This is a genomic window from Thalassobacillus pellis, assembly GCF_016908295.1.
In the GTDB taxonomy this organism is placed as follows: Bacteria; Bacillota; Bacilli; order Bacillales; family Halobacillaceae; genus Thalassobacillus; species Thalassobacillus pellis.
The window spans coordinates 230687-461372 of sequence record NZ_JAFBDO010000001.1; the positions used below are offsets into that span (position 1 = coordinate 230687).

Genomic DNA, 230686 nt, shown 5'->3' on the forward strand with positions numbered 1-230686 from the left:
GATATAACGACGAAATTGAAGATTATGGCTACGATGTAGAAAAAGCTAAACAACTGCTGGCTGAAGCAGGATATGCAGATGGTATGGAATTGACCCTTTATACAATGTCGAATCCTCGTCCATACCTTCCTCAGCCGAAATTTGCTGCACAAGCTATTCAGGAAATGCTGAAAGATGTCAACATCAACGTAGAAATCGTTGAAAATGAGTGGGATGCTCATTTAAGTGCAACTGAAAATGGTGAACATGACATGGCCTTCCTTGGCTGGACAGGAGATAACGGCGATCCGGACAACTTCTTATATGTACTCTTGGATAAGGATAATGCTAAAAAAGGATCAGCCGGAAATATCGCTTTCTACAAAAACGACGAATTGCATGACATCCTGAAAAAAGCACAAACCGAGCTTGATCAGGAAAAACGTGTTGAATTGTACAAAGAAGCACAGGTAATCATCCATGAGGATGCTCCTTGGTTCCCAATTGCACATACAACGCCACCACTTGCTGTATCTAAAGATGTGAAGAATTACATTCCTCATCCAACAGGAAGTGAACCGTTCAACCATTTAGAATTGAAATGATTAAGGTAAAAGGAAGGGACTAAGACTCCCTTCCCTCTTCCCCAAAGAAAATGCAATGGAAAAATCTGGCTCATGACTGGTGATTGAATATCATAATATCTCCGTGGGAACATGCTTGTTCCTTGTAAATGAGCCAGTATTTTTCTAAATATGGAGGAATAACAGTATGCTCAATTACATTATTAGACGTCTCGTTTCTCTCATTCCTGTTCTTATTGGCGTCTCCATTCTGGCCTTCTCTCTCATGCACCTTGTTCCAGGGGATCCGGCAAGAAGCATACTGGGAGAAAAAGCAACAGAAGCGCAGTTAGAGGCATTGAGGGAAGAATTGAATTTGAATGACCCTTATATCGTCCAGTACGGACGTTTCATGGGACAGATTGCCCAAGGCGATCTCGGAAATTCCATTACATCCAAAGAGGCTGTGATTGTTGAAATCGGCTCCAGGTTACCAGCAACTCTTGAACTCACGCTATTTGCAATGGGAATTGCAGTTTTGGTTGGAGTATTGGCCGGGGTCATTGCGGCTGTCAAACAGTATTCCTGGTTCGACAACATCAGTATGTCCGGTGCTTTATTCGGTGTCTCGATGCCTATCTTTTGGCTTGGATTAATGATGATATGGTTATTCGCTGTTGAACTGAATTGGTTGCCGCCATCCGGAAGGCTATCCAATGATATTGAGTTGCAGACCATCACCAACCTATACTTGTTAGACAGTATACTGACTTTAAATGGAGAAGCTTTCGTAAATGCATTCAGGCACTTATTGATGCCAGGGATAGCTCTTGCCACCATCCCGATGGCTATCATTGCACGGATGACGCGCTCCAGTATGCTGGAGGTAATGAAACAAGACTACATACGCACTGCCAATGCGAAAGGGTTAGCCAGCAGACTGGTTGTCTTCCAGCATGCCCTGAAAAATGCTGCCCTTCCCGTTCTCACTGTCATTGGATTGCAATTTGGATTTCTGCTCGGTGGAGCCGTACTGACAGAAACGATTTTCTCTTGGCCAGGAGTCGGTCGTTATGTGATGGATGCGATACTAAGCAGGGACTACCCTGTTGTCCAGAGTACCATTTTGATTGTGGCTGTCATTTTTGTTTTGGTGAATCTGATCACTGATCTCCTCTATACATTGTTCGATCCTAGAATAAAACTGGATTAGGAAAGGATGTGGAAACCTTGGCTGCAGAAGCAAAAGCGGATCAATTAGATCCCGCATTAAAACAAAAGAAAAATTCTAGTCTCTGGTTGGATTCCTTATCCAGGGTTGTAAAAAGTAAGACATCTCTAATGGGTTTGATCATCATTTCCTTATTGATTATTGTCGCTATCTTTGCTCCGCAAATAGCAACCCATTCTCCTACAGAACAGAACATCATTGAACGTTACCAGGCTCCATCAGGCGAGCATTGGCTTGGAACGGACGAGCTGGGAAGAGATATTTTCTCAAGACTTGTTTTCGGTGCCAGAATTACTATTAAAATCGGCGTCATTTGTGTAGGAATTTCCATGGTGACAGGAGTATTGCTCGGTTGTGTTGCCGGATATTTCGGCCGCTGGGTGGACCAGGTCATCATGCGGATCATCGACATTATGATGGCTTTTCCAAGCATCCTTCTCGCAATCGCTCTGGTTGCCGTACTTGGAAAAAGTTTGACCAATGCCATGATTGCCGTCGGGATCGTAGGGGTGCCGCATTTCGCAAGGATTGTCCGCTCCACGGTCCTATCAGTTAAAGAGACGGAATACATTGAGGCCTCCCGTGTTATCGGGGCTAAAAATGGACGGATTTTATTTTCACATGTACTGCCAAACTGCCTTGCTCCCATTATTGTACAAGCGACTTTAACAGTCGGAACAGCTATTTTGGATGCTGCAGGACTCAGCTTCCTGGGCTTAGGTGCCCAGCCGCCGACTCCGGAATGGGGAGCTATGCTAAGTGACGGCCGGTCTGCTTTGCAGACAGCGCCTTGGGTAGTCATGTTCCCGGGACTTGCCATATTCCTGGTAGTACTGGGATTCAATTTGTTCGGTGACGGACTGCGGGATGCATTAGACCCTCGTCTAAAGCAATAATTCAGAAATGGCTGCTCAAAAGCCTTCCTTAATGAGTAAACTCGAATAAACTAAACTGAAACAGGCGGACGGTAACCGCCTGTTTCAGTTTTTTTGTTGGGTTATCCCAATAAATTTATTTCACAATTTTTGGGACATCCCTTTTTGTTATAGTAGATCAGCCTATTAAGGCTTCTGCAAAAACCACCTTTTATTTTTCAGAATATTTAAGTAGAATAATAGTATATGGTTTATAAGTCATAGGTCCGATAACAGTTTTAAGCGTTGGGGGTATTTATGTGAGAAAATATACGATCATCATCCTTTGTTTTGTCATCAGTTTTGGTCTTATGGGGTTCCATGCTTATGAAACCTCCAGTCAATCGCTGTATATGTACCCTAACCTCCCGGCACCAATCGGAAAGGAACCTATGCTGATAACTTCAGCAGGCCAGTCAGTTGAAGGGGGTATCATTAAAAAGCTGGCAAACCAGCTGCATTTAGAAAATGACTATCGACCGCGTGCCTTAGCCAGTGACCTTTATGAATACAAAACATTAGTCATAGTTGTCGGCTATAGTTATAACGGATTGTTACATAAAGGCAGACAATTCAAGCAGGAACAGAAACGGATTAAGGAACTGATGGTTGAAGCTGAGAAGAGTAACCTTCCAGTCGTTGTATTCGATTTGGATATGCAGATCCGTGATTACAAAGAAACATGGGCAATGGTTGATCAGATACTGCCTTACACCGATTATTTTATTGGACGTCGTTATGATGAAACTCCTAAAGAACTAATGGAAAAGATCGAGAGGCATCGCCTGGCTTCCACATTTGTAAATGAAATACAAGACATGAAAATCCCTTTCAATTCAGTATTCAGGTAACTAGAGTAAATATAGTCCGGGAGACCTGGAAAATAGCCTCTTTAAGGAAGTGAAACAGCATGAATCAAAAGAACAATCCTTTTTGGGGTACTATCGGCTTCGTGTTGATTTTTTATGGAATGTTATTTCCAGCCTTGACGACAGATTGGTCACTATATATTTTCGAGGAAATCAACCGCAGTCTAAATGAAGAGGACAGTGGCAAACTGCTGGTGACCGCCTTTTCCTATATAACCAGAAATACCATCACTTTTTCCATGGTGTTTTTCGGTGCTCTCTTTCTTGCAGGCTATATCACTGGAAGCATCGCTACCCTTCGCTTTCAGGCTGTTTATATCGCAATAGCTCTTTCCGCTTTATTCGGAATTAACTTTCTTTACAAAGAATACTATTCTTTCCTCCCCTATCTGCTTACAATCGGGGCAATATTGTTTTTCAGTTCGTACCTGCCCAAACAACGTTATTTTGTATGGACCTTTTTGATATTACTGACCTTGACTACCATATCTTTTCAATGGCTGAATCTTATCCCGTCCTTAAGTGATTACGGCTTTGGTCAGAATGATATCTCTGTCAGTTTAAAGGCAGTCGATGACTTTTTGACGGATCATAACCTGTTTAACACAATTACCTTACTTTTCTTCCTGATCTTTTTCGTAATCGCTGTCATATTTACAACGTTGATACATCTTTTCAGCAAACAAATCGCAACGCTCAAGCTGTATCAGGCACAAGGAAAAGAACTTCAGAGAATCAGGAACGACCTGATAGAATCGAAAGTTTATCAGGAAATGCATACCCTTGTCCATGATTTAAAGACGCCCCTGGTTTCTGTAGAGGGCCTTCTATCATTGATGGAAATGAAGGTTCCGGATACCGATGAAAAAACAAAAAGCTATTATAATAGAATCAGCCGTTCCATTACGAGGATGAAAGACATGATTTCAGATATCCTCTACGAAGATGTACGCAAAGAATTACCAGCTCAACAATTGATGGATTACGTACTAAGCCACCTGTCTACCGATGACTTGCCGATACAGTTTGAAATGAATATTGCGAAAGATGTCCCTCTGCTCCACGTGAATAAAATCAGATTTGCTCGAGCGATTTCCAATATCCTTGAAAATTCAATGATTTACTTAACGGACCGTGGCGGCAAAATATCAATTGAGATATACCAAGAGAATGGACAAACCTATATTCAAATTGAAGATAACGGTCCTGGAATTGAACAAGCAAACCTCGTCAACATTTGGCAAGAAGGATTCAGCACGAAAAACTCCTCAGGGATTGGTCTACCGTTTGTGAAACGAGTGGTGGAAAACCATCTAGGAAACATAGAAGTTGTCAGTAAACCCGGTTCTCATACAAGGACGACTATAACCCTGCCTAATCCATCCAGAAAGGAAACCGTATCATGATATTGATCATCGATGACAACGAAGATATTCGTTTTACTTTAAAGGAAATATGTGAGTTCTCCGAATGGCCGTCCATGGAGGCACCGAACGGCAAGAAAGGAGTCGAAATGTTAAAAGCTCTTGAACCTGACCTTGTTTTGGTGGATTACCACATGCCAGGCTGGGACGGCTTGAAAACTGTAAAAGAAATTCGAAAACACGATAAGAATATCCCGATCATTGTATTAACAGTAGAAGAGCGCCAATCGGTTGCAAATAACTTCCTTGAGGCAGGAGCAACGGACTTTGCCATGAAGCCGATTAAAGCACCTGATCTCATTTCACGAATCAAACTGAATTTGAAGTATGCTAAACTGTCCCATAATGATCAGGAAATGTTCGTAGAAAAAGGGATTAATAAAGACACGATGAAATCGATCAAGCAATTCTTATATGAACAGGAAAATCCCGTGACCATCAATGACATCCAGGCTCAACTGCCTATTGCTTACCAAACTGTCCACCGCTATTTACACCATATGGTTGAAAAAGGAGATGTCGAAGTAGTAAGTGATTATGGCAGCAGGGGCCGGCCTAAAAATAAATATCAATTGATTTAAAACCAGCCGCCTTGCTACGTTTATTATGTAAGTTTTAGGGAATCATGGTAGAAGGAATTTTTGACTGATACCGTCGAAAGCTTTTGTTTGACCTTTATTGACCTTCGATGTATCATAAACGTATCACAATCTTTCACTAATTTAAAATCAGTGATGAGGAGGAATTTCATTGAATCTAGTACCTACAGTCATAGAACAAACAAATCGCGGAGAACGTGCTTATGACATTTATTCACGTTTGCTGAAAGACCGTATTATCATGTTAGGAAGCGCCATCGATGACAATGTTTCCAATTCCATCGTAGCTCAGCTTTTATTCCTGGCAGCAGATGATCCGGAAAAAGATATCTCCCTATACATCAACTCACCTGGCGGCTCCATTACAGCCGGCATGGCGATCTATGATACGATGCAGTTCATCAAGCCTAATGTTTCTACAATCTGTATCGGTATGGCAGCTTCCATGGGGGCGTTCCTCCTGGCAGCTGGGGAAAAAGGAAAACGTTACGCGCTTCCGAACAGTGAAGTAATGATTCATCAGCCATTAGGCGGAACGCAAGGACAAGCAGCTGATATTGAAATTCATGCCCGCCGGATCCTTGAAATGCGTGACAAAATCAACAAAATCCTTTCTGATCGTACTGGCCAGCCAATGGAAGTTATCGAGCGCGATACAGATCGTGACAACTTCATGCCGGCTGATAAAGCAAAAGAATACGGATTGATCGACAAAGTGATGGAAAACAAACCATCTTCCTGATAACAGACAAAAAAACCGACCATTTTTAAAGGGCTCAGAAGAACTGCTAACTTTTTGAGTTTTGGACTAAGAAGTAGCCGGATGGAACGATTTTCGTTCCATCCGGCTACTTTTGTTATAAGTAAGAGTGGCTTTCCTCTTATTCTTCCATGAGTTTCAATATTCTTTTTATATTGACGTTTAAGATAGCCATTGCCCCTTGCCCTCGCATGCCTCGAAGACCCTAGAATAAAAAAAGAGTGATTCTCTTTTATAAAATAAAGAAATTCACTCTTTTTTGTTTGACCTCTGTTCATTCCACGATGAGCGTTCGGTGGTGACGCCTGCGGGAACAGCGCGAGCCGAAGATCCACTTGGTCAAGTGATTTTCTTGACCAAGTTAGCTGAGGCCGTGCCCGCGGCAAGCATCCACCGCTAAGCAATTCGTGAGAATCATCAATAAACTTTAAAAGTTATTCTAGATTAGAAAGGACTTTTTCAGTAGCCTCCATTTTCGGCGGGTTTTTTTATATCTAATATCATCATCCTACTTCCCATGATAGAATAAGAATTAGTTTGTCTGAGTAAAGATGGAAAGGGTTTTAACATGATTACAAAAAAGCAACAACATATACTCTCTCCTGCCTTTGACCCATGGGAAGCATACATGGATGTGGAAGAGCATGGAGAAATGACGCTGTCTAACATAGAATTCACAACTACTACATTATGTAACATGAGGTGCGCTCATTGTGCTGTAGGAGATTCCCTGCAGGCTAAAGATCCAGAGGGTCTTCCCTTGGAACTTTTATTAAGCCGCCTGGATGAAATACCTCATCTACGGACATTAAGTATCACTGGCGGAGAACCGATGATGTCTAAAAAATCGGTCAACAATTACGTTGTTCCTCTGCTTAAATACGCCCATGATCGTGGTGTGAAAACCCAAATCAACTCTAATCTCACACTCCCCAATTCAAGATATGATGTCATCCTCCCTTATTTGGATGTGCTGCATATTTCTCATAACTGGGGAACAATTGATGAATTTGCAGAAACCGGATTTGCAAAAATGGAACGTAAGCCGGCTGTAGCTAATAGAATCAAATACTTTGAGCGGATGGTCGAAAATTCCAAGCAGCTATCTCGTGAGGGGGTTCTGGTATCAGCGGAAACGATGCTCAACAGACGTACGTTTCCTTACTTGGAATCCATTCATGAACACATAGTGGAAATGGAATGTGCCAGACATGAAGTACACCCAATGTACCCAGTCAAATTTGCTAAAAATATGGAAACTTTAAATCTTAGAGAGATGCGAGAGGCCATTACAAAATTGCTGGATATACAAAATAAAAATGTTTGGATGCTTTTTGGCACCCTGCCTTTTTATCCGTGCAGCAATGATATAGAAGAGCTGGAGTTATTGAAACGCCTTCAGAGAGAAAAAAATGTTACGGTAAGAAACGACCCGGATGGACGTTCCCGTTTGAACGTCAACATTTTCGACGGAGAAGTGATCGTAACTGATTTTGGGGATGAGCCCCCACTTGGGAATATCGCTGACATGTCTCTGCCTGCTATTTATGAAAAATGGCTGGGAAGTCATACGGCAAAAGCACTTAATTGCCATTGTCCGGCTGTCAAATGCCTTGGTCCCAACGCACTTGTCAAAGATGTCTATTACAAGGATATTAATTTCCAGGAACGAAAAAATAATATCATTTATTAAGAAAAGGCTGCCTTTAGGGGGCAGCCTTAATGCTTCTTCATTGTTCAATTATTCACAAAAAGACCAACAAAAAACTATTCTTTTTTAATAAAATTGACAAGCTGGTCCATCGCTATTTCTTCATCAGTTCCATCGGCGATTAATGTTATCTGTTCATCTGTCCCGACAGCTAAGCTCATCAGCCCCATAATACTTTTGGCATTCACACGCTTTTCATCTTTTTCAATAAACACATCTGATTTGAAACGATTAGCCAGTTGTACGAATTGTGCTGCTGGTCTAGCTTGCAATCCTGTCTCTAATTCAATCGTAATCGACCGTTCAACCACCTGCATTCTCCTCTCTCTTTATCGCTTTCTTCATGGAAAGCGTTACCATTCTGATTATAGAAAAAACGCTCTCAATGAAAGCGTTTTTTTGATTGCATTCATTATAGCATGAAAAACTGCCGGATAACACGAATAATATGTCAATTTCATGTATGATTACCGCTTTTTTCTGGAAAATCAACCTCTCCACGACGGACTTTATCAGCAAATTCATCGATTTTCCTCAGTCGATGGTTAATACCTGATTTACTGATTTTCCCGGTCGATACCAGTTCACCAAGCTCTTTTAAGGAAACCTCCTGATGCAAAAGCCGAAGCATCGCTATTTCCTGGAGCTTATCAGGTAATGCTTCCAGTCCAACTGTTTTCTCAATAAACTTAATGTTTTCAACCTGGCGGAATGCTGCCCCGATCGTTTTATTTAAATTGGCAGTCTCGCAATTCACAAGGCGATTGACAGAATTCCTCATATCCCGGACGATTCGGACATCCTCAAACTTGAATAATGCCTGATGGGCACCGATATTGCTTAAGAATTCCGTAATCTTTTCCGCTTCCTTGATATAAGTTATATAACCTTTTTTCCGTTCAAGCGTCCGGGCTCTAAGATTGAACTCATTCATCAATTCACACAAGGCTTCGTTATGTTCCTGGTAGGCTGTATATATCTCTAAATGGTACGAGGATGTCTCCGGGTTGTTGACAGAGCCACCTGCAAGAAATGCACCGCGTAAATAGGCACGCTTGCAGCAGGTATCCTGTTTATATCGTTCGGATATTTTACGGTTGAATGTAAAGGGACCTCCGTTTAAGATATCCAATTCTTCGAGAAGGCCTTTCACTTCATCCTTCAAGCGGACTATATAGACATTATTCTTTTTCAGACGCATTTTTTTTCGGACGAGCAGCTCCACCCGGTGTGGGTAGACCTTCTTAATTAATGTATATAATCGACGGGCAATTGCAGCGTTTTCCGTCTGGACATCCAGTACGTAATTCTTATCGGAGTTCAGGGAAACCGAACCGTTCATCCGGATCAATGCTGCAAGTTCCGAGTACACACAACAGTCCTCTACATGAGCATTGGTCAACTCTTTTTTTATCTCCGAAGCAAAAGACATACGCTCACCTCCTCTGTTAAAACAACCTATCTTTATATCATCTTATAAAGCAGGCTGGCAATCTTTGCTGTATCATGACGCAGCATTGGCTGAGAATGATCAATGATGTCTTCTTCAATCACTTCTACTTCCATTTCACGAATACGTTCATTATCATAAACAACTGGCTCTGCCTGTTCCTGGGCATAGACTTTACGCATATCTTGTTCAATCGGTTTGTTATGGACGATTATCGAATGGACACAGCCCTGGCCGATATGGTTGTGGATCGCCTGGACATGATCGCCTGCAGTGTACCCATCTGTCTCTCCATGCTGGGTCATAACATTGCAAACATAAGTGACTTTTCCATCGGTATTGCGCAAAGCGTCTGATATTTCAGGAATAATGATATTCGGCAATGTACTTGTATACAGACTGCCAGGCGCAATGACGACAATATCTGCCTGTTTGATCGCTTCCACTGCTTCCGGTAGCGGCTGGACAGGATCCGGCTCTAAAAAGACGCGTTTGATCCTTTTTTCCTGTTTAGGAATGTTGGATTCCCCAGAAACAAGTGTCCCGTCTTCCATTTCAGCATGCAGGTACATATTCTGATTGGCTATAGGATAAATTTTCCCCTTTACATTCAGAACCCGGGAAATCTCCTTGATACCGGTGAAAAAATCCCCTTTCATCGATGTCAAGGCTGCTAACAGTAGGTTACCCATGGAATGTCCGGACAATCCATTTCCATTTTTAAACCGATGCTGAAACAACTCAAGCAGCATCGGTTCGGCATCCGAAAGTGCAGCTATGACGTTACGGATGTCTCCGGGAGCAGGAATAGCCATTTCTGTCCGGAGACGACCCGAGCTTCCTCCATCATCCGCTACCGTTACAATGGCCGACAAGTCTATCGGGTAATTCTTTAAACCGCGGAGCAAAACAGGCATCCCTGTGCCTCCTCCAAGTACGACGACTTGCGGACGTTTATTCGTAGACATTACTTACCCTTCCTTTTGTCGATATCCCGATGACTGACGTGTGTGACAAAGTCAGTAGAGAAATGCTTTTGCAAATGTTCAGCGATCGCTACCGAGCGATGCTGGCCTCCTGTGCATCCGATACCGACGATCAATTGGCTTTTACCTTCCCGTTTATATTGCGGCAGCATGAACTGCAGCAAGTCAATCAGCTTCTCCATGAATTTCTGGCTGTCTGACCATTTGAACACATACGAAGATACCTCTGTATTTAAACCAGTAAGCGGCTGCATGTGCTCGACGTAATGGGGGTTCGGTAAAAACCTGACATCGAATATCAGATCAGCATCAATGGGAACACCGTATTTAAAACCGAACGAAACCATTTGGACAGAGAAGATTTCCCTTTTCTTTTGGGTATTCGCATAGGTCTCGATAATCTGTTCCCTAAGCTCCCTTGGCTTCAGATCACTTGTGTCAATAATGGTCTGTGCTCTGCCTCGAAGTTCATCAAGCATCCGTCGTTCCTGCTTTATCCCTTCCATCGGCAAGCCTTCTTTAGCGAGTGGGTGAGAACGACGCGTCTCTTTGTAGCGAGAAACCAGGGATTGGTCCTGAGCATCTAAAAATAATATGTGTTCCTGCAGCCAAGGCTCATCAACAAGCTTATCAAGCACTTCAAGTAAGGAATCGAAAAATTCCCTTCCCCGTAAATCCATTACGAGAGCTACATTCTCAATATTATTGGAAGAATCTTTCATTAGCTCAAGAAACTTTGGAAGCAGTGCAGGAGGTAAGTTATCGACACAGAAGAAACCAAGATCTTCAAAACTCTGGACTGCAACCGTTTTTCCGGCTCCAGACATTCCTGTGATGATGACTAATTGTGTTTCCTGCTCTTTTTTCATATCTTGTTTCTCTCCTTATTAATTACAGGCCTTTTTAGCCCCTTATTTCAAGACTGCTCATTCTGCACCAGCAGGATCAAGATCGATGTCAAGCAACTTGTAATCAGGGGTATAGACAAATGTTCCGTATATTTGCTGATCATTATCAAGTATATGTTCGAATATCGAACGATCTCCTTCGGCCATCGGCTTTTTTAAAACTTCATCCACAGCCACCCACTCGAGTTCACCCTCTTCACTTTCACCCAAAAGGTTGCCATGAAAATCTTCACAATAAAAAGTGAACATCATCCATTCCTGGACTGTTTCGTTTCCATCCCTGACAATAAAAGTGAAGGACCCCTTCAATTCAGGCTGCTCTATCGACAACCCTGTTTCTTCTCTGAATTCCCTGACTACTGATTCCTTGATGGACTCACCTGGTTCCATTTTACCTCCTGGAGCCACATACCATCCACGTCTGGGTTTTTTTAACATCAGTATCTTATCGTCAACTTTCAAAATACAATTCGTCACCCGTTGCATTCCGTCACCTCATTCTCTTCCGAGGACATCTCGCTCTATTATACTATGAATCGCATTACGGTAACAATGTAGCAAATTCCAAAAAAAATACACAGGCGCACATGCACCTGTGTGTGAAATAGATTTATCTATTAAAAGGGGGTCAATTAATTATAATAATTGTACCCCAAAATTGTTTCAGGCGTGTTACAGGAGGGTTAAGATGCAATTACTATTCGAGCTATCCCTGCTTTTTATATTCTAATTTTTTACTGTATTCAATTCCTCCATAAGGTTCTCGATATAGTGCTGGGCAGATTGTGCTGCAATACTTCCATCTCCGGTAGCAGTGACAATCTGGCGAAGCATTTTTTCACGGATATCGCCTGCTGCAAAAATTCCTGGAACTTTTGTTTCCATCTTCTCATCAGTGATGATATAACCCTGGTCATTGGTGATGCCCAGACTTGCAAATGGCCCACTTAATGGAATCATACCGATATAGATGAAAACTCCATCCGTATTGAAGTCGTACTCTTCCCCTGTCTTTTTGTTTTCCAACGTGACACTGCCAACTTTTCCATCCTTGTCATTAATTGATTTTAAAACAGTATCCCAGATGAACTCGACTTTTTCATTATCGAAAGCGCGCTGCTGTAAAATCGGCTGCGCCCGCAGTTCATCGCGTCGGTGAATGATAGTGACTTTACTGGCAAAGCGAGTCAGGTATACACCTTCTTCGACAGCGGAATCGCCGCCTCCAATAACGACCAGCTCTTTATCACGGAAAAATGCACCATCACAAACAGCACAGTAGGAAACACCGCGGCCGCCAAGCTCTTTTTCGCCAGGTACGCCGATTTCTTTGTATTTAGCACCAGTACCAATGATGACAGCACGTGCTTTATATTCTTTATTACCGGCTACGACAGTTTTGTATTCTTTACCGTCAATGATTTCCTTGATATCGCCATAAGCATATTCTGCTCCGAATTTCTTCGCATGTTCAAACATTTTATTAGATAGATCCGGGCCAAGAATACTTTCATAGCCTGGATAGTTTTCCACATCTTCTGTATTTGCCATCTGACCGCCCGGAATGCCTCGCTCGATCATAAGTGTATCGAGGTTAGCACGAGAAGTATAGACAGCGGCTGTCATGCCCGCCGGGCCAGCTCCTGCAATGATGACATCATAAATTCGCTCTTCCATATTTTCCACCCCTCATTGAACAATGACTCTAGCCGTTGTTATCTGCTTTATCATAATCATCCTATTAAACAGACTGCTCTTGCGTCTATTAATATGCTCATGCAAAAAAAAAGGAACGTCATATCCCCAGAAAATCAGGAAACGTTCCATGGTCCACCTTCCTCGCTCATTTCCGGATACTTCCGGCAGCCCTGTTCCCATAAGTGAAGGGCCTTGGATGGATTACCGGTATGATACGTAGCAATACTGTGCCATTTATAAAAGGCTTTTGCTTGTTTGACACCTCTCGATCGTATCGAGCGGAACCTTTCGCATGCCTCATGATAATAACCGGTCCTCGTCATTGCCTGGGCAATGAACAGCTTCTGCTGATCATGGATGGGATAGATATTGCGGATAATTTCAATGTGTGCTTCGCTTTTTTCGATTTCTTTCCGTTCCTTGTAGAATATCGCCAGGTTGACATGGCTGTATAAATTATTCTGCTCGTTTTCCAGCCATTGCAGTTCAAGCTCGATCGCTTCCTGTTCGTCTCCCTGTTTAAAAAGGGCAAAGCTGTATTCATGCCTGGCAGCAGTGTAATGAGGGAATAATTGCATCATTTCCTCAAGCAGCACAATAGCCTTATCCCACTCTTTATGCTCCAGGTGATATAGTGCCGTCTCTTGATACACTAACAGTTCATCTTCATCGTCCAGCATCCATTCATCATCATCTTCTTCATCCTCGATGGAAGTAAACAATTCAAGCAGCTGCTCTGCTGCCTCCTGGAAATCCCCCTGCTCGGTTTTTTCCAAATAGGCTTCTGCATATTTCCTGGCATCCGTAAATAAACCGAGATGGGCATAATTATTTGCAATCAGATAATAACAGTCCACATATTCTTTTCCGAAGACGGATAATACCTCCGTCAATAATTGGTTCGCTTTATGATAGGAGCCTACTTCTGTATAGACCACAGATAGCTGACAGGAATAGAGTGGCTCATCCGGAGTCATATCAATCGCTTTCTTCAGCCATTTTTCCGCTGATTGGAAATTTCGTTTCTGAAAAGCCTGAACACCATGGGTGAAATAAAACTCACCAGTCGGTAAGAATGGAATCACCTTATTATTCGCTTGTGTTGCTTTTGCCTTTTCAGATGTGGGCATACATATCCTCCTATCACGTTTCAGTACGTATGAAAGTATATCATACATAAAAAGCTTGCAATAGAGGTATTTTGACAAAATCCGTAAAATTAATACAGGTTACTTGTCGTGTCTTGTCACAAGAACATCCAAAACTTTGTCGAAAGGCACATCTCGATCCGTTAATAAAAGGAACAAGTGGAATAACAAGTCTGCTGACTCCATAGATAGTTCTTCCGGATCGTTATTCTTGGCAGCAATAATCACTTCTCCAGCTTCTTCTCCAATTTTTTTAGCGATGCGGTCTACACCCTCCTGGAATAGCGCTGCCGTATAGGAATCTTCCGGACTTTCAGCTTTTCTCTTGGCCAGCACTTCTTGGAGGAGATCGAGAATCGCATATCTATTTTCTGGTATCTGTGCTTGACTATCCGTCAATTTTTCCGAAAAACAGGTATAGTCGCCTTTATGACAGGCCGGTCCACTTGGGATGACCTGCACGAGAAGAGCATCCTGATCACAGTCATAATGGATGCTTGTAACTTTTTGTGTGTTCCCCGACGATTCTCCTTTATGCCACAATTCCTCGCGGGAACGACTGTAAAAAACCGTTTCTCCTAGATCAAGTGTTTTCTGCAAAGAGGTCTTATTCATATAAGCAAGGGTCAGGACAGTTTTGCTTCTTGCATCCTGCACTATCGCTGGGACGAGTCCGTCCTTATCGTAATTGACTTCTTCCAAGTTCATCGTACCACCACTCCTTCTTTCGCAAGGTAATCTTTCACATTCTGGATCGATGTCTCTTTATAATGAAAAATAGAGGCAGCTAGAGCTGCGTCCGCATCCGCCTGTTTAAATACCTCATGGAAATGTTCGGCATCTCCGGCTCCGCCTGAAGCGATTACCGGCACATTAACAACCCCCTGGACAGCCTGAAGCAGCTTAATGTCAAAGCCCGTTTTCTCTCCGTCTTTGTCCATGGAAGTAAGCAGGATTTCTCCGGCCCCTAGTCTCACCGCTTCCCTTGCCCACTCTTCGATAAGCCAATCTGTCGCCGTTCGTCCTCCATGGGTGTAAACTCGCCATGTATCAACTGAGGCATCATATTTGGCATCGATCGCGACGACAATACATTGGGTACCAAAAAAATCAGCACTTTCCCTGATCAGCTCCGGGCGCTTTACTGCTGCAGAATTCAGCGAAACTTTATCCGCTCCTGCTCGGAGAATCGCCTTGATATCCTCGAGTGAACCAATTCCCCCGCCAACTGTAAATGGAATAGCCAATTCGGCAGCAACCTGGCGGACCACCTCGATCATCGTTTTCCTGCCTTCATGGCTGGCAGAGATGTCCAGGAATACCAGCTCATCTGCTCCTTGCTCATCATAGACTTTGGCAAGCTCGACAGGATCACCGGCATCACGAATATCAATGAACTGGATGCCTTTAACAACTCGTCCTTCTTTGACATCAAGACAAGGAATAATCCTTTTGGTTAGCATTACTCTTCCTCCTTCAAAGCATCTGCCAGACTGAACTTTCCAGTATAAAGCGCTTTGCCGACAATCGATCCGATGACATGCCTATCCTGATACTGTTTCAATGTCTGCAGATCCTCGATGCCTTTAATACCTCCGGAAGCTATTACATCTGTATCTGTTTCTTCTGCTAGTCGGACAATCTCATTCGTATTAGGTCCGGAAAGCATTCCATCTTTGGCAATATCCGTGTAAATGAATGTCTCTGCCCCTGCATCTGCCAATTCTTTACCCAGATCAACAGCGGCGACTTCTGAACGCTTGAGCCATCCTTCTGTTGCCACATAGCCATCTTTTGCATCGATACCGATGACAATTTGTTCCCCGAAGTCTGCCAGCAGCTGTTTTGTCAGCGGCAGATCACGTATTGCCAGGGAACCGATGATCACTCTGTCCACACCTTTATCCAAATAAAAACGGACATCCTGTTCTGAACGGATGCCTCCTCCGATTTGCACCTGACATTCTAATTCTTCGGCAACTTTTATGACATGCTCCGCATTCTTCCTGGATCCTTCTTTCGCACCGTCTAAATCGACCATATGAATCCATGTAGCACCTGTTTCAGCAAATTGCTTCGCAACTTCAAATGGGTTTTCTCCATAAACGGTTTCTTTATTGAAATCTCCCTGCTCAAGGCGGACACACTTCCCATTCCGCATGTCAATGGCAGGAAATATCGTAAAACTCATCACACTCGCCCTCCCTGTGGCTGTACTATGCGCTTACAAAAGTTCTCCAGCAGTTTCATACCGGCATGGCTGCTTTTTTCTGGATGGAACTGGCTTGCAAATAAAGAATCCTTCCCGACAATACCAGGAACTTCAACGTGGTAATCTGCTGTTGAGAGTAAAATGGATGTGTCTTTCGTAAATACATAATAAGAATGGACGAAATATACATATTCCTCACCAATGCCGGTGAGCAATGGATGACCTGGCTGCCGGATATTAAGCCGATTCCACCCCATATGAGGCACTTTATATTTATGTCCTTCCTCGTCAATGCCAGGAAACTTTACGATTCTCCCCGGTAACAGACCTAGTCCTTTAGTCTCTCCGTTCTCTTCGCTTTCTTCAAATAAAAGCTGCATGCCAAGACAGATGCCATATATCGGGACACCGGCTTTTGCCTTTTCCTTAATAAATGGAATGAATCCATGTGCTTCCAATGCTTTGATGGCGTCCGGAAATGCACCAACTCCAGGCAAAATGTAACCATCACAATGTTCTATTTCTTCCGGATGTTCGCCAAATTGATAGGGAACTTGCAGGCGCTCCAGTGCCTTGGAGACACTGAACAGGTTCCCCATCCCATAATCGATGATTCCAATCATAATTAAAGACTTCCCTTCGTGCTTGGTACTCCAGTAATCCTTGGGTCTACCTGCGTCGCTTCATCCAGGGACCTTGCCAGCGCTTTAAACATCGCTTCGACGATATGATGAGTATTATGACCGTGATGAAGAACGATATGTAGATTAATTCGCGCTTCTAACGCAAACTTCCAGAAGAACTCATATACATTCTCCGTATCAAATGTCCCTAACTTTGAAGCAGGAAGCTCGGCTTTCCACTCGAGGTGCGGGCGATCGCTCAAATCGACTGCGACTGTCACTAATGTTTCATCCATCGGAAGCGTCATGGAACCATATCGCTTAATGCCTGTTTTATCTCCTACTGCTTGGCGGAAAGCTTGACCCAGACAAATACCGATATCTTCGGTGAGATGATGGTCATCAACCTCTATATCCCCATGCCCTCTCACTGTAAGATCAAACAGTCCGTGCTTGGAGAACAACTCCAGCATATGGGACATAAACGGAACCTGTACATCCAGTTCTGGCAATCCGGAACCATCAAGGTTGATCTGTAAATCAATATCCGTTTCCCTTGTTTTTCGCTCAATGGCTGCAGTCCTGTTGTTACTTGTCATTGTTCGTCCTCCTTCCGCTTCTCGACTGCCCGTGCGTGAGCTTCCAACCCTTCCATTCTGGCAAAACGGGCAATTTTTTTATGATTTTCCTCCCACGCCTGTCGGCTGTAAGAAATGATACTTGACTTTTTAACAAAATCATCGACATTCAACGGACTGGAAAAGCGGGCAGTTCCATTAGTCGGTAACACATGATTCGGTCCGGCAAAATAATCGCCGATTGGCTCGCTGCTATACCTGCCAAGAAATATCGCTCCTGCATGTTTGATAGATGGCAGGACGTCAAACGGCATTTCCGTTATTATTTCGAGATGTTCCGGCGCTATTTCATTGACCGTATCTACTGCCTCACTCAGTGATTCACATAAAATGATGGCACCATAATTTTCGATGCTTTTCAGGGCGACTTCCTGCCTTGGAAGAGACTGCAACTGTTTTTCGAGTTCCATTTGCACCCCTTCTGCTAATACCTCACTTGTGGTCACAAGCAAGCTGGATGAACGGGCATCATGCTCAGCCTGCGACAATAAGTCAGAGGCAACTTCAGCAGGACGCGCTGTTTCATCTGCAAGAATGACAATCTCACTTGGCCCGGCGATCATATCGATGGCAACGTCCCCGAACACTTCCCGCTTAGCCAGCGCTACAAAAATGTTACCTGGCCCAACAATTTTATCGACAGGTGGTATGGATGTTGTTCCATATGCAAGGCCTGCCACAGCCTGAGCACCACCAGCTTTATAGATCTCATCCACTCCTACTATATCAGCGGCAACCAGCACGCCTGCCGGAATATTCCCGTTCTCGTCAGGTGGTGTTGTCATAGCGATTCTGTTGACACCGGCAGCCTTTGCGGGAATGACATTCATAAATACAGAGGACGGATAAGCAGCAGTTCCCCCGGGTACATAGACACCAACAGCATCAATTGGAGTGATTTTCTGACCTAATATCGTTCCACTTTCCTCCGCATTAAACCAGGATTGCCTGACCTGTTTTTCGTGGAAATTTCTAATATTCTCAGCTGCTTCTCGCAAAACGGCAATCATTTCATCATCCATATCCTGATAGGCGTTAGTAATTTCTTCCTCGGTTATCTTCAGGTTTTCCAGTATGGCGCCGTCAAACTTTTTCGTATAATGAAAAATTGCTTCATCCTGACGTTCCCGTACATCGGCTATGATCGCTTGCACTGCCTTCCGCTGCTCTTCCGTTCCGGCATCGACACTGCGCTTAAAAGTCTGCATATCTGCTTTACGGAGCAGCTTCATTTGACTTCCTCCCCTATGACTATACTTAATTGCCTGACCATTTCATCTATTTCATCGCTTTTTAATCGAAAACTGACTGGGTTGACGATAAGTCTCGAGGTGATCTCCGTTATTTTTTCATACTCGACCAGCCCGTTTTCACGCAATGTACGTCCAGTTGAGACAATATCAACAATTCTATCCGCAAGGCCAATCAATGGTGCAAGTTCTATTGAGCCGTTCAACGGTATGATTTCTATTTGTTCCCCTTGCTCGCGAAAATAATCTGCAGCTACTTTCGGATATTTGGTAGCAATTTTCGGAGCTATTCTGCTAAGTGGCTGATCTGGAAGTCCCGCAACCGCGATATAACATGGACTGATGCCTAAGTCGAGCACTTCATATACATCCCTATCCTGTTCGAGCAGCACATCCTTACCGGCAATTCCTATGTCTGCAGTCCCATATTCGACGTAAGTGACCACGTCCATCGGTTTTGCCATCATGATCCGCAAGTTCTGTTCGGGAAAATCAAGAATTAATTTTCTTGAATCCTCCTGATCTGTAAGAAGATCATACCCCGCCTGCTGCATCAGTCCTGCCGCTTCCTCAAAGATACGCCCTTTCGGCATGGCAATTGTCAAGGGTTTAGGCATCAAGACCACCTCCTGATTGCGTCAAATCAATAGTATCTGCTAATTCTGCTTTGAATTTTTCCAAGTCTGGAATTTGATCCGTATGCTGAAGCAGTACGCTTTTCCCTTCCTTTCTAAGGGCGGCTGCCTGTTTTATACCTTGAGAAAAGCTGTCATTATCGAAGATCACACCGATTCGCTGCTCTTCAGGAGCTTTTGCACCAAGCGCTTCCACAAGGCGCTCTAAGTGAATCGCAAATCCTGTGGCAGAGGCATTCAATTGAAAGGATGGCAGCAGCTTATCATAACGGCCGCCATTACAAAGCAGGGAACCGAGGTCAGGTGCATATCCTTCGAACAGAATTCCGGTATAATAATTCATATGACTGATTAAATTCAAATCAAAGCTGACATACTGTTCCACCTGATACTCCTTTAGTATACGATACAACTGTTTCAGTTCATTGATCGCCTGGAGACACTCCTGATTCCGTGCCAGGGACTTGCTTTTATCAAAAATTTCATCCTCTCCACGGAGCTTCATCAGATCCATTAGTGACTCTTTCTCCTGTCTTTGAATAGGCAGAGCCTCAACCGCCTTCTGGTAGCCTACATAGTTCTTTCGATAAAGGTAACCCATCAGTTCTTCGATCGTCGCCTCATCATTCTGTAGAAATTCGCTGAAAAATGCTTGTACATAACCAATATGCCCGATTGTAATTTGGAAATCTTTCAATCCAGCATGCTGCAATGAAAAAATCAAAAGGGCGATCACTTCGGCATCCCCATAAGAGGAATGATCACCAATCAATTCCGTCCCCACCTGTTCAAACTGAGCAGGCTTCCCGCCTTCCGTCTGCTGCGCACGAAAAACCGGGCCATCATAAGCCAGACGAAGCGGATACTCTGCGTTTCTCAATTGGGAAGCTGCCACACGGGCAATCGGTGCTGTCATATCCGGTCTTAAAACCAGGGAATGACCCTGCTGGTCAAGAAGCTTGAATAATTGCTGATTTAGTGTTGCACTCGCTTCGCCAACAGTTTCGTAATATTCAAGTAACGGAGTATCAATGAACGCATAACCGAACTCTGTAATAGTTTCTGTAAGCAGCTCTATTGTCTGCTTTTTCTGGTTATAAAAAAAGGGAAGCGTATCCCGCATCCCAAGTGGCTTTTCAAACATCAACCGTTTTGCCAATGGTGTGCATCCTTTCTCCCGTAAAATTTTCGAAATCCTTTATCGTGCTAACATGATAGCGTATTAAAGAAACATCGTCAAACACCTTTTACTGGACATCTACCCTGAAAGTCCATAATTTCAACATTATGAAGCGGTTATTATTAAAGTTAACTATACCTGTTTTTTTTACACCCTGCTACACCTGGTCGTCTGTCATCTGTTCGATTTTTAAAATACAGCCATCAAAAAAGTAGTTGACTTCCTCACTAAATGTTATATATTTATAACATATAGTTATATTATTTTAACATTCTAACGGGAGGTTTCCACGGTGAAAAATAAACATCTTTTATGGATGGTCAGCATAACTGCCAGCTTAGTGCTCTTAGGATTAGTTTTTAGGCTCATCGGTTTAGGGAAGGCAAGGGATTTGACGGAAGTGTATTATTTAGGTGTCCTGATCGTTATATTCCTGCTGGTTATTGTGCCTGTTTTTATTAAATTGCTCCGCGATAACAGAGAGGGGATTCCCTTCAACGATGAACGCTCGAACAGAATCAAAATGTTTGCTGCGGGAAATGCTTACTTTCACTCCTTCCCTTTATGGTTAGGACTGCTTGCCTTCCATAAGCACTTCGATCAAGATGACCTGCTGATGACAGGTCTGGCTGGAATGGTTATCCTTTTTGGGATCAATTGGCTTTACATGAATAGAAAGAAAGGATTTACAGAATGAAAACCCGCATCAAAGAATTGCGGGCACGTTATTCCTTAACACAGGCAGAGCTGGCCAGGAGAGTTGGCGTCAGAAGAGAAACCATCGTGTTTTTAGAAAAAGGAGAATATAATCCATCCCTGAAATTAGCCGTCAAAATATGCCGGGAGCTTAATACCCCAGTAGAAGAGCTGTTTCTCTTCGAGGACAACGAATTAGATAAATAATCACAAAAGTTCGGCCGTATGACCAAAATATGATCGCCTAGCTGTGCTCGCTCCTGAAGGATTATCCACCCATCCATTTTTATAAAACCTTAGCCAAAGACAAAACGGACTGTATGGAATTTCATGTCCATACAGTCCGTTTGTTTCTACAACTTTAGTTTTCAGTATCCTTCGATTTCCGTGGCGATTTTTTTGTTTTCCCCAAAGTGCCTGATCATTGTTTTACCTGTTCTATCGGTTTTACCGCTTCCTGTAAGCGCTGATTCAATTCTTCTGTATATTCTTTTCTCTTTGCATCTGTCCAACCAAGCTTTTCGCTCATAAAGGAAATGACAAGCTCCTTGTGCTTATGAACCCATTCGATATCGAAAAACATTGCCCCGGTTCTTCGGATGAAAAAGTCCACAGGTTTATATGCTGCCTCCCACTCCATTGCATAACGGAGCATAGCAATGACAAGTGGGTCTTTTCCCGATTTTTTTGTTTCTCCTTTTTCTTCATCAAAGAACTTGAATACCTGATCAACGTTTGATCCGTACATATCAGCCCAGTGTCTGGCAGCTTCCTCTGTTAGTCCCAGGCGAATTCCTTCCTTGGTTTTTTCCTCTAAAAATTTTTCAAAGCCTTTTGATCCACCGACATCGCCACCTGATATTGGCATATGCTTCGTTTCTGAATCGGTATAATGAATTCCCTCTTCTTTGGCGAACATATCACGCACAAGATCAATGGCAGTCTGCGACATTTTACGGTATCCTGTCAGTTTACCGCCTGCAATAGAAATCAACCCAGAATCCGATACGAAAATTTCATCTTTTCGGGATATTTCAGATGGGTCTTTTCCTTCTTCATGAATGAGAGGACGAAGTCCAGCCCAGCTTGATTCTACATCCTCCTGCGTAATTTCAAGTGTTGGGAACATATAATGGATAGCTTCAAGCAAGTACTTCCGATCATCTTCTGTCATTGTTGGATGGGAGGTGACTTCCTTGTAATCCGTATCTGTGGTGCCGACGTATGTTTTACCGTCCCGGGGAATCGCAAATATCATACGGCCATCTGGCGTGTCAAAATAAATTGCCTGGTTGAGCGGAAAACGTTGTGCATCAAATACTAAATGCACACCTTTCGTCAAGTGCAGGGTTTTACCTTTTTTTGAGCCATCCATTTCCCGCAGCTCATCCACCCACGGGCCACCGGCATTAATTATTTTCTTTGCGTGAATAGTATACTGTTGATTTGAAATCTGGTCCTCAACGACAGCTCCGGAAAGATTGCCATCCTCCCGGTAAATAAAATCCACCACTTTTACATAATTAAGTGCAGATGCCCCGTGTTCAACGGCCCTTTTCATAACCTCGAGTGTAAGTCTGGCATCATCCGTTTTATATTCTACATAAAATCCTGCCCCTTTTAAGTTTTCGCGCTTAATTAGTGGCTCCCGTTCGATAGCTTCCTCAGGTGTAAGCATCGTCCGTCTTTCTTTTTTCTTCACACCGGCAAGGTAATCATATACCCGAAGGCCGAGACTGGTTGTGAATGGACCAAAGTTTCCTCCTTCATGGAAGGGCAGCATCATCCACTCAGGCGTGGTTACATGCGGTCCATTTTCATAAACAATCTCCCGTTCTTTTCCGACCTCTGCTACCATTTTTACTTCAAACTGTTTCAAATAACGAAGACCGCCATGTACCAATTTTGTAGAACGGCTGGAAGTGCCTGCTGCAAAATCCTGCATTTCTACTACTGCTGTTCGCATTCCCCTGGATGCTGCATCTAAAGCGAGACCTGCACCTGTTATGCCGCCTCCGATAATTAATACATCAACCTGTTCACTGCTCAGATTTCCAAGTACCTCTTGCCGTTTATAACTGGAAAACTTGCTCACTTCAAACCTCTCCTTTTGCTAAAACTAGGATGCGATTGGCATTTACTATTATTTTTATACCCTTGAAATCTCCTATTCATGTAAGAGGAAATGCATTTAGATAAACTTGGCTTGTCGCCAACTCCTTATGGCGAAAGCCTTCGTTATACTTCTACTTTATTCCTTTAACAAAGTTAAACTTTCTTAAAGTACAAAAAAAGCCAATATAAAAAGAGACCACAACTATCTTTATAGCTGTTACCTATAAAGAAGTGTGGTCTCTCCGTTTCTCCAACCGAATCCTATTAACTTCTTCATTAATTATAACAAGGCTTTTTCCTTTGGGCAATGATTAAGGTTTAAAAACCCGGGCAGCTTCTACAGCCTTCTGCCATCCCCGGTAAAGGCTGTCGCTTTCAGATTCCACCATATCAACGTCAAACACTTTTTCCACTTCCCACTGGGCAGCTATCTCCTCTTTACTTTCCCAAAAGCCGACAGCAAGTCCTGCGAGATAAGCGGCACCCAAGGCAGTCGTTTCATTTACCTTCGGCCTCTCAACAGGAACTTGAAGAATATCACTTTGAAATTGCATCAGAAAATCATTCTTCACTGCGCCGCCATCCACACGAAGCTGTTTCAAGTCAATACCGGAGTCGTCTGCCATTGCATCAGCCACGTCCTTTGTCTGATAGGCGAGCGACTCCAGTGTAGCACGGACAAAATGCTCCCTGGAGGTGCCACGAGTAATGCCAAACACCGATCCCCGCGCCTCACTGTCCCAATAAGGCGTTCCAAGACCGACAAAAGCAGGAACGACATAAACTCCGTCAGTGGAATCAACTTTACGGGCAAAATCCTCACTTTGAGGGGAGCTTTCAATCATTTTCAACCCGTCTCGCAGCCATTGAATTGCTGAACCTGCTACGAATATACTGCCTTCAAGGGCATACTCCACTTTACCGTCCACTCCCCATGCAAGGGTCGTCAACAAGCCATTTTCTGAAACAACCGGTTTTTCCCCGGTATTCATCAGCATAAAACACCCTGTACCATAAGTGTTTTTTCCCATGCCTTTATCAAAACAAGCCTGTCCAAATAACGCCGCCTGCTGATCTCCTGCTATTCCAGCTATCGGAATATTTTCACCGAAGAAATGATAGTCTACTGTTTTCGCGTACACTTCCGATGACTGTTTCACTTCCGGAAGCATGCTTTCTGGCACTCCTAAAATATCAAGAAGCTCCTGATCCCATTCCAGTTCGTAGATATTATACATCAACGTCCGTGAAGCATTGGAATAATCGGTAATGTGAGCTTTCCCTCCTGACAACTTGTACACAAGCCATGAGTCGATCGTTCCAAATAACAGCTCGCCATTTTCTGCTTTCTGCCTGGCTCCTTCTACGTTATCAAGTATCCATTTAACCTTTGTTCCCGAAAAATAAGGATCGAGCAGCAGCCCTGTTTTATCCCGGAATGTCTCGTTATGCCCTTGCTCACGCAGTCTATTACATATATCCTGTGTCTGGCGGGATTGCCATACAATAGCTTTATAAATAGGTCGGCCAGTATTTTTATCCCAAACGACCGTTGTTTCGCGCTGGTTGGTAATTCCGATTCCTGCTACCTGTTCGGGCTCGATTTGCGCTCTGGTCAATGTATCGGAAATACAGGCAAGTGTTGATGTCCAGATTTCCCCTGCATCATGCTCCACCCAGCCAGGTTTTTGGAAGTATTGCTGGAATTCCTTTTGTGCTGTCTGTACAATTTCTCCGGCATGGTTGAATAAAATCGCCCGGGAGCTAGTGGTTCCCTGATCCAATGATAAAATGTATTTTTCCATTCCCCATGTCCTCCTCTGATATTTGTTCTACTATGTAGCCCATTCGAAGCGGAAAGTCTATATTCCTGCCTTACCCGGCAATAAGAGAAACTTGGCTTGTCGTCAAGACCTTATGGCGAAAGCCTTAGTTTCACTTTTACTTTGACTCTTTAACAAAGTTAGACTTTTTTAAAGGGTAAAAAAATCCACACCAACTGCGTTTCAGCGCTTGCTGACTATGCAGATGTGTGGATCTCCGTTTCTCCAGCCACTATCTTAACTTGTATATAGTTTAAACTACTAAAAAATGAAAACGGTGTCAATCAAATTGCCATAAATCAGAGCGGGAGGTGGATACAGCTGATGCTCCAGCTTCTAACGCCTGGTCAATTTCATTCTTGTTACGGATCAGCCCGCCAGCAATGATGGGAATATGTAATTCTGCTTTAATACGGGCGATCTGATCTGGAAGGACACCCGGCAGCACTTCCACGTACTCAGGTTTTGTCCGTTTAATGAGTTTCATATTGTAATCGATGGCATGGCTGTCAATCAGGAACATGCGCTGGATAGCGGTCATATTGTATTTTTTAGCCTGTCGGATTACGCTCATTCTTGTAGAAATGACACCGTCCGGCTTGATTTCCCGTCCTAGAAATTCCATACCATACTCATCCGTTTTCAACCCCTGGATCATATCGGTATGGAGAAAAATTTTCTTATTATATTTCCGACAATATTTCACCATACTTTTAAGCAGAGCAATACGGGAATCTAGAATAACAATGTAGCGGGTATCACTTTCAAGCAGGGATTGGAAGTCTTTCATATTCTTCACCGCAGGAAGTACCGTCTGATCAATCATAGCCGCCCCCCTCCTGGTCTTGAAAAAAGAGATCGTTTGCTTTTCGCTTTTCCATTTCCTCTTTCGTATAGATGATCCGCATCGGGTTACCACCTGCAAAGCATCCAGCAGGAACGTCTTTATGTACCAATGTACCTGCAGAAACGATTGCTCCATCTCCAATCGTTGTACCTGGAAGGATGGTTGTATTTGCCCCGATCATCACTTCATCTCCGATACAGACATCGCCAAGTCGGTATTCTTTGATTAAATATTCATGAGCAAGGATGGTGGTGTTATACCCTATGACGCTATTTTTACCGACGGAGATTTTTTCCGGAAACATAATATCCACCATTACCATTAAGGCGAAAGCAGTCTGTTCTCCGATATCCATCTTTAAAAATTTCCGATATAACTGATTTTTCACCTGTAAAAATGGCGTATATCTTGCCAGCTGTATAACGGCAAAATTTTTCACCACTTTTAAAAAAGGAACCGTCTTATAGATATGCCAAAGCGAGTTGGCATTTTCGACACGATGCCGTTCCGTCCTGCGCATGAATCATCCTCCTAGGATATCCAATAAATCTTGCATCTCCAACAGCATATAATCAGGATTAAGCTCGTCTAAAATCTCCCTGCCTTTGATGGTCCATGCCACTCCAGCTGTTTTCGTTCCGGCATTTTTTCCTGCAAGGATATCATGGGTATTATCCCCAACCATTAATGTTTCAGCTGCCTCTGCATTCAATGCAGCCATGGCCTGTTCAATTGGTTCTGGATGGGGCTTGGCGTTAACGACATCATCAAGTGTAACGACGACCTCAAACATGCCGTTCAGCCCAGTCAGTTCCAGTCCCATATTAACAGTCTGTCTCATTTTCGTTGTAACAATGCCAAGTCGGTACCCTTTCTCACGCAGTGCCTGAATCGTTTCGACAACGCCCGGATAGGCTTCAACAAAATCATCGTGATGACTGATGTTATGTTCCCGATAAACATTTACCAACTCCTCCACTTTTTCCGGATCGATTTTTTCCATGCTATCCCTAAGCGGGGGTCCGATAAAAGTCAGAATTTCATTTCTTGAGTAGGGGCGTCTGCCATATTCTTTAGTTGTATGCATAAAGGATTCAATAATCAGCTCATTCGTATCAATCAAAGTACCATCTAAATCAAAAAGAATTGTATTTACGTTCATGGAGTGTGTCCTCTCTTTCCTGTTGTAGCCTGTTCCAAATGAAACCAACTGCTGCTGTCAATAAAATAGCTGTTACCAAACGAAAAGCAAGCAGTGGCAGAACTGGGATTCCAAGCGGGATGAAAATCAATGTATCTTCTATGACAGCATGGCAGGAAACAAGGAATATCATTGCCAGGTACATATCTTTTTTTGATACTCCGTCTTCTTTAACTGCCTGGATCATTAATCCTGCACCGTAGGCCAGACCAATAGTAAGACCTGCTGCGAGTGTCATGGAAGTATTACGTTCCATACCTAAAAATTTTGTAAAAGGGGCAACCCAGCTTGAAAAAATGTTGAGCCAGCCTTTTTCACGCAAATATTGCATGAAGATCATCAGTGGAATGACAATCAATGCCAACTGGACTATACCCATAAGTGCTGTCTGCAGCCCTTGGACAATGATTTCCCCCCACCCTTGAGGCATGCTATTTGTCTGAGGAGTAAGGCCATAGTCTGCCTGGTCACCTCCACCGTTCCACACGATGTTGATAGTCAGTCCTGAGATAAATGCAAGTCCCAGTCGTATCCCGATAACAAACCACCAGCCGACCCCGACCCGGGATGCGACTGTGGTTTCAATAAGAAGATTGTGCGAAAACGATAGCATCACTGCCAGGATGAATACCTCTTTAACGGTAAAATCAAAGGAAATAATGGCTGCAATTCCTGCATAGAGATTCAAAAAGTTGCCGAGAACAAGGGGAACTGCCGCCTGACCGGGAAGCCCAAGAAATTTCATTACTGGAGCAATCAGGTCGATGACCCAAGGGAGAATCGGTGTATATCGCAGGATAGTGACAATCAATGTAACAGGAAAAATCACTTTTCCTAATGTCCATGTTACATTCAAGCCTTGTATCCATCCACGCTGTAATATTCCTGTCACGGTAGCTCCCCCTCTATTTTGCTTTTTTGCCGTTATAGTGCTTATCTGCAAGATTTGTCTTTCTACGATAGATGATTGCCGTTACTGCAAAGATAATTAATACGACAGAAATTGCCTGGGCTGTTCGGATTTCTCCAAACAGGTAGAGACTGTCTGTACGCATCCCTTCTATGAAGAATCGGCCGAAAGAATACCAGATAACATAGCTTAAGAACACTTCTCCTCGTAATGGATTATAACGCCTTAACACCACTAACAATACTACACCAAGGAAATTCCATACCGATTCGTATAGAAACGTTGGGTGATAAAGTGTTCCATCAATGCACATCTGATTATTAATAAATGCTGGTAAGTATTGCATGAAACTATTATAAAAACTTTCTGAAACTGGGCCGCCATGTGCTTCCTGGTTCATAAAATTTCCCCAACGGCCAATAGCCTGTCCTAATAGAATACTCGGGGCGGCGATATCCAGCAGCATCCATACAGAGATCTGCTTTACTCTTGCATAAATGATGGCGGTGATAACAGACCCGATTAAAGCTCCATGAATAGCTATGCCGCCTTCCCAAATAGCAAAAACGTCCCACCATCTTCCTCCTGTATACCGCTCCCATTCGAATAGGACATAATAAATACGCGCCGATATGATAGCGACAGGAATGGCAATGACAACACCATCAATCATCAGATCCTTTTTCAGTCCGAGACGCTCTGTTTCCCTGATAGCAAGCCAAAGGCCAAGATAAGCACCAAATGCGATGATTACCCCATACCAATACACGGTCAGTGGACCGAGTTCTAAAAATACACGACTTAACGGTTCAGCACTACACCTCACAACTATCCCATCCTATTCTTCCAAATGTTTATCTTTATCGATTACGTTAGTCAGCCTTTGGGAAAACTCCTCGGCAGCATTAACCCCCATTCGCTTCAGACGGAAATTCATCGCTGCTACTTCAATAATGACAGCCAGGTTCCGCCCAGGGCGCACTGGTATCGTCGCTTTCGGAATATCAACGTCCATAATACGCATGGTATCCTCATCAAGTCCAAGTCGGTCATACTGCTTTTTCTGGTCCCAAAGCTCCAAATTAATGACCATGGAAATACGTTTATAATTACGTATCGCCCCTGCCCCGAACAAAGTCATGACATTGATAATGCCAAGTCCCCGTATCTCAAGCAGATGTTCAATCAATGGGGGACTATTTCCAATTAAGGTATCAAAGTCCTCCTGGCGAATCTCGACGCTATCGTCTGCTACAAGCCGATGTCCTCGCTTCACCAGCTCCAGAGCTGTCTCACTCTTACCGACACCGCTTTGCCCGGTAATCATTACCCCAATCCCATAAATATCTACTAATACCCCATGGATTGCAGTGAATGGAGCAAATTTTGTTTCCAAAAAGTTTGTTAATCGGCTGATCACCCGTGTCGTTTTGTAAGGGGAACGCATTAAGGGTACCCCGGCTTCCTTGGCGGCATGATACAGTTCTTCCGGAATATCCATACCTCGTGTAATGACGATCCCTGGTGTAATATCCGTGCACAATTTTTCTGCCCGATCACGTCGTTTTTCCGTGGTTAATTCATTGAAGTACGAAAGCTCAGTTTTCCCCAGCAACTGGAGACGGTCCTTTGAATAGAACTTAAAGTAACCAGTGATTTCTACGCCAGGTCGGGAAATATCACTCATATGTATCTCACGGTGGACACCGTCTTCACCAGTAACAATTTCAAGATCAAAGCGATCCAACAGATCCTGAGTACGAACTTTAGCCATGTCGCAGCCTCCTTTATATCATCTCAATCACTGTATCCTATTGTAGCATTTTTTCCATTCCTCTTGTCCATAAAACGTCCACTCCTGTAAGAAACAGTCAAATAGAAAACGAAAAGCTTGCAATGGCCACTGAAAAAGTCCTTTTTGATCTAAAAAAGCTTATAAAGTCTATTGATTTTCACGAATCGCTTAGCGGTGTATCCTTGCCGGGGTCACGGCCTCAAGCCTTCCTGGTCAAGAAGATCACTTGACCAAGTGGATCTTCGGCTCGCGGTGTTCCTGCAGTCGTCACCACTGAACGCTCATTGTGTAAAAACAAAGGTAAAAATAAAAAGAGTGATTTGCTTTGTTTTATCAAAGCAAATCACTCATTTTTGTACAATGGAAACAATACATAAAATTGCGGGGTCTTTACCGTCAATTTAAAAAATATTGAAACTCATGGAGGAAGAAAGCCTCTTATTTATAACAATAATAGCCGGATGGAAAGATTAATCGTTCCATCCGGTTATTTTTTTAATCCCTAACTCAAAAAGTTGGCAGTTCTTCAGCAGCTTCGAAATATCCAAGTGGTTTCTCTACAAGCTGGAATAACTTTTTCAGTCATTTTTAATAAAACTGTTCAAAAGCAAGTTAAGCAGAGATATAACGATCGCTGCAAGTATTGCTGTGAAAAAGCCCGCTATTTCAAAAATACTTCCAAGAATTGCGTCCGTCAGCAGGAGCGTGATGGCATTGATAACGAACAGGAATAATCCAAGGGAAAGAATCGTAATCGGCAATGTCAGAACTACTAAAATCGGTCGGACGATTGCATTCAGAATGGACAAGATAAATGCAGCTGACAATGCACCAAAGATGCCACCAATTACTACGCCATCGAACAGGAAGGAAACAATCAGGATTGCGATTGTATTGACAATGATATGAAGCAGCCAGCTTTTCATTATTCCACTCCCCTTTCATTCGGCATAATGAAAATAGCGGCAATGTAGACGAGAATCAGCGGCGCAACGGGTATGGTCAAAACGACATACACCAGGCGCACCAATGTCGAATCCACATTGAAATAATTCGAGACCCCACCTAGGACACCAGCCAGCATACGGTCAGTCTTTGATCTGGCCAATTTCTTTTCCATGGCTAACCCTCCTTCTGTTATTGGACGGTAACGGAACCAGTTTTGGTTTCTGCCTCTAAATGGTATACGTTCTCATGCGTTTCATTGATTGTGAAAGAAAGCTCTTTTTTCACCATTTCTTTTTTCTCTTTATAGATTTTGGCATTATCCATGTTGCAGTTCAGGCTTCCCATGCTCGTTTTCAGCTTTCCATCCACCTTGACATTATGCGGCAGGTGAACCTTCACACTGCCGGTTGTAGTCTGAAAAAAGCCGGTGTGTGCTTTTCCACCGTAGTATTCACAAGTAACGCTTCCGGTAATCGCGGAAGCATCAACTTTGCCAAAGTCTCCACTCAGCTTGACGGAACCGTTTACGGTATCAGCCTCTATATTTTCCAAAGCACTTTTCCTTACTTGGACAGAACCGTTTGATGTTTCTGTATCCGCATTTTGACCGGTCATGCTATCGAGCAAAATAGAGCCATTGGTGGTTTTTAGATCCGAATCACGAACAGACAGGTTTTCAGCAGTTATCGATCCGTTGAATAGCTTTACAAATAACCTTTGATATTGCTGTTCGGGCACATAAAGGGTAATATCCACTTTCATTTTTTTAGAGGTTAGGGCGAAGTGAAGCGACTCGTCAGCAACTTTAAAGTCAACATCATTTAAGAATTGCTGTCTTGCTTTATTTGAATCCTCCGTCTGGTAGACCTTGGCCTCACATTCCAAACGCACCGATGGTTCTTTCCATGATTTCACTTCTAACGATCCGTTCGGGACAGAAACTGCTATATTATCAAACGGATCCCCTTCATTTTGAAAAATATGGGAGACAACTGTATACTCTCCAAAGTTAAGGTCCAAATCAGCGGTTTTCAGCTTGGTGAATGCCTGTTCCATATAGCCGAAAAGCTTTCGCTTCTTTTTCGGAGCTTGTTTTTGTTCTGATTGTTTATCCCGGCCTTCCCATTTTACTTCTGTCGAGACGGAGTGCTCCAATTGCTTGAGACGCTCAGCTCCCTCCTCTGCTGTGATGGTACCTTCTTCAATCATCTTTAATACCTGCAATTTTTCCTGTTCCATAACTTGTCGCCCCTTTCTGCCTGCATAGGCACCTTTCCCTTAATTATACCTCGAAAATCATCTGATGTTCGGTACTTACTGATTAAAAAAATCACCCCATCATGTCAGCATACTTTGGCCGACATGACAGGGTGATTTTGGTCATTCTTCAAGTTTCCAGCGATAAAAACGTTCATACCGTAAATGTTCGAGTTCCTCATTTTCATTGAAGTCTGGCTTGTTTTTGATCAAACTCATCATTCCGGACGCTTGGGATAAATGGGTTTCAATAGCTGCCATTTTTTTATCCCAGTAAGGCTTTACATCATGAATGATATCCGGCTTTCCTAATGTCTTTTCAAAATTGGTAGCAATTGCCTGAGCCCACAATTCAGGCCTGACATCCTCTTCCATGTCAGCTACTGCTTGAATTGCAGCTGCTCCGAGTGCATCGTGATCCGGATGGACCGCATAGCCCGGGTAGTGGGTAATCACCAACGTTGGACGTATTTCTTGCAATATCTCTTTCAGGTGGGCGGCTACCTGCTCTCGCTGCTCGAATTCCAGGGTTTTATCCCGATAACCGAGCAGTCGGTAATCAATATCAAGTGCTTTACAAGCCTTCTTCAATTCTTCTTTTCGAAAAGTGGACAGGGTTTCACGATTGGCAAATGTGGGACTCCCCATATTACGACCCATTTCTCCGAGTGTTCCGCACAAGTAGGTGACCGGGATGTCTTGCTCGCGGTATTTGGAAATCGTCCCTGAAGCTCCGAATGATTCATCATCAGGATGGGGGTAGATGACTACGACATGTTCATGTGACATATTAATCCTCCTTTGACTCATGGGTGAAAGGAGTTTCACTTATTTCCAGGGCTACCATAAGCCTGCCTTCCCGGTCGTGACCCGCCATTAGGAGACGGTTTTGATCATCCACTTCATAATCGGTGACACCTTCCGCATAGACCCAACCAAGGTCAAGTTTCAAGCCGATTCGGTAGGAACCGCCTGTCCCAACTATTTTTCCATGCTCATATTTTACATGGGCATTTCTTATAAAAGCCCCTACATTATAAGCATTTTCATCAAAATGACTTGCATATGCGCCATTTGTGGTCTCTAAATGTACATATACATCTTTTCCTGCAAATTGGTTGATGGCTTGTTGCACCTTTTCTCGATCTATTGCTTCCATTGTGCAAGACTCCTCCCGTTAAACAATCTCCTGTTTACGATACAGAATACCAGCCTGCTCCGTCAAAAGATGCACTCATCTGGCAACTTTTTCTTTTTCGTTCATACGCTCTTTCATCCTGGCACGATCACGCTCCAGTACAGGCTTTAAATAATGGCCGGTATGGGAATCTTCTTGCTCGGCAACTTCTTCCGGAGTGCCTGTTGCAATAATCTGGCCACCCTTTTCTCCTCCCTCTGGACCAAGGTCGAGAATATGGTCAGCTGCTTTGATGACATCAAGGTTATGCTCAATGATCAAGACAGAATCTCCATTATCAACCAAGCGCTGAAGCACCTCCAGGAGACGAGCGATATCGTCAACGTGAAGGCCGGTGGTTGGTTCATCCAGGATATAGAATGACTTTCCTGTAGAACGGCGGTGCAATTCACTGGCAAGCTTGACTCGCTGCGCTTCCCCGCCAGACAATGTCGTCGCTGGCTGCCCGAGTTTAATATAGCCAAGGCCGACATCATAGATCGTCTGCAGCTTCCGCCTGATCTTTGGGATATTACTGAAGAAATCGAGGGCTTCTTCAATAGTCATTCCAAGTACTTCAGCAATATTTTTTCCTTTATACTTCACTTCTAGCGTTTCCCGGTTGTAACGTTTCCCATGACATACTTCACAAGGCACATAGACATCCGGCAGAAAATGCATTTCAATTTTGATAATCCCATCCCCGCGGCAGGCTTCACAACGGCCGCCTTTGACATTAAAGCTGAAACGGCCTTTTTTATAGCCTCTGATTTTCGCTTCATTTGTCTGAGCAAATACGTCCCGGACATCATCGAATACACCCGTATACGTAGCCGGGTTAGATCTCGGCGTTCTGCCGATCGGAGACTGGTCTATATCGATTACTTTTTCCAGCTGATCGATGCCTTTGATTTCCTTATGCTTCCCTGGTTTCTGTTTACCCCGATGAAGTCTCATCGATAAGGATTTATAAAGGATTTCATTAATGAGGGTGCTTTTACCTGACCCCGATACGCCTGTTACAGCAGTAAACAGACCGAGTGGAATCTGTGCATTTACTTTTTTCAAATTGTTCTCTTCTGCACCCTTGATTTCAAGGAAACGTCCGTCCGGCTGCCTACGTTTATGAGGCAGCGGAATGAATTTCTTTCCAGACAGATATTGACCGGTCAATGACTTTCGGTCCTTCATCACTTGTTTAGGTGTACCCTGGGCGACAATCTCTCCACCGTGAGCACCAGCACCAGGGCCGATGTCAATAAGGTGATCCGCAGCAAGCATCGTATCTTCATCATGTTCTACTACAATCAACGTATTATCAAGATCACGCATCCGTTGAAGTGTGGAAATCAAGCGATCATTATCACGCTGATGCAATCCAATCGAAGGCTCATCAAGAACATAAAGTACCCCAGTCAAAGCAGAACCTATCTGGGTAGCAAGCCTGATACGCTGCGCTTCACCGCCGGATAGCGTTCCAGCCGCCCTGGAAAGGTTCAGATAATCCAAACCGACATTGATCAAGAATGTCAGCCGCTCACATATTTCTTTCAGAATCATTCTGGCAATCTGTTCTTCTTTTTCGGAAAGCTCCAGGCTTTCGAAAAATTCTTTTGCTTCCGTAACGGCAAAAGCCGTGGTTTCGCCGATATGTCTGCCATTAATGAGGACAGCCAGCGCTTCTTCCTTCAAGCGATTCCCTTTACACTTTGGACAAGGCTTTTGGGCCATATATTTTTCCATTTGCTCGCGAATAAAATCCGAGCTTGTTTCCCGGTAACGGCGGGAAATATTGGTAAGTACCCCTTCAAAGTAAATATGATTTTCCCTAATCCTGCCGAAATCGTTCTCGTAGCGGAAGTAGATTTTTTCATTTCCGCTCCCATGAAGAATTTTATCCATCTGCTTCTTAGGAATATCCTTTACAGGGATATCCATATCAATCCCGTAATGAGTACAAACACTTTCCAACAGCTTAGGATAGTACTGCGAGCTATTTGGTTCCCACGCCGCAATCGCGTTTTCATGTAAAGATAATGTCCAGTCAGGAATCACGAGGTCAAGGTCAACTTCCAGCTGTGTTCCGAGCCCGTCACACCGCTGACAGGCACCGTACGGGCTGTTAAAGGAAAACATCCTTGGTTCAAGCTCGCCAATGGAGAAGCCGCAAATTGGACAGGCGTGATTTTCGCTGAACAACAGTTCTTCGTCACCAATAACATCGACGATCACTTGGCCTTCACCAAGCCGCAGTGCTGTCTCCAGAGAATCAGACAACCGTGATTCCACGCCTTTCTTGACAACAATCCTGTCCACAACTACTTCAATCGAATGCTTTTTATTTTTTTCAAGGTTTATTTCCTCGGAAATCTCACGCATTTCACCGTCAACACGAAGACGGACATACCCTTCCTGCTGAAGCTTTTCAAAAACTTTAACATGTTCGCCTTTTCGTCCGGAAACAACCGGTGCCAAAATTTGCATTTTCGTCCGTTCTTCATATTCCAGAATTCGGTCGACCATCTGCTGAACTGTCTGTGAGCTTATTTCAATTCCGTGCTTTGGACAGGTCGGGCGGCCGACTCTGGCAAACAACAAACGCAAATAGTCGTAGATTTCCGTCACCGTCCCGACCGTCGATCTTGGATTACGGCTTGTCGTCTTCTGATCGATGGAAATCGCCGGTGACAGCCCTTCGATTGCATCGACATCCGGCTTGTCCATCTGACCGAGGAATTGACGTGCATAAGCAGATAATGATTCCACATACCTGCGTTGTCCTTCCGCATAGACGGTATCAAAGGCCAGGGATGATTTCCCTGACCCTGACAACCCGGTCAATACAACAAGCTTGTTTTTAGGTATTTCCACATCTATATTTTTAAGATTATGGGCTCTTGCCCCTTTAATACTGATTGTTTTGCTGGCCATTGCGCCATCATCCTTCCGCTTTAAGTTCCAGAAGTACGTCACGAAGCTCTGCAGCACGCTCAAAATCAAGTTCCCGTGCAGCTTTCTTCATTTCTTTTTCCATATTCTCAATTGTCTGCTCGCGCTCTTTTTTGCTCATTTCAGAAGGTTTCGGTGCTGCTTCGTAACTTTCTTCCTCTTCAGCAGCCATTGTCGCACGAATGACATCCCGTACTTCCTTCTTAATTGTCTTCGGCGTAATGTCATACTTTTCGTTATGGGCAATTTGCTTTTCTCGGCGACGCTGAGTTTCTTCAATGGCAGCACCCATGGAATCGGTAATTTTATCGGCATACATGATGACTTGCCCATTCTCATTACGTGCTGCTCGTCCACTTGTCTGTATGAGAGAACGGTGAGAACGCAAGAAACCTTCTTTGTCCGCATCAAGAATCGCCACAAGAGAAACTTCCGGTATATCGAGCCCCTCACGAAGAAGGTTGATTCCTACAAGAACATCATACTTACCGACACGGAGATCGCGGATGATTTCAATCCGCTCCAGTGTTTTTATTTCCGAATGGAGATAAGCGACTTTGATTCCGATCTCTTTCAGATAATCGGTCAAATCCTCGGACATTTTTTTCGTCAAGGTAGTAACCAATACCCGCTCATTCTTCTCTTTACGCATGTTGATCTCACCAATCAGATCATCAATCTGGCCTTTAATCGGCCTTACATCGATGACCGGATCAAGCAATCCGGTAGGACGAATGATCTGCTCGACCATTTTCGGAGTATGTTCCAGCTCATACGGCCCCGGTGTTGCAGATACATACAAGCGCTGATGAGATTTTTCTTCAAACTCTTCAAACATCAGCGGACGGTTATCCAGAGCAGATGGAAGCCGGAATCCGTGATCTACCAAAACCTGCTTACGTGCCCGGTCCCCGTTATACATACCGCGAACCTGCGGCAGTGTGACATGAGACTCATCGATCATCATCAGGTAATCTTCCGGAAAATAATCGAGAAGGGTATAAGGAGTTGCCCCAGCATCCCGAAGCGTCAAATGTCTGGAATAGTTTTCAATTCCAGAACAGAAACCCATCTCCCGCATCATTTCCAGGTCATAATTCGTCCGCTGCTCCAAACGCTGGGCTTCCAGTAATTTACCATCATCGCGGAACTTCTTAAGCTGTTCTTCCAGTTCTCTTTCAATATTCTTGATTGCAATCTTCATTTTTTCTTCCCGGGTTACGAAGTGGGATGCCGGGAAAATGGCAACATGCTCACGGTCGCCGATGATTTCACCAGTTAGCACATCAATTTCTCTAATCCTGTCGATTTCATCTCCAAAAAACTCGACCCGCATTGCGTGCTCTTCCCGGGAAGCCGGAATGATTTCCACAGAATCTCCTCGAACTCGGAACGTACCACGCTGGAAATCAATATCATTACGCGCATACTGAATATCAACAAGTTCTCTAAGCAGGTCGTCCCGTTCTTTTTCCATCCCTACCCGGATAGAAAGCACCTGGCTTTTATATTCTTCCGGATTACCCAAGCCATAGATGCACGATACACTCGCAACAATAATGACATCGTTCCGCTCAAATAAAGCGGATGTGGCCGAGTGGCGCAGCTTATCAATCTCATCATTGATACTCGCATCCTTCTCAATAAACGTATCCGAAGAAGGGACATACGCCTCCGGCTGATAGTAGTCATAATAGCTGACAAAATATTCAACAGCATTATTCGGAAAAAACTCCTTAAACTCACTATATAGCTGACCAGCCAACGTCTTATTATGTGCAATGATAAGCGTAGGCTTATTGACCTGCTGAATCACATTGGACATGGTGAACGTCTTACCAGTACCAGTTGCACCCAGCAATGTCTGGTGCTTTTTTCCACGGTTGACTCCATCCACCAATTCCTTGATTGCCTGGGGCTGGTCCCCCTCTGGCTGATACTGCGAAACAAGCTCGAATTTATTCTCCACCATGCAACCTCCGTTCCTAGAATGTACAAGACTAGTTTACCACAATAATAACTGATTTTAACATGAATACGAACAAATATTCGAGATATGCTCCTGGAATTGTTTTCCGGTAAAACACCCGCTGCTGAGACTGTATTTGAGCTTTGAGTACGTTTTATTCCTGCCTCCGGTGATTTCCTGTGCCCGTCCGCCGATTCTTCGCCTCTTTCGCTGATTTACCGCGCTGGTCCGCTGATTCTTCGCCTGCCTCCGCTGATTCTACCACCTCTTCCGCGTATTTCCCGCCCTGACCGCCCCGCTTCTCGCTTTTTCGTTATAAAACAAAAAAGTGACACCCGCTTTTGGGTGTCACTTCCGAATAGGCTGCTAGCCACTGTAATTCTGGTCATATTGATTAACTTCGAACAGGTCAATTAATTCGATATCCGGGTTTTTATCCTTGAACCAGCGCAGGGAAAAGTCGTTTTTAAAGAGGACGACTGGGCTGCCTTCGCGATCTTTCACTAACATGTTTCGTTCATCGAATAAAGATTCATCTACCTGGTCTTCTCTCAGCCAGCGCGGAAGCCGTTCTCCCAGTGGCTGCAATTCTACTTCGACGTTATATTCGTTTTTCATGCGGTACTCAAATACATCGTATTGCAGCTGGCCTACAGCTCCGAGGATGTAATCTTCGAATCGGTAACGCTTGAAAAGTTGGATGGCGCCCTCCTGGACAAGCTGTTCAATTCCTTTTTTGAATTGTTTGGATTTCATGACGTTTTTGGCGGTCACTTTTTTGAATTCCTCGGGCGGGAATTGCGGTAATTCGTCGTATTCAAAGGTTGTTTTTCCAGTTAAAATTGTATCGCCGATACGGTAGACATTCGGGTCATAAATTCCGATAATATCGCCGGCGTAGGCTTCATCTATCGTTCCTCTTGAGGAAGCGACAAATTGCTGGGATTGAGCAAGCTTAAATGATTTCCCGGTCCTGCCGAGCGTCACGTTCATACCACGTTCAAATTTTCCTGAACAGACCCGGACAAATGCTACACGATCGCGGTGCTGCGGATTCATATTCGCCTGTATTTTGAAGATGAATCCGGAAAATTCCGGGTGATCCGGTGAGACGATTCCCTCTGTGGAACGGCGCGGTGCTGGAGCTGGCGCCATATCGATGAAGGTATCAAAAAATCCTTCGACACCGAATGGTGCAAGCGCACTTCCAAAAAATACAGGTGTCTGCTCGCCGCGCATCACTTTCTCCATGTCGAATTGGTCTCCAGCTTCGTCAAGCAGCAAAAGTTCATCAAGGGTTTCCTGGTACGTCGGATGCTCCACCAGTTCCTTGTGAGCAGGGTTTTCCAGTTCGGAATAGGGAATATTGATTTCTTCTTCATTACCGGTGTACGCGATGAACTGCTCGTGGTGACGATCAAATACGCCTTTGAAACGTTTGCCCATCCCTGCTGGCCATGTCATCGGATAAGTTTCGATATCGAGCACTTCTTCGATCTCTTCCATCAAATCAAATGGTTCTCTACCTTCACGGTCCAATTTATTGATGAACGTAAAGATTGGTATGCCCCGCATTTTACATACTTTAAACAGCTTTAGAGTCTGAGCCTCAATACCTTTCGTTGCATCAATGATCATGACGACACTGTCCACAGCAGTCAAGGTCCGGTACGTATCTTCACTGAAATCTTCATGCCCGGGAGTATCCAGAATGTTAACCTGGTAATCTCGGTATGGGAAGTTCATTACACTTGATGTAACGGAAATTCCCCGTTGTTTTTCGATTTCCATCCAGTCGGAGGTCGCAAATTTGCCTGACTTCTTCCCTTTTACAGTACCTGCTGAACGGATGAGATTACCGAACACAAGCAATTTTTCAGTCAGTGTTGTTTTCCCGGCATCCGGGTGGGAAATAATTGCAAAAGTCCGGCGTTTATTCATTTCATGATTAATGGTCATGTTTATATCCTCCTGTATATCTTTCTGAACATATTTTTTTAGTGTTGGGCAGGATATAAAATCACATTGGTCCATTCAACTCCATTTTATATAAATTCATCATTAGTAAAACTTGGCAAGTTCATATGGCGAAAGCCTTCGTTTTACTTATAGGTTAATCCTTTAACAAAGTTAAACTTTCTTAAAGTGAAAAAATAGACCACTCCCATCCAGACATCCAGCCTGAGGAGTGATCTTCCTTATAAAACAACTCCACTTCTTGAAAAATAGCACAGTTCCGTTGTAAAATCAATCGCTTGTACAGGAAGCCAGCTTATTTATCATCAGGCCCATCTACCCTTAAAATGGCAACGGCACCTTTTTCCGCGTGATTGAATTGGTGGGTTACAATTGGATAGTCTCCTGCTTCCTTAACTGTAAATTCAACGATAGCTCCACCACTGGCTGGAAGGAGGACTGTCTGCAGCCCTTGCATATGATTGAAAGGATTTCCATCAATATATACGTCATCAAAAATAGTACCTACTACATGGAAAGAACTCATTTCGTTCGGACCCACATTGTTGACATACATACGGATTCTGTCACCGACATTTGCTATTAACGGCTCTTTCTTTAAAGTAAAAGTGTCTCCATTGGTGTTGCGCCCATTGTCATCCAAGGATTTAGTAGAAAAAGCTACATGACTTGGTTCTCCGCTGGCAAAATCCTCTAAGTCGTTATATTTGTACCATTCATTCTGTAGTATGACGAACTCTCGATCAATGCCCCCATCATTTGGATAACCATTTTCCGGCTTAACGATAATGGTGCCATGCATGCCGTTTGCGATATGCGATAAGACCGGTTTTGTACCACAGTGGTACATAAACACACCTGGTTTAGAAGCGGTATATCGGAAGGTTCCTTGTTCATCGGGCATGATATCAGCGAAATTTTTAGAAGGTGCCGTATGGACAGCATGAAAATCCATGCTGTGTGGAATGGAAGGGTCAGTGTTTTTCAATGTAAAATTGATCAAATCCCCTTCCTTTACGATGACCACCGGTCCAGGGGCCTGCCCGTTGAATGTCCAGGCTTTATAAAAGTGGTTCTCAGCAATCTCTATGTCTGTGATTTGGGCGGTCATTTCCACGTTCACTTCCTTCTCCCCTACCCTCTCCACAACCAAAGGTACCGGCTCCTGGTTGACTCCTTTATGTGGAGTGATCGCTTCTGTCTTGTCTGAAGAAACTGCTTCTACCTGCCCTTTTTCGCCAGCTTTCGTATCTCCCTGTTCCACACCACAACCTGTCATCAAACCGACCAGCAATATCATTCCTGTAACGACGGCCAACTTGATCATGTTTTCCACCTCGTTTAAGTTGTTGTATTTTCCTGAAAAGAGGAGGAGGCAGTGTGACCATGGCTATCTTAAGCAGGTAAATCAATTTCCTCATCTTCTCCCTTCTATTGTATTCCGCACGCGCAAGAACCATTGTGACAAACTTCACAATTAAAGCTGGCATTTGTGTCTACTTAGTGAAAACAGTTATTACTCCATAGAAAAATAGGATTTGATGAAGAAGAAAAGAAAATATTACTTCATAAAATCTGAAAATGATCCGTATTATTACTATACCTTGGGCCGAAGTATTTTTTTCGGGGAAGAAAGCAACTATTCTATCATGGAGGTGAAAGCTCAATGAAAAAAATCATTCTGTTTGCAGATCCGGGAATAGACGATTCCTTTGCCATAATGTATGCTTTGTTAAATCCTGAGATTGACCTGCTCGCTATTGTATCCAGCTATGGAAACGTTACGAAACAACAAGCCACCGATAACATCGCCTATCTGTTGGAATTAGCGGGAAGGTCAGATATCCCGATAATTGGCGGAGCCAACAGCCCATTATCCGGCGAAATACCAACTTACTACCCGGAAATACACGGCCCGGAAGGATTAGGTCCTATCAAACCTCCGGAAGGCTTCTCAGGAGAGCTGACTAATTTTTCGGAGCTGTACAACATCATCAAAGAAAATGATGATATCACAATCGTGGATGTTGGAAGAAATACATCCTTAGCGAACCTCTACCTGCTTGGGGAAAACATCGCAGAGGAAATCTCCGCCTTTTATATCATGGGTGGGGCGTTTTTAGTCCCCGGAAATGTAACTGCCTCAGCTGAAGCTAATTTTTATGGAGATCCAGTAGCATCCAATTTGCTTGTGAGTAAGCTGGATAACCTTTATATTGTTCCATTGAACGTTTCAAACAAGGCGATCATTACCATGGAGCATATCAATACAATATTGCAGATGAGCAATAATCCGCTGATAAATATCATAGATGACATTATGCAATTTTATATGGCAGCATATGAAAAATTGATCCCGGGATTAAATGGAGCTCCCCTGCATGATGTACTTACCCTTTCTCTTATGATAAACCCTGCGATGGGACGGGTGGTCAGAAAAGATGTAGATGTACTGCTGACCGATGAGGGAAGAGGAACTTCCATAGCTGATTTTAGAGAAAGGGCTGAACCTGCTGATAAGAATATTTTCATCTATCTAACTTTCGATTATTACTGGTTCGTCAATGATTTTATCAGAGTGATGAGCTCCCCACTTAACCAATGAAATAAACCGGAAACTATATGTCACAAAAGCGAGAAATGGCTTCTTATCGTTGCAAAGTTTTGCATAATGGAATGACTGCCATCCACTTTTACCTCTTTTAACGAAAGTCGGTTTGCTTGTTCAGAAATTTGTTCAGCAAACTTCATATCCCTTTTCATCCAATTGGAGAAGGCTTTCTCAGGGTCATCGTATTTTTGGAGGATTCTGTCAATCCATTCCCTTTTAGAAAAGTGATTCACCTGGAATTCCGGAGCTGGCACAAACCAAATAGCCTGTTTAGGATCCATAAGTAACGGTGCGACTTTGTCAGGGAGTAGCGCAGCTCCTTCTACTAAAATCTTTGATTTCTTTGGCAATGATAGTAAATCCTCGACTATTAAAGAAAATTGTTCCTCGTAAACAGTCATTACTTCCTCTACTTGTTCTTCTACAGGAATGGAACAAAATTGGACAGACCAGACTTCATCCCATGATAAATCCCTAATTTTGAACATGGAAGGATGGTTTTCCGGATCGCTTCTTGACATATGATCGTCATAGCAGTCATCGCATTTGTAGTAGGTAAAGTCGTACTGCTCAACCAGTTTCCTTGCAAGAGTTGTTTTTCCGGCACATGGGGAACCACCTATCCAATAAACATGGGAAAGTTCATGTTTTAAATCTGCCATCAAATTCTCCTCTCGATACATATTCAAAATACCTAAGATTGTCTTTAGATATAAACCATACCACAGTCCGCTTTTCCAGCTTAACTGATTAAGCCCATAGACAAAATCATTTTATAACCCAATGGAGCTGTTAAAGCTTGTAGTTGATCCTCACGAATCGCTTGCCGGCGGATGCTTGCCGCGGGCACGGCCTCAGCTAACTTGGTCAAAAAGATCACTTGACCAAGTAGATCTTCGGCTCGTGCTGTACCCGCAGGCGTCACCACCTCTCGCTCATCGCGGAATCAACAATGAAATAACCGTAAGCTGTTCTAAACGTAATATGTGGTCAGTCTAAAAGAGTTACTTCCATGGAATTACTAGAAAAATCAACATTCATCCGTCCTTCCGTGAACGCATTAGTTTTTCGAAATAAACATCAAAAGGTTCTTAGTTTCCAACAAACCACTTTTGAATTAATCTCCACTTTTCTTCTGCCTTATTTTATTTGACGAGTTTGTTAATACTGGTCATATCCCTCTCCATAAGTCCCCATGCATTTTCACCCTATTGACGGAGAGAAAAGATTCTGTTTCCCTGCTATAATGGATACTAAAATCATGAAATCAGTTAGGAAGCTAAATTATGCAAACTCATTTGATTGAACCGAGTGATATAAAAAAAATAACAGGAAACACATTCTTTGAACGTGGAAAACGTTATTATAACGGCGGAAGGGTCCATGGCCTCACCTTTAATCCGACAATAAATTCGTGGCGGGCCGTCGTCACGGGAACGGAGGATTATGAAGTAAGGGTCTTCTTTTTTGAGAATGAAGACCTGGAAGCCAAGTGCGAATGTCCTGCGTATGACAGCTATTACAGCTGCAAGCATATTGCTGCTGTATTATGGGCTATTCGAAAACGGGCACTGCAGGAACATGGCTTGGCTGAACCACCAACTTCCGGGACTTATGAATCTCAATATCTGCCGATCGATCGGGACAATTTTTCCAAAAGATTGACAGAAGTCTTTGTAAACCGCCAGGATACGGAGTTATATGAGGATGAACGAGAGACGCTGCAAGTCCAGTATCATCTTCACTTGATTCATAAACTGGGTAAAAGTGTGCTTGCAGTTGAAATCAGACTTGGACTTAATTATCTGTATGTCATTAAAAATATTGAAGACCTGATTCACCACTACTTGAAGAAAAAAGCGTACCCGATTACGAGCAGGTTCAGCTACCGTCCGGAGGATCACCGTTTCTCTGAAGAAGATGCCCGAATTTTGCAGCTGCTAAATCACATGCAGGTACAAGAACAATTCTACCAGGACCCTTTTTGGAGCCAACGAACCAAAGACAGCAAAATGGTGACAATTCCTCCTGCCTATATGAAAAAACTGCTAGCCGAACTCAAACAACGAGACAGCGTTTTATATGAAGGGAAACAGGAATTCGCGGATTGGTCACTCCATGACCATCTTCCTGACTTGGACATCCACCTGACTAAGGATGAATCAAATTACCAGCTCCACCTGGCTGATCTAAAAAAGTTCCAGTTTTTGTCCGCTTATGAAGTTTTATATCGAGACGGACAATTTTATCAAGTAAGTAAACTGGAAAGAGACACATACCAGGCGGTCATGAGTGTGCTGCCTTACCGTTCAAATGGAAGTCATATTATTACACCCGCATACATGGAGCGCGTCATTTCCGATGTGATTCCTGCACTTTCCTCGATTGCGGATGTCCATTATTCTGAAGCTGTTGAACAATCACTAATTAGAGAGCCGCTTCGGGCAGAGGTTTATCTTGATTTTGCCAATGGGGCTTTGGCAGCTGATCTCCGATTTTATTACGGAGACATTCTGATCCGCCCCCTCCTTGGTTCCAAACAGCAGGAGGACGTCATTATCCAACGGGAAACGGAAGAGGAAAATGCCATCATGCACATCATTGAATCCGGTGAGTTCAAGTTTGATGGAGAGCGGGTCTACCTGGACGATGAAGCGGAGATATTCTTTTTCCTGATGGAACGTCTGCCTGACCTGAAACAGCATGCGGATGTCTACCTGTCTGGGGCAGTGCAGAATATCCTGAAATTTTCCGATACGGAATTGTCCCCTGTAGTTGAAATGGCAGAACAGGGAAACTGGCTCGATATCGCATTTAATATGGAAGGGATCACTTCAGAAGACGTTTCTAACGTCATGAAAGCCATCGTCGAAAAGAAGCGTTATTATAAATTGTCTGAAGGTTCTCTTCTATCCCTGACTTCCTCAGCATTTGACCGGTTCAGGGATTTGGCAGAGGAATTTGAGCTGAATGCTGAGGATATTCATTCCAACAGCATCCAGCTGCCACAGGCACGGAGCATTCAGGTTGATGAGGTACTGCACACCAGTGATAAAGAACGGAACGATTTATTTGACGCGTTGATCAGCCGTCTCCGTAACCCGTCTGTCTTCGATATTCAGCTTCCAGAGGGTCTGAATGCCGAACTTCGTGATTATCAGCTGACAGGCTACCGGTGGATGAAAACTTTATCCTATTACCGGTTCGGCGGCATACTGGCGGACGACATGGGTCTCGGTAAGACATTACAAAGTATTGCTTATCTGCTTTCTGAAAAACAAGCCGGCAATATGGATGAGCCTGCCCTGATAGTTACTCCTGCTTCCCTGGTATTCAACTGGAAAAAAGAAATCGAACGCTTTGCACCTTCTCTATCGGTCAAAACAATTTCGGGTGATCCGGAAACAAGAGGCCAGCTGCTGGAAGAAAAAGTTGAGACACACGATATTTGGATAACTTCCTATCCTTTGCTTCGCCAGGATATTGCATCCTACAAGGAAAAGAAATTCCACGTAATGATTCTGGATGAAGCTCAGGCCATCAAAAACGAAGCGACGAAAACAGCACAGGCAACGCGAGCAATAATGGCGTCCCACAGGTTCGCTCTAAGTGGGACGCCAATCGAAAACTCCTTGAACGAGCTTTGGTCGATTTTCCGGACAATCATGCCTGGGTTTTACACTAATAAAAAGAAATTCCTGGAAATGAAGCCGGAGAAAATCGCCCGGATTACTCGCCCGTTCATCTTACGCCGTTTGAAAAAGGATGTACTGGCAGAACTGCCGGATAAGATTGAAACAACACAATATTCCGAACTGACAACAGATCAAAAACAAATTTATCTTGCTTATCTCGAAAAAATCCAGTCAGATATCAAAGAAACCATTGCAGAAAAAGGCTTCCAGCGCGGGAAACTTGAGATTCTTGCTGGTTTGACCAGACTGCGGCAGATCTGCTGTCACCCGGGACTTTTTGTGGAAGATTATAAAGGGCGGTCAGGTAAACTGGAACAGTTAAAGGAATTGGTGATGGAACTGAAGGAAGGCGGTCACCGGATACTGATCTTTTCCCAATTTGCCAGCATGCTGAAAATGATGCACGAAGAATTAGAAGGGCTTGGAATAAACAGCTTTTATTTGGATGGCAGCACGAAGTCAGAAGATAGATTGAATCAAGTAGAACAATTTAATAATGGAGACAGAGATGCCTTTTTCATTTCCTTGAAAGCAGGAGGCACCGGGCTTAACCTGACAGGTGCTGATACAGTCATCCTGTATGACCTATGGTGGAATCCTGCAATTGAGGAGCAGGCTGCTGGACGGGCACACCGAATCGGTCAGAAAAAAGTCGTCCAGGTGATCCGCCTGCTTGCTGAAGGTACCATCGAAGAGCGTATTCATCAGCTACAGCAGAAGAAAAGGGATCTTGTTGACCAGATCATCCAGCCTGGAGAAACAATGCTGACAAGCCTGAAAGAAGAAGAAATCAAACAACTGTTGGATATGTAATAAAAACTTCCCCGGGACATCCAGATTTTGGATGTCCCGGGGAAGGCTTTTTTTAGGCTTTCTTCAGTTTGAACCAGTAACCTCCGAGGATACTTCCGCCTATCACCATAGTTGTCGTTGATACAGCCATATGAAGGGATGACATTACCACCACATTCTTAGTGACCACAATAGCCACCCCTACAACAGCATTTAAAATGATGGAAATAAGGTACAGCCACGCAAGCTGAAGGTGATATTGGAGTTTTGAAGAATATATCAGGAACCATATTGCCCCTACAGCGACCACCACTGTTGCAACCCAGTGCAGAGAATAAATGACGTTCGCCAGCTGAGGGGATTCTATCAAATATTCTTGGGCGGGGAGCCTCAACACAACACTTGAAGCAGCACTATGTTTGAAAAATGCTCCGAGAATAATCTGAAAAATATATCCAATAAACCCTATTGTAAATGCCCGGTAACTCATAGTTACCGACTTGCGTTGGTTCGGTTCAAGAGGTGTTTCCCTTCTGTGCAGGCTGTAACTCAGGAGAACCATCGTCAATAGCAGTAACTGGCTGAAAGTCACATCGAATGTCGTAAAACCAGGTGGGGTTCCAAGTAGTACATTCAGTCCTCCAATCATTGATTGAAACAACAGCAGGCCAAAGCTGAGATAAGTAAGCCAGCGTACGGCTTTTGAATCACGATATTTTATAAGGGCGCCGATGGCATTCACAAGAATCACAAGCCCGAGCATCGTTGTAAACATACGGTGGGAATATTCGATTATCACATGATAATCGGTAAAATCTGGAATTACCGACCCATTACATAAAGGCCAATGCGTTCCACAGGCGTCTCCAGAGTCTGTCGCCACAACTAAATTCCCTAATATAAGTGCAATGAACGTAAATATAACGGTAAAAATCGAGAATTTTCGCATCATCTTACCCTCTCTGTATATCGGTCAATCCAACGGGTGGATGTTTTCTCCTAGTACTTGTCTTATAGAAATCATATCATGATATTCTATCATAGCAGAACAAATAACCCCTAAATCAACGATGAACTTTTTGTGAATGTAGTTCCTGTTTTCTGACTTTTTACTATACAGATTGTTTCACCATCTTCCCAAAGGGAACCAACAAAAGGAAAGGAGAATGATGCATGACCTATCAAGCCTATGTATTCGATGCATATGGAACCTTGTTCGACGTTCATTCCGTAATGGAAAAACTCCAGAAGAAATTTCCTGAAAAAAGTGGAAAGATCAGTGAAGAATGGCGAGTGAGACAAGTCCGTTATTTTATGATCCGCCAATTAATCAACGGCTATCAGCCATTTGACAAAATTACACGCTGGTCCCTTCAGGATGCCCTGAACATAAACCACGCGGATTACACTGAAGATGACGTAAGCGAATTGATGGAAGCCTATGAAAATTTAAAGCCGTTCAGGGAAGTGAATAGCATGATTCATAGCCTGGAGGGGAACTCCCTGAACATCTTTTCCAATGGAACAAAAGGGATGCTTGAACCATTGCTCAATAATAATTCTCTTGAAAAAGCTTTTACCATGTTCAGCGCCGATGAACCGAAAATCTACAAGCCAGCACCAGAAGCGTATGCTTATGCCCATAATAAGCTTGAAATCAGAGACAAAGAATCAATTTTGTTTCTTTCCAGCAATCCCTGGGACATTGCCGGTGCAAAAAATTACGGATTCACCACAGCATGGGTAAACCGTGGTGAAAATAAATGGCCGGAGCTTGGCCTGAGGCCTGATTATGAATGCAAAAATTTGAATGAAATCGTTGACCTATAGTATATTTCACCCGGCTCGACAGAGGAGAGCCGGGATTTTTACTATTAGGTAGACCGGCGTGCTGCTTGCTGAATCGGATCCCATACACTGTTGTATGGAGGAGCATAGGAAAGGTCGAGGTCGAGCAATTCTTTTATCGTCATTTCATGATAAAGAGCTGTCGCAAGAACATCAATCCGTTTATCGACACCTTCCTTACCGATTATCTGCGCACCTAATACTTTTTGGTTCTCCCTATGAAAAACAATCTTCAGCTCCAGCTTTTCTGCATCAGGATAGTATCCAGCACTGTCGGTGGATGTAATCCGTATTGTTTCAATTGGAAAGTTCAATTTACCAGCCTCACGTTCTGATAAACCTGTGCGCCCTAGGGTCAATGAACAAAATTTAATAATGGATGACCCGACCACCCCTTTGAATGATGTCGGCTTATCAACCATATTCAGCCCTGCAATCCTTCCCTGTTTATTTGCGTGAGTGCCAAGCGGAATATAATCCTGTTTTTCCTTGATGCGGTGATATTGAGTTGCACAGTCACCAGCTGCGTATACATCTTTAATATTTGTCTCCATATACGCATTTACTAAAATTGCGTCTTTAATGGTGAGGTAGATTCCTGTGCCATGGAGAAAGGAAGTGTTAGGTGCCACCCCCGCGGCTACCAGGACAAGGTCAGTATCGTATTCCCCTTTATTGGTAATCACCTGTTTTACCTGTTTATCTCCCTGGAACCCTTCCACGGACTCTTCCAGAGTCAGGACGATATTATTGTTCTGTGCCTCATCATGGATGAGCTCAGCCATATCCGAATCAAAAATTTTCGCAATCTGAGAGCCTCTATCAATGATACGGACACTCTTTCCCAATTTTACAAAGCTTTCAGCCATTTCAAGTCCAATATAACCACCGCCGATAATGGTTACATTTTCGATATCCTTTTGGCAATGTTTCATGATGGCACGGGCATCTGGTATAGTTTTCAGGTGGTAGACCCCCGGCAAATCAGCGCCTTCCCACGGTGGACAGACTGGGCTTGCGCCGGTAGCTATCAGAAGTCTGTCATAGCTTTCTTCAAATTCCTCACCAGTATCCAGATTGGTGACGAAAACCTTTTTCAACTGACAATCAACAGCCGTTACTTCATGCCGTATACGAGCATCTATCCCATATTTTTCCCTGAATGTTTCTGGAGTCCGGGCAATCAGGTCATCCGTAGAATTGATTTCCCCGCTGATTACATAAGGAAGTCCACACTGCCCGTAGGAATAAATGCTTCCCTTTTCGAAAGTTACAATCTCTGCATTATCACTGTTTCTGACAATCTGCATTGCTGCACTCATGCCGGCAGCATCTCCACCTATAATCACATACTTCATTTACATCACCTCTAGTAAAAGCACTATAGTAAACCATCCTATGGCTTAATTTTTTTCATTTCCTCTTGAAATATAGCTGGTAACCCTCGAGCAGTCGCTTTACAGAAAACTTCTTCTCCAGTGAATGGGTGTTCAAATCTAATTATTGCTGCATGAAGAGCATGTCTTGGAAGAATTGTTTTGCTCCCATACAGTTCATCCCCTACAACGGGATGATTCAGATAGCTCATATGGACTCTGATTTGATGGGTTCTCCCCGTTTGCAATTGTAATTTTACTAAACTGACATCTTCTGAAGCGACATATCGAAGCACTTCATATTCGGTTGTCGCTTGTTGACCGCGGGGAGACACTCTCCGTCGTTTGGAGTGGTGACGATCTTTCCCGATAGGCTGATCGATTATACCGGAAGGCTTTTCCAGCTTCCCATGGACCTGTGCAAGGTAAGTCCTTTTTATAGAACGAGCTTCCAATTCTCGATCGAGTAAGTGGACAGCAAGCGGGTGTTTAGCAAAAATTACTGCGCCTGAAGTTTCCCTGTCCAAGCGGTGGATATGCCTTACCTTAGCCTTAAGTCCTCTTTGTTGGTAATGATACGCGATGCCGTTAGCAAGCGTACCCTCCTGGCCAGGCTCATTCGGATGTGTATCTACTCCGGCAGGTTTATTGACGACAATGAGATGAGAGTCTTCATAGAGGACTTCGATATCCATTGGTGAGAGGCTGACACCATAGTCCTCTTCCTGAAATAGCCGGATCAGTAACCGGTCATTCTCCTGTAATTCCAATGACCATCGCACCTGTTCTCCATTCACTTCCACATCCTTATTCATTCGAAGTTCATGCAGGAGTTTTTTTGGGATTTTCCAGACTGTTTTCAAAACCTTTTCTACCGTTTGACCACTCCATTCCTCTGGAACTCTCCACTCAAACCATTCTTCTTCATTCGTTACAGCCATCCGGTCACCTTCTTTCATGGTTATATTCTCCCTCATTCATCAGAAATAGTTTAACCTATCCTTACTGCGGTTACCTAAACTATATAAAACATGAGGAGGTATGTTTTGATGAGTCACGAAAAATACGCTAGTGTAATCGAAACTTTACATGAATGTATGGAAGCGTGCAACCACTGTTATACATCATGCCTGCAGGAAGACAATGTAAAAATGATGGCTGAATGCATTCGTCTAGATCGAGAATGTGCTGATATTTGTGCTTTCTTTGAACAATCCCTTTCGAGAGATACCCCATTTGTACAGGAGCTTGCCCGATTATGTGCAAAGGCATGCCGCGATTGTGGAGAAGAATGCGCCAAACATGACCACGATCACTGCCAGAAATGTGCGGAAGCATGCCGAAAATGCGCAGACGAATGTGAAAAGCTGATATCTTAACAGACAGGGGAAAGAAGTTACTATTCACCCGGGTTAAGTTACATTTTGTTATGAAGCTTTAACAGATAAAGGAATCACACAACCATCCATTCTTATTTTTACCAGCAAAAAAAGCTGCTCCCAACATTTGAGGCAATTGAAAAAGTGATTTTCTTTAAGTCAAAGAAAATCACTTTTTAGAATGGTCTATAACATTTGGAACAGCTTTTATTTATTGAGAAGTAAACAGATCAGCCAGCCAATGGAAGTAAGTATCCGTCTGAACAGACTGTGAATAAGTTGTGCTTAATGACTTAGGAAGAGTTCTCCCTTGAGCAAGGGGGATAAGTTTTATTTTATCCAGAGTTTCAGGATAAGCTTTTAGCAAAAGTGCCCCACTCCGGGTCACTTCTTTCGTGATTGTCGCATGCTTTGGTTTTGTAAAATGATAATCTTTTGGAAGTGTATATTGTCTGCCAGCAGATTGGAAAGTAGAACCTTTTGCTATCAAGCTCGTTTCAAAATTTTCAAATCCGTAATTGAATAATTTAACAGCATCGGAATAGGAGCGTTCGGCAGTTTGGGAATTCAAAACCACTGCAATCAAGGATGTCCCTTTTCTTTCTGCAGAAGTGACCAGCGTATATCCAGATTGTCCTACCCATCCACTTTTGATGCCTGTTACTCCCTCGTATCGCCAAAACATTTTGTTGTGGTTGATCAGGGTCGTTTCCCATCCCTTTCCTTTCCATTCCAGGGTTTTCGTGCTGGCAATCTCTTTAAAGATCTGATTTTTCATCGCATATTTAGCAATTTTCGCCATATCGTATGCGGTAGTATAATGATTGATGTTAAACAGTCCATGAGGATTTACAAAGTGGGATTTTGTCACCCCTACCTTGTTTACAACAAAATCATTCATCATTGCTGAGAAACTCTCCACGTCGCCTGCAATATGTTCTGCAATAGCGACCGCGGCATCATTACCGGAATTAATGATCATACCCTGTATCAATTTTTTCAAGGGTACTTGCTCACCTTCCAAAAGGTAAACCGTTGTTCCAGATACATTTCTTGCGTTACTGCTTACTGTTACCATTTCATTCAAGTTCCCTTTTTCAATAGCAATAATACCTGTGATGATTTTTGTGATACTTGCAGGATACATAATTTTTCTGCTGTCTTTTTCGTATAAAACCTTCCCGGTTTTAGCGTCAATAAGGATTGCGGTTTCACTATCAAGGGAAAGAGAATCTTCTTCCGCATTTATCTGTTGTGGAAAAAAAGATACCGTTATAGCTGCAATGATTAGTAGAATATATTTTTTCATATTGGTAATTCCCCTTACGGTGATGTTTATTTACCAATATGATTATATATGAATAATCTGATGAAAATAAAAGGTTTATAATGGAAATAAAGCTCTGAACCCGCATAGATCAAGGAATTATAAAATTAATTCTATACTCATTGGTAAGGAAGTCAGTTTTCCCCAAAAGCACAGATCACTTTTTCCGGAAACTTCAGGACCGTGCCGTGCCCACAGGAACATATAAATATTTGCTACGCTCTAATTCTCCTAGTGATGCCTTTTACATTACTTATTAAGCTCCGATCCTTAATATTGGAAATTTCCATAATAAGGGGGCAATTCCCCCATACCCCCTTTTGCTGTTAAACTGCCTCTGCCAACCTTATAGGATCTGGTCCAAGAACCCTTTTTTGAACCCTTACTCCAATGCTCGGTAAAACTTACCAAATAAACCTCATCATTTATTTCTTCTGCACTAGTTTCTCTTATTACTTGATAACCCTCAATGATGCTTGTTCGCTTACCGATTTCCTCAGGAAAAGATTCTATGTCAAAACCTTTATTGTTTGTTACGAAATCAACTGCATCTTCCTTTGTAAAAGGAGGCATCGTCGGAGAACTTATTTACAAAAAACCCCAGATAGCTATTAAGAAAGCGATCGGGATTACCAAAAACAACTTCATCCTTTTGTTTTTCCAAATATTCTTGTACATCCACCTATCAATAATTCCATAATGAATCGCAGCAGCCATCCCGCAATACGCTAGTAATATATCCTGAAAGAAAACGCCATTTACTAAACCGAAAGCTCCAAGTATTAAAATATACAACCAGTGCTGATTCCTGAACCATTTTCTTTGCAGGAACTCTATTCCAGCAGCAACCAGGTTTCCATAGATTAAAATAATTGCACCTACATAAACAAAATAGATGAAAAACCAACTAACGAATCGATTCCCTTGATTATAGATAGTATTTGTGTCTTGTATTATGTAAAGTAATGATAAAAGTAATGAAAAAACCGTAGTAGTAACGAATGTTGCTATAAATTTTCTTAACATAATATTTTTTATCTTTGTTTCCATATCCTCTTCCCCAATCAAATTTCCCTGCTTACAAGTTTCTTTCACCTGTCTCATAATGGCTGTTCTTTTATCTTAATAGCTAAACTCTCATTTATGGAAAGTATGATTATCTAGTATTCAAATGAGCACGATTGTGTACTGATAATAAAATTAAAGTTTCAACTTCAAGCCTTCGTGTGTGGCTTTAAACCCCAAGCGTTCATAGAATCGCAAAGCATCCGGCCGCCCTTTATCAGTTGTCAGTTGAATTAAATGGCAGCCACGATCTTTTGCACGTTTAATTGCCCACTGGATAAGATGGGTTCCTACACCACTATTACGAGCAGAAGGTGCTGTTCTTACTCCTTCAATTGTTGCTCTCCATCCACCCTGGTGTGTTATGTATGGGATAAATGTTAGTTGCTGAACACCAATTATATTATTATTTCTATATGCTACTATTAATTCGTTATTTGGATCAGCTGTAATAGCATGAAATGCTTGTAAGTAACTCTTTGGAAGGGGCTGTTCATACCTCTCTCTTTTACTTCCTAATACATCGTCGGCCAGCATTTCCACTATTTTATCCAAATCTTCCTCTGTAGCTATTCTAAACTTAACTATTGTTTCATCCATAAACTCCCTCCTTTTAAAATATCAGAGTAAAACTTTTAATTACTCCAACTTTATATTACCGCTCCACATCTTTCATGATATTTTTTAAAATTTATCGAACATTTAACAAAAGGGATTGCCTCTTTTCTGAGTATTCAGTTGCTCCAATCGAGCAGGGTCCAAATTTCACCGGCCACTTCATTTGGGCAATCTGTGTGAATTGTGGTATGTCCAGCTTTCCGAAGTAGACGATTCTCCCCACGGGGAACGGTGTTTGCCAGTTTGGTATAGATGATTTTTTTAGCCTGGTTAAAAGGATCAAGTGTTTCCCGGAGAAAGGACTCACTCGTAATGGGGGTCATGAAGGGATCGATTCCCAGCCCGGTTAACACGGTTAACGGAATATCCGGCAGGTCTCCTCCTTCACGGATTTCCTCATAGAGTTCGCTGTTTAAGTTTTTTCTTTCCAACATCGTTTTTGTTAATGTATGGAGATGATATTCAATCAATGGTTTCCGAATAGAAGCTGGCCAGGTGGCAAACATCTTCTCGAATAGTCTATGAAAAGATTTTTTGTAAGTAAAAAGGGCTCGAAGAATAACAGCACTCTGATGAAACAGGTATCGTTTATTGAACTTGGGGGTATTGGTGAGAAAATCTTCATGAGGCGGTTCCAACAGAAGCATCCCGGCTACTTCATCCGGAAATCGCTGGGCATACCGTTGTGCGTATAACCCGCCCAATGAGTGACCGACGAACAAATAGGGAGCAGTTACACCAGCGGCATTCAAAAGAGTGCGCAATTCATCCGTGACCTCCTGAGCACTTCGCGGCAGCTTGACCTGTTCGCTCCAGCCTGTACCCGCTCGATCATAAATTACGGATGTGGTACGCTGACTAATTTTATTATGGAGATTCAAATAATCCAGTCCGACCATGCCGGCTGCCGGTAAAAATACAACTGCCGGACTCCCCGATCCAGCACAGTCAAGCAATAAGTCCCTTCCTTCTACGTTATAGTGACTTCCCACCGGTGCCCCATTGTTCCATAGTGTACCGCTTTTATGCTTTTGTGCAGCTTTTTTCATCAAAATAGCAAACCTCCATTCTTCTCATGCTCTAGTGACAAATCATCTCCGAAACCTGATTCGATCCTTATCTGAGGGAACTCCTTTATAGATGGTTTCCCATTCCCCGTCTCGAAATATTTCGTAACTCTCAAAAGCACATGGGAGCCCTTTTGCGGAAAATAAATTACTGCTGTCCATCAGCTGGAAGTGCAAGTGCGGTGCTGTTGAATTACCAGAGTGACCAACTTCTCCTAATACTGCTCCTCTTTTCACACGTTGACCAGCTGCAACGGTAATGGATCCTCTTTTCAAATGCGCCAACCCGGCATAGATATCGTTATGGCATTTCATAACGATATAATTGCCAGCAACCGCCTGGATGCCATCTTTGAAAGGACGATAGGAATATGCATTTTTGAGCCTAATAAAAAAATCAGGAACCACATGAGCTCTTGATCTTTCCTGATAACCGTCTTCCGCAACTATAATTTCCCCATCACATGGGGCGTGTACTTCTTTCCCCCATCCATAAGTCTTATCCAGTGGGACACCCAGGAAGAGGTATCGCAACGTACTTGTGTAATAAAATGGATTCCCTTTTCGCTTATGGTCCACCTGTACAAAATCAAAAGCATACCTCTCTCCTAATAGATTCGTACCATGACTGGGGACTTTTTTTCCTGGTGTGTTTGGTGTCATCCATTCCCCTCTTAAAGGGAGCTCGACAATAACTGGTTCCTCAAAATCTTTCATAAGACCACTCCTGGGCTTGGTATCTAGTTCCTAAACTTTACTGCATAACCACAAAAGGAATTAATATAAATTCGTCCGCCACGTATTCTATTTATAAAAGATTTTCCTGAGTTCCTTAAGGTGCCCATCCAGTTCAGCAATAATATGGTCATAATCCAAGTCCTTACGCTCTGTATTTCTGATATCCTCCAGTATTTGATTTGTAAAACCAATATTCGCCCAGTAAATAAGCTGCCTGCACCTTTTTACGTCCAGACCTTCTTTAAAGCTATCTGCATCAGCTATCTCAAACATTGACTCATAGCATAAAGATTGTTTCCTGCCAGCTCTTTTTTCCAACTCTTTCTGGATTTCTTCTGACATAGGAGTGGCAGTCATATTAATGAATTCAAAAATCCAAGGATGCTTTTGCATCAGCTCTATTTGGAGAAGATAGGATTGCCGTAATCTTTCAATCGTATCTTTTTCATCAAAGTTCATGACTTCAAGGTACTCTTTATTGACCATTTCTGAACAGTAATCATAAAGGTAGAGAAAGAGATCCTTTTTGTTATTTACATAGTGGAACATTAACCCCTTAGAGATTCCAGCCTCTTTGGCCATTATGTTTGTTGAGGCTTCATCAAAACCATTCTTTGCAAACTCCTTTAATGCTGCATTTAAAATAGCATCTCTCCGGCAGGAATCCAGATTATCCATTTTTGAAAGCATGTTAATCCCCTTTACTAACGTACATTTACCTAATAGGTAAACATAATTATACTCGTATTTACCTGTCAGGTCAATGACTATATTCCTGAAGCTGCAACGAAAGAACAACCCTTTTGAATGAACACTAATGCTTCTTATCTGCAATCTGTTTTCGCAGATTCTGTAAGTGCAAAAAAGGAGCTTGTTATATATAAGCCCCTCTTTCTGCAATATCATCCTCCACTCACAATGGAGCAAAAGATAACCGTTATACAGGAAATATTCTCCTTTAATTTGTTGCTTTTTCCCCTTTGATTCTAGATTTCGGAAACAGTATGCCTAGTTCATAATGTTCATCTTCATACATGGACCGCTGTATAAAGCGAAGCTCTCCCTGCTCATCGCGGATTTCCATTTTGCATAAGGCACGATTTTTTTGCAGTGCATGATAAAATTCCTCTTCGTTTGTGACTCTCATTTGGTTAATGCGTTCAATATGTTCCCCGACCAGAAGCCCGATTTTATCCGCCGGACTTCCAGGGATAATGCCTATAACGGGAAGGCCGCTATCATTTGCTACAAAAATTGTTCGTTTTTTGGCTTTTGAACGATAAAGCAATTTAAGAAATTCCCTGCCTGCAACAGCCAGGACTATAGATGCAGCCGTTAGCCATTCCTGCCAATAAGACCCTATCGCTAACCCACCTGCAGCAAGCGCCAATACTAATAATCTGCTCCCAATCCATTTAGCAGCGTACTCTGGAGGCTGTCCTTTAGCATTCCAGTCAAAACCAGTAAGAAAGGGTACGAGCATAAGGCCATAGCTTCCCCCTCCAAGGTCAAATAATGGCCACCACGGAGCAAAGGCAGTAATTGCCCCTCCAGGAATCAGAACAAAACAGGGAACCATCCCTATTCTCTTCAAACGATGCTGTCCGACCCTCTTTCCGCGTGAACTGGTGACCATCTCAGGAAATGCTTTATTTTGTTTCATCCGTATTAGCCAAAGTGCCTCAACCACCAGTAATACTGACATCACCAGGGTAATTCCTGTCAATGATACTGACTCGGCCATTTCTTTCCAGTCCAGTGGCAGGAAAGTGAACTCCACTGTCCCCATAATTATTATCAGAAGGCAGCTGGTTCCAAATGTGTAAGCAGCAGATAACCAGTTAAGCTTCGTCATGAGATATAGCAAAATGGTAGTTACAGTAAGCACCATTACCAAAGGATAAGGGAAAACAAATCCCAAACCGACAGAAATAATGGACAGGACTATACCTGCAATCAATCCGATTCTCCACGTGCCCTGCCATTCTGAAAAAATGTCGAATGCCCTTGTTCCAAACATTTTTCTTTCTTTTCTGATCCTGCTGGTAGAGATAAAAATGATATATATAAAGAACCAATAAAATAACGGCTGCAAAAGCAGTCGGGCAAAACCATACAGTATTTCAAGCCAGCCACCCAATGAAAACTCCTCCTCTTTATAGAAACGAAAAAATCCGCAGTCTAGGACTACGGATATATTTCGCTTATAACTTGTCGAATTCCTGCTATTATTGGCTGAACAAAACTTCCAGAGCTTTTTCCATTTGCTTGTCATTTTCGTCATTTCGTACTTCTTCGATGATTTGTGCCTCAAGTTTACCGCCTGTTTTCTGATCGACTTCTCCGGTCACCTTCAGGTTATGGTCTTTTTGGAAAGCTTTTACTGCTGAAACGGTGGCTTCCCCGAAGTAACCATCAGTTCTCCCGACATCATAACCGAGTCCTTTCAGCATGATCTGGATATTTTTAATTTTTTCGTCATTATCATCATACTTGAGTACTTCCTCGACCTCCACTGGGTTCGTATAGAAATACGCAGGCTGCTTCACCTTCACTGTCGGTTCGATTCCCTTATCATGAATCCAGTTACCATCAGGGGTCAGCCATTTGTAGATGGTCAGTTTGATGGTACTTCCATCGCCCATCGGTATGGCCTGCTGGACTGTTCCTTTCCCAAATGTCTTTTCACCAACAAGTTCATAACCACCGGCTTCCTTCATGGCTGCTGCCAGTATTTCAGATGCCGAAGCACTTCCTTCATTCATCAATACGGTGATTGGATAATCTTTTTTCTCTTCCAGCTCCGAGTAATAACGGGACTTCTCTCCGTTCCTGTCCTCTACCTGAACAAGCGGCTTATCTTTTGGAATAAAGTTTTTCAATATTTCCTGCACGTCGGTAAACAGTCCCCCTGGATTACCGCGGACATCGATTATCAACCCATCCATTCCTTTCTCTTCCAGATCTTTTAATGCCTTGTTGAATTCCTTGGCAGTGTTTTCAGAAAAAGAAGTAATTTCGATAACTCCAGCTTTTTTACCATCTTGTTTTTTCATGCTGGCATGTACGGTTTCAAGTGGGATTTCATCACGTACGATGTCGATGGTCAACGGGTCTGAAACGCCTGGCCTCTTGACCTGCAAGGTTACTTCGGACCCTTTTTCGCCGCGAATCTTCAGAACCGTTTCATAAAGATCCAATCCTTCCACACTTTTCCCATCTACTTTTAAAATCTGGTCATTTGGTTTTAATCCTGCTTTTTCTGCAGGGGAGCCCTTGATCGGGGACACAATCGTTACTTTCCCCTCAACCATACTGACTTCTGCACCGATCCCTTCAAAGGAAGATTCGATGGTATGGTTGAATTGCTCCATTGTTTCCTTGTCCATATAAACACTATAAGGGTCTTCCAGTGTATCAAGCATACCTTGGATAGCTCCCTCAACTAATTTCTTTTTATCGATTTCTTCCACATAATTTTCTTGTATGGTAGAAAACGCCTGTTCCACTTTCTGTAAATCTTCGCTTCCACTTTTTCCACTGTTATTCTGCGCGAACTTCTCTATCAGACTTTTTTGCTCCGCTTCACTTAAATCAGCGAAACCTTCTACTTTTTCCTGGCTTGCTTGATCCGTACTGGCAGATTCTGATTGTGCTATTTTTATCCCGATGTATGATCCTGCTGCTCCAAGTAATAACGCCACAACCATTAATATCGCGACATAACGTGGTTTTAAATTCATCGCATTCACCCTTCTATAAGTAAGATCCTCTGGTGTACGTTAAAGTTGCATAAAAAGGCATCACACCGAAATGTGCGATGCCTTTAATATATGTTATGCCATAAATACCCTCTGCATGTCCACTATAAATTGAAAAATTTTCAATTGATTTTACAGTTCGATACTTTATGACAAGATTCTGCTTCCTTCTCCGTCTTACATTGTGTAGCCATATTCTCCCCGTTCCTCATCACGTGCTACCATGCCATCTTCAATGGCTATGACCCGCTTCCGCATACTGTTGACGATATCCTGGCTGTGGGTCGCCATAACGACTGTCGTTCCGGTTGCATTGATTTCCTCGAGAATATTCATGATCTCCCAGGAAGTATCCGGGTCCAGGTTACCTGTCGGTTCATCTGCAATCAAAAGTTTCGGGTGATTCACAAGCGCCCTGGCAATGGAAACACGCTGTTGTTCGCCGCCTGATAATTCATCAGGAATAAAGCGGGCTTTGTTTTTTAAGCGTACCTGATCAAGGACATCCATGACACGCTTACGGATATTTTTTGGGCTTTCTTCTATCACTTCTAACGCAAATGCAATATTTTCATAAACTGTCAGTTTCGGGAGCAGTTTGAAATCCTGATAAACGACCCCGATCTTTCTTCGCAATTTAGGTACTTTTCGTTCTTTCAGCTTGGAGATATCGGTATCATCGATGATGACTTTCCCTTTTGTCGGCTTCTCTTCTCGGAACATCAGCCTGGTGAAGGTTGATTTACCTGCACCACTTGGGCCGACAATATAGACAAATTCACCTCGTCCAATATGTATATCTACGCCATTCAGAGCTGTTACTCCATTGGAATATGTTTTATAAACAGATTTCATTTCGATCATATATATCACCTTTATTTTACAATGTTGTATTTCATTAGTTGTTCGTCCAAATTAACACAAAACGTCTATTTCATTATAACATCTATTTTCATGTTTTTTCGGCAAAAAATTATTACAGTTTCTTTTCATTTTCATCCGTTTTTTTACATACGAAAAGCCTGACCTCTGGCCAGACTTTCCTCGGTAAGTATTCATCTTTTCGCTAAATGCTTACTTTTTCGTAGCCAGCCAGCTGGCAATTAGTTCAGCGTCTTCTCCGGTCGCTTGTCCCGCAGGCATTGAGCCTTTACCATTTTTAATGATGTTCAGGATTTCTTCTTTAGAATACTTCGCTCCAACTTCTTGGAGGGAAGGTCCAGCTCCACCTGAAAGGTCAGCACCGTGACAGCTTGCGCAGTTTTGTTGGAATGCTTTTTCTGCTGCTGCTACGTCCACTTCACCACTGGTCCCGCCAGAATCTCCTCCGGTGTCACCGCCGCCATTGCCTCCGGATCCGCCTTCCTCTCCACCGCCGCCACAGGCGCTGAGTACAAGTGCAGACCCAAATAAAATGGCCATTAAGGTTTTCTTCATTCCGTTACTCCCCCAATCGAAGTAATTTGTTGTGATAGCACAAACCCCTATCATGGATATTATAACCAAGTTACGAAGTTTTAAAACCCTCACCGAGGACTTCTGTCGCATTCATAGCAACGACGAACGCCCCTGGATCGATCATTTTGACGCTTTTTGTCAATTTGGTGAATTCATTCTGCTGAACAACACACATAATGATTTTACGACTCTGATCCGTGTAACCGCCAGAAGCTTCCATGACGGTCACTCCCCGGTCTATTTCGTTTAAAATCGCTTTCCTTATATCTTCTACATAATCGGAAATAATCATTACATTTTTCGACGTGTTCAAGCCGACCTGCACAAAATCAATTGTTCTGCTGGTGGCAAACAGGCCGATCAGTGCGTAGAGACCTTCTTCCACGGAGAACACAAACGCGGAGGTAATGACGATCATCCCGTCTAACAATGCCAGTGAAACACCTAATGGCAGGTGAGTATACTTATGAAGCACCTGTGCTGCTAAATCGATACCACCCGTGGAAGCACGTCCACGAAACACAATGCCAAGGCCTAACCCTACTCCCATTCCGCCAAATATTGCTCCAAGGAGTGGATTTGGAGTCGCTGGATCGAGACCACTTGTTAAGTAAACAAAAAATGGCAGCAGAATTGTACCCACAAAGGACTTTAGACCAAAATTTTTCCCAAGTATGATGACACCAATCAGGAATAACGGAACGTTCAGCAGCCCTTGTACCAGCCCTGGTTCCCAGCCAAAAACACCTTTCGTAATCGTGCTGATACCAGCGACACCACCCGATGCGATATTATTCGGGAGCAGAAACACATTAAATGCCAATGCTACAAAAAAGGAACCGAGTATTACCAGTCCATATTCAATAAGATTTCTTGTCGCTGTCGACATTGGCTGCCTTCGGTATTTTTTAGCCATCATCATTGATATTCACTCCATCTATGTCTGAATCATTGGTTGTTTTTTAAAAAACGAGCTCACGAAATTGGAGTATAACACTCGGCATGGAAGGTGTAAACGCCAGCAAAATGACGTATTAACACGTTAAAGGAATGATTGTAAAATACCATTGGACAGGCTTTACCCATCCAATGGTTTACTTACAATCTTAACGATTCTTCATCAATGATCCAATTCAGGATTTCAATGACATCCTCACGCATATCTTCCCTTGCTAATGCCATCTCAATAGTCGTTTTAATGAAGCCCAGCTGATCACCGACATCGTAGCGTTTCCCTTCAAATTCATAGGCAAACACCGGCTTAAAGGTGTTCAAGCGTCCGATCGCATCAGTCAACTGTATTTCTCCTCCGGCGCCTTTCTCCTGATCCTCCAGAAGTTCAAGTATCTGCGGTGTCAAAATATAACGTCCCATGATGGCAAGATTAGACGGCGCTTCCCCAAGTGGTGGCTTTTCGATGAAACTTTTAACTTTGATGCTTCTGCCATCCTGTGATTCAGGATCAATGATACCATAGCGGTTAGTTTCGTTATCTGGCACTTGTTTAACACCGATGATAGACGATTTCTTCTGTTCATACTGATCGATCATCTGCTTGAGACAAGGGGTATCCCCCATTACGATATCGTCTCCTAGCAAAACGGCAAATGGTTCATCATTAATGAACTTTCGCGCACACCAGACTGCATGACCGAGACCTTTTGGTTCCTTCTGTCTAATATAGTGGATATCGACCTTGGAAGGCTCCTTGACTTTTTCAAGCAGGTCCATTTTCCCTCTTTTATATAGACTTTCTTCCAGTTCAAATGCATGATCGAAGTGATCTTCTATCGCACGTTTGCCTTTGCCCGTTACGATGATGATATCCTCAATACCAGACTCCACTGCTTCTTCAACGATATACTGTATCGTCGGTTTATCTACGATCGGCAGCATCTCCTTAGGCATCGCTTTCGTAGCAGGAAGAAAACGGGTGCCAAGCCCTGCTGCCGGGATAATTGCTTTTTTTACTTTCATCTTACACCGCCTCCCTATGTAACTTTTTATGTTAGCTTAAATATAGCAAAACAATCGGTCACTCACCAGTTTTCATGCAGCTTTCTTATCATTGGCAGACAAGCTTCCGGCCACAAATGCCGCTAAGGAGAGCACGATTGGAAGAACTACGGTATGCATTCCGAAAGCATTCGGATAATAATTGTGGAAAATAATATAAGAAAGAATACCGACAAGCATGGAAGAAAATGCTCCATATTTATTGCCTTTTGTCCAATACAGCCCCATTACCACCGGCCATATGAAGGCCGCTTCCAGACCGCCAAATGCAAATAAATTCAGCCAGATTAACAAATCGGGCGGGTTCAAAGCTGAGAGAAATACGAATATCCCTAATACTGCAGTCGTCGTAAAACTGAGTATCCTTACTTTACTGATAGTGGCTTCCGGATCGATATAATTTAAATAAATGTCCTTTACGACAGCTGAGCTTACAATCAACAGCAAAGAATCGACCGTCGACATGATGGCTGCCATTGGTGCAGCTAAAACGACACCCGCCAGCCAGGCAGGAAGGACTTCGAGAGCGATAAGCGGCATCACTTTATCCCCTACATCGATCCCAGGGAGAATAGGCCGGGCAAACACACCGATCAAATGCATGTTCAGCATAATGAAACCGACTACCACCGTACCGATCAACAGCGCTCTGTGCATGGCACGGGAATTTTTATAGGACATTGCACGGACAGTAATATGAGGCAGACCAACAACTCCTACCCCTACCAAAATCCAGAATGATGACACATAAGTAGCGGTCAAATCGCCATCCGCCCCATAGGGAGTTATGAGATTCGGATTTTCCGCCTGAAGATCAGCGATAATGTTCCCGATTCCTCCCCCGGCAATAATTGTACCAATTAGTAAAATCAACGTACCGAACAGCATAACAATCCCCTGGACAGTATCCGTCAAAGCAACGGCGCGAAAGCCGCCAATGATGACGTAGATCAGTACAGATATTGCAAAAATGAATAAAGCGGAAGTATAGCTTAATCCAGTTAATGATTGAATCATTCTGGCACCGCCAACCCATTGGGCGGCCATAGCTGAAAACAGGAAGATGATAATGCTGAATGCCGCGATTAACACCACCCATTTACTTTGATACCGTTCTTTTAAAAAGTCGATCAGAGTAACCGCATTATAACGTCTCGCAACGATGGAGAATTTTTTCCCCAAAACCATCAGGACGAAATAACCGGTTACCACCTGTGACATAGCAAGCAGCACCCAGCCGAGCCCTTCCGTATATGCTACACCAGGACCCCCGATGAAGCTGCTGGCACTTCCATATGTAGCAATCATCGTCATTGCGAGAATCAAACCGCCCAGTTGTCGTCCCCCAAGAAAGTATTCTGATAAAAATGATTCCTCTGAAGCGCGCATCGATTTACTTGCCCAATACCCAGTAATAAAAATCAGGATTAAAAAAATAATCAAAGGAAGCATGACCGTCCAATTCATTCGTCATTCCCTCCCTCTTCATCAAAAGGAACCTCAACGAACCAAAGCTTTACAACAATCCAAACCAGTACGACCATCACAACGAATCCGAGGACACAGCTGTAAAAAAACCATGCTGGCAATCCAAATACATATTCATATTCTTGTGGAGATTCCGAGCCCATTCCATAGGCGAACCCGAACCACCAGAGGAAGTTGAAAATAGCCAGTCCGACACCGATCAATGCTTCTCTGTTTGCTATCCGGAAACGGTAGTCCTTGTTATCTGGCAGCATCAGCCTCTCCTCCTTTTATGTAGTACTTATCTTAATTGTAATTGTTACGGATATATACTTCACTATTCTTGCATCTAAAAAATGATATTCAGGCTTGTAATTGCTGTTTTATTATTCAAACCTGCGTCAAATCCGACCTAATTTGGTGAGGATCTATTTCATACAGAAAGGCCTCGCTCCCAATTATAGAGCGAGGCCCGGCAAACCCTTTATTTCATTTGCGAACGTAGATAAGCATCAATAAATGGGTTAATATCTCCATCCATGACAGCCTGGGTGTTCCCGATATCCAGATTTGTCCGATGATCCTTGACCATGGAATATGGGTGGAATACATAGGAGCGAATTTGACTTCCCCAACCAATTTCCTTTTGCTCACCGCGGATATCATCAAGCTCCTGTTGTTGGCGTTCTATTTCCAATTGATACAGCTTTGCTTTAAGCATTTTCATTGCCTGTTCACGGTTTTTTATCTGGGATCGTTCCGATTGGCAAGTAACAACCGTGTTTGTCGGTAAATGTGTAATCCGGACAGCAGAATCTGTCGTGTTGACGTGCTGACCACCGGCACCGCTTGAACGGTATGTGTCGATTTTCAAATCTTCCGTTTTAATATCTATTTCTATTTCATCATCGAACTCCGGCATGACTTCACACGACACAAAAGACGTATGTCTGCGCCCAGATGAATCAAACGGGGAAATACGGACCAAGCGGTGGACTCCTTTTTCAGCTTTCAAATAACCATAAGCGTTATGGCCTTTAATCATCAGCGTTACGCTTTTCACCCCAGCTTCATCCCCGGGGAGGTAATCCATGGTCTCCACTTTGAAGCCTTTGCTCTCCGCCCAGCGTGTATACATCCTTAGCAGCATACTGGCCCAGTCCTGGGATTCTGTTCCCCCAGCACCTGGGTGAAGCTCAAGAATAGCATTATTTTTATCATACGGTTCACTGAGCAATAGATTCAGCTCAAATTCGTCCAGACCCTGACGAAGTCTTTTCACTTCTTCCTCAAGTTCAGCACCAAGCTCTGCGTCGTTTTCTTCTTTGACAAGTTCATAGGAGACCTCTAAGTTTTCATGTGTTTCTTCATGCTTTTCAAGGGTCTGAACCATATCCTTCAAACCATTGACTTCATTGATCACTTTTTGGGCATTATTCTGATCGTCCCAGAACCCCGGGGCTGTCATTTCCTCTTCAAGCTCTGCTATCCGTGCCTTTTTATGATCGACGTCAAAGAGACCCCCTGAAGTCCGCTAATTGCTTAGCCATATTATCTAATTTATGCCGAATTTCCGCCATATCCATAATAATCACCTCGTTAAATTTGTTTCATGTATAGGACAAGGAAGACACCCTCTTCTACATGAGAGAGTGCCTGTAAAAAAGTAAAATGCTTATCTGCCATGACAATTCTTATATTTTTTACCGCTGCCACAAGGACAAGGATCGTTTCTTCCGACATCCTCTTTCTTAACATACGGCTGTCTTGTCTTTTTCTCTTCGCTTTGCTGGCCGCCGGATACTGCTTTTGCTCCCTGGGCCACTTCCTGGCGTTGAAGGTTGTTGCGCACCTGAGCTTTCATGACGTAACGAGAAACTTCTTCCTCGATGTTCTGGACCATTTGCTCAAACATGCTGAAGCCTTCCATTTGGTATTCGCGCAAAGGATCATTCTGGCCATAAGCACGCAGGTGGATACCCTGGCGCAGCTGGTCCATCTGATCAATGTGATCCATCCACTTCTGGTCAACAGTACGAAGCAGTATAACACGCTCGAATTCACGCATTTGATCTTCTTCAAGCTCTTCTTCTTTTTCATCATAATTCGCTTTAACTTTCTTTTCAATCAACTCAACCATCTCTTCAGGGTCTTTCCCTTTCAATTCATCAACACTTAAATCGTCTTCATTGAGAAGGTTTGCCCTGCAATAATCAACAATTGCATCTAATTCCCAATTCTCATCAAGTTCATCTGTTGTATGAGCCTGTACAGTCCGCTCAATAGTCGAATGAATCATTTCCTCGATAATTTCCCGAAGATTCGCTGAATCGAGTACCTCGTAACGCTGTTTGTAGATTACTTCACGCTGCTGACGAAGGACATCGTCATAGGAAAGTACAGTTTTCCGGGCATCGAAGTTATTACCTTCTACACGTTTTTGCGCTGATTCAACAGCCCTGGACACCATCTTACTTTCAATCGGCTGACTGTCATCCATACCAAAACGATCCATCATGGTACGCATGTTATCTGAACCAAAGCGGCGCATCAGCTCGTCTTCCATCGAAAGATAGAACAAGGACATACCCGGATCACCCTGACGACCGGAACGTCCACGGAGCTGGTTATCAATCCTGCGGGATTCGTGACGCTCTGTGCCGATAACAGCCAGTCCTCCAAGATCACGCACGCCTTCACCAAGCTTGATGTCTGTACCACGCCCGGCCATATTTGTAGCGATTGTAACAGCGCCTTTCTGTCCGGCATTTTCAATGATTTCAGCTTCTCTAAAGTGGTTTTTCGCGTTCAGGACATTATGATTTACTCCTGCTTTCTTCAAATAGCGGGAAATCAGCTCGGAGGTTTCAACCGCAACCGTTCCGACTAGCACCGGCTGCCCTTTCTCATAGCGTTCTTTGATTTCTTCCACGACGGCACGAAATTTACCTTCCATTGATTTGTAGACCAAATCCGCTTTGTCATCACGGACAATCGGTTTATTCGTCGGTATAGCGATTACCCGCATGTTATAGATGTTCAGGAATTCTTCTTCTTCCGTTTTCGCGGTACCGGTCATCCCGGAAAGCTTTTCATACATACGGAAAAAGTTCTGGAAAGTAATTGAAGCAAGAGTCATACTTTCATTTTGGATTTCCAGTCCTTCTTTCGCTTCGATAGCCTGATGGAGACCATCACTATAACGGCGTCCCTTCATCAGACGTCCGGTGAATTGGTCCACGATGACCACTTCCCCTTCATCTACCACATAATCAGTATCCCGCTGCATCGCAGCGTGAGCTTTCAGAGCCTGGTTAATGTGGTGGATCAAAGAGACATTAGACAAATCGAACAAGTTATCAATGGAGAAGTAGCGCTCTGCCTTGTTAATGCCTTCCTCAGTCAATTGTACGCCTTTTGTTTTTTCATCATACGAATAATCTTCTTCATGAGCCAGAAGGCGAACGAATGCATTGGCCTTGACGTATAAGTCAGCAGACTTTTGGGCCGTTCCGGAAATGATCAATGGAGTACGGGCCTCATCAATAAGGATGGAATCCACTTCATCAATGATGGCGAACGGTAAGTTGCGTTGAACCATTTGTTCCTTATAAAGAACCATGTTGTCACGCAGATAATCGAAACCAAACTCATTGTTGGTACCATAAGTGATGTCAGCGTTATATGCTTCACGCTTTTCGTCTTTTGTCATGCCGTTCAGATTCAATCCTACTGTCATTCCCAGAAATTCGAATAGTTCCCCCATTTCACGAGCATCACGACTGGCAAGATAGTCGTTGACTGTGATGATGTGAACCCCTTTGCCATTCAAGGCGTTCAGGTAAGCAGGCATTGTGGAAGCAAGTGTTTTACCTTCCCCTGTTTTCATTTCTGCAATATTACCTTCGTGAAGCGCAATTGCACCTAGTAACTGGACATTGAAGGGGCGCATTTCAAGGACACGCTTCGCCCCTTCCCGCACTACAGCGAACGCTTCAGGAAGAAGATCATCCAGGCTTTCTCCGTCCTGGAATCGTTGTCTGAATTCTGTTGTTTTATTTCGCAGACCATCGTCTGATAATTTTTCCATATCCGGCTCCAACGCTTCAATTTCATCGGCTTTCTTCTGCAGCCGGGTCAGTTGACGCGAGTTGCCGTCTCCAAATATTTTCTTAAGTGTTCCAAGCATTGCAACCGCTCCTCTATTAAATTGGTGATATCTCGGTTGAAAATAGTATAGTCCACATTTAATAATAACACTTAAATTACCGGCATGACAACAAAGGTCACCCAACACCATCAACGGGCTGACATAGTGAGACAGTCACCATAGATATAGTGGAAATCCAATCAGAAATGAGAGCATCCCGAGGATGGGGTGCTCTCATTCTGGAGACGTATAGAGGAAGTGTAGCGGGGCCGCCTTGAGGAAGTTTTTACAACCGGCTATTAGAAAACGCAGCGGTACGTTCTCTTAACAGTAAACGATGCTCATATCCTAACTGCCTCCGGTCCAAATCATAGACGCGTTTGTTAGTAGCCGCAATAATTTCGACAAGCTGAGCAATTGTTTTCTCCTGCTGTTTCAGCTTATGGTATAGTTCATCATAACTTTCACTATAAGTATTCAGTGTACACGCCTCCTTTAGTAACGAATTATTGTCGGCATTTATAGTTATACCACCTGCATTCTGTTTCGGCGAATGACCGTTCTTCAAAAACATTTGTCATTTCTTGTCGAAAAAGACCTTTTTTTAGATGAAAACAGCACTTTTTGCGTTATTTTTGGTTCCGTTCTTTAAGAACGGGATTTTTTTCAATTTTATGTACTTGTATCTTATATTTCCCAGTCATATAAAAAGAGCGGCCCTATGTCAGGCCGCTCTGGGAATTACTTATTCAGCTGGGCTCTATCAAACCGTAACGGCCGTCCCGTCTACGGTAAACGACGTTCGTTTCATTTGTTTCAGCGTTTGTATATACGTAAAAGTTATGTCCTAACATATCCATCTGAAGCACAGCTTCCTCAGAATCCATCGGTTTCAGATCAAAGCTTTTCTGCCTTACGATCTCTATATCACTATCATCTTCAAGCTGTTGTTCCTGCGCCGCTTCTTTTTCCAGTTCCGCAAAAACATATTTTGGAGCACCCTCCTGGCGGAACTTGCGGTTAACCTTTGTTTTATGCTTTCGTATTTGTCGTTCTAGTTTATCAACCACAAGGTCGATGGCAGCGTAGAGGTCGGTATGACGCTCCTCAGCTCGAAGTAACAGGTTTTTCATCGGGATGGTTACTTCAATTTCCTGCTCATCATTGTAGACACTCAAATTCACATGGACCTCGGAAGTTACTGGTTCATCAAAGTAGCGTTCAAGCTTTCCTACCTTTTTCTCCACGTAATCACTGATTGCCTCGGTCACTTCTAGATTTTCACCACGAATGTTGTATTTCATATAGAAGTGTCCTCCTTTCATCCTTATGTGATTATTATTCTATCATACCCTGGCCTATTCCTGCATAAACTTTCGAAATTTTTCGAATAGTTAGTGTCGAAAAATGCCGAATGATGCAGAATAACCTGTAAACCGGGCTTAATTCTAGTTTATCCTAATTTATAGAACATGGACGTGCTATTTGTGAACAACTATGTAAATTTAAAAGACCTGCGCTGAAAATAGCGCAGGTCTAATGGATAATATAAGGACGAACAATTTGCTGGACGCGGTTTTTCCAATTTTCATAGCAAGGTATAACGGACTTCACCAGCAATTCTCTTTTTTCGGAATTAGTTGGGCGGTGAAACCATTCCGATAAAAGAAGGATGATTTCCCTGAAATCGTCAAGAAGATTTCCTCCCCCAAACAGATCTGTAAGGTATTCATGGGATTTGCTTAGTCGCTCAAATGCATGCAGAATATCTAAAAAAATCCTCTGAGCTTCCGGCGGTGCTTCTTGAGAAATGTTTTCTGCTAAATAACCAAAACCCTCTGACAATACATCTAATACTTTATTATATTCCATCAGTATTTGATGGTGGGTATCTTCCAATTCCGGCAAATAATCACCTATTTCTTTTTATCTAAAAACATACCATCACTGCCAGAAACGTTCTTATAAGGGTTGGTATATTTTTGATTTGAACTCTTTTGTTTTTTTACATTTTTCATTTCCATTTTCAATTCAGTAAACAAAAAATTCAGACGCTGCTGAATACGTGGTTCCAACGTAAGTATTTCTTTCATTCGGGTTTTGTCCACATCAGTTACAGGCTGGGTAAGCAAGTAAATCCTTTCCTCTCTCTCACTCAACACACCGTTTATATCTTCAAGTAACTGAGTTCGATTGCTGCTGTTGATTTTCTGATTCAGTTTGGAGTATAGCTGGATCGTCAGCTCGTAAAACTCCTCCAATACACTCATTTACGCATTGCCCCCCTGTCCATGCTGCAGCTGACGCGTCTGCCTCAGGACCTCTTTCCATGTATCCCTGAACTCTGTTACCAACTCCAACGCTTCGCCAAGCATCCTCGCATCATTGTAGATATTAGCATCCATCAGTCGATGATTGATAAATTCATAGATCGGGAGAATTTCCTGAGATACAGAAGCGTTTGGATCAATTGTTATCATCAGCTCCCGTATAATATTCTGAGCTTTTTGGATGTTCCTGTTCTTCGCCTCGAAATCCTCATTATCTACCGCTTTTTTTGCCAGTTTGATAAACTTAAGGCAGCCGTTATATAACATTAGGGTTAATTCACCTGGTGATGCGGTTTCTACTGAATTGTTTTGATAAGCTTGAATTGACATGGTGATCACTCCTTACTGATTAAGTGACTCGACTCAACTGAATTGCTGCATCAAGTAATTGGATTGGGAATTCATCCTTTGAATCGCTTTTTCCATCGCTGTAAACTGGGACCAGTAACGGTTTTCAATTTGAGTAAGACGATCCTCGAACGCATCCATCCTCTGGTTAATGTTCTTCAGCTGTCTACCAAGAACAAACGTGTTATCAACACTGGTAGTTTTTCCAGCCTTGTTTTCAATTGCAGTAGCCGCACGTTCAATAGTATCTTCTAGTCTACGGATGATTCCTTGCCGAGAACCCTCCCCTTCCTTGGAAAATAAGCTATGTACAGCTTCCGGGTTTTCACGCAGAGCCTTACGCAATTTATCTTCATCGATCAGCAGCTTTCCGCCATCCAGGTAATTGGAAGTGGTGGTTATACCAATTTCTGACAGATGACTGTAGGTACCTGCTCCTTCCACGGTGTTGTACCAATTGCTTCGCATCTCTGACAGAGCACCACGGATGATAGGATCACCGCTGAGCATCCCCTTTTTCGCTTTTTCTTCCCACAGCTCAATTTCACGTTCTTCCATAGCCTCTTTCTGTAAATCAGTAAGGGGGCGATATTCCCGGTTGCGACGTTCGCTGACCTGATCATTCAGTTTTTCAACAATTTCATTATATTTAGCAACAAATTCCGTGATTTTTTCAACGGATGCATCAATGTCATTCGTCACATTTATTTTTGCTTGGCCATCCGTTGTATTGTGGAAATTGAAGGTAACATCATTCAAGGTGTAATTGTTTTCGTAAGATTCGATTGTAAGGGCGCCATTATACTTGAATACTGCGTTCTGGCCGCCTGCCTCCAAGGTCTCGGCCATACCGAGTGTGTTAGTGAAAAAAGCTGCAGAAGCTGCATCAAAGCTTATTTCCTGGCCACCTTTATTGAAATCCCCTGTTTCCGTACGTTCAAGCACCACTTTATCTGCCTGGGAATCATAGAAAGCTCTGACACCGTTATCTGCATCTGTGATCCTTTGTAAAACATCATTCAGCGAATCTGTATCACTGACTGAAAAAGTATGTGTCAGCTGTTCACCATTTTTGTTCCATGTATAAAAAGTAAAGTCCCCAGTTTCAAGGGGGTTCGCCAAAACACCGGTCTGATCCTTGAATGCTTTGTCTGGATCGAAGTTCTGACCAGCTGCAGTAACTTTACTGCTTACATTAATCGCTACGCTGGCCAATTGTGTTACTTCGACGCTGTAGCTTCCACCAGAAGCACTGGCAGCTGCTGTTGCTGTCACAGCAGCTGCCTGAGTAGATGTCGTACTTTTTGTATTGTATGTTTTCTCAAGCTTCATATTGAGGGTCAGATTATCAAGTTCGAGAAGTTGCTTATTAACATCCCTATAGGCATCCCTCTGCCAGGTAAGCCATATTTTGTCTTGTTCCATTTTGTCGAGTGGTATCCGTTCGGCAGACATCAAATCTTTTACTATCTTATCGATGTCCATACCCGACGCTAATCCGCCTATACGCATTTCCCTTGCACCACCTTAAATCCTGTTATCGACGATGAAGCCGAGCTGCTCTGCCATAGCTGCATAAATATCGAGCAGCCGTTTCGGGGGTATTTCCTTTACCACTTCTTTCGTCCTTGAATCGATCAAAGTCACATAATATTCATCAAGTTTTTCATGAAATTCGAATTTCAATGATGTCTTAGAGGGAAGCAGAAATTCATTGAGCCCTTCTACAATACCTTTTGCTTTCTCTTTTTGAATCTCGTCTTGTTCCTCCTGTGGTTCATTTGTCTGCTTTATTTCCTCAGTTTGAACCTTTTTATCCTGTAATGAAGTTATACTTGATGTATGACTTGGCTGCTGCAGGAGTTTAGAACCTGGAAGTGTTTTATCAATGTTCACAACCGTCCACTCCTTTATGATTTAGCTTTTATATCGGAATATTACTAAGGAATTTTAGGGAATTAATTAAAAAACTATCTTCGCTGGATAAAAGAGCTGAAAGAAGGGAACTCACAGGCCAAAAACCGGCTTTTTTATCTTCCTCTAAAGTTTGACCTGAAGAACTGTGTCAACCTTCCCTTATAAAAACAAAAGGAAGAGATGGACAAATCACTTGAAATGGATAAAAAAAGTCTGTATGAAAATTAAAATTCCACACAGACCGCTTTTTTCTATCTTCCTCAGATATTCAGTTTTTCAGCGATCTCGATTTTTACCCGAAGTATTTTCCGTAACAGGATACCTCTCCACTATCTTTGAGGGATGTTATTGACTTTTGAGCAAGTCCATCCATTCATCTGGAGTTTTCATGGCATCTTCGTTTTCCGCGATGATTTTCTGATAGATCTCCTGCCGATAAATATCCACGTTCTTAGGGGCAGAAATTCCGATTTTCACCTGGTCACCATCTACAGCGATTACTTTCACCTCAATATCGTCGCCTATTTTCAACGATTCATTTACTTTTCGATTCAGCACGAGCATCGGCGTCTGCCTCCTTCAAAGAAGCCTCAAGCAAATGTTTTGTATGATAGCCATTATCATTAAGTATCAATTGTTTTCCTTTATTAACTCGATGATTAATGATTAGAGGGGCCTGCAGGTTCGCTGTAGTTTTTGCAAATGGATTTCGCAAAGTCAACACAGCGAGAACCAGCACATCTTTGCTGGAGGATATCTCCAGCAAGTCCAGGGAGGCGTCATCAATATTGAATTCATAGGAATGAAAAAATAAATATGGATTTGTCACAATCAATGAAATCTGCTCATTTATAATAGATTGCAGTACTTGATAATTCCCCTCCCCGTCAAGGCTTAGTAAGACAAAATGCTTTTCATTTTCGAAGCCTGGAAGGCCGGCAGGAAATTCTATCACCTGGGATTGCTCTATGGTTATTTCACCAAAATATTTCGTCTGTATTTTCATATTTTTTCACCCTTATATTTCAGTTTCAAAACGGTATCCTTTATACATTAAATTTGTAAATTCTATCTGCAAATCAGCATATTGTTCAATAGAAAAAGAGATGCTTCCAGGTTGATAGCCAAATTGCGGCGGTCGTGGTGTGATATTAATTTTTGGCTTGTTGGGGGTAGTATGAATGTCAGGTTCGGTACTTTCATAATTCAACTGAACCAGTTCCTGCCATGGTGTTGCCCCGGGCTGATAATCAAATTCCCAAACGGCATTCCGTTCTCCCTGGGCAGCGATCGGGTTTCCACCTTGTTCAATTCTCATCAGTTCATCACCTTCCCGGGCAATTCTTGCTAACCCTTCCATTGCAATCTGTCTTGCATGGTCAGCAGTTTCCCTCGTTCGGACAAACGAACTCTTCAATCCAAGATTGTGCCATGCCTTTGTCTGATCAATCGTCAATTTACCAGAGTATTGCCTTATCGACATATCCGCTTTCGGCTGCTGGATACTCATTTCCGCTTTTTCCTGCTGAATCGACAATCGAGCACTTTGGGTATGAATAGCAATTCTTGTGGGTTGGCTTGTTATTCTGATTTGAGGTAATTGCAAGCGTGGCACCCCATTTCTTTCAACATAAAATAATGGAAACGTAAAATGCCGGGTACTTCCACTGTCTTACAGATACATAAATAGGTATCTGTATGACGTTAAAGCACCGGCATTCTGAATAATCATCTATCTCAGAAAATCCATTAACGTCGGCTGAATGATTCTTGCTCCTACACCTAATGCAGCTCGATGGACACTTTCCTGTGTTTTCAGATTAGTAATTACTTTTTCGATGTCTGCATCTTCATTTTCAGATAAAATACGCGTTGCTGTCACTTCTTGCTGTGCCAGCCGGTCTTCCACAAGGTCGACCCTGTTCATGCGTGCACCAAGATCGGCGCGTTCGTTGATGATATTATTGATATGACTGTCTACCGTTTCGACCATCCTGTCAAGAGCATCTTCGCCACCCTCTTCAAGAGCAGTTTGCAATGCATTCAGGTCATTAAATAAATTCTCAGAGAAAACATTGGTCGGATTTATATTCGCTTTCAACAGCACACCTTTTGAAATTTCAATATTGACTGCTTCCTGATTTTCTGACACTGCTGGATTACTTTCCAGGTTGACTGGTGGATTCAAGGTATCACTGCCGTTGAAAATATACTTGTTATTCACTTTTGTGTTGGCGATATCGACGATGTGCTCCTTCAGCTGCGCAATTTCTTTTGCAATGTTTCCACGCTGCTCATCACTATATGTATCATTGCTTGACTGGATTGTCAGTTCGCGGACCCGTTGCATCGCCTGCGTAGCTTTATCAAGCGCTGCATCTGAGTTATCCATCCAGTTGTGCATCTCACCTAAGTTCCGCTTGAACTGCTCTACTTCTGTCAGCTGGGTACGGTAGTTCATTCCCTTCATCGCAACCACTGGATCATCTGAGGGTCGGCTGATTTTCTTTCCTGTAGCAAGCTGCTCCTGGTATTTCCCCATTCGTGCATAACTGTCACTTAAGTTTCGGAGCATATTATTAGTAAGCATGCTTTGTGTTACACGCATCGATTAATCACCTACCTTCCTACTAAGCCCATTTGATTTATGATGCGGTCAAGCATCTCATCAACGGCCGTCATACTTCTGGCTGCCGCATTATACGCATGCTGGAATTTGATCATATTGGTCATTTCTTCGTCTAATGAAACAGCACTGACCGATTGTCTGCGCTGATTTACTGCCTGTTCTAGGGTAACGGAATTATCAGCCATTCGGTTGGATTCTTGTGCCTGGACTGCCATCCCCCCGATTACAGCTTCATAAAATGATTTGACACTGGAATTTTCACCAAGAAGGTCTAAAGGCGCATCCTTTACATCCGCCAAGTTCAGTGCATTCTCCCCATTACCTGCATGAGCTTCCCCATTTATAATTTCAGCTGCGGCTATGTTTCCCGGATCCTTTTTAATGGCATCAGTAAGATCTATCGTTTCAGCATATCCGTTCACCACTTCGCCCTCAGGTATACCAGCAGGAAGTTTGAAGAAGTCTGTCCCCCCAATGAAGTCACCGGTTTTGATATCATTAAGTGAAGCTCCAGAACGATGTACTTCATTGAAATCACGGGCAAAAGCAGTTGCCATCCTGTCAAGATTCGAGAGCATTTCCGGATAGGTACCATTCACTATTCCGGATTCGGTTGTATAACCGAAAGCTTCTTTCAATGCCAGAAGCTTGCCTTGAGAAGAAAAGGAAGAAATATTCCCACTATCGCCAACGGTAACGGAACCGAATACTTCCGCCCCATTAACTTCTGTATAATTGACAGTAAGTGGTTTGACACTGCTCTCGCCTGTTTGCGGATCGGCCTTGACTAGAGAATATCGGTCTGATCCATTAATCAGCGTAATATTCGCTTTACCCATCGCCATCTTGCTCGCCTGGCCATCGCTGCTCTCGTAAGAGACTTCCACATGGATAAGCCCCGATAATTGATCGATCAGTCGATCCCGCTCGTCGTACAAGTCATTCGGAAGCAATCCATGGGGTTCTACATCACTGATCTGTTTATTCAGGGCATCGATTTGTACCAGTAAGGAATTAACTTCCTTGGTGGTTACATCCATTTCATTCTGCAAATCTTTTTGTATACTTTTTAATGAATCTGACAAGTAATTGAATGTCTTTGCGACTGCGATACCACGCTGTTGCACAACCGACCTGGCTCCGGCGTCTTCCGGATTAGTCGCCAGATCCTGTAATGATTGCCAAAATCGGTCCATTGTTTTCGATAATCCATTTTCACTCGGCTCATTCATTATTTCTTCCATTTTTTGCATGCTGTTAGCTTTGGTTTCCCAATAGCCTGCTTTATTATGTTCGCCGCGGAATTGAATATCTAAAAACTCTTCCCGGACACGTTCAATGGAGCCTGCCTGTACCCCGCTTCCCACCTGTCCTGGAATCTCTGGACGGTTACGGGAAGCAGGAGGAAAAGGAGCAGTCTGTTCAAAATTCACGCGCTGACGCGTATAGCCAGGTGTATTGGCATTGGCGATATTATGTCCGGTCGTATATAAAGCGGACTGTTGTGTGAACAACCCGCGTTTGGCTACCTCTAAGCCATGAAAAGTTGACATGGTATGCTGACTCCTCTCTTATGCTTTTGAATCGAAGACCGAACGTTTTTCTGAATTATTCGCTCCAGTCGGTGTTCCATAATTCATATTCTTCAAAGAAGGCTGCAGCATATTCATGGAAAACTCAATGAATTGCAGTGACTGCCTCGTCAGATCGTTGTTTAATTTCTCCTGTTGCTTTAATTCGGACAGTGTATAGATGAACTGCTCTGAAACGTCCTTGAGCTTCTGTTTGTCCTCTATGTTCTCCAAATTTCCAATCATGTCAGTAACACTTGGCTGTCCAATCGAAAAATTGTTTTGCTGATACCAGTCTGAAACCTTTTCCATCCGGTCTTTCTCAAGTTTGCTGATAGCCTGCGAATGTTTTTTTTCTTTTAATAACAGACTCTGAAGCTCACTGATATCCCCTTTTTTTAATGCCTCCGTCTTTGCTTTTGAAATCTTAAGGAGACTTTCGTGAAGCTGGAGAAGCTGCTCCATTTTCATGATGATCGCATTGATGGACATTGCCATGTCCTCCTTTATTACTTACGGTTGTTCCAGAATTCAATCATTTTTTTTGCAGCTGCTTCAGAATCGACCTTGTAGCTTCCGTTATCGATTGCCTGTTTCAATTCTGCCACCTTTTTTTCCCGTTCGGCTTGTACTTTCGTACTCTCCTGCAATTGTTTTGCCTGACTGGAAATTTGGATGTTATCTTCCTGCAATACCGCCTTTTTCACTTCGGCCTGTTTGTTTACTGGCTTCTGGTATGGGTTGAAGTTCGACTGATTCGTCCCATTGATTTTCATTCCGGTTCACCTCTTTCCTTCATGATCCGATGTATCTGTCTGCCATATATATCGACAGCTTCATCCGATAGTTTAATGGTGCTTTCTACCCTTTTGAATACTATAATAGGCATGTTTCTGTAGAGACTTTTCTCTACTTTCCTTATCGAGACTGGCAATCTCATCAGCATATTTGAGTTCTTTACGAAACGTACCGATACAGGATTCACATAGTTTTCCATCCTGAATGGGATTTCCACATGACTCACACGCGTAACTTAGATTCGGAAACTGAGATTTTCTGAGCCGCTTCTGTTTGACAAACTTCATGATCAGCCCTTTATCCACACCAGTAGCTTTCTCAACTTCATCCATGGTGGCCTGACGATTTTCCCTTTTACGTATGAAGTTATATACCGTGTTGAAAGCAGCTTCTTCTTCTTTATAACATGCAGTGCAGACAGTCTGCGTAGCCTTGACAAATAGTTGTCCACATCGAGGACAATTTGCTAGTTCTCCCACAATTATTCCTCCCCGTGATCCTTCATAGCCATTATATCGGCATCTTAAATAAAATAAAAAGAGATTCCAGTCAACTTCTGATCAATGTCAATGCATACACTTCCTTGACCCCTGCCTCTTTCAGCAGGCTGGCTGCATGCCTGATTGTTGTTCCCGTTGTATAGATGTCGTCCACAAGAATGACCGGACTTATTACTGATCGTGTAAGCCGAAACGGGTTTTGGGCAGTAACCCGTTCAGTCCTGCTTTTTTTCGATTGTTTTTCACTATGAATTCTTGTTAAGGCATGTACCATTGGGATATCCAGAAAACCAGCCAAAGATTCCGCCTGGTTAAACCCCCTTTCCAGCATCCTTTCTTTGCTTAGCGGGATGGGAATGGCAACCGCTTCCAAATTTTTATAATGCTGATTAAAAACTCTTGCCAGCTCATATTGGAATACTTTTCCTAAAAGGTAATCACCACGATACTTCCACCGGTTGATGATATCCTTGATAGCCTGGTTATAGCTAAAGATAGAAATATTTTTATTCAGGATATCGCTATTCCCACCCCAACTCTGGCAATCTAAACACAGATCCGGTTTATCCATTGGCCGGCAGCACTTGGGGCATACTGGTTCTGTCAGGAATATCAGCTTATTCCGGCAATCATCGCAAACAGGATTCCGTTTATCAGGCAGGAATAGGTTTGACCAGAAAGTTTGCTGCATAAAAACTTCATGGCAATTAATGCAATGCATCCACGATCTTCCTTCCCCGCTTGTTCATCCGCTTTATCATTTCCACTGCTCCCTCCATAGCATCGGTTTTTCCCTGATGGAAGAAAACGACCTCACCATGTGGGTCGGTTGGACTTCTGCCTGCCCGCCCGGCGATTTGTACGAGAGCAGCCTGATCGAATACGGTATGACCGCTGTCCAGAATGATCACATCGACAGAAGGAAATGTGACTCCTCTTTCCAGGATAGTGGTAGTCACTAAAACCTCGTATACTTTATTTCTGAAAAGCTCAATTTTTTCTTTGCGATCTGGATCAGAAGCATGGACGGCAGTGATGGAGCTAAAGGTAGCATGAAGAAGTCTTTCAACAAGAGCAGCGTCAGAAATGGTCGGTACAAATATGAGTAGCTGACGTGTTACTACACCTCGTTTATCGAGCCACGCCTTCACTTTTTCAGGTAACCGCTCCTGTTTCAGAGAAGAACGTAAGTTGAAGCAGCCAACAAAAGAGGGCACAGGAAGGGGATGGCCGTGGAAACGTCGGGGCACAAATACAGTTGGAAGCTTCTTACTGTCTATCTCTTTTAATTGCTTAGGACGAGGAGTGGCTGTCAAATAGATGATTCCAGCAGTCTCTTTAGCCGCCCTCCTCGTTGCAAACGGAAGCGAAACATCGGCATGATAGGGAAATGCATCCACCTCATCAATGACCATTACATCAAAAGCCCGGGCAAATCGAAGCAGTTGATGTGTGGTGGCCAAAATAAATTGGGCATCTGCCTGCTTTACAGGACTGTCTCCGAACAAGGCCTGAATTTTCACGTTCGGAAAAGCAGACTCAAAACGAGGAAGTAACTCCCTTACTACGTCAGTACGGGGCGTGGCAAGGCAGACGCGCTTCCCTTGGGCAAAAGCCGTCGCCAACCCGGGAAATATCATTTCCGTTTTTCCAGCTCCACACACTGCCCAAACAAGTAAGCGGGCGCTTCCTTTTGCCATTACTTCATTAATTTTTTCTGCTGCGTCAGCCTGAAACGAGGTCAATCTCCCTTTCCAGACACAAGCTTCCTTGACCTTCTCCCATTGGACAGAAGGAACGAATAAATATAGCGGAGTACATTCTGAAACTCTCCCCATAACGATACATTTTCTGCAATACAAGCACTTCTTCCCTTGATCACCACAAGGCATATATGCAAATAAATACTTTTTTTGATTGCCGCAGCGTCTGCAGCGATAACCCCACCAATGCTTTTCTATTGCTGGGACTTTCGTGAAATGTGCATTGATAAAAGATAAGCTTTCTTCCGGAAGTTCATATGGAAGAAAAAGTTTCCCGGAAAGGAGATGACTGAGAGGCTTTTCCACGTGTGTAACCTGAGGGATAGTTTGTTGAGGAATCCATGATAAATCAGGGCTGAAATAATCATGGATAGAGGATATGAACTTATTCAATTTTTAAAATCTCTCCATTCAGGAAAAGGAGGTGTGTTTACCTCCTTTTCTCTATTTTTTATACCAACCAAGTCCAATTGCACCTTCACCGACATGTGTACCTATTACAGGACCGAAATAGCTGATGACCACTTCTGTATTCGGATAACGACTCTCCAACTCTTTTTTTATTCCTTCAGCGTCTTCATGACAATTTCCGTGAATAACTGTCGCTTTGACAACATCCGTCTCGTCCACATCCTCTTCAAACAATAAGAGCAGCCTTTTCAATGCTTTTTTGCGAGTACGGATTTTTTCGAATGGAACTATTTTTTTGTCAACGAAATGAAGAACAGGTTTAACCTGAAGAAGACTGCCGACGATTTTTTGCGCGCCGCTAAGCCGCCCTCCTTTATACAGGTTCGTTAAATCATCCACCATAAAATAGGCATTGATCGACTTTTTCATCTCTTCAAGCCTGGCAAGAATCTGCTGTGGAGTCGCTCCATTGTTAGCCATTTCAGCCGCTTCCAACACATAAAAACCCTGGACAAAACAACTAGACTCCGAATCAAAAACGTGGACTTCCACATCATCGACCATATTACCGGCAGTGATGGTACCCTGATAAGTACCACTGATTCCACTCGACAAATGAATAGCAACCACAGCATCAAAATCCCGGGCTAGCTCTTCTATTTTTTCCGTTACAAGTCCAGTTGATGGCTGGGATGTCTTCGGAAGTTCATCCTGTGTATGGAGCATATCGTAGAAATCTTCCGCCTGAATGTCTATCTCTTCCCGGTATGCTTCATTTTGAAATATGACGTTGAGCGGCACCATATGAATGTTGTTCTGTTCTCTCATATAAGAAGGTATGTAGGCTGTACTGTCAGTTAACACTGCCGTCTTCATTTTTACCCAGCTCCTTGTATTTATCTTGTATGAGACTGTTACCTCTCATTTTACAACAACCTATCCCATAATTCACCAATGTTTTTTTACATACTAGTAGGAGAACAAAGGGGGCATGCTTCCGGTTAGACAAGGAAATTGAATACCGGGCAGGCGGCCGAGAACACCGAAAAATACGCCTTGGGGCTTAGAAAATAATTAGCCTCCTGCAGGTTATCCGAAGAAACAATTTTTTGTAGACTTAGTTTGTACGTCAAACCTTTAAAAATAATTTCAAATGGAGGACTATGATGTGAAAATACCGTTACATATGAAGAAATTATGTTTTATGCTTCTGTGCATGATGTTTGTCATACCGATGTTTTGCCTACCTTTTTCGGTACAAGCTGCTCATCCATTTACAACCGAAGATGTGGACAAATTTGTCACGAATTATCTAGAACGTAATGGATTACCTGGTGCAGCCATTGTAATCGTAAAAGATGGCAAATTAGTCTATGAAAATGGATATGGTCACGATTCAAAAGGCGAACCCCTAACAGAAAAGTCATCAATGAGAATTGCTTCCGTATCCAAATCATTTACAGCCTTTGCTGTTTTACAACTCGTTGATGAAGGAAAAATCCAATTGGATTACCCAGTAGTAGAATATATACCTGAAGTTAATCTTGATGATGCTAGATGGAAAGAAGTAACGGTACGTCAACTATTGAATCATACATCCGGGATGCCTGATCCAATCATTGTAGAGCCAGCGAATACGTTAAAAGAAGGTGTGGCACGTATGAGTGATTGGAAATTACAATCCCCTCCTGGGGAGAAATATGTCTATAGTAATGCCAACTATTGGACGTTAGCTTATCTTGTAGAAAAAATTAGCGGGATGGAGTTTGGTGACTATCTTCATCAGGAGGTTTTTTCACCGCTTGGTATGAATGATTCACTCGCTACTGTAAACTCTGGAGACCCTGTTCAGGGACTACCTAAAGGATATGTAACCGCCTATGGAACAGCCATACCTTGGACAGAGATGGAGCAAATGAATATGGGGGCTGGAAGCGTTGTAACCACAGCATCTGATATGGGGAAATGGCTCGCTATGCACACAAACACAGGAAAAAACAAAGCAGGAGAGCAATTATTATCAAACGAATTGTTGAAAGCGTCTTATTCCCCACAACCGGGAAGTGCTAAATATGGACTTGGTTGGTCGTTAAGCTCTCCGAATGTCAAACCAGCAAGGATTTCCCATAGCGGTGCCGTATCTACGTATCAAGCGCAGCAGGACATCGTTCCAAGTAGTGGGTATGCAGTTGCCGTTTTACTCAATAGCTTTACCCCCACCCTGGAGCATGCTTATGAGATTAGTTCAGGGATTATCCAACTGACGGAGGGAGAAGAACCCGAAATCAAAGCGTCCGTCCCTACCATCATTGACTTATCACTAGGTGCCCTCACATTGATTTATGTGGTTTTAGGGATCAGAGGAATTGTGCGAAGTAAGAAATGGTCCAATAAACGGAAACATCATCCGGCTTGGAGATTTTATCTACGGTTACTTCCTCAACTGCTGCCTGTGATAGGGATCGGATGGTTGTTTTTTATTGTTCCAACGTTACAAAATAACAGTTCAACAACGTTAGATGCATTCGGTCTTTTTCCAGCTGCGATGATCTTATTGGCAATTGTTTTTATTATTGGATTACTCCTTACAATTTGGAGGATACATTATCGAATAAGATGAAATAAGGGTATCCTCCTTAGATGAAAGATAGGCATGAGTCAAAAACTAAGACTGTCGAAAACTATTTCGACAGTCTTAGTAACACCCGATGCTCTATGAATATTTTTATTACAATACTTCAACCCAACCGTTTTTGATTGCGGTCACTACTGCTTGTGTCCGATCATTTACATTCATTTTCTGTAAGATGTTACTGACATGGTTCTTAACAGTTTTCTCACTGATATACAGAGATTCCGCTACTCCCCGGTTGCTTTTGCCATCAGCCAGAAGCTGAAGCACTTCGCATTCCCGTCTTGTTAGTAAGTGAAGGGGTTTACGGTATTCAATCGCTCTTAAAGACTGACTATTATCAGTTGTCTCAGACAATCGGCGATATTCAGCGACCAGATTATGGGTAACTTTAGGGTGCAAGTAGGAGCCGCCATCACTGACGACCTTAATTGCTTCGATCAATGCATCTGAGTCCATTTCTTTCAACAGATACCCCTGTGCACCAGTCTTTAGTGCATGGGTGACATAATTCTCATCATCATGGATGGAAAGTATAATAACTTTCAGGTCTGGATAGCGTTTGATAAGTTCTGCAGTCGCTTCTACACCGTTCATGTTCGGCATGTTGATATCCATTAAAACAACATCGGGATCATTCTGTTCAATAAGATGCACAGCAGTATCCCCATCGTCCCCTTCTGCCACTACTTCAAAGCTTGCTTCAAAATCCAATATACGTTTTACGCCTTCACGGAATAGTTTATGGTCATCAATCAGTACTATTTTGGTTGTCATCATCTTTTCCTCCCCTATCCCTTATTGCAGGTTTTATTACATGTGTATTTTCCCTGACTTTTTTCCTAAAAAGCTTCAATTTGAAATGTCCTTAAAAAAAGATAAGCCTATTTACCTGTTCGTCATATTCATTATAAAGGATTCGTCCGGATTTAGGTAGGGTTACCTAAAATTACCTATTTAAAGGAATTTGAATGATTAGCACAGTTCCCTTTCCTATCTTGGAATCAATCGTAAGCTCTCCTTCGAGCATGTCGATCCGCTCTCGCATCCCCACCAGCCCGAACGACTTGTCTTTTTTGACAGTGGTATCGAATCCTTTGCCATTGTCTTTGATCACCAATATAGCCGCTGAAGGCTTCAATTCGACTTTCACTTGGACTTCCTCTGCTTCTGCATGTTTTACCGCATTTTGAACCGCTTCCTGGACAAGGCGGAACAATGCCACTTCGTATTTACTGTCAAGCCTTCTTTCTCGTCCGATTGTTGTGAATTTAACTTCCAGACCTTTGTTGTATTCTTTGACGGTGTTTAAGTACTTTTTCAAGGTTGGAATAATTCCTAAATCATCCAAAGCCATAGGACGGAGATCATAGATGATTCGACGCACTTCATATAGCGCTGATTTCACCATCTGCTTGACGCTTTTAATTTCCTCCAGCGCTTCTTCAACGCCCCGTTCCCGGAAGGTTCGGTCGACAAGGTCAGAACGGATCATCACATTTGCCAGCATCTGGGCAGGACCATCGTGGATCTCACGGGAAAGTTTTCTTCTTTCCTCTTCCTGTGCTTCAATGATCTGCAATCCGAATTCCTGCTTTACCTTAGCGTCCTCCAATGCTTCCGTGACCTGACGGAAATCCTCATCTAAGTAGTTCAGCACAACAGAGATTTTCCCTACTAGTCCCTCTGCCCGCTGAACAGTCGAATCCAGGTTCCTCAACCTTAGTTCCAAGTCGTCACGTCTTTCCCGCAACTGCTTTTCTTTTTCTCTTTTGACGGATAGTTCCATTTGCAGATTGTGGGTCTGCTCATAGACCTCGCGTATTTGTGTTTCTGAATATTGATCGAAATGCTTGCTTACTTCAGAAAGACGCATCCGGGATAAACGCACCTTTTGTTCCAGCTTATCCCCTTCATCGATGAGCGAAATGACCTGTCTCTTAGTCTCCTGCAGCTCATTATGAAGCTTTTCAAATTCCATACGGGACTCTTCCCCTATGTGAAAAATTTCATCCTTGCTGTTGGCGACATTTTCAATCATTTCTTCGATGACATGATCAAGTGCTTTTTCCTCAATTCTCATATCATTCATCATCCGTCTCCTCCATCAATATTCACATAATCATTCGATGTACCTAAGCATTTTTATGAGGGTGATTATATTTTTACCAAAAATTCTCTTATGATGATTTGCCGGGATGTCTTTTGCCTTTTATAATTAATAACTTAGGGAGGCTGAAATGTCATGTTAAAAAGCTATTATACAGTAAAATTAGAGGGATCCGAAGAAATCAACATACAAAAGTCACGATTTATCGGCTACGTAAGAAGATGTGAAACAGAGCAGGAAGCTCAAGATTTCATCCAGGAAATCAAAGGGAAACACCGCGATGCCAATCATAATTGTTCGGCCTATATGATTGGCGAGCATGACTTGATACAAAAAGCAAGTGACGACGGGGAGCCTAGCGGTACTGCCGGTGTCCCAATGCTTGAAGTATTAAAGAGAAAAGGCTTGAAGGATACAGCTATCGTAGTTACAAGATATTTCGGCGGCACTAAACTCGGGGCTGGCGGGTTAATCCGAGCATATTCCGGTGCGGCATCTGCGGCTATTGAAGCAACTGGAATCGTGAAGAGACAGTTAATGCAGGAAATAGTTATCAAAGTGGATTATAAACTACTCGGAAAATTGGAAAATGCTGTACGAAATTCGGTATATCATCTTCAAAAGGTTAACTATCTTGAAAATGTGGAATTAGTAGTATATGTAGAGTCTGGGCAGGAAGACACATTCAAAATTTGGATTATTGATCTGACAGGTGACCAGGCAGAAATAGCCATTGGAAAAACAAGCTATTTAGAAACAAGTATGTCACCGTAAAAAGGTCTCACAAAGCTCACTTCCTATTGGAAAAAGGAGAACATTACTATGAAATATAAGAAAATAAAAATGACCGGATTGGCTTTTTTACTGGTAATCTTCACAGGAGTGGGAGCGGCAGCCGGTTATGCCCTTTTTTTAACTGATAAAGCAAAACAAGCAGCAACCGAATCACGCATGGAACTGGAACGGGGAGAAAAGTCAGACAAACGAAAAAATGCTGTACACCCGGAATACGACAATATATCTGTTCTGTTTGTAGGGGTTGATAATAGTGATACTCGTGACAAGGAAGGAAATGCATTAGCTGATGCTTTGATATTAGCCACATTTAATGAAGACAATAAATCAGTTAAACTAGTCAGCATACCGCGAGACTCTCTTGTCAAAATTCCGGAAGTAGGTTATCGGGATAAGATCACCCATGCTCATGCCTACGGGGGTATTGATGCTACGGTGAAAACAGTGGAAAAACTATTCGATATTCCAGTCGATTACTACGTCCGAGTAAATTTCAATTCTTTCACTGAAATAGTCAATGCCCTTGGCGGTATAAAATATAATGTGCCCTACGATCTGACAGAACAAAATAGTGAGGATACAGCAGGTGCTATTGAACTGGAGAAAGGTTATCAAAGACTCAACGGGGAAGAAGCCCTTGCGCTTGCCCGTACCCGTCAATATGACAGTGATCTTGCAAGAGGTCAGCGTCAGATGAACCTGCTTAAAGCTATTATAGAAAAGGCTAAAAAACCAGGCGCTATTTCCGACTACGCGGAAATCATCGATTCAATCAGTGAAAACATGAAAACGAATTTGACCTTCGAAGAAATGGTTGCTTTTAAAGATTATTTTCTGAACAAAGACAGTCTTGAATTTGAAGAAATGCAGCTGAAAGGTGAAGGAATGATACTGGAAAGCGGCTGGTATTACTCTGTAAATGAATCGAGTCTGAAAAACATTAAACAAGAACTGAAATCTCACTTGGATATAACCACTAAATCCTATGCGAACGAAAATAAACAAAACGTCGAAGAAAATGCTTCTGGCAAGGCAGATTCTTTTTAATCAGACAAATTATTTCCCCGGAAATGAAATTAACTGCATTCTGTCGATTAACGTAAAAAAGCACGAGCCTCTTATTGGGCCGTGCCTTTTTAGTTATCGTTTGTAACGGTACCCCTTTATCCAATTTAGTATTGGACGATAGCTTTGATCAATTAATCCAGTCATTTCCACGATTAATTCCACTATCAACAACAGTACTACCATCATCATGATGGAACCGAACATCGTAGCTTGTGAGAAGAAAAGTGCTGCAAGACTGAATAATGCACTCATGGCATATATCATCAATACCGCTTGCGGATGACTGTACCCTAACCTTAATAAACAGTGATGCAAATGGGATTTATCTGGCGCACACCAGGATTTCTTCTGAATTCTCCTGCGAACGATTGCAAGCAGTGTATCAGAAATCGGCACTCCCAAAATCAGAATAGGAATAATGAACGAGTAGAATGTAACATTCTTAAATCCAAGCAGTGATAAAACACTGATCATGAACCCTAAGAACATTGCACCCGTATCACCCATGAATATTTTGGCAGGGTAAAAATTATATAACAAAAATCCTAACGTGCTTCCAAACATGATAAGTCCAGCGTAGACCACAAACACATTACCAATGGAAATCGCAAGAGCAGAAATGGTCAGTAATGCAATTGCAGAGACACCGGCAGCCAGCCCATCTAATCCATCAACAAGGTTAATCGCATTCGTAATTCCGACAATCCATAAAACCGTAATCGGAATACTCATATATCCAAACTCAAACTCTCCCCCAAACGGGAGGTTAATGAATTCAACCTTGACTCCTCCTAAAACAACTATAAAAGAAGCCAAAATTTGTCCGCCTGCCTTATAAATAGGGGAAAGCTGGATTAAATCATCCAACACGCCGGTGATAACAATAACAACAGCCCCGGCAAATACCGGCCAGGCATAACTGCTTTCCGGAAAAAATAACAGAAAGCCTAATGCAAAACTGATAAAAATCGCCAAGCCCCCAAGGCGAGGCATTATTCTGGCATGAACTTTTCTTTCACTTGGCTGATCTACCGCTCCGATCTTCATTGCCACTTTTTTAATAACAGGGGTGATAAAGATGGAGGCTAGGAAGCAGAATAATAAAGCTTTATATTCCATAATCGCCCCTCCTCGTGGTTAGTATACCCGTTCAAATTCGATGAAGAATAACAATTTATGCCAAGTTTCACTCTCGTGATTATACCATAATAAGACAACACTTATGCATTATTTTATTTCTTCCCGAATTGTATCAAAAGAAACCTCCTGCTTCTATAATTATTTAGTCGTTGTTCAGAGTGATAAGTTACTTCATATTTCTTATTGAAAAACAAAAAAATCAGTGACGGATACTTCCCGTACTGATGTCAGTTAAACAATATTTTATTTTTTTCCTTCTTTTTTGATGAAGACTTCGATTTCTTCGATGCTGAGCCCAAGCTGTTTTGCTTCTTTTATTAAAACAATCCATTCATCGTCCAACCGTTCGTCTTCCGTAACTCTGGTCATTTAAATGCCTCCAATACCCATTCTGGACTCAGTTTCTAAACAACTAGGATTCTTTATGACCATCTTCATGCTTCCAGGCAAGCAGCTGTTCTAATGATACTTCCATGGTTCCCGAAATCTTTTTCAGGACAATTAGGGACGGGTTTTTCTGAATTCCCCTTTCAATATTGCTCAAATAAGACTTTGACACACCAGACCTTTTAGCCAGAGCACTTAAAGTCATCCTTTTTTCCATACGAAGCTGCCGTATGCGCTCCCCAATCATCACTGACCACTCCTTTGACTTGTCGTTCTCTAAAAAGAACTAATCGCTAAAAAAATTGGACAAATTAAAATTGCCCAAGCATATATAAAAGGAAAAGTCTCCTCCAAAGCAAATCGTTCATTATAACGAAATCTTATTAGTAGTATAAATTATTCTATATAAAAACAAAAACACCAAATTCTGCTTATTTTCCATTATAAGCCACAATTTCTCTTTAAATTGCAAAAAGACGTCGATTTCCTTCTATTTTTGCAAAAAAATAAACCCCAGCGAATAGTGTCGCCCGGATTTATTTTTTGCTGTTAATTTCCTGGAAAATCATAAAAGAACTTAGCCGTAATTGACCCATCCGTATTCTGTTCAATATCCGTTACGTGGATACCAGAATCAGCCGGAACAGGGTTATCTTCTCTCCAGAAGTAATAGGAACCTGTATGGACAATACCGGAGTTCGGCGTGATTTTATCTCCAGTAGTGAAAAAATCAGCTTCATCTCCACGGTTGTTGTTATGTTCTAAATCGTATTCACCATCTGCCTGCATGACGGAAAGTCCATAGTGGGTGACCAGGGATCCATCAGCAGCGGTCTGTGACTGGTTATATTGGAAACGTTTATTCATCCAGTTTTCGACATTGTTAGGGCGGAAGCCCGCAGTTTTATATTTATTGATGACATTTTCATCAATATGCCATGCGACAAGTCCTTCTGCATTTTCTCCGACCCGGGCAAGCCCTTTATTGAAGCCTTCTTGCTGCACATTTTCAAATAAGAAATATTCCGTACCATTGGAACCCGGGACTTCCATTTTGACCACATCTTCTTCCTCGTTGACAGGGTTTAATGTCAATTCCTGAACACCATCTGCTGGTGTGACCTCAATCGGATCCAGCCATCCCAGGAATATTTTCGAGAATGGATCAAATCCTGTAGGAGAGTTACCAGAATATGCTGGCGCATTCGGGTATCGCATCCAGGAACCGCCTGCCATCATGGAGAAGTTTCCGACTCCTTCAGATGTGTAGCCAGTATCATAAAAGTCCGGCAATCCTAATGCATGTCCAAATTCATGGGCGAAAACACCAGGCTGGGCAGGATATGGTCCTTCCTTCAATTCATCTTTGTACGTATCCGTCGCAAAATCATACCCTGCGACGTTTCCGCCTATTTCCGGTTCCACCGTATAATTGTTCACAACAACACCATCATAGGTCAAATCTTCTTTAATGGTTTTGGCTATCCATTCGGATTGGGACATACCTGCTTTGACATCTGCCGGTACTCCATCATCATAATATGGGCCATAGTATAATGCGCTTAATATTCCCCATTTGTGGGACCAGATTTGGGCCGGGTCTCGGCTGAATTCCGCTCCTGTACCTTCATGGACAACAAAGATGTTCGGCACCTCTCCGTCTTCAGCATATTTAGAGAAATCAACATTTGGATCAGCTGCTTTTAAGAGATCACGCATCAACTCTCCCATATGAGCATCGCCATTGGCATTTCCAAATAAATATGTGCCGCCATTAGCATGCTCACCAGTTTGATCCAGATAATAAGAAGCACCTCTTGGGAGCTCGACCCAGCCTACATCAACAAGGCTGTCATATGTAGTCAGTGTTACCTTCCCGTAACTGGACTCTGAATAGATATTCTGCATCGTACTGTTGGTCGGCACTTTTTCCCCTTTATACTCTGCGTATTTCTGGAACGGCTCATACTCATAAGGATTATATTCCGTACCGAAGATCAAATCCTGAAAATAATCGGCTGGAACACGTTTCTGCAAGGATCCTTTCGGCTGGTCATCGTCCGGGAACTTAGCGAGCAAGACCAGCATCGGAATGTCGCCTTCTGCTTTTTCATAGGCAATATGATCTCCAGCTGCCTGCTTGAATTTGGTACCTTGATTAGCATAATGCTTTTGGGCTGGGTCATTCTTCGCAAGATTCACGTCAGCTTTTTTTGCCTGTTCAGCTAGTTCAGGTGCTGCTGGGACATAATGCCCCGGCTTAATATGGTAGTCCGCAGATGCCTGGATACCCTGTGTACCCCCTTCTGCGAATCCTGTCGCAAGTCCTGAAACAAGCAACAGTGATGCTGCTGCAGAAGATAAAAACTTTTTGTTCAACATTGGTGTTCCCCCCCTTAAATATGAAACTGAATAAATTATAGAATATTCTGATATATTTAGGAATACGAAATAGTTAAATTAAGGAAATACACCTATAATGTTCACACCATTTGACACAGGCTAAGAAATCTACATACAGTGTCAAATACCTACTATTCAGGACAAATTACCCGGAAATTTTACACTAAAAAATCTCTTTAATGACACCTGTGAAAAAGCTATTTATAGTAATAGCTTCTGGTTTATTCTCACGAATCGCTTGTCGGTGAATGCTTGCCGCGGGAACGGCCTCAGCTAACTTAGTCAAGAAATCTTCAGCTCGTGCTGTTCCCGCAGGCGTCACCACCTCTCGTTCATCGTGGTTTCATAAATGAAATAACTGTTTGCTACTATAAACTTCAACAGTGGCCAAAATAGAATAATGACTTTCGTTAATTCATTTTTTAAACGATAAACTTATGTAAAGAAAACAACTTTCTTTTATTTCGTACACGGCATGGAGAAAGCGAAAGAATGAATCCCTTAATATTAAACAGAAAACGATCTGTATGGACACAAAACTCCATACAGACCGTTTATTAAAAACATATCTTATCTATACCTTTTATTTTAAAATGGATTCCTTCTCCGATGATTATTTCAACCTGACATCAATTTCCACTCATCAGTCAACAGTTTAAAGCGGTCCTTATCACCATCATCCAACGCCTGGTCTATCATCCGCTTCAGGTTTTCTCTTTCCAGGCTATGAAAAAAATTATCCATTTCTTTTTGCGAAACTTCTTCATAACCCATATCTTTTCTAAAATAAGGATGTACAATGGAATTCAAATGAGTAAGGAAGTCACCCAGCTGCAAAAGGTCGGTTATAGCTACATAAATTAATTTACTGCCACGCTGAAATACAAAGATATCATAAACATTATGGACCTTTTGTCTTTTACGATCGATGATAATCTCCCTGGATTCTAAGGGAACAAACTGGTACAGCTTCCCATCAATATGCATGGAAAAATACTGGTAGGCCAGAACAATCCGAATGAATTTTTCATCCTCTTTGACATAATAGGGCTTCAACATTTTGACAGACAACACTTCTGACCACCCCTTCTCCCTTAATCTGAATTTTCAGTATTTTCTTATATTATGACTGATTTGTCAACAAATGAAAAGAAAATAATTATGGAAAAGTTAAAAAAATAAAACAGGTTGACTCTGTTTGTACAGAAATCACCTGTTTTTACTTGTCATTTTTATTTTGTTGTAATTTCCATTTATTGAATTCCAGAAATTCTCTGAATTGCTCTTTTGTTACGCCGGAATCCATAGCGGATTGAACCAATTTCAACCAATCCTCATCAAGGGATTCAAAAGAAGCTGAATCTGATTCTTCATTGAGGAAATGGTTAATCGATACACCCAGCACATCACTGATTTTTTCCAGAAATTGGATGGATGGATTTGTTTGACGATTTCTTTCAATTGAACTTAAGTATGATTTGGCAACTCCAGCTCTTTCCGCTAATTCAGACATGGACAAACCTTTGGCAATTCGAAGTTTCTTTATACGAGTACCTATCAAACCAGTCACCTACTTTCACTGAAATTATATCACAGTGTAAATAGGCGGTTCTACATCAATCCCGGAAAATCGTACAAATTGGCTTTTCCTGATCTGTTTTTCTGCTTTGAGCTCTTAAAAATGTCTTCACTTCTTTTTTCGACAAACCTAAGGCACGGGCTTCTTCCATCAGCAAAATCCACTCAACGTCCAATAATCCGTTCCGCCGATTTCTGTTCATGAATGACCCCTCCATCATTCATCACCTTAGGCAGCTCGGCGATCATAGCCCTGATTAATATGTAATTGACGTTAACATCTGTCAGGCCTTAGACCCGTAGCTTTGCGTCCTTACCTTTTGATAAGTTTGCCCTTTCAATGCGATAGAATTTTCTGATAACTTGATTGTACTACGTAAATACGACAAAATCTAGTACATTTTTATTACAAATTACACGTAAAAAGACCTAGTTTTTGAAATTTCTAGGTCTTATCATCAGGAAACATGTAATAGCGGTAAATATTTTGATCATTTTCGACAGAGATCTGGAAAGATTCAATATCCACTTCATTAAAAAAAGTTCCATCTGTTTGGACAAAGCTTATTTTTAATGGCATTGTTTCTTCATCCGTTTTTGGGGGTGGATCGGGATTTTTCAATTCCACCATCCATTCATAGTCGAACCTTTCGATAATTGCATACTGAAAACCAAGCGGGACTCCATCCAAGGAAACTTGCTTTAATTGGTTTATATTACGGCCGACATCTTGCATAATAGCCCTTCTTTCAAATTAGAGGATATTACAATTTTCCCGGAATGAAGAGACGGAAAACCCGATAAGGGGTCAGGCACACCATATTATGGCTTGCCTGACCCCTAAAGAAGTCTAAACAAGTTTATTCAGCTGGTCATCGATGAATTGCTTGAGTGTGTGGAGGCGTTTTTTGCTTTCTTCCATGGTCGCTGATGTAACCGCGTAATAGAATTTGATTTTCGGTTCTGTTCCAGATGGGCGGAGGCAGAACCAACAATCGTCTTCTAAAATGAATTTCAGGACATTCTCTTTTGGGAGGGAAATGTCACTCTCCTGCCCTGTATCCACTTCCATTCGTTTAGAAGAAGCATAATCTTCAACAGCAACGACTCTAAGATCGTCTACTTTTTCAATAGAAAGATTTCGAAAATCTTCCATGATGGATTTGATTTTTTCGGCCCCTTCTTTTCCCTCAAGCTTTATCGATTTCAAGTCTTCCAGATAGTATCCATAACGGTCAAATAAGTTATGGAGAGCTTCAAGAAGTGTCTTTCCTTTTGTTTTCCAGAACACGCCTATTTCCGCTGCGAGCATTGCCGCCTGAACAGCATCTTTATCACGGGCAAAGTCTTTTACCAAATAGCCATAGCTTTCTTCATAACCGAATAGGAATTCATATTCGCCCGTCCGTTCATATTCCCTGATTTTTTCGCCAATATATTTGAAACCTGTCAATGTATCAAGAGTTTCTATTTCATAATGGGACGCAATTTTGCGGCCAAATTCGGATGTAACGATCGTTTTGATCAGAATTCCATTGTCTGGTAGATCGCTTTGCTGTGACAAGAGATAATCGAGCATAAGTGCCCCCAGCTGATTACCTGTCAAAACAGTATAACTGCCATTGCCATCAGGAACTGCGACCCCCAAACGATCAGCATCCGGATCTGTTCCGATCAGGACATCTGCACCGATTTTTCTTCCTTGCTCAATTGCCATTTCAAAAGCCTGGTGTTCTTCCGGATTCGGAGATGAAACCGTCGGAAATTCCGGATCAGGCTCGGCTTGTTCCTCGACTATATGGATGTTTTTTAATCCTGCCTGTTTAAATCCTTCTTCGACTAAAAAGCTTGCAGTTCCGTGCAGTGGGGTGAATACTACTTGGAAGTCATCAGCCATATCATAGGTGATATGCGGATTCAAATTAACTGAGCGAAGTTCTTTCAAGTAAGCGTCATCGACATGTTTATCGATCCATTCAAGCAGCCCTTTTTCCTCGAGTTCATCTTGATCAGCGGCAGCGATCGTCAATTCATTCTCTACCTGATTAACAAGTCGAACGAGTTCTCCTGCCTGTACCGGCGGCATTTGTCCACCGTCTTCATTGTAAACTTTAAATCCATTGTATTCTGGCGGATTATGACTGGCTGTGATAACGATTCCTCCAGCGGCATGTAAAAAACGTACTGCAAAAGATAGTTCAGGGGTCGGACGTAGAGATGTAAAGACATATGATTTAATACCATTTGCACCGAGTACGCGGGCTGCTTCAACGGCAAATGTCTTGGAGTTATAGCGGGAATCGTAAGCGATGGCAATTCCTCGCTCTTTCCACTCCTGCCCCTGTTCTGTTATGTATCTGGCCAGACCTTCAGCCGCTCGGCGAATTGTGTAGATATTCATCCTGTTGGTGCCTGGACCAAGCTTCCCACGCATGCCACCTGTTCCGAATTCCAGATTTTTGTAAAAAGCATCTTCTAAGGATTGTTCATCGGACTGAATACTGTCCAGCTGGGATTTTAAATCTGCTTCCAACGTGTCGAATTCATTCCAGCGGTGATACGATGTATGCCAGGTCATAATATCATCCTTTACTGTTAGTATTTTATTTGGACATTATATCAAAAAAAGGCAGGATTTTTGCTTATATTTGAAAATCCCTTACGATACGTGCAAAACACACATAAATCGACAAACTAATAACTTCCCTATTTCAGCCTTTTTTTTTATAAAACAACATCCAGATATTTTCCTTTTCCCGAATACCTGGATGTTAACCTGAATTTTTCCTATTTTGTCGGCCAGGATACGACCATATTTGCTTTTCCTTCCATTTCAAAGCTTTCAATTGTAGAAGGCAGAATGAAATGGTCTCCTTTTTTGAAAGAATAGCGCCCATTACCTACAAGGACAGCACCTTTTCCGTCAATAACACTTACAAGGGTATAGTTTTTGTAATGCATCTCAGGGGAGCGGCCATTCAGATCCCACAAAAGTACACCAAAGTATTCTTCTTCCAGTAATGTTTCCTGTTTAAGCCCCTTGTCGCTCGTTGCAGTACGGTTCAATTCGGGATCCTCATGGGGAACCGTTGTAACGTCAAGAGATTTGTCGAGATGAAGCTCTCGCTTTTTTCCATCATTTCCAACACGGTCATAGTCATATACACGATAAGTAATATCAGAGCTTTGCTGGGTTTCCAGAATCTGTACGCCAGCACCAATGGCATGAATCGTGCCACTTGGGACGTAGAAAAAGTCACCAGGGTTTACTTTGATGGACCGGAGCAAGCTGTCCCACTCTCCGTGTTCTACCATCTGTGTAAGCTCTTCTTTTGTTTTGGCGTGGTGGCCAAACACAATTTCAGCGTCTTCTTCACAATCAATGACATACCAGCACTCTGTTTTTCCATAGGCTTCGTTTTCCTGTTCTCGTGCGTATGTATCATCCGGATGAACTTGAACGGACAGGTCTTTTTTTGAATCCAGGATTTTTACCAGGAGGGGAAAATCTTCACCTTCCTGATCAGCAAAAAGCTCCCTATGCTCCTCCCATGCCTCCGTTAACGTTTTTCCTTTCAAGGGCCCATTCAGTATTTCGTTCGGTCCATTGGAATGTGCGGAAATTCCCCAGCATTCACCGGTTTCGTCTGAGGGAATCTCATAATCGAAAATTTCATGCAGTTTTGTACCGCCCCAAATTCTTTCTTTGAATACTGGCTTTAAAAAAATCGGTTCGTTATACATCACTTTTGCTCCTTTGCCTGTCTATTGGATACCTACATTGAATTGTAATATATCAGGAGAAATATACAAGGGAAGACAATCGAAAGAACCGATTCCAGCTGGAATCAGTTCCTTCTTTTGTCTTTGTGGCTTACTTTTTCGATAAACTGATATAATCAACTTCTACTGCTCCAGCTTTTCTGGAAAGTTCAATGGTATTAACTCCTTTTTCCAGATGAACAGTTTCAGAAGATATCTCCCAGTCACCTTGTTCATTCGGAAGATAAGCAACTTCTCTGGCAAGCTCACCATTGACCATAATGTGATGGCTGCTCATTTGCTCGGTATTGTTCTTGTAGGAGACACTCAATTTGTAATCGCCTGTCTCACCAACTTTGATTCTATATGCGACAGCGCTGTTCTTTTCATCCATGTCACCAATTGTTTGTCCGTTTGACGCAGCAATATCATTTATTGTCCTTGCTTCTTCTATTTCTGCGTGTTCAGCCTCATACCTCAGAACAGAAGGGTTTTTTTCGACAAGCTCGATGTAATCAAGCTCGGTAAATAACTTTCCTTTGGAAATGCGGATAGTATTGCTTGCTTGTTCAAGGCTTACATCCATCTCTGCGAAACGCCAGTTATCCCATCCATAACTTTTATAAGAGATTTCACCGATATCCTTACCATTCAATGCAATGTGATGTGTCGCTTGTTTCCCCATTCCATTTGAATATCTGACCTTTAAGGTATATTCACCAGGGGGGACGTCAACATCAAACGCTACATAGCTGTCTTCGTAATCAATATAACCTACTTTTTTACCGCCAGAAGCTGCCGTATTTTCCACAATCTTCGCTTGATGTACATACGCATTTTCTGCTTCAAACTGATAGCCTGGCGGAAATCCCGGGGTCAAGGTTCCTGGCTGTTCGCCAGAAGGTACTTTTAATAAAGTTTCCGTTGAAACCGGGGTGCCGAAATTAGGTGTTCCATCTTCATTCCAGGAGAACTTCTGCATGCGGACGTTCCTGTTCCAGCCTGCACCTTCATATTTCGCGGCATGATAAATGATCCAATTTTCCGTACCGTCCGGTGATTGAAAAAATCCGTTATGCCCTGGCCCAAAAACTCCTGCTTCCGGCCGTTTTTCGAACACAGGTTCAGGGCTCTTCTCCCATGCGGATGGCTCGAGTGGGTTGTTCCCTGTAAAAGTCAACATTCCTAAATTGTAATCGTCAGTCCAGCTGCCACTTGCGGAATAGATTAAGAACAGGTCCCCCTGGTCATTCTTTAAAAATTGCGGTCCTTCATTTACATGGGGGAAACCGACCGTTTCCCAGTCATATTCTGGATGTGATAACTCCACCCTATCCCCTGATACATTCCAAGGATTAGTCATCGGAGCAATGTAAATATTCTGACTTACATTTACATCTCCTTCCCACCCTGACCACGCGAAGTAATACTGGCCTTCATATTTCAAAATGGTTCCATCAATCGACCACTTATCCGCTGGTGTGGTAATTTTTCCGTAGCTTGTACCTTCAGGGTAGGAGTATTCGCTGAAAGGATCAGATGTTTCCGATTGTAGCACATACATCCGCTGTTTTCCCATATCTCCAGCAGAAGCTGCAAAATAGATATACCATTTCCCGTCTATAAAATGAATCTCCGGTGCCCAGATGTGCTCACTGTTTGGCGCTCCTTCCTCTGGCTTCCAGACGACTTTGCTCGGCGCGTCTTTCAATCCGCTGATAGTCTTTGATTTCCAGATGGTGATATTGTTTCCGGTTGTCTGTGTGTAGTAATAATAACCGTCGGAGTGTCTTACAATCCAAGGATCAGCACCGTCGCCGATAATGGGGTTTTCAAAAAGTTCTATGGGGACTTCCTCATAATAAAAGGTTATATGGCCAATGTCAGGCTGATTCCCTCCATTATTCATTGGTGCGGACAGGTTTTTTCCCATCGTCTCCCCCTTGCTATAGGTATAAAGATGACCTCCATTACCGCCTTTGACAAAAACATATTTGACTCTCAGCTTAGAGTTCCAATTGAATGATTTTGCATCATTAAAATGAAGTGTAATCATCCCATTATGATAGTTGCCGCTTTTGGGTGAGCCATTCTCAATTTCAAGTTTCCATTGTTTAAGCCCATCCAACTTAGAAGGCAGCTGCTCGTTACCTGGGCGGTCGTTTCCTTCAATGATGACTGGGTTTTCTGCAGCATAACTTTCCATATCTCCACTCCAGATCAATAGAGGCAGCATCAAGGCGATAACCAGCAGCTTTTTTACAACTTTTTTCATTTACAGACTCCTTTACAAGAGAATTAATTTCCACACAGCTACTTACACCATCGCTTTACATCCGGTCCAGGAACCTCCGGAATGCATCCTGCCCTTCCGTGTTACGTTTAAATACACCGGCATGCTCGAGTACTGTTGAAAAAGTTTTTCCTATCTCTTGCTGTAAAACCTGTCTGATGTTGTCCTCCTTCAAATCAGGATGTTCCTCCACAATTCTCTTGGCCCAATCGACATGCTTGACGGTCCTTTCATCTTCTTTTCCTGCAGTGTCAAGATCACCAGCCAGCATGTAGCTGCTGAGTGCATCGATTTCCTCCACCAGGCGGCCAGGAAGGACAGCAAGGCCCATGACTTCAATCAGTCCAATATTTTCTTTTTTTATATGGTGGACTTCCTGGTGGGGATGATAAATGCCTAAGGGGTATTCCTCACTGGTACGGTTATTCCGAAGAACCAGATCAAGTTCGTAAAGTTTACCCCTTCTTCTTGCAATCGGTGTGATGGTATTGTGCGCATTTCCTTTTGTTTCTGCTAATATACCAACTGATTCATCGCTGTAGCCTCTCCATTTTTCAAGAATCCTGCCGGCGAGCTCAGAGACCTGGCCACGGTTTTCTCCCTGAAGCCTGATGACAGACATCGGCCATTTAACAATGCCAGCTTTGATATTTTCAAATCCTTTAATCGTTACGGTTTCCTCAATCGGAGCTTTAGCCATTGGAAAGTCGTGATGACCGGCCTGAAAATGGTCATGACTCAGGATTGAGCCCCCGACAATCGGAAGGTCTGCATTCGAACCGACAAAATAATGGGGCAGTTGTTCAACAAAATGAAGCAGGCGATCAAAGCCTTCTTTTGATATTTCCATTGGGCGATGTTCGCGAGAAAGGACAATAGCATGCTCATTATAATAAACGTAAGGGGAATATTGCAGATACCAACGCTCTTCCTCCAGCTCCATGGGGATGATACGATGATTTTGCCTGGCAGGATGGTCCAAGCGGCCGGCATACCCGACATTCTCCTTACATAGTAGACATTTCGGATAGGAAACAGACGTATTTGCCTTTGCAGCTGCGATAGCCTTCGGGTCCTTCTCCGGTTTGGACAGATTGATGGTAATTTCCAGATCACCGTAAATAGTCGGGCTGTACCAGTGGACATTTTTGGCAATTCTGTCTGTCCTGATATAATGAGCAGATTTGGCAAGCTCGTAGAAAAATTCGGTTGCAGCAACTGGCCCTTCCGTTTGATAATAATGATAGAATGTTTTATTGACCTCTGAAGGGCGTGGGAGCAGCTTATCCATAATGCGAGGGTCAAACAAATCACGTTCGGTTACTGTATTTTCTGGTAAAATACCCTTTGCAGCTGCATAATCAAGCATGTTTTCCAGGATATCGATTGGAGTCTCCAAACGTTCCTCAGGTGTGAGGGCTGGTTGAAAATCATGGAGTTGAAATAACTCAAGAAGTCCATTCCTGATATAATCAGTATCCCATACAGAAATCATTTCTTTTTGCAGCCCATATCGAATCAGCCTGTCAATTTCCCGATAGATATCCACATTCATATAATCACCTCGTTTTACTTAATCTTCGTAACCGTCCGGATGGTCCTGGAACCAATGCCATGCCGTCCGGATCATCTCTTCCATATCTGAATGCTGCGGATGCCAGCCAAGCTCATTGAGTGCTTTTTCCGAAGAAGCGACCAATTGTGCAGGGTCTCCTGAACGTCGAGGTGCTATTTCAGCCGGTATATCGTGTCCCGTCACTCTTCTCGCTGCATCGATCACTTCTTTTACCGTAAAGCCCTGGCCATTCCCGAGGTTGAACACATCACTCTGTCCATCCTTACTTAACTTCTTAATCGCCAGAAGGTGCGCATCAACAAGGTCGGTAACATGAATATAGTCACGGACACAGGTGCCATCTTTCGTTTCATAGTCATTGCCAAAGACGAGTATCTTATCACGTTTGTCTAAGGCTACCTGGAGAATGATTGGGATAAGATGGGTTTCCGGCCTGTGATCTTCCCCGATTCTGCCTTCCGGGTCCGCACCTGCCACATTGAAATAACGAAGGATAATATGCTTGATACCATGTGCTTTTTCTGCCCATTTCAACATTTTTTCAATGGCGAGTTTCGTTTCCCCATATGGATTTGTAGGGGCCGTAGTATCCGTTTCCTGAATGGGCACCTGTTGTGGCTCCCCGTATGTTGCAGCGGTCGAGGAGAAGACGATTTTACTTACATGGTTTGCTGCCATGACACGAAGCAGGCAGACCGCCCCATAAACATTATTATCGTAATATTTAAGTGGATCCTCGACACTCTCTCCTACAAGAGAATCTGCAGCAAAGTGGATGACAGCATCGATATCATTTTTCTGGAAAACATCATTTAAAAAATCTTCATCCCGGAGATCTCCCTGATAAAACCTGGCTCCATCCAGCACCGACTGCTTATGTCCTTTTTGTAAATTATCTACTACAATAACTTCTTCACCTTTGTCTATTAATTGCGCGACAGCATGGCTTCCAATGTATCCTGCTCCGCCGCAAACTAGTACTGCCATGATATTTCCTCCTTCTACAGCATTTTTGCTCCATCACCGATTTCAACGACATAAAAATCTGCTGACAGACCTGTTCTTTGTTTGTATTTTTCCCGAACATTTTCTATGAAACTATCTCTAATGTCATTCGGGACAATACTTATCGTACAGCCTCCGAATCCAGCTCCAGTCATCCTGGATCCAATTGCACCTTCTTCCCATGCGGCTTCTGCCAGGGCATCCAGTTCTTTGCCTGTCACCTCATAATCATCCCGCAATGATTTATGGGATTCGTTCATCAACCTTCCAAAACCTTCGATGTCACCATCATTCAGTTTTTCGACTGCTTTGACAGTCCGGTCGTTTTCATAAACAGCATGCCTGGCGCGCTTTTGGACCACCTTATCCGAAATCAGATGTTTGTGCTGTTCGAACTTTTCCGGGGTCAAATCTCCAAGGGTGTTTATATCCAGTGCGCTTCTGAGCTCCTGGACTGCTGTTTCACACTGTGTCCTTCGTTCATTGTACTTGGAGTCAGCAAGGCCTCTGCGTTTATTTGTATTGGTAATAATCAGACTTTCTTTTTCTAAGGAAATCGGAGTATGTTTATAATTCAATGTATCACAATCTAGTAGAATGGCATGGTCTTTTTTTCCAAGTCCGATGGCAAACTGATCCATAATACCACAGTTTACACCAACGAACTCGTTCTCTGCTTTTTGTGCCAGTTTTACCATTTCCACCATATCCACATCCAGCCCATACAGTTCTTTTAATAGCACAGCAGTCGCCAGCTCGATGGAAGCTGAAGAGGAAAGACCAGCGCCGTTTGGAATATTGCCATAAAACGCCACATCAAAGCCATGCTCCAGTTTGTATCCTGCCTCTTGAAAAACAGCGGTCACCCCTTTTGGATAATTGGCCCAATCGTGCTCGAGGACATATTCAAGCTGATGAACTTGGGCTTCTATAATTCCAGCATCAGCAAAGTTCATAGAATAAAGCTTGATTTTCCCATCCTCCCGTTTTCGGGCTACTGCATAGGTCCCCACGCTCAATGCGCACGGAAAAACATGGCCGCCATTATAGTCGGTATGTTCCCCGATCAAATTGACCCGGCCTGGTGCGAAAAAGGAAAACAACTCCCCGTGGCCGCCGAACTGATTGATAAATGCATTTTTTAATTGCTCCATCCTGCCCACCTCTTATCGTAATCTTTTATAAGGAATGGTAGATTCCCATCTACCATATTGTAACACACTTACTTAATTAATTTAATTAATTATGTTATCTATCCTTCGTCCATTCTTTAAATCGCTGACCAACACGATTCTCATTTCTTACGAGCTTTCCATGTTCGTCCATTTCCAATGTATAAAGACCGAATGGCATCAGCTCTTCTTCCGCACTTTTGCCGGAAGTGCGATATTCCCAGTCCACTAAGTCAAAAAATGGGAACCACGTATATCCGATAACATTGACTCCTTCCTTTCTTAAAGAAAAGCAAGCTTCTGCCGATTCATCAAGCCAGTCTATTCTTTCTGTTTCTGAACCCCTGAAGCTGGTTTCCGTGATCATGATAGGAGCTTTATATCTTCTCTCTGCTTCACGGATAATGTCCTTCATTTCTTCTCCGGTTCCCAGAATGTGCGGATAGGTAATGAACCCATGCTTGTCCCTTCTCACCTCATGGACACTGAACTGAGGATAATAATTGATCCCAACAATATCAAACTGGCAATTATTATGCTGGAACCATTCCAGTTGTTCAGGAGTTACACCATATTGCATCATCAGGCCAAACAAGGAATGCTCTTCACTGATTTGCCCATTTAACAGCTCCCACATAACAAAGCGGTTTTCATTCCAAAGATCCGTCTCGGTCTGAAGTGCATCATCTTCAGTGACATATTTTTTAGTTGCATCCACATGTACCATTGCCGCATTCGAGTCTATGGATTTGATGGCAGAAATCGTTTTAATGATACCTTTACCAAGCTGGATGATAAGATGGTAAAATCCCTGCAAACCAGTTTGGTAAGGCGGCCATACACCATTCAGACCGCAAAATTCCGCGTTGACATAAGGTTCATTGAGAGGAGTATAATGGGTAACGATATCGCTGTACCTTTCGGCAAATGCCTTCGCATAATTAGCGACACAGTCAGGATACCTGCCATTACTGAACTCATTTTTCAGCCAATGAGGCGTGCCATAATGCATCAGATCGATGATCGGGACAAGCTCCTTATTTTCCCGGAAGTAATCCATTACTTGATCGACCCATCTCCAGTCGAATTCCCCTTCTTCTTTTTCCACTTTGTACCAGGGTATCCCATAACGGATCATTGTTGCCCCGGATTTACGAGCCAGGTCCAAATCTTCCTTCCAGTTTTGATAATGCTGGGTAAGTGTATATTCATCCAAGGGGCGTTCCCCTCTTTCTACCTGGGTGACAAAAGTATCTTCGATGCCTACTGCCCATGTAAATTCATTTTCTAACTTCAAATCTCCCACCCCTATGAAAAAATCGGATGGCAAAATACCATCCGATATTTGATTATTTTTGATCGTTTACTGCTTTGATTTTGTTTAATTCGCATTTCGGTTTCCGGTCATACGTCAACAGTCCATTGATTTCCTGTTCAACATCTGTCAGCTGGGTATAGCAGTAGCCTTGCAAGACCGGAGATTGCTGCAGTGCCGTCGTCTGTTTGCGATACTCTTCCACAAGATCTTCACTTGAAGTGACAGAGGAATAACCCCAGCCTTTTTCTCCGATTTCATAGGCGATTCCGCCATACTCAGTAACAAGGATAGGCTCGCCTTGATATCGGAAACCTTCCGCATAGACAGGACGATCAGCCGGCGTTGTGACAGTTGCTGACTCGATATCTTTGAAATAATCCGTCATGATGTCTGCAGAACGATAATTATGGACTCCGCAAATGTCTGAAATCGTATGTTCCCATCCTTCATTAGACAGGACCGGACGTGTTGTATCCAATGACTTAGTCAGATAATACATACCGAGAGAATGGTGCTGCTGCTGCTTTTCATGAGCAACACGAGAGATACCCCAGCTTTCGTTCAAAGGTACCCAGGCAACAATACATGGATGACTGTAATCGCGCTTCACGGCTTCTCCCCATTCAGAAGATATGCGGCGAACAGCATCTTCACTATACTCTGCGGCATTGGCCATTTCCCCCCAGACAAGGAAGCCTAATTTATCCGCCCAATACAAATAACGGGGGTCTTCCACCTTCTGGTGTTTACGCGCGCCGTTAAAGCCCATTTTCTTAGCGAGTACGATATCTTCTTTCAAGTCATCATCCGTCGGCGCAGTCAAAAGTGCTTCCGGGAAATAGCCCTGATCAAGCACAAGCTTCTGATAATAAGGTTTATTGTTCAAACGAAATTCCCCATCATCGATGGAAACCTTGCGCATCCCAAAATAACTGTCGACTTTGTCTGTTGTTTTACCGTCTTTGACAAGCTTTAATTCCACATCAAACAGGTTCGGTGATTCTGGCGTCCAATACCAGCCGGAATGGTGGATATTACTTCGGTCAGTGAAACGATTGCGAAGGTTGTAACTGCGCTTCAAGTATTTTTCAAAAACCTTGGAGCGCTCGGAAATGATGGTATTGCCATCAAATTTTATCGTCACTTCAAGCTCCACATCTTCACCGTTATGCTCTGAAAAATCTGCCTCCAGCTCGATGTCCCCGCGGTCGATATGTGGTGTCCAACGAATATAATCCAGTCGTGTTTGATCTACAGGCTCCATCCATACTGTCTGCCAGATTCCTGTCGTGCGTGTGTAGAATATCGACTCAGGCTTTTCATGCCAGTACTGCTTTCCCCTTGGGATCGTTTCATCAGTGGAAGGATCCTCGACACGAACAACAAGATCGTTGCCCCCTGATTGAAGCGCATGGGTGATATTAGCATGAAATGGCGTGTTACCGCCTTCATGGAAAGTGACCAATTCTCCATTCACATACACCCAGGCCCGATAATCAACAGCACCAAAATGGAGCAGCAGTTCTTTTCCTTCCCATGCTTCTGGAAAATCGAATTCACGGTGGTACCATACAACATCATGGAAGCTCGGATCGTTGATGCCGCTTTTTTCTGTCTGATAGGCAAACGGTACGACAATTTTCTTTTCTTTAGGAAAAGCATGATACCATTTCTCTTGTAAACCCTTGTTTCCATCATCGAATGAAAAATTCCATTCCCCGTTCAAGTTGACCCAATCCTCACGCACAAATTGCGGGCGTGGGTATTCGTTTCGAATGTTACTCATTGTTCTCCTCCTATACAGTGACTACTTGATACCTGTCTGTGTAATTCCTTTGATCAGCTGCTTTTGGCCAATCAGGAAAATAATGATAATTGGAACAGTTGCTATAGATGTCAACGCCATCAGCTTTCCATATGAAGATACGAAGCTCCCCTGCTGCATGATTGCGATACCTGTAGTTATCGTCCGCATTTCTGGTGAGCTCGTTGCCACTAATGGCCAAAGGAAGTCGTTGTAAATGGTCATAAAAGAGAAGATACCAAGTGTCCACATGATCGGCCTTGCTGATGGTACCACTACTTTCATGAAAATCTGCCACTTATTGGCGCCATCCAAGTGAGCTGCTTCCTCCAATTCTTTCGGGAAACCTTTGAAGAATTGATACAGTAGGAAAACACCGAATGCATTAGCCGTATATGGGAAGATCAAAACGGCATAAGTGTCCAAAAGCCCAGCATTACTAAACTGCATATACAATGGAAGGAATGTAATAACCCATGGAATCATCAATGTACTGATGAACAATGGCAATAGAATTTTCTTAAAAGGAACATCCAGTCTTGCAAGTGCGTATGCCGCCATGGCATCGATGAAAACAATTAACAGAGAGCCGGTGATACCAGCAAATAAGGAGTTGAACATCCACCTTAGTACCGGAACATTCAGTCCTTGACCAAGCAGCGTGTACGCATAATTTTCAAAAGTGAATTCCTTAGGCAGCCAGTTCAGCCCGCCGGCAATTGCTTCAAAATCAGATTTGAAGGATGTAGAAAACATCCAGAATAATGGTGCAATGAATAGGACAGCAATGACGGATGCCAGTAAAATCAATAAAAGTGTTTTAGTTCTTCTGCGCATTACTGTTCACCACCCTTTTTCGCAGGATTAGAAATCTTGAATTGAATGATGGATACAATGATCATTATTAATGCCATGATAATCGCCATCGCGGAAGCTGATCCAAGCTGCCGCTGTTCGAATGCCTGTTCTACTATACCCATTAATAGCACCTCAGTGGAGTCACCTGGTCCTCCTCCTGTCATTAAATACGGCTGACCGTAAATGTTGAAGGAAGCAATCGTGGAAGTGATGATGACAAAAAGCATGATCGGACGGATCGAAGGAAGCGTGATATGGATGAATTTCTGCCATGCGCTTGCTCCATCAATCGAGCTTGCTTCATAGAGATCCTCTGGGACTTCGTTCAAGGCATTGATGAAAATAATCATATTAAAACCGATCGTCCACCACAACGTAGCAGCCACGATGGAGATCCATGCATACGGCATCGTAGTGAGCCATGGTATCGGATCGAATCCCATCTTGGTCAGGTAGTTGTTGATCAAACCGGAGTTCGTATCAAGCAGCCATAGCCAAATGATTGCGATAACCGATACGGAAATAGAATATGGTATGAAGTAGACGGTACGGAAAAAACCTCTTAATTTGGCAGGCATGCTGTTAACCAGCAAGGCCAGTCCTAATCCGATAATTACTAATAATGGAACAGAATAAATGACGAATTGGAATGTATTCCATAGTCCTTCAAAAAACAATGAGCTTAAGTATGAATCAGGATTGAAAATTGCGATATAATTATCCAGCCCGACAAAAGGGCGGTCATTGGATAGCAGACCATAGTCATGGAAGCTGATATACAATCCGTAAAGAAGCGGTATGACCAAAAAAGCCATGAACATGATGAAATAAGGCAGGACAAATAACGCAGATGTAAAAGAAGACTTTCTTTTGTTCATGATTTACTACCTTCCTTCTGATACAAAGAATTCGTTCTTAAAAACAGGGGTGATAATAGACAAGGGCAGGTGAGGACCTGCCCTTGTTTAGTTATTTCAAATACTGTTGCGCTTGTTTTTGTGCTTCTTCCAGCGCTTCTTTTGCTTCTTTTTGGCCAAGAAGCACTTCATTCACTGCATTGTAAAGCGGATCAGAAATTTGACCCCAGTTTTCCACTTTAGGAGAGAACACAGCATTGTCAAACTGCTTCGCCACTTCTGGCTGTTGTTTCAACTTCTGGAACTCTTCACTTTCATAAGTCGCTTTGGCAGCAGGCGCTTGTCCAGATTCAGCCCAAGCCATTCCATTTTCACTTACGTAGTTCAGGAAGTTAGTGATCCCATCAACTTTCTTATCATCAACTGCTTTAGGAATAACAAAGTTGTGAGAGTTGGCGAATACTGCCTGTTGTTCGGTACCAAGCTGTGGTACAGGTGCTACACCATAATTGATGCCTGAATCTTCCCATTGGTTCATCATCCAAGGACCATTTAAGTGCATCGCATTTTTACCTTGCAAGAATAGTGTAACTTCACCATCCTGTTGGACATTGGCAGGAGACACTTCATATTTCTCTATCAAGTCACGTTCAAACTGCAATGCCTCTACAACAGGTTCTGAAGTATATTGCAGTTCACCATTCTCCAGCAATCTTCCTCCATTTTGGTTGACGATTGTTGGGAAGATGAATTGCTGCGGCCATAGTGTCGGCACGACAAAGCCCCACTGCTGCTCATCTTTATTCGTAAGTTTTTGAGCATACTCCAGGAATTCTTCTCTGTTTTTAGGCGGTTTGTTCGGATCAAGGCCAGCTTTTTCAAACAAGTCCTTGTTCCAGTAGAACATAAGCGGATGGATATCTAATGGCACCCCGTATAATGTTCCATCCACTGTGGCATTCTCCCACCCTTTTGGATGATAGGCATCTTTTTGAATCTTATCGCCTACAATATCATCCAAGCTTTTAAGTACGTCTTTATTGGCATAAGTTAGTATCTGATCCCCATGCATGATGAGGAAATCAGGCATGTTCTTTTCTCCATTAACAGCCAGGTCTACCGTTTTATAGTATTCAGACTGTGGAACGATTTGCAGTGTTACTTCGTATTTGTCTTGAGATTTGTTATACTCTTCAACTATTTCCTTCATTTTTGGCCCATCAGGACCTGAGAAAGGCGCCCAGAAGGTCAATTCATTTGCATTGCCTGATCCTCCTCCAGAATCTTCACCGTTAGAACAAGCAGCCAGTGCAAATACCAGCAAACCAGCAAATAGTACAGACAACCATTTCTTGCCTTTTAACATTACATTGCCCCCTATTAAAATAGTATTCAGAAACCGCTTTCACATAGATTAAAAAAATAACAGCGATTTTAGTTAATTAAATAAATTAACTAACTTCCTATTTCCCAGATTACTATTAAACGAGTTTTCTGTCAACAGCTTATCTAGTTAAAATGTCTGGTCGCTCAATCTTTTTGTTACCCATATCGATTTCCTGATAAACCCAATTATCAGTATGGGTTAAAAATTCTATGCCATCTTCTTTTACCAGTATCGTATCTTCCGATTTCACCCCTGGCAGAGATGGATTCCATGCATAAGCTTGATTTGCTTTAATGACGTAGGGTGTTTCTGGGTCTGCAAGAAATTCACGGGAAGCATATCCAGTCAACCCGCCTTGATGCAACAGTTTCCAATCTTCAGGAAAACCCTCTTTCTCATATTGAGCGATCCCTGCTTTAACGACGTCGCCTGCTGTATTTCCAGGTACTGTAGCAAAGTTCATTGCAGCATCAATCCGTGCAACAGCAGCTTTATTTGCAATTGTTTCTTCAGGGAGCTCACCAAAATGCACAAAGCGCGTAACGTTCGCCACCAGACCACCTCGTTCTGCGCAAAGGACTATCATCGCTTTTTTATCCAATACTTTTCCTGTAGGAATTGGATGGCGATAACGATGAATACGATCATCAGTCGCAACAAGGATAACCTGCGGCTTGATACCTTGTGGAAGAACTTTTGCAGCAAGCTCAGCTTCAATTTCGTACTCTGTCTGACCTGGTTTAACCGTACGGCATAATTCTTCTACTGCACTGGCTGCGGACTGGCATAAGTCACGATAACTGGTTATTTCCTGTTCACTCAGGACAGAGCGGATGAGGCCTAGATCTTCTTCCACAACCTCCCAGTCTTTATATGGGGTGTCTGTCGTCATAACCATTCCGCTGGAAACTTCATCAATAAGGACGTCTGTGTTTTTGAACCAGTCAAGAGCAGAAACTATCACATCGAACGGAATTTGAGAGCATTCTTCCTCTATTAATCTTCTTTTCTCCATTTCCGAAGTGATCAAGTAGGCATCCTTACGGGTGATGATCAAATCTGCAACCCCTTGTTCTGTTGCCTGGACAATATGATTATACCTGCCTTCTGTCACCCATGAGAAGTTGTTCCTCTTCCTTATCAGGATGCCATCAGCACCCTTTTCCTCCAAATAATTTCTCACTTTTTCAATATTCATAGATATCCTCCTGAGCTTCTGTTAATTTATCGCTGGTGCTTCCTGCATATCTACTCCCGGGACGCTGCCTTCCACCACAGGCCATCCATTCTCCCAAATGATTGGGTCAATCATCAGTGGTCTTCTGCTCGCACCAGTCCAAAGCAGCGGGTCTTCTTTTTCAATTGCGTGGTAAACAATCCAGTGCTGTCCTTCGTCATCCTTTATGATGGCATTGTGACCCGGCCCGGCGTATGTATCATTGCATTCGAGAACCAACGTGCCCCCATTTTCCAGCAATTTATTGCCTTGCTTGTCAACGTAGGGGCCTTTAAAAGATTCAGAACGTCCCACAGCTACGTTGTACGTGCTGCTTTCCCCTTCACAGCAGGAACCCCGCGAACCAAAGAAATAGTAGTAACCTTCATGTCTTATGATATAAGGAGCTTCATAATCAGTTCCGGCAAGCTGAAATGGTTCGCCATTTACCGCTTTTCCATCACCCGTTAATTCGACTCCATAGATGCCGTGGAAGCTTCCCCATACTAGATATGGCTTTTTTTCATGAACATAAAAGAAAGGATCTATCGAATTCTTGACACCGATACCTTCACTATCAAAAATCATTCCTTCGTCCTTGAAAGGGCCTTCCGGCTTGTCAGAAGTGGCTAACCCGATACCAGGATTCCCGTCCCCCCAAATCGACAGAGAATAGTAAAGATAATACTTGTTTTTATAGTAAGCAATTTCCGGAGCCCAAAGTGATCCTGTCCCTTTCCAGGAAGGTTTTGTTTCAAATGCCTCCCCGACATATACCCAGTCCACTAGATTTTCTGATCGGACAATCGGCACAAGCTTCGTATCGGGATCCTCTCCCCAGGCATCCTCTGTACCATAAGCATAGTAATAGCCATCATCAGCTCTAATGATTGTTGGATCCGCGAGAACCGGCTCAAACACAGGGTTTTGATATTTTTCAACGGATAGATTTGTAAAAATCGCATAAGCCGCTCCAAGCACTGCTACTCCAATGCCTATCCACAACAGTAATAGTTTTCTCCCCATAGCATCCCCCTGAAAAAAAATAATAAAAAATCGACTTACTTAATTAAATTAACTATCTTTATGTTATTATAGGAAATAGGATATTTCAATTCTTTTCTAAAATATAGACTTCTCATATACATTGGAGGAATACGAGGATGCAAGTAAAAGGAAGCTTCCAACTCATGAAGTCGCTGAATCGCTCTGTAATCTTGAATAAAATTAGGACTGACGGACCGATTTCACGAGCCGAACTCGCTAAGTCAACTAAATTGACCCCGCCTACCGTCAGCAGTATCGTAAAAGAATTGCTGGAAACGGGCATGATAATGGAAAGCTCACAAGGTGCTTCCAAAGGCGGAAGAAAACCCACGATGCTGGTCATCAATGCAAGCAACTTTTATATCATCGGACTTGACGTGGGACCCACGCTATTAAAATCAGTATTGACCGACCTTAATGGAACATTGGTTCACCAACACGAAATACCGATTCCTTTACCAACTTCCAATCAAGAGTTACTTGAGCTGATGAGGGATGCCGTTCAAAATCTGCTGGATACCGAGGAAAAAGAACAGGATAAGATAATCGGAATCGGCGTCGGTATGCATGGAGTAGTAGACGTCCAAGAAGGAGTGTCTTTATTCGCACCAAACCTCCAGCTTCGTGATGTTCCTATCAAAAGTTACCTGGAAGAGGTTTTTCACATTCATGTCGTCGTGGAAAATGATGCCCGTGCCATGGCACTTGGTGAATTATGGTTCGGACATGGAAATGGGGCAAATAATATTGTAACGGTTAACCTTGGTCGAGGAATAGGTGCTGGTATCATTATTAATGGGGAACTTTTTCACGGGGAAAATTCGATTGCCGGAGAAATCGGCCATATGACTATTGATATTCGCGGACCCAAATGCAGCTGCGGAAATTACGGCTGCCTGCAGACCCTTGCATCGGGCCCGGCCATTTCTGAACGGGCAGCAAAAGAGATAGCGATCGGAAAACAAAGCTTGCTGCAAGAGATGGTCGATGATAACCTCGAGGAAATTGGGGGAAGGCTTATCCATGAAGCTGCCAAAAAAGGGGATCAGCTCAGCATCGACATATTAAGTGAAGCTGGCATGTTCCTGGGAATTGGGTTGACTAACCTTATCCATACCTTGAACCCAACAAGAATCATTATTGGCGGAGGCGTTTCTCAGGCAGGAGAGTTTATACTCGACAGCATCAAAACGGCTATCCAGAAGCGTGGGTTGACTAATTCTGCCAAAAACACAGAAGTATTACTGTCTGAATTAGGTGCGCATGCTACGGCTCTTGGTGCCGTTTCCCTGATTCTTGTAGAGATGTTTTCTGTAGCGAAAACAGAATAAATCAAAAGCGCAAGCGCCTTGCTCACCCCCGACCAGCTTAAGACAAACCTCGTCGTGACGGTTTTTGTCACAGAGAGGATTGTCTTAAGACCTCAGCGCAAGGGCTATCCGCGCCTACTAAAAAAAGCAAGGACAGAATTTTTCTGCCCTTGCTTTCTTTTTATTTCAACCGCTGCTTGGATTCTGCTGCTGCATCTTCCATTGCTTGTTTTGCATCCTTCTGCCCGAGTAGAACAAGGTTTACTTGTTCGTATAAAGGTTTGGACACCTGTCCCCAATTTGGAACTTTTGGAGGGAATTGTACATAGTCAAACTGCTTCGCTACGTTTGGCTGATGTTTCAGTTCCTTAAATTCTTCACTTTCATAGACGGCTTTTGATGCTGGTGCCTGTCCTGCTTCCGCCCATGCCATGCTGTGTTCGCTGACATAGTTCAAAAATTCCTTGATCCCTTTAATTTTTTCTTCACTTTCCAATGATGCTGGCATTGCAAAGTTGTGGGAGTTCGCATAAACCGCCTGCTTCTCTGTACCCAGCTGCGGAATCGGCGCGCTTCCAAAGTCAATATTAGATTCTTTGAACTGGTTGATCATCCACGGCCCATTCAGGATCATGCCTGCTTTCTGCTGCAAGAACAATGGTGTCGGGCTGTCTTGAACATCACTAGGTGCTACTTCATATTTTTCAATCAAATCACGCTGAAACTTAAGAGCTTCAATAACCGGCTCGGAATTATAGTTTACTTCATTAGAATCTGTCATGAGCTGGCCGCCATTTTGATAAACAATGGTCGGGAAAATAAAATCCTGCAGTCCACCAGTCGGAACCACAAAGCCATATTGACCCTTTTCCTTGTTAGTCAATGCTTTTGCATATTTCAGGAATTCTTCCCGATTAGTCGGTGGCTGTTCCGGATCAAGTCCGGCTTCTTTAAACAACTTTTTATTCCAATACATGATCAATGGATGTACATCCAAAGGAATTCCGTACAGCTTATCGTTATATTTGGCGCCCTCCCAGGCGTTCTTGTTATAATTGTCAGGATTGACAAGATCACCTGTAATTCCGTCTAGTTCTTTTAAGATATCTTTATCGGCATAAGTAGGTAAATGATCTGCATGGACGATAAATAAATCCGGAACGTTTTTCTGGTCATTTAAAGCAAGGTCCAATGTTGTGTAATAGTCCTCGTTAGGCTTAATCTGGAAATTCACTGTGTATTCGTCTTGAGATTCATTGAATTTATCAACGATTTTTTTCATATTAGGACCATCCGGGCCAGAAAACGGTGCCCAAAAGGAAATTTCTTTTTCTCCTCCTGCACTTTCCCCGCCTTCATCTCCTCCGGACGAACATCCAGCCATGATACCTAATAACATGAGTGTAAAAATAAGTCCTTTTAGAATTTTCATGTTCTTCTCTCCCTCTGATAAATTTTTATAGTTTATGTTCCTTATAAAGGAACGTTGTTCCATCATTAGTATTAAAAAATATTATAATTTCCCCAATAACTTCGATATATCTCTAGCTGCATGCTTTACTACAGGGATATACTCGTTGACTGCTTCATCTGTCATCTGACCGGCAGTACCAGTAATACTTATGGCATACACGGGCTTCTCTTGATGATCCCATATAGGAACGGCGATGCACCTGACCCCCGGCTCATGCTCTTCATTATCCAAAGCGTATCCTCGGCTTCTGATCTGGCGAAACTCCTCTGTCAGGTTGTCTGCATCGGTAAACGTATTTTCCGTAAACATGGTCAGAGGTTTTTTTTGAAAATAAGTCCTGCGTTCTTCTTCACCAAAATAAGCAGCCAGTGCTTTACCTACACCTGTACAATGGAGAGGTGCCCTTCTTCCCAGCTGAGAATAGATCCGGATAGTCGCAGGTTTTTCTACCTTGTCAATATATAACACTTCAAAGGCATCCAAAGCCACAAGATGGGTTATTTTTCCAGTTTCTTCAGTAAGATATTCTAAAATGGGACGTGCTTCTTCCACTACATTCAAATTATCTACCACGGAATGATGCATTTCTATAAATTTAAGCCCCAGACGGTAGACGCTAGTTTCTTCCACCTGTTTGACATAACCATGCTTTTCCATAGTAGCAAGCAGCCTATGGACAGTGCTTTTCGCCACATCCAGCCGGTTAGCGATTTCTGTAACACCAAGTCCCTTTGGATGTTCTTTCAAAAAATTTAAAATTGTTAATGCACGATCTACCGATTGAATCATGGCCATCCACCTTCGTTCCGCATTGTGAAACCGCTTTCCTTATTGTGTAATAAGATTATCCGAATATAGAAAGCTTGTCAAGTCCACTTTTGAATTTTCTGAATAATAGTGTGAGGCGCAGAAGCCCCCTCGTGCCTGTCCCGAAAGCATATGCAAAGAAAAAAAGCTGCCGAGATATTCTCGACAGCCTGAAGCGATTCACCCTGAAGGGAGTCGCCTGAAAATTACTTATGAAGACAATGCCTCTGTCAATGGTGGCACAATCTGTTTTTTACGGGAAACGACACCTTCAAGAATAGCTTTGTTTTCGGATAAAGTCACATCGAATGCTTTTTCTACCGCCCCTGACTTGTTACCAAGTACAAGTACCGTTGAATCGTTGGATAAAATGTCTGTTACAACAAAAACAAACAAATCGAGGCCGTTTTCATCAATGGATTTCTGCATTTCAGACTCTAGTTCAGGTTGGTTGGCCAGTATTTCATCGGTATCAACCGTGTTGACCTGCGCAACCTCCACATTAGCCCCACTCATATCAAAATTCTTAGCATCAAGTGTAATCAATTCCGCCATAGATTTATCACTGAGGTCAGCACCTGCCTTCAGCATGTCCAATCCGTAGGCTTCAGCATCCACTCCAGCTATGTCAGCAAGTTCCTTCGCTGCTGCCACATCCTCGTCAGTACAAGTAGGAGACTTGAACAAGAGAGAATCGGAAATTATTGCAGAAACCATTAAACCGGCTATCTGTTTAGTTATTTCTACATCATTTTCTTTGTAAAGCTTTTTCAGAATTGTTGCTGTGCAGCCTACCGGTTCACCACGGTAATAAACTGGATCCTTCGTTTCAAAATTGGAAATCCGATGATGGTCAATAACCTCGCTTACGCGGACCTTTTCAATGTCATCGACACTTTGTTGACGTTCATTGTGGTCAACCAGGATGACCTCCTCCACTTCATCAGCAGCTGTTTCAATCATACGAGGCGCATCGACTCCGAATTTATCAAGGGCAAATTGCGTCTCGCCATTTACCTCTCCAAGACGGACAGCCTCCACGTCTTCCCCAAGCTTCGATTTCAAGTCTGCATAGACGAGTGCAGAAGTAATTGTGTCTGTATCAGGATTTTTGTGACCGAAAATAAGCTTTTTACCCATGTAAAAACTCCTTTGTTAAATATATGTACGGGGTTATTATATCACCTGTGAGGCAAGGCACGCCAATAATTGGTGTGCTTGTACCGTTTCCGAAGTAAACCGCCATAAATGAAGATTTCAGATACTCTCATTCTTAGAAAACACGTGATTTTTTACATTTTTTGTGTAAAACTCACTGCGAACAGATCCTCAAGAATCCTGATTTCCTGACAGCTTATTTTTTCGCAAGGGCTAGAGCACCTTTTATTCCTGCTTCGTTGGTAAGTCCTGGCGGGACGATATATTCATTGATATGGTCAGCATCAAGCTTCGGAGAGCTGACGTATCCCCCCAGCATATCCATAACATTCTTCCGGATCAGCCCGAATAAATGCTCTTGCTGCATGACGCCGCCGCCCATGACAATGCGCTCTGGTGACAGAATATAAATATAACTGACAAGCGCCTGGGCAAGATAATGAGCCTCCATTTCCCAGACAGCTGGATCACCACTTAGGTCCTTTCCGGCTTTTCCCCACCTTTTTTCGATGGCAGGTCCAGAGGCCATGCCTTCCAGACAGTCACCGTGATAGGGGCAAATACCTGTAAACTCATCGTTTTCATGTCGCTTTACGACAATATGGCCCATTTCCGGATGGGACAATCCTTTTAACGTGGTTCCATTGACGACGGCTCCTGCTCCGACGCCAGTTCCGACAGTAATATACAAGCAGCTGTCTGCATCTTTCGCATTTCCCCATTGAGATTCAGACAGGGCAGCCACATTGACATCGGTATCAACTACCACTGGAACACCAAGATTTTTCCTAATCTCCCCAGCGAGAGGAAAGTCAACCCAATCAATTTTTGGTGTCTTCTGGATGGTGCCATATGAGTCACCATTTTCATCCAAATCAATCGGTCCAAAACTTCCTATGCCCATGCGTTCAACACCCTTGCCGGCAAAAAAATCATAAACTTTTGGCATGGTAATTTGTGGACTTTCTGTAGGAATCGTTGTTTTCTCAAATACTTCCCCATACTCATTGCCGACGGCACACACAAATTTCGTGCCGCCAGCTTCAATTGCTCCCAGCTTCATTCGGTTCATCCTTCCCTGTAAAAATCTTCTCCTATGAATCTACTTTACTGGATAGGTTTTGAAAACTCTAGTGAATGCACCCATTTTTTAATGTCCATGCTTCCACCTTGGCACTCCCTTGCAGGGAAATCTTTAAGTCACGGGAGGCAGGATCAGCAAACATCCGCATGGTGAATACTTCCTGTCCATTATTCACAAACATTTCCAAAGATGAATGGTCAAGGAAAATTCGTAAATGGCTGAGTCCTTCAGTGAGATAGCAGCTTCTTGTCTCGATTTTTCCATCAACGACGCTCGGCCTGGAAACGGTCATCAACCCTTTTTCCTGATCGAATGTTATCTCTACTTCATCGAGCAGATTAAGGTCAAGCTTCTTCATATGACCCGTCAGCTGAACCTCTGATCTGCGCTCAATGTCACCTCTCCAATTATCTGCAATTGTGTGTTCATACGTTTTTTCAACTCTTAAATCCTTCAACTCCTCCACAGGCCATTGATAGATTCTATCATCAATAAGCTGCAGTTCCCGAGGAAGAGTCAAATTGTGAACCCATTTATAAGGGATCGTCGGCTGATTTTCTTCATTCTGGCCTGGGACTCCCATCCAGCCGATCATAATTCTTCTTCCTTTGTCATCCTCGGTGGTTTGCGGGGCGTAGAAATCAAATCCGCGGTCTAATTCTGTGAAACTTCCATGGGAATAAGATGCAGTATCGTAATTTAACCTTCCTGTGAAATAACCAGTTTGATAGGAATTATTATAATGGATACCATTTGCTTCTAACCCCTGTGGAGAAAAAAGAAGAATATCTTTTCCATTCAATGAAAATAAATCCGGACATTCCCACATGTACCCCAGTTTGCCGAACGCCTCATCCTCATTGGAATGGAGCTTCCCTTTCAACATCCACGATTTCAAATCCTCAGAAGTATATAATACTGCAGCCCCGAGCTTTTCCTCTGTCTGTGCACCAATTACCATGTACCACTTTTCTCCATGCTTCCACACTTTTGGGTCGCGAAAATGGGCTGTATACCCTTTTGGCAAATGAATCTGTACCCCTTTTTTAGTAAAATGTATGCCATCATTGGACTCAGCAAGACATTGGTATGTCGCTCTTTCACCATGTTCATTTTTTACATTTCCAGTATAGAAAATTTTCATTTTACTCTCATGAGAAATGGCACTTCCCGAATAACAGCCGTTTTCATCAAACCAGTCACTGGGTGTAAGTGCGATCGGTTCCAGATGCCAGTCCACGAGGTTTTCAGACGTGAAATGCCCCCAGAACTTGGCGCCATGACCGGTATGGAAAGGCATCCACTGGAAAAACATATGATAGATGCCCTTCCACTGAATCCAGCCGTTCGGATCATTCAATAATCCGACTGGAGGCATTAAATGGTAGCCTTGCCGGTAAGGATCCTTTTCAACGATTTCTTTATTATCTTCGATCGCCTGGTATGCTTGTTGGCGTAATCGCTCATCTTGCGTCATAACCGTACTCCCCTAACAATTCTATTATCAGAAAAACTTGGCTTGCCGCCAAGTCCTTTTGGCTAAAGCCTTTGTTTTACATATACTATAATTCTTCAACTAAATTAAACTTTCCTATAGTGCCAGAAAAATCACTCTACTCGTCCTTCCGTGAATATGTCAGCTTTTTATATTTAAAACTTCACTGCTTCGAAGAACTTCTTCGCAAAAATTTTACTAATGTGAATAAAGAGAAGAGACCTGTTATCTTTCAGGTCTCCCTATATGATCATTTATTGTTTTCAAGCATCTTATCATTGAAGCCGAACATGTAAGTCAGTCCGAATGCTACTCCAATGGCCACTAGGTTGACGATGACATACATAAAGAATTGGCCGTTCAAATATAGCAAGGAACCCGGGATGACCGTGATTGCCATACCTGTCGCTTTCAAACCAGTGATGGCTGCCAGAAATCCACCGGCTCCCCCACCGATCAGTGCCATGATGAATGGTTTCCCATAACGGAGGTTGACACCAAAAATGGCTGGCTCCGTTATGCCAAGGAATGCCGATAAAGCTGATGGGTAGGATAATGCCTTCAAATTCTTCGATCCAGTCTTGATACCTACCGCCAGCGCGGCTCCCCCTTGTGCTGCAATCGAAGCGGTGATGATCGGGTTATACGGATTATAGCCGAGGCGCTCCAGCAATTGAATTTCAAGGAAATTGAAAATGTGATGGACGCCTGTCACGACGATAATCTGGTTAAAGAACCCGATGATCAGTCCGCTTAAGCCTAGTGGCAGTCCCAGGATGAACTGGGTACCTGTGAAAATCCACTCTTCTACAGTGTGGAATACTGGCCCGATGACAAACAGGGCTCCTGCAATCATGATCAGTAATACAAGGAAAGGCGTCACAATGAGATCCAAAGCTTCCGGGACACGCTTGCGCAGCACTTTTTCTAATTTAGCACCGATGATACCAGTGATGAATGCCGGCAATACGGATCCTTGATAACCTACAACAGGGATAAATCCAAGGAAATAAATCGGCTCAGCACTACCACTTGCGACTTCCCATGCATTTGGAAGTGACGGAGAAACCAGCATTAAACCGAGAACCATCCCCAGCACGGGAGTTCCACCGAATACACGGAACGTAGACCAGGCAACTAAAGCTGGCAGAAAGATGAAGGCTGTATCCGTGAGCACCTGGGTAAACAGGATGAAGTTTTCGGAAATACTGTCAGGTGTCAGACCAAAAAATGCCAATATCTGCTCCTGTGTGACAAGGCCGCGCAGCCCCATAAACAACCCGGTAGCTACAAGCACCGGAATAATCGGCACGAATACATCACCGAAAGTACGAATAGCTCTTTGGAAGGTATTTCCCTGTTTCTTTGCCTCTTCCTTCATCTCAGCTTTAGATGAACCTGAGACACCTTGATTGGTCACTTCTTCATATATTCGGTTTACGGTACCTGTACCGAATATAATCTGGTATTGGCCTGAATTATAAAAGGCACCTTTTACTTTGTCGATTTCCTCTATAGCGGTTACATCCACCTTGTCTTTGTCGTGAACCATCACCCGTAACCTGGTTGCACAATGGGCAATGGACTGGATATTTTCTTCTCCTCCAACAGCTGCGATGACTTCCTTTGCTATCTGTGAATTACTGGCCATATGAATCCTCCTTCATTAGTTTTCGCAACATATGTGTAATCGATTCCACATTGTTTAAATAAAAAATGAAAACCATTACATTTTATTTTAAAAATTTTTATAAGGAATCGATTCCACAACACTTTAAAAAAATAATAGAAAGCAGATTATTATTTTTTTTAGAGTGATAAGTGGCGTGAAATCGATTACACAATATTCATTGTCTAGTACTATACACTATCTCTCATTATCAGTCTATAGTTTTGCGTAAATTTTTCATTGATGTTCTTATACTTTAATTGATCGAGCAACAACTGGGCAGATTTGCTGCCAGCATCTCTATTGAAATAATCAACGGTCGTCAATGACGGCGATACATACTGTGACATCACTGAAGCACCAATTCCGGCAACTGCCATATCTCCAGGGATATTGTAGCCCTGCTCTTTAAGGTATTCCATTGTACCTATAGCCATTCTGTCTGTAACGACGAATATAGCCGATGGAAGATTTCCATGGCTTTCTTTCGTTATTTTTTTCATGCTTTCATATCCGGATTCAATACTGAAATTTCCCTCTTGCATCCAAGAAGGATCAACCGATAATCCGTGCTTTTCCATCGTTTCAAGATACCCTTTTCTTCTCATTACACCAACTGCAGGGTCATCTTCCCCTACTCCGATAAAAGCGATTTTACTGTGACCTTTGTTTACGAGCATATTGGTAACGTCAACCGCAGCATGGTAATCATCATAGACGATTGATGTAATTCCTGGCAGATCCTGCCCAAGGGAAATGAATGGAAGGTTCACTTCCTTGATTGTAGAAAGGAGCTGATCGTTGATATTCGTAGCGAGCAAAATGATACCGTCTACATGCCTGCTCTGCAGGAGACGAATATATTCAATTTCTTTCTCTTTTTTTAATTCAGTATCCGTAAGCAGTATTTGAAAACCTTCCCGGGAAACGACTTCATTGATTCCGGCAACAACTCGACTTGCTGTTTCCGTACTGATTTTCGGAAGAATCACTCCGATAACTCCAGAACGCTTTGTCCTTAAAGATTTAGCGGAAACACTCGGAATGTAGCCTGTTTTCTCGACGATATCCAGTATTCGTTTACGTACTTCTTCGCTGACATAACCGCTATTGTTCAAAACCCGGGACACGGTCGTACGGGACACATTAGCCATTTTCGCGATGTCATTAATCGTAGTCATACCCGTTCCTCCATCAATGTACAAGTTACCTATGTACATATTATGGGAAAACATAGGAAATGTCTATCCTCCAATGCCTTACACTTCGATGGAATTTTCTAAAAAGCGATCTGTTCCCCGTCTAGCTCAATATACCTTTCCACAGCTACAGCTTCATTCAGTGGCCCGCGGCCATCAAAATAGGCATCTTCTTCATATAAATTTTTCAATTGTACTGTCCCCTGGAACATTTCTCCTTCCATGCTTTCCATTCTTACAAAAAACAATTCCCGGCTTGCAAAATATTGTTTCAGATCTTCACCGACTTTCACTTCATTCACCATGATAAACCAGTTCCATTCCTGCGATTCATGGACAATAAGCAAAGCTCTTTCAAATATTAGCGATTCTTCTTCTGGCATTATGACAGATCGTAAAGGGAACGAAGGCATCCAAATTCCTCCTTTTAAAAATTTCTATTCGACAGGAAAATTAGTATTCCTTCCTTAAAAGAAAAATCTGTCGAAAAGATGGCTCACCGGCAGAACATAAAAATTAGGGAAGAAATCTATCGGCCGGTGACAAACTCCTTGGAAGTGTTTCAATGATCTTTATCAGAAAAACTTGATTTGTCGCCAAGTCCTTATGGGGAAGCCTTAGTTTTACTTACATTTTAATCATTTATCGAAGTTAAACTATCTTGAAGTACAAAATAGGATAGATGTCATATTTATTTTTCAAATAAATCAAGCCGCATTTTTTTGAAAAGTTCTACATAAATACAAAAATAATCGGTATTAATTGTCGAAATTTTTAATATGACAAATAAAACACATTCGTTTATGATAAGATAGTACTTATTATTTTTAAAAAAAGGAGCATCCAAATGGCAAAAGGAAACAAAAAATATGATTACAATCTAGACCAAGTCAAACAACTTCTCGATGAAACAGACAAAAACTACCGCCAGATTGCTGCTGAAACAGGCTGCCCTTATTCCAATGTCGTGTATCATGGACGTAAAATCAGAGGGAAAAGGTACAAAACGGGTGTGCGGGAAGCTTATACATCAGCAACTTCCAATGTAGTATCAGAAGATAAGCAAAAGACATTGCTGATTGACCCATCCAATTCGAATCCCAAGGACTCAACAGAAAGTGAAAGTTCTTCTTCCTTTCAAATCACCAACGCTAATATCCCAATAGAGGATGCGGAAGTGAAAGCTCGTAACATGATTGAAGCAGCACGGGTGCTTGGTGTCAAAGATCTGACCATACAAATTAAGAGCAACGATCAATAATACTGCACAAAAAAGGAAACCTGAACAATTTGCGTTCGGGTTTCCTTTTTACGTTCCGAAAGTATAAAGTTCTTTCACGGCTGTTGAGGTTCTTCTGGATCAGGTGCTGATTCTTTTGGTTCTTCTTTTTCTGTATCGCCTTCATCATCGGCAGGCTGTTCGGGAACTTCTTCCTCTTCTTGATTGCCTTCTTCAGAAGTGGGATCGTCTTCAGGATTTTCATTTTCTTGATTTGAACCTTCATTTGGTGCTTCTTCTTCTGAAGGAGCCGGGGTTTCCTCGCCATCACTCTCTTCTGGCTCAGCGGGCTCAGGACTTGTTGGGTTCTCACTGGAGTTTTTTCCAGTTTTCTCTTCTTCCTCTTTTGGTGGCGATGTTGGATTCCTGACAGTATCTTCCCAGTTGGAAGAAGAAGGTGGATGGTAATGATCTGATTCATCCGTATCCACTGGATCGGACTCATAATCGATAGCTTCGTTTTCATGCTCATCCAAACTAGGTTCCATAACTTCTTCCGTTTCCTCTGTTATTACTTCTTCCTGCTCACCTTCTCTGCGGGGGCTGACTTCCATCACCTTTTCCTCTGATGTTTTATTGATCGGATATGGTTTGATGGCGTGCTCCTCAGCCTCCATTGCATACGAATACTCTGCCTTGGCGGTAAGTATTGTCTTACCGCTCTTAATGCTTTTCACAATGAAAAAACCACTGACCGCCAATCCCAATACTAAAAACACAGTTGCTGTGATAGCGACAGCTTCCTTGTTTACATCCATTTACTTCAGCTCCATTCCATTCATTCCTGTCAAGCTGAGCTGCCTGTTTTTTTCCTACTCCTTATTTCGGCAGAGTCATCACTTTGTTTAAATCATTGTTTTTACTATAGAAATAATAATCGGCAGTGATATGGCACTTAATATCGTAGAGGAAAGTACAACCTGGGATGAAAACTCCGGTTCATTGTCATATTCAATTGCAAGCATCACAACATTTACTGCGGTCGGTACTGCACTGGATATAATAAGAACTTGTGCCATCGTACCGGAAATTCCTAAAATCCAGACAATTAAAAATGCGAGCACGGGGGCTAATGCCAGACGCATCAAGTTCGTAAAAAGGACCTGGTTGATTTTAATTTTCCAATCGATCATAGCTAATTGAAAGCCTAATACGAGCAAGGCAACAGGCACATACCCATTGGAAATATAATTGATAGGAGTAAGGAGCGGTTCAGGAATTGTGATACCCGTAAGCCTGATGATAACAGCCAGTATAATAGCATAGATCACCGGCACCTTGCTTAACTCACTAAAAAATTCCTTCTTCGATAATAGTCCGGCATTCGCAGTAGCAATACCAAAGGTAAACATGAGTAATGTCTGCACCATGACAACGATAACCTGAATTGAGAGTGCCTGGGAATCATCCGGGAATACCAGCATGATCAGCGGCAGGCCGAAATTTGCACAATTGTAGAAAACAATACTGTTTGTAACTGTCGATGCCCTTCGATTATTCAGATGGCGAGCTTTGACAAATAAATAGGAAAGTACCATCAAAACACCTGTGAAAATCATTAAAAATAAAATCGTGTCCCCGATCAGCCGGTAGGCAATATTGATGCCATACAGACTTTTGAAAACAAGGACTGGAATAAATACCACAAATAATAATTTCGAGAAAACTTTGACCTCAAATTGATACTTTTTTTGGATCAATATTCCTGTGAGAACTATTAAAAATATAGGGATTATATTTGAAAGTAAAATGCTGAAAAACATACCCAACCTATATCCTCCTTCCATACTGATGACTACTTAAGGAATCTAAGGCTGGTTTTCACCGATGCGAAAAAAATGCCGAACAAATGTCAGCCTGTCCGGCATTTCTTAGAAACTTAAGAATTGTACTCCTTTATCATTTGATGCACTTTCTGTACTTCCTGATCAGGAACCTGCAGGTAATAAATACCATCTATTCTTGTACCATTGCCCTTCATTTGATAGGTTTCTGTATTTTTCCGAGCACTACGGTAATCAGTTGCCAGCATACGCATAGCAGCAAAATTCATGTTTGTACTCACATTGTTCCCAAGTACATCCATAATGTCACCGATTTTATTAACTCCGCCAAAACTTGCACCTTTTTCAATGATCCCTTCAATCACTTGGCGCTGCCGCTCATTACGACCAGCATCCCCCTGAGGATCCTGTTTACGCATTCGTACAAATGCCAATGCTTCCTGACCGCCCAGGTGCAATTCGCCTTTTGGAAATTCATAGCTTCCATTCGTAAAAGCAAGATCATTATTGACGGTCACTCCCCCGACCGCACTTACAAGCTGAGCTAATCCTTCCATATTCATGCGGACATAATAATCAAGCTCAATATCAAGAAAGCTTTCGACAGTCTTGACACTCATTTCACTCCCGCCAAATGCATAAGAATGGTTGATTTTATCCGAAAACCCTTTCCCTATAATTTTGGTACGGGTATCTCGCGGGATACTTACCATTTGCATCCGGTCATTGTTCGGGTCCAGTGTCAGCACGATCATCGTATCTGAACGGCCTCGGTCGTCTTCCCGTTCATCGACACCGAGCAGCAGAATATTGAGAGGCTTCTTTTTCTCAATTTTTTTCTTGGTCAGTTCTGTATCTATAGAAGAAACAGGATTATGAAGTTTATTATCAACCGTACTCTTGACATTATGGAAGATCGAGTAAGCGTACGCTCCTCCACCAACAATAAGAAGCGCAATAACTAAAAGGGTTATTTTCCACCATCTCCCCTTTTTTCGCTGCTTCATTTTTTGTTCTTTGCGACTCATAGGTCCACCTCATTATAAGTAATAAAACTTCTTTTCTATTATACGGAATTTGTAGAATATTGTATAGAGGATAAGCAGGACTATATTCCAACTTTTTACTTGGCTCGAGGTCCAAGTGAAAAGTTGGACCCCTCTTTCGTTTTCACGCCTTAGAAGACTGGATCAATCTCTTCGACTTTATAAAAACGTCAATTTTTTAAAAGGTGCAGCCTTACAGGTTTGTATTTGGTCTATTCAAGCAATACTTGTACTACTTAGACTGTTGTCTTTTATAGAGATAACATATTGTTTTTTCATTATTCAAGACTTAGTGACATTCCTATAGAAGGAGGAGAGTAGATGAGACTTGCGAGATTGATTTTTTCTTTCGTGATAACCCTTCCTTTACTATGTGCTGGTATGGCACTGACGTACTTATCATTGTTCCATTCTCATGATATTTATGACAAACAGGTAAGTGAAATCGTCAAGGAAGAATACGAACTGTCGACAGAACACAGTAAAGCTGAGGAGGAATTTCGTCCAATCGAAGAAGCCTCTATCCCCAAAGAAAGAGGGAAAGGATATAACTTGGCAAGTAAGCAAAACGAGGAATCAGCCTCCGCGATCATTGATTCTTACCGACCAAAGCTGGAAGAGCTGAAACAAGAGGTATACGAACGGACAGAACAACTAATTGCACAGGCTCAGAAGGAGTACGACGAAAAAATAGACAATAGTGAAGAGATTTCATACGGATATTTTTATCAGAAGTATACCCAGGCTGCAAAAGACTTGGAGAAGGTTACAGACAAGGCTTTTAAGGATTTGTATCAGTCGCTACAATCCGAACTATCTGCCCAAGATTATGATAAAAGACTTGCAGATGAATTGAAACAGGAATACCAGGATACAAAGAAATCATTAGTGACAGCAATCACCAATAAAGTTGCAGCTGAATTTTAATAATCCCCCAAAGGCATCTCCATATGGATACCATCTGGGGGATTAATTATTGCATGCTTTCAATAGACTGTTTAAGGACATGGACAGCGGTTACACAATCATTTAATGAAGACCATTCTTTCGGGTTATGGCTCGTTCCATTCGCACTTCTTACAAACAACATTCCCATTGGTACATAACGGCCTATAATCATAGCATCATGGCCCGCCCCACTGGGAAGGAGCTTCTGTTCCAGCCCATTTTGCCCAGCTGCTGTCATCAATTTTTCTTTTAGTCTCTCATTGACCGGTACTGGTGCCACTCGGTGTGTTATGGCACTTTCGACTTTCACGCTATAATGGTTTGCAATATTTGCAGCACGGGCTTTAGTCTTTTCTATAAGCAAATCCCGTGTATCCTCCTTTATATCACGGATGTCTACGTGCAGCTCAACCCTCCCCGGGATGACATTTACTCCATTCGGGTCAACTTCAAGCTTTCCAACTGTTGCAACAGCTGATTCACTTACCTGTTCAGGGAGCGAATTCACTTCAAGAATGAATTTACTTGCTGCCAATAATGCATCCTGACGGTCGTCCATCGGTGTATTTCCTGCATGACCGGCAACTCCTTCGAAAATGAATTTCAGCCAGCATGGCCCTGCGATACCTGATACTATTCCTACAGGCTGATTCCCTTTTTCCAATTGCTTTCCCTGCTCGATATGGACTTCTATAAATGCATGAATACTTTCAAAATCCCACTTTGTGGCAGCTAGCTTTGTGAAATCCAGACCATCCTGCTCCAATACTTTTTCAAAAGAAGTTCCTTCAAGATCAGATAAAGAGGAGAGCATTTCCCAATCGAGATCACCGACTACCGCTTTACTGCCAGTCAAGCCAGTATTGAATCTTGAACCCTCTTCGTCGGAAAAAATGACGATTTCATATGGAATGTCAGGCTGAAATCCGATTTGCTTCCACGACTCAGCGACCTCTAAAGCTGCCAGTACACCGAGCACACCATCAAAGTGGCCCCCATTCGGTACCGTATCGAGGTGAGAACCAGATAAAATAGAAGCATGTTGGGTATGCCTGCCTTCCATTCTGCCAAATACATTACCTGCTTCATCTTCCCTGACACTCAGTCCTGCTTCACGCATCCACTTTTTGACCAGTTCTTTTGCTTGTCTTTCCTCTCTCGAATACCCCAGGCGTCTCGAACCGCCCTCCGGGGTTTGTCCAATTTCTGAAATAAGTCCAAAACGCTTCGCTAAACGGCTGCCCTTTACACCAGCATAGTCTAAAGAATAATTATAATTTTGAATCAATCGACTTTCTAAGTCGTTCATATTTTCACCACCCCTTTTCACATTGGTCCATAGTTGATCAACTGGGCAATAATTAAAAATACGACACATAAGCTGTACCAGATGATAAGTAACGGCCAAATAAACTTGATCCACTTTTCCCAGCGGATGCCGCCCATTGCAAGTGTGGCCATAAAATAGCCGGACGTTGGGTAGAATATGTTCGAAAAACCGTCTCCCATTAAAAAAGCTAATACAGCCGTCTGCCTGGTTACCCCTGATAAATCTGCCAGACCTGTCATAATCGGCATGGAAACCATTGCCTGTCCACTACCTGATGGAATTAAGAAATTCAATAAACCTTGGACGATCATCATGAATACAGCAGTCATCGAATCTGGAATAACACTTACCATCTCTCCAAAAGCGTAGATGATTGTATCCATAATCTGTCCTTCTTCTAGCACTACCGCAACAGCTCGGGCGATACCGACTACCATAGCGCCTAAGAGGATCTTTTTAAAACCTTCATTAAATGATTCAGCAATTTCGCTCGACCTTAACCCTGCTACTAAACCGGTAACGACCCCGATGATAGCGTATAGCCCTGTAAGTTCTCTGAAATACCAGCCATAATTCACCAATCCAAAAATAAGTATCCCAAAGAAAATGAGTAGTGTGATCGAGGCAAGCACCTGCCTGGTGGAAGCCTTACTTGCCGTATTGTCCTCCAGGTGGGTTGGCGTTTCCTCAGAACTTTCTTCATAAACAATGCTTTGCTCAGGATTTTCCTTTACTTTTTTTCCATAACGCCATACATACAAAATACCAACTATTAAAATTACAACTAAAATGACTGCCCTGTATCCGATTCCTGAATAAAAAGGGAGTTCTGCAATTTCCTGCGCTGTCCCCAAGTTAGCAGGTACCGTCAATGCTATGGCAAACCCTGCTATGGTTGAAACGAGTACGATACCGCCAGCTGTAATTTTGTCGAAACCCAACTTTAAGATAAGCGGTAGAATTGCAGGCAAATAGACGAGGCTCAATTCAACCTGACCGGTAATAGTCGTAAATAGGGAAAAAGGAACCATCAGGGTCGGAATAATCCATAATCCCTTATTGGAAAATGTATGTGCCAGCTTATTTACCCCTATGTCAATTACCCCTGTCCGTTCGATGACAGCAAACATGCCTCCAATCATGATGATCCCAAAAATGATTTCAGCGGACTGGATCAAACCCATCGGGATGGAAAGCATGAATTCCATCCATCCAATCGGCGAGGAAGCGATGTATTCGAATGTCCCTGGCTGTAATATTGCTGCCCCGCTCTCATTTTTCACCCTTTCAAATTGCCCGGCAGGTACAAGATAAGTAGCAATTGAACCAAGCAGAATCATTCCAAACAAGATGACATAAATATGGGGGACCTTTTCCCTTGGCTTTTCTCTTCCATCTACCTGGGGATCTTGCTTGTTTTTCATGTGTTCCCTCCTATTTCATTTTTTATAATTATACATAATAGTGCATCTCCTTTACTTACATACTAAAATAAATAACACCAATTGCAAGCAATCTATTCAAATTCATGAATTTTCATAAAAAAATCTCAGGAACCGCCAACAATGGTTGTTCCTGAGAAATGGAGATTTATTATAGCATTTCATAAGATGGCGGTAACCAGCGGCCACGCTCCTTTTTGTTGACTGCATATATTTCACCTGTCTGATGAATATTCCGATCTACTATGTAATCGACAATAAATTGGGCAACTTGTTCAGAAGAACCCACATCCCAGTATGCAGCTTCTTCTTCAGTTGCGGCTTCCTTTTTTGCTTTTTCGATATGGGGTCTGGTCATATCTGTCAGAGCTGCTGGTGCAAGTGCATTCACCTTTATACCATCTCGCTTCAATTCCTTGGCTAGTGTCCAGGTCATCCCCAGAATCGCAGCCTTAGCAGCACTGTAATTAACCTGGCCGATATTTCCTACCAGCCCTGCCAATGAAGTCATTTGCAGGAGGAACCCTTGCCTTTTCGTTTCTTTAAAGTATCGAATAACCGGCTGACTGCAGATGAAAGTTCCTGTTACATGGGTATCGATCACTTCCTGAAAATCTCTCAGACCCATCCGATGGGCGATCTGATCACGGGTAACACCGGCATTATTGATGATACCAGTTACATCACCAAAATTATCAACTGCAGCAGCAGTCAATCGTTCTCCCATGTCTGTTTCCGTCACAGATCCCGCCACACCGACACCCCGTCCGCCTGTTTGTTCGATCTCGCTGATAACTTTTTCTACGTTTGTGGAGGATCTTCCATTAACTACCACGGAAGCTCCCGCTTCAGCCAAAGCCAGTGCGGTACTTCTGCCAATTCCACGCGTTGAGCCTGTCACAATCACCACTTCGTCCTGCAGTTTATTCATGTTAATCCCCCCGTACTGTTACTTTACCGTGACTTACCTGAACATCGTCCTGATTTTTGACAAACAGTTCAATTGTGATGGATTCAGCTGGTGCTTGTAAGACTTTTCCACCTACTCTAACTGTATCACCTTTAAAAAGCGGCCTGGAAAAAGTGGTAACGAATTCGTGGACTTCCACGTGCTTACCTAGCCAATTTGTAACAGCAGCCGTCATTACTCCCATTGTCCACATTCCGTGAATGACTTCTGCCGGAAACCCTGCAGCCTTTGCTTCCTTTTCATCCAAATGAATGGAATTCCAATCCTGGGATGCTTCTGCGAATTTCTTTATTTCTGTTTTAGTGATAGGACCAATTTCAAACATGGGAAAAACGGTGTTCTCTCGATTTCTCGCCACTCTTAATTATCCCCTTTGATCATCAATGTCGTTTCTGCAATGGCATGTATCTCCTCGTGAAAAGAGATGGTTAATGTGTGATCTAAAAACTGTACGCGTCCTATTGATATATGTTTTATTGCCATCTTGTCCAGTACCAGCTTGCATTCATATGCCCTATCGGCTATAAGTGGCCGCCTGTAGTAAAAACGCTGTCGGGTATGGATTATCCCATCCATATTATAAAGCCATGGGATATCAAACACCCTCCAAAAAGTGACTGGCATAGTAGCAGGCAAGGGAATATTTTCATACCCCTCTGCCAAGGCAGCTTCATAGCTGAAATAGACGTCATCCTTCAATTGGACAGCTTCAGCAAATTGGGCTGCTTCTTTTTGAGTGAAAAGAATGGTTTTAGCATTTAGCTCAGTTCCCTGCCATTTATTATCAATCATGTGCTTACAGCCTTTCCAGCAAAGTAGCAAGGCCAAGTCCGCCACCTATGCCAAGCGTTGCCAGACCACGTTCTGATTGGTTTCGTTCCAGTTCCCTGACCAGGCGAGCAACCAGAATAGCACCAGAAGCACCGTATGGATGTCCCAGAGCTAGGGCACCTCCTGATATGTTCACCTTTTCATATGCAATATCTAACTTTTTCACAGAGGCAATAACCTGGGAAGCGAATGCTTCATTAAATTCGACGATATCGATATCTTTTTCCTGAATACGCTGCCTTTCGAACAACTTTTTTACAGCAGGTACTGGCCCGGTTCCAAGTAAATTAGGATCAACGCCCGCCGCAACAGCATCGACAAATCTGGCCAGTGGTTTCAACTTTAGTGCAAGACATTTTTCTAAGCCCATAACCAATACTACAGCTGCTCCGTCATTCATGGGGCAGGCATTTCCAGCTGTGACTGTCCCACCTTCGCGAAACACGGGAGATAAAAGGGACAGCTTTTCCATCGAAGTATCCGGTCGCGGACATTCATCTTGTGCTACACCTTCTATAGGCAGGATTTCGCTTTCAAAAACCCCTTCCTGCCGGGCTTTGGTTGTCTTTTGATGGCTTTGGAACGCATAGGCATCCTGCTCTTCTCGTGTCACCTGGTAAGCTTCTGCAACATTTTCCGCAGCAGCACACATGTCCGGATCTCCGATCGATTCAGGCGAAAACCTTGCCCTTGTAAAAACAGCAGGTCCATTCTTGTCGAACAAGGAAGAGGGCTTTTCAACCTTCCATGGTGCCCGGCTCGTACTTTCCACTCCCCCTGCAATATAAATTTCCCCAGCTCCAGCCTGGACAAGACGTGCCGCCTGGTTAATAGCCTCTAAGCCCGAACCACATTGGCGATCGACCGTTACACCTGGGACAGTTATAGGAAGCCCTGCTTCCAGTGCGGAAAGTCGGGCAATATTTCCGCCTGGGCCAACCACATTGCCAAGAACGACATCGTCTACGGAATGTCCATCAATGTCAAATTCGCGGACTAAGTGTCTAATTAGCGGAGCGACTAATTTTTCTGGAGGCAGGTGGGCAAACTGTCCTCCGATTTTTCCAATTGCAGTCCGTTTCACCGCTGTGATAACTGCTTCGTTCATCTCACTTTCCCCTGAATTTTCATAGCTTCTACCCACTCCTTCATTTGTTTACGGGCAACTTTCCCGCTGGCAGTATAAAAGAAGTCATCAACGTATATCCATTTCTTTGGACACTTGTACCTTGGCAGGTATTTCTTGCAAAGTTGTTCCAGCACCCTCACGGATACGGGGCTTCGCTGCTTATAGACTGCTGTCACTTGCTCTCCCCAATATGTATCAGGCAATCCAAGGACAATGACCTCCTCAATTTCGGAGTGCCGGTTGATCACCTGTTCGACTTCTTCCGGGTAAATATTAAGTCCGCCACTGATGATCATATTTTTATTCCGACCGATAAGCACCATCTGCCCTTCACTTGATCGGTAAGCGAGATCGCCCACTGTCGCCCATTCCCCATCAAAAACTTCTGAGTCTTTTTCAGGAAGATTCTTATATCCGGCAAACGTCCAGGGACTTTTCACATAAATCGTTCCAACCTCATTAATGTCCGCTTCATAGCCCTGTTTATTTCTGATCGATATTTCAACCTTGGGGAAAGACTCACCGATTACTCCTTCAGGAATATGAGAATCAGCGGCTCTTTGCACGCTGACGAAACTTAATTCGGATGCACCATAAAATTCAAAAATAGATGCATTCGGAAACATGCGGGCAGCTTCCTGCTTTGAACGCTTATGCCAACTGGCACCAGAAGAAATGATGGTATGTAATGATTTCAGCTCATCTTCTTGTTTTATTCTTTTTAGTGCTTCAAACATAGTCGGCACGATATATAAGACCGTAATCGGCTCTTGTTCTAGCTGACACCACACCTTTTCCGGTTCAAAGGAGTCGCATAAGTGAAGTGTCGCTCCAATGTGAAGCGCTTGAACTGCTGCATATAAAAAATGGGAGTGGACAAGCGGTCCAGGGACCAACAGATGGTCTTTATCACATAACGAAAATATGCTAGCCCCTTCTGAAAAGCAATCCGCCCAGGAAGCATGAGTCCGCATATAGCCTTTCGGTTTCCCAGTAGTTCCTGAAGTATAGCCGATATAAAATATATCTTCCTTATCAGCTGCAGTTTTTTCGAATCCCTTCAGCTGGTCCTCAAGAGCAATCAGTTCCAAAAATGATATCGACTTTGCCGTTTGCAGAAAAGGAAAGCGATTAATATATTTCTCGCTGTAGACAACGAGATCTGGTTCAGCATCCTTCCAGATATCAAACAATTGTGGCTCCGTCCATTTAGGGTCAAAAGGAATGGCTATAGCGCCCATATCGCTAACCGCTATGAACAGTTTCAGCCAATCTGGATTGTTTTCAAGCAAAATACCTACTTTGAGACCTTTATATTTTGGAAAAAGATTTGCAATCCGGCGCTGACAGGCAGTTATTTGTTGCTGGAGCTGTTTATAAGTGAGTTGCTGGTTATCTGCTTGTATCGCTATGCGATCTGGCGTGAAAGCCGCTAATTCATGTATCTGCTCACCGATAATCCCCATTATCGTCCCCTCACATTCATTTTGTCTGTATTAGGTGGTTCCAATCGATTAAGTATTTCAATGTCGTTAAAAGGGATCATACCTCATCAAAATGAAGATTATTTAAACTTAATAACTGTATCATCCGCTATGCCGCTTTTGTCTGACCTGCCGGTTTGTCTTTTCCTATCAATGGGTAGACCCGGTTAATTTGGGCAGCAAGCATCGACGCAATGACAATTTTAAGAATATCTCCCGGAATATAAATCAGCGCTGTCCAGGCAGCCTTTGATAGCGGAGTATTTGTAATGAAAGAAAGATACGTGACTCCACACAGATAGACAAACAGTATACCGCCGATAAAGTTAAAAACCATCAAATACCAGACGTTCAAACGATTCCAACATTTTTCTACTAAGTAACCGATGATAAAGGCAGCTATCGGGTAACTCAGGATGTATCCTCCAGATGGTCCAAAAAATACTCCCAGCCCTCCCCTTCCTCCGGAAAGAAGTGGTACACCGATGGCAATCAACAAAATAAAAATGAACAGGCTAAGTGCTCCCCGCTTCGCACCTAAAATAGATCCTGCAAGCATCAGTCCAAGTGTCTGAGCTGTTATCGGGACAGGAGTAAATGGTGTTACAATCGGCGGAAACAGCCCCAGAGCCCCAATCATTGCTGCAAATAAGGAAGCATAAACCATCGAACGTAATTTCATTTAGTTACACCTACTTCTAATATGATATGTATTATGATTAGCAGAATAGCGAACTTTGTCTATTTCGTCAACCTTAAAATAATATAGTTAACAATATATTCACAAACATTGTACCCTGATTATTGCTCCGAAAAGAGCTCTTTATAATCTTAAGAAACTGTTGAATTTTATCGTTGATTTTCACGAATCGCTTGCCGGCGAATGCTTGCCGCGGGCACGGCCACAAGCCTTCTTGGTCAAGAAAACCACTTGACCGAGTGGATCTTCGGCTCGCGGTGTTCCCGCAGGCGTCATCGCCTTTCGCTCCTCTTAGAATCAACCATGACATAACAGTATAACGTTATAAATTTAAACATTGACCAATATAAAAGTAGTATTTCCTAACTTGCCCCTACCAGATTAAGAAAAGCCTAGCCGTGAGATTCTCTTTCATAGAAAAGATCGTTAAGACCTAAAGGGAGGAAGGCGCTGATGGATAACCTCTCCAAAACCCTCCTTTTTTTCTTATACTTGGAACTATAAAATATTCACTACGACGAAAAGCTTCTTTGCACTAATGTATAAAAAACTGCACATAGACAAAAAGGTCTGCGTGGAGATAAACTCCATACAGACCTTTTTTAAAGATTACACTTTTTCAGAACCTTCCCTTTATAGCAATGTCTATTTTGAAGCGAAGGTTTATTATATTTTATTTTAGTAGATAAGCACGGGTTTCGTAGGGCTGCAATGTGATAGAATTTATATCTTCCTCTGGATGGACGTAATAATTGTTGATTAATAAATTAACAGTTTCATATTCCACTTCTTGAGGAAGCTCTACATCTATATTCTCTTCAGCAAAGTTGCTGACTACAAGCAGCTTTTCATCCCCCAACGTGCGTAAATAAGCATAAATTTTCGGATGATCACCTAGAAGCAACTGGTAATCTCCGTAGACAATAATATCGTGATTTTTCCTTAACTCAATTAATTTTTGATAGAAATAAAATACGGAATCAGTATCTTCCAATGCTTGCTTTGCATGGATTGAAGAATAATTCGGGTTGACCGCCAGCCATGGATCGCCATTGGTGAAACCTGCATTGTCACTACCGTTCCACTGCATCGGAGTACGGGCATTATCACGAGATTTAACATAAATGGCTTCCATTAGTTCATCTGGATCTGCGCCTTGCTCCACTTTTTCTTTATACATATTCAGGGTTTCGATGTCCCTGTAATCTTCAATACTCGGAAACTTCACATTGGTCATACCAAGCTCTTCCCCTTGATAAATATAAGGAGTGCCCTTCAGTAAATGAAGCGTGGCTGCCAGCATTTTTGCCGACACAACGCGATACTCCTCAGAATCGTTACCAAAACGGGAGACGATTCGCGGCTGATCGTGGTTGTTCCAGTACAAACTGTTCCAGCCGCTTTCTTCAAGCTGATGCTGCCAGCGTGTGAAAATATCTTTCAACTCTACCAGTGACCAAGGTTTCACATCCCATTTACCCCCAAGGCCGGAATCCAAATCAACATGGTCGAAATTGAACACCATATTCAGTTCATCACGATCTTCCCCAGTATACAATGCCCCTTGCTCTGGTGTGACGCCAGGCATTTCACCAACGGTCATGACATCGTAACCGGAAAGCACCTGTTCATGCATTTCCTTTAAGTATTCATGAATTTTAGGTCCATTCATAAAATATGGTGCCCCATTGCCATACCTTTTCCCTGCATCCACTTCTCCATCTGGATAATTTTGGTCTTTGGAAATGAAATTGATGACATCCATCCGAAAACCATCTATTCCTCGATCGAGCCACCACTTCATCATGTCATAAACCTCAGTCCGGAGTTTTGGATTTTCCCAATTCAGATCAGGCTGCTTTTTTGAAAATAAATGTAAGTAATAATCGTCTGTTGCTTCGTTGTACTCCCAAGCAGAGCCACTGAAAGCCGCCTCCCAGTTGGTCGGTTCTCTTCCGTCTTTGCCAGGGCGCCAAATATAATAGTCTCTGTACGGATTTTCTTCGGATTGCTTCGCTTCGACAAACCACTTGTGCTCATCGGAAGTATGATTGACTACTAAATCCATAATCAATTTCATGCCATGACGGTGGACTTCATCAAGCAGCCGTTCCATATCCTCCATTGTGCCGAATTCATCCATGATACTCTGGTAATCACGAATGTCATATCCATTATCGTCATTAGGAGAGTCATAAACCGGGGACAGCCAAATCACATCGATCCCCAGCTTTTTCAAGTATCCCAATTTTTCGATGATGCCTGGGATATCACCCACACCGTCATCATTACTGTCATTGAAGCTTCTCGGATATATCTGATAAACAACACTTTCTTTCCACCAAGCTCGGTTCATAATATTCTCCTTCCTTTATCATTTATGAGATTCTTATTTTAGTGACCCTTTCATGACACCACTGATGATCCACTTTTGCGCGAAGATATAGACAAGGACCATCGGAGCTAGTGCCATCAAGTAGGAGGCGAATGCCAGGTTATAATCCGTACTGAACTGCGACTGGAAGATATATTGGACCAGAGGCAGTGTCGCTGCGTCCCTGTCACTCAATATGACGAGTGGAAGCATAAAGTCGTTCCAGGCCCATAATGTTGTCAAAATCCCGACTGTGGCATTCATCGGTGTCAATAACGGAAAAATGACACGCCAGAATACCTGCCAGCGGCTCGCACCATCAATGATAGCCGCTTCTTCTAGTTCTTTTGGGATTGATTTGATATAACCTACATAAATGAACACGTTAAATGCGAGACCATAGACGACATATAGCATAATCAGTCCAGTCAGGTTATCCATTCCCCAGTTGCTTGTCTGTTTGACAATTGGCAGCATGATGATCGGAAATGGAATGAACATGGCACTGACAAAATAGTAGAATAAGAACTTGTAGAACCGTTTATGCATATTACGGGCAATAGCATAGGCAACAAGGGAATTCGTCAACAGCGTCAAAACAACGACCGAGGCTGTTATAATCAGGCTGTTAGTGAAAGCATTGAAAAAGTTGGTAAGCTGGATGGCTTCTGTAAAGTTCTGCCACCGCCACGTTTCAGGTAAAGCAAGCAAATTGCCTGCCATTTCCTGGGGTGTTTTCAATGCAATCGTAATGGTGAGATATAACGGAAACAAAACAAGCAAGGAGCCGATGATCAACAATATGGTCACTGGCCAATTCGTCTTTTTTCCACCCATTATGCCTGCACCTCTCTTTTTTGAAGAATTCGGATCTGAATGATAGAAACAATCAAAATGATGATAAAGTAGATGACAGCGTTAGCAGATTGATAGGCAAATTCCCCGCCCTGAAAACCGCCACGGTAAATCAGCAAAGAAATCGATTCCGTTGATTGGCCGGGGCCACCGCCTGTCAATGCGATGATATGGTCAAATACCATGAGGAAGTTCTTCATGGCCAGAACCATGTTGATCGTGAAAAATGGGGCAATCAACGGGAATGTGATCTTCCAGAATTTTTTCCATGGGCCAGCTCCATCGATGCTTGCCGCTTCATAGAGGTCATCCTGTATTGTCACGAGACCTGCCAAGTAAAGAATGGTATTAAAAGCTACTGCCTGCCACACAGCGACTATCACGATTCCGACCCAAGCAGTGTCCGGATCCCCAAGGATATTTTGGGACAATGCATTCAGGCCGATATTTTCAGCGATGTCAGGAATGAAGTGCGTAAAGATAAAATTGAAAATATAACCGATTATCAGGATACTCAAGATATTTGGCAGAAAGTAGACCGCCCGGAGCGTTTTCTGAAACTTGATTTTCGAATTTAATCCCACGGCAACCATTAGACTGAATATATTTACAAGAATGGTTGAAACGATAGCAAACTTGAAGGTGAAAATATACGCATGCCAGGCACGGTCATCCTGAAAAACATTCAGGTAATTTTTAAAGCCGACAAAGCTCCATTCACCATATCCTCTCCAATCGGTGAAACTGTAAAAAATCCCTTGAAGTGCTGGATAGGTGTGAAAGACGAAGAATAGAATAAGGGCCGGGATGGTCATCCAAAAGTATGCACGGTTATTCGATTTCATCACCTGTTCTCCTTTCTATAATTAGAAAAAATAGGAGGACACCAGAGCGATGTCCTCATCGATCATTATCTGTTCTGAACTTTCTCCCATTCCTCATCCATATTCTTCAGGAATTCTTCCTTATTTTTGTTGATCAGAAATTCCTGGATAAGGTTTTGTGCCTGCATACCGGAAGGGTAATAATGATCCGGATAGCTAGTCAGTTTTCCATTTTCAAAGTTTTCTTTGATACCTGCAAAAACTGGGTCATCCTGGTAAATACCTTTCAAAGCAGAGAAAGCTTTTTGCTCATCAATGTACTGCTGGGCTTGTTCATCTTCCATCATATATTTCAGGAAGGTCATAACATCTTCGTTATCGCCTGCTTTTTTGGAGGCTGTAAGAAGAACGTCCACACCAGAAACAAGTTCATTTTTCGCTGGATCGTTTGTAACAGGCATCGCGAATACGCCAAGATTGATGTCAGGATTAATTTTTTTGATTTCCGGGATAGCCCAGTTACCTTGGAGGTAGTAAAGGCTTTCACCATTTGCAAAAGCTTTGTTTCCGTCCCCGTAAGCAACGCCAAAATTGTCTTTATGTCCATACTCCAGCAAAGTCAGCATCTTAGTTGCAACCTTGTCGTAGTCCTCCTGGAAGGATGCTTTTCCGGCATTTTTCTTCTTCGCGAAGTCCTCACCAGCTACGTTTGCTGCAATCGAGTTCCACGGAATCATCCCTGTCCAGGCATCTTTTAGTGTGAAATAAATAGGGGTAATTCCTGCGTTTTTTGCTTTTTCCAAAGTAGCAATGAATTGATCCCATGTCTGCGGTACTTCAAGTCCCAATTCTTTCATCAGGTCTTTGTTGTAGATGACCGCATTCGCGTTAGTAGCATATGGAAGGCCATACAAGGCATCTTCTTCACTACCAACAAGGTCATTTACCATTTTCTTATATGCAGGCTGTACTTTTTCAGCCATTTCAGTTCCGGAAAAATCATGCAGCATACCCGCACGGGCTATTTCCCCGTATGTAGCGTTTCCGCCTATGGACATGATTTCAGGCATATCACCTTTTGTCATTCGAGTTTTCAGTACGGTTTCTGCTTCCGGAGGTGCATTCAGTTCAATGTTGATATCCGGGTGCTTTTCCTCAAAGTCCTTGATCAGCTTTTTATAGGTTTCGATGCTTTCCGATTTGTTGGAAAAGACTTCAATCGCATCATCAGAATCTCCCGAACCTGAACTGCACCCCACAAGTGTTACTGCACTTGCTGCTGCCACCAGGGAAGTAAGCAGCATCTTCTTCGTTTTCTTCAACATAAAATCCATCCTTTCTTTAATTCTGCATACGAAGGGAACGTAAACGTTTTCGTAAACAGATAAAAAAATATTTACAGCTTTTTAACTGATTCTCTCACGACTAGTTCGTGGCGCATGATGCGGCTTTGTGTGCTTTTGACTTTATCCTTCAGCATATGGAAAATCATTTCTGACGCGTTAGCTCCCATTTCGGAGAATGGCTGGGCGATCGTTGTCAGAGGCGGAATCATCATCTCTGCTGTCGGAAGATTATCGTAACCGATGATGGAGATATCTTCAGGTACTTTTCTTCCCATTTTATGAAGGACTGACATCGCTCCTATCGCAATATCGTCGCTGGCGGCAAAAATTGCTGTCAAATTACGGGATTGTTCCAGGAGACGTACTACTCCTCCCTTTCCATCGATGAATGAAAAGCCATCCTGGTAAACTACATCATCTTCACCTGCCTGCAGCCCATTATGTTGCATTGCCTCTTTAAAACCTTCTACCCTCGGCCGTCCGGCTATCAAGTCATGCTGGTTCCCGCTGATCATCCCGATTCGTGTATGTCCATTTTCAATCAAATGATTTACTGCTGTGTATGCAGCGTTGCAGTCATCTACTTTGACATATGGAACTTGATGTTTGTAAGACATCGTTGAAACGAGAACCAGGGGGATATCCATACTTTTAATCGTCTCATAATACTCTTCACACAAGGATTCACTGACAAAAATCAGCCCATCAACCCGCTTCTCATGGAGAAGTTTTAAGTATTTGTGTGTGCGGATGCCATCTTCTGCCGTGTGGCATACAATGACGCTTGAATTATTCTGATGAGCAACATCTTCGATACCACGGAGAATTTCAGAAGAAAGCATGCTGGAAACATCCGGAAACAATACACCGATCGTTTGTGTGTTCCTGCTGATCATACTGCGCGCAACAGCGTTCGGCTTATAGCCGAGTTCCTCGATCACTTGTTGGACCTTCATACGTGTTTTTTCGGTATATCCTGGCTGATTGTTCAATATCCTCGAAACAGTAGCTATCGATACGTTTGCTTGTTTTGCTACATCCTTAATCGTTACCATGTTGTAATCCTCTCTTAAATCAAGTAAACGTTTACGTTGGATTAATCATACCACGTATAAGAAAACCCTTTCAATATTTTTTTGAATTTTTTCACGTCTATCAGAAATTTTGCCTAATAACACTACTTTTGTCTCAGATAATTGGTTCTAAATATTCTGAAAAGTTTCTTTTTTAAACTTTATAATTGGAAGTATATTACCAAAAGGAGGAAGTTTTTTGAAGAAAAAATATGTAATTCCTGCAGCAATTCTATCTTCATCTCTATTGATTGCACCGTTGACCGATTTTCCTGCTCATGCCATCGACAAAGAAATACATACGGAAGCGGTTTCAAACCATAAGGCTCCAGTTAAGGGTAATAAACCTTTTTTCGTAACGGATTTACAATCGGAGAAGCAACCCGCCACCAATGCTGAAACAGCAGTGGAGTATCTAAAGAAAAACAAGCATAAATATCAAATCGAAAAACCCGAGAAAACCCTCAGAGTAAAGCAAGTGAAAAAGGACAAAGTCGGTATGACCCATGTCCGCTTACAGCAAACCAAAAACAATGTCCCTGTTGAAGGTAATCAAGTAATTGTCCATTATGATAAAAATAATAAAGTTACCGCTGTAAATGGTGAATTCAACGAAAAGATAGAAGAAGATCAAATTTCAACTGACCCTGCCCTTTCCATAGATAAAAGCGTAGCACTTGCTGAACAGGCGGTTAAAGCACCAGAAGAACTTGTCTCACCTCCTGAAACAGAACTTGTCCTCTATCCTTTTGAAGAAGAAGTTTATCTTGCATATAAAGTAAATTTAAATTTCCTTGGGGAAAAGCCGGGAAACTGGTTTGTGTATATCGACGCGAATAACGGGCAGGTCATAGACAAGTATAATGCCCTGATGCACGCAAATGGATTTATACGTGCCAGTGGTTCAGGAATTGGTGTGTTAGGTGATCACAGAAAGCTTCACATCACCCACAAAAATGATAAGCAAACAGGAGAAGGAACGAAGTTTTATTTATATGACAACTCCCATCAAGGACTGGAGGGAATTTTCACATACGATCTTAAGAACCAGTGGGGAGCCGGAGAATTAGCATTTCCTGGAAAGCTTTACAGTAATGAAAGCGCCTCTTTTAAAGATGAATACGATGAAGCAGCCGTAGATGCTCACTATAATTCTGAAGAAGTATATGAGTATTTCCTGGAAGAACATGACCGTAATTCCATTGATGGTGAAGGGATGGCGATCAAGTCTACTGTCCATTTCGGGGAAAACTATAATAACGCCTTCTGGAATGGCGAGCAAATGACCTATGGGGATGGAGATGGAGAATTTTTCATTCCGTTGTCTGCAGGACTGGATGTCGCTGCACATGAGATGACACACGGAGTTACGTCCCATACGGCAGGCCTTCGCTATCGTTTTCAATCAGGTGCTTTAAATGAAGCTTTTTCTGATATATTCGGCGCTCTTGTCGATAAAGAGGATTGGGAAGTCGGAGAAGATATTATGGCTGATGCTGCCAAGGCATCAGGAAGGACATCTCTTCGCAGTTTAAGTAATCCCAGCAAGTATCCAGTCGGAGAAGAATACGTACCATATGGCGATGGAAGCGGCATGTATCCTTCCCACATGGACGAATACTATGACCTGCCGCGTGAACTCGATAATGGCGGAGTCCATATCAATTCTTCCATTATTAATCATGCAGCCTACCTGACTGGTGAAAAAATTGGTAAAGATAAACTCGGACAGATTTATTATCGGGCACTGACTGTCTATCTAACACCAAATTCCGATTTCAGCAATGCCAGAAGTGCATTGATCCAGTCTGCTGAAGACATTTATGGTGAAGGAAGCCCCGAAGCACAGGCAACCGCCTATGGATATGACCAAGTCGGCATAACCGAATAAACCTATACCCCGGGACATCCAGAAACTGGATGTCCCGGGGTATGTTACTTTTTGAGGGATATTGTTAAAGTTTCCAGGCGAAAAGGCTGATAGATATTAATAATCTTACATAAATAATATACAAACCTATCAATCTCCCTTAATATTCCTTCAGTAACATACAAGGTGAATATGCGGAAGGGAGAGATAGAAATGAAAAAGTTTGCATCAATATTGATGATTGCACTGGTGTTCACTACATACCTGTTCAGCGGAAGCACTGCTTCAGCCGATGAAATGGTAACCATGAAAGAAAAGAAACAGGTATTAAATATCGCCCATCGAGGAGCCTCTGGCTACGCGCCGGAAAATACCATGGCTGCCTTTGATAAAGCAGTCGAAATGAAAGCCGATATGTTTGAGCTTGATGTGCAAATGAGTAAGGATGGTAAGCTTGTTGTCATCCATGACACGACAGTTGACCGAACAACCGATGGAACTGGTAATGTCAGGGATCTTACTTATGAAGAGTTAAAAAAACTGGATGCCGGCAGTTGGTTCAATGAAGAATTTGCGGGAGAAAAAATACCTACACTAGGGGAAGTACTCGATGCATACCGCGGAAAAATCGGTATTCTGATTGAGGTAAAGTCTCCATCCTTATACCCTGGAATTGAGCAGAAAATTGCCGATGAACTAATCGAACGTAATCTTCATAAACCAGCAAATGAAAAAATTATCGTCCAATCTTTTAATCACGAGTCAATGGCGAAATTCCACCATTTGCTACCTTCTGTTCCTGTCGGTGTACTGGTAGGTTACAGCCCTGATGGCATCTCAGATGAACAATTAATGGACTTTGCCTCTTACGCAGACTATGTCAATCCTAGTAAAAGTATGGTTACAAGTGAGTTAGTTGATCGTATCCACGCTTTTGGAATGAAAACACATCCTTGGACAGTCAGAGACCGTAACTCAGCGGACTTCCTTTTACAAGCAGGAGTAGATGGCATCATAACCGATTATCCAGATTATGTTGATTTCGATTAATTAGAAAAACTTGCCTTCACTCGTCTTTCCGTGAAGGCGCTGGATGCTACAAAAGCGGAAGCGCCTTGCTCACCCCCGACATGCTTAAGCAAAGCCTCGACGTGAAGGTTTTTTGTCACGAAAGGGATTGGCTTAAGACCTTGAGGGGGTAGGCGCTGGAGCTGGATGCAGCCCGCTTTAAAATTTACCAACTAAAAAACCGCCCGGGACATCCAATTGCTGAATGTATCCGGGCGGTTTCTTATTGATAGCAGTCGTAATAGACTTCTTATCACTCATAATTATATATCAATTAGAATAACCGGCACCTTCAAAGTTCGATACTATGTATTCTATTATCTCTTCCGACGATTGGATTTCTTTCGTTTCTGTTTTTTGAATCAATACCTGCAGCAGTTCCTGCAACTTATTCTGCTCCTCCAATTACTCCCCTCCCTTTCTTCTATCCGATATTTTGTCGATACATAGAATATACCACATATTTTAAGGAAATAATGTAGTATTTTGTAAAAATATTTCGACAAAACAATCCGGAGAAGTAAATAAATAGAAACCCATGAAGGAACAGAGGAAAAAGAACTTTTAAAATTAATCTATAATAAACCGTAGTTCATATCATTACTCTTCGGTGGCCAAGAGTAAATAGGAAGGAGCTTTGCTAACTTTCCTCCTGACCTATATGAGACTTTTTCAATTCCTGATGAAAGTCAAAGCATTCTTCACATATGTGGAACATGGAAAGGCCTTCAGCCACATATACCATATCTACCTCGTAAAATTCCCTCTTACAATGATGGCAATCATCTTTTGAATCTCTCATCATGTCCCATAAATCATCCTGAAAAATCCTTTCTTCATTATCGTCATACATATTGATTCTCCTTTCTAAACCTGTCTCAGTAAAATGAATAATACTCCTTTGCTTTTGAAGAAGCGAATCTGTAAAATTTGTTTTAATTGAGAGATTATTGATAGAAAAGTTTACTTTTCAGCGGCAAAAAAATAAATTTCACCTCGAAACTTTAATTAAAATACCAAAAGTCTATATTACTATTCATAAATAAATTATCCATTTAATGGAATTGGAACAAATAAAGGTTAAGGGCTTTATGTTCGCTAAATTATATGATAGTTTAATATAGTGGGAAGATGCCCTCCCAATTAATAAGTGCCTGTCCTTAAATCTCACCGAACTTTTTTCTGCCATTTACCAACCATCAACTCTGCGTTTAGGGCACATATGTAAGACAAGGGAATAATACACTTAAGTTAAGTAAGCGCTAACAAATTTTAAAAAGGAGGAAAACACCATGAAATTGACGACCAAGATTTTTATTGGACTTATACTTGGTGCCGCTGTCGGTTTAGCTCTTCATTTTTGGGCACCGGACTTATTTGAAACATTGGATGCTTGGTTTTTCAATCCATTGGGTACGATTTTTCTTAACCTGATCAAGATGTTAGTTGTTCCTATCGTATTCTTTTCCATTACTTTAGGGGTAGCATCTCTCGGGGACCCCAAAAAATTGGGACGTATTGGCGGGAAGACGATTGCCTTTTTCCTTGTTACCACTACCATTGCTATTTCAATTGCTATTTCCCTGGCTTATCTATTCCAGCCGGGCAGTGGAGATTTTGATACGTCCGGAGCGAATTATGAAAGTCAGGAAGCTCCAGGTGTAGTAGAAACGTTCACAAACATCATACCAACTAACCCTGTCCAGGCTATGACTGAGGGTAATATGCTGCAAATTATCGCTTTCGCTATCTTTATCGGCTTTGCGCTTGCAATGCTGGGCAGAAAAACAGAAGGTGTCATGAAGCTGGTTGAGCAAGGTAATGAAATTATGATGTTCCTTGTCAACCTGATCATGCGTTTTGCCCCATACGGTGCATTTGGTCTACTTGCTTCCGCAATCGGTACAATGGGCCTCGACGGTGCAGCTGCAATGGCAGCCTATATGCTTGTCGTACTGCTTGCATTGTTCGTACACTTAGTTGTGGTTTATGGATCTGCCGTTTCGATTCTCGGTAAAATGAATCCTATTAAATTCTTTAAAGGGTTCTTTCCTGCATTCACGGTTGGATTCAGTACTTCCAGCAGTAGTTCCACACTGCCAGTATCTATGAAAACAGCACAGGAAAACCTGAATGTTCCAAAACCAATCAGCAGCTTCGTACAACCGCTGGGTGCCACCATCAATATGGACGGTACAGCTATCATGCAAGGGGTTGCCACTATCTTTATCGCACAGGTTTACGGCACTGACTTGGCATTTACCCAGCTAGTCATGGTAGTAATCGTTGCTGTGTTAGCTAGTATCGGTACAGCAGGTGTACCAGGTGTCGGCTTGATTATGCTGGCAATGGTATTGAATCAGGTCGCATTGCCTGTCGAAGGTATCGCGTTGATCATTGGTATTGACCGTTTGCTTGATATGACTCGTACAGCAGTCAACATTACCGGTGATGCTGCCTGTGCAGTAGTTATCACAGAGTCAGAGAAAAAACATGGAATTTCCGAACAAAAGCCGGCAGAGCAAATTGCTGAATAATAGAATAACATGCACAAAGAGCAGGCCAAAGCAGCCTGCTCTTTTTTGTTTGATGATATGTGTGCAGATTTGTCGCACCCCAGGGGAACCATATTCTGGTTCTCCAGGGGTGTCTTCTTGAATACCCCGTGAGAACCAGAAAATGTAATTTGTCAGGATGAATGATTAGTATTTTCCTGGATTGGAATTGTAACAAACTTTTTGTAGCCTTCAATTCCATTGAAATATTGGGGGATCTTCGAGGTTGTAAGAAGTGGGTGTTTAGTTTGGAGAGATAAATATTGTGGATAGCTGCTCCATTTATAGGACTCAGGATTGTCCGTTAAATTAGCCCTGCATGGATTCAGGTGGATATAACGACTTACCTGGAGAAAGGCTTGCAAATCCTTTAGAGGTTGGCCCTTAAAACGACCTTGAAATAGATGGCCAACAAATCCATATTTCTTGTTAAAAAACCTAGCATATTGGGAATGGGTTTCTCTCATGAAATATCTGGGTGGAAAATTGTAGGTTTCAATAAGAAGATGAACGTGGTTTGGCATGAGGCAATAGGCGTGGAGTTCGAAGGGATATCCTTTCTTACTACGGTAAAGCAGTTCTAAATAATAATAGCGATCAGCATCCTCCTCAAAAATATTATTTTTCCGATTTCCTCTCGCAGTTATATGATACATAGCACCCGGAAACCAATGACGTTTTACTGTTGGCAATAATTTCACAGCCCCTTCGTAAATTTATTTACAACCTATTCTATATTCGCAATGGATAGAAAAAATCCTGCATAAACGAAAAATAAAATTTCACCCCAGGAGAACCATATTCTGGTTCTCCTGGGGTAGCTTCTAGAATACCCCGTGAGAACCAATATCTGGTTCTTACGGGGTGACATTGGTAATATCTGGTTCTAGCGGGGTAAGTTTATTCTTTATACATAGGTTGGTTTTTTCTGGAATTCTGGCAGCATATCGCCGTGGGCTTCGATTAAATCATCGCATAAGGAGACGATGTCATCGATGGAAAGTTCCGCAGCAGTGTGTGGATCGAGCATGGCAGCCTGATAAATGTGTTCCCGATTTCCTGACATGGCTGCTTCAATCGTCATAAGCTGTGTATTGATATTGGTGCGGTTCAAAGCGGCAAGCTGTTCAGGAAGTTCACCTACATAACAAGGCGTAATACCATTCCTGTCCACCAGGCTCGGAACTTCTACCACTGCTTTTGCAGGAAGGTTGCTGATCAGGCCACCTTCGTTAAGCACATTTCCGTGCAGACGGAATGGCTGATCGGTTTCCATTGCTTCGATGATATAGGAAGCATACTCATGTGAACGTTCATGCGTAAGGTTTTGATTGTTTACAATCTCCTCCCGCATTTTTTCCCAGTCTCTTATTTGATTGACACAGCGGCGCGGATACTCATCCAGTGGAATATTGAATTTTTCAATGAGTTCAGGATAGTTTTTCTTAATGAAATAAGGATGATATTCAGCATTATGCTCCGATGATTCTGTAACATAGTAGCCGAATCGGTTCATCAGTTCGAACCGAACCATATCTTCATGCTTTTCCTGCTGCTTTATGGCTGCACGTTTTTTAATTTCAGGGTAAAGATCCTTCCCATCTTTTGACACTTCCAGCAGCCAGGCCAGGTGGTTGATTCCTGCAATTTTCCATTGTACCCCTTCGTCATCTAAATCAAGAGCTTCGAATAACTTTGGAACAGCTGCCTGGACACTATGGCAGAGGCCGACAGTCTTCACATTTGTATAGCGCAGCATTGCTCCAGTCAACGCAGCCATCGGGTTTGTATAATTCAAGAACCACGCATCCGGACACACCTCTTCGATATCCTTCGCAAAATCCAGCATTACCGGAATAGTCCGAAGCGCCCGGAATATACCTCCAATTCCAATTGTGTCGCCGATCGTCTGCCGCAGGCCATATTTTTTGGGAATTTCAAAATCAATCACTGTACTAGGCTCATAGCCACCGACCTGGATGGCATTGACGACATACTTCGCTCCCCGCAATGCTTCTTTCCTGTTCGTATAAGCACGAATGGTTACATTGCTTCCCAGACTTGTTTTCAAGTTATTCAACATATTTTCCGAATCCTCAAGCCGCTGATGATCAATATCAAACAGGGCAAATTCAAACCCGTCGACACTTGGTGTGAGCATACAATCACCCAGTACGTTTTTTGCGAAAATAGTACTTCCCGCTCCTAGAAATGTAATCTTAGACATAAAACAAACCTCTCCTTTACCCTTTTACAGATCCTGATGAAAGACCTGCCACAAAATATTTTTGTAAACACAAGAACAATATGGTCATTGGTAACATCGACATCAAGGCAGCTGAAGCCACCAGATTCAAATTACTCTGATTTTGTCCAAAAAAGCTCGCCAATGCTACAGTAAGTGTCTGGACATCATTATCCTGTAAGAAGAAAATCGCAAACTGATAATCATTCCAAATGAATACACAGGAAATGATTAACACCGTAGCTGTCACAGGCTTAAGCAAGGGAAATACCACCTTGAAGAATGTTACCAATGTACTCGCGCCGTCAATTTTTGCTGCCTCTTCCAGTTCTTTCGGAATAGTGGACCGAATAAACCCTGCGTAAAGAAAAATAGTCAATGGCAGAAAGGCAGCCAGATTATTTAAAATGGCAATTTCGTGGGTATTCATCATCCCTATATCCACCACCATTTTGTACAATGGAACCAATGCTGTCAGCGGAGGAATTACCATGATCGAAATGAACAGGAAATAAACACCTTTATTTAGCTTCGTATTTCTCCTGGCCAGTGGGTATGCTGCCATGGAGCCCAGGAATATTAACAAGATGGCTGCCCCTGCCGTGATAATGGCAGTATTGACAAAAGCTGTACCTAAATTTGCTTTTTCCCATGCTTCCACAAAATTTGAAAATTGAAGGGTTTCTGGCACTGCCCACTTGGAACTGAAATCATTATTTGCCTTCAAGGAAGTGGTAATCATAATGTAAAACGGTATCAGATGGAACAAGGTGACCACCAATGCCACAATGGTTAACACCCATCTCATAGTTGTTTTTTTCTTTTTCACTAAGCATCGGTCTCCTTTCTTTTAAAATAGATCAGAGCCATCAGACTTAGAACCAGAATGATGATTGCCATTAAAACCCCTTGTGTGGCTGCATATCCAGCGTCCTGCCTGCTGAAATACAAGTCATACATAAATGTAGACATGGATTGGGAGGCATTCCCAGGTCCTCCACCTGTCAGGGCGATGATGACATCAAACAATTTAAGTCCACCGATGATATTAAGGACAACATTAATAGTAATCGCCGGCATCAGCAGAGGAAGAGTAATATTCCTGAACTGTTGAAAGGCTGATGCCCCATCGATGTCAGCTGCTTCATAATAATCTTTGGAAATACTCTGCAAGCCGGCCAGGTAGATGACCATCGCGATCCCCACATATTGATACGTATTAACAAAAACGATGATCCAAGTATTCAAGTCTGGATTTCCAAGGGCATTGATTTTATCAAATCCGAAAAATACCAGCGCATCATTCAACGCTCCTCCCTGATAAGCGAAAAAGAAATACCAGATATATCCCATCACCAATGGACTGATGATGACGGGAAGATAAATAATCGTACGTGTCAAGGATTTCATGCGGATGCTCTGATTCAACAATAATGCATACAACAAACCGATGAGGTTTTGAAAAATTGTACTCCCTATTCCGTATAACAAAGTATTTTTGACTACTAACCATGTATCAGGATCCTGGAGCATGCGTCTATATTGATCCAGTCCCACCCAGTTTTTCGTTTGGGAAAACCCATTCCAGTCGGTGAAAGAAACTCTTATACCATTCAAAAAGGGATATAAAATAAACATACATACGACAATCAATGCCGGCAGATACATCCACCAAAGGGAGTTCTGATTCTTACGCTTTCGAACCGCTGTCTTCCTGCGAGAAACTGACCGGAGGGTGCCTCTGACCATCTCACTCATGATTGGCAACCCTCCCGGAAAATGACAATGCGTATAGAGATCCTTCAATACACTTTCTGCGCTGTTTTGAATTACTCATCATTGCTTTCTCAGCCTTGTGTATTCTTTACTCATTTTTTCGGATACCTCTTCTGGAGTCATGGATCCGGACAGTAATTCTTGCCCTGTGGAACCCATTACATCCCACATCCCGCTCGGAAGATATACTCGGTCAAAATAAGGATAAACTTTAATATCTTTGAATTTTTTGTAATATTCCGAATAATAATTATCTGCTTCTACATTTGCCAATCCTGCTGGTAAGGAAGTTCCCTCTGCAATTTTTTTGGCAATCTCTGGCTGGGCCAGAAATGCAATGAATTTTTTTGCCTCTTCTAAATTCTCAGAGTCCTTCCATGCAGCCACAGTATGCCGTTCTCCACCGATCCAGCTCGGCTTGTCGCCTTCGTGAATCGCCGGCATCGGAACTACCCCTACTTGTACTTCTGGATTCAGTTCTTCCACAGCGGGACCTATGGAACCTCCGCCAAACGTAAAGCCGATTTTCCCTTGAGCCATCAGTTGTGCCTGCTGCTGTATTTGTGCTGTCAATGCATCCTCATTAAGTAAGCCGTCCTCTTGCATCTGTTTTAACTTTTCGGGTAAAAAAGTATAATGCGACCAATCAAATGTCCCGTCCAGGAGTTCCTTTTCATAATTATGCTGTTCATCAGTAATCAGCAATGGGGTGGAAAATTGGTCAAAATACTGACCGAATGCAGACTTGTCTGAGCCATGGAACCACAATGGTGTCACTTTTCCATCACTTTTTTCTTTAATTTGATAGAGCGCATCCATAAATTCGTCAAAGGTCGTCGGTGGTTCAATGCCATATTTCTTTAAAAGATTAGCATTATATGTAATGCCGTCCTTCGCCTGGTTTAACGGAAAAGCATATACTTTTCCTTGATCATTTTTCAATATCTCATTCAATGCAGGATCCAGATTCTTCACCCAATCCATATCACTTAAATCAGCAACATATTCTCCATAGCGTGCTTTCGCCCAACCGTGCGTATCAAATAAATCAGGCATATCGTTAGCCGCCATCTTGACCCTCAGCATTTGCTCGTACCCATCACCGGGAAAGTTACCCTCAATATCAATATTCGGGTTCTCTTCTTCAAATGTTGTAATAGCTTCTTTGATAACTGCTTTGTCTTCTTCAGTCGTAGCAGTAGAATAGAAGGTCAGTGTCGTAGAATCTCCATCGCCAGAAGCACTATTCGAACATCCAGCTATAATCATCGCAAAACAAGCGATTACAATTGCAATCCACGGATTATTCTTCAATCAAGACTCCTCCTTGAAATATAAATATCCATATCGGTTGTTCCCTGTATTTTTATAGGTCAATATTCTTGTTCCTGCCTGCTGTTTCCGTTATAATCTGACTAGCTGTATAGTTTATTTTTCCTAATAAACTATCAGCTTCTCATCTGGTACACCTGCTTATCGACGCCGATCTTTAAAGCAGGTGTACTGTTTTTATGTGGACGATCTACATGCACAATTTCTATACCATCACCTCCTTAAATATTTCTATCAAAAGCTCCCTCCCTTCCTTATACTAAAGTTTCTTTGAGCCCGTGTTTTGAATAAAGGTATTTTTCCCCGCAGCTGTCTCTTACTACCAATTCAGTCGGCACAGTAACTTTCAAAGGGATGTCCCTGCCTTTCAGACGATCAAGCATCAGTTTCACACCTAACCGGCCCATTTCTTCTGTTTGGACCTTGACCGTTGTTAAAGGGGTACTGGCGAACTGCGCCAGGGGGATATCATTAAAACTTACTATCGCAACATCTTCAGGTATAGAAAACCCTTTTTCCTGTAAAGCACGCATTGCCCCAACAGCCATGGCATCACTTGCACAAAAGAATGCTTCAGGCAAATCTCCTTTTTCAATTGCTTTCTTCATCAATTCATAACCATCTGCCATGAAAAATTCCCCAATAAAATAGGCATCTGGATTAAATAATCCCTTTTCTTTCATCACCTTTTTAAATGTCCAAGCACGCTTATCCTCGAATTCTACTTTGCTGTCATTCAAGTGTTCGCGCTCCTGGCCGCCAATGAAGCCGATTTTTTTATATCCTAAATTCAGCAAGTGGCAGATCGCCCGCAGGGAAGCCTTCTCAAAATCAAAAACAACTGAATCATACTTGTCTTCGTCTACATCATGATTGATATAAACAATGTTTTGGATGTCCTCTCCCAATTTTTTCAGAACATCCGCACCTATTCTGCCTACAACGATAAGGTTTTTGATATCATCACTTAACTTTATAGAATGTAAATTACTTAAACGGTATATTTCGGTTGTGGCGATGCCTTTCTCTGCAAATTCCTGTTCAATTCCCTGTCTAATCGAAAGAAAAAAGGAGTCATTTAGTTCTTCATCCAAGGAATGACATAAAAGGATTCCTATTTTTGCTGAGCTCTCGCTGTTACCCTGTGTTTTTGCGCTGCGCCTTTCCTGCATCGTTTTGTAGCCCAGCTCTTTTGCCACCTCAAGGACCTTCTGTCGTGTTTCTTTCGCAACGGACAATGTTTCATCGTTATTCAGAACTCTTGATACCGTTGCACTAGAAACTTTCGATCTGGAAGCTATTTCCTTTATAGTCGTCATGATAGATTCCATCCTTTGTATAAGCTAGTAAATTTTTTACTAAAGTTTACTATGATGTGAATTATCTTAACAGATTAATAAAACGCTTTCAATATATAATTTAAAATATTTTGACAATTGAATATTAGTTATGCTTGTAAATGCTGTTAAATTACCATTTCATCTTGGATGATTTTTCTCTAATCCTTATTATTTTTTACTAAATTCGATCTAAAATGCTAGATATGCTTACTAAACTTTTACTTAAAAATAAAAACACTCTTGTACCTCCGAGATACAAGAGTAATAGCTTTCAATATATATTTCATTATCACAATCAATTTGACTTATCTGTCACTTATCAAATACCGGTGCTTTTTGCTTTTCAGTACTTGGAACTAACCCTTCCACTGTTGGCCATCCATCTTTCCAGATAATTGGATCGATCATCAATGGCCGTCTGGTTGCACCATTTGGCAGATAGGAATCATCATATTCTATTGCATGATAGATTAACCAATCCGTACCTTCATCATCTTTGACCACCGATGTATGCCCAGGACCGACGAATACCTTTCCTTCTTCACTCGGCATATTTCCGGTCATTACCAGAGTCCCTTTACTTTGAAGCAAACCATTTCCATCTTTATCAACATACGGTCCAAGCAGAGAATCGGACTTGCCAACCACTACATGATAACCGCTTTTCTCCCCTTCGCAGCAGCTGCCCGCCGAACCAAACAGATAAAAGGAATTATTGCGTCTGATGACATAGGCTGCTTCCAGCTCGTTTCCTGCGATATGACGCTTTTCTCCTGCAACATCTAAACCATCCTTAGTAAGTTCAACCGCAAATATTCCATGGAAACTGCCCCAAAACAAATACGGTGTTCCATCTTCTTTTACATAAACCATGGGATCGATAGAGTTACCGACACCGATGTCTGCACTTGTAAAAACCGGTCCCTGGTCTTCAAATGGCCCGACGGGAGTATCTGATGTTGCTACGCCGATTCCTGGATTCGTATCGCCCCAAATGGATAAAGAGTAATATAGTTTATATTTCCCATTAAAAAATTCTATATCTGGTGCCCAGATTCCGCCAACATTTTTCCATGTTGGCTTTTTTTCAAAAGCTTCTCCGACATATTCCCAGTTCGTAAGGTCTTTGGATTTTACAATGGGGACAAGCTTTGGACCTTTCCCGTCCCCCCAATCATCCTCCGTCCCGTAAGCATAGAAGTATCCATCCTCTCCTCTGATGACGGAAGGATCAGCAAGCACGGGTTCAAATACCGGGTTGGTATAGTGAGCTGTTTCTGCAGTTTTTGAAAGTGCGAACACAGTTCCAAGGACACCGATAAGAATCACCGCCAAAAAAACATATAATATCGATTTACTTATTTTCATTTCTATCCTCTAATTCCCTTCGCTGGATAAATTCTTTTCGATAGATGGAAGGAGTCTTACCCTTCTCCCTGGAAAAAACCCTTGTAAAATAATGTACGGACCGAAAGCCGGTATTCTCGGCAATCTCCTTGATCGGCAAGGATGTTTTCGCTAAAAGTGCCGAAGCTCCCTTTACTTGTTCCTTCCTTTTAAACGCAGAGAATGACTCCCCGCTTTCCTTTACAAATAGACGGGACAAGTGTCTAGCTGAAATATGCAAATATTTGGCGACATCCTCCAAACGATAAGGCTGAGAAAGATTATCCTTGATAAAAAGCTGCGCATTGTAAATCAGTGACGTATTATAATTGGCTGTTCCTGGTTGGGAATTGGAAGGTCTCCTGGTAAATTGTTTGTAAAGTGCATGCAACAAAGACTCAGACAATTGGGAGACAAATGGAATATTGTCGTGAGAACTGATGGCTGCTTCCATAACAAGGGCTTCCCAAATGAACGATATGGAAGAGCTTGTACCTGTTTCCACCAACACATTATCTTTGGTCAATTCTTCTTTCCAGCTGCCTTTATTCCCTGCCCCAGTGTCAAATGCTACAAAAAAAAGAGTCAGGCCATATTTGCTTTTAATCTGATGAAGTCTGTATGGCCGTGAACAAAAAGCGACGCCTTCTTTTAATGGAAACACTTTTCCATCTTCGATATAAGTCCCTTCTCCATCCAGAACATAACAGACTTCAAAAAAAGAATGCTTATGTACAGGGTTATCGTAATGTTTTTCCATGGCACCCCAATAATATATTTGAAATTCTGTGTCCGCAGTCTGCACCCATTTGATATGCTGGTTCAGAAACTTTTCCCCTTTTTTAAAATCTTCACCGACAAGCATGATGTCTCCCTCCCTTGTCCTAAAAGTACAAAGGTCTGGCGTGAAAATCTAAAGACCGACAAGCCCGATTTCTCTTAAAATGGACAGTAACAAATTGAAAATGGAGGTTTTCATATGATCTCGGAAAAGGATGTAGCATTTTACCAGGAGAATGGATATTTGCTTGTGAAAAATGTATTCAACCACGAGGAAGTCACGAGAATGCAAAAGGGTGTCGATGGGATTATCCAGCGTGCCACGGAGGCTGAATTAGACCGGAATCATGCCTGGCAAGGAGATTACCTGCCAAAAAGGGAATTAAAAAAGCTTGTGCTGAAAGGATTTCATGATATTCACTATCAGGACGCTTCCTTCACCGCTGCTTTGTCTCATCCAAACATGAATGCCATCTTAACTGAATTGATTGGTCCAAATGTCCAGCTCCACCACTCAAAAATGCTGGTCAAACCGCCGGAAAATGGTGCAGCCTTTCCTATGCATCAGGATTATCCGTATTTCCCTCATAAAAACCATACAATGCTTGCTGCCAGTGTCCATCTAGATGATGCTGATTTGGAAAATGGCTGCCTCCATGTCGTTCCTGGTTCCCATCATCAAGGCCCCATTCCTCATCGCGGACAGCATTACCTCGATGCGAAGGAATATCCGATTGATCAAGGAAAAGCTTGTCCGGCCAAAGCCGGTGATGTGTTATTTTTCAATTACCTGACCATTCATGGATCGAAGCCGAATACCAGTGACCGGACACGTCGTAATGTCCTGTTCCAATTGCGCGACCCGGAAGATCCGCCAGTGAACAATGAACACGTCAACTGGGGACAGGGCCTCATGGTCTGTGGTCAAAATCCAACCTACCGCGAATACAACATCCAAAAAATGCTCCAACAAGCCTGATTTTTCCACCCCGGGAGAACCAATATTTGGTTCTCCCGGGGTGGAATAAAAAGTTACATTAGAACCATATTTTAAAGGTTTTTACTTCGTAGGGCTTGATGGAAAAGCTGATTTGGTTTTCCTTATAGTCTGCTTCCCCGATTTCTTCTTCGATCATATTACATTCCACTGCTTTCTTAATTTGTTCCCCGAAGCGCACTTTGACATCCTGATTCCGATGCTGTTTATACTCATATAACCGGATGACTGCTGCTTGACCGTCCTCTTCTTTCTTCACTGTTTCCAGCCAGACATTATCATGGGAAATATCAGCAAATTGATAGGCTATAGGCAGTTTCCCGTCCGTGTTAGGCGCTACTTCATATCCAAGAAGTGGATCATTCAATGCATAGGCTGTTTCAACCACACCATTTTCCTTCCAGCTGCCACTGTGCGGAAATAGGCTGTAAGTAAACGAGTGGCTGCCTCTGTCCGCTGTTTCATCCGGGCTGATTGCCGACTTGATCAGGGTCAGCCTGATCACATTGTCTTTTACATCATGACCATACTTACAGTCATTCAGCAGGCTTACGCCATAGTTCCCTTCTGACAGGTCGACCCATTTATGACCGACTGTTTCAAACTTGGCATAATCCCAGCTAGTGTTCCAGTGCGTCGGCCGCTCAATGTTTCCAAACTGAATATCATAGGTTGCACTCGTAGCCCGTATATCTACCGGAAAAGCTGTTTTCAGCAGGGTCTGCTGTTCCTGCCAGTCGATTTCCGTATCAAAATCTATTCGGCGGGAGTCTTTGTAAATGCGAATCGTCTGCACGATCGTAGAATCATAGAATTTCCACGTTAGTTTCAAACTTCCCCGGAGCGGTCCTTCTTCGATCACTTCAGTATTGGTAAGGTTGCTGATTTCCCGCATTTTTTCCTGGTAATACAAATCAATGTCCCAGGCATCAAATTTCATCGGTTTATCTTCAAACGCCTGGAATACATTCGCTCTCGATTGTTCCGCCAGCACTTCACGGCCATTTTCTTTATCATAGATGGATATTATCTGGCCTTGTGCGTTCAGCTTGATCTGGTAGAAGTCATTTTCCAGATGATCTTTTCTGACGGACACACTGCTTGTTTCGTCTGGAGCTATATGTTCAAAGGTAAATGTTTCATAACCGAGCGATGGAACGGAGTCAGCTTTAACTAACAGTTTACGTTCTCCGTTTTCCTCGATAACTTGTCCACTAGCTTCCTTGCCTCCCGGACCGGCAAGGACAGTCTCTCCTGTTACATGTTCGGAAAGTGGCAGGCTGATGTAATCACTCCGCTCTATTGGAAGGGAGTTAAAAACAGCCACTCCACGTTTTTCTGTTTTCACCTGATTTAACATCCCGTGAACAGCCTCATCCTGGACATTCTTCCCTGCATTTCGGACTTCCGCATAATCAGTCCTGGCGTCCTCGTTGACCTGGCGGATAGAGGAGCCCGGAAGAATATCATGGAACTGGTTCAGAAGAAGCTTTTCCCAGCCACGGTTCAATTCTTCCTGTTTGTAATGCTGCTGTCCTGTCAACAAATCATGCATGACACCGAAAAGCTCCGCGCGATGGTAGATGATTTCTGCCTCCCGGTTGGCTTTCTTCAAAGCTGCCTGAGAAGTATAGGTGCCGCGGTGATATTCCAGATAAAGTTCCCCATCCCATACAGGCAGGTCTTTTTTCTTCATCCGCTCTCCCAGTCGTTCAAAGTATGGCTCGGCTTTGCCGATTTCCACCTCAGGCATGCCTGGCAGGTTTTTCATCGCTTTTGCGGACTCGATCATTTCCTTCGTCGGGCCGCCTCCGCCATCTCCCCATCCAAAAGCAAGCAACAGTTCATCGTTAATGTCCTTTTGTTTATAAGAATCCCATATTCCTTTGACACTGCTCGGCTCAACCATTCCGTTATAGGTATAAATCACGCTGTCGTCTTCCGGCGTAGTGATGAAATGGGTTAGAATTCCGGTACCATCGATTCCCCGCCAGTTGAAGGTATCATACGGAAAACGATTATATTGGCTCCAGCTGATTTTTGTCGTCATGAAATATTCGATGCCGCTTTTCTTCATAATCTGTGGCAGTGCCCACGTGTACCCGAAGACATCCGGGAGCCAGACAACATTCGTCTCGACCCCAAATTCCTCTTTCATGAAACGTTTGCCAAACAAAATCTGCCGGATCAGCGACTCTCCACTTGGAACGTTCGTATCTGGTTCGATCCACATTCCACCTGTGATTTCCCATTCTCCTGAGCTGATCTTTTCTTTCACTTTTTCAAAAATATCCGGGTAATCCTCTTTCAAGTATTGATACAACTGCGGAGAAGTATGGATATAGCGGTACTCGGGATATTGCCTCATCAGGTGTAGTACGGTTGAAAAGGTCCGGGATGCTTTTTCCCTTGTGTGGCAAAGCCTCCATAGCCATGCCATATCGATATGAGAGTGACCAAGTGCGACGACCTTGGGTTTCAATTCTTCCAGTTCGCCAAGCTTATCCACTTCCGTCTTTAAATAACGATAGGCTTCAGCGATAGATTGATAGTATTCATCTGATCCCTTTTTCAAAAAGTCTATGAAAAGGAATGATTGATTGAGATGCTTCACCAATTCCGAGCGGCGCAGATCATTTTCGTCAAGTTCCTGGATTGCTTTCCGTACCGTGTCCGCAAGATAATAAAATTTCTCTGTCGTCTCATCGATCAGGACGAGCTCGGCTTTCTTGAAACGACGTCGGTCCGGTACATCCAGCACGCCACTCCAAGCCTTGAGCGCAATATGAAGCGATGAATGTTTCAAATGCTCTGGTGGAATCCATGCTTCTTCATGCCAGACATCAATCCCTTGAAGGGGGGAACCGTTTACATACAACAGTGTCTCCGCAGTTGATCCACCTCCATCCCTTGGGCCAACCAGGAACCGCAGCGAAACCTTTTCATCTTTCCAGGATTCAGGAACAGGTACGGTCGCCCGGAACCAGGCGTCCACGTCATATCCGCCCCAGAAATCTCCGACGGAAAATTCAGCCCATTCCTTGTCGTCAAAGTCAATGGCCGCTGCTCCCTTGCAGTCTCCTTCTAAAAATTTGAACGTCGGTATTTCCTGTTTTTTACGGTGGATTGTCTGTTTGATTTCCTGTAATTGATTAGCAATTTTTTCTTCTGTAAATAACATCATTACACCTCAAATGCGTTGATTTCCTGTTTATATCTGTTGGTGAATACCCCGGCATCTGGCTGGCGGATATCATTCCATTTACGATTTTCCCCGTTGAATTGCGGAAGCCAGGCGGCATGGGCTTCAAACATTTCGTCACACATCTGCCAAACCTCTTCGGTATTACAAACCGCGGCAGTCAGCGGGTCGTGAAGCACGGCAAGCTTCACCATTTCTTTATCCCCTCGAAGTGCCGCTTCTACAGCCATTTCCTGAACATTGATGCTGGATCGGCAGGTGGCTGCACATGGCAGTGGAAGATTCCCGATTGTAACCGGATGGATTCCTGTCTGATCAACATAGCAGGGGAGTTCAACTGTACTTCCACCAGGCAGGTTCATAATATATCCATTGTTCCCTACGTTAAGATGCCCACGGTATGTCCTGCCAGTTTCCAATGCTTCGATTATGTAAGAAGCATGCTCATCCGTCCTGTCCCCAAGTGTGATCTTCCTGCTGGCAGCCTTCCTGCGATACGCTCCATCTTTTGCTTTGCAATCCTCCAGGTAGCCGGCAGTTATGCCACCTATCCAGTCACTCTGGTCAATCCAGCGATCCAATTCCTCCGGGCGTTTCCGATACCAGGGAAGATATTCACTTAAATGACCGTTAGTTTCTGTAGAAAAATACCCAAACCGCTTTAACACATCCATCCGGCACGGCTCTTTTTCCACAATTTCCGGATGGCTCTGAAAAGTTTCATATAGATTTGGAATCATATCTTCTCCTTGATGATCGACCTGGATATACCACGTCTGATGGTTGATTCCGGCTGCAGTGATCGACAATTCCTTTTCTGGTACACCCAGTGCTTTTGCGATCAATCGTGAGCCTCCCTGTACCCCATGACAGAGCCCGATAACTGAAATGCCTCCAGCCCTGCGCAATGCCCAAGTATTCATTGCCATTGGATTGGCATAATTCAGGAGAAGAGCCTGGGGCGCCACTTCTCTCATATCTTCCGCAATATCCAGTAATGCGGGAATGGTCCGCAAGGCGTAAAAAACTCCTCCTGGACCAATCGTGTCGCCTACGCATTGATCCACATTGTATTTCAATGGAATGGTTATATCCTTTTCATAGGCACTTAACCCTCCGACACGGATCGTGCAAATCACGTAGTCCGCACCGGTTAGGGCTTCTCTCTGATCCATTGTTTCGAAAACTGTTGCTGGAAGGCTGTTTTCCGTAATCATATTTCTGCAAAGACCAGCGATAAAAGACAAATTATCCGGATTTTTATCCATCAGGCGGAATTCCGTGTCCTGAAACTCCTCCACGGACAAGATATCCATCATCAAGCGGCGGGTGAATTCCAGGCTCCCTGCTCCAATCATTGCGATTTTCAGCACATGAGACAGCTCCTTTTGTTATAACAAAGAGACAAACCGATTATTTACGGACATTCTTTGCATTTCCTGTATTGATCCTTTTGATTTCATCCAATTCCGCCTTTGGCTTACGGTCATAAGTGAGCAAGCCATTGATTTCCTGCTCTACGTCTGTCAGCTGGGTATAACAGAACCCTTGTACGAGCGGAGATTCCAATAAGGCACTCACTACATCTTCATAGCGCCGGATAAAGTCTTCCTCATTCGATGCTGATGTGTATCCCCACCCTTTTTGACTCCCACTTTCAAAAGCAATCCCGCCAAATTCCGATACATGAATCGGCTCCCCGTCATAGGAAAAACCAGGTATGTACAGATGACGATCACTCGGCATGAAAGACAAAATACTTTCGAGGGACTTATAACGATTTTTCAGGACTTCTTTTTCCCCTTCATAATCATGGATGGAAAGGATGTCTGATTTAACATGCTCCCAGCCGTCATTGGCGATGACCGGGCGGGTAGCATCCAGCGATTTCGTCAAATGATACATCGCAAGCGCATGCTGCTGGTGGCGAAGGTCTTTTTTCAAACGAGGCACACCCCAGCTTTCATTAAGCGGTACCCAGACGACAATCGATGGATGGTTGTAATCACGCTCAACGGCTTCCTGCCATTCGGAGGTTATCCTGGCAACCGATCGATCAGAATAGGTGTGGCTGTTGGCCATTTCTCCCCAGATGAGCAGCCCCATTTTATCCGCCCAGTATAAGTACAGCGGTTCTTCTACTTTTTGGTGTTTACGGACCCCATTGAAGCCCATCGCTTTCGTCAGCTCAATGTCCTTTCTGATAGCTGCTTCATCCGGAGCAGTCAATAAACTTTCCGGATAATAGCCTTGATCAAGTACCAATTTCATATAGTAAGGAGCGCCATTAAGAAGAACCTTGCCGTCCTGGATGGTGATACTCCTCATCCCAAAATAGGTGGAAACTTCATCGAGAACTTCTCCAGCTTTTGTCAAACGAATGGTCATGTCGTAGAGGTTTGGCTGTTCCGGACTCCAGTGCTTTCCTTCCCCACGCTGGAAATCCTCCAGTGTTATCGTCTGTACAGCTTTATTTGGAATTTGTTCCACTTGGACAGTGGTGCTGGCGATATGCTGTCCTTTGAAGGTAATTTCCATCTCGATTAGCTGATCAGGGGACGGATGATCAATGACGTATTCAGCACAAATTGTCCCTGCTTCGGTATCAGGCGTCAGTTTAAGCCGCTGAAGATGCGACATGCCAACGTTTTCCAGCCAGACAGTCTGCCATATTCCGCTTGTCCTCGTATAAAAAATATCTTTTGAGTTTTCTTCCCAAAATTGTTTGCCGCGTGGCTGCTCCAAATCGGTGGAGAAGTCCTCGCAACGAACGACAAGATCATTTTCATTTCCGATCAATAAGTCCGTAATATCCACATAAAAAGGAGTGTGGCCCCCTTCATGGGAAACGGCGAATTCCCCATTCACCCAGACGGCCGCCCGATAATCGACGGCGCCGAAATGAAGGAGAACCCGATTTCTCTCCCACTGCTCCGGGACTTCGAACTTCCGGTGGTACCAGAAAACATCGTGAAAAGTGGTGTCTTCAATCCCGCTCAGTTTTGTCTGGAAGGCGTATGGGACATTGATTTTGCTGGGGAAACTATGGCTTCTGAACCATTTTTCTTTAAGGCCAAGATCCTTGTCATCAAAAGTAAAGTTCCATTCGCCATTCAAGTTCAGCCAATTTTTCCGCTTGAAATCCGGCCTTGAATGTTCTGCACGTGGTCTCATATACGCTCTCCTTTATGACTTGACCTGTGCAATTTCGTCCATTTTCACCGCATCCCCGGTCTCCGCTGATTCATAAAATCCATTGATGATTTTCTGAATCACCACTCCTTGTCCCGGTGTACTGATCGGTGCTTCCCCGGTCAGGCAGCTATTCACAAAGCCTTCAATTTCCAGCTCATGATAGCCTTTTTTCGGTAAATATGCCGGGGAGATATCAATCAAGGAATCGTGTTTTTCCTGGTAGATTTTCAACGGGAATGCATCGGCTCCGCCTTTGTCACCCATCAACGACACATTCATCACATCGTTTTTCTCTACGTTTGCGGCAAAGGCAGATTCCAGTATAAGGCTGGCTCCATTTTTAAAGCGGATCATCCCCCTTGCCATGTCCTCGATGGAAAAGCCTTCCCAATCCCAATCTCCCATCAGTCCGACCCCTTTACGGTTACCGATTTTCTGATAGGTGGCACCAAAAACCGATTCCGGTTCAGGATAATCCATTAAGTAAAGGGCCGCATCAAGCATGTGGACACCGATATCTATCAGCGGTCCACCCCCCTGAAGCTCTTTATTGGTAAATACCCCCCAGCCAGGAATCCCCCGTCTGCGGACTGCACGGATATTTGCTGCATATATCTCTCCAAGTTCTCCTGCAGCTGTGAATCGCTTCAATGCCATAATTTCAGGTGCAAAGCGAAAATGAAAGCCATACGTAAGGATTTTGCCGTGCTTCCTTGCCGTTTCCGCCATTGCCGTCGCTTCCGCCACATTCATAGCAGGCGGCTTCTCACACAGAACGTGACAGCCTGCCTGGAGAGCAGCGATGGCTGCTGCAGCATGGAATTTGTTTGGCGTACACACGCTGATAGCATCCAGCTCGCATTCCTCCAGCATTTTTTCGTAATCCGTATAGACATAAGGGATAGAAAACTTCTCCGCGCATGCTTCTGCAGTTTCCTTAACTACATCTGCGACAGCTGTTATTTCCACTTTATCCCCCTGCTTTATGTAGTTGGGGAGATGTACGTTGCTGGCAATGCCGCCAGCCCCGATGATTCCTACTTTCAGTTTTTCACTCATTGGTTCAAGACTCCTTCCATTTGTTTGCTGGTGATTCTGCTTTCTTTTTCATGGGAAAGTGCTGCCGCTTCGTTGATCCACGTCAGCTGGCGGGCATCCTCATTCTGGATGGAAGGTTCTTTGTTATTAAGGATGGCATCCACCCATTGTTCAATCGGCAAGGCTTGCGCTTCTGGTAAGTCGGCAGGATAATGCCATCCTTCCTCTCTTGTTTTTTTACTATTGATTCGTACTTTATCCTCTTCGATCAATAGGGAGCCTTCTGTTCCGTATAGCTCCAGCTGGAAAGGACTTCCGCTCGATACAAACCCGGTTTCTATTACACCAAGCGCCCCTGATTGATATTCCACAATCACAACAGCCTGGTCATCCACACCTCGCTGATAATAAGTGTTCAGCCTTGCCGTAACGGCATTAGCCTTTCCTGCCAGCCGGTTCAGCAGGTAGATAGGATGTGCCCCCAGATCAATCAGCGCTCCGCCTCCTGTTTCACTTTCATTGAAAAAGTGTTCTGGCAGCCATCCATTCAGATGTGTGGCTGTCGGGACCGCCCCATTATGAGCCATACGGCACCGGATGGAGGTCAAATCACCGAGCAGGCCTTCATCAACAGCCGCTTGTGCGTAAAGATAATAAGGTTCTGTCAGTCTTGGCAGGGAAACCATCAGCTGTATACCGTTTTTCCGGACAGCCTCCTGAATTTCATCGCACTCTTTTACAGTCAAGGCAAGTACTTTTTCCGTGAAAATGTGTTTGCCGTGATTAGCCGCCTCAAGCAGTATGTCTCTATGGACACTAGTTGGCGTATCAACGATAACCCCGTCGATTCCGTTATCTTTCCATATGGTGTTGAGATCCTCTTCAAACGGGACACCCAGCTTTTCCGCCCAGGCTTTTCCTCTTTCCGTGTCCTCATCCCACACAACTTGGATCTTCAGTTCAGGATGCCTGGCAGCCTGAGCCGCATAATCTTCCGCATGTACATGCCACTTACTTAACAAAGCGATATTAAGCATTGGATCACTCCATTTCTATATAATTATAATTCTCATTTTCCTGAGAGCGGAACCGATGTTACAGGTTTGTTAACTTGTCTCGGAATTTGTTTGCACACTTGCCTGTACGGTAACATTACTGCGCTTCTGCCTGGTATCTTTGGCGCGTCCGCTGATTTCTCTGCTCCCTACTTCAGCCGTTATTCAATCAACTTCACACACGATTATTTCAACGCCGCATTTTTCAATTGCCTTCAAAACTTGCTTGTCTGCAAGCTCGCTTGTGATCAAAATATCGATATCGCTAAACGAACAAAACGAAATAAGTCCAGGCCGTTTCAGTTTACTATGATCGGCGAGCAGCACTTTCTTTTCTCCGGCGGCGACCATCGCCTGCTTGATTTCCGCTTCGTACAGGTCAGAGGTGGTAAAGCCTTGGTTTTTTGATATACCTGACGTTCCTAAGAATACGTAATCAGCGTTGTATTTTTCCAGTTCAGTTTCTGTCTGGGGTCCGAAAACGCTCATGGAGTTGCGCTTCAGCTTTCCCCCGAGCAAATAAATCGATATGCTATCGTTCTTGCTTACTTCTTCCACCACATTCAAAGCGTTGGAAATGACCATCAGGTTCTCCACGTTTTTCAGATGCCTCGCACTGTACCAGGTGGTCGAACCAGCATCCATAATGACGATTTGATTGTCCTTAACCAGCTCGGCAGCAGCCTTCCCGATTTTGTCCTTTTCCTTTGAAAAGTGAAACTGCCGTTGTCCGACAGGAGGAATCAGGGAAAAATCCATGGAAAGATCTTCGGTTAAAATTGCTCCTCCGTAGTTTTTCTGGACCAATCCGTCTTTTTCCAACGAGCTTAAATCTCTCCGGATTGTTTCCTCGGAAACTTTAAATTCTTTAACTAAATCTGCAACTTTGACACTGCGTTTTTCCTTAAGGATATGTTTGATTTTGTTCCTTCTCTCGACCAGTATCATCTGTATCAGCCTCCATCTCCATCATGCGCCCCGCAAAAGATGACGTTTAATCCGTCCACTCCAATAAATTGGTCTCTACTATCGGCTCCCCGGCATCTTTTGGTACTCGGAAAGTTTTGATTTCACAAGGTTTGAACTTCGCAGTAATTTCCCTGTCCCACTTCGGCAAATGGATGGTCGCCATCGTGCCGTTATTGGAGGTTTCATACGCCCGGATGATCAAGTCATCATTTTCCTCCGCCTGTTTCACTGAACTGACTATGATATTGTCCATTTCAACATGTAAAAAAGAATCCTTCTGCTTCAACGGGCCATCATGATAGGTTTCAATGATCGTGGTCGGCCGTTGATTCAGTTCGGCTGCCCGTTTTACTGTTCCTGCTGACTCCCAGCTGTCCCTGTGGGGAAGCAAGGTGTAGGTGAAGGTCTGAATTCCCTGGTCGACGAAGGCATAATGTTCATCTGCTGACGGTTGTTTTGGGTCATGATGCGCAAAAATCGGGCTTCGCAGCACTGTAACTGCCAGCTCTTTACCATGGATATCGAAGCTGTATTTGGCGTCATTCAAAATGCTTAAGCCATAGGATTCGCCTGTACCAGGATGAGTGCCTGAGGTGTCAATCCAGCTCTGACCAGGCTCTTCCTCGCCGTTATTTTCTCTGACAATATGCCCATAAGGGATTTCGTAAGTGGATTTCCGGAAAATCAGATCGACCGGGAACATCAATTTTAATGCCTTGAACTGTTCCTGCCAGTTGACGGTTACGTGGACATCGATATGATTAAGCTCCCGGTACATCGTAAAGTCCTGGACTATCGTTGACTTCTGGTACTCACTTTCAACTCGGATGACTGATTTTACTGGACCATGCTCTACTCGCTTTACACTTTTTGCCCGGAAGGTTCCGCATTTCTTATTGAAATGAAGCACATTATGGGACCAGGTATCGCTGACATCTTCCATGACAACCGGCCTTGCAGCAGGCTGTTCAAATAGCTCCACCTGGGCGTCTTTATCATACAAGCTGACCACAAATCCCGTCTCTGGATCAATTTCAAGTTTAAAATTGTTGTTTTCCAGCCGGTGATCACTTGCCTGGACAGTTTTGTCGCCAGACCTTTCCTGGATGTCTGTTTTCTTCAGCTTATACACTCTGTAACCAAGCGGCGGAAGATCGGCAATAAAGCTGATTCTGCTCCTGCCATTTGACGTCGCCCACGACTGGACTGTCTGCATGGCTACTTCCTTACCTTCCTCATCGGTGAGAATATCACCCGGCTTCCATCCCCCAACTTCCTGTTCAACGTTAACTTTACTTGGCCAAGAATGTGGATTGAACACAACGATCGGCTTCATGCCCTCCTCCTGCTCAATCCCAATTTTCCATGAGAGGGATTGAATCGCATAATTCAGTCCTCTGCTGCCGATGGACATCGCTTCTCCATGGAGATCTCGGGCATCATCATAAGCTACTTGAAGACTGGTACCAGCCAAGATGTCATGGAACTGGTTGAACAGAACATTTTTCCATGCCCGGTCGTATTCTTTCGGATAAGGCTGACCTGTTATCCAGCTGGCAACAGCAGAAAATTTTTCTGCCTGCAGCAGCATATTTTCTGCCTGCCGGTTCCATTTTTTGATGCCGGAATGAACGGCGTAACAGCCGCTCGCGTGATGCTGTAAATCATCATGGACGACCGGATATGGCAAATCCCTTTTACTCAGCTGTTCGAAAAAGCGATTCGGGGTGCTGAGTACTAATTCAGGAAATTCGGGGTCTTCATTCAAACGGTTGATGCTCTCGAGGTTTTCAACAGTCGGGCCACCGCCGTGGTTTCCGACACCGTAAAAACACATCAGCTCATCAAAAGGTTTGGTCAACTCCCCGGCATTCCGCTTAACATGCTTATCCAGTTCCTTTCCCCAGGTACAATATTCAAATGGAATCCGGAAGGTAAGCACACGGGATCCATCATCTGACTCCCACCAGAACAGCCTTCCCGGCAGACCTTTTTCCTGTGGGTTCGGCCGCATAAAAATATACTGATCCATTCCGCTTTTTTTCAAAATTTGCGGCAGCATACCATGATGACCGAAGCTATCCACGTTGTAGCCTACTTTAGCGGTTACGCCGAACTTTTCTTTGAAATAACGCTGCCCGTACAATCCCTGCCTGACAAATGATTCCCCGCCCGGAATGTTGCAGTCCGGCTGGACCCACCAGCCCCCAACGATTTCCCATCTGCCTTCGTTAATCCTCTGTTTGATTTCCTCAAACATTTCGGGGTCATTATTTTCCACCCATTCATAATTGGCTGCAGAACTGGAAGTGAAAACAAAATCATCATATTCGTTCATCCGATCCAGTGCTGACCGGAACGTCGCTTTTGTTTCCTGAAAGCCTTCCTGCCATTGCCAAAGCCACACCGGGTCCAAATGGGCATTGCCTATCATGTGTAACCTTCCTTCTTTCACTATTGATCCTCTCCTATCAAATATCACTGTTTACTTAAGTGGGAAATGGTGCTGAAAAACATTCACTTCACCTTTATCTACTGCATGCTCGGCGAAGAGATACATCGCCAGGGACCATGATTGGCCACCGTAACCCATCGGCCGTCCAGATTGGCCATGAAACCATTCATTGAATTCCCACTCCGCCTGTTTGCCGGTTTTGTTCATTTCAGCCAAACGCTCGAGCTGCTTTTCCGCCTCATTTCGTCTTCCTGCCTTTATGAGTGCAGCTACATAGAAAGCCCCGATAAATGGCCAGGCACCACCATTATGGTAATGATGCGGCTGGTTGAGGTTCCTGACTCGGTAATAATCGCGCCAGTCCTTGTCACCTGGATAAAGCACCGGATACAATGCCTGAACAGGAAATGGTTCATTCAGGCCGCATCCATGGATATAATCCAGGATTTTATCAGCCTTTTCCTGGTCAGCCACCCCGAAAATGATGGCCAGAAGGTTTGCGAGCGTGTCAAAACGATCGGCGTAATCTCGGAATGCCATATACGGCAGATAAAAAGGACGCTCTACAAGCTCAGTTTCCACCCTTTTCAGCGGATAGAGCCATTCCTTACGCTCCGTTGAAATCCAGTCATAATCATTCGGCTCTTCTGGACCGACCCATAATAGGGTATTGATCTTCTTATGGACGTCTTTCGCATTTTCAAAATAAAATTCCCCGCCAAGTCCAAGAGCATCAGCCATTTTCCCCATGGATTCCCACGCGGCATAATACAGCACGTTATCAAACAGGACATTATAACGGTTAGCGAACAAATCAGCCCAGTCCATAGCTTCATGAACCTCTAACAGACCGCACTCATTGGAATCCTGATAACGGAGCCACAGCAGTGCTTTTTCCAGGCTTGGCCATGCTTCCCGCAGTTCCTCCAGGTCGCCAGTGATTTCATATTGATAAAAGTGACCGATGATGTACCAGAGGTTTCCATCGACACACCCGGCATGGATGCTGTCTTCAATGGCGTGGCCTTCGCTTCCCCCTACCTCAAGCTTGCCTCCGTGAGCGATCAAAGCAGGGTCATCCACATTGGTAAAACCGACATTGTGCGGAATTTTTCCGAGATCCGTTTGGAACTTGCGCAGTGTTTCCAGGGAACGCCTATGTATGGCTGCCCCTTCTTTATCTTCGCAGAGCAGCAGTCCGAACCCGCAGATCATGCTGTCTCTGGCCCAAACCTGCTGGTAGGCTTGATTGGACCCTAACAAGCCGAGTTCTCCTCCGTTGGATATCAGTTTTTCTTCTGCTTTCTGTCGTCCTTTTTCGATTAAAATTTTTTTCGTTAATTCAGTCATTTTGCAACCTCCTCATGATGCACTTTCTTAAGTGCCCACTCAGCCAGCGGCAGTAAAATAGTACCGGCTATCCGTTTTGGATGTCTTTTCACCTTTTCCAAAGATTCCTCAAGCTGGTTCAATGTCTTAGCATACGGCTCGTTTCTTTCGGTTGCCTTCAAAATGTTCAAAGAGCGCTGACCGACCCAGTACCATTCCCCGAGCAGATCGATCCAAGGCAAAAGATCATTACGGAGCTCATAATTACCCATGAAATTCTTCAGATGATAGCATGCAGCATCCACTTCCTGTAAATAATCCTCCAGCTCATCAACTGCCCGGTTGCCTAATACAGGTTTCCCTGCCTGCAGTTGATGGAAGGCATTGTCCGTTAAATGTTCAAGCTTTTCCGCCTCTGAAAACCCGAGACAGGAATGGAGCGAGTTTTCGGCAAATTTCCTTAAGTAAGGGGAGGAATCTCCGGCAATTTTCTGTAATGCCTTTTCCCAAGAATCCCAGGGCACATAATGAACAGGATCACGAAAATAATCAGCGAACGTCAGCAGTGGGATTTTTGATGCTTCTGGCTCGATCATCGTGTTGATGACAAACCCTTTACTCGCCTGTGTCAAATTACTTCCCCTTCCAGTAATCGGCCCGATGTGCATTTCCGGCTGCATAGCGAGATCATTGACGGGATAGTTATCCCAAATAATCGGCTGTCGCTTGACGGCGTTTCCGAAAGCATCGACTTCATCTGCAGGCATTGTCGGTGAACAGATTTCCGGTCCTGTGTAAAAAATATCAACTTCGGGATACAGTCCATCGCCGAGCTCATGAATATAACTGCTGAACGGAGAGCTGCCATGATAATCAGTCGGACACATCATCAGACTGCAGTCCTGATCAAGCGATTTCAGCCAATCATATAAGTCATTGCAGACGAACTGATGGGCCTCTGCATAGGATCGGAATTTCTGCTTTTCTTCTTCATAACGGAATTCCGATGAGATATCATCCAATAAAATGCAAAATGTCCGTACCCCAATATCGTAAAAAGTACGGAATTTTGCTTTGATGATATTCATATCTTCCTGGGAGGCATAATTCATCGATACCCCTGAGCCCAGAGAGAAACAGAATTCGATGCCAGCTTCCTTGGAGATCTGGATTGTTTCCCTGAATCGCTCCATCACTTCGTCCGGATACGGAGCCCGCCAATGATTACGATGGAGCCGGTCATTTTTAGGACCGTAAATATAGAGATTGAAGTCTTGTTCTCCCAAAAACTGAATCATATCGTTTCTTTGCGGAAATGTATAAAAATTGCCGTAGAACCCTTCAATGACGCCTCTTATTTCAAATGGTGTATCCATAATTACTCCTTTCATATTTAAAATTTGTCTGCAATACCAGCCAGATAAGAGGTCAGGAAACAACGCTTTCCAAGGGTAAGCAGCAAGCACCCTCCGCTCGTTCCTCGCGCGCGGGGTCTCGCTTTGCTTACTTTCCCGTAGGAGTCTCGTCATTTCCCTTCCCTTAATAACAATATAATTAGACCATGGAAGCTTCCTAATAACTCTGCCCATACCAACCATTAAAGTTCGGATTTCAAGGTCTGGTGGTTTGGGGCTGATCTTGTGATGTTTCGTGTTTTTTCCTTATGTACTGGGAAATGACATGATTGACGAACATATGGACATCCTCGACAATCCCGTAATCATCTGAAGGAATAACAATGGCGAGGTCCGAATAGTCCTTCATTTTCCCTTGTCTGTTCCCGATAAGAGAAGCTGTGGCAGCTCCCTTCTCCTGGGCGAATGCAAGCGCATTGCTGACATTTTCCGATTGACCGGACACGGACAGGCCAATCAAAAGGTCGCCTGGATCGAGGCGGTTTTTCAGCTGCTCGACAAAAATTGCTCCATAGCTGATGTCATTTCCGAGAGCAGATACCCAAGCCATGTTATCCGCCAGACTGGTCACCTTAAAGCGTTTGCTGTCAGCTACATTCACTCCCTTGCCAAAATCACATGCCCAGTGAGCGGCAGTGGCAGCACTTCCTCCATTACCGATTACAAACACTTGTTTATCTGCAGTTAGCACTTTGTCCAGTTCCGCATAAAGAGCTGCAATTTTCTCAAAATCAAGCCCGTCCACTGTTTCTATGAAGTCCCTTTTATACGTCTGGTAATAATCCCGAAACACCATTTCTCCTCCTAACCCATTACAAGGCTGGCAGCACCAACAAGAGCAGCCTGGTAGCCGAGCCCAGTCGTAATAATAGGAATCGTTTTGTTACAGTCATCAATCACCCCTTCAGTCACAATCCGTCTTATTGCTGATTCATAAAGGTCGAAAGAAAGACTTACCCCTCCTCCAATGATGATTGCGCCTGGATTGAAGATGTTGATACAATAGGAGAATGCCCTCCCAAGGTACGTTCCTGCTTGTTCATAAATATCGATCGCTTCAGGCACACCTTGTCTGGCAGCATTGGCAAGACTTTCAGCTGAAAGTTCTCTTTGTCCATTTTTAAAAAATCGGGCAAGTGACGACTCTGGCTCGTTTCGTATGACAGTGGCAGCAGCCCGTGTAATTGCTGTGCCTGAGGCATGCGCCTCAAGACAGCCATTATTTCCGCAGCCACAAGGCAATCCTTTATCCCAGTCGACCATCACATGGCCGATTTCCCCTGCAAGCTGATGCTCACCTGCAACGACCTCATTATTAATAACTAATCCGCCGCCAATTCCTGTACTGATCGTCACCCACAGAAAACTGTCGTAATACTTTCCTTTTCCAAACTTTTGCTCACCACCGGCACAAGCATTGACATCATTGGCGACCTCCACTGGGATTTCCGGCCATTTTTCCTGAAGGAATGATCGGACGTTAACGTTTCTCCAGCCAAGGAATGGAGCGAAAACCAACTTTCCCGCAGACGGATCGGCAAGGCCCGGCACATTGACACCGATGCCGATAAGTGACTTTATATCCGCACCGAGTGCTCCCAGGCATAAGTTGAGAGCCTCGACAGCCTTCAACAAATGTGCCTCTGGATCAGATTCCGGATTGGTAGGGAATTGGCGGTGTATTTTCACATTGCCCGCTCTATCTGCTAACCCGACAAGTGTTTTGGTACCGCCAATATCAATTCCGGCTGCATATGGAGTGTATTCGCTCGTCTTTTGTTCAGCCGCAGACATTGTCTTGGCATACCCGAGTTGTGCACGGTCACTCATATGGCCACTCCTTAAAAACCTATGATTCACACTTTCTTAACGTGGATGCGTCACTTGGTTGAGGGACTTTTACGTTAAAAAAATGTATACTTTCCGAACGTACTAAAAAGTATTAACCTTTACTTCCTGAAGTAATGTTCATGCCTTCAATAAAGTAGCGCTGGAAGATAAAGAACAGCACGATTACCGGAAGAAGTACCATCAAAGAACCTGCCATCAGGTAGTTCCATTGAGTGGATATTTCCCCTTTGAACACCTGCAGGCCGATCTGTAAAGAGTAAAGAGACTCATCATTAACATAGAGTAAAGGCCCAAGAAAGTCGTTCCAGGCTCCGTTGAAGGAAAAGATCGCAACGGTGGCAATAGCGGGCTTTGCCAGTGGAACAGCAATTTTCCACCAAATATAGAAGTGGTTCGCTCCATCGATTTTCGCCGCTTCGATCAGCTCATTCGGAATCGTCAGAAAGAATTGACGGAGCAGAAAGATGAAAAAGGCGCTTCCGAACAATGATGGCACAATGAGGGGCAGGTAGGTGTTCAGCCAGCCCAGTTTTGAAAATACGATATACTGCGGAATCATCGTAACGAAACCTGGAATCATCATGGTGGCGAGAACCAGTGCGAACAGGACGTTTTTGAACCGGAACTTCACTTTAGCGAATCCGTAAGCTACAAAGGAATTCGAGAAAACACTCCCGATGACACAGCATGCTGTAATGAAAAGTGTATTCAGCGTATAGCGGGTGAAGGGAGCTGACTTCCACGTTTCCACATAGTTCTGGAAATGGAAATCCTCCGGTATGAAAGTCGGCGGGAATTGCATGATTTCCCGCATGGATTTAAGGGATGTTGCAAGCATCCACCAAACAGGCGACAGGATTAGCAGGCTTCCCAATATAAGAATTGTTGTGACCACTATCTGCATGATTCTTTTTCGTACTTTCACACTCTGGAAGTAACTTGATCTTTTATCGGCAAATGTACTCATTATTTATCCTCCCCTTCATAATGTACCCACCGAGGAGCGAGCTTGATATTAATCAGCGTCAGAATCAGGATGATGACAAACAGCACCCAGGACATTCCCATGGCATATCCCATGTCGAACGATTCAAAGGCGTTGTTCCACATGTGGAGATTGAAAAAAACAAGGGAATTAGCAGGCCCACCGTTACCACTCTCTGTCATAACGTATGCTTCCTGGAAAACCTGGAACCCACCGATGAGGCTGGTCACAAGATCAAAGAAAATGACTGGTGTGATCATCGGCAAGGTAATGTGACGGAAACGGTGAAACGCATTCGCTCCATCAATTTCTGCTGCTTCATATAACGTTTTCGGGACACCTTGAAGGCTGGCTAAATAAAGAAGCATTCCTCCGCCCAGGCTCCAAAGTTTCATGAAAATCAAAGCCGGCTTCGTCCATTGCGGGTCAAATAACCATGCAGGTCCCTGAATGCCTACGAAAGCGAGCAATGTGTTGATAAGACCAGTCGATGGAGCAAGTAATTGCATCCAAAGCAAGTAAACGCCGACGCCGGACAGGACTGCAGGCAGGTAGAAAATCGTCCGGTAGAACCTCATTCCAGGCACGCCCTGGTTCAACAGAACCGCAAGCAGTACGGCCCCTGCAGTAGTCAAGGGTACAGAAAAGGCGACATAATAAAGAGTGTTATACAGCGATGTCCAGAATAAGGAATCCTGTGTGAACATTTTTATGTAATTTTCAAATCCAATGAATTCCATTTGTGACGTGACATCGTAGTTGGTGAAGCTGGCGTAAAGCGAAAACAGCAGCGGCCCGGCTGTAATAAACAAGAAACCAATGATCCATGGTGTCAAAAACACAAAACCCTGCAGCTCTTCTTTCCGCTGGATAGTCATATGCTTGTGGGCTTTTTTGGTTTTCGTTTTAGAGATAGCAGTCCTTTCTACTTTTTCCATCTTTCCATCTCCTTTGAAGTAAATAGGAAGGAGTGGACTAATTCTAGCCACTCCTTCATGATGCAACTTTCTGCTATTAGTTCTGCTTCACTAACTCCTCCACTTTTTTCTGCGCTTCTGCCAGAGCTTCCTCTGGAGATTTGGTGCCGAGCAAGACTTCTTCCACGATAGGGTTGACGGTGTTCAAGTATTCTGGAGCAGCCAACGGAATAGGCGTCAATACGGTGTTATCCATGTTCTCGACTGCCAATTCGTAAACTTTCTTATCTAAACCTTCCAACTCTTTAGCTGCCGCTTCTGCTCCGGCAATGTTGGCGACATTGTCAAAGTTTTTGACTGCCCAATATTTTTGTGCCTCTTTTCCAGTCAGGTACTTAATGAATTCCACTGCCTCTTCAGGGGTGTCCGAACCTTTAGGAACTTCCGCTACGAAGCCGCCGCCCCAGCTTGTATGTCCGGATCCTTCTTCTCTCGCTGGAAGTTTAGCAACGCCAACATTCATGTCCCCGCCGTAATCCCGGATCTGGGTATAGAAAGTCGCTACATCTGTAAACATCGCAATCTTTCCAGCCAGGAATGGGTGTGCCTGCTGGTTACCGAACTCGGCTTTGAAACGGTTTACCGTGTCACGGCCATATTTTTCTGTAAAGCTGTTGATCCACTTAAGGGCTTCCACGTTTGCTTTCCCATCGATGACCACTTCATTATCTTTATTCAAGTAAGCTTCACCATCTGCGTTAAGCATCCAAAGGTCAGCACCTACGTTCCATAATGGGTAGAAACCGATCCGCTCATAACGGTCGCCGTTTTTGACAGTAAGCTTTTCTGCATACTGCTCGACCTCTTCCCATGTTTCCGGTGGCTGGTTCGGATCAAGGCCTGCTTCTTTGAACATATCTTTGTTATAGAATAAAACCCTTGTATCCGTGTTGAACGGTACCGCGTATGGATCTCCTTCATACAAGACGGTATTCCAAAGTTCAGGGAAGAACTTGTCCTTAAAGTTTTCATCCGTGATATACTCGGATAAGTTCTCCGCTTGTTCTTTTGTGGCACGGTGTTTCACTGTATTGATATCATTGATGACCACATCAGGAGGGTTTCCTGCTGCAACTGCTGCAAGCTCTTTCGTCCAGATATCTCCCCACGGAAGGTAAGTATGTTTGACATAAATTTCTTCCTGGGATTTGTTGAAATCATCAATGATTTTTTCGATGATCGGCCTTCTTGTTTCAGAACCCCAGAACGTCCAAAAATCTACTACTACCTTTCCTTCTGCTTCTTTCGGTGTCTCTGAGCTAGCTGATTCACTGCCGGAACAAGCGGTCAACACAGTGCTGAGCATCAATACCAGTACCAGAAACAATTTCAATGACTGCTTTTTCATATTTTTCCCCTTTCCAATGATAGATTTAATCGACCTATCCCACCGTTCCTCTGGCTGCGCGTTTGTGGTTTTATGTATCTTTTAGTTGTTATTGTGTGGGATTTGGTATGATTTAAATCTATTATTATTGAAAGCGGTAACAATGTCAACAATTTTCTGACAACTTTTTAAATATTTTAGGAAAATTCTACAAAAGTCCAAACAAACCAAACTATTGACCTACCTTCTCCTGCTCAAAAGCCTCAAAACGCCTCACACCAATGAAATACACATAGTAGATGAGCTGTGCGCTGGCACCACCAGCGAGCAAAATGCCGAGGCCAGTCCATAATAAAAGCAAACCTGTCAACAATAGTAGTCCAAGGAGAACAATCAGCGTCAAATACCAGTTTTTCAGGCCGAAAACCAGTCCGCCCAAGAATGATTTATACCACGAAAAATCACTTGTCTGATAAACAGGGACAGCAAAAATCGCACCGATTTGAAATAACAAAAACAGGACAAATAACCCATACGTGAGGATAAGAGCTACCTCACCTTCCTGGGCGCGCAAAAACAAGAAGTCGATGAACAGGATAAACTCGCATATAACAATCGGTAAGCCAATGAGGTAACTTCGACCAAAACCTGTCCTGAAAGCATCCCAGAATGTACGGAAAATTGGGACTTCCACATCTTCTGAATTCCAGACTTTTACGACTTGAAACATGGCATATGTACTAGGCAATAGTGTAATCACAGGTAAGGAAAAGAGCAGCCATATTACATTCAAAATTGCAATTCGCGTGATCCACTGTGCGATATAGGATAATGTTGAAGTTAGTTGTTGCATCATGTTATAAACTCCTCATCTGGTGTGGAATAATTGGAACAAAAGCGGAAGCGCTATAGAAAAAACTTGGCTTGTCCCCAAGTTCTTATGGCGAAAGCCTTCGTTTTACTTATACTTTAATCCTTTAACAAAATTAAACTTTCTTAAAGGATCAGAAAAACTCGTTAATGTACAAAAGACAAGGGATAACCGTGCAACAACCCACATCCAGTTATTGACTGATATCCCTTAATCGATTCTTTTATATTTTTTCTTTTACTTCGAAACGGAAACCCACTGCCTTTGTTCGGATGATTTTTCAACTGCTTCGAGTACAGCCTGATTTTTTACGCCATCCTCGAAATCAGGATAAGGAGCACTCTCTTCAAAAAATGCATGTAATAGATTAATAAAGGTGTGTTCATATCCGATAATGTGGCCAGCAGGCCAGTATGCACCGGCATACGGGTGTACTTCTTCCGTACAATTGACTGTGCGGAAGCCTTGAAGTCCTTCCTCGTCATCCGAAAAATAGACATCAAGTTTATTCATATCTTCCATATCCCAGCGAAGCGAGCCCTTTTCCCCGTTGATTTCGAATTTGTTTTTATTCCTGTTTCCTCCGGCAAATCTTGTTGCTTCAAACGTACCGAGCGTGCCGTTTTCAAATCGGCTGATGAAAGCAACAGCATCATCCACGGTCACTTCCCCGTAACCGGAAGCATCCGAGGAAGCACTCAGCCCACCAGACATTTCCCCGGCAGGACGTTCCTTGATGAATGTTTCTGTCGTGCCGACGATTTCCTCGAATTCCCCGATAAGGAACCTGGCCAGGTCAATGCTATGGGCGCCGATGTCCCCTAACGCCCCGGATCCAGATACCTCTTTTTTTAAACGCCAGATCAATGGAAAATCAGGATCCATAATGAAATCCTGCAGGTAATTGGCACGAAAATGATAGATACGTCCGAGGCGCCCATCCTCCAACAGCTTTTTGGCAAACTGAACCGCTGGGGCAAAGCGATAATTATGGCAGATCAGGTGTTTGACGTTATTTTCCTTTACTGCCTCATGCATTTCTTTCGCCTGTTCCAGTGACAGCGCAAGCGGTTTTTCCGTGATGACATGCTTGCCCGCCTTCGCTGCAGCTATCGCAATTTCGGCATGGGTGTGATTCGGAGTAACAATATCCACCACATCGATATCTTTCCGTTCCACCAGTTTTCTCCAATCTGTCTCATATGACTCCCAGCCCATTCTGTCGGCGGCATCTTTGACGGCTGCTTCTTTCCTGCCGGCTACTGCCTTCAAAACAGGTTTGATTTTCCCATCAAAATAGAATGGCAGATCCCTGTAGGCATGGCTATGGGCCTTCCCCATAAATTGATAGCCGACCATGCCGATTCGTACCTCTTTTTTCATGTAACCTTCACGCCCTTCCTTGCTTGAACTGTAAATTCCGCTTATCAGACTTTGCGCTCTTTTTAACCAGTTTTTCAAATAAAGGCAGAGATATCATCAGCCACAGATAAGCGATGGTACTTCCATAGAAGAATAGCAGAAGCCCCGGGGACATGCTCATCAAATAATAGATGCCATAGCCGAGAAACACCATAAGCAAGCCCCGTAATGGGGAGGAAAACGCAGTCAGAACCGCCAGCTTCATATACTGATGCCATTTGAGTTCGTGATGGACATACAGCGGAAAGAAATACGCTACAGTCAAAAGGTAGAAGGCTGCCAGGATAAATACGAGGATTTTCAATGTCTGCTGCTGGCCGAAATCATAAATGAACAGGTCAAAATAAAGGACATATCCGACAATGACAAGACCTAGTCCAGCAATATTTGATTTCAGGAATTCTTTCTTATAAAAGCCCCAGAACTGTTTGAAAATCGACTTTCCCAGCTGTCCCTTCATCCATTTCCGCATGATGGCGAACATGGCTGCAGTGGAGGGGAGGAATCCAAGAACGACCAGGCCTGTCAATGTAAATGCTATCCACAGCAAATTAATATAGGCCATTTTCATGATCCACTCGGAGACGCGCACCAATCCATTTTTCCATCCCATTATATACAGCTCCTTCTCTAAGATGCTTGTCTGCTATTCTATCATATTGTCAATTGAAGATTCTTTTCGGCAAAGTCCCGGCAGATTTCCAGGCTGTCGTAGGGTGTGCTTGTGGACTTGTCAATTTCCACCGTGACCCATCCGTCGTATTGGATATCTCGTAAAAATTGCACTACGTCTTCCAGTTCTTTTGATAATGTCCCAAGTCCAAGCTCACAGAAAATCGGCATCTGTTCATTCCCTTCGAGAATCGGGAATGTTTCTGCATCGGCCCCTTCCGGTGATATATCTTTCAAATGTACATAGGCGATCCGGTCTTTATACTTCTTCATCACTTTTAATGGATCCATTCCTGCCCTTGCGAGGTGGGCAGTATCCGGGCAGAAGAAGACATAATTCGGGTCAGTCAATTCCATTATTGTATCGAGCTCATATTCTGTTTCGATTTCTGTCCCGAGGTGCGGGTGGACGCATGCTTTAACGCCAAGCTCATGGCATTTCTTGGCCGCCTGGTTGATCGTTTCGGCTGCAATCTTCAATTCTTCTAAACTCGTACCTTCTTTATTACGTGGCCCACCCGGCCCAAACACAATCCGGTCACTTCCGGCCGCAACTAAGAATTTTGCTACCTGTTCGTTCCGGTTAATGATGTGCTGACGCTTGCTTAAATCGGTGAAATTCCCTCCACCGTACAAAGCAGACAGCTGAAAACCGTAACGATTCAACAGCGCGTTGAACTTTTCGATATCGTCTTCGTAAGCCAGCGCCAGGTGAGTGAATGTTTCGCAAGCCGTATAACCAAGCTCCGACGCTTCCTTCAGCCCCTTCAGTAAATCTTCTCCCCATGTAATCAAATGACAGGAAACTTTCATGCATTACACGCTCCCTACTAATAGATTCATAACTTCACTTCAATGATTGCCCGCTTATTCAAGCTGCTGCAGTCAACCACATAAAGAGAGTCACCTTTACTTTCCACGGTTACTGTTTCTCCATCTACCCCCACATATCCTGGTTCTTTTTCCGAATAAAAAGCGAATTTACCGCCTTCCTTAATGGTGACGGACAGCTGATCCTGCGTAGCATAGTTCTTTTCAAAGGTTGCCGGTGTTATGTACTTATCCAGCATTCCAACAGGCGTCACAGGAGATGTTTTCGGCAGGAACAAATAAAGGTTGTACCCTTCCTCTTCCAATGTAAGTGTCTGCATATCTTCACACATCATTTCCGAAGCTTGCTCGTTGAAATAATCATAGACAATATACTTGTCAGCATGACATCCGTAAACATCAGCAGGGCTGATTGTCGTTTCGACTGGTTGATGGCTGTCGCTGATATTGAACACGCCTAGTATTCCGGCATCCCCAGCAGTATTTTGCACTTTCAGGGCTTTTTGTTCGTGAACAGGATCAACGGTTAGCATATCTTTCGTTGGTTTTCCCGGCTGGTCACAGCGGATGATCCGTCCATTTCTAAAAATCAGCGGCCAGACTACTGCAGGGTCTGTTTTGCCGACAGGATCACTTGTATAGATCGGACCTCCGCTCACAGCCCTTAACACTGCATGACGCCCGGCATCCTTATGCATTGTCCAGAACATATCCCAGTCACCGTAATAAATCTCTCCATGCCAAAATGAGTTGTAGACATTCTGCAGCGCGTGCTCACCGAAGCCTTCCTCATCTTCCGGCACAAAATCATCACTGCTTCTGGAAACGGCTGAAATTGGCCTGTTCCAAACATTTTCCTGAGCCATACCCATACAGTTGATCAAGCTATGGTTAAAATGTACCCCCACCGATGCTTCCAATGCCTGGTGAGACTCCCTCGAGGCCTGTCCGACAGGGAGCTGGTACATGGTAAAATTATTGATTCCGCTCTGGGCGTCGACTTTCACAAAATCGATTCCCTGTTTACGCAGCTCTCCGTGCCATGCATTCCAGAAACCATAGCCTTTGGCTTTATCCGGGTAAGGGATCGATTTTTGACTGTTCGTTTCGTAAATATAAGGAGTCATTTCCTTCGCCAATTCACTGCCTGGGACGACCCCTCCCCAGTAACCTGCAAATGTATGCCATACACCGACAGCCTCTACGCCCAGATCACTTTTTAGTTTGGAAGTCACTGGGGCAAGGCCTTCCGGAAATTTTTCAGGATCCGTACCGAAAGATTGCAGACGGCCATCCTTCAGGTCGGACCAGCCGTCATCAATCAGCACCCACTTTACTGGAAGGTCATGGCTGTGAAGCTCTTCGGCTTTTTCAAGTATCCCTTCCGCGTTGACTTCCTGGTAAAATGCATCCCAGCTGCACCAGCCGAAATAGTCGAGCTGTTCAGGATACGTACGTTCATCAATCGTTCTCGCTTCGCCGTGAAGCCGTGCAACTTTTTTGGTCAACTGTCTCGAGAGTTCAAATGGGTCATTATCTTTTCCCAGCAGAAAGATGGAAAATTCACCTTGATTTCGTCCGCCATCGTAAGAAGAGGAAGTGATTTCAAAGCCTTCGTCATGGCCACGCAGTTCGGATTTGAAGGTAGCATCAGGGACAGGCAGGATTTGAAAGTAATTGTCTGCCGTTTTCCATAACATGGATTGCGTCCGTGGCGGCATTGTCCGCACATCCTTGTCAAAGTGAGGGCGTGTCCACCAGTCTTTATGAAGATAATGAGCGACAAGACTTTCCTCATTTTCCAGTGGATTAAATTTGATTCTGATTGCTGCTTCAGGAGCCAGATAATTATTTCTGGCGAACAATCGTTCACTGTGGAGAACCACACTCCCCGACGCCAGCACAAATGATTGATAGCAGCGGAGCTTCAGTGAAAAACTGATTTCACCTTCCAGCTCATATAACTTTTCATACTCCGTCCAGCTGCCAAACTGATCCGTATGTTCACTCATTTTGCTGTCCTTATGAGTCAATCTTTCTGGCTTTCCAGTATCACGGGCAATCTCGATTTCAAAACCGGAAAGGACCTGTTGATCTGCCTGCAAGAGTTCCAGGCTGCCTTTATTATTTTGTAACTGAAACATGATAGCTCCCCTTCGTATTGGATGAAGGCTTCAAGTTCAAGTTGTAAAGTTCGATGAGGTTATCCCTGAAAATACAATCCGCGTACTCACAGGCATCAGCCTCCGTCATGTCTCCACCATCCACTTTATTTTCAAGTACTTCTGCCACTACTTTTCTGGCAAGCTTGGCATGAGCATAAGTGCCTTCCACCTGGCTGTAGTCTCCGCCAAATCCGATCAGCTTTGATTGGGGAATCATTTCAATCGCTTTCGCAAGAATATCCTTCGTTGCTGTCGGTGAGATGATATAGCACCATGTCAAATCTCCATAAACATTCGGAAAGTTTTTCACTATCGATAAAAACTCATCGTAATACGGATATCCGCCGTGTAACAGAACGAATTTCGCTTCTTTGTATTCAAGTAATAATGGAATAAGATCAGATACTTTCGAATTGGTAATGATATTACCATTATCGGAAACGCTTGGCTCCTGGTGGCCTGTATGAATCTGGATCGGCATGTCATGTTTGATGGACTGTTGGATGACGCGGTGAATCAGGTAATCATGCAGCGGCTTTGCTTCTTCCGGAGACAGTTTTTCATTAAGATGATAGCTTTTCAGTTTATTGAAGGAAACAGAAGCTTCGTGATGCGTCGGCTTATCCACCTTCAGTGACCGCCAGTAAGCGGCGCCGATTTTCGTAGCTGCCATCCCTTCCTTCACGTAACGTTCCGTAATGAGATCGACTGCCTTCAGTAAATCATCAAATTCATGGATCGATTCCCCTGCCTGTTTTTCAATTGCTTCCAGGGCAGGACGGGAAATAATATTGAAGGTATGGTCCATGAACATAACCGGACGGAACAAATCAAAATCAACATTTGTTGAAAAAATCAGCGTGAAGGCGAGATCAATTCCCGCCTTGTCACGCAAAATTTTATGATAGAGTTCCGAGTCATCCGTAGCCGCTCGTACTTTTTTGTTTAATGCGATGATTCCTTCCTTTGACCAGTCTTCCATTCCATAAAGATCCTCGACAGCCCAGCGCAGCATTTGTGCGTATGTTGTATTTTTCGTCTTATTCCAGTATTTCAAGAAAGTTTCTGCTTTTTCCTCCACGGACATTGGGTTATCGTCCGCAAAAAAGGAGGGATCGATCCCTGCTGTTATCAAGTCTGAGCGTAAATAATGCAGCAGGTCGAAAAAATCAGCCTCCATCTTCTGTCGTTCTCGAAGTGGAATCAGATGTTCATGTCCATCAATGATACGAATATTGTTTATATGCTGTGCAATCGAATTCACTTTAAAATCTCCTTTAGAAGACGGAATCCATCTCCCTTGTTTTTATTACTCGATTTCTAATTCAGGATAACCATTAGATACCAGCTTCTTGAATCGTTCCAGTGCCTGTTCGTACGATTCTCCATTATCAATAGCGGCAGATGCAGCATCATAGAATAGTGTAGAAATCGCATTCTGGTCTTCGCCAGCCTCATGCGGCGGAATATCCTGTACGAGCTCATAATACTGTTTCAGGATTTTCTGGTCACCGAAGAATTCATGAGTGTACGTGTCCAATTTCTTTTCATAGACTGACTTGAGCGCAGGCATATTACCGGTTTCCTCCAGGTTCTTTGTCTGCCATTCTTCGCCGGAAATGTAACGGATGAATTCATAGGCAAGCTCTTTATTGTCAGATCCTTCATAAATGGCTCGGAACGTACCGCCTTCGTAATAACCGCTCGGAGTTTTGGCAAGTCCATACTTTCCTTTTGCCTGTCCTCCATCATTATTGACCATGAAACCACCCCAGGCAGGCATTGCAAACATGATGACACCGCCTTCATTCAACGCGTCACCCCAGCCGCCGGAGAAATATGGCAGCTTCGCATCGACGTTCTTTTCCCTGATTTGCTTCATATCCATGAAAATATCTTTCCAGGCTGGATCGATAACTAACTTACCATTCTGAATCCATTTTTCCTGATGCTGCTTTTCAACATTGAATACGTCTCCATAGTGAGAAAGCAGGTGTACCTTGCCGCCGCTTTCCTCATAGACCTTCTGGCCAAGCTCAATCACTTTATCCCAGCTGGAGACCATTTCAGAAACTTTCTCCGGGTCATCTGTTCCTAAATACTTTTTAGCCAGATCTCTGTGATACCAGAACGCTCCTGGAGAAGAGTGATCAGAGACCGCTTTGACATTACCGTCTTTCCCTTCACCCAGTGATTTTACGTATGGAACATAATTCTCTACCCTGTCTTCAATTTTCCCCATTTCTGACAGGTTGGCAACGAATTCCTGGTTGATGAACCTTCCCATATAACTTCTTTCCAGGTCGAAAATATCCGGTACATCGGTCCTGCTCTGGATAGCTGTCATCAGTTTCGTCTGGTATTGGTCACCAGGGAAAACTTCAACATTCACCGTTACATTCGGATATTTTTCTTCAAAGCTTTTGGCCATTCCTTCCACACCGCCGAAGAATGTCCATATATCCAGTTCTCCTTTAAAGTCCTCTGGCTTCATGTTTTCATTGTTCAATTCCTGATCGGATCCTCCACTTGTTTCCTCGCCGCCTGAACAGCCGACAAGGGTTCCAATAGCAAAAATAAACACAAGCATCGTGAATAATAGATTTTTCTTATTCAATGTTTTTTCTCCTCCTTCAGGTTTATATCTTAAGCTTTTGGCAGAACGGACTTCTAATGGAATTCCGGATACCGCCCCCTTTCATTTACTAGTTTCTTCCTATTTAAATTAGTTGTTTTTTAACAGATGTTCTTGTGTTATTGCTTAAGTGCTCCTGCCATAACATTTCCGATGATTTTCTTCGAAGCTAGTGCGAAGACGATCAGAATCGGCACGATAGAAATGGCAATACCGACGTACTGGGCACCGTAATCAACGCTGAATTGATTCCTTACACTCGCAATCATGACAGGAAGCGGCTGGAGACTGTTATCAAACAGGATGATCATCGGTTGTAAGAATTCGTTCCATTTACCGATGAACAGGAAAATCCCCAATGTTGCAATGGCCGGTGTCATTAATGGCAAGGCAATCCGGTGGAAAATCTGCAGTTCGTTACAACCGTCAATACGTCCGGACTCAAGCATTTCCTTTGGCACAGCTGAGTCTGCAACCTGCTTCAGGAAGAAGAGACCGAATGCATTGTTGGCTGCCGGAACAATCAATGGCCAGTAAGTATTGATTAAACCGAACATGTTCATCAGTTTAAAGAAACCGATGATACCAAGCTGACCTGGAATCATCATCGTTGCCAGGACGAAAGCGAATAGGGGACCGTTGAACTTGAAGTCAAACTTTGAGAACCCGTAACCACTTAAAGCGGAAAAATAAAGTCCGATGGCTGTGGCACTGCATGTAATGATCAAACTGTTCAAGAAACCGCGCCAAATTGGAACTACTTCGACAAGACGTTTATAGTTTTCAATGAAATGATCACCAGGCAGCAGCAACAATTTCCGCGTTATATCTGCATTCGTATGGGTCGAAGTGATCAGCATGCTGTAGAACGGCAGAAGGCAGATCCCAGCTGCTAAAATGAGCATGATCCAGATGAAGATTTTAATCAAAAGACTGTTGCGGTTCTTCCGTTTCGTCTCCGCATCGAGTTGACTGACTGTCTTGGTATTTCCAGTTGAAATGGAGTAATCCTTCACTTCTTACCCCTCCTTTTTCTCTTTCAGCTTCGTCATCCACATGGAGAAGGCTGTCGCAATCGCAATCAGGACGAAAATACCGTAAGCGATAGCTGCGCCGTACCCATATTCGTATCGGACGAATGCTGCTTCATATAGATGCATGACCATCGTCAGCGTAGAGTTTTCCGGACCTTTACCGATCATAAGCGGCTGGTCGAATATCTGCATACCCCCGATAACAGATGTGATCATTGTAAAAATCAACACCGGGCGTAACAGCGGCAGGGTTATTTTGATGGCCGTTTGGAACTTGTTGGCGCCGTCGATTTCTGCTGCTTCGTAAAGATCTTCTGGAATCGACTGCAAGCCTGCAAGGAAAACGAGCATGTTGAAACCGAACCATTGCCACATCAGGATGGATGCTACAATCAACTGGGAAAGGAATGGACTGTTGAACCAGTAGACAGGATCCTCGACGATTCCCAGTGCCATCAAAAGCTTGTTCATGCTTCCATTCTGCCAATCGAACATCAACGCGAACAATACCCCCATCGTTACGGGTGTGACCATGTTCGGAAAGTAGAAAATAGCGTGAAACAGATGCTTCCCGCGAATGAATTTTTCATGTAAGATCAGCGCCAAAGTAAGCGCAATGGTCAACTGCGGGATAATGGACAGTATCCAAATGATCAGCGTGTTGTAAATCGACTTGAAAAACAACGTATCCTGCAGCAGTCTTTCATAGTTGGCCAGCCCGATGAAAGTCGGTGTATTGAAACCGCTCCAATCGGTGAAGCTCAAATAAAAAGAATACAGGATCGGCCCAAGGTCAAAAATGAAAAAGACAAGAAAAAATGGAGCAATGAACAAATAACCGTACGGGCTTTTATCTATTCTGCGTGAGAACATGCAAGGAAATCTCCCTTCTATACATTCAAAGTAACTTCATACAAGAATCTCGGACGATCAGTTTCGGCTCAATCAGCATCCGGCGTTTCATTGGAGCATCCTTGTGCTTCATTTTCATGACCAGTCCGTCTGCCGCTTCAAGTCCAATTTGGTAAAGCGGCTGGTTGACTGTCGTTAATGGCGGATAGACCCAGCTGGCAATCTCGATATCATCGAAGCCGACAATGGAAAAATCTCTCGGAACCCGGAACCCTAGCTCATGGGCATATAAAAGCGCCCCGATGGCTGTTTCATCATTCGATGCGATGACTGCTGTCATCCCACCGATGTTAATCAGATCACGCATCGCTTTGTAACCCCCGTCTTTGGACCAGTCAGACGGGACGGTCCATGAAGGTTCGTACGTCAACCCATTTTCCTCAAGAGCCATTCTGTATCCTTTGGCTCGCTGGTGGGTCGCAGTGAAATCGTCTGGCCCGCCAATAAAAGCAATATTCCGATGACCAATCCGGTTAAGGTAGCGGACGACCTCCTTGATGCCGTGTTCATTGTTGACATCGACAGAGAAAATATCTGCATTCTCAGCAATATCTCCCCCATCCCCGACCAATGCGACAGGAATGGTCAATTCACGAATTCGTCTGAACAGCTCGTCCGATCGCTTCGTAAAACTAATCAGTATCAAACCATCAACCTGCCTTTCCTGGGCCAGGTTCAGGAAACCGAATTCCCCCTGATGGTTAGACGTTCCACTGTAATAGACACATTGATAATTGTTCTGGTTGGCAACTTTTTCGATTCCTCTCAAGATTCCTGAATAAAAAATGTTCGCAATGTCATCTACGACAATCCCGATTGTCTGGGTGCTGTTTTTTACCAGTCTCCTGGCATTTACATTTGGGTGATAATCTAATTCCTGAATCGCTGCCTTCAATGCTTCTTCTGTCCTTTTTTTGATCGGCTGTCCATTTAAATAACGGGAAACCGTGCTTTTTGAAGTATTGGCCAGGCGAGCAACATCATTTATTGTCGGATTCACTTTCTCCACTCCTCGACTCTGAATGTGCAAACGCTTTCTGTGATGCTTGAAATAAAACCGCTCCCATTCATTAAAAAGGAATTTGCTAATATCAGAATTCCCAGTATCAGCCAGTATTGTATGAACGGAAGAGCGGGTATAAAGACTATCATTTCATGCATCAATCTATTGATTTGCCGTAAAATTGGAACGTTCCCATTTTTACTACTTATCTAGCAATTTACATTACTAATAGGGAAATTTCAATAGTTAATGACAAAAAAATCAGAAAAATCTTAATTCTAGTGAAACATGCCGTTATCTTCCTGTTTTCCCAGCACTATTGAGAACGTTCCTTGACAGTCGAAAAGAGACTTGGCCGAAGTTAATCAGGGCCTTTGAGAATGAATACTACAGCACTCAGTGTACAAGTTTATTCATGCCTTCAAAGCATGCATTTACTGTCTTGACACTATCGTTTTCATCCTCCAGGCCCGTCAATCTATTAGACAATCATACTTCCCATTCAATAAGATTCGTTTCAGTTACAGCCTGGGAAGAATCCTTCGGAACCCGAAATGTCTTAATTTCACAGGCGCCAATATCTGTCGTAATGCTTCTTCCGATTCCGTGCAGGTCGATGGTGACTGTTGTGGCCACTTTATCCGTTTCGTAAAAGCGCACGATCATATCATCGTTGTCTTCCGCCTTTTTCATAGCAGTTATGATGACATTGTCCTGATCTACACTGGCGAAGGAGTTCACCTGCGGCAGTGAACCTTTATGATAGGTTTCCAAAAGGGCCGTAGGGCGGCGGTTGATTTCAGCAGCATGCTTCACCGTACCTGCCTGCTCCCAGCTGTCCGTATGTGGCAGCAGTGTGTAACGGAAATGCTGGATACCCTGATCGATAAAGGAATAATAGCCATCCGGATCAGGAATGAGCGGATCATGGTGGGCATAGATCGGGCTTCTGAGAACGGTGATGTTCATCTCATTTCCATCCACGTCGTAGCTGTATTTGGCATCGTTTGCAATACTTAATCCGTACCTTCCTCCCGTTTCTTTTATTGTGCCGGACACATCAATCCAGCTTTGCCCTGGCTGCTCTTCACCATTTGTTTCCCGAACGGCATGGCCGTATGGTACCGCATAAGTTGCTCGGCGGTGGGTCACATTAACTGGATACTTCAGCTTAAGTGCCTTGAAGTTTTCTCTCCAATCGATGCTGACTTTAACATCGATATAATGAAGGTCCTTATACATGGCGAATTCCTGGACAAACTTCGACTGGCCGTACTCACTGATAACCCGTATGACAGACTTTACCGGACCATGCTCCACCCGCTTGATACTTACCGGTTTAAATTCACCTAACTCCTTGTCATAACGGATGACATCGTGGGACCAGGTATCGCTCGTATCCTCGATAACGACTGGGCGGGCTGCTTCTCCGGCGAAGACTTCGAATTGCTCCTGCTTATCAAACAAGCTTCGGATAAAGCCGGTTTCCGGATTGATTTCCAGGCGATAGCGTTCATTTTCTAAGGAATTGTCATTCGCCTTAACAGCAGGCTGGTCTTTCCTGCTATGATTGGAAACCACTTTATAGACACGGTAGCCAAGGGAAGGAACTTCCGCAATGAAACTCAAGCGGTTCCGCCCATTAGCCGTTGCGGTTGACTGTACGACCTGAATCGGCACCTCATTGCCATTTTCATCCGTCAGCAGCTGATCTTCCTTCAGCCGGGTAAACTCGATCTCCACATTCGTTTTCACATCCCAGGAATGAGGGTTGAAAACGACGATTGGCGTCATGCCTTCTTCCTGTTCAATATCAATGTCCCAGGAGAGCGACTGGACAGCATAGTTCAAGCCACGTTCACCTATGGTCATCGCTTCCCCATGCATATTCCGGGCATCCTCGTAAGCCGATTCCAGACTGGTTCCAGCTAAAATATCGTGAAACTGATTGAAAAGCACATTCTTCCATGCCTTCCCGTAGTCATTGGGGTATGGCTGCCCTGTCGTCCGCTCCGCAATAACAGAGAATTTCTCGGCGGCAGCAAGCAGATTTTCCGCTTCCCTGTTCCATTTTTTCACAGGTGAATGAACCGAGTAGCAACCTTTCGCATGGTTCTGCAAATCGTGATGGACGACAGGCAGCGGTGTTTCTTTTTCTTTTACAGATTCAAAAAATTGATTCGGAGAGCTGAACAACAGTGTCGGTGTGTCTTCCTGCTCATTGAGACGCTTGATGCTTTCTATGTTTTCAATCGTCGGGCCTCCGCCATGGTTCCCGACACCATAAAAACTCATCAGCTCATCTACTGGTTCTTTGATTTCCTTGGCACAGCGATGAACATGTTTTTCTAAATCTTTCCCCCAGGTTGTATATTCAAATGGAATCTGGAAGGTCATGACCTGTGAGCCATCATCTGATTCCCACCAGAACAACCGGCCAGGCAATCCTTTTTCATGAGGGCCAGGACGCATGAATACATAGTGGTCCATGCCGCTTTTCTTCAATATTTGAGGAAGCATTCCGGCATGCCCGAAACTGTCGACATTGTATCCGACGTTAGCTGTGACCCCGAATTTTTCCTGGAAGTAGCGCTGACCATAGAGCCCTTGTCTTGCAAACGACTCCCCGCTCGGAATGTTGCAGTCCGGCTGCAGCCACCATCCTCCGCAAATCTGCCAGCGGCCTTCTTTGACTCGCTCTTTTATTTCCTGGAACATTTCAGGATGATTGTTTTCCACCCATTCATACATCACAGCTGAACTTGATGTGAAAACAAAATCATCGTATTCCTTCAGCCGATCCAGTGCTGAGCGGAAGGTTGCTTTCGTTTCCTGGAACCCTTCCTGCCATTGCCATAGCCAGACAGGATCCAAGTGAGCGTTCCCGATCATATGCAACGTTTTTTCTTTCATTGTGACTCCTCCTTTTTTTCTATCATGTACATCCTTGGAGATAAGAAATATACTAACTTTCCGCGGGCAAGCAGCAAGCTCCTCCGAAAAAGTACTTTCTAATCTAAAAGAACAAAGTTTGTTGTATTAGGGAAATATAAAATTTCGCAAAAAGTCCTGGGCATAGTGAAAATTTTTAAATGACAAGTATACGAAAATTGTTCTTTTTAGATTGACCGTTGCTGCCACCGATGAGCGATAGGTGGTGACGCCTGCGGGAACAGCGCGAGCCGAAGATCCACTTGGGCAAGTGACTTTCTTGACCAAGTTAGCTGAGGCCGTGCCCGCGGCAAGCATCCACCGACAAGCGATTCATGAGACACATTTTAATTCTACCTTCCATAGATCTTCAGTTGTTCAGTGGCTTCGGCATGCGGTATCCCTAGTATTTCCATCCAACAGATTCAGTCTTACTCAAGCAGTTATCCTTCAGAAAACATCTGTCTATTTATCTATCAGGGACAGGAACTTTTTCCATATCAAGCTTCAACTCTACCGGGACAACTGGGAGACTACCACTCCTATTTTCCAGATATTCCAGCCAGTCATGCGTGTTTTTCCCATGGTCCACCCCGGTAATCCTCACAAGTTCCGTATGGGCCTGTTCAGCTAAAAGGGAGCGGTTGTCATGCAGATAGGATACGAGAATCCGATACCCTTCCATACTTCCGCACCTGGCAAGGGCACGGGCTATGCTCAAATCCAGCATAGCCTGGCGTTCTTTAAAGTAATCGACATCAAAGCCGGAAGATTTTTGCTGGTTACAGATGGTTCCATGCGCATATAACTTTTCCAGAATAGGAATGCATTCCTGATCGGCAAGTCGTTCCACCCCATAACAGACAGCATCGATATAATAGAATGTCCCTTTGTACATATCCTTCAGATTTTCTACCGAAGGGTCGATTCTTTCAGCAATCTTCCTCCAGACAGGCAGGCTTCGCTTATCTTTAGTCATGCCGATTGTATAGATCAGGTAGACGACGTCAGGCATGGCTCCCTGGTCCGGCGGCAGCTGTGTATGACGGATGATGTTGTCACGCTCAGGTAATTTCTCGCCGGCCAGTGCCTTATCAATTTCTCTTAAAAGTACAGGAACACCGTAGTCAGACTCATACATAGCCAGTGCCTGGGCGAGGACCAGCTGTCTTTTCCTGCATTCGGATTTCTCTGCCTCATCCAACGCCCGTTTTAAAAACGGTATGACTCTTGGGCCTGCCGTACAAACCTCAACGAATGGGATCTTTTCCGTAAATACTTCATCTATTTCCATATCCGCATAAAGATAAAGCGGCGTGTCACCTGTGAGGGAATCAACCAATGATTGAAGCTCCTCATCCGTATAGGAGTGATTCTTCACTTGGCGTTCCACAATCCCTTCTGGCAAAATATCCGCTGAAACAAGCCGTTTTTGTAATTGCTTCACATCGATTTCATGAGGAAGCTGCCGATTCTTTACCGCCTGTGCAGCAGCAAGAGCCGCTACCCCGCCAAGGTTTTCAAGGTCAGCCTGCATCCGGATGGCTGCGAATCCGTCATGCGTGGCGGAAATCGCTTTTCCGGCAACAATCATACCAGTAAGCCCTTTCGGCAACAGCATCCGGTATGGCACTTCGATTTCCAGGTTGGGAGGAATCAGCCCAAGATGCATCCAGTCCGCACCATTCTTCCCTTTCATATCATGGTTGCTGAAATGAATATTGATGACATCCTCCCATTTCCGATGCCGAAGCTGATCGGTCAATGACATGACCACATCTCCGAGGATATGTCGTGTTTCCCTTGAGGCCACATAGATGCCGTGATCATGGACATCACGGTTCCGCTTCCTCCTTCTGCCGGCCAAAATCGCCCGGGTATAATCTTCGATGTCAGAGACATGAACCATACTCGTAAAATTATTCTGGCTCCTTCCTGGTTTGGCGAACTGGGCAAGGGAATACCACATGACGATATGGTCCCGTTCTGAACCATAAATGTAATCAGCACCTGCAAACGCAGCGACATCCCCGTCTCCACTTGCGTCAATGACCGTTTCAGCAAGGACAGCGTATGTCCCCCATTTCGAAGCAGCAACTACTCCGCACACCCTGCTTCCTTCCATGATGGTTCCGATTGTTACGGCATGAAAGTAGGTGTTCACTCCCGCTGCTTCCGCTTCCTTCAATAAAGCATACATCTTGGCTTCGATATTCCACTTTGGACTTTTATGATTGATTCGCTTATGGATGTCATTGACCCAGCTGGTGATTTCTTTGTTGAACCCCCCGCGACGTCCGAACCAATAGCTGTCGACAGCACCAAAGGTGGCAGTCCCGCCAAGCCCCGGATTCATTTCCAACAGGATGGTGTCCATACCTTCCCTGGCAGCTGTAATCGCAGCGTTTGCTCCGCTTGTCCCTCCGCCCACGACCAGGACGTCTGTTTCCTTTAAAACCGGAATGTCTGATCCTTCCACGAATTTCCGACTATAAGTCCGTCCCCGCTGCGGCTGATCGAGTTCCTTTACAGTTAAGAGGGAGTCTTGAAGTTCAGGCTCCTCTGCGCTTTCCTTTGTCCCGGAAGGTATCTGAACCTGTTTGTCCCATACCTTAATCAGCTGATGGGCAAACTGTTCACCAAAAGCAGCAGACGTTACGGGATTCTGGAATACTTCCTCAGCGTTTGTTATCGGTGCAAGCTCACTCAGGCACCAGACTCTTGGATCTTCACTGGCAAAATCAGCTATTGCGGCTGATTTTGTACCGAGATGACCGGCATTCTTCTTCATCTGTTCTGTCACTGGCGATTGTAATTCATAAGAGGAAGCAGCCAGGTAAGCATTTTTAAATGCCTCTTGGGAATGAATGAAATGCTCGGCAAGCTGAATCGTTGTATGGCGTGAAGCGATTTCCCGCTCCATAGCAGCCTCCATTGTGTTTTGTTTATTATTAAAATCGAGTTCGAACTCGAGGTACACATGGCCATTTTCCAGATATCCCTTATGAATCCGGACAATGTTGTCTTTGATACCGAGGGATTCAGGGACAGAAACCTCATCTTCATCCATACGATCGGTACGGTACATTTCCAACGTCTTCCGGTAACTGGTCTTCGTTTCTACGGGCTTGAATTCCTGACCTGTCAGCTTGATGACGCTGCCGGTTTCCGTAGCATCAATAATTAATTTTGTACGGATAACCTGACGGCCGGATTTGTTCCCGATAATGAGAAGTTTCTTCCCATCACTGTCTGTAGAAAGCCCGACAGGCTGGCTTGCATATAGCAGCTCTACCTTTTCATCAAGGAGTGCATCCTCCAGGTTTCGCTTCACTCCATCAGGATATAAAGGAGTTTCTGCGGAAGTGAAATCGTTCCCTAACGCTTTTTCTATTACTGCTGGAACTGTATCGCCGGATATACCACTGATCCACGGCCGAAGTGTAGCGGTCACTTCTCTTCCCAGATAGGTCCGAGGCTCCACCAGTACTGTATTCTTGCCATTTTCAGCCAATACTTTAGCAGCTGAGACACCGGCAAAGGAACCACCGACAACTACTGCATCCACGTCATATAAAACAGGCAGCTTCTTATCGCCTATCCGGACTTTTTTGTATCCCTGTACCAAAGACGACACCTCACATTTAATTGCGAATTAACGGGAACGTTCCCATTATTAGGAAAAAATTAAAGGTCGTTATTACTTCTCTATTATTTGAAGGAGACTGTCTAAATTGGCCGCAGCAAGCTCCATCGGATCGCCTTCGAAATCCTCTTGTTCAATGACAAACCAATCAACACCGTTTCCTTTACCTACCTGAACATAATCATTCAGATCAAGCTCTCCGGCACCGATGGTAGTGCTCACTTTTTTATCTCCTTTAGTAGCCAGGTCCTTCAGGTGGAGAGAAAGGCAGCGGTCAGCGTATTTATTCATAAGATCGCGCGGGTCATATCCGGCATACTCCGCCCAGAAACAGTCCAGTTCCATTTTCACAAGGGCTGAATCGGTGTTTTCAAACAACAGATCAAAACCTGTTGTTCCATCAAAGGTCTCGAATTCAAAGTCATGGTTATGATATCCAAACGTAAATCCTGCTTGTCTGCATTTTTCGCCGATTTCGTTCAACGTGTCAGCCGTTTTCAAATATTCCTCCCGGGAGCTTCTCATTTCCTTTGGTAATGCCGGGCAGATGATCAGGTTGTTCCCGATCGTTTCCTGCTGGCGAAGCGTCTTTTCGAAATTATCTCCCAGAAGAAGATCGATACCTACATGGGCTCCTGCAGGCTTCATTCCTTTTTCGTCTAAAGCGGACCTGATTTCCTCCGGAGTGAATGTGAAAAATCCTGCAAACTGGACGCTTTTATAACCGAAATCACCCAGCTGACGTAATGTTCCTGGTAAATCCTTTTCTGCCTGTTCTCTGACTGAAAATAATTGCAATCCGATATTTTCCATCTGGATTCCCTCATTTCTACAGATTTAGAATTTTTTATGCATATCAAGCAGTTCCGGACGTTGGACCGTACCTTCAAGCGGGTAGTGCCTTCCTTCATTTGACGCGATATGGATACCGTGCATGATTTCAAGGACATGGAAGGTCAAATCACTGTTTGCCCGGTGCGGCCTGTCCTCGATAATCGACTCTGCCATATCCGCAAGGCCGATGCCACGGCTGTTTTCTGTATAGCCATGGGTAAGCGGGACGTCATGGAACTCTTTCTCTTCTTTTCTGCGGAATTTGACCGGACCGCCGAAAGTATTCGGGTCTGGGACGCTGAGTGTACCTGTTTCCCCATAAATCTCTATTCGCGGCAGATTATTCCCCCAGGAATCGAAACTGGTTACCAGTGATGCTACTGCTCCGCTTTCGAAGTCGAGGACACCTGCGATGTGGGTCGGAATCGCTACCGGTATTTTCCTGCCTGTCGGTGTTTCCCGTTCCTCAAATGATGTGCTTGCTGATCCGGTCACTCGTTTCACCGTTCCCATCATTGTAATCAGGGCTGTTAAATAATACGGTCCCATATCAAACATCGGCCCGCCTCCGACCTGATAAAAGAAATCCGGATTCGGATGCCATGCTTCGACACCGCTGCTCATGAAAAAGGCATTTGCGGCGACGGGACGGCCGATCCATCCATCTTCGACCAGCTTGATGCATGTCTGAATACCTCCGCCGAGAAATGTATCCGGGGCACCGCCTACTTTCAGTCCTTTTGCTTTTGCCGTTTCAGCGACTTTCCGGCCATCCTCCAGCGAAATGGCGAGTGGTTTTTCCACATATACGTGCTTTCCAGCCTCCAGCGCCTGCAGGCTTACTTCACCGTGTACGGCTGGAATCGTCAAATTCAGGACGATGTCAATGGCCTCGTCGGCAAGAAGTTCTTCCACCGTGTATGCTTTCGGCACGGAAAACTCCTCTGCTTTTGCACGCGCTTTGTCCATATCCAAATCGGAAACAGCATAGATTTCGAGTGACTGGAAATGCTGACAGTTTGTCAGGTAAATCGTGCTGATATTTCCGCACCCGATGACACCTACTTTCAATTTACTCACTGGTTATGTACCTCCTTGAATTGCATCCTTTAAATTGAGACCGCTTTCAAAAATGGTTCCTATTTTTACCTGTTTTCTAAGGCCAGTAAAGCTACAGAAAAGCTTGCATAATCACCGATGCTTTCTCCAAGTCCTGTCGGTGTTATTTCACAGACAGAAAGGGAAAGGTCGATTGTTTCTTTTTTCAATTCTTCGTAAAGAAGCGGTTCCAGTAATTCCTGCTGGCGTCCGTAAATGCTGCCGATAATCACTTTTTCCGGGTTCAAGATATCAATCAGTGTAGACACACCTCTGCCCAGCTGTTTTCCTACTATATGAAATACTTCAAGTGCAGTCTTATCGCCTTCATTGGCAGCCATAGCGACTTTTTTTGCTGTTATAGCTTCGAGCTCATCTTTCGTCTGGCAGTAAGATGGAGCGTTCCCCTCAGCAATCGCCTGTTCCGCTTTTTGAATGGCGAGCCTTGCGATTCCTCCCCCGCTGCAGTAGCCTTCAAAGGAACCTGCCTTGCCAAAGCCGACTGGTCCATCATTTTCTAACCGGATATGTCCGACTTCACCAGCCAGGTCATTCGTTCCGGAATATAACCTGCCATCCAGAATCAGCCCGGCCCCCATACCAGTTCCGAAGGTAAGGAAAATCATATTGGATGTTCCCTTCCCTGCTCCCCAGCGCCACTCTGCCATCGCACCTGCGTTGGCGTCATTTTGAAGAGCGACAGGAGTGTCAAACCTTTTTTCTAACCTGGATACAATCTCAATGTTATCCCAGCCAGGAAGGTTTGGAGGGGACAGGATGACGCCCTTTCTGCTGTTAAGCGGCCCGCCACAGCTGATTCCGATTGCTTCAACCTTATTCGCATCATGTTCAGTCATGATGTCTTCCAGTATTTCTGATAGACGATCGATGACTTCATATGGGGTTCCAGAAGTAGGAAATTCTCTTCTCGTGAGAATATTCAGTCCTTCCTCACTCCATTCCGCCAGTGACGCAGCGCATTTTGTTCCTCCAATGTCCATTCCAGCAAGCAGCTTCATGATCCGAAAAACTCCTTTTCCAACAGAATACAGAGGGCATGATAAATTGGCAGGTGGCGTTCCTGTATATCCAGGGTTTCCTGCCATGGCACACGGATGGTCACATCGCATAAGTCTTTCATTTTCCCGCCACTTTCGCCGGTCAACCCTACGGTAGTCAGTCCCATCGCTTTCGCAACTTTCATGGCATTGACTACATTTCTGGAATTTCCGGATGTACTGATTCCGAGAACGACGTCGTGCTCTTCTCCATAACCATAGACCTGCTGGGCAAATACCATATCAGGAGAAACATCGTTATTGAATGCGGTACTTAATGCGGCATGGCTCGCAAGGGAGATTGCGGGCAGTGCCTCCTGCAGGTGATCTGCCATAAACTCCCCGTCTTCAGGGAAATCTGCCGCTAATTTTTCCCTGAAGGAGGAAGTGACCGGCCGTTTCAAGGCGAAACCTTTCATCAGTTCGCCGACAATATGATCACAATCCGCGGCACTTCCGCCGTTTCCACATAACAATAACTTGCCGCTATTTTGATAACTGGAAATCAAAAGCTGTGCCGTGCGTTCGATATCCTTCCTGCATCCCTCAAGGTCATTGTATTTATCGATCAGTCTGGTTATTTCCTTATCCATAGAACCCCTCCTTCACCATCAACTGCTTTCTTCAAAGACTGCCAGTTCATCAGCGACTGGTGTGACGATCACTTCGATACCAGCTTCCTTGATTTGTTTCAGGATGTCCTTGTCAACCAGGTCGCTGGTTACAAGAATATCGACGTCCTTGAACTGGGCAAACGAAACTAGACCTTCTTTATTGAATTTACTGTGATCGGCAAGGATCACAATTTTATTCCCGGCATCGACCATCGCCCCTTTGACGGCCGCTTCATACAAATCAAAGCTTGTGAACCCCCGTTTCGGCGAAATGCCGGACGTACCGAGAAAGGTATAAGCAGCATTGTATTTGGCAAGCTCTGCTTCCGCCTGCGGTCCTACCATACTCATCGTCTTTTTCCTAAGCTTCCCGCCGAGCACGAATACGTCGGTATCATTCTTGCTGCACTCTTCTGCAATATTGAGGGCATTGGATATGACCATAAGTCCTGACCGATCCTGAAGGTTACGTGACAGGTGCCATGTCGTCGTCCCGGCATCAATGATGATGATCTGTTCATCTTCAACAAGCTCCCCGGCTTTTTCACCAATCAGTTTTTTCTCTTTATAATGTTTCTGCTGCCGCTCTTCCACTGGCGCCGGGTCAAACTTTTTCAGCTCTTCGACAAGGATGGCACCGCCGTAATTTTTTTTGACGAGCCCATCCTTTTCCAGCTTGCTCAAATCACGTCGAATCGTTTCTTCGGAGACGCTGAATTCCTTAGCGAGGTCTGATGCCTTTACACTTCTTTTTTCTGCGAGTATCGCCTTAATTTTATTTCTTCTTTCATCTACAATCATTTTTCTGCCCCCTTTCTCCTATTCGGACAAATGATCAAAAGCAAGCTCAATGAAATCCGGGGAACCGAAGCTGCCGGACTTCAGCACGAACAAATATGGAGGAGTCTTATGGGAGAGACAGGACGGAACGCCGGGCTGGATCTCTTTCCAGATCCTTATTCCTTTGATGCCAAGGGCCTGGCAAACTTTTGCAGATGTATCGCCTCCGGCTATTACGAACCTTCGCTGCCCTGTCCTTTCCAATACGTTTAATGTGATTTCCGCAATCTGATCGGAAATGAGCCTGGAAACTGCCGTGTTATCATACCCCTGCTTTAACCCATCTTCCTTGGTCTCCCGGACTTTCTCCGGGTCATTACTGGAATGGAGGATAACATGATGCCCTTGCACCATTTTAGTGGTAATTGCTTCCTTCAATTCTGAAATGACCGTATCAGGATCTGCATGTCTCAGGAAAGAAAGAGTATCAAATTCTACCGTATGAAAGCCTTGTTCTTTCATGTAGGCAACCTGCCCGATCGTCTGCGGTGTCAGGCTGCCTGCAGCACAAAACAATCCTTTTCCTTCCATCCATTCAGGAAATGGAAGCTCATTATCCCCTTTACTTTCTTTCGCTTTCACCTTCGGGATTTCCTCTCCAAGTGCCGAACTTCCACACAGGATTTTTTCATCCTGGACAGCAAAGGCGATCTTTGCAAGGTCCTCCTGGCTGGTCACATCCAATATCAGGTAGTTGACCTCACCGCTATTTTTCACCCGGCGGATTTCATCACGAAGCACTTCCCGCCCCTGACTGAGCACGTTGTGGTGAAGCGCGCCTACTTTTCTCTCAGTCTGGTTTTTTAAGATTTCCGTCAAATCAGATTCTGTCATCGGATGGACAGGATCATTTTTGAACTGGGAGGATGCAAGTGCCGTACCATTTACGTAATGAATCGAGTTTTCAGTAAGCCGGCCATTTTTGGGAAAACCGACGACCACTACCGCGAATTCTTCCTCCAGCGCATCCAGCATCGCATCGAATTCCGCTCCGATATTTCCTCTGAACACCGAGCATGTTTTATTGAAAAACTGATACGCCCCAGCTTTTTGCATCGATTTTGTCGCCTGAAACACTTTTTCATAAGCGGTCCTGGCGTCATCCAGCCTGCTGTCCGTATCAAAAATCAATACGTCCGGGCGGTCAGCCAGTATTTCATCGAGGACATTCCGGGAAAAGCTGTGAACATCCGCACTGTACCCGGACGAACGGAACATCACGCCGATATCGTTCGAGCCGGTAATATCGTCTGCAATGACACCAATCATGAGCCCTCCCACCTCCTTCGCGGTTTATAGCCTGCATGGTGCAGAAACTCGTGGACTTTATAATAAGGGAGTTTATTCAAATCAATACCTGCCGATTTTGCCTCCACCAGCATTTTGCTGGCGAACTCCAGTGTCTGAAGCGCCATCCGTGCCTCCTTGATCGATTCATCGAAAACCAGCACGCCGTGGTTCTCGAGCAGAAGGACATTCGCCTTCTCGGCATGTTTCTCCACCGCTTTTCCGAGAGCCTCTGAACCCGGATGCTCATATGGCACACGTTCGACCCGTTCTAGATAATACATCGACTCGACAAACAATTCTGAGGGGATTGCTATATCCGAGCACGCAATCAGCGTACTGTAAAACGGCGATGCGTGCAGGACCGCTGTTATTTCCGGTCGCCTGCTGTATATCGCTGTATGCATCGGAACTTCTTTTGACGGCTTCTTATCTGACGTGGCGTTACTTCCGGAGAGGGAGCAGGCAACAAAATCATCGCCACCGAGTTCTCCCATATAAGTGCCACTTGCCGTTATCAAAAATTCGTTTTCTGATGAACGTGCGCTGATGTTGCCGGCATTGCCCCAGGCAAGGTCATTATCCATCATGTATTTCCCGACTTCCTGAAGCTGTGTGATCAATCCTGCTTCTTCACTCATATCTGCCACCTCACAATTTCAAATCCCCGGCAAATTCTGCTGCTTCCTGGGCAGCGTAAAGAATGACACCGACGGACCAGGCATGAGATAAAGTAAGCAGCATTCCTTTTGGCTGAAAGCAGTTTGTATTGTAGTAACGTTCTGTGACCATGCCTTTATATGCATTGAAATCTCCGTCTTCTCTTGCAATACATTGGAGGAAACAGGCAAGATTGTCCCGGGTACGGTCTAGATAATAGTCATCTTCAGTATACTTCCACAGCCGGAGCATTTCCGGAACGCAGAACAACCCATAATTATGAAGATGCTGGTTGGATGGCGATGCCTGATCTGCCCCGCGGGAACGGAAGTCCAGCTGATTCAGCATCGTGAATTCAGGAAAAGCAAGGTTATATGTCCACCGGAAGGTCATCATCCAATCGGCTGCATGCCTGGCCAGTTCAAGCCACTTAACATCTTTGTCGTTTTCATATAACAATACATAAGCAACAACGGCGTTATAGGCGTCTTCTGAAGTCGGTGTCAGATGAACATCCTCCGGAGCTCCGTAAATGAATTCCTCCCGGAGGAATTTTTCATAATAAGCCCCTGCTTTAACCCCAGCCTGCAGGTAGCTTTCATTCTCAAAATAACGTGCACCTTCAAGTAAGGCAGCAATCCACAGAACACCACCGGCACCGTCCCATTCTTCTACCTCACCGGTTTCCGAATGGTAATAGGATCCGAAATTCCCATCACCCCGCTGGCATTTCACCGCGAAATCAAGGTTCGCCCGGGCTGCTTTTTCCCAGTCAGGGTGTGACTGATTATGGGTACGTTCAAAGGTAAGTGCACGGGTCATGAACAATGTCGCTTCCGACACGGTTCTCGCCTGCAGCCATTTATTGTTTGGATTCCAGCCGGTACCCCAGCCTTTGCCAACCTTCCACTCAGCCCAGAAAATGCCTATCGGAGAAAGCCCCTCTGCGATCTTGTCCATGACATTTACAGAAGCCTCCGTATAGGAAGGAATTTGTTTATTTCGGCCATAAGTCATCAAAGCGTACGCATATTGGGCACCGCTTACCCAGCCGACATGCATATGGGGACGGTCGCCCTGCCCGCCGACATTACCATTGAATTCACGGTCGAATGCCGCCGTTTCCTTTAAAATGTGATGCTCCTCATCATAATGCCATTCATGAAGGCCATGTGCGGTCAGTTCGGCCGCTTTTTCCAGGTCCACCCATGGATTCAGGGGATAATCGCTTTGGTGCTCCCGGTAAAGCTCTCTGACGAACGGATCGTAGCTATGTAGATCAGGACTTCCTGTGTAGATTTTATAGGAAACCGTCACTTGCTCACCGTTTTTCCAGGTGTGGTTCAGGCAATCCGCCGGATGAGGATCAACCGGACTATGGAAAGTAATCGGCTCTTCCCGATACGGATAATTCAGCCAGATTGCCGTACCATCGGCATTCCCCTGAAAACCTAAACCACTCAGACCAAGGTCTGACACTTCCTCTGTAAACAAAGCACCACATAGCTGCTCATTCCAGGCAAAAACAGCCGGAAGAGCTGCCCGGTCGGATCTAAACGCCCAGTAGTCAGACTCGAGGGCATCGACATCGCCACCTGCATAGTCGTAGCGCGGGTACATACGCGTGTTGTGGGAGAAGCGGTTTTCCTTATAAAAAGCACCAGGAATCATCCATGTCGGCTGCCCGCCTCCAAGGAGGTCGCAGCGGATTTGGATGCCTGTTTCAAGTCCATCTTCACCGATATATTCCACTTTCATTTTCACATCCACATAGGAACAGGATTTGTCCCTTTCCGTAAGAATAGCTTCTACACGAAAGTGCGCGGATTGTCCTGTCAGCAGCAGGCCATTTTCCACTTCCTGGACATTTGCGATGCTTACATGTTCATTTTCCTCCAGGCTTGTAGTCTGGAGAAGTGAACGAAGCTTAAGCCCCGCGTTTTTCCCGTCCAGAAAAGTTGGGGAGAACGTCAACTCATAACCTGCTTCTTCTGTCTGCTGGATGTATGTTCTGGTTTCCATTTCGTATTCCTCCCAGCGAAATTGCTTTATTGATTACTGCATTGTACCAAAAGCGTAAGCGCCTTGCTCGCCCCCGACAAGCTTAAGACGAGCCTCGCCGTGACGCTTTCTGTCACAGAGAGGATTGGCTTAAGACCTCGAGGGGGTAGGCGCTGAAGCTGGATGTACCAAAAGCGTAAGCGCCTTGCTCGCCCCTGACAAGCTTAAGACGAGCCTCGCCGTGACGCTTTCTGTCACAGAGAGGATTGGCTTAAGACCTCGAGGGGGCAGGAGCTGAAGCTAGCGTAATCCACAGTCGTTACTTTTTATTCATACTGGAAGCTGTCTGCTTTATCGGAGCTTTGGACGAAATTATCCATCTTATCAATGACCGTCGCCTCCACAGCTTCAAGAGCGCGCGCCTTTTCATCAGCAGGCAGGTCCTTACATTCCTGGTTAGTCATTCTTTCTTCCCTGCCCAGGGCTTCCAAAAAGCTGACTTCAAGATCGGTCGCGATGTTCACCTTACTTACACCGCCATCTTCCAAACGCATTGCACCCTGCATCATTTCTGCCGGGACTCCTGAACCTCCATGAAGCACCAAATGAACGGGTGTCAATTTACGGATTGCGCGCAAGCGGTCCAAGTCGATCTTCGGCTGGCGTGTTTTATAAACCCCATGGGCCGTTCCGACCGATACTGCCAATGCGTCCGCTTTTGTTTCATTGACAAATTGCAGCGCTTCTTCCGGGTCTGTATACAACTCTTCATCCTTATCGGTTTCGATGAAATCAGTCGTTCCAATCTGCCCAAGCTCCGCCTCGACAGAAACACCTTTGGAATGGGCGTAATCTGCCGCTTCCTTACTTATTTCGATATTCTTATCCAGTGGATGCTCGGAAGCATCAATCATCACAGACGTGAATCCTGCTTCAATTGCTTCCTTAATTACACTCAAATCCTTGGTATGATCAAGGTGCAGCACAGTTGGAACCGTGATTTTTTCATCCTCCATCGCCTGATAAAAAGCTTCGCCGACTTCCTTCGGTGTAATATGATAGCGGTTCAATTCCTTCTGGGAAATCTGCACGATCATCGGTGATTGGCGCTTTTGACCTGCCCGTAAAATCGCAGGAATCATATCTGTATATCTGGCAGCAAAGGAGCCGATGGCATAACTGCCTTTTTCTGCTTCCTCCAGTGCTTTTTTCAATGTCACAACGTTTTTGAATTCTACTTTCTTTGTCATTTACATATCTCCTTTTATTTGGGTTACCGGGTTGTCCGGTAAAAGTTTCGAAGCGGCTGCTGCAGCGGCAGGTACCCTTCCTCAAAAATCCGGCTATAACGACGATGGTTATCTTCATCTGGAGTCACTTGTTTCCGCCTCGTTTCCCTGACGATATCAAGGACTTCTTCCGTATTCTCATACAGCCCGCAGCCTCTCCCCGCTACCAGAGCTGCTCCAAGCAGGGTCACTTCTGATATTTCAGGAATCGTCAGTTTACAATTGGTGACATCGGCTTTAATCTGCATCCACGTTTTGTTGTTGGTACCTCCGCCAACGCTGATCAACCGGGAGACTTCCCCGAGATCCATCTCCATTGCCGCTTTTTTCATATAATTCAGTTCGTAGGCGGTCCCTTCAAGCAGTGCTTTATAGAGGTCCCCTTTTCCATGAGATGCTCTCAAACCGATAAACGCACCTTTTGCATCCGGATCAGGGGCAGGCGAACCGCTGCCGGCTAAATACGGGTAATAAAGAATTCCGGTCGGCGTCTGGTCTCCCTGGTCAATCAGCTGCTCCATCGCTTCATAGGAAATCATCTCCTGATTAGAAAATTGGTCGCGCAGCCATTCCACCGAACCTCCGGAAGACTGGATGCCACCCATCCAAAAATACTTCCCTGGAATGACATGGCAGCCAAAATTGAAGCCCGACTGGTATTCCGCTTCACCTAATTCCCGTTCCGATATGGAGCCGACTAATGCTTCTGCCGTTCCGATCGAATTGAGCGTTACACCAGGGTCGGCCACTCCTGCTGCTAGCATCGTGCAGACATGGTCATGGCCGGAAACTGCGACAGGGATACCTTGTTCCACCACATTTCCAGCAGATGTATTGCCCACCGGATTCCCGCTCGGCAGTGCATCCGGGAAAACACCATCCGGAAGATTGAATTGCTCTATTAATGGGGTATTCCATGTTTTTTTATCAATCTGGAAAGCGAACGTCCTTGCGGCAAGCGTGTAATCGGTTGCAATTTCTCCTGTCAGCTTATAGGCGATATAGTCTGATGTCGACACCCACACCATATTCTCCGTGATACCGGTGCCGTTTTCTTTCAGCCATAACAGCTTCGCGAGACCATGTTTGTAGCTGTTATGAAGGCCGGTCTTTTGAAACTGTGCGAGAGGATCGATGGTTTCTCCAATCCTTGCTGAAATGGCTTCGGTCCGCCGGTCAAACCAGGGAATGATGTGTGAGTTCGCTTTCCCGGTGCTTCTGTCCAATAAAACCCCACTCTCTGCCATACTCGTTACACCAATGGCAGCTATTGTTTCATCGTAAGCGCTTGTGGCTTCCTGAATGGCCCTCGTCGTTATTTCCCACATCTCTTCCGGATTATAATAGGAATGGCCCGACTGATCCCGGTGGACGATATTTTTTTGAATCGACAGCTTTATCAGCGAGCCGTTTTCACGGAAAAGGCCTGCTTTAATATGGGTGGTACCGATATCGATGCCGAGCAGGCTCATCCGTAAACCCTTTCAACCGTCGCCTGCACACTCTCCATACCTAAAAGCGGGCTGGAAAGGAATTTTTTCTGCTTATCGGCCGGGAGCGTTTCGACCACTTTTGCCATAGACGCCTGGGCGAGTACCACGACATCCACTTCCTCTGCAAATTGCGAAAGCACCTCCGCAAGCACGCGATCATGACCTTCCTTATCGCCTTCCGTCAGCCTCTGATATGCTTCATCGGCGAGTTTCTCGTGAAGCTCGATATTTTTCCCGAGCTCTTGTGCCTTTTCTTCCAATAGCCGCTTTGTCGGGGCTAAGGTGGTGAAGAGGGTTGCGACAACACCGATTTTGCTGCCTGATCGGATTGCTTCCTCCGCCATCGCTTCATCGATGCGTACGACCGGAATCGACACTTTTTCCTTCATCTCTTGAACGACTTCTCCAACAGAGGAACACGCATTTAAAATCACGTCGGCTCCTGTTTCTTCGGCAAAAGCCGCATATTGCACCAGCCGGTTTCTTACCTTGCTGATATCTCCCTCTGTTTCAATAAGTTGCGGTAAAATGGAATCATCAACGAAATTGTGTACTTTAAAGCCTGGAAGTTTTTCCGCGGCGAGTTTTTTTAACGGCTCCACTGTCACAGGGGTGGTATGAAGAATCGCAATTTTTTTATTCATGGACACGACTCCTTTTGTCAGCTTTTTGTGTAGTTTTGTGATTTTTAGTGGTTTTTTGTGATTTATTCCATTATGAATTAACTAAAACCACACGTCAACAAGACGACACAATTTTCGAAACATTTTAGCCGATTTTTTTGTATTGGGGCTATACGGTCATATGAAAAGTTGATAAAGTTAACAGTTAATAAAAGAATGAAGGAGGTTTTAGCATGGATACAGACATGCTGGTGAAGCTTTATGATTTGGAAAAATATGAGCAAAAACACATCTCACAGCTAAAGCAGCTGGAGTCTGAAGGTATCGCCATTAAACGTGCCTTGCCGCTTGATAAACAGCTGATCGTCGCTTACATAAAAGAGCATTTCAACGATGGATGGGCCAATGAAGCAGAGGCTGCGCTATACAACCAGCCGGCATCATGCTTTATAGCGGTAAAAAATAATCAGGTTTGCGGGTTTGCCTGTTACGACGCAACAGCGAAAGGATACTTCGGCCCGCTCGGCGTCTCCAAGACATTAAGAGGCAAGGGAGTCGGTACACTTTTGACAAAAGAATGCCTGCTCGCAATGAAAGAGCAGGGATACGGCTACGGGATCATCGGCTGGGTGTCCGGAACGACCATCGATTATTATCATAAAAAATTCGGTGCGATCCCCATTGAGAATTCCCACCCCGGCGTGTATGCGAGGATGATCGATAAATAATCCAAGGAGGTTTTTTGTATGCGATTTCATTTACGAGGCGATATTTCAAGGTTAGCGAAGGGACTAGAACTTCTCACGATGGAACTCGATGTAAATTTCGAGGAAGGCGGCGTCCCCATCGAGATTATTCAGAGTAAAGGACCGATTGAAGTCTCTTACCAGGACGGACATGGCAAGATCACTTACGAGAAACCTATTCATTTTTACCGAGCCTTCGGGCTGTTTCTGGAACATTTCCAAAAAGGAAAAGCCTTTTCCGAGAAAGAAGTTCCCCAGTTCACGATGAACGGAATTATGCTTGATGTTTCCCGGAATGCAGTCATGAAAGTAGAGGAAGTCCACAGCCTGCTTCGTAAAATGGCCCTGATGGGACTCGACACCGTCATGCTTTATACCGAAGACACCTATGAAATCAAAGAATATCCGTACTTTGGCTATATGAGAGGCCGATATACCGAAGAAGAGCTGAAGGTATGCGATGATTACGCACACGCTCTTGGTATCGAGATGATTCCCTGCATTCAGACCCTTGCCCATTTGAAAGAAGCGTTAAAATGGAATTATGCCTCTGACATCCAAGATACAGACGATATACTTTTAGCCGGGGAAGAGAAAACATATCACTTCATCAAAGACATGATCACTTCCGCCAGTCGCCCTTTCCGCACTTCCAGGATACATATCGGAATGGACGAAGCCCATGCCCTCGGTTTAGGGAAATATTTAGAGAAAAATGGCTATCAGGACCGTTTCTCGATCATGAACGCACATTTAAAGGAAGTTGTCGCCATTACCGATGAACTTGAACTGCATCCAATGATTTGGAGCGACATGTATTTCCGGCTCGGTTCAAAGACAGGTGGCTATTACGACCTGGAAGCTGAAATCCCACAAGAAGTGATGGATGCAATTCCAGCAAACCTTCAGCTTGTTTACTGGGACTATTACCATACGGATGAAAACTTTTATCAGACATTTATCGAAAAACATCAGGAATTCGGGGCGGATCCGATTTTTGCCGGCGGCGTCTGGACATGGAACGGAATCGCGCCCAATTACGGCCTGGCACGTAAAACGACAGATGCCGCTCTTTCTGCTTGCAAGCAAACTGGTGTAAAGGAAGTATTTGCAACAATGTGGGGCGACAACGGGGCAGAAACACCAATGATGGCGGCAATCGCAGGCCTGCAATTGTTTGCCGAACACGGCTATTCCCGTGAAGTAGATCCCGTTCGGCTTGCTGAACGATTCCGTTTTTGCACTGGCGGGGAATGGGAAGATTTCCTATTGCTGAATGAATTCGACGAAACACCTGGTGTCATGGAAAACAACTTGAAAGAATCACACTCATCCAAATTCCTCCTCTGGCAGGATGTACTGATCGGTTTATATGATGCCAATATCGAAGGCTTGCCAATGAATGAGCATTATCAGCGTTTAACTCAGCGGCTTGAGGAAGCAAAAAAACGTAACCCAGGCTGGTCAACGTTGTTTGCTTTCTATCATCAGCTTGCAAAAGTACTAAGTGTAAAAGCAGAAATCGGCATTCACCTGAAAAAAGCATATGATGCGTTTGACAAGGATAAGATTGCGTCCATGGTGAAACAACTCGGTGATTTGCGGGAAGATGTAGAGGTCTTAAGACGTGCCCACCGGAAGTTATGGCTCGATACCAACAAGGCATTCGGCTGGGAAGTGCTGGACATCCGGTACGGCGGCGTGATTACCAGGCTTGACACTGCTGATGATCGGTTGACTGATTGGCTTGATGGAAACATTACAAAAATCGAAGAATTAGAAGAAGAAAGACTTTATCATGATGCACCTTGGAAAATGCCAGAAGGAGCCTTAGGCCGGAACGTCTATCATCGCATTGTGACGGCTTCCACTTTTTCCGGATAGCTGCAAATTGGTTAGTTGAAACACAAACTCGCCCGCACTTTTCGAGTTTGTGTTTCATGAATTAAAAGAAAAAAATTAAGCTCCACGGAGAAACCGTCTTTCTTCGTGGAGCTTTTCCTTTCTCCCCCCAGGAGCGAATGACCCTTCCCTTTCCGCGGACGAGCGCCCGAGCTTCCTCGGAGAGCAAAGAACACTTTCTTACGGGAACTTTCGTTTCTGCGGTTTCCGGTTGGCCCCAGCTTTTTTATCTATCCAAAACACAGCGGAATCCGGTGTTTCCTGTTGAACTGTCCGGCGTATTGGAGCTTCTTGCTGCGACGCGGTAACGGTTGCAGTAGGAATCGTGGCATAAATAAGACCCGCCGCGTATCACTTTCGCCGATCCCTTCTCCGGCCCTTTCGGATTGGTTGCGAATTTCTCATGTTGGCGCTGAAACCAGTCTGCGCACCATTCCCATACATTCCCAGACATCTCATAAAGTCCATAGCCATTTGGCGGGAAAGCTTTTACAGGTGCTGTTCCGATAAACCCATCATCTTCTGTATTATTCAACGGAAATTCACCCTGCCAGATATTGCACATATGCTTTCCATCGACAAGCAGATCATCACCCCAGGGGCACCTATTTTTTTCCAATCCGCCTCGTGCGGCGTATTCCCATTCTGCTTCTGTCGGCAGCCGCTTTCCTGCCCAGGCACAAAATGCCATTGCATCATTCCAGGAAACATGGATGACCGGATGATCCATCTTTGCTTCGATTGAGGAGTCCGGCCCTTCAGGATGGCGCCAGTCTGCTCCTTCTACAGCGAACCACCATGGTGTAGCCTGGAGCTGTCTGTCCTTTCTTTTCAAATCGGCCGGTAAAAAGAGATGGAACACGAACGACCAGTTAAACTTTTCAGCATCGGTAACATATCCGGTTTCTTCCACAAAGACTGCAAATTCCCTATTTGTCACAGCGTAGGAATCGATGGAGAAGGAATCTACAGTAACATCACGAACTGGCCCTTCCCCATCTGCCGGAAAGCCTTCCAAATCGTCCGTGCCCATTCGAAAAGTTCCGCCGTCGACATTGACCATTTTTTCTGTGAACCTGGTGGATGTTCCCTTCAACTTGTCAGCTTCAAAAGTTTGGACAACTGCGCCTTCTTTCCTTTCTCTGCTAGCCGCACAGCATGGTGAAATTTCTTTATTATTCTTCATGAAATATCATTCCTTCTAGTTATCTATTTTGTGATCCCACGAAGTTTTCTTACCTGTCCGCAGGGCGTCCGCTACAAGTATACGCTCTCTTTGGCTTCGAGTGATTTTTTCTCGAATTTCTTTCAGGTCAAAGTTATCCATGATACGATCGCTGAACTCATTCAGTACATGCTTATAATTTTTGTTTTCTGCCAGATTGTTTATCTCTTGCGGGTCTGTCTCCAAATCGAACAGAAGGGGATTATGCTCATGAACATGAACATACTTATACCGGCCTTTTCTCAGCATGACCATCGGCTGAATAGGGCCTTCCCCGTAATACTCGCAAATTGCTTCGTCTTTCCAATTATCGTCGTGTCCTTCCCTCAACAATTTCGCAAAACTGTCGCCATCCATTTCTGCTGTCCATTCGTCACGATCGGGGACATCGGCGAGCTCCATGATGGTCGCTGCCAAATCCACAAGGGATACCACCTTTTGGACGCGTTTGCCTTGCGGAAACATGCCGGGTCTCGATATAATCAGCGGAACTTTGGCAGCCGGGTCATAAAAAGTCCGTTTAAACCACATACCATGCTCTCCAAGCATTTCACCATGATCGCTTGTCACCATGATGATCGTGTTGTCCATCATTTCCAACCGCTCAAGTTCACGGACAATCTGCCCGACTTTATCATCAAAATAAGTCACCATACCATAATAAGCACGGCGGTTTTTATGTATTTCTTCCTCCGTCAGCTTACAAATATCACGTTCATGGTGCTTCTGTATCCACTGATTAAACGGATGCATGTCATCAAGCGGCCCTTCCGGAATCTCAGGCATCGGAATATCGGCATCTTCATACATTCGCCAGTATTCATCCGTAATGTGAAAAGGATCGTGAGGATGGAAATAAGAAGAGCACAGAAAGAACGGCCGTTGATTTTTCGTCCGTTTGAACGTACGGATTTGCTCTAGCGTGCGGTGAACGACTTTTTCATCATAATCAAGATTATTGTTGAGCTCAGAAACACCCGGGTTTTTTAAACGCTCCACCCCGGTTCCGTGGTTGTGGTAAACTCCTTCAGACCAGTCCGGTGTCAGGTCAAAGGCAGCTGTGTGGATTTCGGTCGTAACCCTTTTTTCAAATCCGTGAAGCTGATCCGGACCGACGAAGTGCATCTTTCCTGCCAAAACAGTTTCATAGCCCCCTCTCCTGAGATGATGCAGGAAAGTCGGTGTATCGGCAGAAAGCTCAGAGCCATTATCAAAAATTTCTATCTCACTTATGTGCTTCCCAGACACAAACGATGCTCGCGACGGCGCACAAATCGGCGAATTGCAATACGCATTATCAAAAGTAACCCCGCTCTCTACCAGGCGGTCGATGTTCGGCGTCTTTACCGCCGGATGTCCCAGAGCAGCCACAACGTCTGGGGCCATCTGATCGGCCATGATCAGGACAATATTTGGTTTATTTTCATTCATTCCTATCACTTCCCTATTAAAAATCCAGTATCCTCTTAAACTTCCTGTTAGTTTATTACTTATGGCAGGGCTAGTCAACGCTGCTTTCTAAAAATTCAAACAAATGGGTGGCAGATCTGCCATTTATACTAGTGTTTAGAAGTTTATAAGCCTTCCGTACCTTGTCATCAGACAGAGAAAGTATTAAGGTACATACTTCATTGTCAAATACATAGGAAGAGAAGGTGATAGGATGAAATTATTTGATCTGCACGGTAAAACAGCTCTAGTGACTGGGGGAAACCGTGGACTAGGCGGTGGCATGGCTGAAGGCTTGGCAGAAGCAGGCGCAGATATCGCGATTGTCCAAAGATCTGCAGAAGAAACAGAAGTTGCTCAATCTATCAGACAACTCGGCAGGAAATGCCAAACATTCTCCTTTGACCTGGCTGACTTTAATAAAATCTCCGAACTCGTTCAAAAAGTTGAAAAAGAGTTCGGACAGATTGATATTCTGGTAAACAACGCGGGTGTACAGCGACGCTCCCCTTCTGAAAGTTTTTCAGAACAAGACTGGGATTTAGTAATGGACGTTAACGCGAAGTCTGTATTTTTTCTATGTCAGGCTGTTGGCAGGAAAATGATCGAGCGAGGGTACGGGAAAATTATCAACATAGCCTCTTTGCTCTCTTTCCAGGGCGGATTAAATGTCCCTGCATACGCAGCAGGAAAAGGAGCCGTCGCACAGTTCACTAAATCTTTATCAAATGAATGGGCCTCCAAAAACGTCAATGTGAATGCTATCGCGCCTGGTTATATGAGTACAGATATGAACACAGCCCTAATCAATGACGACACAAGAAACAGGCAGATTTTAGAGAGGATCCCTGCTGGCCGGTGGGGAAAACCCGAAGATATGGCAGGAGCAGCCGTTTTTCTGGCTTCCCATGCCTCTGATTATGTTAATGGAGAAATAATAACGGTAGATGGTGGATGGATGGGCAGATAATGCTTTTATAATTAGAACGATGTGCCTGTCCACCTATGGCAAGCTTAAACGAAGCCATGCCGTTACGGCGTTTGTCACAGAGAAGACCGGCAAGGGCTAGCAATCCTATTAAAATATCACAGACGAGTAAACAGCCCTGCCGCATCCTTAACAGGAAATCGGCAGGGCTGTTTTTGCTATTTATTCTTTATTGGATTTTTTCGGGTGGATCTGAGCGATGACAGGGTCATGGTCGCTCGCCCGCCCATGTGCTTCGGAAAAGTCTGCATTGATATTCACCGTATCAATTTTCGTACGGTGAGCCAGATTGTTGGTGACCAGAATATGGTCAAGCACCTGGGAATTCCCCTGGTAAATATATGTGTACCGTTCATCTGCTGGAAGTTTTTCCATCATGTTCGTGAGAATGTCGCCTTCTAATAGCTCAATCGGCGCAGAGAATGGGAAATCATTCAAGTCACCGAGCACAACGACGTTTGCCTTTGGATCGACTTCCAGTACGTCCTGTACAAATCCATTAACAACTTCAGCCTGTTCCAGACGCTGTTCTTCGCTTCCCAGTACAACTGGGTGCTCTGCTCCAAACAAGGCGCCATCCCCGCCTTTTGAATTAAAATGGTTGGCAACTACAATCACTCGCTCCCCGTTAAACATGAATTCAGCTGCCAAAGGTTTTCTAGAATCCTCGAAAGCTTCGTTCGTTGGATCGATACGGCCAGGGTTCAAGGTCAAGCCATCTTCCCCATATTCTACAGCCGTCGTTGCTTCACCATCTGGCTTATCGGGCATACGGACCCGCTCAGGATTATAAAGGAAACCGACACGGATGTTTCCACCCGGCTGACCGCCATCTTCCTTGTTTTCAGGAGCAATGTCCGTAAACTTATAAGTTGGTCCGCCTGCTGCTTCAATGGCATCGATCAAAGTGCGGTAGCTTTCATCTGCTTCGACAGTGCCATCATCTGTCGGACCGCTGTTATCCTGCACTTCCACCAGTCCAATGATATCCGGTGCGTTCATATTATGGACCATTGTTTCAGCAATCCGCCCCACTTTTTCCGGGTCGGTTCCGGCATGGAAATTTTCCATGTTATACGTGGCTACCGTCATTTTCGGCTTCAATCCTTTTAACTTGGTAACTTCCGGTTCTGTACCTCCATCCTGGAGTTCAGGAAAATCGCCGGTCGGCCGGATTTTGAAATTGCTGTAATCATAACTGACCACGCCAGTAATGCTTCCTTCGAAATAATCACCAGTTTTAGCGGTCAGATCATATCCTTCGACGTCAATCAGCATCCGCTCCGGATTGTAGTCATCCGGGGAAATCAACAATCCGCCAGCATCTGTCCGCAGCTGATCTTCACTGGTTGTCACAAAAACCGGCAGTTCATCGTATTTGATGGGTCCGCTGACTGTTGCATCATTCAGCTGAATCAGCATTCCTTCCAGGCTTTCATAAAAATCCAATCCATCCACAGCCGGGTCAAATTCAGTCATAGCATCGTTTTCAATAATTTCTGTCGGCTGCACCCTGTCTTCTGCAACGACCACCGGTTCGGGAATTGCAGCACCTGTATCCGTAACCGTTACATCGGCAGCAGTGATTTGTGTCGTTAGGAGGTCTTCCGCATCATCATAGCCATCCTCCCGCCACTCCTTCACTTCCCCTGTCACCGATACAACATCGCCGAATTCCACTCCTGAGTTTCTTTTGTATACATAAATCCCTTCTGAGGTGGCGATATCGTCATCCGGAACCTGTGTCTGCATGTAGAACCCATCGTTGCCATCAAGTTTCGTGACAACTCCCTCAACATTTTCTACTTTATAGTTTTCATAAGGGGAGGTATGCCCTGCAGCCTGGATATCATGGATGTCCACTTCGTCCAATGGCTCAAGAATGGTGTAGTTGAATACCGCGACTTCACTCGTTTCTCCGTTGTTCCGGACAGCGACTGCCTTGATCGTCGTATCTGCTGTAAGTTCAATTGGTTGTTCATATAATGTACTTGCGGCCGTCGGTGTTGTTCCGTCAGTTGTGTATCGGATTTCTGCTTCTGGTTCATACGTTTTCAGTTCCACTTTTGTCCCCTCGAATACACCGCCGGACTCTGGGTCAGCTGTCACCGAAAATAAGACATCGATGACATCATCGGAATTTCTAGGGACCAGTTTATATTCACCATAACTGTATTCCACCACACCTTGGATGCGTTCATACGTTTCACCCGTTTCGAGTAAACCTTCCTGAACCGGAGTGATGGTAAATGTTCCGCTCGCGTCTTTCGCTGTGTAATCCCCGTATTGGTTAACATCTGTAATTTCAACATCGCGAACAGCTACGAATTCGCCTTCGATCGTTTCCCCATTTCCTTCAGAAAAATCAGTTGCTGTGACAGACTGGGGTTCGGGGACACCTTTCCCTGCCTCAACAACCTTTACATTTGCGGAAGAAGTAAGGATCTGCTGCATGCCATAGTAATCAGACATTTCCCCTTGCACTTCCACGACATCCCCCGGCTGCATATTCAAACCAGGTGCCCGGACAATAATCCCAGCTGTTTCGTCTTTTATGTAAAGGTTTGTCTGCCCTCCGGCTTCAAAGGAAGCAGTCGCTGTTCCTTTCACTCTAACTACCGAACCATTTTCAACGTCTCTTGCTTCTGCTATTGATTGCAGTTCAACCGGATCTGTTTCGGGCATTTCATAGATTCCCAGATAATCAAAGGTATCTTTTGCAAAACTGTCCCATTCGATAGAAGGATCAAAAGCATCCGAAGGTTCGGAATCACCTTCCGTAACATCTGCATTGCGCACCAATGTCACATCGATCCCAAACTCAGCCGTACTTCCAACCTGGCCAATGGAATCAACAATATCTTCCTGCTGTTTCAGGACCACGGCATCGTTTCCATTAAAATTGGTAACGCCACTGACTGCATCCGCAACCCCCTGGAGCTGCTCTCCTGCAGAGTTATGAACGACTACATAAACCTCCCCGCTTTCAAGCATTCCCGAGAGTGTAAACGTACTCGTAGTACTTGTACTACCATTTGAATATAGCTCTATCGTATACTGCGATAAATCGACAGGGCTGCCAGTCCCATTATAGATTTCCAGAGCTTTATTATAACCGCTACCCTCTACATACTCCGAAAATAGCAGATTGTCAGCTGGATCTTCAGCCTGAGCCGGCATGACCGGACCGGCCATTGTACCAAGCAGCATGACAAAAATAAGCATAAGGCTTAAGATTCGACTAGTAATGACTCTTTTCATGCACATAACCTCCATTTATACAAAATTTTGGTAAGTAAGCTTGCAACTTAAGTATAGAAGATTTTCAAAAAACCTCCTATTGATTTCCTGTAAAAAAGACAAGATAGGCCAAATATCACACCCCAGGAGAACCAGAAAATTCCACCCCGGGAGAACCAGTATTTGGGAGTTGCAACATCCGTTCATCGTAGAAAGAAATGTGAATCCTTTTCCTGTATAATTTCGTATAATCAAGGAGAGGAGGAGATAACATGTTTAAAAAACTATTAGCAAGTGTAGGCATTGGTGCTGCAAAGGTTGATACGCAATTAGAGAAGGATCAATTTGTGCCAGGTGAAGACGTTCACGGTAAAGTGGTCATAAAAGGCGGCGATGTGGAGCAATCCATCGATTCCATCCACATTTTTCTCATGACGGAAGCCATCCGTGAAGTGGATGACAGAAAAGTGAAAGAAAAAGTGGTGCTCGAGAAATATCCAATTTCCAATCAGTTGACTGTCAAAGAGGGAGAAACAAAAGAACTGCCATTTTCTATCAAACTTCCTTATCATGTGCCTGCCTCCCTTGGAAGACTTCCAATCTGGTTTGAAACTGGACTGGAGATTCCAATGGCTCTTGACCCCGAAGATAGAGATCCGATCAAAATAGCCCCGCACCCCTACATTAATAAAGTATTAGACGCATTGGAAAATAACCTGGGCTTTCACCTTAGAAAAGTGGAAATGGAAGCATCTAAACGCTTCGGATATGTGCAGGAATTCGAATTCACCCCGCGGGGAGAGTATCGCTCCTACTTAGATGAACTGGAAGTGATTTTCTTTTTACAGGAAAATCATGTCGATGTCATGCTTGAAGTAGACCGCCGTGCCCGAGGACTAGGAGGATTATTTGCTGAGGCATTAGAAATGGACGAAAGCCGGACGAAAGTCACGCTTACAAGCGGGGAACTGAATGGACCGTCAAGTGCTGTCGCACAGAAGCTGCAGCAAGCAATCGATCAATATAAAAAATAACGCATATGAGCTTTTGTTATGGTATGTGTAATAACTTGTAAAAAAGAGAATAGATTGAAAAACGTCTAGGTTCTGAGATCCTAGACGTTTTTTAATAGTTTATTACGTTAAACTCTCTACAGTCGGATGGACATCCTTCCCATCTATTCGTAGTCCTACTCCTTTTATAAATTTTGCTGCTACCGCCAAAATTTCGTATATTCCGCTTTATCTTCCCTATTAAATTCAATCATTTTCTTAAGCAATTCATAATTTACAGGCTCTTTCCAGAGTATCCGAAACAACCCCTTCGTAGAGCTGTAGCCAGCTTGTTTAATATCGTCGGCAAATTGTGCAATGCCTGCTTCTTCAGGAGACACACTCAAATGGTGTTTAGCTGTGGAAAAGCCGATGATAAATGTGCCGTGATCGGAAAACATTGGCGTATTCCACTTAATTTCTGGTTCCAAATTCGGAAATTCATTAATAACCCACGCCAAAATTTCCTTGGTTCGGTCACGGTGATCTGGGTCATCGATACCTGCTAAGTATGTTTCAAAAACTTCCATGTCGTTCCCTCCTATAGTAATGATCCCTTGTTCCATTAAATCATCGAAAAGTTACTAATATTATACCACTATCCTTTTAAAGAGAGGGGGATCTCAGTGGGGCGAAAAGTTCGGCTGGATCCACATAATTTATAATCGTGCGCCTCATTGGACAAAGATCGCGATTACCTCGAAACAAAGATGCCTTACTTAATATTTTGGTAAACAAACTTTCATGTATGTTAATCTAAATTTACAGAACTTATTTGGAGGAAATACCTTATGTCTAATGAATATAACCTAGCTAATTCTGACTTTCATTCCTTAAGGACAGCCTCACAGAAGATGTTTGAAGTAATCAGTAAGCAGTTAAACGTCAATACAGCGTATGTAACAAAACGAGGGAAAAATGAAATGACCGTGCTCAGTTCCTATAATGAAAAGGAACAAATCATCCCCGAAGGATATTCTGTGGAGTATGGCGGTACATATTGTCGTCTGATCATTTCGAATGAAGAAGACGTGATGACCACTGCTAACCTGACAAAGGATGAAATCACCCGCCAGCTCGAAGTTACCGACCTGTTAAATGTGAAAGGTTTTCTTGGAGTGACCTTAAAAAACATGAAAGGCGAAGTTTTCGGAACCTTGTGTGTCATGGATAAAGAAGAAAAAGATTTCTCTGACGAAGATATCGAATATTTGAAATCGATGGCAGAGGTCATTTCCTATTTGATAGAGCTTGACCAGACGAAATTCAACATGGCATATATGAATGTGCCGATCGTACCAATCACAAAAGGTGTTTCTATCCTCACCATTCAAGGTATTATTGATGATTTCCGTGCTGAAAAAATCATGAGAGTGGTTCTGGATTATGCAGCGAGCAATGAAATTGACCACTTCATCATCGACCTTACCGGACTGGTCATTGTCGAAGGGATGTTCCCAAGAGTATTGATCGATATCGTGAACGCCCTTGAAGTTATGGGAAGCAAGACAATTATGACCGGGATCTCCCCTCAAGTTGCCCAACACGAATATTTCGATCTCCAGCAATTACGTGAAAAAACAAAAACTGTCGCAAACCTCGAATCTGCGCTGGAATACATCGGGTTCCAGCTTATCGAACGAGAAACAACACAATAAACTGTATAACTGCATAATTGGTAATATCTGTTTCTCGCGGGGTGCTAAAGAAAGCACCCCGCGAGAAACATTTTTTACCAGTACTAAACAGAGCAGCAGTGGAATATTCCTCTGCTGCTCTTTTGCTTAGGATTTAATATATCGTCCGTGCCAGGGTGTCGTCGATTCCTGATTTACGGTAAAAATACGTATTAATGATGTCGCGCCAGTCTTTGGCGTTTTCTTTTTGAATGTCGAGACGTGCCGCAACATCCTCATACCTTTTCTCATCTATTTTTCCTTTCAAACTTTCCCACTGTTCAATCAGCCCATTTACTCTCTCTACTCCTTCAAAATGAGTATTATAAATATGCTGAATGACTGTCTCGCCCGATTTTAATTGGTGCGTATAGGGCACATGGTGAAAAAATAAGAGCAGTTCATCGGGGCATTTCTCCAATGATTCGTAAATTTCGGCATTTCCCGGGAAATATTGCGCAGTATATCCTGTACCTGAGGCGACTGTTCGATCGACACCGATTCCATGGCAGTCAGCAAAATGGTACGTCCCCCAGACGGAATACTCATAACCATCCACGTTCGGGCCATAATGGTGACTTGGGTTGACCATCCAGCCGACACCAAGTGGTGCAGTATAGCTTTCATAAATGCTCCATGAATCTAGCAGCATTTTGCTGATGGTTTCCACGACCTCCGAATCAGTTCCGAATGTCAGTTTGATCCATTCTTCAGAAATGCTTTCGGCTGTCAGCTTCGGGTTCCAAATTAAGCGGCCGTAGCCATAAAAGTTCGCCTGCGCCAGTGGATGTCCCGTCCAGTTCATGTCTCTCCCAATGTTAGACACAGCAGTTATGCCACTGTAACGGTTACCAAACACCTCACCGCTGACCACTTTTTTAACCGTCGATCCTTCCCCACGGGCATAAGTATCAAAATCAAGGATTTCCTTCCACTGGGGAATCAAATAACAGAGGTGCTTTTGCTGCCCGGTGTACTCCTGGGTAACCTGGAACTCGAGCACATGATTAGTGGCTTCCAACCCGCCGAACAACGGTGAAACCGGCTCCCGAACCTGGAAATCCATCGGTCCGTTCTTGATTTGCAGGACGACATTTTCCAAAAACTCCCCATCCAGAGGTTTAAAATGATCATACGCTGCTTTTGCCCTGTCCGTGGATCGGTCACGCCAATCCTGAAGGCAATTGTAGACAAAGCAGCGCCAGAACACGATTCCGTCAAACGGCTGGAGTGCTTCAGCGAGCATGTTCGCTCCATCTGCATGGTTTCGATTGTACGTGAACGGCCCAGGTCGATGCTCCGAATCAGCCTTAACGACATATCCTCCAAAGTCAGGGATATAATCGTAGATTTCTTTCGTTTTTTCGCGCCACCACTCTCGGACTTTTTCATTGAGAGGGTCTGCAGTATCAAGATTTCCAAGCTGTATCGGGCTGGCATAATTGATGCTAAGGAAGGTTTTTATGCCGTAGGCCCTAAAGATATCGGCAACTTGTTTCACGTCCGGCAAAAGCTTTTTCGTTATCAGTTCCGTTTCTACCGCATGGACATTCACGTTATTGATAGCAATGGCATTGATTCCGATTGACGACAACAGGCGTGCATAATCCTTGATTCGTCCAAGGTTATTCGTAAACTCATTTCCTTCATAAAAGATTGATCTTCCAGCGTAGCCGCGTTCAATACTGCCATCCATGTTATCCCATTCGTTGATCATACGCAGCTGGTTTGCAGGATTTTCTATAACGTCCAGTTTGTCGATCGGAGCTTCCATCTGCATCAGCCGAAGCAGGTGGAAGGTTCCGTACAAGACGCCTTTGTCTGATTTTCCAATCACTAAAATCTGTGACGTATCGCCTGCCGATACGGTCTTGAGACGGAAGCCGTCGTCGTTAAGTTGTACTGCTGTATCGCCTAGCTCATAACCGGCCGCTTCTATTTCCTCGAATGCACCGAGCACAACTGCTCCTGAAGTATCCACCGTGTTATTTATTTCTGGAATTACATCAAGCATTGCTTGAAATGCGCGCTTCAGTTCATCCATTGCTGATTTAATTACCTGCGTATTGCCCAGCGATATGATTTGTCCACAGAACTTCCGGTATGTTTCTTCCGTATCACCACCCGATATGGGCCGATACCCAAGCCAGGCTTCGTAACTTGTTTTATAGATCGGGTCAAAATCAAAATCTTTCACGTTATTACGCTTGTCTAAAACATTCATTGTATTCCTCCTAAACCTCTCCTGCTATTTCATCCGCCGACGGTCGAAGTTTTGTCCAGCAGTTTCAGCTGGGGCAGTTTTTTCCAGACTGTCGAGAATCCCCAATAAATACATGATACCGAGCGCCCGGTCATACAGCCCGTAACCCGGCCTGGCACGCTCTCCCCAAATCATCCGGCCGTGATCAGGACGTATGTATCCTGTAAACCCTGTCTCTTTAAGAGCCCGCATGACTTCAACTAAGTCCTGGGAGCCTTCTCTGCTCCGATGGGAAGTTTCATAAAAGTCACCATTTTCCAAGATGGCGATATTCCTGATATGGACGAATGGAACCCTGTCCATTTTCGAAAAATGACGAATGATCGCCGGCAGATCGTTTACCCGATTGGCACCGAGGGAGCCTGTACACAAAGTCAGTCCATTGTACGGACTGTCGACCATAGCGGCGATACGCTCCAGATCTTCCTTGTTTTTGACGATACGAGGCAAACCGAAGACGGACCAAGGTGGATCGTCAGGATGAATGGCCATTCGTACGTCGAATTCCTCCGCGACCGGAATGACTTTTTCTAAAAAATAGTGCAGATTAGTTCGTAAATCATCTTCGGTAATACCTTGATATAATTCAAATAAGTGCTTGATTTGCTGGAGGCGCTGCGGTTCCCACCCTGGCAGGGAAAATCCATTGGAATTCCCCTCCATATTTTCCAGAAGGGCCATCGGTTCAATATTCTCTATTCTCTCTCGTTCGTACGATAATACCGTTGACCCGTCAGGGAGTTCTTTTGCCAGTTCGGAACGTGTCCAGTCAAAAATCGGCATGAAATTGTAACAGATGACCTTAACCCCAGCTTTAGCCAAGTTGCGGATGGTCTGCTGGTAGTTCTCGATGTATTTATCGCGACTGGGAAGCCCAAGCTTGATGTCTTCATGGATATTGACGCTTTCAATCACTTCTAATCCGAGCCCTTTCCCCGTTACCTCCCGTTTCAAGGCGCTGATCCGCTCATACGGCCACACCTCGCCAACCGGAATATCGGCCAGTGCTGAAACAACACCTTCGACGCCCGGAATCTGTCTTATCTGGTCCAGCGTGACACTGTCATCGTCACTGCCAAACCAACGAAATATCATTTTCATATCCAGGTTAGCTCCTTCAGTTTCAAATTATAAGTCACAAGTATTCGGTTTATTCCTTTTCCGCTCCAAGCACAATCCCTTTGACAAAATAGCGCTGAATGAACGGATAGACGATCAGCATTGGCACCGCTGCAATGAAAATCTGCGCTGCCTGAACGGTACGCTGGGACAGGTTACGTAAAATCTCTGCATTCAAAGCCATTTTACTGAAATCCTGCTGGACGATTACTGTCTGCAGGAACGTAGATAATGGATAATTGCGGGCATCTGTCATATAGATCAGCCCGTCAAACCACGAATTCCAGTGGAAAACCATCGTAAACAGGGAAATGGTCGCAATCGCCGGCACTGAAATCGGCAAATAGATCCGCAGGAAAATCTGGAAATGATTCGCCCCATCGATGAACGCCGCTTCTTCCAGTGACTTCGGAACCGAGGTTCGGAAAAAATTAAGCAATAGTATCAAATTGAACGCGTTGATCGCTGTCGGAAGTACGAGTGCCCACATCGTATCCGTCAAATTAAGCTGGGTAACGATGATATAAGTAGGTACCAGCCCGCCATTGAATAACATGGTAAAAACGAAAAACCAGGTATAGATTTTCCTGCCCTTGAATTCGCTATCTGATTTTGACAGTGAATAGGCAGCACATAGTAATAGTGACATGGAAACGGCAGTACCGAGTATGACCCGGACCACCGAGATCATTAATGATCTGATGAAGTTTTCATTCCCGACCGTTTTTTCGTAGGCATCCAGAGTGAAGTCAACCGGGAAGAAGGTAACGGCGTTCGCTGCAGCTGCCGCACTCCCACTTAACGACACGGCCAGAATGTGAACAAGCGGAAGCAGGCAAAGAACCGCGGCTAACAACAGGAAGGTATAATTGAAAATCGTAAAAATCTTATACGCTTTTGTATTGTGTCGCATGCATTTTTCCTCCTAAAAGATTCGGTAATCCGCATATTTGTAAGCCAGTCTGTATCCTAGAACAACAAGCACGAAGCTGATAAGGGATTTGAACAAGCCTACTGCAGTACCATAACTGAAATCTCCGTTAATCAAGCCGACACGATAAACATATGTATCGATGATGTCACCTGTTTCGTATACGAGTGGATTGTACAGGTTGAAAATTTGGTCAAAGCCGGCATTCAGGATATTTCCTAAAGAAAGAGTTGCAACGACGATAATGATCGGCAGCATGGATGGAATAGTGACGAACAGCGTCTGCTTCCAGCGGTTCGCTCCGTCCATGATAGCTGCTTCATATAAAGTCGGATTGACTGCCGTTACTGCTGCCAGGAAAACAATTGTATTGAAACCCGTTTCTTTCCAGATATCACTGATGATTACCGTTGGACGGAACCACGTGTTGTCCCCGAGGAAAAAGATCGGATCGATACCAATCAGCCCGATCACCTGATTGACAAGTCCGCCATCTGGAGAAAGCATATCCATCAAAATACCGCCAAGGATAACCCAGGACAGGAAGTGAGGCAGATAAATAATCGTCTGCACGGTCCGCTTAAACGTCATTTTATAAACTTCATTCAGCAATAAAGCAAACACGAGCGGGACCAGTACTTGAAAAATGATTTTCAAAACTGAAATGACCAATGTATTCCAGATGACCTGTCTGGCATCATCATAAGCGAACATCGTCCGGAAGTGATCCAGGCCAACCCAAGGTGAATTGAAAAAACCAAGCCACGGTTTATAATCCTGGAATGCCATTACCAGGCCGCCCATCGGGGCATATTGGAAAATGAGTGCCACAACGACTGCTGGAAACACCAATGCATGCAGCTGCCAGTTTCGCTTCATGTTCCACTTCTGACGCTTTTTCTTAGGCTTTGGCTGCTTATCTGGTTTTTGCGAAACAGCCTTATTAGGGTTTTTGTCAGCTTTTTCAACAAGGTAAGGTGATTTGTCTTCATCTCCCTGTGGTAGAGGTTTTTCAAGCCCCATGATTTCTAACCTCCTATGAATGGAAATAAGAACTGAATGGTGCGAACAATTTTGGTTATACGATTGTCCGCACCGTCAGTCCTTGCAAAACTATTCAGTAGAATCGTCCTTATTTGCCCTGGACGGAATCGTACCAGGCATTCACTTCTTCCGTGATTTTGTCACCGCCGGAAGACTTCCATTTTTCGACGAATTCATCAAATGCATCCACTGGCAGGTTGCCGTAGATGATATCCGCGTAATACTCCTGCTCCATTTTTTCCAGAAGCTCTCCACGTTCCTGCATGGTTTTGGTCGGTGGACCAGTCCATTTATTTTCGATGCGAATCTCATTCTGCTGATTGACGATCGCACCAGCTTCCAAGTACTCTTCCGTACCTCCAACGAACCTCGCTTCATAAGGATTTTTCGCATCCCTTCCGGTTGCATGGAGATCTTCTAAAAGATCATACAGCATGTACGGAATGGTCGGTACATCGGTCGGAAGGAAATATTTACCCGGATTAATGTACGGTTCACCAGTGACTTTCTCAATCGTTTCCTGGTCATAGACAGGTTTTCCATCCTGCATTACGTAGTCATAACCCTCGAACATACCTTTTTCAAAGTATTTGGAATCACCAAGTGTGTAGCCGTAGATAGCATCCCAGTATTCAAAAAACTTGTCCATGTGTTCAAAATCTTTACTGAATAGGAACTGTCCAGTAGTCAGACCTTCCCCTTTACGGCCGATCTGGCCGTCTTCACTTCCAGGAAGCGGATATGGCTGCACGTTTGCACCTTCGATATTCTTTTCAGCGTCATTGATCGGCCAGCCGTCAGCCCATGGTGGAGCGGCGATAATCCCGGATTTTCCTGCAACGAAGTCTTCGATTGCCGCCTGTTCATCCAAAATTCCGATTTCTTTATCCAAATAACCTTTTTCATACCATTCATTCAGCCTTGCCAGTGCATCTTTTGCATTTGGCTGAATAGAGCCATAAACAAGCTCTCCTTTTTCATTTTCACTCCATAGTTTTGGTAGGTAATCCCCTTCCGCTCCGAAAATGAAGCTTCCATCGGCGAGCCATGTAGCAAGACCGTTTTTCGAAGCCAGTGTGATTCCCATGGTGTCATCTTTTCCATTGCCATCAGGATCCTGTGTGGAGAAGACTTCCATGACATGCTCCAGTTCTTTGATTGTTTTTGGGGCCTCCAGATTGAACTTGTCCAGCCAGTCCTGGCGGATCCAAAGCAGGGAGTCAGAACCATTACCACCTGAGAAACGTGGAATACCATAGCGTTTGCCATCCACTGTCGCTTGATAGAAAGCTTCAGGGAACTTTTTGAAAATTTTCTTCAGGCGTGGAGATGCATGTTTTTCAATCGCTTCGTCCACCTGCATTACTTTACCTGACTCGATCAGGTCAGCAATCAGCTGTCCATCTGATACGAGAAATACATCAGGAAGATCTTTTCCAGCAGACATGGACAGGCGGATTTTCGTATTGTACTGCTCGTCACTTGGCACCGTCCATAACGTATTGAAATTGATGCCCAGGTCTTCCTCCGCCCAGCGAGTGACAACGTTATTGTTCACGTCTTCGCCTTTCTTGAACTTTGTATCATCCTTCATTGTCCGGACTGTCGTAATTTCCACAACACCATCCTTGCTTTCCCCGTCATCCTGGGATTCAGCGTCAGACGGCTTTTCCATCATACAACCCGTCATCATACCCAGCGATAAAATCGCAATCATCAACAAAAACAGGTAATTTTTTCGCATCCTTCTCCTCCTTAAAGATGTGTAAATTCCATAATGATGTGTAGCAGACTAGCCATGAAACCCTTAAGCACTGTTACGTGTCTTGGTTCAGGTGATAAACAAACAAAGAAATGAAAACTATCGATCTTTTGATTAAGTATAGGGATGTTCCTTATGATAGCGTTTACAATAAACCTTTTAAAAAAGTACTTCTCCCGGGGATTTTATGGCATCTCCTCACTCCCTCCATGTTTGATTTATTAGAAAAACTTGGCTTGTCGCCAAGTCCTTATGGCGAAAGCCTTCGTTTTACTTAAACTTTAATCCTTTAACAAAGTTAAACTTTGGTAAAAACTCACTTGAAATAATCTGGATATGCTTTTTCAAGTTCGCCTTTTTCAATAGCCACCAGTTGCAAATGCTCCGCCATTGCTGCCTCTGCCCCATCTGCATCCTTCTGCAAAATCAAATCCTGAATGTTTCGATGCTGGGACACAACGACATTCCAATTCAGGTTGGAGCCAATCCGCAGTACGCGTAACCGGATAAAATGATTGTTCATCTGCTGGATCGTATTCCAAATTCTGAGCTTGTTACATCCGGCAAATAAAATCCGGTGAAACTCTTCATCGAGCTCAAGCAGCGTCGCGTAATTTTCCTTTTTCAGGCACATCTCCTGCATCGTTACGTTTGTTTCCAGCTGGAACAATTCTTCTTCATCGAGCACCTCACATGCCTGTCTGACGATTGCCCGCTCTATATTCTCCCGAAGGAACCTGGCTTCTTCCACATGGTCAAGGTCAATCAACGAAACGAAGGTCCCCCTCTGCGGGAAAATCTCCAGCAGTTCCTCCTGGGAAAGTCTGAGAAAAGCCTCCCGGATTGGGGTTCGGCTGACTGTAAGCACCTCGGACATTTCCTTCTCGGAAATCTTCCTTCCCGGTCTCAAATCTAGTTTAAGTATCTTTTCTTTCAATAGTTTATAAGTATAATCTCTGGTAGATTCCTTGCTCTTTTGTTCGTAAACGGCCAAATTATTCACCTCTGTTTTTGCTGCCAAGTAGTATATTAGCATACTAGTATGGTAGTTATGATGCTATTATAATACGAAGGCAGTCACAATTCAACACAATTTTCAAAAAATTAAGAAAAAGATCCCCTGGAGAAACATATATTGCCACCCTATTGCCGCCCCAGGAGAACCAGTTATTAGGAGACCCCCCATTTATTGGCTGGGAAGGAGTTGTTTTTTTGTCTGATCGCCTTTTTCTTTTGCTCCTGCTGGCTGGGCATCTTCCTTCACCTGTGTCGCCAATTTTTTCTGTTTCGCTAAAATTAACCGGAAGCTCCTCATGGAACCATTCATAAACAGATAACCAAGCAGCGAGATGCCGAAAAAAGGGATCAATCCTTGGAATCTTATCATCACAAAGTAGAGGACAAGAGCACCTGCGCCCATGCTCGCGGTGACAAGGGGATTCGCAACTCCGATTACGAAGGCGTGCTTAAAGTATTGGAAAAATTTAAGCTCAAAATGGACATAAACAGGCAAAACGTACATGACTGTGATAAGGTAAATCACCGTAACTATCATCAACATCACCATGCTGCCGAAATAAGCGACCCCTTCCAGCCCGGCGACATATTTATAATCAACAAACAGCACCAATCCAGCCACGCCGATTACAAACCCAAGCTTGTTCGCCCGCAGGTATTCTTTTCGGAAAGTAGCGGCAAATGTCGAAAATATCGATGCATCTGTATCTTTCAGCCGCCATTTCCGAATCACTGTAAACAAAGCTACGGAAGCAGGTGCAACACCAAAAACGATTAATCCTAGTAATGAAAACAACAGCCACAATACGTTCACGTAAGCCAGTTTCGTAATCCAATCCGCAATTTGATAAATTTTCCCCATTGTGCCATCCGGTTTCATAGGAATGCCCCTTTCTTTGCTGTAGTCCCTGGTTAAACGCCTGAGTAGGACATGAAGCCGCCATCGACCGGCACACTGATGCCCGTCACAAATCCACTCGCCTCCTCATCGACAAGCCAAAGCAACGTACCGAGCAAATCTTCCGGCTTTCCGAGCCGTCTCATCGGCGTGTGGGCAATAATTTTCTTCGTTCGGTCCGTGTAAGACCCATCTTCATTGGTAAGCAGCCGCTCATTCTGTTGTGTCAAAAAGAAGCCGGGAGCGATTGCGTTGACGCGAATGCCGCGTTCAGCCATATGGACAGCGACCCACTGGGTCAGATTTTCGATTCCTGCTTTTGCCGCACTGTATGCCGGCACCTTGGTCATCGGGCTTGGTGCGCTCATGGAGGAAATGTTAATGATAGTGCCGCCGTCCTCCACCATATATTTGGAGAACACTTGCGATGGCAAAAGCGTTCCGATGATATTCAAATTGAAGACAAATTCAAAGCCTTCTTTCGTCAGGTCAAAAAAGGTCGTGATTTCTTCATTGGCAAGATCAGAAAGCTCTAGCTTTTCCTTAGTGGTCGAGCCTTTCGGGTGGTTGCCGCCTGCACCGTTGATCAGCACGTCACAGCGGCCATATGTATCCATTACCTTTGTTGCTGCATTTTTGACACTGTCAAGGTCGACTACATCGCATTGGAGCGCAAGTGCAGCGCCACCTTCTTCTTTGATATCAGCCACTACTTTTTCCGCTTTTTCAAACGTCCGGTTCAAAATGGCGACCTTCATGCCTTGCCTGCCTAACTCCCTGGCCATACAGCCGCACAGAACACCCCCGCCGCCTGTAACGACGGCGACTTTCCCGGTTAAATTTTCATTTTTAGGTAGCATTTCATTTCTCCTTTCAAGCTTGATCAAATTGCTTACTTAACAGATGCTGCATGCTTTAATCCGAAAAAATCTCTCGCATTATAGTAGCTGATATCCTGGACCATTTTCCCGAGCAGTTCATCGTCCCAGGGTACCTCCCCATCAACCACCCATGTGCCGATCAGATTGCAGAGGATTCTGCGAAAATATTCGTGCCTGGTAAACGACAGGAAACTGCGTGAATCGGTCAGCATTCCGACAAAGCTGCTTAGGACTCCTATGTTCGCAAGGTCTGTCATCTGGCGGACCATGCCGTCTTTGTGATCGTTAAACCACCAGCCGGAACCCATTTGCACTTTCCCTTTTACCTCTCCGCCTTGAAAGTTACCAGCGGCAGTCGCGACGATATAATTGTGCGTCGGGTTGAGTGAATAAAGCACCGTTTTCGGCAGACTGTCCGTCTTATCCAAAGAATCAAGAAACTGATTCAGCGGCTTGGCCAATTCAAAATCATTAATCGAATCAAAACCCGTATTAGGCCCCAGCTTATCGAACATTCGGGAGTTCGCGCTTCGAATTGGCCCGATATGAAGCTGCATCACCCAGTCATTCTCATGGTATAACTCACCGAGATACCGCAGTGTGAACGTTTTATACTTGTCCTCTTCTTTTGCAGTAAGCGGCTTTCCATTCAGTGCTTTTGCAAAAATATCCGCAGCTTCTTCTTCAGAACAATCTTCATAAGGGAGATAATTCAACCCGTGGTCCGAAATCCTGCAGCCTGCTTCATGGAAAAACGCTACTCGCTTTTTTATCCCCTTTAAAAATTCCCGGTAATCTTCAATGCGGTTTCCCGTCTGCTGGGAAAGCTTATGGATATATTCCAAAAAGTTCGGTGCACTGATTTCAAGCAATGGATCCGGCCGGAAAGACGGCAGTACACTCGTTGCCAGGTCGGCCTGCTTTCTGATTGTGGTATGATACGCCAGCTCATCAAGCGGGTCATCCGTGGTTCCGATCATTTCGACATTCGACCTTGCGATGATTTGCTGTACAGGAAAATCCTCCTGCTGCAGTAAGTCATTGCAGCGATGCCAGATGTCGTCTGCTGTTCGTTCATTTAAAAGCTCATCAATTCCGAAATACCGCTTCAACTCCAGATGCGACCAGTGATACAAAGGGTTTCCGATCAAACGTGGAACCGCATTGGCCCACGCCTGAAATTTTTCATAATCGGTCGCATCTCCGGTGATATAGCGTTCATCAATGCCCATATAACGCATAGCCCGCCACTTGTAATGATCCCCATGCAGCCAGATTTCTGCAAGATTGCTGAACTTTTTATTCTCAGCGATTTCCTGCGGGCTCAAATG

206 protein-coding genes and 1 riboswitch (2 of these 207 cut by a window edge) are annotated in these 230686 nt (G+C 43.8%); of the genes, 29 read left to right on the top strand and 177 right to left on the bottom strand.

The features are described 5' to 3' along the window. The 8 genes from JOC33_RS01210 to yfkAB form a co-directional block, all read left to right on the top strand. A protein-coding gene (locus JOC33_RS01210) for an ABC transporter substrate-binding protein (RefSeq protein WP_338054457.1) crosses the window boundary here: on the top strand, positions 1–584 show its final stretch. 1036 nt of this gene lie to the left of the window's left edge; 584 of the gene's 1620 nt are visible here — the last part of the coding sequence; the start codon falls outside the window, past its left edge; the stop codon is at positions 582–584. Between the two features lie 166 nt (positions 585–750). Continuing rightward, positions 751–1755: an ABC transporter permease gene (locus tag JOC33_RS01215; protein WP_205090199.1), complete on the top strand. Its 1005-nt coding sequence runs from the start codon at positions 751–753 to the stop codon at positions 1753–1755. A gap of 17 nt (positions 1756–1772) precedes the next feature. Further along, entirely contained in the window at positions 1773–2669 is an 897-nt protein-coding gene (gene nikC / locus JOC33_RS01220; RefSeq protein WP_239533931.1) for a nickel transporter permease, read from the top strand. A 278-nt stretch (positions 2670–2947) separates the two neighbouring features. Beyond that, positions 2948–3538: a DUF6305 family protein gene (locus JOC33_RS01225; protein WP_205090200.1), complete on the top strand. Its 591-nt coding sequence runs from the start codon at positions 2948–2950 to the stop codon at positions 3536–3538. 59 nt (positions 3539–3597) lie between these two features. Beyond that, positions 3598–4962, top strand: a complete 1365-nt coding sequence (locus tag JOC33_RS01230) for a sensor histidine kinase (RefSeq protein ID WP_205090201.1) — start codon at positions 3598–3600, stop codon at positions 4960–4962. Further along, the gene (locus JOC33_RS01235; RefSeq protein ID WP_239533932.1) at positions 4959–5561 is read left to right on the top strand and encodes a response regulator; all 603 of its coding nucleotides are present in this window, start codon (positions 4959–4961) and stop codon (positions 5559–5561) included. The genes JOC33_RS01230 and JOC33_RS01235 overlap by 4 nt, the downstream gene beginning before the upstream one ends. A 169-nt stretch (positions 5562–5730) precedes the next feature. After that, the gene (clpP, locus tag JOC33_RS01240; protein WP_205090202.1) at positions 5731–6321 is read left to right on the top strand and encodes an ATP-dependent Clp endopeptidase proteolytic subunit ClpP; all 591 of its coding nucleotides are present in this window, start codon (positions 5731–5733) and stop codon (positions 6319–6321) included. Between the two features lie 586 nt (positions 6322–6907). Then, a complete protein-coding gene (gene yfkAB / locus JOC33_RS01245) occupies positions 6908–8032 on the top strand; it encodes a radical SAM/CxCxxxxC motif protein YfkAB (protein ID WP_205090203.1) in 1125 nt (374 codons plus the stop codon). A 74-nt stretch (positions 8033–8106) separates the two neighbouring features. Here the strand turns inward: yfkAB and JOC33_RS01250 are convergent, their stop codons facing one another. From JOC33_RS01250 to JOC33_RS01320, 15 genes are all read right to left on the bottom strand, one after another. Further along, complete coding sequence (locus JOC33_RS01250) at positions 8107–8361, bottom strand: HPr family phosphocarrier protein (protein ID WP_205091501.1); 255 nt, start codon at positions 8359–8361, stop codon at positions 8107–8109. Positions 8362–8507: 146 nt separating this feature from the next. Continuing rightward, a complete protein-coding gene (whiA, locus tag JOC33_RS01255; protein WP_205090207.1) occupies positions 8508–9482 on the bottom strand; it encodes a DNA-binding protein WhiA in 975 nt (324 codons plus the stop codon). 32 nt (positions 9483–9514) lie between these two features. After that, complete coding sequence (locus JOC33_RS01260) at positions 9515–10468, bottom strand: gluconeogenesis factor YvcK family protein (RefSeq protein WP_205090209.1); 954 nt, start codon at positions 10466–10468, stop codon at positions 9515–9517. Then, positions 10468–11355 (bottom strand): RNase adapter RapZ, encoded by an 888-nt coding sequence (gene rapZ / locus JOC33_RS01265; RefSeq protein WP_205090210.1) that lies wholly within the window; start codon positions 11353–11355, stop codon positions 10468–10470. The genes JOC33_RS01260 and rapZ overlap by 1 nt, the downstream gene beginning before the upstream one ends. A gap of 57 nt (positions 11356–11412) precedes the next feature. After that, positions 11413–11880: an NUDIX hydrolase gene (locus JOC33_RS01270; protein WP_205090211.1), complete on the bottom strand. Its 468-nt coding sequence runs from the start codon at positions 11878–11880 to the stop codon at positions 11413–11415. Positions 11881–12120: 240 nt separating this feature from the next. Next, positions 12121–13071, bottom strand: coding sequence for a thioredoxin-disulfide reductase (trxB, locus tag JOC33_RS01275; protein WP_205090212.1), 951 nt, complete (start codon positions 13069–13071; stop codon positions 12121–12123). A 134-nt stretch (positions 13072–13205) separates the two neighbouring features. Beyond that, the gene (locus JOC33_RS01280) at positions 13206–14222 is read right to left on the bottom strand and encodes a tetratricopeptide repeat protein (RefSeq protein WP_205090213.1); all 1017 of its coding nucleotides are present in this window, start codon (positions 14220–14222) and stop codon (positions 13206–13208) included. Positions 14223–14321: 99 nt separating this feature from the next. Further along, positions 14322–14948, bottom strand: a complete 627-nt coding sequence (hisIE, locus tag JOC33_RS01285) for a bifunctional phosphoribosyl-AMP cyclohydrolase/phosphoribosyl-ATP diphosphatase HisIE (RefSeq protein ID WP_205090215.1) — start codon at positions 14946–14948, stop codon at positions 14322–14324. Further along, positions 14945–15703 carry an imidazole glycerol phosphate synthase subunit HisF gene (gene hisF / locus JOC33_RS01290; protein WP_205090216.1) on the bottom strand — a complete coding sequence of 253 codons (759 nt, stop codon included), beginning with the start codon at positions 15701–15703 and terminating at the stop codon, positions 14945–14947. Before hisF ends, hisIE begins: the two co-directional genes overlap by 4 nt. Beyond that, positions 15703–16431, bottom strand: a complete 729-nt coding sequence (hisA, locus tag JOC33_RS01295; RefSeq protein WP_205090217.1) for a 1-(5-phosphoribosyl)-5-[(5-phosphoribosylamino)methylideneamino]imidazole-4-carboxamide isomerase — start codon at positions 16429–16431, stop codon at positions 15703–15705. Before hisA ends, hisF begins: the two co-directional genes overlap by 1 nt. After that, complete coding sequence (hisH, locus tag JOC33_RS01300) at positions 16431–17075, bottom strand: imidazole glycerol phosphate synthase subunit HisH (protein WP_205090219.1); 645 nt, start codon at positions 17073–17075, stop codon at positions 16431–16433. Before hisH ends, hisA begins: the two co-directional genes overlap by 1 nt. 2 nt (positions 17076–17077) lie before the next feature. Continuing rightward, positions 17078–17674 (bottom strand): imidazoleglycerol-phosphate dehydratase HisB, encoded by a 597-nt coding sequence (gene hisB, locus JOC33_RS01305; protein WP_205090220.1) that lies wholly within the window; start codon positions 17672–17674, stop codon positions 17078–17080. Continuing rightward, positions 17671–18945 (bottom strand): histidinol dehydrogenase, encoded by a 1275-nt coding sequence (gene hisD / locus JOC33_RS01310; RefSeq protein ID WP_205090221.1) that lies wholly within the window; start codon positions 18943–18945, stop codon positions 17671–17673. The genes hisB and hisD overlap by 4 nt, the downstream gene beginning before the upstream one ends. Next, complete coding sequence (gene hisG, locus JOC33_RS01315; protein ID WP_205090223.1) at positions 18942–19580, bottom strand: ATP phosphoribosyltransferase; 639 nt, start codon at positions 19578–19580, stop codon at positions 18942–18944. The genes hisD and hisG overlap by 4 nt, the downstream gene beginning before the upstream one ends. Beyond that, positions 19573–20757, bottom strand: coding sequence for an ATP phosphoribosyltransferase regulatory subunit (locus JOC33_RS01320; protein ID WP_205090225.1), 1185 nt, complete (start codon positions 20755–20757; stop codon positions 19573–19575). The genes hisG and JOC33_RS01320 overlap by 8 nt, the downstream gene beginning before the upstream one ends. A 313-nt stretch (positions 20758–21070) precedes the next feature. On the opposite strand from JOC33_RS01320, the gene JOC33_RS01325 reads away from it, so the two are divergent. Together JOC33_RS01325 and JOC33_RS01330 are read left to right on the top strand one after the other, a co-directional pair. Beyond that, positions 21071–21475, top strand: a complete 405-nt coding sequence (locus JOC33_RS01325; protein WP_205090226.1) for a hypothetical protein — start codon at positions 21071–21073, stop codon at positions 21473–21475. Continuing rightward, on the top strand, positions 21472–21681 hold the full coding sequence (locus JOC33_RS01330) for a helix-turn-helix transcriptional regulator (protein WP_205090227.1): 210 nt from the start codon (positions 21472–21474) through the stop codon (positions 21679–21681). Before JOC33_RS01325 ends, JOC33_RS01330 begins: the two co-directional genes overlap by 4 nt. A 214-nt stretch (positions 21682–21895) precedes the next feature. Here JOC33_RS01330 and JOC33_RS01335 read toward each other — a convergent pair whose 3' ends face one another. The 17 genes from JOC33_RS01335 to JOC33_RS01415 form a co-directional block, all read right to left on the bottom strand. Further along, positions 21896–23569 carry an FAD-dependent oxidoreductase gene (locus JOC33_RS01335; RefSeq protein WP_205090231.1) on the bottom strand — a complete coding sequence of 558 codons (1674 nt, stop codon included), beginning with the start codon at positions 23567–23569 and terminating at the stop codon, positions 21896–21898. A gap of 331 nt (positions 23570–23900) precedes the next feature. Continuing rightward, positions 23901–25394, bottom strand: a complete 1494-nt coding sequence (gene glpK, locus JOC33_RS01340) for a glycerol kinase GlpK (RefSeq protein ID WP_205090235.1) — start codon at positions 25392–25394, stop codon at positions 23901–23903. Positions 25395–25692: 298 nt separating this feature from the next. After that, complete coding sequence (locus JOC33_RS01345; RefSeq protein WP_205090236.1) at positions 25693–26238, bottom strand: glycerol-3-phosphate responsive antiterminator; 546 nt, start codon at positions 26236–26238, stop codon at positions 25693–25695. Further along, positions 26231–26779: an acyltransferase gene (locus JOC33_RS01350; RefSeq protein ID WP_205090237.1), complete on the bottom strand. Its 549-nt coding sequence runs from the start codon at positions 26777–26779 to the stop codon at positions 26231–26233. Before JOC33_RS01350 ends, JOC33_RS01345 begins: the two co-directional genes overlap by 8 nt. 3 nt (positions 26780–26782) lie before the next feature. Beyond that, positions 26783–27421, bottom strand: coding sequence for a pyrophosphatase PpaX (gene ppaX / locus JOC33_RS01355; RefSeq protein ID WP_205090238.1), 639 nt, complete (start codon positions 27419–27421; stop codon positions 26783–26785). Further along, positions 27396–28352 carry a nucleoside recognition domain-containing protein gene (locus JOC33_RS01360; RefSeq protein ID WP_205090239.1) on the bottom strand — a complete coding sequence of 319 codons (957 nt, stop codon included), beginning with the start codon at positions 28350–28352 and terminating at the stop codon, positions 27396–27398. Before JOC33_RS01360 ends, ppaX begins: the two co-directional genes overlap by 26 nt. Before the next feature lie 13 nt (positions 28353–28365). Next, entirely contained in the window at positions 28366–29196 is an 831-nt protein-coding gene (gene lgt / locus JOC33_RS01365) for a prolipoprotein diacylglyceryl transferase (protein WP_205090240.1), read from the bottom strand. A 12-nt stretch (positions 29197–29208) separates the two neighbouring features. Next, positions 29209–30144 (bottom strand): HPr(Ser) kinase/phosphatase, encoded by a 936-nt coding sequence (gene hprK / locus JOC33_RS01370; protein WP_205090241.1) that lies wholly within the window; start codon positions 30142–30144, stop codon positions 29209–29211. Positions 30145–30743: 599 nt separating this feature from the next. After that, positions 30744–31091, bottom strand: coding sequence for a phage holin family protein (locus JOC33_RS01375; protein WP_205090249.1), 348 nt, complete (start codon positions 31089–31091; stop codon positions 30744–30746). Further along, on the bottom strand, positions 31091–31285 hold the full coding sequence (locus tag JOC33_RS01380; protein ID WP_205090251.1) for a PspC domain-containing protein: 195 nt from the start codon (positions 31283–31285) through the stop codon (positions 31091–31093). Before JOC33_RS01380 ends, JOC33_RS01375 begins: the two co-directional genes overlap by 1 nt. Positions 31286–31302: 17 nt before the next feature. Next, entirely contained in the window at positions 31303–32352 is a 1050-nt protein-coding gene (locus JOC33_RS01385; protein ID WP_205090252.1) for a DUF4097 family beta strand repeat-containing protein, read from the bottom strand. Between the two features lie 141 nt (positions 32353–32493). Further along, on the bottom strand, positions 32494–33159 hold the full coding sequence (gene bshB2, locus JOC33_RS01390; RefSeq protein WP_205090253.1) for a bacillithiol biosynthesis deacetylase BshB2: 666 nt from the start codon (positions 33157–33159) through the stop codon (positions 32494–32496). 1 nt (position 33160) lies between these two features. Next, a complete protein-coding gene (locus tag JOC33_RS01395) occupies positions 33161–33529 on the bottom strand; it encodes a YojF family protein (protein ID WP_205090254.1) in 369 nt (122 codons plus the stop codon). A gap of 75 nt (positions 33530–33604) precedes the next feature. After that, positions 33605–36478 carry an excinuclease ABC subunit UvrA gene (gene uvrA / locus JOC33_RS01400; RefSeq protein WP_205090258.1) on the bottom strand — a complete coding sequence of 958 codons (2874 nt, stop codon included), beginning with the start codon at positions 36476–36478 and terminating at the stop codon, positions 33605–33607. Between the two features lie 7 nt (positions 36479–36485). Further along, the gene (gene uvrB / locus JOC33_RS01405; protein WP_205091502.1) at positions 36486–38465 is read right to left on the bottom strand and encodes an excinuclease ABC subunit UvrB; all 1980 of its coding nucleotides are present in this window, start codon (positions 38463–38465) and stop codon (positions 36486–36488) included. 366 nt (positions 38466–38831) lie between these two features. Beyond that, positions 38832–40424: a peptide chain release factor 3 gene (locus JOC33_RS01410; RefSeq protein WP_205090259.1), complete on the bottom strand. Its 1593-nt coding sequence runs from the start codon at positions 40422–40424 to the stop codon at positions 38832–38834. 313 nt (positions 40425–40737) lie between these two features. After that, complete coding sequence (locus tag JOC33_RS01415; RefSeq protein ID WP_205090261.1) at positions 40738–41769, bottom strand: multicopper oxidase domain-containing protein; 1032 nt, start codon at positions 41767–41769, stop codon at positions 40738–40740. A 339-nt stretch (positions 41770–42108) separates the two neighbouring features. Between JOC33_RS01415 and JOC33_RS01420 the strand changes: the two genes are divergently transcribed. Next, complete coding sequence (locus JOC33_RS01420) at positions 42109–43047, top strand: nucleoside hydrolase (RefSeq protein ID WP_205090264.1); 939 nt, start codon at positions 42109–42111, stop codon at positions 43045–43047. 20 nt (positions 43048–43067) lie between these two features. Here JOC33_RS01420 and JOC33_RS01425 read toward each other — a convergent pair whose 3' ends face one another. Beyond that, positions 43068–43715: a nucleoside/nucleotide kinase family protein gene (locus tag JOC33_RS01425; RefSeq protein ID WP_205090266.1), complete on the bottom strand. Its 648-nt coding sequence runs from the start codon at positions 43713–43715 to the stop codon at positions 43068–43070. A gap of 624 nt (positions 43716–44339) precedes the next feature. On the opposite strand from JOC33_RS01425, the gene JOC33_RS01430 reads away from it, so the two are divergent. Next, the gene (locus tag JOC33_RS01430; RefSeq protein WP_205090268.1) at positions 44340–47561 is read left to right on the top strand and encodes a DEAD/DEAH box helicase; all 3222 of its coding nucleotides are present in this window, start codon (positions 44340–44342) and stop codon (positions 47559–47561) included. Positions 47562–47613: 52 nt separating this feature from the next. Here the strand turns inward: JOC33_RS01430 and JOC33_RS01435 are convergent, their stop codons facing one another. Beyond that, on the bottom strand, positions 47614–48492 hold the full coding sequence (locus tag JOC33_RS01435) for a COX15/CtaA family protein (RefSeq protein WP_239533935.1): 879 nt from the start codon (positions 48490–48492) through the stop codon (positions 47614–47616). Between the two features lie 221 nt (positions 48493–48713). Here JOC33_RS01435 and JOC33_RS01440 point away from each other — a divergent pair, with 221 nt between their 5' ends. Beyond that, complete coding sequence (locus JOC33_RS01440; RefSeq protein ID WP_205090271.1) at positions 48714–49370, top strand: haloacid dehalogenase type II; 657 nt, start codon at positions 48714–48716, stop codon at positions 49368–49370. A 44-nt stretch (positions 49371–49414) separates the two neighbouring features. Here the strand turns inward: JOC33_RS01440 and JOC33_RS01445 are convergent, their stop codons facing one another. Both JOC33_RS01445 and JOC33_RS01450 read right to left on the bottom strand, forming a co-directional pair. After that, positions 49415–50746, bottom strand: coding sequence for a CoA-disulfide reductase (locus JOC33_RS01445; protein WP_205090276.1), 1332 nt, complete (start codon positions 50744–50746; stop codon positions 49415–49417). Between the two features lie 38 nt (positions 50747–50784). Continuing rightward, positions 50785–51705, bottom strand: coding sequence for an RluA family pseudouridine synthase (locus tag JOC33_RS01450; protein ID WP_205091504.1), 921 nt, complete (start codon positions 51703–51705; stop codon positions 50785–50787). Between the two features lie 108 nt (positions 51706–51813). Here JOC33_RS01450 and JOC33_RS01455 point away from each other — a divergent pair, with 108 nt between their 5' ends. After that, entirely contained in the window at positions 51814–52143 is a 330-nt protein-coding gene (locus JOC33_RS01455) for a four-helix bundle copper-binding protein (protein ID WP_205090277.1), read from the top strand. A 211-nt stretch (positions 52144–52354) separates the two neighbouring features. Here the strand turns inward: JOC33_RS01455 and JOC33_RS01460 are convergent, their stop codons facing one another. From JOC33_RS01460 to JOC33_RS01625, 34 genes are all read right to left on the bottom strand, one after another. Then, entirely contained in the window at positions 52355–53452 is a 1098-nt protein-coding gene (locus JOC33_RS01460) for a D-alanyl-D-alanine carboxypeptidase family protein (protein WP_205090278.1), read from the bottom strand. 606 nt (positions 53453–54058) lie between these two features. After that, complete coding sequence (locus tag JOC33_RS20220) at positions 54059–54574, bottom strand: hypothetical protein (protein ID WP_239533937.1); 516 nt, start codon at positions 54572–54574, stop codon at positions 54059–54061. 96 nt (positions 54575–54670) lie between these two features. Then, positions 54671–55135 (bottom strand): GNAT family N-acetyltransferase, encoded by a 465-nt coding sequence (locus tag JOC33_RS01470; RefSeq protein WP_205090279.1) that lies wholly within the window; start codon positions 55133–55135, stop codon positions 54671–54673. A gap of 134 nt (positions 55136–55269) precedes the next feature. Further along, entirely contained in the window at positions 55270–56202 is a 933-nt protein-coding gene (locus JOC33_RS01475; RefSeq protein ID WP_239533993.1) for an alpha/beta hydrolase, read from the bottom strand. Positions 56203–56244: 42 nt separating this feature from the next. Next, positions 56245–56937, bottom strand: a complete 693-nt coding sequence (locus JOC33_RS01480) for a M23 family metallopeptidase (protein WP_205090281.1) — start codon at positions 56935–56937, stop codon at positions 56245–56247. An 87-nt stretch (positions 56938–57024) separates the two neighbouring features. Beyond that, positions 57025–57864 (bottom strand): TetR/AcrR family transcriptional regulator, encoded by an 840-nt coding sequence (locus tag JOC33_RS01485; RefSeq protein WP_205090283.1) that lies wholly within the window; start codon positions 57862–57864, stop codon positions 57025–57027. A gap of 52 nt (positions 57865–57916) precedes the next feature. Then, complete coding sequence (locus JOC33_RS01490; protein WP_205090284.1) at positions 57917–59098, bottom strand: PDZ domain-containing protein; 1182 nt, start codon at positions 59096–59098, stop codon at positions 57917–57919. 88 nt (positions 59099–59186) lie between these two features. Beyond that, positions 59187–60701: a S41 family peptidase gene (locus JOC33_RS01495; RefSeq protein ID WP_205090287.1), complete on the bottom strand. Its 1515-nt coding sequence runs from the start codon at positions 60699–60701 to the stop codon at positions 59187–59189. Between the two features lie 195 nt (positions 60702–60896). Next, entirely contained in the window at positions 60897–61583 is a 687-nt protein-coding gene (gene ftsE, locus JOC33_RS01500; RefSeq protein WP_205090288.1) for a cell division ATP-binding protein FtsE, read from the bottom strand. A gap of 210 nt (positions 61584–61793) precedes the next feature. Further along, the gene (gene cccB / locus JOC33_RS01505; RefSeq protein ID WP_205090290.1) at positions 61794–62156 is read right to left on the bottom strand and encodes a cytochrome c551; all 363 of its coding nucleotides are present in this window, start codon (positions 62154–62156) and stop codon (positions 61794–61796) included. A 70-nt stretch (positions 62157–62226) separates the two neighbouring features. Then, positions 62227–63093 (bottom strand): YitT family protein, encoded by an 867-nt coding sequence (locus tag JOC33_RS01510; protein ID WP_205091505.1) that lies wholly within the window; start codon positions 63091–63093, stop codon positions 62227–62229. A 182-nt stretch (positions 63094–63275) separates the two neighbouring features. Beyond that, the gene (gene galU / locus JOC33_RS01515; protein WP_205090291.1) at positions 63276–64154 is read right to left on the bottom strand and encodes a UTP--glucose-1-phosphate uridylyltransferase GalU; all 879 of its coding nucleotides are present in this window, start codon (positions 64152–64154) and stop codon (positions 63276–63278) included. 72 nt (positions 64155–64226) lie between these two features. Beyond that, positions 64227–65660: a sodium/pantothenate symporter gene (gene panF, locus JOC33_RS01520; RefSeq protein ID WP_205090292.1), complete on the bottom strand. Its 1434-nt coding sequence runs from the start codon at positions 65658–65660 to the stop codon at positions 64227–64229. Continuing rightward, entirely contained in the window at positions 65657–65935 is a 279-nt protein-coding gene (locus JOC33_RS01525) for a YhdT family protein (protein WP_205090294.1), read from the bottom strand. The genes panF and JOC33_RS01525 overlap by 4 nt, the downstream gene beginning before the upstream one ends. A gap of 209 nt (positions 65936–66144) precedes the next feature. Next, a protein-coding gene (gene prfB, locus JOC33_RS01530; RefSeq protein ID WP_205090296.1) for a peptide chain release factor 2 occupies positions 66145–67246 on the bottom strand; the annotation gives its coding sequence in 2 pieces (ribosomal slippage) (positions 66145–67173 and positions 67175–67246; 1101 coding nt in all). Positions 67247–67335: 89 nt separating this feature from the next. After that, entirely contained in the window at positions 67336–69849 is a 2514-nt protein-coding gene (secA, locus tag JOC33_RS01535; protein WP_205090298.1) for a preprotein translocase subunit SecA, read from the bottom strand. A 247-nt stretch (positions 69850–70096) separates the two neighbouring features. Further along, positions 70097–70384 (bottom strand): hypothetical protein, encoded by a 288-nt coding sequence (locus tag JOC33_RS01540; protein ID WP_205090300.1) that lies wholly within the window; start codon positions 70382–70384, stop codon positions 70097–70099. A 175-nt stretch (positions 70385–70559) separates the two neighbouring features. Beyond that, positions 70560–71114, bottom strand: coding sequence for a ribosome hibernation-promoting factor, HPF/YfiA family (gene hpf, locus JOC33_RS01545; protein ID WP_205090304.1), 555 nt, complete (start codon positions 71112–71114; stop codon positions 70560–70562). A gap of 232 nt (positions 71115–71346) precedes the next feature. Next, positions 71347–71718, bottom strand: a complete 372-nt coding sequence (locus JOC33_RS01550; RefSeq protein WP_205090305.1) for a DUF8042 domain-containing protein — start codon at positions 71716–71718, stop codon at positions 71347–71349. 8 nt (positions 71719–71726) lie between these two features. Continuing rightward, positions 71727–72080: a flagellar protein FliT gene (gene fliT, locus JOC33_RS01555; RefSeq protein WP_205090306.1), complete on the bottom strand. Its 354-nt coding sequence runs from the start codon at positions 72078–72080 to the stop codon at positions 71727–71729. After that, positions 72081–72470 (bottom strand): flagellar export chaperone FliS, encoded by a 390-nt coding sequence (gene fliS, locus JOC33_RS01560; protein ID WP_205090307.1) that lies wholly within the window; start codon positions 72468–72470, stop codon positions 72081–72083. It abuts the gene before it with no gap. Between the two features lie 33 nt (positions 72471–72503). Next, positions 72504–74000 carry a flagellar hook-associated protein 2 gene (locus tag JOC33_RS01565; RefSeq protein ID WP_205090308.1) on the bottom strand — a complete coding sequence of 499 codons (1497 nt, stop codon included), beginning with the start codon at positions 73998–74000 and terminating at the stop codon, positions 72504–72506. Positions 74001–74015: 15 nt separating this feature from the next. Beyond that, positions 74016–74378 carry a flagellar protein FlaG gene (flaG, locus tag JOC33_RS01570; RefSeq protein ID WP_420825694.1) on the bottom strand — a complete coding sequence of 121 codons (363 nt, stop codon included), beginning with the start codon at positions 74376–74378 and terminating at the stop codon, positions 74016–74018. A 372-nt stretch (positions 74379–74750) separates the two neighbouring features. Further along, positions 74751–74969 carry a carbon storage regulator CsrA gene (gene csrA, locus JOC33_RS01575; RefSeq protein WP_205090312.1) on the bottom strand — a complete coding sequence of 73 codons (219 nt, stop codon included), beginning with the start codon at positions 74967–74969 and terminating at the stop codon, positions 74751–74753. Further along, complete coding sequence (gene fliW / locus JOC33_RS01580; RefSeq protein WP_205090314.1) at positions 74941–75411, bottom strand: flagellar assembly protein FliW; 471 nt, start codon at positions 75409–75411, stop codon at positions 74941–74943. The genes csrA and fliW overlap by 29 nt, the downstream gene beginning before the upstream one ends. Positions 75412–75423: 12 nt before the next feature. Further along, on the bottom strand, positions 75424–76011 hold the full coding sequence (locus tag JOC33_RS01585; RefSeq protein WP_205090316.1) for a DUF6470 family protein: 588 nt from the start codon (positions 76009–76011) through the stop codon (positions 75424–75426). Between the two features lie 126 nt (positions 76012–76137). After that, the gene (flgL, locus tag JOC33_RS01590) at positions 76138–77013 is read right to left on the bottom strand and encodes a flagellar hook-associated protein FlgL (protein ID WP_205090317.1); all 876 of its coding nucleotides are present in this window, start codon (positions 77011–77013) and stop codon (positions 76138–76140) included. 11 nt (positions 77014–77024) lie between these two features. After that, positions 77025–78587: a flagellar hook-associated protein FlgK gene (gene flgK / locus JOC33_RS01595; RefSeq protein WP_205090318.1), complete on the bottom strand. Its 1563-nt coding sequence runs from the start codon at positions 78585–78587 to the stop codon at positions 77025–77027. Positions 78588–78605: 18 nt separating this feature from the next. Then, complete coding sequence (locus JOC33_RS01600) at positions 78606–79097, bottom strand: flagellar protein FlgN (protein ID WP_205090319.1); 492 nt, start codon at positions 79095–79097, stop codon at positions 78606–78608. 17 nt (positions 79098–79114) lie between these two features. Beyond that, on the bottom strand, positions 79115–79381 hold the full coding sequence (gene flgM, locus JOC33_RS01605) for a flagellar biosynthesis anti-sigma factor FlgM (RefSeq protein WP_205090325.1): 267 nt from the start codon (positions 79379–79381) through the stop codon (positions 79115–79117). Between the two features lie 72 nt (positions 79382–79453). Further along, on the bottom strand, positions 79454–79882 hold the full coding sequence (locus JOC33_RS01610; protein WP_205090326.1) for a TIGR03826 family flagellar region protein: 429 nt from the start codon (positions 79880–79882) through the stop codon (positions 79454–79456). A gap of 70 nt (positions 79883–79952) precedes the next feature. After that, positions 79953–80624: a ComF family protein gene (locus tag JOC33_RS01615; RefSeq protein WP_205090327.1), complete on the bottom strand. Its 672-nt coding sequence runs from the start codon at positions 80622–80624 to the stop codon at positions 79953–79955. After that, entirely contained in the window at positions 80611–82059 is a 1449-nt protein-coding gene (locus JOC33_RS01620) for an ATP-dependent helicase ComFA (protein WP_239533938.1), read from the bottom strand. Before JOC33_RS01620 ends, JOC33_RS01615 begins: the two co-directional genes overlap by 14 nt. Positions 82060–82110: 51 nt before the next feature. Then, on the bottom strand, positions 82111–82953 hold the full coding sequence (locus JOC33_RS01625) for a DegV family protein (RefSeq protein WP_205090328.1): 843 nt from the start codon (positions 82951–82953) through the stop codon (positions 82111–82113). A 292-nt stretch (positions 82954–83245) separates the two neighbouring features. Here JOC33_RS01625 and JOC33_RS01630 point away from each other — a divergent pair, with 292 nt between their 5' ends. Then, positions 83246–84697 carry a serine hydrolase domain-containing protein gene (locus JOC33_RS01630; RefSeq protein WP_338054459.1) on the top strand — a complete coding sequence of 484 codons (1452 nt, stop codon included), beginning with the start codon at positions 83246–83248 and terminating at the stop codon, positions 84695–84697. A 108-nt stretch (positions 84698–84805) separates the two neighbouring features. Here JOC33_RS01630 and JOC33_RS01635 read toward each other — a convergent pair whose 3' ends face one another. After that, positions 84806–85486 (bottom strand): response regulator, encoded by a 681-nt coding sequence (locus JOC33_RS01635; protein WP_205091508.1) that lies wholly within the window; start codon positions 85484–85486, stop codon positions 84806–84808. A 172-nt stretch (positions 85487–85658) separates the two neighbouring features. Further along, entirely contained in the window at positions 85659–86801 is a 1143-nt protein-coding gene (locus JOC33_RS01640) for a sensor histidine kinase (protein WP_205091509.1), read from the bottom strand. Between the two features lie 153 nt (positions 86802–86954). Between JOC33_RS01640 and JOC33_RS01645 the strand changes: the two genes are divergently transcribed. Both JOC33_RS01645 and JOC33_RS01650 read left to right on the top strand, forming a co-directional pair. Then, positions 86955–87593: a YigZ family protein gene (locus JOC33_RS01645; RefSeq protein WP_205090330.1), complete on the top strand. Its 639-nt coding sequence runs from the start codon at positions 86955–86957 to the stop codon at positions 87591–87593. A gap of 48 nt (positions 87594–87641) precedes the next feature. Next, complete coding sequence (locus JOC33_RS01650) at positions 87642–88661, top strand: LCP family protein (protein WP_205090332.1); 1020 nt, start codon at positions 87642–87644, stop codon at positions 88659–88661. Positions 88662–88754: 93 nt separating this feature from the next. Here the strand turns inward: JOC33_RS01650 and JOC33_RS01655 are convergent, their stop codons facing one another. From JOC33_RS01655 to JOC33_RS01755, 21 genes are all read right to left on the bottom strand, one after another. After that, positions 88755–89801 (bottom strand): glycosyltransferase family 4 protein, encoded by a 1047-nt coding sequence (locus JOC33_RS01655; RefSeq protein WP_205090335.1) that lies wholly within the window; start codon positions 89799–89801, stop codon positions 88755–88757. 264 nt (positions 89802–90065) lie between these two features. Continuing rightward, on the bottom strand, positions 90066–90191 hold the full coding sequence (gene sinI, locus JOC33_RS01660; RefSeq protein WP_205090336.1) for a DNA-binding anti-repressor SinI: 126 nt from the start codon (positions 90189–90191) through the stop codon (positions 90066–90068). 43 nt (positions 90192–90234) lie between these two features. Then, positions 90235–90456: a helix-turn-helix domain-containing protein gene (locus tag JOC33_RS01665; RefSeq protein ID WP_205090338.1), complete on the bottom strand. Its 222-nt coding sequence runs from the start codon at positions 90454–90456 to the stop codon at positions 90235–90237. A 302-nt stretch (positions 90457–90758) separates the two neighbouring features. Continuing rightward, positions 90759–92591, bottom strand: coding sequence for a M6 family metalloprotease domain-containing protein (locus JOC33_RS01670; RefSeq protein WP_205090340.1), 1833 nt, complete (start codon positions 92589–92591; stop codon positions 90759–90761). A 639-nt stretch (positions 92592–93230) separates the two neighbouring features. Then, positions 93231–93686, bottom strand: a complete 456-nt coding sequence (locus JOC33_RS01675) for an IDEAL domain-containing protein (protein ID WP_205090342.1) — start codon at positions 93684–93686, stop codon at positions 93231–93233. A 145-nt stretch (positions 93687–93831) separates the two neighbouring features. After that, on the bottom strand, positions 93832–94173 hold the full coding sequence (locus JOC33_RS01680) for a helix-turn-helix domain-containing protein (RefSeq protein ID WP_205090344.1): 342 nt from the start codon (positions 94171–94173) through the stop codon (positions 93832–93834). Positions 94174–94228: 55 nt separating this feature from the next. Next, positions 94229–94393 (bottom strand): anti-repressor SinI family protein, encoded by a 165-nt coding sequence (locus JOC33_RS01685; RefSeq protein ID WP_205090346.1) that lies wholly within the window; start codon positions 94391–94393, stop codon positions 94229–94231. 26 nt (positions 94394–94419) lie between these two features. Then, positions 94420–94534, bottom strand: a riboswitch (cyclic di-GMP riboswitch). A gap of 101 nt (positions 94535–94635) precedes the next feature. Next, complete coding sequence (locus JOC33_RS01690; protein ID WP_205090348.1) at positions 94636–94926, bottom strand: hypothetical protein; 291 nt, start codon at positions 94924–94926, stop codon at positions 94636–94638. A 114-nt stretch (positions 94927–95040) separates the two neighbouring features. Then, on the bottom strand, positions 95041–96768 hold the full coding sequence (locus JOC33_RS01695; protein WP_205090349.1) for a phospho-sugar mutase: 1728 nt from the start codon (positions 96766–96768) through the stop codon (positions 95041–95043). A 209-nt stretch (positions 96769–96977) separates the two neighbouring features. Next, the gene (gene manA, locus JOC33_RS01700; RefSeq protein ID WP_205090350.1) at positions 96978–97934 is read right to left on the bottom strand and encodes a mannose-6-phosphate isomerase, class I; all 957 of its coding nucleotides are present in this window, start codon (positions 97932–97934) and stop codon (positions 96978–96980) included. 130 nt (positions 97935–98064) lie between these two features. Beyond that, a complete protein-coding gene (locus JOC33_RS01705; RefSeq protein ID WP_205090354.1) occupies positions 98065–100227 on the bottom strand; it encodes a family 43 glycosylhydrolase in 2163 nt (720 codons plus the stop codon). A gap of 55 nt (positions 100228–100282) precedes the next feature. After that, a complete protein-coding gene (gene galT / locus JOC33_RS01710; protein ID WP_205090358.1) occupies positions 100283–101800 on the bottom strand; it encodes a UDP-glucose--hexose-1-phosphate uridylyltransferase in 1518 nt (505 codons plus the stop codon). An 18-nt stretch (positions 101801–101818) separates the two neighbouring features. Continuing rightward, the gene (gene galE / locus JOC33_RS01715) at positions 101819–102808 is read right to left on the bottom strand and encodes a UDP-glucose 4-epimerase GalE (protein WP_205090360.1); all 990 of its coding nucleotides are present in this window, start codon (positions 102806–102808) and stop codon (positions 101819–101821) included. A 14-nt stretch (positions 102809–102822) separates the two neighbouring features. Continuing rightward, positions 102823–103980, bottom strand: coding sequence for a galactokinase (locus JOC33_RS01720; protein WP_205090362.1), 1158 nt, complete (start codon positions 103978–103980; stop codon positions 102823–102825). Between the two features lie 94 nt (positions 103981–104074). After that, positions 104075–105295, bottom strand: coding sequence for a family 1 glycosylhydrolase (locus tag JOC33_RS01725; protein ID WP_205090363.1), 1221 nt, complete (start codon positions 105293–105295; stop codon positions 104075–104077). 52 nt (positions 105296–105347) lie between these two features. After that, the gene (locus JOC33_RS01730; RefSeq protein WP_205090364.1) at positions 105348–107102 is read right to left on the bottom strand and encodes a glycoside hydrolase family 2 protein; all 1755 of its coding nucleotides are present in this window, start codon (positions 107100–107102) and stop codon (positions 105348–105350) included. Between the two features lie 21 nt (positions 107103–107123). Beyond that, complete coding sequence (locus JOC33_RS01735) at positions 107124–107957, bottom strand: carbohydrate ABC transporter permease (RefSeq protein ID WP_205090365.1); 834 nt, start codon at positions 107955–107957, stop codon at positions 107124–107126. Continuing rightward, positions 107957–108856 carry a carbohydrate ABC transporter permease gene (locus tag JOC33_RS01740; RefSeq protein ID WP_205090366.1) on the bottom strand — a complete coding sequence of 300 codons (900 nt, stop codon included), beginning with the start codon at positions 108854–108856 and terminating at the stop codon, positions 107957–107959. The genes JOC33_RS01735 and JOC33_RS01740 overlap by 1 nt, the downstream gene beginning before the upstream one ends. A 91-nt stretch (positions 108857–108947) precedes the next feature. Further along, positions 108948–110201 (bottom strand): ABC transporter substrate-binding protein, encoded by a 1254-nt coding sequence (locus JOC33_RS01745; protein WP_205090367.1) that lies wholly within the window; start codon positions 110199–110201, stop codon positions 108948–108950. A 139-nt stretch (positions 110202–110340) separates the two neighbouring features. After that, complete coding sequence (locus JOC33_RS01750; protein WP_205090374.1) at positions 110341–111420, bottom strand: M24 family metallopeptidase; 1080 nt, start codon at positions 111418–111420, stop codon at positions 110341–110343. Positions 111421–111441: 21 nt separating this feature from the next. Further along, on the bottom strand, positions 111442–112464 hold the full coding sequence (locus tag JOC33_RS01755) for a family 43 glycosylhydrolase (RefSeq protein ID WP_205090377.1): 1023 nt from the start codon (positions 112462–112464) through the stop codon (positions 111442–111444). A 137-nt stretch (positions 112465–112601) separates the two neighbouring features. Here JOC33_RS01755 and JOC33_RS01760 point away from each other — a divergent pair, with 137 nt between their 5' ends. Continuing rightward, a complete protein-coding gene (locus tag JOC33_RS01760; protein ID WP_205090379.1) occupies positions 112602–113816 on the top strand; it encodes an ROK family transcriptional regulator in 1215 nt (404 codons plus the stop codon). A gap of 160 nt (positions 113817–113976) precedes the next feature. On the opposite strand, the gene JOC33_RS01765 is transcribed toward JOC33_RS01760, so the two are convergent. From JOC33_RS01765 to JOC33_RS01800, 8 genes are all read right to left on the bottom strand, one after another. Then, positions 113977–115227, bottom strand: a complete 1251-nt coding sequence (locus tag JOC33_RS01765; protein ID WP_205090380.1) for an ABC transporter substrate-binding protein — start codon at positions 115225–115227, stop codon at positions 113977–113979. Between the two features lie 81 nt (positions 115228–115308). Beyond that, positions 115309–116058, bottom strand: a complete 750-nt coding sequence (locus JOC33_RS01770; protein WP_205090381.1) for an IclR family transcriptional regulator — start codon at positions 116056–116058, stop codon at positions 115309–115311. 228 nt (positions 116059–116286) lie between these two features. Continuing rightward, positions 116287–117216 (bottom strand): manganese-dependent inorganic pyrophosphatase, encoded by a 930-nt coding sequence (locus JOC33_RS01775; protein WP_205090382.1) that lies wholly within the window; start codon positions 117214–117216, stop codon positions 116287–116289. A 214-nt stretch (positions 117217–117430) separates the two neighbouring features. Next, complete coding sequence (locus JOC33_RS01780) at positions 117431–118297, bottom strand: ROK family protein (RefSeq protein WP_205090383.1); 867 nt, start codon at positions 118295–118297, stop codon at positions 117431–117433. A 67-nt stretch (positions 118298–118364) separates the two neighbouring features. Continuing rightward, positions 118365–119795 carry a glycoside hydrolase family 32 protein gene (locus JOC33_RS01785; RefSeq protein WP_205090384.1) on the bottom strand — a complete coding sequence of 477 codons (1431 nt, stop codon included), beginning with the start codon at positions 119793–119795 and terminating at the stop codon, positions 118365–118367. Positions 119796–120063: 268 nt separating this feature from the next. Further along, a complete protein-coding gene (locus JOC33_RS01790; protein WP_205090386.1) occupies positions 120064–121464 on the bottom strand; it encodes a sucrose-specific PTS transporter subunit IIBC in 1401 nt (466 codons plus the stop codon). A gap of 209 nt (positions 121465–121673) precedes the next feature. Further along, a complete protein-coding gene (locus JOC33_RS01795) occupies positions 121674–122663 on the bottom strand; it encodes a LacI family DNA-binding transcriptional regulator (protein WP_205090387.1) in 990 nt (329 codons plus the stop codon). Positions 122664–122761: 98 nt separating this feature from the next. Continuing rightward, positions 122762–123094: a hypothetical protein gene (locus tag JOC33_RS01800; protein WP_205090388.1), complete on the bottom strand. Its 333-nt coding sequence runs from the start codon at positions 123092–123094 to the stop codon at positions 122762–122764. 434 nt (positions 123095–123528) lie between these two features. On the opposite strand from JOC33_RS01800, the gene JOC33_RS01805 reads away from it, so the two are divergent. After that, positions 123529–123942 (top strand): hypothetical protein, encoded by a 414-nt coding sequence (locus JOC33_RS01805; RefSeq protein WP_205090390.1) that lies wholly within the window; start codon positions 123529–123531, stop codon positions 123940–123942. 74 nt (positions 123943–124016) lie between these two features. Here the strand turns inward: JOC33_RS01805 and JOC33_RS01810 are convergent, their stop codons facing one another. From JOC33_RS01810 to JOC33_RS01820, 3 genes are all read right to left on the bottom strand, one after another. Next, positions 124017–124718 carry a hypothetical protein gene (locus JOC33_RS01810; RefSeq protein WP_205090392.1) on the bottom strand — a complete coding sequence of 234 codons (702 nt, stop codon included), beginning with the start codon at positions 124716–124718 and terminating at the stop codon, positions 124017–124019. 87 nt (positions 124719–124805) lie between these two features. Continuing rightward, the gene (locus tag JOC33_RS01815; protein WP_239533996.1) at positions 124806–125723 is read right to left on the bottom strand and encodes an AEC family transporter; all 918 of its coding nucleotides are present in this window, start codon (positions 125721–125723) and stop codon (positions 124806–124808) included. 116 nt (positions 125724–125839) lie between these two features. Then, positions 125840–126772 (bottom strand): LCP family glycopolymer transferase, encoded by a 933-nt coding sequence (locus tag JOC33_RS01820; RefSeq protein WP_205090396.1) that lies wholly within the window; start codon positions 126770–126772, stop codon positions 125840–125842. A 339-nt stretch (positions 126773–127111) separates the two neighbouring features. Between JOC33_RS01820 and JOC33_RS01825 the strand changes: the two genes are divergently transcribed. Continuing rightward, entirely contained in the window at positions 127112–127717 is a 606-nt protein-coding gene (locus JOC33_RS01825) for a hypothetical protein (RefSeq protein WP_205090398.1), read from the top strand. Between the two features lie 46 nt (positions 127718–127763). Here the strand turns inward: JOC33_RS01825 and JOC33_RS01830 are convergent, their stop codons facing one another. The 13 genes from JOC33_RS01830 to JOC33_RS01890 all read right to left on the bottom strand — a co-directional run bounded on the left by JOC33_RS01830 (position 127764) and on the right by JOC33_RS01890 (position 142078). Then, positions 127764–129047 (bottom strand): M20 family metallo-hydrolase, encoded by a 1284-nt coding sequence (locus JOC33_RS01830; protein ID WP_205090404.1) that lies wholly within the window; start codon positions 129045–129047, stop codon positions 127764–127766. A 17-nt stretch (positions 129048–129064) separates the two neighbouring features. Then, complete coding sequence (locus JOC33_RS01835; RefSeq protein WP_205090405.1) at positions 129065–130492, bottom strand: YfcC family protein; 1428 nt, start codon at positions 130490–130492, stop codon at positions 129065–129067. A gap of 169 nt (positions 130493–130661) precedes the next feature. Next, on the bottom strand, positions 130662–131441 hold the full coding sequence (locus tag JOC33_RS01840; protein WP_205090408.1) for an SDR family NAD(P)-dependent oxidoreductase: 780 nt from the start codon (positions 131439–131441) through the stop codon (positions 130662–130664). A 1-nt stretch (position 131442) separates the two neighbouring features. Continuing rightward, on the bottom strand, positions 131443–131838 hold the full coding sequence (locus JOC33_RS01845) for a MaoC/PaaZ C-terminal domain-containing protein (protein WP_205090411.1): 396 nt from the start codon (positions 131836–131838) through the stop codon (positions 131443–131445). A gap of 2 nt (positions 131839–131840) precedes the next feature. Next, positions 131841–132272 (bottom strand): FAS1-like dehydratase domain-containing protein, encoded by a 432-nt coding sequence (locus JOC33_RS01850; protein WP_205090413.1) that lies wholly within the window; start codon positions 132270–132272, stop codon positions 131841–131843. A 4-nt stretch (positions 132273–132276) separates the two neighbouring features. Further along, on the bottom strand, positions 132277–133419 hold the full coding sequence (locus JOC33_RS01855; RefSeq protein WP_205090414.1) for a thiolase family protein: 1143 nt from the start codon (positions 133417–133419) through the stop codon (positions 132277–132279). After that, positions 133416–134906 (bottom strand): AMP-binding protein, encoded by a 1491-nt coding sequence (locus JOC33_RS01860; protein WP_205090416.1) that lies wholly within the window; start codon positions 134904–134906, stop codon positions 133416–133418. The genes JOC33_RS01855 and JOC33_RS01860 overlap by 4 nt, the downstream gene beginning before the upstream one ends. 127 nt (positions 134907–135033) lie before the next feature. Beyond that, positions 135034–135606 (bottom strand): biotin transporter BioY, encoded by a 573-nt coding sequence (locus JOC33_RS01865; RefSeq protein ID WP_205090418.1) that lies wholly within the window; start codon positions 135604–135606, stop codon positions 135034–135036. A gap of 691 nt (positions 135607–136297) precedes the next feature. After that, on the bottom strand, positions 136298–137980 hold the full coding sequence (locus JOC33_RS01870) for a glycoside hydrolase family 13 protein (protein WP_205090420.1): 1683 nt from the start codon (positions 137978–137980) through the stop codon (positions 136298–136300). A gap of 33 nt (positions 137981–138013) precedes the next feature. Continuing rightward, the gene (locus JOC33_RS01875) at positions 138014–138835 is read right to left on the bottom strand and encodes a carbohydrate ABC transporter permease (protein ID WP_205090422.1); all 822 of its coding nucleotides are present in this window, start codon (positions 138833–138835) and stop codon (positions 138014–138016) included. Continuing rightward, complete coding sequence (locus JOC33_RS01880) at positions 138835–139698, bottom strand: carbohydrate ABC transporter permease (RefSeq protein WP_205090424.1); 864 nt, start codon at positions 139696–139698, stop codon at positions 138835–138837. Before JOC33_RS01880 ends, JOC33_RS01875 begins: the two co-directional genes overlap by 1 nt. A 65-nt stretch (positions 139699–139763) precedes the next feature. Then, positions 139764–141002 carry an ABC transporter substrate-binding protein gene (locus JOC33_RS01885; protein ID WP_205090425.1) on the bottom strand — a complete coding sequence of 413 codons (1239 nt, stop codon included), beginning with the start codon at positions 141000–141002 and terminating at the stop codon, positions 139764–139766. Positions 141003–141073: 71 nt separating this feature from the next. Then, positions 141074–142078, bottom strand: a complete 1005-nt coding sequence (locus tag JOC33_RS01890) for a LacI family DNA-binding transcriptional regulator (RefSeq protein WP_205090427.1) — start codon at positions 142076–142078, stop codon at positions 141074–141076. Between the two features lie 217 nt (positions 142079–142295). Here JOC33_RS01890 and JOC33_RS01895 point away from each other — a divergent pair, with 217 nt between their 5' ends. Then, the gene (locus JOC33_RS01895; protein WP_205090429.1) at positions 142296–143987 is read left to right on the top strand and encodes a M4 family metallopeptidase; all 1692 of its coding nucleotides are present in this window, start codon (positions 142296–142298) and stop codon (positions 143985–143987) included. Between the two features lie 192 nt (positions 143988–144179). Then, complete coding sequence (locus JOC33_RS01900; RefSeq protein ID WP_205090431.1) at positions 144180–145016, top strand: glycerophosphodiester phosphodiesterase; 837 nt, start codon at positions 144180–144182, stop codon at positions 145014–145016. A gap of 288 nt (positions 145017–145304) precedes the next feature. Here the strand turns inward: JOC33_RS01900 and JOC33_RS20475 are convergent, their stop codons facing one another. Both JOC33_RS20475 and JOC33_RS01905 read right to left on the bottom strand, forming a co-directional pair. Next, the gene (locus JOC33_RS20475; protein WP_275576958.1) at positions 145305–145439 is read right to left on the bottom strand and encodes a hypothetical protein; all 135 of its coding nucleotides are present in this window, start codon (positions 145437–145439) and stop codon (positions 145305–145307) included. A gap of 235 nt (positions 145440–145674) precedes the next feature. Further along, positions 145675–145887 (bottom strand): hypothetical protein, encoded by a 213-nt coding sequence (locus JOC33_RS01905; protein ID WP_205090432.1) that lies wholly within the window; start codon positions 145885–145887, stop codon positions 145675–145677. 439 nt (positions 145888–146326) lie between these two features. On the opposite strand from JOC33_RS01905, the gene JOC33_RS01910 reads away from it, so the two are divergent. Then, positions 146327–147571 carry a dicarboxylate/amino acid:cation symporter gene (locus JOC33_RS01910; RefSeq protein WP_205090434.1) on the top strand — a complete coding sequence of 415 codons (1245 nt, stop codon included), beginning with the start codon at positions 146327–146329 and terminating at the stop codon, positions 147569–147571. Between the two features lie 152 nt (positions 147572–147723). Here the strand turns inward: JOC33_RS01910 and JOC33_RS01915 are convergent, their stop codons facing one another. The 8 genes from JOC33_RS01915 to JOC33_RS01950 all read right to left on the bottom strand — a co-directional run bounded on the left by JOC33_RS01915 (position 147724) and on the right by JOC33_RS01950 (position 156533). After that, on the bottom strand, positions 147724–148281 hold the full coding sequence (locus tag JOC33_RS01915) for a transposase (protein WP_205090436.1): 558 nt from the start codon (positions 148279–148281) through the stop codon (positions 147724–147726). A gap of 215 nt (positions 148282–148496) precedes the next feature. Continuing rightward, positions 148497–149816, bottom strand: a complete 1320-nt coding sequence (gene melA / locus JOC33_RS01920) for an alpha-glucosidase/alpha-galactosidase (RefSeq protein WP_205090438.1) — start codon at positions 149814–149816, stop codon at positions 148497–148499. Positions 149817–149832: 16 nt separating this feature from the next. After that, entirely contained in the window at positions 149833–150642 is an 810-nt protein-coding gene (locus tag JOC33_RS01925) for a carbohydrate ABC transporter permease (RefSeq protein ID WP_205091510.1), read from the bottom strand. 20 nt (positions 150643–150662) lie between these two features. Beyond that, positions 150663–151592, bottom strand: coding sequence for a carbohydrate ABC transporter permease (locus JOC33_RS01930; protein ID WP_205090440.1), 930 nt, complete (start codon positions 151590–151592; stop codon positions 150663–150665). A gap of 78 nt (positions 151593–151670) precedes the next feature. Next, on the bottom strand, positions 151671–152879 hold the full coding sequence (locus JOC33_RS01935) for an ABC transporter substrate-binding protein (RefSeq protein ID WP_205091511.1): 1209 nt from the start codon (positions 152877–152879) through the stop codon (positions 151671–151673). 317 nt (positions 152880–153196) lie between these two features. Next, positions 153197–154261 carry a LacI family DNA-binding transcriptional regulator gene (locus JOC33_RS01940; RefSeq protein WP_205090442.1) on the bottom strand — a complete coding sequence of 355 codons (1065 nt, stop codon included), beginning with the start codon at positions 154259–154261 and terminating at the stop codon, positions 153197–153199. 333 nt (positions 154262–154594) lie between these two features. After that, positions 154595–155650 (bottom strand): family 43 glycosylhydrolase, encoded by a 1056-nt coding sequence (locus tag JOC33_RS01945; RefSeq protein WP_205090444.1) that lies wholly within the window; start codon positions 155648–155650, stop codon positions 154595–154597. Next, a complete protein-coding gene (locus JOC33_RS01950) occupies positions 155637–156533 on the bottom strand; it encodes an AraC family transcriptional regulator (protein WP_205090446.1) in 897 nt (298 codons plus the stop codon). Before JOC33_RS01950 ends, JOC33_RS01945 begins: the two co-directional genes overlap by 14 nt. Positions 156534–156647: 114 nt before the next feature. Between JOC33_RS01950 and JOC33_RS01955 the strand changes: the two genes are divergently transcribed. Next, on the top strand, positions 156648–157427 hold the full coding sequence (locus JOC33_RS01955; protein WP_205090447.1) for a phytanoyl-CoA dioxygenase family protein: 780 nt from the start codon (positions 156648–156650) through the stop codon (positions 157425–157427). Positions 157428–157485: 58 nt separating this feature from the next. Here the strand turns inward: JOC33_RS01955 and JOC33_RS01960 are convergent, their stop codons facing one another. The 37 genes from JOC33_RS01960 to JOC33_RS02140 form a co-directional block, all read right to left on the bottom strand. Next, positions 157486–160629, bottom strand: coding sequence for an alpha-mannosidase (locus tag JOC33_RS01960; RefSeq protein ID WP_205090448.1), 3144 nt, complete (start codon positions 160627–160629; stop codon positions 157486–157488). Beyond that, entirely contained in the window at positions 160629–162020 is a 1392-nt protein-coding gene (gene melA, locus JOC33_RS01965; protein WP_205090449.1) for an alpha-galactosidase, read from the bottom strand. Before melA (JOC33_RS01965) ends, JOC33_RS01960 begins: the two co-directional genes overlap by 1 nt. A 40-nt stretch (positions 162021–162060) precedes the next feature. Next, entirely contained in the window at positions 162061–163821 is a 1761-nt protein-coding gene (locus JOC33_RS01970; RefSeq protein WP_205090451.1) for a glycoside hydrolase family 2 protein, read from the bottom strand. Between the two features lie 12 nt (positions 163822–163833). Continuing rightward, entirely contained in the window at positions 163834–164901 is a 1068-nt protein-coding gene (locus JOC33_RS01975; RefSeq protein ID WP_205090453.1) for a Gfo/Idh/MocA family protein, read from the bottom strand. Continuing rightward, entirely contained in the window at positions 164898–165917 is a 1020-nt protein-coding gene (locus JOC33_RS01980) for a Gfo/Idh/MocA family protein (protein WP_205090458.1), read from the bottom strand. The genes JOC33_RS01975 and JOC33_RS01980 overlap by 4 nt, the downstream gene beginning before the upstream one ends. A gap of 183 nt (positions 165918–166100) precedes the next feature. After that, positions 166101–166883: a DeoR/GlpR family DNA-binding transcription regulator gene (locus JOC33_RS01985; protein ID WP_205090459.1), complete on the bottom strand. Its 783-nt coding sequence runs from the start codon at positions 166881–166883 to the stop codon at positions 166101–166103. 46 nt (positions 166884–166929) lie between these two features. Continuing rightward, positions 166930–169338 carry an alpha-mannosidase gene (locus tag JOC33_RS01990; RefSeq protein WP_205090460.1) on the bottom strand — a complete coding sequence of 803 codons (2409 nt, stop codon included), beginning with the start codon at positions 169336–169338 and terminating at the stop codon, positions 166930–166932. A gap of 51 nt (positions 169339–169389) precedes the next feature. Then, the gene (locus tag JOC33_RS01995; protein ID WP_205090462.1) at positions 169390–170709 is read right to left on the bottom strand and encodes an amylo-alpha-1,6-glucosidase; all 1320 of its coding nucleotides are present in this window, start codon (positions 170707–170709) and stop codon (positions 169390–169392) included. Further along, a complete protein-coding gene (locus JOC33_RS02000) occupies positions 170706–172217 on the bottom strand; it encodes a protein O-GlcNAcase (protein WP_205090470.1) in 1512 nt (503 codons plus the stop codon). Before JOC33_RS02000 ends, JOC33_RS01995 begins: the two co-directional genes overlap by 4 nt. Positions 172218–172299: 82 nt before the next feature. Continuing rightward, positions 172300–172899, bottom strand: a complete 600-nt coding sequence (locus JOC33_RS02005) for an SIS domain-containing protein (protein WP_205090472.1) — start codon at positions 172897–172899, stop codon at positions 172300–172302. An 8-nt stretch (positions 172900–172907) separates the two neighbouring features. After that, positions 172908–173933, bottom strand: coding sequence for an ROK family protein (locus JOC33_RS02010; RefSeq protein ID WP_205090473.1), 1026 nt, complete (start codon positions 173931–173933; stop codon positions 172908–172910). Positions 173934–174045: 112 nt separating this feature from the next. Beyond that, positions 174046–174921, bottom strand: coding sequence for a carbohydrate ABC transporter permease (locus JOC33_RS02015; RefSeq protein WP_205090474.1), 876 nt, complete (start codon positions 174919–174921; stop codon positions 174046–174048). Further along, positions 174921–175877 carry a carbohydrate ABC transporter permease gene (locus JOC33_RS02020; RefSeq protein ID WP_205090475.1) on the bottom strand — a complete coding sequence of 319 codons (957 nt, stop codon included), beginning with the start codon at positions 175875–175877 and terminating at the stop codon, positions 174921–174923. The genes JOC33_RS02015 and JOC33_RS02020 overlap by 1 nt, the downstream gene beginning before the upstream one ends. Positions 175878–175953: 76 nt before the next feature. Beyond that, a complete protein-coding gene (locus JOC33_RS02025) occupies positions 175954–177264 on the bottom strand; it encodes an ABC transporter substrate-binding protein (RefSeq protein WP_205090476.1) in 1311 nt (436 codons plus the stop codon). 211 nt (positions 177265–177475) lie between these two features. Then, positions 177476–178099 (bottom strand): YesL family protein, encoded by a 624-nt coding sequence (locus JOC33_RS02030; protein WP_205090477.1) that lies wholly within the window; start codon positions 178097–178099, stop codon positions 177476–177478. Between the two features lie 252 nt (positions 178100–178351). After that, positions 178352–179497 (bottom strand): Gfo/Idh/MocA family protein, encoded by a 1146-nt coding sequence (locus JOC33_RS02035; RefSeq protein ID WP_239533940.1) that lies wholly within the window; start codon positions 179495–179497, stop codon positions 178352–178354. Between the two features lie 7 nt (positions 179498–179504). Next, entirely contained in the window at positions 179505–180149 is a 645-nt protein-coding gene (locus JOC33_RS02040; RefSeq protein ID WP_205090478.1) for a YesL family protein, read from the bottom strand. 41 nt (positions 180150–180190) lie between these two features. Then, the gene (locus JOC33_RS02045) at positions 180191–181021 is read right to left on the bottom strand and encodes a sugar phosphate isomerase/epimerase family protein (RefSeq protein ID WP_205090479.1); all 831 of its coding nucleotides are present in this window, start codon (positions 181019–181021) and stop codon (positions 180191–180193) included. A 26-nt stretch (positions 181022–181047) separates the two neighbouring features. After that, positions 181048–183183, bottom strand: coding sequence for a Sip1-related alpha-galactosidase (locus tag JOC33_RS02050; protein WP_205090481.1), 2136 nt, complete (start codon positions 183181–183183; stop codon positions 181048–181050). Further along, positions 183164–184468, bottom strand: a complete 1305-nt coding sequence (locus JOC33_RS20635) for an amidohydrolase family protein (RefSeq protein WP_205090483.1) — start codon at positions 184466–184468, stop codon at positions 183164–183166. The genes JOC33_RS02050 and JOC33_RS20635 overlap by 20 nt, the downstream gene beginning before the upstream one ends. Positions 184469–184513: 45 nt before the next feature. After that, the gene (locus JOC33_RS02060; RefSeq protein WP_205090484.1) at positions 184514–185821 is read right to left on the bottom strand and encodes an ABC transporter substrate-binding protein; all 1308 of its coding nucleotides are present in this window, start codon (positions 185819–185821) and stop codon (positions 184514–184516) included. A 137-nt stretch (positions 185822–185958) separates the two neighbouring features. After that, positions 185959–186855 (bottom strand): ABC transporter permease subunit, encoded by an 897-nt coding sequence (locus tag JOC33_RS02065; protein WP_205090487.1) that lies wholly within the window; start codon positions 186853–186855, stop codon positions 185959–185961. 3 nt (positions 186856–186858) lie between these two features. After that, a complete protein-coding gene (locus tag JOC33_RS02070) occupies positions 186859–187746 on the bottom strand; it encodes a carbohydrate ABC transporter permease (protein WP_205090488.1) in 888 nt (295 codons plus the stop codon). A gap of 25 nt (positions 187747–187771) precedes the next feature. Next, entirely contained in the window at positions 187772–188785 is a 1014-nt protein-coding gene (locus JOC33_RS02075) for a substrate-binding domain-containing protein (protein ID WP_205090489.1), read from the bottom strand. A gap of 492 nt (positions 188786–189277) precedes the next feature. Next, positions 189278–191701 carry an alpha-mannosidase gene (locus JOC33_RS02080; protein ID WP_205090490.1) on the bottom strand — a complete coding sequence of 808 codons (2424 nt, stop codon included), beginning with the start codon at positions 191699–191701 and terminating at the stop codon, positions 189278–189280. 487 nt (positions 191702–192188) lie between these two features. Then, complete coding sequence (locus JOC33_RS02085) at positions 192189–195347, bottom strand: FAD-dependent oxidoreductase (RefSeq protein ID WP_205090492.1); 3159 nt, start codon at positions 195345–195347, stop codon at positions 192189–192191. Between the two features lie 72 nt (positions 195348–195419). Then, a complete protein-coding gene (locus JOC33_RS02090) occupies positions 195420–196178 on the bottom strand; it encodes a sugar phosphate isomerase/epimerase family protein (protein ID WP_205090493.1) in 759 nt (252 codons plus the stop codon). A 24-nt stretch (positions 196179–196202) separates the two neighbouring features. Next, the gene (locus JOC33_RS02095) at positions 196203–197279 is read right to left on the bottom strand and encodes a Gfo/Idh/MocA family oxidoreductase (RefSeq protein ID WP_205090494.1); all 1077 of its coding nucleotides are present in this window, start codon (positions 197277–197279) and stop codon (positions 196203–196205) included. Positions 197280–197344: 65 nt separating this feature from the next. Further along, entirely contained in the window at positions 197345–198316 is a 972-nt protein-coding gene (locus JOC33_RS02100; protein ID WP_205090495.1) for an ROK family protein, read from the bottom strand. Next, a complete protein-coding gene (locus JOC33_RS02105; RefSeq protein ID WP_205090497.1) occupies positions 198313–198948 on the bottom strand; it encodes a D-sedoheptulose-7-phosphate isomerase in 636 nt (211 codons plus the stop codon). Before JOC33_RS02105 ends, JOC33_RS02100 begins: the two co-directional genes overlap by 4 nt. Before the next feature lie 18 nt (positions 198949–198966). After that, positions 198967–199770, bottom strand: coding sequence for a DeoR/GlpR family DNA-binding transcription regulator (locus JOC33_RS02110; protein ID WP_205090499.1), 804 nt, complete (start codon positions 199768–199770; stop codon positions 198967–198969). An 18-nt stretch (positions 199771–199788) separates the two neighbouring features. Further along, positions 199789–201078 carry a four-carbon acid sugar kinase family protein gene (locus tag JOC33_RS02115; protein ID WP_205090501.1) on the bottom strand — a complete coding sequence of 430 codons (1290 nt, stop codon included), beginning with the start codon at positions 201076–201078 and terminating at the stop codon, positions 199789–199791. After that, positions 201075–201737, bottom strand: coding sequence for a class II aldolase/adducin family protein (locus JOC33_RS02120; RefSeq protein ID WP_205090503.1), 663 nt, complete (start codon positions 201735–201737; stop codon positions 201075–201077). The genes JOC33_RS02115 and JOC33_RS02120 overlap by 4 nt, the downstream gene beginning before the upstream one ends. A gap of 10 nt (positions 201738–201747) precedes the next feature. After that, on the bottom strand, positions 201748–203778 hold the full coding sequence (locus JOC33_RS02125; RefSeq protein ID WP_205090506.1) for a YyaL domain-containing protein: 2031 nt from the start codon (positions 203776–203778) through the stop codon (positions 201748–201750). Between the two features lie 305 nt (positions 203779–204083). Further along, positions 204084–205007 carry a class II fructose-bisphosphate aldolase gene (locus JOC33_RS02130; protein ID WP_205090508.1) on the bottom strand — a complete coding sequence of 308 codons (924 nt, stop codon included), beginning with the start codon at positions 205005–205007 and terminating at the stop codon, positions 204084–204086. A 23-nt stretch (positions 205008–205030) separates the two neighbouring features. Continuing rightward, on the bottom strand, positions 205031–206518 hold the full coding sequence (locus JOC33_RS02135) for an FGGY-family carbohydrate kinase (RefSeq protein WP_205090509.1): 1488 nt from the start codon (positions 206516–206518) through the stop codon (positions 205031–205033). Next, positions 206515–207183, bottom strand: a complete 669-nt coding sequence (locus JOC33_RS02140) for an aspartate/glutamate racemase family protein (protein WP_205090511.1) — start codon at positions 207181–207183, stop codon at positions 206515–206517. Before JOC33_RS02140 ends, JOC33_RS02135 begins: the two co-directional genes overlap by 4 nt. A 212-nt stretch (positions 207184–207395) precedes the next feature. Here JOC33_RS02140 and JOC33_RS02145 point away from each other — a divergent pair, with 212 nt between their 5' ends. Further along, positions 207396–207890 (top strand): GNAT family N-acetyltransferase, encoded by a 495-nt coding sequence (locus JOC33_RS02145; protein WP_205090513.1) that lies wholly within the window; start codon positions 207396–207398, stop codon positions 207888–207890. 18 nt (positions 207891–207908) lie between these two features. Then, positions 207909–209792, top strand: coding sequence for a family 20 glycosylhydrolase (locus tag JOC33_RS02150; protein ID WP_205090515.1), 1884 nt, complete (start codon positions 207909–207911; stop codon positions 209790–209792). A gap of 244 nt (positions 209793–210036) precedes the next feature. On the opposite strand, the gene JOC33_RS02155 is transcribed toward JOC33_RS02150, so the two are convergent. Both JOC33_RS02155 and betC read right to left on the bottom strand, forming a co-directional pair. Beyond that, positions 210037–210996, bottom strand: coding sequence for a formylglycine-generating enzyme family protein (locus JOC33_RS02155; RefSeq protein ID WP_205090517.1), 960 nt, complete (start codon positions 210994–210996; stop codon positions 210037–210039). Between the two features lie 15 nt (positions 210997–211011). Beyond that, complete coding sequence (betC, locus tag JOC33_RS02160) at positions 211012–212466, bottom strand: choline-sulfatase (protein ID WP_205090518.1); 1455 nt, start codon at positions 212464–212466, stop codon at positions 211012–211014. 232 nt (positions 212467–212698) lie between these two features. Between betC and kduD the strand changes: the two genes are divergently transcribed. Then, entirely contained in the window at positions 212699–213454 is a 756-nt protein-coding gene (gene kduD / locus JOC33_RS02165) for a 2-dehydro-3-deoxy-D-gluconate 5-dehydrogenase KduD (protein WP_205090519.1), read from the top strand. A gap of 180 nt (positions 213455–213634) precedes the next feature. Here the strand turns inward: kduD and JOC33_RS02170 are convergent, their stop codons facing one another. Next, positions 213635–216733 (bottom strand): chitobiase/beta-hexosaminidase C-terminal domain-containing protein, encoded by a 3099-nt coding sequence (locus tag JOC33_RS02170; protein ID WP_205090520.1) that lies wholly within the window; start codon positions 216731–216733, stop codon positions 213635–213637. Positions 216734–216984: 251 nt separating this feature from the next. Here JOC33_RS02170 and JOC33_RS02175 point away from each other — a divergent pair, with 251 nt between their 5' ends. Beyond that, the gene (locus JOC33_RS02175) at positions 216985–217746 is read left to right on the top strand and encodes a sporulation protein (protein WP_205090521.1); all 762 of its coding nucleotides are present in this window, start codon (positions 216985–216987) and stop codon (positions 217744–217746) included. 179 nt (positions 217747–217925) lie between these two features. On the opposite strand, the gene JOC33_RS02180 is transcribed toward JOC33_RS02175, so the two are convergent. Continuing rightward, a complete protein-coding gene (locus JOC33_RS02180) occupies positions 217926–218294 on the bottom strand; it encodes an iron chaperone (RefSeq protein ID WP_205090522.1) in 369 nt (122 codons plus the stop codon). A gap of 261 nt (positions 218295–218555) precedes the next feature. Between JOC33_RS02180 and JOC33_RS02185 the strand changes: the two genes are divergently transcribed. After that, the gene (locus JOC33_RS02185; protein ID WP_205090524.1) at positions 218556–219422 is read left to right on the top strand and encodes an STAS domain-containing protein; all 867 of its coding nucleotides are present in this window, start codon (positions 218556–218558) and stop codon (positions 219420–219422) included. A 133-nt stretch (positions 219423–219555) separates the two neighbouring features. Here the strand turns inward: JOC33_RS02185 and JOC33_RS02190 are convergent, their stop codons facing one another. The 9 genes from JOC33_RS02190 to uxaC form a co-directional block, all read right to left on the bottom strand. Beyond that, a complete protein-coding gene (locus JOC33_RS02190) occupies positions 219556–221664 on the bottom strand; it encodes an alpha-glucuronidase family glycosyl hydrolase (protein WP_205090526.1) in 2109 nt (702 codons plus the stop codon). Positions 221665–221688: 24 nt separating this feature from the next. Then, positions 221689–222804: a mannonate dehydratase gene (gene uxuA / locus JOC33_RS02195; protein WP_205090535.1), complete on the bottom strand. Its 1116-nt coding sequence runs from the start codon at positions 222802–222804 to the stop codon at positions 221689–221691. A gap of 49 nt (positions 222805–222853) precedes the next feature. Continuing rightward, positions 222854–223735 (bottom strand): carbohydrate ABC transporter permease, encoded by an 882-nt coding sequence (locus JOC33_RS02200; RefSeq protein WP_205090536.1) that lies wholly within the window; start codon positions 223733–223735, stop codon positions 222854–222856. 12 nt (positions 223736–223747) lie between these two features. Further along, positions 223748–224632, bottom strand: a complete 885-nt coding sequence (locus JOC33_RS02205) for an ABC transporter permease (protein ID WP_205091513.1) — start codon at positions 224630–224632, stop codon at positions 223748–223750. Positions 224633–224885: 253 nt separating this feature from the next. Beyond that, the gene (locus JOC33_RS02210; protein ID WP_205090537.1) at positions 224886–226541 is read right to left on the bottom strand and encodes an extracellular solute-binding protein; all 1656 of its coding nucleotides are present in this window, start codon (positions 226539–226541) and stop codon (positions 224886–224888) included. A 334-nt stretch (positions 226542–226875) separates the two neighbouring features. Continuing rightward, positions 226876–227595, bottom strand: coding sequence for a GntR family transcriptional regulator (locus JOC33_RS02215; RefSeq protein WP_205090538.1), 720 nt, complete (start codon positions 227593–227595; stop codon positions 226876–226878). 150 nt (positions 227596–227745) lie between these two features. Further along, positions 227746–228456, bottom strand: a complete 711-nt coding sequence (locus JOC33_RS02220) for a YesL family protein (protein ID WP_205090540.1) — start codon at positions 228454–228456, stop codon at positions 227746–227748. 32 nt (positions 228457–228488) lie between these two features. After that, a complete protein-coding gene (locus tag JOC33_RS02225) occupies positions 228489–229334 on the bottom strand; it encodes an SDR family oxidoreductase (RefSeq protein WP_205090542.1) in 846 nt (281 codons plus the stop codon). Positions 229335–229366: 32 nt separating this feature from the next. After that, positions 229367–230686, bottom strand: partial view of a glucuronate isomerase gene (gene uxaC / locus JOC33_RS02230; protein ID WP_205090544.1) — the 3' portion only. 102 nt of this gene lie beyond the right edge of the window; 1320 of the gene's 1422 nt are visible here — the last part of the coding sequence; its start codon lies beyond the right edge, outside the window; its stop codon occupies positions 229367–229369.

Coding starts and splice junctions, on each gene's coding strand:
- JOC33_RS01215 (WP_205090199.1), top strand. CDS start 751: ATGCTCAATTACATTATTAGACGTCTCGTTTCTCTCATTCCTGTTCTT.
- JOC33_RS01230 (WP_205090201.1), top strand. CDS start 3,598: ATGAATCAAAAGAACAATCCTTTTTGGGGTACTATCGGCTTCGTGTTG.
- JOC33_RS01235 (WP_239533932.1), top strand. CDS start 4,959: ATGATATTGATCATCGATGACAACGAAGATATTCGTTTTACTTTAAAG.
- yfkAB (WP_205090203.1), top strand. CDS start 6,908: ATGATTACAAAAAAGCAACAACATATACTCTCTCCTGCCTTTGACCCA.
- whiA (WP_205090207.1), bottom strand. CDS start 9,482: ATGTCTTTTGCTTCGGAGATAAAAAAAGAGTTGACCAATGCTCATGTA.
- JOC33_RS01260 (WP_205090209.1), bottom strand. CDS start 10,468: ATGTCTACGAATAAACGTCCGCAAGTCGTCGTACTTGGAGGAGGCACA.
- rapZ (WP_205090210.1), bottom strand. CDS start 11,355: ATGAAAAAAGAGCAGGAAACACAATTAGTCATCATCACAGGAATGTCT.
- JOC33_RS01270 (WP_205090211.1), bottom strand. CDS start 11,880: ATGCAACGGGTGACGAATTGTATTTTGAAAGTTGACGATAAGATACTG.
- trxB (WP_205090212.1), bottom strand. CDS start 13,071: ATGGAAGAGCGAATTTATGATGTCATCATTGCAGGAGCTGGCCCGGCG.
- JOC33_RS01280 (WP_205090213.1), bottom strand. CDS start 14,222: ATGCCCACATCTGAAAAGGCAAAAGCAACACAAGCGAATAATAAGGTG.
- hisIE (WP_205090215.1), bottom strand. CDS start 14,948: ATGAACTTGGAAGAAGTCAATTACGATAAGGACGGACTCGTCCCAGCG.
- hisF (WP_205090216.1), bottom strand. CDS start 15,703: ATGCTAACCAAAAGGATTATTCCTTGTCTTGATGTCAAAGAAGGACGA.
- hisA (WP_205090217.1), bottom strand. CDS start 16,431: ATGAGTTTTACGATATTTCCTGCCATTGACATGCGGAATGGGAAGTGT.
- hisH (WP_205090219.1), bottom strand. CDS start 17,075: ATGATTGGAATCATCGATTATGGGATGGGGAACCTGTTCAGTGTCTCC.
- hisB (WP_205090220.1), bottom strand. CDS start 17,674: ATGACAAGTAACAACAGGACTGCAGCCATTGAGCGAAAAACAAGGGAA.
- hisD (WP_205090221.1), bottom strand. CDS start 18,945: ATGAAGCTGCTCCGTAAAGCAGATATGCAGACTTTTAAGCGCAGTGTC.
- hisG (WP_205090223.1), bottom strand. CDS start 19,580: ATGCCTAAACCCTTGACAATTGCCATGCCGAAAGGGCGTATCTTTGAG.
- JOC33_RS01330 (WP_205090227.1), top strand. CDS start 21,472: ATGAAAACCCGCATCAAAGAATTGCGGGCACGTTATTCCTTAACACAG.
- glpK (WP_205090235.1), bottom strand. CDS start 25,394: ATGGAAAAATACATTTTATCATTGGATCAGGGAACCACTAGCTCCCGG.
- JOC33_RS01345 (WP_205090236.1), bottom strand. CDS start 26,238: ATGATTGATCAGACGGTACTTCCTGCGGTGAAGAATATGAAAGACTTC.
- JOC33_RS01350 (WP_205090237.1), bottom strand. CDS start 26,779: ATGCGCAGGACGGAACGGCATCGTGTCGAAAATGCCAACTCGCTTTGG.
- ppaX (WP_205090238.1), bottom strand. CDS start 27,421: ATGAACGTAAATACAATTCTTTTTGATTTAGATGGTACTTTGATTGAT.
- hprK (WP_205090241.1), bottom strand. CDS start 30,144: ATGGCTAAAGTTCGTACTCAGGATCTGTTGGATCGCTTTGATCTTGAA.
- JOC33_RS01375 (WP_205090249.1), bottom strand. CDS start 31,091: ATGAAAAGCTGGCTGCTTCATATCATTGTCAATACAATCGCAATCCTG.
- JOC33_RS01380 (WP_205090251.1), bottom strand. CDS start 31,285: ATGGAAAAGAAATTGGCCAGATCAAAGACTGACCGTATGCTGGCTGGT.
- JOC33_RS01385 (WP_205090252.1), bottom strand. CDS start 32,352: ATGGAACAGGAAAAATTGCAGGTATTAAAGATGATTGAAGAAGGTACC.
- bshB2 (WP_205090253.1), bottom strand. CDS start 33,159: ATGTCACATGAACATGTCGTAGTCATCTACCCCCATCCTGATGATGAA.
- JOC33_RS01395 (WP_205090254.1), bottom strand. CDS start 33,529: ATGGAAGCAATAGATCGAGAAAAGGTGCAACAAGCCATCAACCAATTT.
- uvrA (WP_205090258.1), bottom strand. CDS start 36,478: ATGGCCAGCAAAACAATCAGTATTAAAGGGGCAAGAGCCCATAATCTT.
- JOC33_RS01410 (WP_205090259.1), bottom strand. CDS start 40,424: ATGACCATTAATCATGAAATGAATAAACGCCGGACTTTTGCAATTATT.
- JOC33_RS01415 (WP_205090261.1), bottom strand. CDS start 41,769: ATGATCAAGTTGGCCGTCGTTACAGGAATGATATTGCTGGTCGGTTTG.
- JOC33_RS01420 (WP_205090264.1), top strand. CDS start 42,109: ATGAAAAAAATCATTCTGTTTGCAGATCCGGGAATAGACGATTCCTTT.
- JOC33_RS01425 (WP_205090266.1), bottom strand. CDS start 43,715: ATGGCAGATTTAAAACATGAACTTTCCCATGTTTATTGGATAGGTGGT.
- JOC33_RS01430 (WP_205090268.1), top strand. CDS start 44,340: ATGCAAACTCATTTGATTGAACCGAGTGATATAAAAAAAATAACAGGA.
- JOC33_RS01435 (WP_239533935.1), bottom strand. CDS start 48,492: ATGATGCGAAAATTCTCGATTTTTACCGTTATATTTACGTTCATTGCA.
- JOC33_RS01440 (WP_205090271.1), top strand. CDS start 48,714: ATGACCTATCAAGCCTATGTATTCGATGCATATGGAACCTTGTTCGAC.
- JOC33_RS01445 (WP_205090276.1), bottom strand. CDS start 50,746: ATGAAGTATGTGATTATAGGTGGAGATGCTGCCGGCATGAGTGCAGCA.
- JOC33_RS01450 (WP_205091504.1), bottom strand. CDS start 51,705: ATGGCTGTAACGAATGAAGAAGAATGGTTTGAGTGGAGAGTTCCAGAG.
- JOC33_RS01455 (WP_205090277.1), top strand. CDS start 51,814: ATGAGTCACGAAAAATACGCTAGTGTAATCGAAACTTTACATGAATGT.
- JOC33_RS01460 (WP_205090278.1), bottom strand. CDS start 53,452: ATGAAAAAATATATTCTACTAATCATTGCAGCTATAACGGTATCTTTT.
- JOC33_RS20220 (WP_239533937.1), bottom strand. CDS start 54,574: ATGAGACAGGTGAAAGAAACTTGTAAGCAGGGAAATTTGATTGGGGAA.
- JOC33_RS01470 (WP_205090279.1), bottom strand. CDS start 55,135: ATGGATGAAACAATAGTTAAGTTTAGAATAGCTACAGAGGAAGATTTG.
- JOC33_RS01475 (WP_239533993.1), bottom strand. CDS start 56,202: ATGAAAAAAGCTGCACAAAAGCATAAAAGCGGTACACTATGGAACAAT.
- JOC33_RS01480 (WP_205090281.1), bottom strand. CDS start 56,937: ATGAAAGATTTTGAGGAACCAGTTATTGTCGAGCTCCCTTTAAGAGGG.
- JOC33_RS01485 (WP_205090283.1), bottom strand. CDS start 57,864: ATGATATTGCAGAAAGAGGGGCTTATATATAACAAGCTCCTTTTTTGC.
- JOC33_RS01495 (WP_205090287.1), bottom strand. CDS start 60,701: ATGAATTTAAAACCACGTTATGTCGCGATATTAATGGTTGTGGCGTTA.
- ftsE (WP_205090288.1), bottom strand. CDS start 61,583: ATGATCGAAATGAAATCTGTTTATAAAACATATTCCAATGGAGTAACA.
- cccB (WP_205090290.1), bottom strand. CDS start 62,156: ATGAAGAAAACCTTAATGGCCATTTTATTTGGGTCTGCACTTGTACTC.
- JOC33_RS01510 (WP_205091505.1), bottom strand. CDS start 63,093: ATGGCTAAAAAATACCGAAGGCAGCCAATGTCGACAGCGACAAGAAAT.
- galU (WP_205090291.1), bottom strand. CDS start 64,154: ATGAAAGTAAAAAAAGCAATTATCCCGGCAGCAGGGCTTGGCACCCGT.
- panF (WP_205090292.1), bottom strand. CDS start 65,660: ATGAATTGGACGGTCATGCTTCCTTTGATTATTTTTTTAATCCTGATT.
- JOC33_RS01525 (WP_205090294.1), bottom strand. CDS start 65,935: ATGCTGCCAGATAACAAGGACTACCGTTTCCGGATAGCAAACAGAGAA.
- secA (WP_205090298.1), bottom strand. CDS start 69,849: ATGCTTGGAACACTTAAGAAAATATTTGGAGACGGCAACTCGCGTCAA.
- JOC33_RS01540 (WP_205090300.1), bottom strand. CDS start 70,384: ATGTTTTTGAAGAACGGTCATTCGCCGAAACAGAATGCAGGTGGTATA.
- hpf (WP_205090304.1), bottom strand. CDS start 71,114: ATGAAATACAACATTCGTGGTGAAAATCTAGAAGTGACCGAGGCAATC.
- fliT (WP_205090306.1), bottom strand. CDS start 72,080: ATGAGTGTATTGGAGGAGTTTTACGAGCTGACGATCCAGCTATACTCC.
- fliS (WP_205090307.1), bottom strand. CDS start 72,470: ATGTCAATTCAAGCTTATCAAAACAATTCAGTAGAAACCGCATCACCA.
- JOC33_RS01565 (WP_205090308.1), bottom strand. CDS start 74,000: ATGCGTATAGGCGGATTAGCGTCGGGTATGGACATCGATAAGATAGTA.
- csrA (WP_205090312.1), bottom strand. CDS start 74,969: ATGCTCGTGCTGAATCGAAAAGTAAATGAATCGTTGAAAATAGGCGAC.
- fliW (WP_205090314.1), bottom strand. CDS start 75,411: ATGAAAATACAGACGAAATATTTTGGTGAAATAACCATAGAGCAATCC.
- flgL (WP_205090317.1), bottom strand. CDS start 77,013: ATGCGTGTAACACAAAGCATGCTTACTAATAATATGCTCCGAAACTTA.
- flgK (WP_205090318.1), bottom strand. CDS start 78,587: ATGTCAACTTTTCATGGCTTAGAGGTAGCCAAACGCGGGTTGTTCACA.
- JOC33_RS01600 (WP_205090319.1), bottom strand. CDS start 79,097: ATGTCCATCAATGCGATCATCATGAAAATGGAGCAGCTTCTCCAGCTT.
- flgM (WP_205090325.1), bottom strand. CDS start 79,381: ATGAAAATCAATGGGACGAATCAGTCGAACTTCAACCCATACCAGAAG.
- JOC33_RS01615 (WP_205090327.1), bottom strand. CDS start 80,624: ATGCATTGCATTAATTGCCATGAAGTTTTTATGCAGCAAACTTTCTGG.
- JOC33_RS01625 (WP_205090328.1), bottom strand. CDS start 82,953: ATGAAGACGGCAGTGTTAACTGACAGTACAGCCTACATACCTTCTTAT.
- JOC33_RS01635 (WP_205091508.1), bottom strand. CDS start 85,486: ATGACAACCAAAATAGTACTGATTGATGACCATAAACTATTCCGTGAA.
- JOC33_RS01640 (WP_205091509.1), bottom strand. CDS start 86,801: ATGAATGATATGAGAATTGAGGAAAAAGCACTTGATCATGTCATCGAA.
- JOC33_RS01645 (WP_205090330.1), top strand. CDS start 86,955: ATGTTAAAAAGCTATTATACAGTAAAATTAGAGGGATCCGAAGAAATC.
- JOC33_RS01650 (WP_205090332.1), top strand. CDS start 87,642: ATGAAATATAAGAAAATAAAAATGACCGGATTGGCTTTTTTACTGGTA.
- JOC33_RS01655 (WP_205090335.1), bottom strand. CDS start 89,801: ATGGAATATAAAGCTTTATTATTCTGCTTCCTAGCCTCCATCTTTATC.
- sinI (WP_205090336.1), bottom strand. CDS start 90,191: ATGACCAGAGTTACGGAAGACGAACGGTTGGACGATGAATGGATTGTT.
- JOC33_RS01665 (WP_205090338.1), bottom strand. CDS start 90,456: ATGATTGGGGAGCGCATACGGCAGCTTCGTATGGAAAAAAGGATGACT.
- JOC33_RS01670 (WP_205090340.1), bottom strand. CDS start 92,591: ATGTTGAACAAAAAGTTTTTATCTTCTGCAGCAGCATCACTGTTGCTT.
- JOC33_RS01685 (WP_205090346.1), bottom strand. CDS start 94,393: ATGAACAGAAATCGGCGGAACGGATTATTGGACGTTGAGTGGATTTTG.
- JOC33_RS01690 (WP_205090348.1), bottom strand. CDS start 94,926: ATGCAAGATGTCGGCCGTAATATAAACCAATTAAAGCAAGTTTCCTTG.
- JOC33_RS01695 (WP_205090349.1), bottom strand. CDS start 96,768: ATGACCTGGCATACATCGTATCACCGCTGGAATGAATTCGACACGTTG.
- manA (WP_205090350.1), bottom strand. CDS start 97,934: ATGTATAACGAACCGATTTTTTTAAAGCCAGTATTCAAAGAAAGAATT.
- JOC33_RS01705 (WP_205090354.1), bottom strand. CDS start 100,227: ATGAAAAAAGTTGTAAAAAAGCTGCTGGTTATCGCCTTGATGCTGCCT.
- galT (WP_205090358.1), bottom strand. CDS start 101,800: ATGAATGTGGATATCTATCGGGAAATTGACAGGCTGATTCGATATGGG.
- galE (WP_205090360.1), bottom strand. CDS start 102,808: ATGGCAGTACTAGTTTGCGGCGGAGCAGGATACATTGGAAGCCATGCT.
- JOC33_RS01720 (WP_205090362.1), bottom strand. CDS start 103,980: ATGGAGCAATTAAAAAATGCATTTATCAATCAGTTCGGCGGCCACGGG.
- JOC33_RS01730 (WP_205090364.1), bottom strand. CDS start 107,102: ATGAGTAACATTCGAAACGAATACCCACGCCCGCAATTTGTGCGTGAG.
- JOC33_RS01735 (WP_205090365.1), bottom strand. CDS start 107,957: ATGCGCAGAAGAACTAAAACACTTTTATTGATTTTACTGGCATCCGTC.
- JOC33_RS01740 (WP_205090366.1), bottom strand. CDS start 108,856: ATGAACAAAAGAAAGTCTTCTTTTACATCTGCGTTATTTGTCCTGCCT.
- JOC33_RS01745 (WP_205090367.1), bottom strand. CDS start 110,201: ATGTTAAAAGGCAAGAAATGGTTGTCTGTACTATTTGCTGGTTTGCTG.
- JOC33_RS01750 (WP_205090374.1), bottom strand. CDS start 111,420: ATGAATATTGAAAAAGTGAGAAATTATTTGGAGGAAAAGGGTGCTGAT.
- JOC33_RS01755 (WP_205090377.1), bottom strand. CDS start 112,464: ATGGGGAGAAAACTATTACTGTTGTGGATAGGCATTGGAGTAGCAGTG.
- JOC33_RS01760 (WP_205090379.1), top strand. CDS start 112,602: ATGCAAGTAAAAGGAAGCTTCCAACTCATGAAGTCGCTGAATCGCTCT.
- JOC33_RS01765 (WP_205090380.1), bottom strand. CDS start 115,227: ATGAAAATTCTAAAAGGACTTATTTTTACACTCATGTTATTAGGTATC.
- JOC33_RS01770 (WP_205090381.1), bottom strand. CDS start 116,058: ATGATTCAATCGGTAGATCGTGCATTAACAATTTTAAATTTTTTGAAA.
- JOC33_RS01775 (WP_205090382.1), bottom strand. CDS start 117,216: ATGGGTAAAAAGCTTATTTTCGGTCACAAAAATCCTGATACAGACACA.
- JOC33_RS01780 (WP_205090383.1), bottom strand. CDS start 118,297: ATGAAGCTGGGAGCAATTGAAGCTGGCGGCACGAAATTTGTGTGTGCC.
- JOC33_RS01785 (WP_205090384.1), bottom strand. CDS start 119,795: ATGACGCAAGATGAGCGATTACGCCAACAAGCATACCAGGCGATCGAA.
- JOC33_RS01790 (WP_205090386.1), bottom strand. CDS start 121,464: ATGGCCAGTAATTCACAGATAGCAAAGGAAGTCATCGCAGCTGTTGGA.
- JOC33_RS01795 (WP_205090387.1), bottom strand. CDS start 122,663: ATGACTACGATTAATGACATCGCGAAAATGGCTAATGTGTCCCGTACG.
- JOC33_RS01800 (WP_205090388.1), bottom strand. CDS start 123,094: ATGCCTTCGTTCCCTTTACGATCTGTCATAATGCCAGAAGAAGAATCG.
- JOC33_RS01805 (WP_205090390.1), top strand. CDS start 123,529: ATGGCAAAAGGAAACAAAAAATATGATTACAATCTAGACCAAGTCAAA.
- JOC33_RS01810 (WP_205090392.1), bottom strand. CDS start 124,718: ATGGATGTAAACAAGGAAGCTGTCGCTATCACAGCAACTGTGTTTTTA.
- JOC33_RS01815 (WP_239533996.1), bottom strand. CDS start 125,723: ATGTTTTTCAGCATTTTACTTTCAAATATAATCCCTATATTTTTAATA.
- JOC33_RS01820 (WP_205090396.1), bottom strand. CDS start 126,772: ATGAGTCGCAAAGAACAAAAAATGAAGCAGCGAAAAAAGGGGAGATGG.
- JOC33_RS01825 (WP_205090398.1), top strand. CDS start 127,112: ATGAGACTTGCGAGATTGATTTTTTCTTTCGTGATAACCCTTCCTTTA.
- JOC33_RS01830 (WP_205090404.1), bottom strand. CDS start 129,047: ATGAACGACTTAGAAAGTCGATTGATTCAAAATTATAATTATTCTTTA.
- JOC33_RS01835 (WP_205090405.1), bottom strand. CDS start 130,492: ATGAAAAACAAGCAAGATCCCCAGGTAGATGGAAGAGAAAAGCCAAGG.
- JOC33_RS01840 (WP_205090408.1), bottom strand. CDS start 131,441: ATGAATAAACTGCAGGACGAAGTGGTGATTGTGACAGGCTCAACGCGT.
- JOC33_RS01850 (WP_205090413.1), bottom strand. CDS start 132,272: ATGATTGATAATAAATGGCAGGGAACTGAGCTAAATGCTAAAACCATT.
- JOC33_RS01855 (WP_205090414.1), bottom strand. CDS start 133,419: ATGAACGAAGCAGTTATCACAGCGGTGAAACGGACTGCAATTGGAAAA.
- JOC33_RS01860 (WP_205090416.1), bottom strand. CDS start 134,906: ATGGGGATTATCGGTGAGCAGATACATGAATTAGCGGCTTTCACGCCA.
- JOC33_RS01865 (WP_205090418.1), bottom strand. CDS start 135,606: ATGAAATTACGTTCGATGGTTTATGCTTCCTTATTTGCAGCAATGATT.
- JOC33_RS01870 (WP_205090420.1), bottom strand. CDS start 137,980: ATGAACCGAGCTTGGTGGAAAGAAAGTGTTGTTTATCAGATATATCCG.
- JOC33_RS01875 (WP_205090422.1), bottom strand. CDS start 138,835: ATGGGTGGAAAAAAGACGAATTGGCCAGTGACCATATTGTTGATCATC.
- JOC33_RS01880 (WP_205090424.1), bottom strand. CDS start 139,698: ATGAAATCGAATAACCGTGCATACTTTTGGATGACCATCCCGGCCCTT.
- JOC33_RS01885 (WP_205090425.1), bottom strand. CDS start 141,002: ATGTTGAAGAAAACGAAGAAGATGCTGCTTACTTCCCTGGTGGCAGCA.
- JOC33_RS01890 (WP_205090427.1), bottom strand. CDS start 142,078: ATGGTAACGATTAAGGATGTAGCAAAACAAGCAAACGTATCGATAGCT.
- JOC33_RS01900 (WP_205090431.1), top strand. CDS start 144,180: ATGAAAAAGTTTGCATCAATATTGATGATTGCACTGGTGTTCACTACA.
- JOC33_RS01905 (WP_205090432.1), bottom strand. CDS start 145,887: ATGTATGACGATAATGAAGAAAGGATTTTTCAGGATGATTTATGGGAC.
- JOC33_RS01910 (WP_205090434.1), top strand. CDS start 146,327: ATGAAATTGACGACCAAGATTTTTATTGGACTTATACTTGGTGCCGCT.
- melA (WP_205090438.1), bottom strand. CDS start 149,816: ATGTCTAAGATTACATTTCTAGGAGCGGGAAGTACTATTTTCGCAAAA.
- JOC33_RS01925 (WP_205091510.1), bottom strand. CDS start 150,642: ATGAGATGGGTGTTAACCATTGTGGCATTGGTGGTCACCTTGTTCCAT.
- JOC33_RS01930 (WP_205090440.1), bottom strand. CDS start 151,592: ATGAGTGAGATGGTCAGAGGCACCCTCCGGTCAGTTTCTCGCAGGAAG.
- JOC33_RS01935 (WP_205091511.1), bottom strand. CDS start 152,879: ATGATTATAGCTGGATGTTCGAATAGTGCTTCTGGCGATGGAGATTCT.
- JOC33_RS01940 (WP_205090442.1), bottom strand. CDS start 154,261: ATGACGACTATAAAGGAAATAGCTTCCAGATCGAAAGTTTCTAGTGCA.
- JOC33_RS01945 (WP_205090444.1), bottom strand. CDS start 155,650: ATGAAAATAAGTAAATCGATATTATATGTTTTTTTGGCGGTGATTCTT.
- JOC33_RS01950 (WP_205090446.1), bottom strand. CDS start 156,533: ATGCTTGTCGGTGAAGATTTTAAAAAAGGGGAAAAGTTTCTGAACCAG.
- JOC33_RS01955 (WP_205090447.1), top strand. CDS start 156,648: ATGATCTCGGAAAAGGATGTAGCATTTTACCAGGAGAATGGATATTTG.
- JOC33_RS01960 (WP_205090448.1), bottom strand. CDS start 160,629: ATGATGTTATTTACAGAAGAAAAAATTGCTAATCAATTACAGGAAATC.
- JOC33_RS01970 (WP_205090451.1), bottom strand. CDS start 163,821: ATGAGACCACGTGCAGAACATTCAAGGCCGGATTTCAAGCGGAAAAAT.
- JOC33_RS01975 (WP_205090453.1), bottom strand. CDS start 164,901: ATGAGTGAAAAACTGAAAGTAGGAATCATCGGGGCTGGCGGCATTGCC.
- JOC33_RS01980 (WP_205090458.1), bottom strand. CDS start 165,917: ATGCTTAATATCGCTTTGTTAAGTAAGTGGCATGTACATGCGGAAGAT.
- JOC33_RS01985 (WP_205090459.1), bottom strand. CDS start 166,883: ATGATACTGGTCGAGAGAAGGAACAAAATCAAACATATCCTTAAGGAA.
- JOC33_RS01990 (WP_205090460.1), bottom strand. CDS start 169,338: ATGATAGGCAATGCCCATTTGGACCCGGTGTGGCTTTGGCAATGGCAG.
- JOC33_RS01995 (WP_205090462.1), bottom strand. CDS start 170,709: ATGACTGAATTAACGAAAAAAATTTTAATCGAAAAAGGACGACAGAAA.
- JOC33_RS02000 (WP_205090470.1), bottom strand. CDS start 172,217: ATGACGAGACTCCTACGGGAAAGTAAGCAAAGCGAGACCCCGCGCGCG.
- JOC33_RS02005 (WP_205090472.1), bottom strand. CDS start 172,899: ATGGTGTTTCGGGATTATTACCAGACGTATAAAAGGGACTTCATAGAA.
- JOC33_RS02010 (WP_205090473.1), bottom strand. CDS start 173,933: ATGAGTGACCGTGCACAACTCGGGTATGCCAAGACAATGTCTGCGGCT.
- JOC33_RS02015 (WP_205090474.1), bottom strand. CDS start 174,921: ATGAGTACATTTGCCGATAAAAGATCAAGTTACTTCCAGAGTGTGAAA.
- JOC33_RS02020 (WP_205090475.1), bottom strand. CDS start 175,877: ATGGAAAAAGTAGAAAGGACTGCTATCTCTAAAACGAAAACCAAAAAA.
- JOC33_RS02025 (WP_205090476.1), bottom strand. CDS start 177,264: ATGAAAAAGCAGTCATTGAAATTGTTTCTGGTACTGGTATTGATGCTC.
- JOC33_RS02030 (WP_205090477.1), bottom strand. CDS start 178,099: ATGATGCAACAACTAACTTCAACATTATCCTATATCGCACAGTGGATC.
- JOC33_RS02035 (WP_239533940.1), bottom strand. CDS start 179,497: ATGAAAAAAGAGGTACGAATCGGCATGGTCGGCTATCAATTTATGGGG.
- JOC33_RS02040 (WP_205090478.1), bottom strand. CDS start 180,149: ATGGGATGGAAAAATGGATTGGTGCGCGTCTCCGAGTGGATCATGAAA.
- JOC33_RS02045 (WP_205090479.1), bottom strand. CDS start 181,021: ATGAAAGTTTCCTGTCATTTGATTACATGGGGAGAAGATTTACTGAAG.
- JOC33_RS02050 (WP_205090481.1), bottom strand. CDS start 183,183: ATGTTTCAGTTACAAAATAATAAAGGCAGCCTGGAACTCTTGCAGGCA.
- JOC33_RS02070 (WP_205090488.1), bottom strand. CDS start 187,746: ATGTTCTCACGCAGAATAGATAAAAGCCCGTACGGTTATTTGTTCATT.
- JOC33_RS02080 (WP_205090490.1), bottom strand. CDS start 191,701: ATGAAAGAAAAAACGTTGCATATGATCGGGAACGCTCACTTGGATCCT.
- JOC33_RS02090 (WP_205090493.1), bottom strand. CDS start 196,178: ATGGAAAATATCGGATTGCAATTATTTTCAGTCAGAGAACAGGCAGAA.
- JOC33_RS02100 (WP_205090495.1), bottom strand. CDS start 198,316: ATGAAGCTGCTTGCTGGAATGGACATTGGAGGAACAAAATGCGCTGCG.
- JOC33_RS02105 (WP_205090497.1), bottom strand. CDS start 198,948: ATGGATAAGGAAATAACCAGACTGATCGATAAATACAATGACCTTGAG.
- JOC33_RS02110 (WP_205090499.1), bottom strand. CDS start 199,770: ATGATTGTAGATGAAAGAAGAAATAAAATTAAGGCGATACTCGCAGAA.
- JOC33_RS02115 (WP_205090501.1), bottom strand. CDS start 201,078: ATGATTGGTGTCATTGCAGACGATATTACCGGCTCGAACGATATCGGC.
- JOC33_RS02120 (WP_205090503.1), bottom strand. CDS start 201,737: ATGAGTGAAGAAGCAGGATTGATCACACAGCTTCAGGAAGTCGGGAAA.
- JOC33_RS02125 (WP_205090506.1), bottom strand. CDS start 203,778: ATGGAAACCAGAACATACATCCAGCAGACAGAAGAAGCAGGTTATGAG.
- JOC33_RS02130 (WP_205090508.1), bottom strand. CDS start 205,007: ATGACAAAGAAAGTAGAATTCAAAAACGTTGTGACATTGAAAAAAGCA.
- JOC33_RS02135 (WP_205090509.1), bottom strand. CDS start 206,518: ATGAGCCTGCTCGGCATCGATATCGGTACCACCCATATTAAAGCAGGC.
- JOC33_RS02140 (WP_205090511.1), bottom strand. CDS start 207,183: ATGAATAAAAAAATTGCGATTCTTCATACCACCCCTGTGACAGTGGAG.
- JOC33_RS02145 (WP_205090513.1), top strand. CDS start 207,396: ATGGATACAGACATGCTGGTGAAGCTTTATGATTTGGAAAAATATGAG.
- JOC33_RS02150 (WP_205090515.1), top strand. CDS start 207,909: ATGCGATTTCATTTACGAGGCGATATTTCAAGGTTAGCGAAGGGACTA.
- JOC33_RS02155 (WP_205090517.1), bottom strand. CDS start 210,996: ATGAAGAATAATAAAGAAATTTCACCATGCTGTGCGGCTAGCAGAGAA.
- betC (WP_205090518.1), bottom strand. CDS start 212,466: ATGAATGAAAATAAACCAAATATTGTCCTGATCATGGCCGATCAGATG.
- kduD (WP_205090519.1), top strand. CDS start 212,699: ATGAAATTATTTGATCTGCACGGTAAAACAGCTCTAGTGACTGGGGGA.
- JOC33_RS02170 (WP_205090520.1), bottom strand. CDS start 216,733: ATGAAAAGAGTCATTACTAGTCGAATCTTAAGCCTTATGCTTATTTTT.
- JOC33_RS02175 (WP_205090521.1), top strand. CDS start 216,985: ATGTTTAAAAAACTATTAGCAAGTGTAGGCATTGGTGCTGCAAAGGTT.
- JOC33_RS02180 (WP_205090522.1), bottom strand. CDS start 218,294: ATGGAAGTTTTTGAAACATACTTAGCAGGTATCGATGACCCAGATCAC.
- JOC33_RS02185 (WP_205090524.1), top strand. CDS start 218,556: ATGTCTAATGAATATAACCTAGCTAATTCTGACTTTCATTCCTTAAGG.
- JOC33_RS02190 (WP_205090526.1), bottom strand. CDS start 221,664: ATGAATGTTTTAGACAAGCGTAATAACGTGAAAGATTTTGATTTTGAC.
- uxuA (WP_205090535.1), bottom strand. CDS start 222,804: ATGAAAATGATATTTCGTTGGTTTGGCAGTGACGATGACAGTGTCACG.
- JOC33_RS02200 (WP_205090536.1), bottom strand. CDS start 223,735: ATGCGACACAATACAAAAGCGTATAAGATTTTTACGATTTTCAATTAT.
- JOC33_RS02205 (WP_205091513.1), bottom strand. CDS start 224,632: ATGAAGCGAAACTGGCAGCTGCATGCATTGGTGTTTCCAGCAGTCGTT.
- JOC33_RS02210 (WP_205090537.1), bottom strand. CDS start 226,541: ATGCGAAAAAATTACCTGTTTTTGTTGATGATTGCGATTTTATCGCTG.
- JOC33_RS02215 (WP_205090538.1), bottom strand. CDS start 227,595: ATGCTAATATACTACTTGGCAGCAAAAACAGAGGTGAATAATTTGGCC.
- JOC33_RS02220 (WP_205090540.1), bottom strand. CDS start 228,456: ATGAAACCGGATGGCACAATGGGGAAAATTTATCAAATTGCGGATTGG.
- JOC33_RS02225 (WP_205090542.1), bottom strand. CDS start 229,334: ATGCTACCTAAAAATGAAAATTTAACCGGGAAAGTCGCCGTCGTTACA.